The 230,686-nt window shown below is 63.4% G+C and carries 195 protein-coding genes, 5 tRNA genes and 2 pseudogenes (2 of these 202 cut by a window edge); 57 read left to right on the forward strand and 145 right to left on the reverse strand.

Annotation, left to right across the window (positions count from 1 at the left end; genetic code table 11):
- The 3 genes from selB to AC0IYS_RS21845 form a co-directional block, all read left to right on the forward strand.
- A protein-coding gene (selB, locus tag AC0IYS_RS21835) for a selenocysteine-specific translation elongation factor (protein WP_471707146.1) crosses the window boundary here: on the forward strand, positions 1–683 show its final stretch. 1,291 nt of this gene lie to the left of the window's left edge; only the last 683 of its 1,974 coding nucleotides appear in the window; its start codon lies beyond the left edge, outside the window; the stop codon is at positions 681–683.
- 26 nt (positions 684–709) lie between these two features.
- Positions 710–805, forward strand: a tRNA-Sec gene (locus tag AC0IYS_RS21840).
- Between the two features lie 177 nt (positions 806–982).
- Entirely contained in the window at positions 983–2,572 is a 1,590-nt protein-coding gene (locus AC0IYS_RS21845; protein WP_471707147.1) for a methyl-accepting chemotaxis protein, read from the forward strand.
- Here AC0IYS_RS21845 and AC0IYS_RS21850 read toward each other — a convergent pair.
- Together AC0IYS_RS21850 and AC0IYS_RS21855 are read right to left on the reverse strand one after the other, a co-directional pair.
- On the reverse strand, positions 2,569–2,835 hold the full coding sequence (locus tag AC0IYS_RS21850; RefSeq protein WP_471707148.1) for a HigA family addiction module antitoxin: 267 nt from the start codon (positions 2,833–2,835) through the stop codon (positions 2,569–2,571). The genes AC0IYS_RS21845 and AC0IYS_RS21850 overlap by 4 nt on opposite strands.
- A 9-nt stretch (positions 2,836–2,844) precedes the next feature.
- On the reverse strand, positions 2,845–3,069 hold the full coding sequence (locus AC0IYS_RS21855; protein ID WP_471707149.1) for a type II toxin-antitoxin system RelE/ParE family toxin: 225 nt from the start codon (positions 3,067–3,069) through the stop codon (positions 2,845–2,847).
- 252 nt (positions 3,070–3,321) lie between these two features.
- Between AC0IYS_RS21855 and AC0IYS_RS21860 the strand changes: the two genes are divergently transcribed.
- Positions 3,322–4,737 (forward strand): c-type cytochrome, encoded by a 1,416-nt coding sequence (locus AC0IYS_RS21860; RefSeq protein WP_471707150.1) that lies wholly within the window; start codon positions 3,322–3,324, stop codon positions 4,735–4,737.
- Between the two features lie 95 nt (positions 4,738–4,832).
- On the opposite strand, the gene udk is transcribed toward AC0IYS_RS21860, so the two are convergent.
- The 6 genes from udk to rpsO form a co-directional block, all read right to left on the reverse strand.
- Complete coding sequence (gene udk / locus AC0IYS_RS21865; protein WP_471707151.1) at positions 4,833–5,474, reverse strand: uridine kinase; 642 nt, start codon at positions 5,472–5,474, stop codon at positions 4,833–4,835.
- 204 nt (positions 5,475–5,678) lie between these two features.
- A complete protein-coding gene (locus AC0IYS_RS21870; protein WP_471707152.1) occupies positions 5,679–6,122 on the reverse strand; it encodes a DUF29 domain-containing protein in 444 nt (147 codons plus the stop codon).
- Positions 6,119–6,592 carry a DUF29 domain-containing protein gene (locus AC0IYS_RS21875; protein WP_471707153.1) on the reverse strand — a complete coding sequence of 158 codons (474 nt, stop codon included), beginning with the start codon at positions 6,590–6,592 and terminating at the stop codon, positions 6,119–6,121. The genes AC0IYS_RS21870 and AC0IYS_RS21875 overlap by 4 nt, the downstream gene beginning before the upstream one ends.
- A 2-nt stretch (positions 6,593–6,594) precedes the next feature.
- Positions 6,595–7,014 carry a DUF29 domain-containing protein gene (locus AC0IYS_RS21880; protein ID WP_471707154.1) on the reverse strand — a complete coding sequence of 140 codons (420 nt, stop codon included), beginning with the start codon at positions 7,012–7,014 and terminating at the stop codon, positions 6,595–6,597.
- Positions 7,015–7,134: 120 nt separating this feature from the next.
- Positions 7,135–9,255 carry a polyribonucleotide nucleotidyltransferase gene (pnp, locus tag AC0IYS_RS21885; protein ID WP_471707155.1) on the reverse strand — a complete coding sequence of 707 codons (2,121 nt, stop codon included), beginning with the start codon at positions 9,253–9,255 and terminating at the stop codon, positions 7,135–7,137.
- 224 nt (positions 9,256–9,479) lie between these two features.
- Positions 9,480–9,749, reverse strand: coding sequence for a 30S ribosomal protein S15 (gene rpsO, locus AC0IYS_RS21890; RefSeq protein WP_008450438.1), 270 nt, complete (start codon positions 9,747–9,749; stop codon positions 9,480–9,482).
- Positions 9,750–9,916: 167 nt separating this feature from the next.
- On the opposite strand from rpsO, the gene bamE reads away from it, so the two are divergent.
- Entirely contained in the window at positions 9,917–10,405 is a 489-nt protein-coding gene (gene bamE / locus AC0IYS_RS21895; RefSeq protein ID WP_471707156.1) for an outer membrane protein assembly factor BamE domain-containing protein, read from the forward strand.
- 112 nt (positions 10,406–10,517) lie between these two features.
- Complete coding sequence (locus AC0IYS_RS21900; RefSeq protein ID WP_471707157.1) at positions 10,518–11,330, forward strand: hypothetical protein; 813 nt, start codon at positions 10,518–10,520, stop codon at positions 11,328–11,330.
- A 38-nt stretch (positions 11,331–11,368) separates the two neighbouring features.
- On the opposite strand, the gene AC0IYS_RS21905 is transcribed toward AC0IYS_RS21900, so the two are convergent.
- The 4 genes from AC0IYS_RS21905 to AC0IYS_RS21920 form a co-directional block, all read right to left on the reverse strand.
- Positions 11,369–12,304: a sugar kinase gene (locus tag AC0IYS_RS21905; RefSeq protein ID WP_471707158.1), complete on the reverse strand. Its 936-nt coding sequence runs from the start codon at positions 12,302–12,304 to the stop codon at positions 11,369–11,371.
- Positions 12,305–12,312: 8 nt separating this feature from the next.
- Entirely contained in the window at positions 12,313–13,860 is a 1,548-nt protein-coding gene (locus tag AC0IYS_RS21910; protein ID WP_471707159.1) for a 2-isopropylmalate synthase, read from the reverse strand.
- A gap of 71 nt (positions 13,861–13,931) precedes the next feature.
- Entirely contained in the window at positions 13,932–14,804 is an 873-nt protein-coding gene (gene pssA, locus AC0IYS_RS21915; RefSeq protein ID WP_471707160.1) for a CDP-diacylglycerol--serine O-phosphatidyltransferase, read from the reverse strand.
- 104 nt (positions 14,805–14,908) lie between these two features.
- Complete coding sequence (locus tag AC0IYS_RS21920; RefSeq protein ID WP_471707161.1) at positions 14,909–15,670, reverse strand: SIMPL domain-containing protein; 762 nt, start codon at positions 15,668–15,670, stop codon at positions 14,909–14,911.
- Between the two features lie 188 nt (positions 15,671–15,858).
- Between AC0IYS_RS21920 and AC0IYS_RS21925 the strand changes: the two genes are divergently transcribed.
- From AC0IYS_RS21925 to AC0IYS_RS21940, 4 genes are all read left to right on the forward strand, one after another.
- Positions 15,859–16,752, forward strand: coding sequence for a prolipoprotein diacylglyceryl transferase (locus AC0IYS_RS21925; protein ID WP_471707162.1), 894 nt, complete (start codon positions 15,859–15,861; stop codon positions 16,750–16,752).
- Positions 16,753–16,767: 15 nt separating this feature from the next.
- Positions 16,768–17,283, forward strand: a complete 516-nt coding sequence (locus tag AC0IYS_RS21930; RefSeq protein ID WP_471707163.1) for a YcxB family protein — start codon at positions 16,768–16,770, stop codon at positions 17,281–17,283.
- A 2-nt stretch (positions 17,284–17,285) separates the two neighbouring features.
- Entirely contained in the window at positions 17,286–17,543 is a 258-nt protein-coding gene (locus AC0IYS_RS21935) for a hypothetical protein (RefSeq protein WP_471707164.1), read from the forward strand.
- Positions 17,544–17,752: 209 nt separating this feature from the next.
- On the forward strand, positions 17,753–17,971 hold the full coding sequence (locus AC0IYS_RS21940) for a hypothetical protein (protein ID WP_471707165.1): 219 nt from the start codon (positions 17,753–17,755) through the stop codon (positions 17,969–17,971).
- Positions 17,972–18,048: 77 nt separating this feature from the next.
- Here AC0IYS_RS21940 and AC0IYS_RS21945 read toward each other — a convergent pair whose 3' ends face one another.
- From AC0IYS_RS21945 to AC0IYS_RS21960, 4 genes are all read right to left on the reverse strand, one after another.
- Positions 18,049–18,744, reverse strand: a complete 696-nt coding sequence (locus AC0IYS_RS21945) for a PEP-CTERM sorting domain-containing protein (RefSeq protein ID WP_471707166.1) — start codon at positions 18,742–18,744, stop codon at positions 18,049–18,051.
- Positions 18,745–18,958: 214 nt separating this feature from the next.
- Positions 18,959–19,975, reverse strand: coding sequence for a ketol-acid reductoisomerase (gene ilvC / locus AC0IYS_RS21950; RefSeq protein WP_471707167.1), 1,017 nt, complete (start codon positions 19,973–19,975; stop codon positions 18,959–18,961).
- Positions 19,976–20,030: 55 nt separating this feature from the next.
- Positions 20,031–20,522 carry an acetolactate synthase small subunit gene (gene ilvN / locus AC0IYS_RS21955; protein ID WP_090314507.1) on the reverse strand — a complete coding sequence of 164 codons (492 nt, stop codon included), beginning with the start codon at positions 20,520–20,522 and terminating at the stop codon, positions 20,031–20,033.
- A gap of 1 nt (position 20,523) precedes the next feature.
- Positions 20,524–22,275 carry an acetolactate synthase 3 catalytic subunit gene (locus AC0IYS_RS21960; RefSeq protein ID WP_471707168.1) on the reverse strand — a complete coding sequence of 584 codons (1,752 nt, stop codon included), beginning with the start codon at positions 22,273–22,275 and terminating at the stop codon, positions 20,524–20,526.
- 549 nt (positions 22,276–22,824) lie between these two features.
- On the opposite strand from AC0IYS_RS21960, the gene AC0IYS_RS21965 reads away from it, so the two are divergent.
- The 6 genes from AC0IYS_RS21965 (at position 22,825) to AC0IYS_RS21990 (ending at position 28,020) form a co-directional block, all read left to right on the forward strand.
- A complete protein-coding gene (locus AC0IYS_RS21965; RefSeq protein ID WP_090314509.1) occupies positions 22,825–23,394 on the forward strand; it encodes an RNA polymerase sigma factor in 570 nt (189 codons plus the stop codon).
- On the forward strand, positions 23,391–23,798 hold the full coding sequence (locus tag AC0IYS_RS21970; RefSeq protein ID WP_471707169.1) for a DUF3619 family protein: 408 nt from the start codon (positions 23,391–23,393) through the stop codon (positions 23,796–23,798). The genes AC0IYS_RS21965 and AC0IYS_RS21970 overlap by 4 nt, the downstream gene beginning before the upstream one ends.
- Before the next feature lie 2 nt (positions 23,799–23,800).
- Positions 23,801–24,583, forward strand: a complete 783-nt coding sequence (locus AC0IYS_RS21975) for a DUF3106 domain-containing protein (RefSeq protein WP_471707170.1) — start codon at positions 23,801–23,803, stop codon at positions 24,581–24,583.
- A complete protein-coding gene (locus AC0IYS_RS21980; RefSeq protein ID WP_471707171.1) occupies positions 24,573–25,091 on the forward strand; it encodes an RDD family protein in 519 nt (172 codons plus the stop codon). The genes AC0IYS_RS21975 and AC0IYS_RS21980 overlap by 11 nt, the downstream gene beginning before the upstream one ends.
- A gap of 50 nt (positions 25,092–25,141) precedes the next feature.
- On the forward strand, positions 25,142–27,286 hold the full coding sequence (locus AC0IYS_RS21985; protein WP_471707172.1) for a prolyl oligopeptidase family serine peptidase: 2,145 nt from the start codon (positions 25,142–25,144) through the stop codon (positions 27,284–27,286).
- A gap of 188 nt (positions 27,287–27,474) precedes the next feature.
- Entirely contained in the window at positions 27,475–28,020 is a 546-nt protein-coding gene (locus AC0IYS_RS21990; RefSeq protein WP_471707173.1) for a DUF2721 domain-containing protein, read from the forward strand.
- A gap of 27 nt (positions 28,021–28,047) precedes the next feature.
- On the opposite strand, the gene AC0IYS_RS21995 is transcribed toward AC0IYS_RS21990, so the two are convergent.
- The 13 genes from AC0IYS_RS21995 to AC0IYS_RS22055 form a co-directional block, all read right to left on the reverse strand.
- Entirely contained in the window at positions 28,048–28,791 is a 744-nt protein-coding gene (locus AC0IYS_RS21995) for an rRNA pseudouridine synthase (RefSeq protein ID WP_471707174.1), read from the reverse strand.
- A complete protein-coding gene (gene ltaE, locus AC0IYS_RS22000; RefSeq protein WP_471707175.1) occupies positions 28,788–29,810 on the reverse strand; it encodes a low-specificity L-threonine aldolase in 1,023 nt (340 codons plus the stop codon). The genes AC0IYS_RS21995 and ltaE overlap by 4 nt, the downstream gene beginning before the upstream one ends.
- A 24-nt stretch (positions 29,811–29,834) precedes the next feature.
- Positions 29,835–30,746, reverse strand: coding sequence for a class I SAM-dependent methyltransferase (locus tag AC0IYS_RS22005; RefSeq protein WP_471707176.1), 912 nt, complete (start codon positions 30,744–30,746; stop codon positions 29,835–29,837).
- On the reverse strand, positions 30,733–30,927 hold the full coding sequence (gene iscX, locus AC0IYS_RS22010; RefSeq protein ID WP_471707177.1) for a Fe-S cluster assembly protein IscX: 195 nt from the start codon (positions 30,925–30,927) through the stop codon (positions 30,733–30,735). Before iscX ends, AC0IYS_RS22005 begins: the two co-directional genes overlap by 14 nt.
- 1 nt (position 30,928) lies before the next feature.
- Positions 30,929–31,270 (reverse strand): ISC system 2Fe-2S type ferredoxin, encoded by a 342-nt coding sequence (fdx, locus tag AC0IYS_RS22015; protein WP_471707178.1) that lies wholly within the window; start codon positions 31,268–31,270, stop codon positions 30,929–30,931.
- A gap of 25 nt (positions 31,271–31,295) precedes the next feature.
- The gene (hscA, locus tag AC0IYS_RS22020) at positions 31,296–33,176 is read right to left on the reverse strand and encodes a Fe-S protein assembly chaperone HscA (protein ID WP_471707179.1); all 1,881 of its coding nucleotides are present in this window, start codon (positions 33,174–33,176) and stop codon (positions 31,296–31,298) included.
- 114 nt (positions 33,177–33,290) lie between these two features.
- Positions 33,291–33,809 carry a Fe-S protein assembly co-chaperone HscB gene (gene hscB, locus AC0IYS_RS22025; protein ID WP_471707181.1) on the reverse strand — a complete coding sequence of 173 codons (519 nt, stop codon included), beginning with the start codon at positions 33,807–33,809 and terminating at the stop codon, positions 33,291–33,293.
- A 6-nt stretch (positions 33,810–33,815) separates the two neighbouring features.
- Positions 33,816–34,136, reverse strand: coding sequence for an iron-sulfur cluster assembly protein IscA (gene iscA / locus AC0IYS_RS22030; RefSeq protein WP_463449746.1), 321 nt, complete (start codon positions 34,134–34,136; stop codon positions 33,816–33,818).
- Between the two features lie 59 nt (positions 34,137–34,195).
- On the reverse strand, positions 34,196–34,585 hold the full coding sequence (iscU, locus tag AC0IYS_RS22035) for a Fe-S cluster assembly scaffold IscU (protein WP_020702063.1): 390 nt from the start codon (positions 34,583–34,585) through the stop codon (positions 34,196–34,198).
- A 24-nt stretch (positions 34,586–34,609) separates the two neighbouring features.
- Positions 34,610–35,866, reverse strand: coding sequence for an IscS subfamily cysteine desulfurase (locus AC0IYS_RS22040; protein ID WP_471707182.1), 1,257 nt, complete (start codon positions 35,864–35,866; stop codon positions 34,610–34,612).
- 55 nt (positions 35,867–35,921) lie between these two features.
- Positions 35,922–36,398: a Fe-S cluster assembly transcriptional regulator IscR gene (gene iscR / locus AC0IYS_RS22045; RefSeq protein WP_315391756.1), complete on the reverse strand. Its 477-nt coding sequence runs from the start codon at positions 36,396–36,398 to the stop codon at positions 35,922–35,924.
- Between the two features lie 141 nt (positions 36,399–36,539).
- The gene (locus AC0IYS_RS22050; protein ID WP_471707183.1) at positions 36,540–37,319 is read right to left on the reverse strand and encodes a uracil-DNA glycosylase family protein; all 780 of its coding nucleotides are present in this window, start codon (positions 37,317–37,319) and stop codon (positions 36,540–36,542) included.
- Between the two features lie 188 nt (positions 37,320–37,507).
- A complete protein-coding gene (locus tag AC0IYS_RS22055) occupies positions 37,508–38,857 on the reverse strand; it encodes a glucoamylase family protein (RefSeq protein WP_471707184.1) in 1,350 nt (449 codons plus the stop codon).
- Positions 38,858–39,024: 167 nt separating this feature from the next.
- Here AC0IYS_RS22055 and AC0IYS_RS22060 point away from each other — a divergent pair, with 167 nt between their 5' ends.
- From AC0IYS_RS22060 to AC0IYS_RS22075, 4 genes are read left to right on the forward strand one after another with little or no spacing between them, the layout of a single operon-like run.
- On the forward strand, positions 39,025–40,251 hold the full coding sequence (locus tag AC0IYS_RS22060; RefSeq protein WP_471707186.1) for an efflux RND transporter periplasmic adaptor subunit: 1,227 nt from the start codon (positions 39,025–39,027) through the stop codon (positions 40,249–40,251).
- On the forward strand, positions 40,248–40,943 hold the full coding sequence (locus AC0IYS_RS22065; protein WP_471707188.1) for an ABC transporter ATP-binding protein: 696 nt from the start codon (positions 40,248–40,250) through the stop codon (positions 40,941–40,943). The genes AC0IYS_RS22060 and AC0IYS_RS22065 overlap by 4 nt, the downstream gene beginning before the upstream one ends.
- Positions 40,944–40,970: 27 nt before the next feature.
- Positions 40,971–42,128, forward strand: a complete 1,158-nt coding sequence (locus AC0IYS_RS22070; RefSeq protein ID WP_471707190.1) for an ABC transporter permease — start codon at positions 40,971–40,973, stop codon at positions 42,126–42,128.
- Between the two features lie 7 nt (positions 42,129–42,135).
- Positions 42,136–43,302, forward strand: a complete 1,167-nt coding sequence (locus AC0IYS_RS22075; protein ID WP_471707192.1) for an ABC transporter permease — start codon at positions 42,136–42,138, stop codon at positions 43,300–43,302.
- A gap of 26 nt (positions 43,303–43,328) precedes the next feature.
- Here the strand turns inward: AC0IYS_RS22075 and maiA are convergent, their stop codons facing one another.
- Entirely contained in the window at positions 43,329–43,976 is a 648-nt protein-coding gene (maiA, locus tag AC0IYS_RS22080; protein WP_471707193.1) for a maleylacetoacetate isomerase, read from the reverse strand.
- Positions 43,973–44,998, reverse strand: a complete 1,026-nt coding sequence (locus AC0IYS_RS22085) for a fumarylacetoacetate hydrolase family protein (protein ID WP_471707194.1) — start codon at positions 44,996–44,998, stop codon at positions 43,973–43,975. Before AC0IYS_RS22085 ends, maiA begins: the two co-directional genes overlap by 4 nt.
- Positions 44,999–45,122: 124 nt before the next feature.
- Here AC0IYS_RS22085 and AC0IYS_RS22090 point away from each other — a divergent pair, with 124 nt between their 5' ends.
- Together AC0IYS_RS22090 and AC0IYS_RS22095 are read left to right on the forward strand one after the other, a co-directional pair.
- A complete protein-coding gene (locus AC0IYS_RS22090; RefSeq protein ID WP_471707196.1) occupies positions 45,123–46,037 on the forward strand; it encodes a LysR family transcriptional regulator in 915 nt (304 codons plus the stop codon).
- A 112-nt stretch (positions 46,038–46,149) separates the two neighbouring features.
- Positions 46,150–46,776: a gamma-glutamylcyclotransferase gene (locus AC0IYS_RS22095; RefSeq protein ID WP_471707198.1), complete on the forward strand. Its 627-nt coding sequence runs from the start codon at positions 46,150–46,152 to the stop codon at positions 46,774–46,776.
- Here the strand turns inward: AC0IYS_RS22095 and AC0IYS_RS22100 are convergent.
- Positions 46,768–47,922: a PA0069 family radical SAM protein gene (locus AC0IYS_RS22100; RefSeq protein ID WP_471707200.1), complete on the reverse strand. Its 1,155-nt coding sequence runs from the start codon at positions 47,920–47,922 to the stop codon at positions 46,768–46,770. The two genes, AC0IYS_RS22095 and AC0IYS_RS22100, sit on opposite strands and share 9 nt — an antisense overlap.
- Before the next feature lie 262 nt (positions 47,923–48,184).
- On the opposite strand from AC0IYS_RS22100, the gene AC0IYS_RS22105 reads away from it, so the two are divergent.
- Genes AC0IYS_RS22105 through AC0IYS_RS22115 form a run of 3 tightly spaced genes read left to right on the forward strand, consistent with a single transcriptional unit; the run spans position 48,185 to position 53,537 of the window.
- Entirely contained in the window at positions 48,185–48,781 is a 597-nt protein-coding gene (locus AC0IYS_RS22105; RefSeq protein ID WP_471707202.1) for a DUF2760 domain-containing protein, read from the forward strand.
- Complete coding sequence (locus AC0IYS_RS22110) at positions 48,778–50,643, forward strand: Hsp70 family protein (RefSeq protein ID WP_471707204.1); 1,866 nt, start codon at positions 48,778–48,780, stop codon at positions 50,641–50,643. Before AC0IYS_RS22105 ends, AC0IYS_RS22110 begins: the two co-directional genes overlap by 4 nt.
- A gap of 2 nt (positions 50,644–50,645) precedes the next feature.
- Positions 50,646–53,537, forward strand: a complete 2,892-nt coding sequence (locus tag AC0IYS_RS22115) for an Hsp70 family protein (RefSeq protein ID WP_471707205.1) — start codon at positions 50,646–50,648, stop codon at positions 53,535–53,537.
- Here AC0IYS_RS22115 and AC0IYS_RS22120 read toward each other — a convergent pair whose 3' ends face one another.
- The 9 genes from AC0IYS_RS22120 to AC0IYS_RS22160 all read right to left on the reverse strand — a co-directional run bounded on the left by AC0IYS_RS22120 (position 53,538) and on the right by AC0IYS_RS22160 (position 63,291).
- Complete coding sequence (locus tag AC0IYS_RS22120) at positions 53,538–54,176, reverse strand: tRNA-uridine aminocarboxypropyltransferase (protein ID WP_471707206.1); 639 nt, start codon at positions 54,174–54,176, stop codon at positions 53,538–53,540.
- A 28-nt stretch (positions 54,177–54,204) separates the two neighbouring features.
- Positions 54,205–55,935 (reverse strand): methyl-accepting chemotaxis protein, encoded by a 1,731-nt coding sequence (locus tag AC0IYS_RS22125; protein WP_471707207.1) that lies wholly within the window; start codon positions 55,933–55,935, stop codon positions 54,205–54,207.
- Positions 55,936–56,063: 128 nt separating this feature from the next.
- Positions 56,064–56,942 (reverse strand): type VI secretion system protein TssA, encoded by an 879-nt coding sequence (tssA, locus tag AC0IYS_RS22130; RefSeq protein ID WP_471707208.1) that lies wholly within the window; start codon positions 56,940–56,942, stop codon positions 56,064–56,066.
- 12 nt (positions 56,943–56,954) lie between these two features.
- Positions 56,955–59,579 carry a type VI secretion system ATPase TssH gene (tssH, locus tag AC0IYS_RS22135; RefSeq protein ID WP_471707209.1) on the reverse strand — a complete coding sequence of 875 codons (2,625 nt, stop codon included), beginning with the start codon at positions 59,577–59,579 and terminating at the stop codon, positions 56,955–56,957.
- On the reverse strand, positions 59,576–60,055 hold the full coding sequence (gene tssE / locus AC0IYS_RS22140) for a type VI secretion system baseplate subunit TssE (protein WP_471707210.1): 480 nt from the start codon (positions 60,053–60,055) through the stop codon (positions 59,576–59,578). Before tssE ends, tssH begins: the two co-directional genes overlap by 4 nt.
- 91 nt (positions 60,056–60,146) lie before the next feature.
- Complete coding sequence (locus AC0IYS_RS22145; protein WP_471707211.1) at positions 60,147–60,638, reverse strand: Hcp family type VI secretion system effector; 492 nt, start codon at positions 60,636–60,638, stop codon at positions 60,147–60,149.
- 33 nt (positions 60,639–60,671) lie between these two features.
- Entirely contained in the window at positions 60,672–62,159 is a 1,488-nt protein-coding gene (gene tssC, locus AC0IYS_RS22150) for a type VI secretion system contractile sheath large subunit (protein WP_471707212.1), read from the reverse strand.
- Position 62,160: 1 nt separating this feature from the next.
- Positions 62,161–62,670, reverse strand: a complete 510-nt coding sequence (tssB, locus tag AC0IYS_RS22155) for a type VI secretion system contractile sheath small subunit (RefSeq protein WP_471707213.1) — start codon at positions 62,668–62,670, stop codon at positions 62,161–62,163.
- A 36-nt stretch (positions 62,671–62,706) separates the two neighbouring features.
- On the reverse strand, positions 62,707–63,291 hold the full coding sequence (locus tag AC0IYS_RS22160; RefSeq protein WP_471707214.1) for a tetratricopeptide repeat protein: 585 nt from the start codon (positions 63,289–63,291) through the stop codon (positions 62,707–62,709).
- Between the two features lie 167 nt (positions 63,292–63,458).
- Between AC0IYS_RS22160 and tssJ the strand changes: the two genes are divergently transcribed.
- The 3 genes from tssJ to AC0IYS_RS22175 are packed head-to-tail and all read left to right on the forward strand — an operon-like array spanning position 63,459 to position 66,196.
- A complete protein-coding gene (gene tssJ / locus AC0IYS_RS22165; protein WP_471707215.1) occupies positions 63,459–64,043 on the forward strand; it encodes a type VI secretion system lipoprotein TssJ in 585 nt (194 codons plus the stop codon).
- A 15-nt stretch (positions 64,044–64,058) separates the two neighbouring features.
- On the forward strand, positions 64,059–65,417 hold the full coding sequence (gene tssK, locus AC0IYS_RS22170; protein ID WP_471707216.1) for a type VI secretion system baseplate subunit TssK: 1,359 nt from the start codon (positions 64,059–64,061) through the stop codon (positions 65,415–65,417).
- The gene (locus AC0IYS_RS22175; RefSeq protein WP_471707217.1) at positions 65,414–66,196 is read left to right on the forward strand and encodes a DotU family type IV/VI secretion system protein; all 783 of its coding nucleotides are present in this window, start codon (positions 65,414–65,416) and stop codon (positions 66,194–66,196) included. Before tssK ends, AC0IYS_RS22175 begins: the two co-directional genes overlap by 4 nt.
- Positions 66,197–66,212: 16 nt before the next feature.
- On the opposite strand, the gene AC0IYS_RS22180 is transcribed toward AC0IYS_RS22175, so the two are convergent.
- The 4 genes from AC0IYS_RS22180 to AC0IYS_RS22195 form a co-directional block, all read right to left on the reverse strand.
- Complete coding sequence (locus tag AC0IYS_RS22180; RefSeq protein WP_471707218.1) at positions 66,213–67,001, reverse strand: OmpA family protein; 789 nt, start codon at positions 66,999–67,001, stop codon at positions 66,213–66,215.
- A 39-nt stretch (positions 67,002–67,040) separates the two neighbouring features.
- Positions 67,041–68,009, reverse strand: coding sequence for a type VI secretion system-associated protein TagF (gene tagF / locus AC0IYS_RS22185; RefSeq protein ID WP_471707219.1), 969 nt, complete (start codon positions 68,007–68,009; stop codon positions 67,041–67,043).
- Positions 68,006–71,767 (reverse strand): type VI secretion system membrane subunit TssM, encoded by a 3,762-nt coding sequence (tssM, locus tag AC0IYS_RS22190; RefSeq protein ID WP_471707220.1) that lies wholly within the window; start codon positions 71,765–71,767, stop codon positions 68,006–68,008. The genes tagF and tssM overlap by 4 nt, the downstream gene beginning before the upstream one ends.
- Positions 71,768–71,878: 111 nt before the next feature.
- Positions 71,879–72,718, reverse strand: coding sequence for a M15 family metallopeptidase (locus AC0IYS_RS22195; protein ID WP_471707221.1), 840 nt, complete (start codon positions 72,716–72,718; stop codon positions 71,879–71,881).
- A gap of 128 nt (positions 72,719–72,846) precedes the next feature.
- On the opposite strand from AC0IYS_RS22195, the gene AC0IYS_RS22200 reads away from it, so the two are divergent.
- Entirely contained in the window at positions 72,847–73,761 is a 915-nt protein-coding gene (locus AC0IYS_RS22200) for a hypothetical protein (protein WP_471707222.1), read from the forward strand.
- Positions 73,762–73,786: 25 nt separating this feature from the next.
- On the opposite strand, the gene AC0IYS_RS22205 is transcribed toward AC0IYS_RS22200, so the two are convergent.
- From AC0IYS_RS22205 to AC0IYS_RS22250, 10 genes are all read right to left on the reverse strand, one after another.
- Entirely contained in the window at positions 73,787–74,251 is a 465-nt protein-coding gene (locus tag AC0IYS_RS22205; RefSeq protein ID WP_471707223.1) for an Hsp20/alpha crystallin family protein, read from the reverse strand.
- 345 nt (positions 74,252–74,596) lie between these two features.
- Positions 74,597–75,013 (reverse strand): GIY-YIG nuclease family protein, encoded by a 417-nt coding sequence (locus tag AC0IYS_RS22210; RefSeq protein WP_471707224.1) that lies wholly within the window; start codon positions 75,011–75,013, stop codon positions 74,597–74,599.
- Positions 75,010–75,807: an endonuclease NucS domain-containing protein gene (locus AC0IYS_RS22215; RefSeq protein ID WP_471707225.1), complete on the reverse strand. Its 798-nt coding sequence runs from the start codon at positions 75,805–75,807 to the stop codon at positions 75,010–75,012. The genes AC0IYS_RS22210 and AC0IYS_RS22215 overlap by 4 nt, the downstream gene beginning before the upstream one ends.
- Before the next feature lie 235 nt (positions 75,808–76,042).
- Positions 76,043–76,118: transfer RNA gene (locus AC0IYS_RS22220), tRNA-Asn, on the reverse strand.
- A gap of 56 nt (positions 76,119–76,174) precedes the next feature.
- Positions 76,175–78,364 carry a TonB-dependent receptor gene (locus AC0IYS_RS22225; RefSeq protein WP_471707226.1) on the reverse strand — a complete coding sequence of 730 codons (2,190 nt, stop codon included), beginning with the start codon at positions 78,362–78,364 and terminating at the stop codon, positions 76,175–76,177.
- Between the two features lie 463 nt (positions 78,365–78,827).
- Positions 78,828–79,511 (reverse strand): DUF3334 family protein, encoded by a 684-nt coding sequence (locus AC0IYS_RS22230; RefSeq protein WP_471707227.1) that lies wholly within the window; start codon positions 79,509–79,511, stop codon positions 78,828–78,830.
- Positions 79,512–79,955: 444 nt separating this feature from the next.
- On the reverse strand, positions 79,956–80,402 hold the full coding sequence (locus AC0IYS_RS22235) for a hypothetical protein (RefSeq protein ID WP_471707228.1): 447 nt from the start codon (positions 80,400–80,402) through the stop codon (positions 79,956–79,958).
- A 176-nt stretch (positions 80,403–80,578) separates the two neighbouring features.
- Positions 80,579–80,654 (reverse strand) — tRNA-Asn (locus AC0IYS_RS22240).
- A gap of 162 nt (positions 80,655–80,816) precedes the next feature.
- Positions 80,817–80,892 (reverse strand) — tRNA-Asn (locus AC0IYS_RS22245).
- Positions 80,893–81,017: 125 nt separating this feature from the next.
- Positions 81,018–82,220 carry an amino acid aminotransferase gene (locus AC0IYS_RS22250; RefSeq protein ID WP_471707229.1) on the reverse strand — a complete coding sequence of 401 codons (1,203 nt, stop codon included), beginning with the start codon at positions 82,218–82,220 and terminating at the stop codon, positions 81,018–81,020.
- A gap of 114 nt (positions 82,221–82,334) precedes the next feature.
- Here AC0IYS_RS22250 and uvrB point away from each other — a divergent pair, with 114 nt between their 5' ends.
- Together uvrB and AC0IYS_RS22260 are read left to right on the forward strand one after the other, a co-directional pair.
- Entirely contained in the window at positions 82,335–84,416 is a 2,082-nt protein-coding gene (gene uvrB, locus AC0IYS_RS22255) for an excinuclease ABC subunit UvrB (RefSeq protein ID WP_471707230.1), read from the forward strand.
- A 9-nt stretch (positions 84,417–84,425) separates the two neighbouring features.
- On the forward strand, positions 84,426–85,451 hold the full coding sequence (locus tag AC0IYS_RS22260; protein ID WP_471707231.1) for a pirin family protein: 1,026 nt from the start codon (positions 84,426–84,428) through the stop codon (positions 85,449–85,451).
- A 6-nt stretch (positions 85,452–85,457) separates the two neighbouring features.
- Here the strand turns inward: AC0IYS_RS22260 and AC0IYS_RS22265 are convergent, their stop codons facing one another.
- The 29 genes from AC0IYS_RS22265 to ndk form a co-directional block, all read right to left on the reverse strand.
- Positions 85,458–86,405, reverse strand: coding sequence for an alpha/beta hydrolase (locus AC0IYS_RS22265; protein ID WP_471707232.1), 948 nt, complete (start codon positions 86,403–86,405; stop codon positions 85,458–85,460).
- A 72-nt stretch (positions 86,406–86,477) separates the two neighbouring features.
- On the reverse strand, positions 86,478–87,575 hold the full coding sequence (locus AC0IYS_RS22270; protein ID WP_471707233.1) for an ABC transporter ATP-binding protein: 1,098 nt from the start codon (positions 87,573–87,575) through the stop codon (positions 86,478–86,480).
- A gap of 9 nt (positions 87,576–87,584) precedes the next feature.
- Positions 87,585–91,385, reverse strand: coding sequence for a GH36-type glycosyl hydrolase domain-containing protein (locus AC0IYS_RS22275; protein WP_471707234.1), 3,801 nt, complete (start codon positions 91,383–91,385; stop codon positions 87,585–87,587).
- Positions 91,378–92,751: a GH1 family beta-glucosidase gene (locus AC0IYS_RS22280; RefSeq protein WP_471707235.1), complete on the reverse strand. Its 1,374-nt coding sequence runs from the start codon at positions 92,749–92,751 to the stop codon at positions 91,378–91,380. The genes AC0IYS_RS22275 and AC0IYS_RS22280 overlap by 8 nt, the downstream gene beginning before the upstream one ends.
- A gap of 24 nt (positions 92,752–92,775) precedes the next feature.
- Positions 92,776–95,940 (reverse strand): discoidin domain-containing protein, encoded by a 3,165-nt coding sequence (locus AC0IYS_RS22285; protein ID WP_471707236.1) that lies wholly within the window; start codon positions 95,938–95,940, stop codon positions 92,776–92,778.
- Entirely contained in the window at positions 95,937–96,767 is an 831-nt protein-coding gene (locus tag AC0IYS_RS22290; protein WP_471707237.1) for a carbohydrate ABC transporter permease, read from the reverse strand. Before AC0IYS_RS22290 ends, AC0IYS_RS22285 begins: the two co-directional genes overlap by 4 nt.
- Complete coding sequence (locus AC0IYS_RS22295) at positions 96,764–97,639, reverse strand: carbohydrate ABC transporter permease (RefSeq protein WP_471707238.1); 876 nt, start codon at positions 97,637–97,639, stop codon at positions 96,764–96,766. Before AC0IYS_RS22295 ends, AC0IYS_RS22290 begins: the two co-directional genes overlap by 4 nt.
- On the reverse strand, positions 97,636–98,922 hold the full coding sequence (locus AC0IYS_RS22300; RefSeq protein WP_471707239.1) for a sugar ABC transporter substrate-binding protein: 1,287 nt from the start codon (positions 98,920–98,922) through the stop codon (positions 97,636–97,638). The genes AC0IYS_RS22295 and AC0IYS_RS22300 overlap by 4 nt, the downstream gene beginning before the upstream one ends.
- On the reverse strand, positions 98,919–100,391 hold the full coding sequence (locus AC0IYS_RS22305; RefSeq protein ID WP_471707240.1) for a glucoamylase family protein: 1,473 nt from the start codon (positions 100,389–100,391) through the stop codon (positions 98,919–98,921). The genes AC0IYS_RS22300 and AC0IYS_RS22305 overlap by 4 nt, the downstream gene beginning before the upstream one ends.
- 14 nt (positions 100,392–100,405) lie before the next feature.
- Positions 100,406–103,258, reverse strand: coding sequence for a TonB-dependent receptor (locus tag AC0IYS_RS22310; protein WP_471707241.1), 2,853 nt, complete (start codon positions 103,256–103,258; stop codon positions 100,406–100,408).
- A gap of 59 nt (positions 103,259–103,317) precedes the next feature.
- Positions 103,318–104,325, reverse strand: a complete 1,008-nt coding sequence (locus tag AC0IYS_RS22315) for a LacI family DNA-binding transcriptional regulator (protein WP_471707242.1) — start codon at positions 104,323–104,325, stop codon at positions 103,318–103,320.
- Between the two features lie 225 nt (positions 104,326–104,550).
- On the reverse strand, positions 104,551–106,191 hold the full coding sequence (locus AC0IYS_RS22320) for a methyl-accepting chemotaxis protein (RefSeq protein WP_471707243.1): 1,641 nt from the start codon (positions 106,189–106,191) through the stop codon (positions 104,551–104,553).
- Positions 106,192–106,350: 159 nt separating this feature from the next.
- Positions 106,351–106,947 (reverse strand): MarC family protein, encoded by a 597-nt coding sequence (locus tag AC0IYS_RS22325; RefSeq protein WP_315222113.1) that lies wholly within the window; start codon positions 106,945–106,947, stop codon positions 106,351–106,353.
- A gap of 53 nt (positions 106,948–107,000) precedes the next feature.
- Complete coding sequence (locus AC0IYS_RS22330) at positions 107,001–107,546, reverse strand: phosphoribosyltransferase (RefSeq protein ID WP_463449692.1); 546 nt, start codon at positions 107,544–107,546, stop codon at positions 107,001–107,003.
- 12 nt (positions 107,547–107,558) lie between these two features.
- Positions 107,559–108,869, reverse strand: coding sequence for an adenylosuccinate synthase (locus AC0IYS_RS22335; RefSeq protein WP_315391650.1), 1,311 nt, complete (start codon positions 108,867–108,869; stop codon positions 107,559–107,561).
- A gap of 4 nt (positions 108,870–108,873) precedes the next feature.
- Positions 108,874–110,034 carry an ATP phosphoribosyltransferase regulatory subunit gene (locus AC0IYS_RS22340; RefSeq protein ID WP_471707244.1) on the reverse strand — a complete coding sequence of 387 codons (1,161 nt, stop codon included), beginning with the start codon at positions 110,032–110,034 and terminating at the stop codon, positions 108,874–108,876.
- 194 nt (positions 110,035–110,228) lie between these two features.
- The gene (hflC, locus tag AC0IYS_RS22345; protein ID WP_471707245.1) at positions 110,229–111,146 is read right to left on the reverse strand and encodes a protease modulator HflC; all 918 of its coding nucleotides are present in this window, start codon (positions 111,144–111,146) and stop codon (positions 110,229–110,231) included.
- On the reverse strand, positions 111,146–112,435 hold the full coding sequence (gene hflK / locus AC0IYS_RS22350; RefSeq protein ID WP_471707246.1) for an FtsH protease activity modulator HflK: 1,290 nt from the start codon (positions 112,433–112,435) through the stop codon (positions 111,146–111,148). Before hflK ends, hflC begins: the two co-directional genes overlap by 1 nt.
- Positions 112,436–112,452: 17 nt before the next feature.
- Positions 112,453–113,682, reverse strand: a complete 1,230-nt coding sequence (gene hflX, locus AC0IYS_RS22355) for a GTPase HflX (protein ID WP_471707247.1) — start codon at positions 113,680–113,682, stop codon at positions 112,453–112,455.
- A gap of 42 nt (positions 113,683–113,724) precedes the next feature.
- Positions 113,725–113,961 (reverse strand): RNA chaperone Hfq, encoded by a 237-nt coding sequence (gene hfq, locus AC0IYS_RS22360; RefSeq protein WP_008450615.1) that lies wholly within the window; start codon positions 113,959–113,961, stop codon positions 113,725–113,727.
- A 294-nt stretch (positions 113,962–114,255) separates the two neighbouring features.
- Positions 114,256–115,602 carry a ribosome biogenesis GTPase Der gene (gene der, locus AC0IYS_RS22365; RefSeq protein WP_315222098.1) on the reverse strand — a complete coding sequence of 449 codons (1,347 nt, stop codon included), beginning with the start codon at positions 115,600–115,602 and terminating at the stop codon, positions 114,256–114,258.
- A gap of 4 nt (positions 115,603–115,606) precedes the next feature.
- Positions 115,607–116,743, reverse strand: a complete 1,137-nt coding sequence (bamB, locus tag AC0IYS_RS22370) for an outer membrane protein assembly factor BamB (RefSeq protein WP_471707248.1) — start codon at positions 116,741–116,743, stop codon at positions 115,607–115,609.
- A 60-nt stretch (positions 116,744–116,803) separates the two neighbouring features.
- Positions 116,804–117,469: a YfgM family protein gene (locus AC0IYS_RS22375; protein ID WP_471707249.1), complete on the reverse strand. Its 666-nt coding sequence runs from the start codon at positions 117,467–117,469 to the stop codon at positions 116,804–116,806.
- A gap of 61 nt (positions 117,470–117,530) precedes the next feature.
- Positions 117,531–118,883, reverse strand: coding sequence for a histidine--tRNA ligase (gene hisS / locus AC0IYS_RS22380; RefSeq protein ID WP_471707250.1), 1,353 nt, complete (start codon positions 118,881–118,883; stop codon positions 117,531–117,533).
- A gap of 21 nt (positions 118,884–118,904) precedes the next feature.
- Positions 118,905–120,176 (reverse strand): flavodoxin-dependent (E)-4-hydroxy-3-methylbut-2-enyl-diphosphate synthase, encoded by a 1,272-nt coding sequence (gene ispG, locus AC0IYS_RS22385; protein ID WP_471707251.1) that lies wholly within the window; start codon positions 120,174–120,176, stop codon positions 118,905–118,907.
- Between the two features lie 36 nt (positions 120,177–120,212).
- Entirely contained in the window at positions 120,213–121,229 is a 1,017-nt protein-coding gene (locus AC0IYS_RS22390) for a helix-turn-helix domain-containing protein (RefSeq protein ID WP_471707252.1), read from the reverse strand.
- 13 nt (positions 121,230–121,242) lie between these two features.
- Positions 121,243–122,070 (reverse strand): type IV pilus biogenesis/stability protein PilW, encoded by an 828-nt coding sequence (gene pilW / locus AC0IYS_RS22395; protein WP_471707253.1) that lies wholly within the window; start codon positions 122,068–122,070, stop codon positions 121,243–121,245.
- Positions 122,070–123,242, reverse strand: coding sequence for a dual-specificity RNA methyltransferase RlmN (gene rlmN, locus AC0IYS_RS22400; RefSeq protein WP_471707254.1), 1,173 nt, complete (start codon positions 123,240–123,242; stop codon positions 122,070–122,072). Before rlmN ends, pilW begins: the two co-directional genes overlap by 1 nt.
- A gap of 82 nt (positions 123,243–123,324) precedes the next feature.
- Positions 123,325–123,732 (reverse strand): nucleoside-diphosphate kinase, encoded by a 408-nt coding sequence (ndk, locus tag AC0IYS_RS22405; RefSeq protein ID WP_090314593.1) that lies wholly within the window; start codon positions 123,730–123,732, stop codon positions 123,325–123,327.
- 279 nt (positions 123,733–124,011) lie between these two features.
- On the opposite strand from ndk, the gene AC0IYS_RS22410 reads away from it, so the two are divergent.
- Positions 124,012–124,695 (forward strand): Bax inhibitor-1/YccA family protein, encoded by a 684-nt coding sequence (locus tag AC0IYS_RS22410; protein ID WP_471707255.1) that lies wholly within the window; start codon positions 124,012–124,014, stop codon positions 124,693–124,695.
- Positions 124,696–124,875: 180 nt separating this feature from the next.
- On the opposite strand, the pseudogene pbpC reads toward AC0IYS_RS22410, so the two are convergent.
- The 11 genes and pseudogenes from pbpC to AC0IYS_RS22465 all read right to left on the reverse strand — a co-directional run bounded on the left by pbpC (position 124,876) and on the right by AC0IYS_RS22465 (position 143,396).
- A pseudogene (gene pbpC / locus AC0IYS_RS22415) lies at positions 124,876–127,040 on the reverse strand (penicillin-binding protein 1C).
- Complete coding sequence (locus AC0IYS_RS22420; protein ID WP_471707256.1) at positions 127,037–132,799, reverse strand: alpha-2-macroglobulin family protein; 5,763 nt, start codon at positions 132,797–132,799, stop codon at positions 127,037–127,039. Before AC0IYS_RS22420 ends, pbpC begins: the two are co-directional and overlap by 4 nt.
- 99 nt (positions 132,800–132,898) lie before the next feature.
- The gene (gene rlmD / locus AC0IYS_RS22425; RefSeq protein ID WP_471707257.1) at positions 132,899–134,236 is read right to left on the reverse strand and encodes a 23S rRNA (uracil(1939)-C(5))-methyltransferase RlmD; all 1,338 of its coding nucleotides are present in this window, start codon (positions 134,234–134,236) and stop codon (positions 132,899–132,901) included.
- Between the two features lie 118 nt (positions 134,237–134,354).
- Complete coding sequence (gene rpoS, locus AC0IYS_RS22430) at positions 134,355–135,353, reverse strand: RNA polymerase sigma factor RpoS (RefSeq protein ID WP_471707258.1); 999 nt, start codon at positions 135,351–135,353, stop codon at positions 134,355–134,357.
- Between the two features lie 31 nt (positions 135,354–135,384).
- Entirely contained in the window at positions 135,385–136,347 is a 963-nt protein-coding gene (locus AC0IYS_RS22435) for a peptidoglycan DD-metalloendopeptidase family protein (RefSeq protein WP_471707259.1), read from the reverse strand.
- Positions 136,348–136,424: 77 nt separating this feature from the next.
- Entirely contained in the window at positions 136,425–137,300 is an 876-nt protein-coding gene (locus tag AC0IYS_RS22440) for a protein-L-isoaspartate(D-aspartate) O-methyltransferase (RefSeq protein ID WP_471707260.1), read from the reverse strand.
- Positions 137,297–138,034 carry a 5'/3'-nucleotidase SurE gene (gene surE / locus AC0IYS_RS22445; RefSeq protein WP_471707261.1) on the reverse strand — a complete coding sequence of 246 codons (738 nt, stop codon included), beginning with the start codon at positions 138,032–138,034 and terminating at the stop codon, positions 137,297–137,299. Before surE ends, AC0IYS_RS22440 begins: the two co-directional genes overlap by 4 nt.
- 69 nt (positions 138,035–138,103) lie before the next feature.
- Positions 138,104–140,095: a KGGVGR-motif variant AAA ATPase gene (locus AC0IYS_RS22450; protein WP_471707262.1), complete on the reverse strand. Its 1,992-nt coding sequence runs from the start codon at positions 140,093–140,095 to the stop codon at positions 138,104–138,106.
- A gap of 9 nt (positions 140,096–140,104) precedes the next feature.
- A complete protein-coding gene (locus AC0IYS_RS22455) occupies positions 140,105–140,710 on the reverse strand; it encodes a toll/interleukin-1 receptor domain-containing protein (RefSeq protein ID WP_471707263.1) in 606 nt (201 codons plus the stop codon).
- A 387-nt stretch (positions 140,711–141,097) separates the two neighbouring features.
- The gene (locus AC0IYS_RS22460) at positions 141,098–143,158 is read right to left on the reverse strand and encodes an ATP-dependent DNA helicase (RefSeq protein WP_471707264.1); all 2,061 of its coding nucleotides are present in this window, start codon (positions 143,156–143,158) and stop codon (positions 141,098–141,100) included.
- A 37-nt stretch (positions 143,159–143,195) separates the two neighbouring features.
- Positions 143,196–143,396 carry a YdcH family protein gene (locus AC0IYS_RS22465; RefSeq protein ID WP_008450659.1) on the reverse strand — a complete coding sequence of 67 codons (201 nt, stop codon included), beginning with the start codon at positions 143,394–143,396 and terminating at the stop codon, positions 143,196–143,198.
- Between the two features lie 158 nt (positions 143,397–143,554).
- Here AC0IYS_RS22465 and AC0IYS_RS22470 point away from each other — a divergent pair, with 158 nt between their 5' ends.
- On the forward strand, positions 143,555–144,328 hold the full coding sequence (locus AC0IYS_RS22470; protein WP_471707265.1) for a PP2C family protein-serine/threonine phosphatase: 774 nt from the start codon (positions 143,555–143,557) through the stop codon (positions 144,326–144,328).
- Between the two features lie 28 nt (positions 144,329–144,356).
- Here the strand turns inward: AC0IYS_RS22470 and AC0IYS_RS22475 are convergent, their stop codons facing one another.
- The 7 genes from AC0IYS_RS22475 to AC0IYS_RS22505 form a co-directional block, all read right to left on the reverse strand.
- A complete protein-coding gene (locus AC0IYS_RS22475) occupies positions 144,357–145,076 on the reverse strand; it encodes a hypothetical protein (protein ID WP_471707266.1) in 720 nt (239 codons plus the stop codon).
- Positions 145,077–145,092: 16 nt separating this feature from the next.
- On the reverse strand, positions 145,093–146,190 hold the full coding sequence (gene zapE / locus AC0IYS_RS22480) for a cell division protein ZapE (RefSeq protein WP_471707267.1): 1,098 nt from the start codon (positions 146,188–146,190) through the stop codon (positions 145,093–145,095).
- Positions 146,191–146,267: 77 nt separating this feature from the next.
- Positions 146,268–147,698 (reverse strand): dihydrolipoyl dehydrogenase, encoded by a 1,431-nt coding sequence (lpdA, locus tag AC0IYS_RS22485; protein ID WP_471707268.1) that lies wholly within the window; start codon positions 147,696–147,698, stop codon positions 146,268–146,270.
- A 3-nt stretch (positions 147,699–147,701) separates the two neighbouring features.
- The gene (locus tag AC0IYS_RS22490) at positions 147,702–148,034 is read right to left on the reverse strand and encodes a PspC domain-containing protein (protein ID WP_471707269.1); all 333 of its coding nucleotides are present in this window, start codon (positions 148,032–148,034) and stop codon (positions 147,702–147,704) included.
- Between the two features lie 92 nt (positions 148,035–148,126).
- Positions 148,127–149,386, reverse strand: coding sequence for a 2-oxoglutarate dehydrogenase complex dihydrolipoyllysine-residue succinyltransferase (gene odhB, locus AC0IYS_RS22495; protein WP_471707270.1), 1,260 nt, complete (start codon positions 149,384–149,386; stop codon positions 148,127–148,129).
- 111 nt (positions 149,387–149,497) lie between these two features.
- Complete coding sequence (locus AC0IYS_RS22500; protein WP_315217630.1) at positions 149,498–152,350, reverse strand: 2-oxoglutarate dehydrogenase E1 component; 2,853 nt, start codon at positions 152,348–152,350, stop codon at positions 149,498–149,500.
- Between the two features lie 266 nt (positions 152,351–152,616).
- A complete protein-coding gene (locus AC0IYS_RS22505) occupies positions 152,617–153,516 on the reverse strand; it encodes a LysR family transcriptional regulator (RefSeq protein WP_471707271.1) in 900 nt (299 codons plus the stop codon).
- Positions 153,517–153,618: 102 nt separating this feature from the next.
- On the opposite strand from AC0IYS_RS22505, the pseudogene AC0IYS_RS22510 reads away from it, so the two are divergent.
- The 3 genes and pseudogenes from AC0IYS_RS22510 (at position 153,619) to AC0IYS_RS22520 (ending at position 156,302) form a co-directional block, all read left to right on the forward strand.
- Positions 153,619–154,493 (forward strand): annotated as a pseudogene (locus tag AC0IYS_RS22510) (MBL fold metallo-hydrolase).
- Positions 154,494–154,566: 73 nt separating this feature from the next.
- Positions 154,567–155,889 carry a leucine-rich repeat-containing protein kinase family protein gene (locus AC0IYS_RS22515; protein WP_471707272.1) on the forward strand — a complete coding sequence of 441 codons (1,323 nt, stop codon included), beginning with the start codon at positions 154,567–154,569 and terminating at the stop codon, positions 155,887–155,889.
- Positions 155,890–155,921: 32 nt separating this feature from the next.
- Complete coding sequence (locus AC0IYS_RS22520; RefSeq protein ID WP_315217644.1) at positions 155,922–156,302, forward strand: BlaI/MecI/CopY family transcriptional regulator; 381 nt, start codon at positions 155,922–155,924, stop codon at positions 156,300–156,302.
- A gap of 39 nt (positions 156,303–156,341) precedes the next feature.
- Here the strand turns inward: AC0IYS_RS22520 and AC0IYS_RS22525 are convergent, their stop codons facing one another.
- Both AC0IYS_RS22525 and AC0IYS_RS22530 read right to left on the reverse strand, forming a co-directional pair.
- Positions 156,342–156,806 carry a hypothetical protein gene (locus tag AC0IYS_RS22525; protein ID WP_471707273.1) on the reverse strand — a complete coding sequence of 155 codons (465 nt, stop codon included), beginning with the start codon at positions 156,804–156,806 and terminating at the stop codon, positions 156,342–156,344.
- Between the two features lie 2 nt (positions 156,807–156,808).
- Positions 156,809–157,204 (reverse strand): hypothetical protein, encoded by a 396-nt coding sequence (locus AC0IYS_RS22530; protein ID WP_471707274.1) that lies wholly within the window; start codon positions 157,202–157,204, stop codon positions 156,809–156,811.
- A gap of 183 nt (positions 157,205–157,387) precedes the next feature.
- Here AC0IYS_RS22530 and AC0IYS_RS22535 point away from each other — a divergent pair, with 183 nt between their 5' ends.
- From AC0IYS_RS22535 to AC0IYS_RS22550, 4 genes are all read left to right on the forward strand, one after another.
- Complete coding sequence (locus AC0IYS_RS22535) at positions 157,388–157,795, forward strand: hypothetical protein (RefSeq protein WP_471707275.1); 408 nt, start codon at positions 157,388–157,390, stop codon at positions 157,793–157,795.
- A gap of 123 nt (positions 157,796–157,918) precedes the next feature.
- On the forward strand, positions 157,919–158,251 hold the full coding sequence (locus AC0IYS_RS22540; protein ID WP_471707276.1) for a PilZ domain-containing protein: 333 nt from the start codon (positions 157,919–157,921) through the stop codon (positions 158,249–158,251).
- Positions 158,252–158,340: 89 nt separating this feature from the next.
- A complete protein-coding gene (locus tag AC0IYS_RS22545; protein WP_471707277.1) occupies positions 158,341–158,760 on the forward strand; it encodes a hypothetical protein in 420 nt (139 codons plus the stop codon).
- Positions 158,757–158,945 (forward strand): helix-turn-helix transcriptional regulator, encoded by a 189-nt coding sequence (locus AC0IYS_RS22550; RefSeq protein ID WP_363504703.1) that lies wholly within the window; start codon positions 158,757–158,759, stop codon positions 158,943–158,945. Before AC0IYS_RS22545 ends, AC0IYS_RS22550 begins: the two co-directional genes overlap by 4 nt.
- 55 nt (positions 158,946–159,000) lie before the next feature.
- Here AC0IYS_RS22550 and gltA read toward each other — a convergent pair whose 3' ends face one another.
- The 7 genes from gltA to AC0IYS_RS22585 all read right to left on the reverse strand — a co-directional run bounded on the left by gltA (position 159,001) and on the right by AC0IYS_RS22585 (position 165,165).
- Positions 159,001–160,302: a citrate synthase gene (gltA, locus tag AC0IYS_RS22555; RefSeq protein WP_471707278.1), complete on the reverse strand. Its 1,302-nt coding sequence runs from the start codon at positions 160,300–160,302 to the stop codon at positions 159,001–159,003.
- 66 nt (positions 160,303–160,368) lie between these two features.
- The gene (locus tag AC0IYS_RS22560; protein ID WP_471707279.1) at positions 160,369–160,650 is read right to left on the reverse strand and encodes an FAD assembly factor SdhE; all 282 of its coding nucleotides are present in this window, start codon (positions 160,648–160,650) and stop codon (positions 160,369–160,371) included.
- Between the two features lie 104 nt (positions 160,651–160,754).
- Entirely contained in the window at positions 160,755–161,465 is a 711-nt protein-coding gene (locus AC0IYS_RS22565; RefSeq protein ID WP_471707280.1) for a succinate dehydrogenase iron-sulfur subunit, read from the reverse strand.
- Positions 161,466–161,474: 9 nt separating this feature from the next.
- Positions 161,475–163,253: a succinate dehydrogenase flavoprotein subunit gene (gene sdhA / locus AC0IYS_RS22570; RefSeq protein WP_471707281.1), complete on the reverse strand. Its 1,779-nt coding sequence runs from the start codon at positions 163,251–163,253 to the stop codon at positions 161,475–161,477.
- Positions 163,254–163,255: 2 nt separating this feature from the next.
- Positions 163,256–163,621, reverse strand: a complete 366-nt coding sequence (gene sdhD / locus AC0IYS_RS22575) for a succinate dehydrogenase, hydrophobic membrane anchor protein (RefSeq protein ID WP_471707282.1) — start codon at positions 163,619–163,621, stop codon at positions 163,256–163,258.
- A 1-nt stretch (position 163,622) separates the two neighbouring features.
- Complete coding sequence (gene sdhC / locus AC0IYS_RS22580) at positions 163,623–164,045, reverse strand: succinate dehydrogenase, cytochrome b556 subunit (RefSeq protein ID WP_471707283.1); 423 nt, start codon at positions 164,043–164,045, stop codon at positions 163,623–163,625.
- Between the two features lie 256 nt (positions 164,046–164,301).
- On the reverse strand, positions 164,302–165,165 hold the full coding sequence (locus AC0IYS_RS22585) for a GntR family transcriptional regulator (protein ID WP_471707284.1): 864 nt from the start codon (positions 165,163–165,165) through the stop codon (positions 164,302–164,304).
- 248 nt (positions 165,166–165,413) lie between these two features.
- Between AC0IYS_RS22585 and AC0IYS_RS22590 the strand changes: the two genes are divergently transcribed.
- From AC0IYS_RS22590 to AC0IYS_RS22610, 5 genes are all read left to right on the forward strand, one after another.
- Entirely contained in the window at positions 165,414–166,403 is a 990-nt protein-coding gene (locus tag AC0IYS_RS22590; RefSeq protein WP_090314625.1) for a malate dehydrogenase, read from the forward strand.
- 158 nt (positions 166,404–166,561) lie between these two features.
- Positions 166,562–167,560 (forward strand): HpcH/HpaI aldolase/citrate lyase family protein, encoded by a 999-nt coding sequence (locus AC0IYS_RS22595; RefSeq protein ID WP_471707285.1) that lies wholly within the window; start codon positions 166,562–166,564, stop codon positions 167,558–167,560.
- The gene (locus AC0IYS_RS22600) at positions 167,560–168,078 is read left to right on the forward strand and encodes a hypothetical protein (RefSeq protein ID WP_471707286.1); all 519 of its coding nucleotides are present in this window, start codon (positions 167,560–167,562) and stop codon (positions 168,076–168,078) included. Before AC0IYS_RS22595 ends, AC0IYS_RS22600 begins: the two co-directional genes overlap by 1 nt.
- A gap of 87 nt (positions 168,079–168,165) precedes the next feature.
- A complete protein-coding gene (gene acnA, locus AC0IYS_RS22605) occupies positions 168,166–170,874 on the forward strand; it encodes an aconitate hydratase AcnA (protein WP_471707287.1) in 2,709 nt (902 codons plus the stop codon).
- 182 nt (positions 170,875–171,056) lie between these two features.
- A complete protein-coding gene (locus AC0IYS_RS22610) occupies positions 171,057–172,328 on the forward strand; it encodes a DUF2863 family protein (RefSeq protein ID WP_471707288.1) in 1,272 nt (423 codons plus the stop codon).
- A 23-nt stretch (positions 172,329–172,351) separates the two neighbouring features.
- Here AC0IYS_RS22610 and AC0IYS_RS22615 read toward each other — a convergent pair whose 3' ends face one another.
- The 6 genes from AC0IYS_RS22615 to AC0IYS_RS22640 form a co-directional block, all read right to left on the reverse strand.
- Entirely contained in the window at positions 172,352–172,660 is a 309-nt protein-coding gene (locus tag AC0IYS_RS22615; RefSeq protein WP_471707289.1) for a hypothetical protein, read from the reverse strand.
- 28 nt (positions 172,661–172,688) lie between these two features.
- Entirely contained in the window at positions 172,689–173,153 is a 465-nt protein-coding gene (locus AC0IYS_RS22620; RefSeq protein WP_471707290.1) for a CYTH domain-containing protein, read from the reverse strand.
- A gap of 2 nt (positions 173,154–173,155) precedes the next feature.
- A complete protein-coding gene (locus AC0IYS_RS22625; RefSeq protein WP_471707291.1) occupies positions 173,156–174,283 on the reverse strand; it encodes a M14 family metallopeptidase in 1,128 nt (375 codons plus the stop codon).
- Between the two features lie 135 nt (positions 174,284–174,418).
- Positions 174,419–175,882, reverse strand: a complete 1,464-nt coding sequence (locus AC0IYS_RS22630) for a catalase (protein ID WP_471707292.1) — start codon at positions 175,880–175,882, stop codon at positions 174,419–174,421.
- Positions 175,883–176,107: 225 nt separating this feature from the next.
- A complete protein-coding gene (cphA, locus tag AC0IYS_RS22635; RefSeq protein ID WP_471707293.1) occupies positions 176,108–178,681 on the reverse strand; it encodes a cyanophycin synthetase in 2,574 nt (857 codons plus the stop codon).
- Between the two features lie 28 nt (positions 178,682–178,709).
- Positions 178,710–180,875: a cyanophycin synthetase gene (locus AC0IYS_RS22640; RefSeq protein WP_471707294.1), complete on the reverse strand. Its 2,166-nt coding sequence runs from the start codon at positions 180,873–180,875 to the stop codon at positions 178,710–178,712.
- A 332-nt stretch (positions 180,876–181,207) separates the two neighbouring features.
- Between AC0IYS_RS22640 and AC0IYS_RS22645 the strand changes: the two genes are divergently transcribed.
- The 3 genes from AC0IYS_RS22645 (at position 181,208) to AC0IYS_RS22655 (ending at position 184,768) form a co-directional block, all read left to right on the forward strand.
- A complete protein-coding gene (locus AC0IYS_RS22645; RefSeq protein ID WP_471707295.1) occupies positions 181,208–183,481 on the forward strand; it encodes a cyanophycin metabolism-associated ABC transporter in 2,274 nt (757 codons plus the stop codon).
- Positions 183,482–183,491: 10 nt separating this feature from the next.
- A complete protein-coding gene (locus tag AC0IYS_RS22650; protein ID WP_471707296.1) occupies positions 183,492–183,962 on the forward strand; it encodes a cyanophycin metabolism-associated DUF1854 family protein in 471 nt (156 codons plus the stop codon).
- A gap of 341 nt (positions 183,963–184,303) precedes the next feature.
- Positions 184,304–184,768 (forward strand): hypothetical protein, encoded by a 465-nt coding sequence (locus AC0IYS_RS22655; RefSeq protein ID WP_471707297.1) that lies wholly within the window; start codon positions 184,304–184,306, stop codon positions 184,766–184,768.
- Here AC0IYS_RS22655 and AC0IYS_RS22660 read toward each other — a convergent pair.
- The 6 genes from AC0IYS_RS22660 to AC0IYS_RS22685 form a co-directional block, all read right to left on the reverse strand.
- Positions 184,765–186,096, reverse strand: a complete 1,332-nt coding sequence (locus AC0IYS_RS22660; protein ID WP_471707298.1) for a sugar MFS transporter — start codon at positions 186,094–186,096, stop codon at positions 184,765–184,767. The two genes, AC0IYS_RS22655 and AC0IYS_RS22660, sit on opposite strands and share 4 nt — an antisense overlap.
- Before the next feature lie 29 nt (positions 186,097–186,125).
- Positions 186,126–188,660 carry a glycoside hydrolase family 3 protein gene (locus AC0IYS_RS22665; protein ID WP_471707299.1) on the reverse strand — a complete coding sequence of 845 codons (2,535 nt, stop codon included), beginning with the start codon at positions 188,658–188,660 and terminating at the stop codon, positions 186,126–186,128.
- A 24-nt stretch (positions 188,661–188,684) separates the two neighbouring features.
- Positions 188,685–190,052 (reverse strand): GH1 family beta-glucosidase, encoded by a 1,368-nt coding sequence (locus tag AC0IYS_RS22670; RefSeq protein ID WP_471707300.1) that lies wholly within the window; start codon positions 190,050–190,052, stop codon positions 188,685–188,687.
- A 77-nt stretch (positions 190,053–190,129) separates the two neighbouring features.
- The gene (locus AC0IYS_RS22675; RefSeq protein WP_471707301.1) at positions 190,130–191,155 is read right to left on the reverse strand and encodes a LacI family DNA-binding transcriptional regulator; all 1,026 of its coding nucleotides are present in this window, start codon (positions 191,153–191,155) and stop codon (positions 190,130–190,132) included.
- A gap of 87 nt (positions 191,156–191,242) precedes the next feature.
- Positions 191,243–192,511, reverse strand: a complete 1,269-nt coding sequence (locus AC0IYS_RS22680) for an ABC transporter substrate-binding protein (protein WP_471707302.1) — start codon at positions 192,509–192,511, stop codon at positions 191,243–191,245.
- 108 nt (positions 192,512–192,619) lie between these two features.
- Complete coding sequence (locus tag AC0IYS_RS22685) at positions 192,620–193,576, reverse strand: cupin-like domain-containing protein (RefSeq protein ID WP_471707303.1); 957 nt, start codon at positions 193,574–193,576, stop codon at positions 192,620–192,622.
- 188 nt (positions 193,577–193,764) lie between these two features.
- Between AC0IYS_RS22685 and AC0IYS_RS22690 the strand changes: the two genes are divergently transcribed.
- Both AC0IYS_RS22690 and AC0IYS_RS22695 read left to right on the forward strand, forming a co-directional pair.
- Complete coding sequence (locus AC0IYS_RS22690; RefSeq protein ID WP_471707304.1) at positions 193,765–193,980, forward strand: type II toxin-antitoxin system HicA family toxin; 216 nt, start codon at positions 193,765–193,767, stop codon at positions 193,978–193,980.
- A 67-nt stretch (positions 193,981–194,047) separates the two neighbouring features.
- A complete protein-coding gene (locus AC0IYS_RS22695) occupies positions 194,048–194,461 on the forward strand; it encodes a type II toxin-antitoxin system HicB family antitoxin (protein ID WP_471707305.1) in 414 nt (137 codons plus the stop codon).
- 143 nt (positions 194,462–194,604) lie between these two features.
- Here AC0IYS_RS22695 and AC0IYS_RS22700 read toward each other — a convergent pair whose 3' ends face one another.
- Positions 194,605–194,784 (reverse strand): DUF3606 domain-containing protein, encoded by a 180-nt coding sequence (locus AC0IYS_RS22700; protein ID WP_471707306.1) that lies wholly within the window; start codon positions 194,782–194,784, stop codon positions 194,605–194,607.
- Between the two features lie 259 nt (positions 194,785–195,043).
- On the opposite strand from AC0IYS_RS22700, the gene AC0IYS_RS22705 reads away from it, so the two are divergent.
- Positions 195,044–195,613 (forward strand): PEP-CTERM sorting domain-containing protein, encoded by a 570-nt coding sequence (locus AC0IYS_RS22705; protein ID WP_471707307.1) that lies wholly within the window; start codon positions 195,044–195,046, stop codon positions 195,611–195,613.
- Positions 195,614–195,907: 294 nt separating this feature from the next.
- Here AC0IYS_RS22705 and AC0IYS_RS22710 read toward each other — a convergent pair whose 3' ends face one another.
- From AC0IYS_RS22710 to AC0IYS_RS22740, 7 genes are all read right to left on the reverse strand, one after another.
- Positions 195,908–198,910 (reverse strand): sensor histidine kinase, encoded by a 3,003-nt coding sequence (locus AC0IYS_RS22710; RefSeq protein WP_471707308.1) that lies wholly within the window; start codon positions 198,908–198,910, stop codon positions 195,908–195,910.
- Between the two features lie 242 nt (positions 198,911–199,152).
- Positions 199,153–199,229 (reverse strand) — tRNA-Pro (locus AC0IYS_RS22715).
- Between the two features lie 151 nt (positions 199,230–199,380).
- Positions 199,381–200,088 carry a fumarylacetoacetate hydrolase family protein gene (locus AC0IYS_RS22720; RefSeq protein ID WP_471707309.1) on the reverse strand — a complete coding sequence of 236 codons (708 nt, stop codon included), beginning with the start codon at positions 200,086–200,088 and terminating at the stop codon, positions 199,381–199,383.
- 98 nt (positions 200,089–200,186) lie between these two features.
- Positions 200,187–200,798: a TetR/AcrR family transcriptional regulator gene (locus AC0IYS_RS22725; RefSeq protein WP_471707310.1), complete on the reverse strand. Its 612-nt coding sequence runs from the start codon at positions 200,796–200,798 to the stop codon at positions 200,187–200,189.
- A gap of 144 nt (positions 200,799–200,942) precedes the next feature.
- Positions 200,943–202,391: an AdeC/AdeK/OprM family multidrug efflux complex outer membrane factor gene (gene adeC, locus AC0IYS_RS22730; protein WP_471707311.1), complete on the reverse strand. Its 1,449-nt coding sequence runs from the start codon at positions 202,389–202,391 to the stop codon at positions 200,943–200,945.
- Positions 202,392–202,402: 11 nt separating this feature from the next.
- On the reverse strand, positions 202,403–205,546 hold the full coding sequence (locus tag AC0IYS_RS22735) for an efflux RND transporter permease subunit (RefSeq protein WP_471707312.1): 3,144 nt from the start codon (positions 205,544–205,546) through the stop codon (positions 202,403–202,405).
- A 15-nt stretch (positions 205,547–205,561) separates the two neighbouring features.
- The gene (locus tag AC0IYS_RS22740; protein WP_471707313.1) at positions 205,562–206,779 is read right to left on the reverse strand and encodes an efflux RND transporter periplasmic adaptor subunit; all 1,218 of its coding nucleotides are present in this window, start codon (positions 206,777–206,779) and stop codon (positions 205,562–205,564) included.
- Between the two features lie 251 nt (positions 206,780–207,030).
- On the opposite strand from AC0IYS_RS22740, the gene AC0IYS_RS22745 reads away from it, so the two are divergent.
- The 5 genes from AC0IYS_RS22745 to AC0IYS_RS22765 all read left to right on the forward strand — a co-directional run bounded on the left by AC0IYS_RS22745 (position 207,031) and on the right by AC0IYS_RS22765 (position 214,294).
- Positions 207,031–209,217 (forward strand): diguanylate cyclase domain-containing protein, encoded by a 2,187-nt coding sequence (locus AC0IYS_RS22745; protein WP_471707314.1) that lies wholly within the window; start codon positions 207,031–207,033, stop codon positions 209,215–209,217.
- Positions 209,218–209,333: 116 nt separating this feature from the next.
- A complete protein-coding gene (locus AC0IYS_RS22750) occupies positions 209,334–210,848 on the forward strand; it encodes an ATPase domain-containing protein (protein ID WP_471707315.1) in 1,515 nt (504 codons plus the stop codon).
- Positions 210,849–210,852: 4 nt separating this feature from the next.
- Complete coding sequence (locus tag AC0IYS_RS22755) at positions 210,853–212,385, forward strand: hybrid sensor histidine kinase/response regulator (protein ID WP_471707316.1); 1,533 nt, start codon at positions 210,853–210,855, stop codon at positions 212,383–212,385.
- Positions 212,386–212,507: 122 nt separating this feature from the next.
- Positions 212,508–213,281, forward strand: coding sequence for a MerR family transcriptional regulator (locus tag AC0IYS_RS22760; RefSeq protein WP_471707317.1), 774 nt, complete (start codon positions 212,508–212,510; stop codon positions 213,279–213,281).
- A gap of 44 nt (positions 213,282–213,325) precedes the next feature.
- Entirely contained in the window at positions 213,326–214,294 is a 969-nt protein-coding gene (locus tag AC0IYS_RS22765; protein WP_471707318.1) for an alpha/beta hydrolase family protein, read from the forward strand.
- A gap of 81 nt (positions 214,295–214,375) precedes the next feature.
- Here AC0IYS_RS22765 and AC0IYS_RS22770 read toward each other — a convergent pair whose 3' ends face one another.
- The 5 genes from AC0IYS_RS22770 to AC0IYS_RS22790 all read right to left on the reverse strand — a co-directional run bounded on the left by AC0IYS_RS22770 (position 214,376) and on the right by AC0IYS_RS22790 (position 220,714).
- The gene (locus AC0IYS_RS22770) at positions 214,376–216,283 is read right to left on the reverse strand and encodes an MFS transporter (RefSeq protein ID WP_471707319.1); all 1,908 of its coding nucleotides are present in this window, start codon (positions 216,281–216,283) and stop codon (positions 214,376–214,378) included.
- Positions 216,284–216,418: 135 nt separating this feature from the next.
- The gene (locus tag AC0IYS_RS22775) at positions 216,419–217,990 is read right to left on the reverse strand and encodes a PepSY-associated TM helix domain-containing protein (protein ID WP_471707320.1); all 1,572 of its coding nucleotides are present in this window, start codon (positions 217,988–217,990) and stop codon (positions 216,419–216,421) included.
- The gene (locus AC0IYS_RS22780) at positions 217,987–218,256 is read right to left on the reverse strand and encodes a hypothetical protein (protein ID WP_471707321.1); all 270 of its coding nucleotides are present in this window, start codon (positions 218,254–218,256) and stop codon (positions 217,987–217,989) included. Before AC0IYS_RS22780 ends, AC0IYS_RS22775 begins: the two co-directional genes overlap by 4 nt.
- Positions 218,246–218,560, reverse strand: a complete 315-nt coding sequence (locus tag AC0IYS_RS22785; protein ID WP_471707322.1) for a hypothetical protein — start codon at positions 218,558–218,560, stop codon at positions 218,246–218,248. Before AC0IYS_RS22785 ends, AC0IYS_RS22780 begins: the two co-directional genes overlap by 11 nt.
- Before the next feature lie 6 nt (positions 218,561–218,566).
- Positions 218,567–220,714: a TonB-dependent receptor gene (locus tag AC0IYS_RS22790; RefSeq protein WP_471707323.1), complete on the reverse strand. Its 2,148-nt coding sequence runs from the start codon at positions 220,712–220,714 to the stop codon at positions 218,567–218,569.
- A gap of 179 nt (positions 220,715–220,893) precedes the next feature.
- Between AC0IYS_RS22790 and AC0IYS_RS22795 the strand changes: the two genes are divergently transcribed.
- The gene (locus AC0IYS_RS22795) at positions 220,894–221,772 is read left to right on the forward strand and encodes a polysaccharide deacetylase family protein (protein ID WP_471707324.1); all 879 of its coding nucleotides are present in this window, start codon (positions 220,894–220,896) and stop codon (positions 221,770–221,772) included.
- Positions 221,773–221,779: 7 nt separating this feature from the next.
- Here the strand turns inward: AC0IYS_RS22795 and AC0IYS_RS22800 are convergent, their stop codons facing one another.
- The 9 genes in view from AC0IYS_RS22800 to AC0IYS_RS22840 are tightly spaced (at most 51 nt apart) and all read right to left on the reverse strand, a layout consistent with a single transcriptional unit that may run on beyond the window.
- Entirely contained in the window at positions 221,780–222,400 is a 621-nt protein-coding gene (locus AC0IYS_RS22800; RefSeq protein ID WP_471707325.1) for a 4'-phosphopantetheinyl transferase family protein, read from the reverse strand.
- Between the two features lie 9 nt (positions 222,401–222,409).
- Positions 222,410–223,642, reverse strand: a complete 1,233-nt coding sequence (locus tag AC0IYS_RS22805; RefSeq protein WP_471707326.1) for a beta-ketoacyl-ACP synthase — start codon at positions 223,640–223,642, stop codon at positions 222,410–222,412.
- Positions 223,639–224,376: a 3-oxoacyl-ACP reductase FabG gene (gene fabG, locus AC0IYS_RS22810; RefSeq protein WP_471707327.1), complete on the reverse strand. Its 738-nt coding sequence runs from the start codon at positions 224,374–224,376 to the stop codon at positions 223,639–223,641. Before fabG ends, AC0IYS_RS22805 begins: the two co-directional genes overlap by 4 nt.
- On the reverse strand, positions 224,373–224,852 hold the full coding sequence (locus AC0IYS_RS22815; protein WP_471707328.1) for a hotdog family protein: 480 nt from the start codon (positions 224,850–224,852) through the stop codon (positions 224,373–224,375). The genes fabG and AC0IYS_RS22815 overlap by 4 nt, the downstream gene beginning before the upstream one ends.
- On the reverse strand, positions 224,849–226,042 hold the full coding sequence (locus AC0IYS_RS22820; protein ID WP_471707329.1) for a beta-ketoacyl-ACP synthase: 1,194 nt from the start codon (positions 226,040–226,042) through the stop codon (positions 224,849–224,851). The genes AC0IYS_RS22815 and AC0IYS_RS22820 overlap by 4 nt, the downstream gene beginning before the upstream one ends.
- Before the next feature lie 51 nt (positions 226,043–226,093).
- Entirely contained in the window at positions 226,094–226,660 is a 567-nt protein-coding gene (locus AC0IYS_RS22825; RefSeq protein WP_471707330.1) for a DUF3261 domain-containing protein, read from the reverse strand.
- The gene (locus AC0IYS_RS22830) at positions 226,645–227,880 is read right to left on the reverse strand and encodes an NAD(P)/FAD-dependent oxidoreductase (RefSeq protein ID WP_471708922.1); all 1,236 of its coding nucleotides are present in this window, start codon (positions 227,878–227,880) and stop codon (positions 226,645–226,647) included. The genes AC0IYS_RS22825 and AC0IYS_RS22830 overlap by 16 nt, the downstream gene beginning before the upstream one ends.
- A 4-nt stretch (positions 227,881–227,884) precedes the next feature.
- Positions 227,885–230,236, reverse strand: a complete 2,352-nt coding sequence (locus tag AC0IYS_RS22835) for an MMPL family transporter (RefSeq protein WP_471707331.1) — start codon at positions 230,234–230,236, stop codon at positions 227,885–227,887.
- Positions 230,233–230,686 carry the 3' portion of an outer membrane lipoprotein carrier protein LolA gene (locus AC0IYS_RS22840; RefSeq protein WP_471707332.1) on the reverse strand. The gene runs 155 nt beyond the window's last position, so the window shows 454 of its 609 coding nt (coding positions 156–609); its start codon lies beyond the right edge, outside the window; its stop codon occupies positions 230,233–230,235. Before AC0IYS_RS22840 ends, AC0IYS_RS22835 begins: the two co-directional genes overlap by 4 nt.

Consider the following 230,686-nt stretch of genomic DNA (forward strand, 5'->3'; position numbering starts at 1 on the left):
CGAGCGAGATCGTGGCGCCGCCGGGAACCGTCGAAGTGGCGCTGTCCGGCGGCGACGCGCTGCTGATCGCGGCGGCCGAAGTGACGGCGCTCGAGGCGCGCATCCTCGCCGGCCTGTCCGAATTCCACGCGCGTGCGCCCGACGAGGCGGGACCGGAGCTATGGCGCCTCAAGCGCATCGTCGCGCCGGAGATGGAGGACCGGCTGTGGAGCCGCCTGGTCGAGGCGCTGACCGGCGCCGGGCAAATCAGGCAGCGCGGCCGCAGCCTGCATCTGCCCAGCCACAGCGTGGAACTGAGCGAGGCCGAACAAACGCTGGTCCAACCGCTGCTGGTGTCCTTGCACGCGGGCCGCTTCGATCCGCCATGGGTGCGCGATCTGGAGCGCCAGCACGGGTTACCGGAGGCCGAGGTGCGGCGTCTGCTGCTTAAACTGTCGAAGACCGGGGAAATCAGCCAGCTGGTGCCGGATCTGTTCTACCATCCGGCACCGCTGGCCGAGCTGGCGGAGTTGGTGGCGACCTTGCCTGAAGTGCAAGCCTCGTCGTTCCGCGACGCCACCGGGCTGGGACGCAAGCGCGCGATTCAAATCTTGGAGTTCTTCGATCGTGTCGGCTATACTCGGCGCGTCGGCAACGTCCACCTGATCAGGCCCAACGCGGCTTGGTCGTTCAGCGCGCAATAACGACGACAGCGCCGATAACGCACCACGGAAGGCAATCTCATCCGGTGATGGGGCCGGGCTTCAAACCCGGTGGGGGGCGTCAGACGCTCTCCTGTAAGTTCGACTCCTACTGCCTTCCGCCATTTCCCCTCCCTCCTGCCTCCACCACGCTGCTACGCAAGCGCACGTGAAACTACGTAGGTACGTCCCGCACAAATAACGTGTAAAATTACGTCTGAGAAACAGGTGTTGTCAATAATAAAATGTTGAACCTGTTGTAAATTGGTCGCAAGGACCTGCTTTAATGTAAGGAAGCACAAATGATTTTTTCCAAGATGAAGGTCGGCAAGCGGCTGGCGGTGGGCTTCGGCGCCGCCTTATTGCTGTTGCTGACGATCTCCGTGGCCAGTGAACTGACCATCCGCAGCATCGCCGCCGACACCACCAACCTGCTCGAGCAACAGCTCCAGACCGAGCGCCTGGTCACGGAATGGAAAGGTATCATCGAAGCGAACGTGCAGCGCGCGCAGGCCGCCGCCAAGACCAGCGACCCGGAGACGCAAAAGTTCTTCGAAGACGGCATCGCCCGCGCGTCCCAGCGGGTGGGCGGCGCGCAGGAGCAAATCGGCAAGCTGCTGATCGATGCGCGCGCCAAAGAGTTGTTCGCCAAAGCGCTGGAAAACCGCGCGATCTACCAAGGCCACCGCAAGGCGGCGTTCGACGCCAAGGCGCAGGGCGACATCGAGCAGGCCAACGCCATCATCGCGCAAAAATTCGTGCCCTCGGGCGATGCCTACGTGGGCAGCATCGAGGCGCTCGCCGAGCGCCAGAAAGCCTCCATCGATGAGATCGGCAACGGCATACAGCGGCGCAGCGAAGCGGCCGTCATCACCATTCTGACCCTGTCAGTGGCCTCGATCGCCGTGGCGCTGCTGCTGGGCTGGCTGATCACGCGCTCGCTGCTGACCCAGCTCGGCGGCGAGCCCGATTACGCTGCCAGCATCACCGACCGCATCGCCGCCGGCGATTTGACGGTGGATGTGGCGCTGCGCGCCAATGACCGCTCCAGCCTGCTGTTCAGCATTGCCGCGATGCGCGACCGGCTGGCCGCCATTGTCGGCGAAGTGCGCAATACCACCGACGCCGTCGCCACCGCGTCGAACGAGATCGCCAGCGGCAATATGGACTTGTCGACCCGCACCGAGCAGCAGGCCGGCTCGCTGGAGGAGACCGCCTCGTCGATGGAAGAGCTGACCTCGACCGTCAAGCAAAACACCGACTACGCGCGCCAGGCCAACCAGCTGGCGGCCAGCGCCGCCTCGGTGGCGGTGCGCGGCGGCGGCGTGGTGGCCGAGGTCGTAACAACGATGGATTCGATCAGCGCCTCGTCGCGCCGCATCGTCGACATCATCGGCGTGATCGACGGCATCGCTTTCCAGACCAACATTCTGGCGCTGAACGCGGCAGTGGAAGCGGCGCGCGCCGGCGAGCAAGGCCGTGGCTTTGCGGTGGTGGCGTCGGAAGTGCGCAACCTGGCGCAGCGTTCGGCCAGCGCCGCCAAGGACATCAAGCAGCTGATCGGCGACTCGGTCGGCAAGATCGACGACGGCGCCAAGCTGGTGGGACAGGCCGGCGACACGATGACCGAAATCGTCGCCAGCGTGCAACGCGTGAGCGACATCATGGGACAGATCGCCACCGCCAGCGGCGAGCAGGAAGCCGGCATCGAGCAGATCAACCAGGCCATCGTCGAGATGGACGGGGTGACGCAGCAAAACGCGGCGCTGGTGGAACAGGCGGCCGCTGCGGCCGATGCCTTGCAAGGCCAGTCTGGTCATCTGGCGCAGTTGGTCAGCGTGTTCAAGTTGGACGCCGCGCCGGCGCGTGGCCCGACGCTGAAATTGCGCTAATCCAGCTGTAGCGAGTCTTTTGCGACCCGGGCGTCGTAATCGGCCTGAAGATTCAACCAAAATCGGGCGGATACTTTGAAATACGTGGCCAGACTATTAGCCACGCGCTCGGTGACAGGACTTGTCCCGGAGATTAGAGCGTTGAGTTGGGCAACGGGCATGTCCAGCTCCGATGCCAACGCTATCTCTGTCAGACCGAGAGGTCGCATAAACTCCTCGCTTAAAATTTCGCCAGGGTGAATTTCCTCTGCTCTGGTATCCATTACCTGCTCCTAATGATAGTCGACGATCTCAAGATCGTAGACATCGCCATTACGCCATCGAAAGCAAATACGCCACTGATCGTTGATCCGAATGCTGTGTTGGCCAAGCCGCCTGCCGCCTAGAGTTTCAAGTCGATTACCAGGTACGGAGCCTAGCTCGTTCAAGGTCGTCGCGGCGTCAATCATCAACAGTTTTCGTCGCGCCACCTTCTCGATGTGGCGCAGGCGCAGCACAGTTCTGCTCGTAAACAGCTTTTCCGTGTCCCTACTCGCGAAGGAACGAATCATAATAAAAATACCCCACCTGACGAGGATTTACAAACGATTCATTCGACGATAGTGCGGAATTCACCCGAACGGTTTGATGCTAACTAAGCTTAAGCGCCGACGATAGCGTTGCCATTGTCAGGGCAGGATTGATGACTCCGATGACGTTCAACACGCAATTAAATGGCACAATACGGCTTCGTTGACCCTGGGATAACTATGAAAAAGATCGCATTTCCCGCCGCCGCTATCACTCTGGCCTTCACCTCTTTCGCTTCTAACGCCGCAGCACCGTCTGTGGCCGCTGAAAAACTATATCAGGCCAATTGCGCCTCCTGCCATGGCGTCAAGATGGAGGGCGGCATCGGTCCGACCCTGGGCAAGCACACCTGGCTGCACGGCGAGCCGACCAAAGCCAACCTGATCAAGGTGATCAGCAAGGGCGTTCCGGAAAAGAATATGCCGGCCTGGTCGCCCGCGCTGAGTGCGCCGCAGATCGCGCTGTTGGCAGACTATATCGCCGCCGGCGCCAATAAACCGATCCTTGCAGCCGCCGCGACCACTTTGGCTGCCGCCAAGGCCGCCCCCGCTCCCGACGGCATCGACCTGAGCGGCTTCAAGCTGCCCAAAGGTTTCAGCATCAGCGTCTACGCCAGCCAGGTCGACGCGGCGCGCAGCATGGCCGTGTCCGACAGCGGCATCGTTTATGTCGGCTCGCGCAAGGCCGGCAAGGTGTATGCACTGGTGCCGCGCGGTGACAAGCAGAGCGCAGAGGTGGTCACGATCGCCTCCGGGCTTGAAAATCCGATCGGCGTCACCCTGCTCAACGGCGCGCTGTACGTCGGCGAGATCAGCCGTGTGATCCGCTTCGACAATATCGACAAGCGCTACGCGCAAAAGCCGTCGTACGAAGTGGTCAAGGTCGATCTGCCGAACGACAAATGGCATGGCGAAAAGGTCATCAAGGCCGGTCCGGATGGCAAGTTGTATATTCCAGTGGGCGCGCCCTGCAACATTTGCGATACCGACGACACCAAGCACGCCAAGATCTACCGCATGAACGCCGACGGCAGCGGGCTGGAGGAGTATGCGCGCGGCATCCGCAATACGGTCGGCTTCGCTTTCCATCCCACGACCAAGGCGCTGTGGTTCACCGATAACGGCCGCGACGAAATGGGCGACAACACGCCATCATGCGAGCTCAACATCGCGCCCAAGGCCGGCCTGCATTTCGGCTTCCCGTACTGCCACGGCGGCGTGGTGCCGGACCCGGCTTTCGCCAAGGGCCGCAGCTGCGAGGAATTTATCGAGCCGGTCGCCAAGCTGGGGCCGCACGTGGCGCCGCTGGGCTTGACGTTCTACACTGGCAAGCAATTCCCGGAGGCCTACCGCAACAGCGTTTATATCGCCGAGCACGGCTCGTGGAACCGCACCACCAAAAGCGGTTACAGCGTGCGCTTGATTACCTTATATGACAGCAAGGTTGTCAGCGATACGGCGTTCATTGATGGCTTCTTGCGCGGAGAGCAAGTCGTGGCGCGCCCGGTCGATGTGGTCACCCTGGCCGACGGCTCGATGCTGGTATCTGATGACTTCGGCGGACGCATTTTCCGTGTGACATACGACGGCAAGTAATTCGTGACGCGCCGCTGTTCGGGCGCCGATGTTGTCGATATCCAGTTGGGAACATCGACCGGCGCGAAGAAGCGAGGCTTGCTGCTCTGTTCGACTCAGGACCGCTTCAGCTGGCCGATGACGCTGGCCACCTTGGTGGTGATCACATCGATGGCGGGACCGTTTGCGCCATGCGGAATAATGACATCGGCGTGACGTTTGGTTGGCTCGATGAATTGCTTGTGCATTGGGCGCACAGTCTCCAGATACTGGCCGACGACGCTTTCGACCGAGCGGCCGCGTTCGTTGATATCCCTTTGCAGGCGGCGGATGAAGCGCACGTCGGAGGCGGTGTCGACAAAAATCTTCAGCGACATCATTTTGCGCAAGTCCGCGTCATACAAGGCGAACAGGCCCTCGACAACGATGACCGGGGCCGGTTTGACTGGAATGGTCCGGTTGGAGCGATTGTCCTGCGTGAAGTCATACTCGGGCATCTCGATCGCTTCGCCATTACGCAAGGCTTTGACGTGCTGCACCAGCAAAGGCCAGTCGAAGGCCTGGGGATGGTCATAGTTCTGCTGGCGGCGGACTTCTGGTGTGAGATGGGATTGGTCGCAGTAGTAGTCGTCCTGCATGACAACCGAGACCATCTCGGCGCCGAACGACGCGAGCACTTGCTGGGATACTGTTGACTTGCCACTGCCGCTTCCGCCGGCGACACCAATGACAAAAGGATGGGAAGAAATCTTATTCATGCCGAATGATACCGGAACCGCGAGCGAACCGACAGTGGCTGGCTGATTCCAAAATGAAGCATTCGGCGATCCGGCCAGGCGTTCGCAGGCTTATGGCGGCCAACTCGCACCATAGCGCGAAGAAGCGAGGCTTGCTGCTCAGCCCATGCGATGACGTTGTCCTCATATCAATTGCTCATTTTCAAACTGCCGATCAGTCAGCCATTAGTTCGTCTCGGGCAGATAATCTTGCGACAACACCTGCTCAACGCTCCAGGGCATCGCAGCCGGTAAATCGGCGATTTCCAGATGCGCCTCGTGGACGGCAAGTTCAAGCGCGTCCTCCCACACATCGACCAGCCACTCTTCGCTACCAAACAAGCGCCTGAGGCTTGGCATGCGATGAAGTAGCTTGGCAATCCGGTCGCGCTGATTGCGGATGGTGCATTCCCAGCTGGCGCCGCGTCGGGCCGGCTGATACCGCCACTTGAGCAAATGTCCCAATAGCTTTGTCATGCGATGGGCCAGTTGATGCCGGTGGCTGATGTTCATATCCTCGATCTCCTCGGCGATACCCTCGACGTCGAGCAGGTCCCAGCGGTGCGCCCGCAGCAGCGCCACCTGTCGCTCAGCCCAGGCGGCAACGTCGTCTTCGTAGCGGATACTCATGATCGCCCCTTGTGGCCCGATTCAGCGGTCGACGCCGCTGGCGGCGGAACGAAGTCAAAGTCCATCACCTCGCCGAGCTTCCAAGGTAGCCTAGCGGGCAGATTCTTTAGCCCAGCTTCATTTTCAGCACCCCGGACAGCGCGCTGGTAAGTCGTTGCCAGCCAGGCGGGGTTCTCGAGCAACCCTCGAAGGCTTGGACTATCTTCAAGCGCATCTTCGATGGCTGAGCGTTGCATGCCGATCGTTCGAGTCCAACTTCCTCCGCGCCGGACGGGTTGATAGGCCCATTTCAACAAATGCGCCAGCAAGACCACCATATGGTTACGCAACGCGCGCTTGTCGCTCTTGCCCACATCCTCGATCTCCTCGGCGATGTTGTCGACGTCAACCAGCGACCACTGGCGCGTGCGTATCAGTGCGGCCTGCTGCTCAGCCCAGGCAACCACATCATCGTCATACAGCGTACCCATTGCTAATCCTCCTGCAATGCCTCGTCCAGTGTCCACGGGCTAAACTCCGGCAAATCGTCCAATGCGGCCTCCTTGACGGCGAGAATCACCGCGTCGCGCCAGACGTCTTCCGCAAAGTCCGGATCCGTCATCAGTTTGCGTAGACTGGGGGTGTGGCGCAGTAATTTCCGCACCTGCGCCCGTTGCTCACGGATCGTTCTAATCCAGCTGGAGCCACATCGGTCCGGCTGATAGCGGCACTTGATCAGATGCTCGACCAGCACCGCCATGCGATGGCAAAACGCGCGTTTTTCGCTCTTGCCCACATCCTCGATCTCCGCGGCGATGTTGTCGATATCCAGTCGCCCCCACTGCCCCGAGCGCAGCAACCCCGCCTGCTGATCGGCCCAAGCGATAACATCTTCGTCGTAAAGCGTGCTCATGCCACCTCCTCCAACCGCACACCTGGAGTTGGACCTGCGCCATGATCAAAAGTTCAAGACGAAAAAAAACCGCGCCGTGTGCAAGCACAGGGCGCGGTTTTAGCGGACTAATCCGTGGAATTACGTCGCCGCGGCGGCCGCTTCTTCAGCGGCTGCTTTCATCGACAGCTTCAGGCGGCCGCGGTCGTCGGTTTCCAGAACCTTGACGCGCACTGCCTGGCCTTCTTTCAGGTAATCGGCAACGGCGTTGACGCGCTCGTTGGCGATTTGCGAGATGTGCAGCAGACCATCTTTACCTGGCATGACCTGGACGATCGCGCCGAAGTCCAGCAGCTTCAACACCACGCCGTCGTAGGTCTTGCCCACTTCGACCGAGGCGGTCAGCTCTTCGATGCGACGCTTGGCTTCCTGGCCGGCGGCGGCGTCGACGGAGGCGATGGTGACCACGCCCTCGTCGCTGATGTCGATCTGCGTGCCGGTCTCTTCGGTCAGCGCGCGGATGACGGCGCCGCCCTTGCCGATGACGTCACGGATCTTCTCAGGATTGATCTTGATGGTGATCAGGCGCGGCGCGAAATCGGACAGTTCCGTTTTCACGTGCGGCATGGCTTTTTGCATTTCGCCCAGGATGTGCTCGCGGCCTTCCTTGGCTTGCGCCAGTGCCACTTGCATGATTTCCTTGGTGATGCCCATGATCTTGATGTCCATCTGCAGCGCGGTGATACCGTTGCGGGTACCGGCGACCTTGAAGTCCATGTCGCCCAGGTGATCTTCATCGCCCAGGATGTCCGACAGCACGGCGAACTTGCCGCCTTCCTTGATCAAGCCCATCGCGATACCGGCGACGTGCTCTTTCATCGGAACGCCGGCGTCCATCAGCGCCAGGCAGCCGCCGCAGACCGAAGCCATCGACGACGAACCGTTCGATTCGGTGATTTCCGACACCAGGCGCACGGAGTAGCTGAACTCTTCCGGTGCAGGCAGCGCGGCGATCAGCGCGCGCTTGGCCAGACGGCCGTGGCCGATTTCGCGGCGCTTCGGCGTACCGACGCGGCCGGTTTCGCCGGTGGCGAACGGTGGCATGTTGTAGTGCAGCATGAACGAGTCGGTGAACTCGCCCATCAGCGCGTCGATCTTCTGGCTGTCGCGGGCGGTGCCCAGGGTGGCAACGACCAGCGCCTGCGTTTCACCGCGGGTGAACAAGGCCGAGCCGTGGGTGCGCGGCAGCACCGAGGTGCGGATCGAGATCGGACGCACGGTGCGGGTGTCGCGGCCGTCGATGCGTGGCTCGCCGTCCAGGATCTGGGTGCGGACGATTTTCGCTTCGATGTCGAACAGGATGTTGTTCACTTCGGCCGAATCGATCGGCGCGGCGCCGGCGGCGGCCGCTTCAGCGGACAGGTCGGCCAGCACTTCGCTGGTGGCGGCCTTGAGCTTGGCGGTGCGCTCTTGCTTGTCTTTGGTCTGGTAGGCTTCGTTAATCTTGCTTGCGGCGAAATGCGTCACGCGGCCGATCAGGGCTTCGTTTTTCGCTGGCGGAACCCATTCGACTTCCGGCTTGCCGCCGTCGCGCACCAGCTCGTGGATCGCGTCGATGACCGCTTTCATTTCGGTGTGGCCGAAGACGACGGCGCCGAGCATGATTTCTTCGGACAGCTGCTGGGCTTCCGATTCGACCATCAGCACGGCCGTTTCGGTACCGGCGACAACCAGGTCCATCTGCGAGGTCTTCAGCTGTTCGACGGTCGGGTTCAGGATGTACTGGCCGTTGGCGTAGCCGACGCGCGCGGCGCCGACCGGGCCGTTGAATGGCACGCCCGACACGCACAGGGCGGCCGATGCGCCGATCATGGCGGCGATGTCCGGGTCGATCTCAGGATTGACCGACAGCACGTGAATGATGACTTGCACTTCATTCAGGTAGCCTTCAGGGAACAGCGGACGGATAGGACGGTCGATCAGACGGGAGGTCAACGTTTCTTTTTCCGAAGGACGGCCTTCGCGCTTGAAGAAACCGCCCGGGATTTTACCGGCAGCGTAGGTTTTTTCGACGTAATCGACGGTCAGCGGGAAGAAATCCTGACCTGGCTTGGCATCTTTGCGTGCCACAACCGTTGCCAGCACGACGGTGTCTTCGATCGACACCATCACCGCGCCGGATGCCTGGCGAGCGATTTCGCCGGTTTCCAGGGTCACGGTGTGTTGGCCGTACTGGAAGGTTTTCGTAACTTTGTTAAACATGGGTAATCCCTTTCTATTTGCCGACAGATTTTCAGGGGCTGTCGTTCACCTCACCACAGACGGCATACCTGCCGTCTTTGCTACACTTGCTAAAAAAACAGGAATTCCATGCTGCACTGCTAAGACCAAGTTCCGCCTAGCAAGTTTTCACCCGCGAAAATGACAAAATGCCCGCGACAGACAAACTGGCGCAGGCATTTCGATTAAGCCGGATGACGCAAATATTACTTACGCAGGCCCAGTTTAGCGATCAGATCGCGATAACGGGTTGCGTCTTTGCCCTTCAGGTACGACAGCAGGCTCTTACGACGGTTAACCATCATAATCAGACCACGACGGGAGTGGTGATCCTTGCTGTGGGCCTTGAAGTGGCCGTTCAGTTCGTTGATGCGTGCGGTCAGCAGTGCAACTTGCACTTCTGGCGAGCCGGTGTCTTTTTGACCACGGGCGTTGTCCGCGATGATCGCGGCTTTGTTGATATTTTCTACGGTCATGATATTTACCTTTAACATGCGGTGCGCGGAGTCTGAACCCTACACACCGTGAACTTCAAAAAAAACCGGTCCGAAGACCAGACCCGAAAGTATAGCGGAAAAAGCGCCGCGTGTATCCCGGCTTGGCTACAATTTGTCATCTTCCCGCCTCTATTTGGAGCTGCGACATGAAAACACTGTTCGTTATGGCAACTTTTTGCGGCGTACTGACCGGCTGCGCCACGATGTTCGGCCCGCCGCCGGCGCCGGGCGACAGCGCCCAAGTGGTTCAATCGAAGCTGGGGCGGCCCACCGGCGTCTATAAAAACGGACCCGACACGATGCTCGAATACGCCATGGGGCCGTTGGGCCAGTACACCTGGATGGCGCGCATCGGCCCGGATGACCGGCTGGTCTCGTACGAACAGGTGCTGACCAACGCCAAGTTCGGCACCATCAAAATCGGCCGCGACACCAAGGACAGCGTGCTGGGCATCCTCGGCCGCCCTTCCAAGCAGGTGCGCTACTACAGCGTCGACGGCGACGTCTGGCAATACCGCTATAAGGAAAGCGATGTGTGGAACTCGCTGATGGACGTGCAGTTCGACCGCAACGGCGTGGTGCAGGCCCTCGTCAACGGGCCCGACGAGGAACGCGAACCGCGCTGGCTGCGCTGACCCGCTTGGTAGGAGCAGTCCCACGCGCACCAAAGAAGTGCGCCGACGTGAAATGTTTCCCGCGGTTGCTATGATTTCTCCATATCAAAACGCAACCCACTTCGGAGAATTCATGTCTTTACGTACGCCTTCCGCACGCCACGCAATCTATGCAGCCACGCTTATCGCGCTGAGCACAGCCACCGCGATGGCCTGGGCGGAACCATCACCGGCGCTGGACCGCGCCAGCCTTTCCGTCGGCGCCTTCTACACCGAACCGCGCATCAAGGTCGAAGGCGACACCAACTATGGCCGCATCGACACCGGCACCTACAAATCCGATAACGTGACTTTGCCGCGCGCCAAAGCGAGCGTGCTGATCGGCGATTCGCACGGTTTCGACTTCGATTACTACCGCTACGACAAAGAGTACAACCCCAGCCTCACCGGCAGCACCAACATCAACGGTTTGCCGCTGACGGGCAACGGTAAGCTCAATGCCAAGCTGAAGCTGGACCTGGCCAATGTCGCTTATAAGTGGTGGCTGGGCAGCGGCGCGGACGTGTTTGGCGTGGGCGTGGGCGCGGCCTACTATCGCGCGCGCATCGATGGCACCGCGAATGGGGTGTTGAACGGCATTAGCGGCAATGCGCGCTATTCGGAGAATGAAAGCGCTTATGCGCCGCTGGTGGAACTGGGCTGGCGCCATCAGTTCTCGCCGCAGGTGCGCATGTATGCGGATGCCAACGGGATCAAGAAGAATAGCGGCAATATCCAGGGCCATATTTATGGCGGCGCCGTCGGCGTGGAATGGTATGTGACGCCGATGGTGGGCGTGGTGGCCGAGTACAGCGCATCGAAGATCAGCCTGCGCCGCGAACGCGACGATCTGGCGGTGAATATTCGTTTGAACGGACCGGCGGCCTACCTCAAGGTGCGTTTCTAAGTCAGCCCGGCCAGGCGGCATTGCCGCTGGCCGGCATTTTATGCCAGCGCCGCGCGTACTTGCGCGGCGCTCGGTATCGGCGCCACTGCGCCATGTCCCTGCGTTGAAAGCGCGGCGCTGACGTTGGCGTACCTTACCGCGTCGCCCAGCGCATCCCCAGCCGCCAGGCGCGCCAGCAGGCTGCCATCGAAACAATCCCCCGCCCCCGTCGCATCCACCGCCTGCACCGGATAGCCTTCGGCCAATCGCGGCGCTTCGCCCTCTTCCGCATACCACGCGCCCTTCGGGCCCGTCTTCAACACCACCGACCGCGCACCCTGCGCGCGGCACCACGCGAACATCGTCTCCACATCGTCGGTGCCGGCCAGCGCCACCGCCTCGTCCAGGCTGGGCATGAACAGATCGGTCATGCCGATGGTCGCGCCCATGACGGCGCGCGCACGCGCCAAAGGCCACAGCGACAGACGCAGATTCGGATCGAAGCTCACTTTTACACCCGCGCGGCGCGCAATGTCGATCGCGGCGAACACCGTGTCGCAGGCGCCGGCCGATATCGCCTGCGAGATGCCCGACACATGCAGCCAGCGCGCCGATTCGATCAGGCTCAAATCCATCGTGCGCGCCTGCATGCGGCTGGCCGCCGAGCCGGCGCGCAGATAGCTGAACGCGTGGCCATCGGGACCGTGGGTAACGAAATACAGGCCGGTGGGCGCATCGGCGTCGCGCGCGACGGCGCTGATATCGACGCCCTCGGCACGCCACAAGTCGAGCAGCATCCCGCCAAATGCATCTTCACCGACGCGTGTCAGATACGCGGTGCGCGCGCCCTGCCGGCTGGCGGCAATCACCGCGTTCGACGTGTCGCCGCCAAAGCCCTGGCGGTAGTTTGGCTCACCTTGGGTGGCCTGGTTGAATTCCACCATGGCCTCGCCCAGCGCAACGATGTCAAAACGCTTTTCAAAATCTTTTGCCACTCAAAACCTCATGGTTGCGGGTTGACACGCTCGATCTTCGAGTGCAGTTTGTTCAGTGCCGACAGGTAGGCCTTGGCCGAGGCGACGATGATGTCCGGATCGGCGCCGACGCCGTTGACGATGCGGCCCTCCTTCGACAGCCGCATCGTCACCTCGCCCTGCGACTGGGTGCCGGTGCTGATGGCGTTGACCGAGAACAGCACCAGCTCGGCGCCGCTGCCGACCTCCGATTCGATGGCGTTGACGGTGGCGTCCACCGGGCCGTCGCCCTTGCCTTCGGAGGTGTGCTCTTCGCCGTCGATGAAGAACACCACTTTGGCGCTCGGCGTCTGGCCGGTGTTCGATTGCTGCGACAGCGACGAGAATCGATAGAACTCGCGTTCCTGCGACTGCTGCCCGTCCGAGACCAGCGCCAAAATATCCTCGTCGAAGATGTCGGACTTGCGGTCGGCCAGTTCCTTGAAGCGGATGAAGGCGGCGTTGACCTCCGCCTCCGATTCCAGGTCGATGCCCAGCTCCTGCAAGCGCTGCTTGAAGGCGTTGCGGCCGGACAGCTTGCCCAGCACGATCTTGGTGGCGGCCCAGCCGACATCCTCGGCGCGCATGATCTCGTAGGTCTCGCGCGACTTGAGCATGCCGTCCTGGTGGATGCCCGAGGCGTGCGCGAAGGCGTTGGCGCCCACCACGGCCTTGTTGGGCTGCACCGCGAAGCCGGTGATCTGCGACACCATCTTCGACGCCGCCACGATCTGCGTGGTGTCGATGCCGCATTCCAGGTTGTAGTAGCCGCCGCGCGTGCGCAGCGCCATCACCACCTCCTCCAGCGCGGTGTTGCCGGCGCGCTCACCAAGGCCGTTGATGGTGCATTCGATCTGGCGCGCGCCGCCGATCATCACGCCGGCCAGCGAATTGGCCACCGCCAGTCCCAGGTCGTTGTGGCAGTGGACCGACCACACGGCCTTGTCCGAGTTGGGGATGCGCTCGCGCAGGCGGCGAATGGTCTCGCCGAAGATCTCCGGCACCGCGTAGCCGACGGTGTCGGGGAAGTTGATCGTCGTCGCGCCTTCTGCGATCACGCCCTCCAGCACGCGGCACAGGAAGTCCTCGTCCGAGCGGCTGCCGTCCTCCGGGCTGAATTCGATATCGTCGGTGTGCTGGCGGGCGAAGCGCACCGCGTTCCTGGCCTGCTCCAGCACCTGGTCGGGCAGCATGCGCAGCTTCATCTCCATATGCAGATTGGAGGTGGCGATAAAGGTGTGGATGCGTTTGCGTTCGGCCGGCGCCAGCGCCTCGGCGGCGCGGGCGATATCGCGGTCGTTGGCGCGCGAGAGCGAGCAGATGGTCGATTCGCGCACCACCGAGGCAATCGCCTTGATGGATTCGAAGTCGCCCTGCGAGGCGGCGGCGAAGCCGGCTTCGATGACATCCACCCGCAGGCGTTCGAGCTGCTTGGCGATGCGGACCTTTTCGTCCCTGGTCATCGAGGCGCCGGGCGATTGCTCGCCGTCGCGCAGGGTGGTGTCGAAGATGATCAGGCGGTTGGATGAGTTGTTCATAGTAGCTCCGTTGCTGTGGCTGCGTTGCTTGAAAATGCCCAGGGCCTACCGCCCGTGTGTTGAAGTCCCGGTTAGCGACGCTCGCTCGGGTCGTCGCTGTCGATCTCGATCTGGATCAGGCTCACCGGCTTGCCCTTCGCAAGCCGCCACACCAGCACCGCGTAGCCGGACAGGCCATACGCGATAAAGATCGGGAACAGCACCTTCGGCGGGTCGATCGACACCAGCGCAAACACCAGCGCGATCAGGAACACGGCGATGAACGGCACCGACTTGCGGAAGTTGACGTCCTTGAAGCTGTAGAACGGCACATTGGTCACCATCGACAGGCCGGCGAAGAGGGCAACGCCCCACGAGATCCAGTCCAGTTCCAGGCCGGAGACCTCCTGGTCGACCATCAGCAGGATGAAGCCGGCCACCAGCCCAGCGGCCGACGGCGACGGCAGCCCCTGGAAGAAGCGCTTGTCGACGACCTCGATATTGGTATTGAAGCGGGCCAGGCGCAGCGCGGCGCCGGCGCAGTAGACGAAGGCGGCGATCCAGCCCAGCTTGCCGAGGCCGCGCAGCGACCATTCGTAGATCACCAGCGCCGGCGCGGCGCCGAAGGACACCATGTCCGACAGGCTGTCGTACTGGGCGCCGAATTCGCTTTGGGTGTTGGTCAGGCGCGCCACGCGGCCGTCCAGGCCGTCGAGCACCATGGCGATGAAAATCGCCCAGGCCGAATGTTCGAACTTCTGGTTCATCGCCATGACGATGGCGTAGAAGCCGCAGAACAGCGCGGCGGTGGTGAAGGCGTTCGGCAGCAGGTAAATTCCCCGGTGACGCGGCTTGTCGAGGCCATCGCCCTTGGCGCGGCGCGCAAAACGGCTGAAGCGCGACGTCTTGGGCAGTTTGGCTTGGGCGGCGACGTTTTTAGCGCGGCGGCGGGGAAAATTCGGCATAGGGTTCCATTCTCATTATGTGGTCTTGCTGCGCCATCATTATAGAGGAGCCGACAATAAAAAAGGGGGATGGCGCCCCATCCCCCTATTCTGCACAACTTTGCTTATTTGAAGCGCACTTTGCCGACGAGATGCATCTGCAAGGTGGTTTCTCCCGGCTCGAAACTCGGTTCGGCGACGTCGACGCTGTCAGCCATCTTGGCGCGCATCATCATCGGCGCCGGCGCAGAGGCGCGTTCCTGCGCGTAATTGCCCGAGCCTTCGAAGTCGACCGTGTCGAGCACGGCGTCGCCGACCTTGCGGCCCATGGCGTTGGCGATCGAGTTGATGCGCTCGTTCAGGTTTTTATAGGTGGCGGCGATGCGCTCGTCGTCCAGTTTTTTGGTCGTTTCCGGCGTCAGGCCGAACTGCAGGCCGTTCAGGGTCAGCACCTTCTGGGCGGCGGCCACGGTTTTCGGCAGCTTGTCGAGGTTGGTGGTGGTCACTTCCAGGTACTGGCCCACGCGCCACGCGGTCGGCACGCGCTGCTTCGGCATCTGGCCGTTCGGCAGCGGACGGTCTTCCGGATACACGGGATAGGTGTAGTAGCCCTGGGTTTTAAGCTTGGCTTGCGGATCGGCCGCCTTGACGATGTCGAGGCCCTGCTTCATCTTCTGGTTGACGCGCGAGGCGGCGGCGGCCTTGTCCTTGTCCTGCTCTTCGATCGCCAGGGTGGCAATGACTTGATCGTTGGCGTGTTTGACTTCGCCGTAGGCGGGCACCACCACCAGCGTGCCGGTGGTCGGCAGCGAATCGGCCGGCGCGGCGTGGGCGGCGAGCGCGAAGGAGACGGCAGCGGCTGCGGCGAGATTTTTCATTACGGTCATTGCGGACTCCAAAGTTGAGATTACGACAAGGCGAACTTTACCCGAATTTAACCGGGGCACATGTAAGACATGGTGAGTGTTTGTAACATTTCTGGTGGGCCATAAAGTTATGCTAGAGTGATTGACTGTGCATGAATGACATCTCGACAAGATTAATTCGGGAATCAACGCGAAGTTGAAGGACTCTAATGTCATATCCATTTTTGGGCGATGTGGTCAAGGACTTGACCGGCTACGACATCCCGCTGCCGCTTGCGACGTTCGGGCTGTTCGTCGCGCTCGGCGCCTTGGTGGCTGGAGCGTGCTTCCACGCCGAACTGGCACGCCTGTACCGTTCAGGCAAGATCCGCGCGGCATGGGTTCGGGGAGCCGAGGTGCCGCCGCAACAAGTGGTCAGCGACTTCATGGTGGTGGTGATGATCGCCGGCGTGGTCGGTGCGCGCCTGTTCCACATCCTTGAACACACGGGCCAGTTCATGGCCGATCCGCTGAGCATGATCTTCACGCGCTCGGGACTGAGTATTTTCGGCGGGCTGATTGTCGGCACCCTGGCCGGCATGGTTTGCGTGCGGCGCTGGCGCCTGCCGGTGCGCCCGCTGCTCGATGCGGCGGCGCCGGCCATGATGATCGGCTATGCGGTCGGGCGCATCGGCTGTCAGGTGTCGGGCGACGGCGACTGGGGCACGGTGGCCAATATGGCGCTCAAGCCGGACTGGCTGCCGACGTGGTTCTGGGCGCAAACCTACGACAACAACATCTTCGGCCAAGTGATCGCCGCACCCGGTGTGTATCCGGCGCCGATCTACGAGACGGCGATGGCGGCGGTGTGCTTCGTGGTGCTGTGGGCGCTGCGCCGGCACCCGTTCCGCACCGGTTGGCTGTTTTCGGTGTACCTGATACTGGCCGGCGTGGAGCGCCTCCTGATCGAACAGATCCGCGTCAATCCCGTGTTCGATGTGCTTGGCATGAGGGCCACGCAGGCGGAGATGATCGCCGTCGTGTTGATCGTGCTGGGACTGGTCGGCGCGGTACTGCTGGGCCAGCGGCAAGGTGCCGATGACAAGCTGCTCAATCCAAGCTGAGAGAGGACAACTGACATGTGGTTCAGCCACCCCAAGCCTTTCATCCGCAGAGCGGTCGCCATGCAGATGGCCGAACAGAAAAAGCTGCCACCGCCGGACACGACGACGATCACGATCGAGCATGAGGATATGTCCATCCCTGAGCTAACGCGCCAGGCCGGCACGGCAGCCGATAGCGCCGTGCCGATCCGCCTTAGCGTCACGCTGCAGTTGCGGGAATATCTTGATTTCCGGTGGGCGAGCAACCGGTCGGGCAAAAAAAGGATGCGCCTGCCCGATACGGTGGCCGGCGCGCTGTGGTACTACCTGCGCGTGCGCAATGCGGCCGCGAGCGCGATTGATATCGACGAGCAGCAGATCACACGAAGCGGCGCCGGCGACACCTCGGTCTGGAGCTGGCGCGACGTGCGCGAGGTTCGCCCCAACCCCACCGGCTATCTGGTGCGGCTGGCCGACACCTCGATGCCCATCCCCTACCGCCTGTTGAGCGCCGATCAGCGCGCCCGCTTCAGGGCGATGATCCGGAGGTAGCCATGGCGCTTGATTTCATCGGCGAAGTACTGGTGCGGATAGGCATCGAAGCGTTCGCCTACGGCACCGGCCGGGTCGTCATTCCGGTGCTGTCATTGGGCAAGGCGCGCGTCGACAAGTGGAACGCGCGGAGATACATCACAACGTTCGAATGGTGGTGGCGCGAAGACGGGCAAGTGGTGTTCAGCGGCGAAACCGCCGCATTCATCGGGGTGCTGTTTTGGATCGCTCTCATCGTCGCTGTCAGTGTAATTTTCTGAAGAGCGCCAAATCGACGCGGACTCAAGCCACAGCCTTCTTCGATTCAGTTCCAGTGACACCGATCAATGCCTGCTGTCGGTGCCGGACCGAAAATTACACATCCGCGGCGTCTGCCCCGATTTGCTGACGTCGCTTGAAGTTTACGCCTCATCTTCCTACACTAACCTTATGCTGATCACGTTCGATCCAGTCAGTATGAGGAAAGCCAATGAACGCGAAATATCCCGTATCGCACCCTCCCTTGGGCTCTGATCTGGCCGGCGTCGACGCCCACGAGATCCAGCCTGAGGAGTATGAGGAAATTCCCGAGTTGACCGAAGAAATGCTGGCCATCGCTGTTATCAGGAAACCAGTTAGCGGTTCGTCGCCCGTCTACGTCAACGCGCCTATGCCTCACAAAGAACCAAATAACGATGATCCGGTTTAATTCCGCAGAATCATCTTGCGTTGCGATGCAAAAAGCCGGCGCGCGCCGGCTTTTTGCACAAGGAAGACGCTGCCCAATTACCGCTTGGCGCCGATGGCGCGCTTGCGCCCCGCCAGCCCCAGCAAGCCCAACCCGAGGCCGAACATGGCATAGGTGGACGGCTCCGGCACGGCCGACACCGCCGTGTTGAAGGTGATGTTATCAACCCCCACCCAATCTTCAAAGGAGCCATTGTTGATGACAACGCTTGTGATCGGCGTGGCGCTGTTGAAGCTGAGCGTGAACTGGCCCGTATCGACCGTGCTGCTCGCCGTGCCCAGCAAGGTCGAGCCGTTGTAGGCGTAGATGGCGACATGTTCCGGGAAATAAACGCCGGCGAAGTCTACGCTGAATGACGTCACACCCTGGCTAAAGTTAGCGGCAAAACTGGGGTCGCCGTTTTCAAAATACCAACCGAAATAGCTGTGCAAGACGTTACCGCTGACCAGCGGCGGGGCACCCACACCGCCAACGTCGAAGCCGTCGGACGATACGATCGTCATGTCCGTGTTGGTGGCCCAGTTGCCGGAGGGTCCGCCGGGACCCGAGAACGCATTGGGGGCGAAGGTCACGCCGTAGGCGGCATATTGATTGCCCAGCGTTTCGCCTTCGGCCAGCCCGCCGATCGGATCGTCGGCGTCGAACGTGATACGTACAGGGTCGGCGGAGGCGGTGGCGGACAGCAGGCACAGCGCGACGGTGGCGGCCAGCGTTGAATATTTAAACTTTGTCATCGTTACTCCATCATCAGGTGGATAAAGCGGGCGGCTTCCGACGCGGAAAGCCACGCGCGCACGACGAGAGAAAATTTCAAATCTCGCAACTAATTATAAAAATACTATTAACCAAAAGTCCACTGAAATCGCTGCGGCGCAGCAAAAAAGCGTCGCCGGGTCGCGAATGCAAAAAAGCCGGCTCGCGCCGGCTTTTTCATGACGAATATAAAGCTTAGTTCTTCGACTGGTCGACCATCTTGTTCTTGGCGATCCAAGGCATCATCGCGCGCAGTTTCGCGCCGACTTCTTCGATCGGATGCTCGGCGGTCAGGCGGCGACGGGAGATCAGGGTCGGTGCGCCGGCCTTGTTTTCCAGGATGAAGGACTTGGCGTATTCGCCGGTCTGGATATCCTTCAGGCACTGGCGCATCGCGTCCTTGGTGGCCGACGTCACAACCTTCGGACCGGTCACGTACTCGCCGTATTCGGCGTTGTTCGAGATCGAGTAGTTCATGTTGGCGATGCCGCCTTCATAGATCAGGTCGACGATCAGTTTCAGCTCGTGCAGGCACTCGAAGTACGCCATTTCCGGAGCATAACCAGCTTCGGTCAGGGTTTCGAAACCGGCTTTGATCAGCTCGACGGCGCCGCCGCACAGAACCGCTTGTTCGCCGAACAGGTCGGTCTCGGTTTCTTCGCGGAAGTTGGTTTCGATGATGCCGGCGCGGCCGCCGCCGTTTGCCGAGGCGTACGACAGGGCGATGTCACGGGCGATGCCGGACTTGTCCTGGTAGACGGCGACCAGGTGCGGCACGCCGCCACCCTGGGTGTAGGTGGCGCGCACGGTGTGGCCCGGGGCCTTCGGTGCGACCATGATCACGTCCAGGTCGGCGCGTGGCACGACTTGGCCGTAGTGCACGTTGAAGCCGTGGGCGAAAGCCAGCACGGCGCCTTGCTTGGCGTGCGGGGCGACGTTTTCGTTGTAGACCTGGGCGATGTTCTCGTCCGGCAGCAAGATCATGATGACGTCGGCGGCCTTGATGGCGTCGTTCACTTCGGCGACCTTCAGACCGGCCTTTTCAACCTTGTTCCACGAGGCGCCGCCCTTGCGCAGGCCGACGGTGACGTTCACGCCCGAATCGCTCAGGTTCTGTGCGTGCGCGTGGCCCTGCGAGCCGTAGCCGATGATGGCAACGTTTTTGCCCTTGATCAGGGAGATGTCGGCGTCTTTGTCGTAGAAAACTTTCATGATAATTCCTTAATATTTTTGATGTGGGGTGCGATACGGTTTTGGAGTCGTACCATTAAACTTTGAGGATGCGTTCGCCGCGTCCGATGCCGGAACCGCCGGTGCGTACCGTCTCCAGGATGGAGGCGCGGTCGATCGAATCGATGAACGCGTCGAGCTTGCTCTTGGCGCCAGTCAGTTCGATCGTGTAGGTCTTCTCGGTGACGTCGATGATGCGACCGCGGAAGATGTCCGCCGTCCGTTTCATCTCTTCCCGTTCCTTGCCGACCGCGCGCACCTTGATGAGCATGAGTTCGCGTTCGATGTGCTGACCCTCGGTCAGGTCCACCACCTTCACCACCTCGATCAGGCGGTTCAGGTGCTTGGTGATCTGCTCGATGATGTCGTCCGAGCCGCTGGTGACGATGGTCATGCGCGACAGGGTCGGATCTTCGGTCGGGGCCACGGTCAACGTTTCGATGTTGTAGCCGCGCGCCGAGAACAGCCCGACGACGCGGGACAGCGCACCGGCTTCGTTTTCCAGCAATACAGAGATAATGTGTCGCATGTTATAAGTCCTCCGAACCCAGCAGCATTTCAGAGAGCCCCTTGCCCGCTTTGACCATCGGCCAGACGTTTTCCGATTGATCGGTAATGAAGTTCATGAACACCAGCTTGTCCTTCATGCCGAAGGCGTCGCGCAGCGCGCCGTCGACGTCGCCCGGTTTTTCGATGCGCATGCCGACGTGGCCGTAGGCCTCGGCCAGCTTCTCGAAGTTCGGCAGCGAATCCATATAGGACTCGGAGTAGCGCGAACCGTAGTCGATCTGCTGCCACTGGCGCACCATGCCCAGGAAGCGGTTGTTCAACATGATGATCTTCGGCGTCAGATGGTATTGCTTGCAGGTGGCGAGCTCCTGGATGCACATCTGGATCGAGCCTTCGCCGGTGATGCAGGCGACGGTGGCGTCCGGGTTGGCCATCTGCACGCCCATGGCGTACGGCAGGCCCACGCCCATCGTGCCCAGGCCGCCCGAGTTGACCCAGCGCTTGGGCTTGTCGAACGGATAGTACTGCGCGGCCCACATCTGGTGCTGGCCGACGTCGGAAGTGATGAAGGCGTCGCCCTTGGTCACTTCCCACACCTTCTGCACCACCGATTGCGGCTTGATGACCAGGTCCGAGGTGGCGAACTTCAGGCAGTCCTTGCCGCGCCACTCGTTGATCTGCTTCCACCAGTCCTTGACGGCGGGCGCGTTCGGCTTGGCGTCGGTCGCGTCGAGCTGCGCCAGGAATTCGATCAGCACGTCCTTGACGTTGCCGACGATCGGGATGTCGACTTTCACGCGCTTGGAGATCGACGATGGATCGATGTCCACGTGGATGATCTTGCGCGGATGCGAGGCGAAGTGCTTCGGGTTGCCGATCACGCGGTCGTCGAAGCGGGCGCCGATGGCGATCAGGACGTCGCAGTGCTGCATCGCCATGTTCGCTTCGTAGGTGCCGTGCATGCCGGGCATGCCGACGAAGTGCTCGCTCGACGCTTTATACGCGCCCAGCCCCATCAGGGTGTTGGTGACCGGGAAGCCGAGCTTGTCGACCAGCTTGTTGAGCTCGGGCGAAGCGTTGGCCAGGATCACGCCGCCGCCGGTGTAGATCATCGGACGTTCAGCTTGCAACAGCAGTTGGACGGCCTTGCGGATCTGGCCCGAGTGGCCCTTGTCGACCGGTTTGTACGAACGCATCTCGACCTCTTTCGGGTACGAGTACGTCGTCTTGTGCATCGAGATATCCTTCGGGATGTCGACCAGCACGGGGCCTGGACGGCCGGTGCGGGCGATGAAGAAGGCTTTCTTGACGGTTTCCGCCAAATCCTTGACGTCTTTGACGAGGAAATTGTGCTTGACCACGGGACGCGTAATGCCGACCGTGTCGCATTCCTGAAAGGCATCCTGGCCGATGGCGTGGCTAGGCACCTGGCCCGAGATCACGACCATGGGAATGGAATCCATGTAAGCGGTGGAAAGGCCGGTGACGGCATTGGTGACGCCCGGACCGGACGTGACCAGCGCGACGCCTACCTTGTTCGAACTGCGCGAGTACGCGTCGGCGGCGTGGACCGCGGCCTGCTCGTGACGCACCAGCACGTGTTGGAATTTGTCTTGCTTGAAGATGGCGTCGTAGATATACAGGACGGCTCCGCCGGGATAGCCGAAGACGTGTTCCACGCCCTCTTCCGCCAGGCAGCGCACGAGTATTTCCGCGCCGGTGAGTTGGCCGTTTTGGCCACCAGATTGTTGTGACGATGCTTCGGTGTTCATGAAACATTCCTTTCAAGGTCCATTGGAGATTGATCGGATGCTCTTCCCTCGCGAAGTATGCCTGCCCCTACAGCTTTGCCCAGCTTCCCTTTGTCATGCGGTCACACCAGCCTCTTCCGCCAACCGTAGTGGCGTGCAAAGCGGTGCTCAGCGCAAATATCGTTCTGCCGGATCCTTCTGTAGCGGTTGTGCGTACCTCTCGCGCTTGTGGCACGGGTTAGAGCAAACTGCCTACATATGAAAGCGCGTCGTGTCGATGGCGGCGTTGTGTGCCTGCTGCGACAAGACCATAAAGCTTCGGGGTGTTCAAAGCGTCCCATACGGTACACCTAGCGCACCGGTTTGAGCAAGGACAAATTGGATAAACAGCGGTAAAAAGCTTGTTGGCGGTGCAAAAATCCGGTGTTTTGACGTAAAACGGTGCAAGGAATGCCGATTTTTGCTAGCATGCGCTCAGTTCGCAAATCGCCGCCAGCTAGCCATACCAACAACAATCAGCAGCAATTATGCGCCTATCGCCGGTGATCCCGGCAGTACCTCACCCAACGCATGGCCACAGACAAAGAATTATCCGACTTTCTCGAAAACGTCGAGCGGCGCGCCTTCAAACAAGCCGTCTACGCGGTACGCAAGGACGAATCGGCCCTGGACATCGTGCAGGACGCGATGATCAAGCTCGCCGAGAAATACGGCGACAAGCCGGCCGCCGAGCTGCCGATGCTGTTCCAGCGCATCCTGCAGACCACCATCCTCGATTACTTCCGCCGCGAAAAGGTGCGCAACACGTGGGTCAGCCTGTTTTCGGGCATGGCGCCGTCGGGAGAAGGCGGGGATGACTTTGATATACTGGAATCGTATGCCGCCGAGGAAGGCACCGAGGCCTCGGAATCGAGCGCCGACAAGGTCGAACGCCAGCAAATGCTCGCCCTCATCGATGCGGAAGTACAAAAGCTTCCGGCACGTCAACGAGAAGCCTTCCTTATGCGTTATTGGCAGGATATGGACGTGGCTGAAACAGCCGAAGCAATGGGATGTTCCGAAGGGAGCGTGAAGACGCATTGCTCACGCGCAACGCACACTCTCGCCGAGTCGCTCAAAGCCAAGGGAATTAAACTATGAATACCGATGAACTGAACTTCGCCTACAAGGTACGTCACGCGCTCAACGAGCGGCTGGACGATTTGCCCGCGTCGACTACCGACCGGCTGGCGCAGGCGCGCAAGCTGGCGCTGGCCCGCAAAAAAGCCCACGTCGAGGTGCCGATGAGCGTGCGCGTCGCCAGGACCGAGATGGCCACCTCCGGCGGCTTCCTGTCCCGCGGCTTCGGCTGGCTGGGCCGCATGGGGGTTGCCGTGCCGATGCTGGTGCTGGTCGCCGGCCTGGCCGGCATCTACCAATACGAGCAACAGCAACGCATCGCCGATCTGGCCGAGCTCGATGCTGCCGTCCTGTCCGATGAATTGCCGCTGTCCGCCTACCTGGACCACGGTTTTAACGCGTATCTGACCCAGAGCGAGCAATAAGCATGGCATTGAGCGGTCGGGCAAAATGGGGCGTCGCTGCGGCGGCGGTGGTAGCGGTAGCAGCGGCCGGGGCGATATGGATGGGCAACCAGTCCGGTACGCCCGTGCTTGCTGCCGGCCCCCTGACCGTGAGCAATGGCGAGATCCCGCCTGAGAAAATCCAGTGGAAAGACCTGACGCCGGCGCAACAGCAGGCGCTCGAGCCGCTGGCCGGCGAGTGGGACGCGATGGAACCCATCCGCAAGCAAAAGTGGCTGGGCATCGGCAAGCGCTACGCGTCGATGAAGCCGGACGAACAGTTGCGCGTGCAGGAACGCATGCGCGAGTGGGTCCGGATGACGCCGGAGGAGCGCCGCCAGGTGCGCCAGAATTTCGCCCGCGCGCAAAAACTCGATCCGTCGCAAAAATCGACCCAGTGGGAATCCTACCAGCAGCTGTCCGAGGAAGAGAAAAAAGCGCTGGCAGCCAAGTCGCCAAGCAAAAAACAGCTGGCCAACCTGCCGACCCCTTCGCAAAGCAAGATGAAACTTCCGGCACCGATCAAGCCGGGCGCGCCGGTCACCGGCACGGCAGCCGCCGCCGGCGCGACCGCCCCGGCGGCGACGGCGCATCCTCCCTGGGTCGATCCGGCCACCGGCGGTCCGTTGCCGAACGCCTCGAACATCGCGCCGGTGATCTCCGCGCCCGCCCCTGCCGCGGCGCCGGCGTCCGTGCCGACCGCGCCGGCCGCAGCGGCCGCACCAGTGACCGCGCCGCCGGCGCCGGCCGCCGACAATGCAAAGTAGCCCGTCGCCGACCATCAAGCGCCGCTTGATTTCGATGGTCTACGAATGCCTGCTGGGATTCGCGGTGCTGTTCCTCCCCTTCCTGATTTTTGAGATGATCACCGGCGCCAGCCACGCGCCGCTGGTCGAACACATGCGCCAGGCGCTGGCTTTCCTGGTGCTGGGCGTGTATTTCGTCCACCAGTGGAGCCGTGACGGCCAGACCCTGGCGATGAAGACCTGGCGCCTCAAGCTGGTCCGTCCCGGCCATGCGCACGTCCCGCCGAAAACCGCCGCCGTGCGGTATCTGCTCAGCTGGATGTGGGTGCTGCCGGCGCTGGCCGTCAGCCTGGCGCTGGACCTGCACCGCTGGCAGGCGCTGGGCGCGGTCGGCGCCGGCATTTTGCTGTGGTCGCTTACCGCGTTTTTCGACAAGGACCGCCAATTCCTGCACGACAAACTGAGCGGCACCCGGCTGGTGCAACTGCCGCCGCCGGAAAAGAAAAAGAAGACCGCGCCGGCGGTATAATTGTCGCAATCTTCTGTGGCAGAATGAGCGTTCCGCCACTAGGAGATAAGATGACCAAGTTAGTCCGCCTGATGTACGGGGCCGCCCTTGCCCTGACCGCTAGCGCCGCCCTGGCGCAAAAGCCCGTTCCACCCGCCCCCGTCGCCAAGGTCGTGCCGGTCACCGACACCTACTTCGGCGAGGCCATCGTCGACCGCTACCGGTGGATGGAGAACGACAAGGACCCGGACTGGCTGCCCTTCCTGAAACAACAGAACGCCCACGCACGCGGCGTGCTCGACGCGCTGCCCAAGCGCGATGTGCTGCTCAAACGTATCCAGCAATTGTCGGGCGACGTGGCCGCGCCGGCGCAAGTGCAGAAGGCCGGCGACAGCATCTTCTACCAGCAGCGCCCGGCCGGCGCCAACAACTTCAAGCTGTTCGTGCGCGATGCCCAGGGCAAGGAGCGCGTGCTGGTCGATCCGACCAAGCTCGACACCAAGTCCAGCCACTATTCGCTCGACTGGTGGCAGCCGTCGCCCGATGGCAGCAAACTGGTCTATGGCGTGTCCAAGGATGGCAGCGAGGATTCGGTACTGCAGATCATGGACGTGCGCACCGGCGCGATCTTGAAAGAACGCATCGCCGACACGCAAGGCGCCAATCCGAACTGGCTCGACGACAGCTCCGGCTTCTTCTACAACCAGCTGACCGGCAAGGTCAACACGCCGGAGCGCTATCTGGACGCGCGCGTACGCTTCCATAAGCTGGGCGCCAATCCGGCCAAGGATCCAATCCTGATGCAGCGCGGCCGCGACCCGGCCGTCCAGTACGACAAGATCCAGGCGCCATACATCGCCACGGCCCCGCACTCCAGGTACGCTGTGCTGTTGCTGATGGACGTGCGTCCGGAGCATCGCATTTATGTCGCACCGGTCGCCGACGTCCTCAAGGGCAAGGCCAAGTGGACCAAGGTCACCGATTTCGACGACGAAGTGACCGGCGTCGAGCTGCACGGCGACGACCTGTACCTGCTGTCGACCAAGGGCCATCCGCGCGGAAGGCTGCTGAAAACCTCGGCCAAGGCGCCATCGCTGGCGACGGCGACCGAGGCGGTGGCCGAGTCGACGCTGGTGCTCGAAGGCACCGCCCGCGCGCAGGACGGCTTGTACATCCGCTCGATGGACGGCGGCAATAGCCGCCTGCAGCGCCTCGGCAACGACGGCAAGCTGACCGACATCGCCCTGCCCTTCGACGGCACGCTGCGTTCGATCGAAGCGAGCGCCGACGCGCCGGGCGCCTTGACGATCCTGTCGGGCTGGCTCGAACCGGCCGGCATCTGGGCCGTGGGCGCGGACGGCACGCTGGCCGACACCGGCATCACCCCCAAGCCGGCGATCGACGTCAGCGCCTACACGACCGAGCGCCGCTACGCCAAGGCCAAGGACGGCACGCAGATCCCCTACAGCCTGATCTACAAAAAGGGGCTGAAGATGGACGGCAAGAATCCAACCTTCATCTCGGCCTACGGCAGCTACGGCGCGGCCGCGTACACGCCGTCGTTCGCCGGTCGCGCGCTGGCGCTGGCCGACCAGGGCGCCATCATCGGCTACGCCAACGTGCGCGGCGGCGGCGAATTCGGCCGCGAATGGCACCGCGCCGGCAAGCTGGAAAACAAGCCGAACACGTGGCGCGACCTGATCGCCGTCAGCGAGGACCTGGTGGCCAACAAGTACACGGCGCCGGCGCACCTGGCCATCGGCGGCCGCTCGGCCGGCGGCATCCCGATGGGCCGCGCGATGGAGGAGCGTCCGGACCTGTTCGCGGCGGTGGTGTCGGGCGTGGGCTGGCACAACCCGTTGCGCTACGTGGCCGAGCAGAACGGCTACGCAGAAGAACCGGAATGGGGCGCGATCTCGGACCCGGCCGGCTTCAAGGCGCTCAAGAGCATCGACAGCTACCAGCAAGTGGTCGACGGCACCAAGTATCCGGCGGTACTGCTGACGACCGGCGTGACCGATCCGCGCGTGGCGCCGTTCCATCCGGCCAAGATGGCGGCGCGGCTGCAAGCGGCCACCGCCAGCGGCAAGCCGGTGCTGCTGCGCGTCGACTTCGACGCCGGCCACGGCATGGGCTCGACGCGCGCCCAGCAGGATGCCGAGTCGGCCGATACCTACGCCTTCATCTTGGCACACACCGCCGCAAGCCAGCCCTAAGCGCAGCAAATAGCGCAGCCGTATGCGCGCAGGCTCGCTCCCAGTGGGAGCGAGCTGACATGGCGCTACGAGCCCGTCCTATAGCCACCTCCCCCACGCTGCGTTTTAATGCTTGAACGCGCGTGCGGCGGGAGGAACGGCCTGTCGCACGCATTGACCCACAACAATTGCGACATTGAGGTGACACCGTGGATTTTGAACTGAAGGAAGTTATGGAGGCGGTCGGACCATCGGCCGCGTTGGCGTTTGCCGCCTGGTTGTTCCTGCAACTGCTACAGCAGCGCTACTCGGCGGCCTATACACGCTACCGCGAGCTGGTCAATTCATTCCGCACCGGACTGGAAGGCAAGCGGCGTGAGATCGTCAAGGAGGAAATCGAGATTTACCGGAAGCGCGTGTTTTATATGATGCACTCGGCGAACATCGGTACCGTGGCAGCCATGCTGTTGCTGGCGGCGCTGGTATGTAGCGGCCTGAACGCCGTCTTCAAGCTCGACTGGCTCAAATTTATCGGCGCGCCCTGCATCATCGTAGGCCTGTTATTGGTGATCCCGGCGGCGGCGCTCATCATCGTGGAGAACCTGATGATACGGCGGCCGATCGAGGCCGAACTGGCCGATCTGGAAGAGTTCAACGGACAACCCGAAGCTGGCCCGGCGCATGGAGGCGCCGAGCGGCGCGCGCGGCCGCGCCCAGACACCGGCCAGCATCAGCCGGCGCCGCACGGCGCCTGAGCGGCACCGTTCGTGCGCAACGTACGGCTAGAAGCGCTCGTGGTCCTGCAGGTAGCGCCACTCGCCTAGCGGCAGGCTGCTCATCGCGATGCGGCCGACGCGGATGCGCTTCATCGACACCACCCCCAGGCCAACCAGTTTGCACACATGTTCAATCTGGCCGGGCTTGGGATTCTTCACCGCGAAGCGCAGACGGTTCTCGTTCTGCCAGCTCACCTTGTTCGGCGCCAGCGGCTTGCCGTTGAATGGCAGCCCGTGATTGAGCAGCGCCAGACCATTTTCCATGATGTTACCGGTGACTTCGACGATGATCTCCTGCTCGATCTTCGCCTGCTCGTCCACCAGCTTGCGGCTGACGCGGAAGTCCTGCGTGAACACCAGCAGGCCGCTGGCCTTGGTCTCCAAAGGGGTGGTCAACGTCAGGTTGACCAGATGGCGCTTGAGGAAGCGCTGGCCGGGCGCGGAGCGCGTCAGCGACTCGGCGTTCAGCAGGTGCATGGCCGGCGAACCGTCCTTGCCCACGCCGCCGTTGGCGCCGGCCGGTTTGTGCAGCAGGATGGTGACCGGGACGATCTCCAGCAAGGTGGCGTCGGGTGCCAGTTCGATCTTCTGCTCCAGGGTCACGCGCGCGCCGGCCTCCTCCACCAACAGGCCGTCGACGCTGACGTAGCCGCCTTCGATATAAAGTTCGGCCTCGCGGCGCGAGCAGGGAAGGATCTCGGCGAGGCGCTTGGCCAGGCGAAGGCTGTTATCTGTGGTGCTGTCGGTCATCCGAAAAAATCCCCAAAAACGGTAATGGCGCGATCGATATCGTCGCGCGACGCATCCATGTGCGTGACGATGCGCAGGCGCGGCGACATCGACACGCGGATGCGGGTCAGTTGCAATACGTCGTTCAAGCCGCGACAGGCGTCGGCCGGGAGTTCGACGTAGAAGATGTTGGTCTGCGGCGCGCTGACCTGGATGCCTTTGAGCTTAGCCAGCTCGCCGGCGAAATAGGCGGCGTTATCGTGGTCCTCGGCCAGGCGCGCGAGGTTGTGCTCCAGCGCATACAAGCCGCCGGCGGCGATCATGCCGGCCTGGCGCATGCCGCCGCCCAGCATCTTGCGCCAGCGCGTGGCTTCCTTGATCAGCGGCTTGCTGCCGCACAGGATGGAACCGACCGGCGCGCCCAGCCCCTTGGACAGGCACACCGAGACCGAATCGAACCCCGCCACAGCCGCGCGCGGGCTCACACCCAGCCTGACCGCCGCGTTGCAGATGCGCGCGCCGTCCATGTGCGTGGCCAGGCCGCGTTCATGCGCCAGCGTGGTCGCCTGCTTCAGGTAGTCGAGCGGCAGCACGCGGCCGCCGATGGTGTTCTCCAGCGCCAGCAGCTTGGTGCGGGCGAAGTGGATGTCGTCGGGTTTGATGTAGGCCGCGATGTCGGCCAGCGCCAGGCTGCCGTCGGCCTGGTTGATGATCGGCTGCGGCTGGATACTGCCCAACACCGCCGCGCCGCCGCCCTCATATTTGTAGGTATGCGCTTCCTGCCCGACCAGGTATTCGTCGCCGCGACCGCAATGGGCCAGCAACGCCAGCAGATTGCTCTGCGTGCCGGAGGGCGCGAACAGCGCCGCCTCGTAGCCGAACAAGTCGGCGGCATATTCCTGCAGGCGGTTGACGGTGGGGTCGTCGCCGTAGACGTCGTCGCCGACATCGGCCGCATGCATCGCCGCACGCATCGCCGCGCTGGGGCGGGTGACGGTGTCGCTGCGAAGATCCAACCAATTTTCTTTCAGATCACTCATCGTTCCGCCACCCTTTCGTTTGTTTTATTGTGTTTCCAGCTGCTCGGTGAAGAAGCGGTTGCCCATTTCTTGTAGTCCGACCGTTTCAAGCACTTCGCGCAAGCGCTCGGAGGGGCGCTGGCGCGGCAGGTTTTTGTAGGTGGCGATGATCAGCTCATTTTTCATCGAGTGCTCCCAGCCCACCAACTCGGTCACGTTGACCTGGTAGCCATGCGCCTCCAGTTGCAGGCAGCGCAGCACATTGGTGATCTGGCTGCCGAATTCGCGCGTGTGGATCGGATGGCGCCAGATCTCGGTCAGCGCCGACTTGCCCAGCGACTGGCCCTTGTTCTTCTTCAGCACCGACGCGACCTCCGCCTGGCAGCAAGGCACCAGCACCATGTACTTGGCCCTCTTCTTCAACGCGAACTGGATGGCGTCGTCCGTGGCCGTGTTGCAGGCGTGGAGCGCGGTGACGATGTCGATCCGGTCCGGCAGCAGCTTGGACTCGGTCGATTCGGCCACCGACAGCGGCAGGAACGACATGCCCGGGAAGTTGAACTGCCTGGCCAGCTCCTGCGAGCGTGACACCAGTTCCTCGCGCGTTTCGATACCGTAGATATGCGAGTTGTCGTTCAGCGCCTTGAAGAACAGGTCGTAGATGATGAAACCGAGGTAGGACTTGCCGGCGCCGTGGTCGACCAGCGACACGTCGCCCTTCTCGGCCAGCACTTCCTTCAGCAGCGGCTCGATGAACTGGTACAGGTGATAGACCTGTTTGAGCTTGCGGCGGCTGTCCTGGTTCATCTTGCCGTCGCGCGTCAGGATGTGCAGTTCCTGCAGCAGCGCGACGGTCTGGCCGTCGCGGATTTCCGGCATGTTGTCGGCGCCGGTGACGATGGCGCCAATTTTGGCCGGCGCGGCCTTGGCTGGCTTACTTTGATTATTGGGCTTCATCGATCCACGCCTGCTGTACCGCCTCGAGCACTTTTTCACCGCCGCGCGTTTGGTCGTCGTCGAACTCTTCGAGTTGAACGATCCAGTTGTGCAGATCGGTGAAGCGGATACTCAGCGGATCGATGTCCGGGTGCTTATCGTAGAGCGCTTCCGCGATCGCGGTGATGTCCGTCCACTTCATATCAGTGTCCGCCTTCGCTGGCGTGGTTGATGGTGTATTTCGGGATTTCGACGACCAGGTCTTCCTGCGCCACGACGGCCTGGCACGACAGGCGCGATACGGCCTCCAGGCCCCAGGCCTTGTCCAGCAGGTCTTCCTCGGTTTCGCTGGCTTCGCTCAGCGAATTGAAGCCTTCGCGCACCAGCACGTGGCAGGTGGTGCAGGCGCAGGACTTCTCGCACGCGTGCTCGATGTGGATATCATTTTCCAGCATGATGTCGCACAGGGTTTTACCGACTTCGGCTTCGACGACGGCGCCGTCCGGGCACAGTTTTGCGTGGGGCAGGAATACGATTTGTGGCACTTGATACCTCTGTTCTGATGGGTTCTTAAACTACCTGGTCGAGCGTCTTGCCGGCCAGTGCGCTGCGCACGCTGCGATCCATGCGGCGCGACGCGAATTCTTCGGTGCCATGGGCCAGCGCCTCGACGGCGGCTTTGACGGCGACGTGGTCAGCGGCGCCGGTCTGCGATTGGGCGATCACGTCGCGCACCTTGTTCATCAAGACGTCGACCGACGCGCGTTCCTCGTCCGACAGCAGGGCGGTGTCTTCGTCCAGCGCCGATTGCGTGGCCAGGATGATGCGCTCGGCCTCGACCTGCTCTTCGCGCAGCGCGCGGGCGACCATGTCGACATCGGCCGACTTGTACGAATCCTGCAGCATGCGCGCGACGTCGTCGTCGCCCAGGCCATAGGCCGGCTTGACGGTGATCGACGCCTCGACGCCGGAGCGCAGCTCGCGTGCGGACACCGATAGCAAGCCGTCGGCGTCAACCTGGTAGGTGATGCGGATACGCGCGGCGCCGGCGACCATCGGCGGAATGCCGCGCAGCTCGAAGCGCGCCAGCGAACGGCAATCGGAGACCAGTTCGCGCTCGCCCTGCAGCACGTGCACCGCCAGGGCGGTCTGGCCGTCTTTGAAGGTGGTGAACTCCTGCGCGCGGGCGCAAGGAATCGTTGAATTGCGCGGGATGATCTTCTCGACCAGGCCACCCATCGTTTCGATGCCGAGCGACAGCGGAATCACGTCCAGCAGCAGCCAGTCGTCGCCCGGCGCGCGGTTGCCGGCCAACAGATTGGCCTGCACCGCCGCGCCCAAGGCCACGACCTTGTCCGGATCGATGTTCGCGTGCGGGATGGTGTGGAAGTACTCGCTGACGGCGCGCTGCACGTGCGGCATGCGCGTCGCACCGCCGACCATCACCACGCCGTCGACATCGTCGGCATCGACGCCGGCGTCGCGCAGCGCTTTCTTAATCGCGCTCATGGTCTTGGCGATCAGGTGCTTGGTGATCTCCTGGAAGGTCTCGGCGGTGATCTTCAGATGCACCTCCTCGCCCGAATTCAGGATCGCGTCGACGGTGATCTCGTTTTTGTTCGACAGCAGTTCCTTGGCTTCGCGCGCCTTCACCATCAGGATGGCGGTGTCCTCGTCGGACAGCGGCGCGAGTTTTTCCTGCTGGTGGATGTAGCAGAACAGGCGGTGGTCGAAATCGTCGCCGCCGAGCGCGGAATCGCCGCCGGTGGACAGCACTTCGAACACGCCTTTGCTCAGTTTCAGGATCGAGATATCGAAGGTGCCGCCACCCAGATCGTAGACCGCGAAGATGCCTTCGGAACCGTTATCGAGGCCGTAGGCGATGGCGGCGGCGGTCGGCTCGCTCAGCAAACGCAGCACGTTGATGCCGGCCAGCTGCGCGGCGTCCTTGGTGGCCTGGCGCTGGGCGTCGTCGAAATACGCCGGCACGGTGATGACCGCGCCGACCAGATCGTCGCCGAGCGAATCTTCCGCGCGTTGGCGCAAGGTGGCCAGGATCTGCGCGGAGATTTCGACGGGGCTCTTGATGCCGGCGATCGTCTTCAGCTGCACCATGCCGGGCGTATCCTGGAAATCGTAGGGCATGTTCTCGGCGTAGGCGATATCGGCCAGGCCGCGCCCCATGAAACGCTTGACCGAAACGATGGTGTTTTTCGGATCGGTGGTCTGCGCAGCCTGCGCCTTGTAGCCGATATTGGCATGGCCGTTCGGCAGATAGCGCACCACGGACGGCAGCAGCGGACGGCCATCCTCATCGTTCAGCACTTCTGGAATGCTGTTGCGCACGGTGGCGACCAGCGAATTGGTGGTGCCCAGATCGATGCCCACCGCCAGCCGATGCTGGTGCGGCGCGGTCGACATACCCGGTTCGGAAATTTGCAGAAGTGCCATGTGATTCAAGCCTTTAATCCGGGGGTCAAGTCTGTCATTCGGACACGGCCTCGGCGCTAACACCGTTTAAAGGCTGAGCTTGTGTCCGAATGACAGACTTGACCCCGGAGTTTGTTAGTTGTCTTCGATCGCTGAGAAGCTGTGTTCTATTTCGTCTTTGAATTTTTCGAGGAACATCAGCGCGCGCACGCCTTGCGCGGCTTGCGCGTAGTCGTCGGCGTCGATCTGCTGCTCGATCTCGGCCAGCCGCTCTTTGCGCGCGGCGCGCAGTTGCTTGTCGAGCGCTTCGAGCGCGTCGGCATCCTTGCCGGCGCGGGCGTCGCCCAGCGCTTCGCGCCATTCCATCTGCTGCATCAGGAAGGCCATCGGCATCGCCGTGTTGGACTCGGTCTGTAAATCGACGCCGTGCAGCTCGCACATGTATTGCGCGCGCTTCTGCGGATTTTTCAGGGTCTGGTAGGCTTCGTTGGCGCGCGTGGCCCATTGCATCGCGACGCGCTTTTCGGCGTCGGTCGCGTTGACGAATTTGTCGGGGTGGACGCGGCTTTGCACGTCGCGGTAGGCGCTGTCGAGCGCCCCCGTGTCGACGGCGAACTTCTGCGGCAGATTGAACAGCTCAAAGTGATTTTGCATGGGCGATCAGATGCGGAAGCTTTCGCCGCAACCGCATGCGTCTTTTTCGTTCGGGTTGTGGAACTTGAAGCCTTCGTTCAGCCCCTCGCGCGCGAAATCGAGTTCGGTGCCGTCGATGTACGGCAGGCTTTTCGGATCGACGAACACTTTGACGCCGTGCGATTCGAAGACACTGTCCTCGGCCGCCACTTCGTCGACATATTCAAGCTTGTACGCCAGGCCAGAGCAGCCGGTGGTGCGCACGCCAAAACGCAAGCCGACGCCCTTGCCGCGACGTTCGATGTAGCGGTTGATGTGCTTAGCTGCTTTTTCGGTCAGGGTGATCATTTAATTCTCCCGCACCGTTCCCGCTTGGGCGGGCACGGCGTCGTAGTTCACTTGTTCAGTCAGGCCGCGACTGGATGCTTGGTCTGGTAGTCCAGAACCGCTGCCTTGATCGCGTCTTCCGCCAGGATCGAGCAGTGGATCTTCACCGGCGGCAGCGCCAGTTCTTCGGCGATCTGGGTGTTCTTGATGGCCAGCGCTTGATCCAGCGTTTTGCCCTTGACCCATTCGGTCACCAGCGAGCTCGATGCGATGGCCGAACCGCAGCCGTAGGTCTTGAATTTCGCGTCTTCGATCAGGCCATCGGCGCCGACCTTGATTTGCAGTTTCATGACGTCGCCGCAGGCCGGCGCGCCGACCATGCCGGTGCCAACGCTGTCATCGCCTTTTTCGAAGGCGCCGACGTTGCGTGGGTTTTCGTAGTGGTCCAACACTTTTTCCGAGTAAGCCATTTTGATGCTCCTGTGATCTTAAAATTAGTGGGCTGCCCATTGGATCGAGCTGATGTCGATGCCTTCTTTGAACATGTCCCACAGCGGCGACAGTTCACGCAGTTTGTGTACCTTGGACTTCATCAGGTCGATGGCGAAGTCGATATCCTCTTCCGTCGTGAAACGGCCGATGGTGAAACGGATGGAGCTGTGCGCCAGCTCGTCGCTGCGGCCCAAGGCGCGCAACACGTACGACGGCTCCAGCGAGGCCGACGTGCAAGCCGAGCCCGACGACACGGCCAGGTCCTTGACGGCCATGATCAGCGATTCGCCCTCGACGTAGTTGAAGCTGACGTTGAGGTTGTGCGGCACGCGGTGCTCCATGTCGCCGTTGATGTAGGTCTCTTCGATCTCTTGCAGGCCGTTGGCCAGGCGGTCGCGCAGCGACTTGATGCGCGCGATTTCGCTGTCCATCTCGACCTTGGCCAGGCGGAACGCTTCGCCCATGCCGACGATCTGGTGGGTCGGCAAGGTGCCCGAACGCAGGCCGCGCTCGTGACCGCCGCCGTGCATTTGCGCTTCGATGCGCACGCGCGGCTTGCGGCAGACGTACAGCGCGCCGATGCCTTTGGGACCATAGGTCTTATGCGCGGTGAAGGTCATCAGGTCGACCTTGGTTTTTTGCAGGTCGATGACGACCTTGCCGGTCGCTTGGGCGGCGTCGCAGTGGAAGATGATGCCCTTCGAGCGGCACAGCGTACCGATTTCGTCGATCGGCTGGATCACGCCGATTTCGTTGTTGACCAGCATGACCGAGACAAGAATCGTGTCTGGGCGGATCGCGGCGGTCAGCTGCTCGATGGTGATCAGGCCGTTATCTTGCGGCTCCAGGTAGGTCGCCTCGAAGCCGACGCGTTCCAGCTCGCGCACCGTGTCCAGCACCGCCTTGTGCTCGGTCTTGACGGTGATGATGTGCTTGCCCTTGGTCTTGTAGAACTGCGCCGCGCCCTTGATGGCGAGGTTGTTCGACTCGGTGGCGCCGGAGGTCCAGATGATTTCGCGCGGGTCGGCGTTGACCAGGGCGGCGACGTGGCCGCGCGCCTCTTCGACCGCCTTCTCAGCCGTCCAGCCGTACATGTGGCTGCGCGAGGCCGGATTGCCGAACTGCTCGCGCAGGTAGGGAATCATGGCATCGGCGACGCGCGGATCGATCGGCGTGGTGGCCGAGTAGTCCATGTAGATCGGGAAATGCGGGGCGGTCTGGAACTTTACTGCGGCGAGGTTTTTTTCTGGGGCGTTCATCTGGTAACTCCGGTTTTCTCTGTCTATATTAGTAGCTAAAGCGCCTAACGCTTACTTAGCCCAGCGCGGCGTGGTTACGGACCATCACGACCACGTTTTGTTCAGCATTCTTTTGCTTCTGTTGATCGACCAGATCCTGCAGCGAAACGGAATCCAGATAATCAACCATCTTTTCGTTCAGCGTGGCCCACAGTTCGTGGGTCATGCAGCGCACGCCGCTGGCGGCGTCGGCGCCGTGGCAATTTTCCTTGCCGCCGCATTGGGTCGCGTCCAGCGGCTCGTCGACGGCGATGATGATATCGGCCACCGTGACCTTGTCGGCCCGGCGCGCCAAGCTGTAGCCGCCGCCCGGACCGCGGATCGATTCGACGATCTCGTGGCGGCGCAATTTGCCGAACAGCTGTTCCAGATAGGACAACGAAATCGCCTGACGCTGGCTGATGCCTGAGAGCGTGACCGGGCCTTTGCCTTGGCGCAAAGCCAGATCGATCATCGCAGTCACAGCAAAACGGCCTTTGGTGGTCAGACGCATCACTACCTCGGTTCAGCTAGGTTAAAATATCGACCCCACTGCTCAACTGAAAGCCTGATTAGTTGATCGATTTAGTCAAGTATACCAAACTTTATGAAAGTTTGCCGGGAGGCCCCTCGGCCGGCCGGTCTTGATTGCCTTCTACTTGCCTTTTAGCAAGCCCATCGGCTGGAATAGCGCGTGCATGTCCGGATTGCCGATGAAACTGAGGTTGTACGGGTGCTCGGCCGTGATCTGCGGGAAATCTTTCATTACCGGCAATTTTTGAAGCAACTCCGCGATTTTCCCCCATAGGATCATGGTGGGCTTGTTCGGCGACTCGGCCGCCAAGCCGGCCATGACTGTCTCGAAGAACGGCAGCCACGCTTTTGCGTCCTTGACCGGCGGCACGTGACTGCGGAACACCAGCGAGGCGTTCAGCAGCAGGAAACCCTGCTCGGTCAGCTTTTGCTGCATCTCGGGCAGGGTTTGAATATGGGTGCGGCCGCCGCTGCGCGCAAGGCTGGAAATCGCCGCCATCGCCGCGCCGCCGGTGTCGGCCAGGGCGAGTTGCCCGTCGGCCACCAACAGCATCTTCATGAAGTTGCGCAGCGAGGTGGCCTTGTTGACCGGCTTGGACAAGCCGCCGCCCTCTTCGTTCGACCACAGGCTGCCGACGGCGCCGTCCATGAAGCAGACGCCGGTCGCGCTGTCTTCACGCGGGTACGGCCCCTCCCCCACTAATACATAGCGCACTTTATCGAGCGGCAGCGCGAAGGCGGCGAACAGGCGTTGTTCGGTCGGCAGGTAGAGGTCGTCCGCGAGCTGGGCGAGGTAGCCGGGCGTGGCGGCCTGCATCGCGTTAAGGCCGTCGATCAGCAACGGACGCCACGAGGCATCGGCGCGGGAGAGCGCATCGAGAATGGAAGCGGGGATCGTCATACTAAATGGCGGCGGGGGGGCAAAGGCGGAAGTATACCGCAATACCGTAGGGCGGATTAGCGAAGCGTAATCCGCCATGAGCCGTCGAAAACGCATGCAACGGCGGATTACGGCTCCGCCTCCTAAGGCCTACGGCAGTAGGCCGCCTCTTCGATGGGCCCCCGGGGCGGGTTAGCGGGCCTCGCCCGCTAACCCGCCCTAAGTGCCGCCTCGTCCAGCCACCCGCCCGTGAATCCGGCGCGGCGCAAGCCGGTTTGCAGATAGGTATTGCCGCGCATAATGTTCCACGGGAAATCGTGCAGATAGTTTTCCACCATGATCACCGTCGGTCCCTCGTTGATGCCGAAGTGGTATGGCGAGACCCAATGCTGGCATGCAACCCGGCCGTGCGAGAAAACGGTCGAGAACGAGGCCTTGAAGCCATACGGATTCGCCTCGCACAATTGCATGTCCTGATAGTGGATGATGCTGGGCATGACAATTTCCGGCGCGAACGGCAGCGACGCCGCCACCGCCCATGGCGCCAGGGTGCCGTCGTCCGGGCCGTACGGCACCCCGCGCGCGACGTAGTCCCAGAATTTGCGCTGCACCCCGTCGATACGGCGAGTGACCGGCCCCGGTCCATCGCTTGCCGTGATCCCCCAGCACAATTCGCCATATTCAGGGAAGCCCAGCGGGTTCTGGATCGCATATTGTTGCTGCACGTATGTGGCGCGCCGGCTGTTCTCGAAGTAGTCCGAATCGTGCGCGCGCATGAAGTCGTCCCGGATGCCGCGCAAATCCAGCCACACATGCGACATCTGGTGGATGAACAGCGGGCCCGCGTACAGGTAGTCGATGCCGTACACCGTCTTCCACTCATAGCTGCGGCACCACGCGTCGTAGCTGTCGCGCTCGATCGGGAAGGTGGGCGAACCCAGCGCCAGCACGTACAGGATCAACGCCTCGTCATACCCTTCCCAGTGCCAGCGCAGGAAGCCGCTCTCAGGATTCCAGCCGTGGCAGATCAGATTGTCCCGCCCGCGCATCCATTGCCAGTCGACGCGGCGGTACAGCATGTCGGCCAGCGCGCGGATCTCGTTCTCGTCGGGAGTATCCTGCGTGAAATATTCGGCTGCCGTCAGCACGCCGGCGATCAGCAGCGCGGTGTCGATGCTCGACAGCTCACATTTCCACGCGCGCTCGCCGCTGTTCATATCGATGAAGTGGTAGTAGAACCCTTTGTAGCCGGTGGCGCGGGGCGATTCGCTCTGTTCGCTGTTGGCAAAGAACCGCAACGTCGTCAGGGTACGGACCACGGCGTCGGCGCGCTCCATGAAGCCCTGCTCGACCCCGATCGGGTAAACGGTCAGCGCCATGCCGACGGCGGCGATGCTGGCCGGCCATACTTCGGCGGTTTTGTCGCGGATCAGGCCATTGGCGGGATTGACCTCGTTGACGAAGTAGTCGAACGAGTCCTTCTGCAGTTCGTTCAGCAAGGCGAGCGTGGCCGCGTCGACGGCGGCTGGCGGGCGCTGGGCGCGCGGCATGGTGGTCATAAAGGTCCGAACAATTGAAAAAGGTTATGCTGTCACAGCCGGAGGCTTGCAGTATGTACCGGAACACACAGATACGCCCGCCGCTTGCGGTTCAATCGCGCTTGCCCCACTATCTGGTGGCGAAGTTGGCAATGGCCGACTGATGGAACCACAGCTGAGGCTACCGATTGGCGACTCCCGATATTTCCCGTTTGAAAATCGACCGCGAGGCCAAGGGGCCGGCGGCCGGGCTGCGGCCCACGCGCCGGCGCTGGGGCAGGATGGTGCTGCTGATACTGGCCGTGGCGCTGGTGGCCGCCGTCGCCATGAACGTGTTCGGAGGCAAGCCGACCGTGGAGGTGGTTGCAGTCGCGCAAACCTATCCGGCGCAAAACTACACCTTGCTCAACGCAACCGGCTACGTGGTGGCGCAGCGCAAGGCGGCGCTGTCGTCCAAGGCGACCGGGCGGCTGGAGTGGCTGGGCGTGCTGGAAGGCTCGCAGGTGAAAAAGGACGAGGTCATCGCGCGGCTGGAAAACCGCGACGTCGCGGCGGCGCTGGGGCAGGCACAGGCCAATGTCAAGGTGGCGCAGGCCAACCTGGAACAAGGCCAGGCAGAATTGCAGGACGCGCAGTCGGCCTTCCAGCGCGCGGCCGAACTGCTGAACCAGAAATTCATCGCCGCCTCGGCCTACGATACCGCGCAGGCGCGCCTGAACAAGGCCAAGGCCAGCATCTCCGGCTATCAGGCCGCCATCGCGGCGGCGCGCGCCAACGCGCAGGCGGCGCAGGTGGCTGTGGACCAGACGGTGATCCGCGCGCCCTTCGACGGCGTGATCCTGACCAAAAGCGCCAATGTCGGCGACAATATCACGCCCTTCTCCTCCGCCGCCGACAGCAAGGGTGCGGTGGTCACCATCGCCGATATGGACACGCTGGAGGTGGAGGCAGACGTCTCCGAATCGAACCTGAGCAAAATCCGCGTCGACCAGCCGGCGGAAATCCTGCTCGACGCCTTCCCGGAGCTGCGCCTCGCCGGCACCGTCTCGCGCATGGTGCCGACCATGGACCGCAGCAAGGCGACCTTGCTGGTCAAGGTGCGGTTCGACGAGCGCGATGCGCGCGTGCTGCCGGACATGAGCGCCAAGGTCGCGTTCCTGTCGAGGGCCGTTCCGCCGGCCGACAAACTGCCGGTGACCGCCGTGCAGCCGGCGGCGATTGTGACGCGCGGCGGCACGCCGTCTCTGTTCGTGCTTGACGCCGACGGCGCCAGCGTCAAACGGGTGCCGGTCACCGCAGGGCGCAAGATCGGTGAACTGGTCGAGGTCAAAGGCGTGAAGCCGGGCGACAAGGTCGTGCTGGCGCCGGACGACAAGCTGCAAGACGGCCAGGCCGTCAAGTTGGCGAAGAAATGAGCGAGCCGCTGGTATTGATCGAACATCTGGTCAAGTCCTATCGCCGTGGCGACCAAGTGGTGGAGGTGCTGCGCGATATCAGCCTGGCGATACCGGCCGGCGCCTTCACCGCGCTGATGGGGCCTTCCGGCTCCGGCAAAAGCACGCTGCTCAATCTGATCGCCGGCATCGACAAGCCGGATAGCGGCGTGCTGCGCATCGCCGGTCTCGATATCGCCGGCATGGGCGAGACGGCGCTGGCCGCCTGGCGCGCCGCCAATGTCGGCTTCATCTTCCAGTTCTATAACCTGATGCCGGTGCTGACCGCGTTCGAGAACGTCGAACTGCCGCTGCTGCTCACGCCCTTGTCGCGGCGCGAGCGGCGCGAAAGAGTGGCGCTGACCTTGGAGATGGTCAACCTGGCCGACCGCATGGACCACACGCCGAACGAGCTGTCCGGCGGCCAGCAGCAGCGCGTGGCGATCGCCCGCGCCATCGTCAGCGATCCCACCTTGATCGTGGCCGACGAGCCGACCGGCGACCTTGACCGCCACTCGGCCACCGAGATCCTGTCGTTGCTCCAGCAACTGAACCAGCAACTGGGGAAAACCATCATCATGGTCACGCACGACGCGCACGCGGCGGCGCAGGCTCGCAACCTGGTACACCTTGAAAAAGGCGAACTGCTCGCCGACGAACCACAGCGCGCGTAAACCCACCTTGAACGCCAGGACGCCACCATGTACACCCTGCGGCTGATCGTCAAAAACTCCCTGCGCCACAAACTGCGCACGTCGTTGACGATACTCGGGCTGGTGGTGGCGATCTTCGCCTTCGGCCTGCTGCAAACGGTCATCGACGCCTGGTACGCCGGGGCGGAAGGCGCCTCCAACACCACGCTGGTCACGCGCAACAAGACGTCGCTCGTGTTTCCGCTGCCGCTGTCGTACGAGGCCCGCATCCACGCGGTTGCCGGCGTGACCGGGGTGGGCTACGCCAACTGGTTCCAGGGCACCTACAAGGACCCGAAAAACTTCTTCGCGCAGTTTGCCATCTCCGGCGCCAGCTATCTGGATATCTACCCCGACTACCTGCTGCCGCCCGACCAGCGCGCGGCGTTCCTGCGCGACCGCAAGGGCGCCCTCGTCGGCCGCAAGCTGGCCGACCAATTCGGATTCAAGGTCGGCGATGTCATTCCGCTCAAAGGCACGGTTTACCCGGGGGACTGGGAGCTGGTCGTGCGCGGCATCTTCGACGGCAGGCAAAGCACGACCAATACGGCGACCCTGTTCCTGCACTGGGACTACGTCAACGAGTCGCTCAAGAAGACCCTGCCCCGCCGCGCCAACCAGATTGGCGTGTACGTGGTGCGGATCGACGAGCCGGAAAACGCCGCCGCCATCTCGGCGGCGATCGACAAGGAATTCAGCAACTCGCTGGCCGAGACGCTGACCGAGACGGAGAAGGCTTTCCAGCTCGGCTTCGTATCGATGTCGGAGGCGATCGTGGTGGCGATCCGCGTGGTGTCGTTCGTCGTGATCGTGATCATCGCGGCGGTGATGGCCAACACGATGGCCATGAGCGCGCGCGAACGCCTGGGCGAATACGCCACGCTCAAGGCGCTGGGGTTCGGCCCCGGCTTCCTGACGGCGATGATCCTGGGCGAATCGCTGCTGCTGTCGCTGTTCGGCGCGGTGCTGGGGATCGTCATCCTGTTTCCGTTCGCCGCCTTCCTGGGGAGCGTGATGGGTACCCTGTTTCCGGTCTTCGAGGTGACGCGGTTGACGGTGCTCCAGCAGATACTGGCGGCGCTGGCCATCGGCCTGGTCGCGGCCATCGCGCCGGCCTTGCGGGCGACCCGCGTCAACATCGTCGAGGGGCTAAGGAGCATAGGATGATAATGCGATGAAGATTCCCCTCTTCTACGTCGCCCGCAACCTGTGGGCGCGCCGCCTGACCACGGCGCTGACGGCCGCCGGACTGGCGCTGGTGGTGTTCGTGTTCGCGACGGTGCTGATGCTCGACGAAGGCTTGCGCAACACGCTGGTGACCACCGGCGAGTACGACAACGTGGTGCTGATACGGCGCAGCGCCGACACCGAGGTGCAGAGCAGCGTCGAACGGGCGCAGGCCAGCATCGTCTCGAGCCACCCTTCCATCGCGCTGGGCGCCGACGGCCGGCCGTTGCTGTCGCGCGAGACGGTGGTGCTCATCTCGCTCAACAAGCGGGGTTCTGCCAAGCCGTCCAACGTCATCATCCGCGGCATCGGCGAGCGCGGACTGGCGCTGCGGCCGCAAGTGAGGCTGACGGCCGGGCGCATGTTCCGGCCCGGCGCGTCCGAGATCATCGCCGGGGCCAGCATCGCCCGGCGCTTCGCCGGCGCCGGCATCGGCGAGACGCTGCGCTTCGGCCAGCGCGAATGGACGGTCGTGGGATTGTTCGACGCCGGGAACAGCGGCTTCGATTCGGAGGTATGGGGCGACGCCGATCAGCTGATGCCGGCGTTCCGGCGGGTGGCCTATTCGGCGGTCGTGCTGCGCTTGGCCGGCGCGTCGCTATTCGACGGTTTCAGGAAGGATATCGAGGGCGATCAACGCCTGACCCTTGATGCCAAGCGCGAGCAGACTTTTTATGCGGACCAGTCGAAGGCGCTGTCGACCTTCATCAGCGTGCTGGGGCTGATCTTGTCGGTGATCTTTTCGATCGGGGCGATGATCGGGGCGACGATCACGATGTATGCGTCGGTCGCCAACCGGGTGGGTGAAATCGGCACGCTGAGGGCATTGGGATTTCAGCGGCGGAGTATTCTCGCGGCGTTTTTGGCGGAGTCGATGCTGCTGGCGGTGGTGGGCGGCGTGCTGGGGCTGGGGTGCGCGTCGCTGATGCAGTTTATCTCTTTCTCGACCACGAACTTTCAGTCGTTCTCCGAGTTGGCGTTCGGGTTCAGGCTGACGGCCGATATCGTCGTCAAGACGCTGGTGTTTTCGCTGGTGATGGGGTTTATCGGCGGCGTGCTGCCAGCGCTGCGCGCGGCGCGCATGAAGATTGTCGATGCGTTGCGCGCCGCTTGACGTTAGACCAATCGTTGGAAGATGCGTTACTCGGCGTCCGGCTGCTGCGACGGGTGCGCTTGCTGAAACGCGGGTAGCGCGGCGCAGGCGGCGTTGATGCGCATGACGGTCGGGAAAGGCGCCGTATCGACCTCGAACCGCTGCGCGTTGAACACCTGCGGCACCAGACAGCAATCTGCCAACGTCGGCGTGTCGCCGTGCGAGTAGACACCCGTGCGCGCATCCCCGGCCAGCAGGGCTTCCAGCGTCTCCAGTCCGCTGCGTAGCCAGTGCCGATGCCACGCCAGCTTGACCTCCTCGGTCAGCCCCATCTCGCCCTTGATGTACTTGAGTACACGCAGATTCCCCAACGGGTGCGTATCGGCCACCACCGTCAACGCCAACGCGCGCACGCGGGCGCGGCCCGCCGGATCGGCCGGCAGCAAGGGCGTTTGCGGCCGCGTCTCGTCCAGATATTCCAGTATCGCCAGCGACTGGCCTACGACGGCGCCGTCGTCGTCCTCCAGCGTCGGCAGCAGCGTGGACGGATTGACCGCGCGATAAGCGTCGGCCAGATGCTGTCCGCCGTCGCGCAGCAGATGCACAGGCTGCGCCTCGTACGCCAATCCCTTGAGATTGAGCGCGATCCGCACCCGGTAGGCGGCTGAACTGCGGAAGTAAGTGTACAGCTTCATTGGCGACGCTCCCCATAATGCGCGACGGTCTGCTCGATCGCACCGAAGATGCTGGCGCCCTGCGCGTCACGCATCTCGATGCGCACGCTGTCGCCGAATTTGAGGTAGCCCGTTTGCGGCTTGCCGGTCTCGATGGTTTCATACATGCGCACTTCGGCCAGGCAGCAGTATCCGACGCCGCCGTTGTCGATGCTCGACCCATGGAGGCCGCCCTGCTTGTTGGAGACGGTGCCGGAGCCGATGATGGTGCCGGCCGCCAGCTCCCGCGTGGCGGCGGCGTGGGCCACCAGCTGGGCGAAGCTGAAGGTCATGTCTTCGCCCGCATTGGGCTTGCCGAACGGCTTGCTGTTGATGTCGACCAGCAGCGGCAGATGCAGTTTGCTGTCGGTCCAGTCGAGGCCCAACTCGTCCGGCGTAACGGCCACCGGCGAGAACGCGCTGGCCGCCTTGGACTGGAAGAAGCCGAAGCCCTTGGCCAGTTCATTGGGGATCAGGTTGCGCAGCGAGACGTCGTTGACCAGCATGACGAGCCGGATCGCCTTGCCGGCATCGGCCACGCCCACGCCCATCGGCACGTCGCCGGTGATGACGGCCACCTCGGCCTCCAGGTCGATGCCCCATTCCTCCGACAGCGCGTAGATCGGATCGCGCGGGCCGATAAAACTGTCCGAGCCGCCCTGGTACATCAGCGGGTCGGTGTAGAACGACGCCGGCACCTCGGCGTTGCGCGCCTTGCGCACCAGCTCAACGTGGTTGATGTAGGCCGAGCCATCCGCCCACTGATAGGCGCGCGGCAGCGGCGAGTGGCAGGCTTGCTGGTCGAACGGTTTGGCGTCGACCGCGTCGCCGGCGTTGAGCAGGGTGTACACCGCCTCCAGCCGGTCCGCGACCAGGTCCCAATGATCCAGCGCATGCTGCAGCGTGGCCGATATTTTTGGCACCAGCTGGTATTGCGACAGGTCGCGGCTGACCACGACCAGACGACCATCGCGGCTGTCGTCTTTTAATGTGGCGAGCTTCATACCTGAGCTCCGTGGTGAATTTGTTCGATTTTCATAATTGCCTCCAGTTCAGTTTGTCGACATTAGAAGCGAATCTCAGATATCATACAAACAGTATTTTTCCCGCTATTTATCAGGTTTTCCCATGAATCCAAGTTTGCGGCAAATGCGGGCACTGGTCGCCCTGGCCAAAACCGGCAGTTTCACGCTGGCGGCGGACCACCTCAACCTGACGCAATCGGCGCTCAGCGGCCAGATCAAGGAGCTCGAGCAGATGCTCGGCGTGCGTGTCGTCGAGCGTACCACGCGCAAGACGCAATTGTCGGAGGTGGGACGCGAACTGACGCCGTTGTTCGAGAAGATGCTGCAGGATCTGGACCGCGCGATGGCCGACATCGCCAGCCGCAAGGCGCTCAAGCAGGGGATCGTGCGCATCGCCGCGCCGCAGATGCTCTCGTGCACCTTGCTGCCCGAGGCCATCGCCGCCTATTCCGCCCGTTATCCGGACGTGCAGGTGCGGCTGGCCGACAGCCCGGTCGAGCAGGTGTCGGCGCGCGTGTTCAGCGGCGAGGCCGACTTCGGCATCGGCCCGGAGCGCGATGCCAACACCGAGATCGAAGCGCTGCCGCTGTTCGACATGCCCTTCGTGGTGGTGTTTCCGCCCGGGCATGCGCTGGAGTCGCGCGAGCGCATCCCCTGGGCCGACATCAACGATTTCCCCTTCATTTCCTTGCAGGGGCAGTTCACCGAGCGGCTGCTGCGCGATATGCATGTGTCGTTTCGCGAGCTGTCGCTCAGCCCCTACAACGAGGTGACCTTCATGACCACAGCGCTGGCAATGGTGCATGCGCGGCTGGGGATTACCGTGTGCCTGCCGTACGCGGAAAAAATGGTGCAGTTGTATGGATTGCGGATGCGTCAGCTGGTCGATCCCGCGCTCACGCGTCGTTTTTTTGTCTATACGCGCAACGCGCGGGCGTTGTCGCCGGCGGCCGAGAGTTTTGTCGCCTTCCTGCGGGAGTACATCGCGGCGCACGAGTGGAACGTTCCGCTCGCTTAAGATAACTTACATTTTCCCCACTACCGCCCGCTATGCGGCGTGTGTATGCTTCGGTATATGAATATTTTGCATATCGAAAATGAAGCCGCCGGGCGCTAAACCAGCATCGATCATGACAGCAGACACCATCGCCATCAACCAGATGATGGATCAGTTTGACGGCCACCACAGCGTTTGGCTGTTCGGCTACGGCTCGCTGATCTACAAGGCCGACTTCCCCTACCTGCAACGCCGTCCGGCCAGCATTACCAACTGGACCCGCCGCTTTTGGCAAGGCTCGCATGACCATCGCGGCACCCCGGAAGCGCCGGGCCGCGTGGTCACCATCATCGAGCAAGCGGGCGCCATTTGCCATGGCATGGCTTACCTGGTCACGCCGGAAGTGTTCGCCCACCTGGACCACCGCGAGAAGAACGGCTACTTGCGGCTGGCGACGACCATATCGTTCGATGATGGCGACAGCGGTAGTAACAGCGGCAGTGACAGTGACAGTGACAGCGTCGTTGGCCTGGTCTACATTGCCACGCCGGACAACACGGCCTTCCTGGGCGAGGCGTCCGAACAGGAGATCGCGCGCCACATCGCGCGCTCCATCGGCCCCAGCGGCCCGAACAGCGACTACCTCAATCACCTGGCGCATGCCCTGCGCGAACTGGGCCGCCACGATCAGCATGTCTTCGAGATCGAACGGCACCTGGCCGCGTTGAACGCCCCTCCTCCTACGGTTCCGTCAGAATAAATCCAACTGGCCCTCACTGGCCGGCTTGGCGCGCGCGCCCAACGGCGGCACCACCAGCGGACGGGTGAACTGCGACGCGTCCATGCTGTGAAAGCGGCTGCCCTTGCCCGACAGCCCGAGGCGCTCGGTGGCGATCTTGAAGCGTTGCCGTATCAATTCCGCCCACACGCCCTCGCCTTTCATGCGGGAGCCAAACGTGCTGTCGTAGTCTTTGCCGCCGCGCATCTCACGCACGCGGTTCATCACGCGCTGCGCCCGCTCCGGGAAGTGCGCCTGCAGCCATTGCTGGAACAGCGGCGCCACCTCCCACGGCAGCCGCAGCACCGTGTAGTGCGCGGTAACGGCGCCGGCTTCCTTGACCGCTTCCAGCAGGCGCTCGATATCCGGCTCGGTGACGAACGGAATGATGGGCGCGACGCTGACGGCCACCGGAATGCCGGCGTCGGTCAAGGTGCGGATCGTGCGCAGCCGGCGCGCCGGGGCCGCCGCGCGCGGTTCAAGCGTGCGCGAGATGGCCGGGTCCAGGGTTGTGAGCGTGATGGCGACGCCGGCCTGCCGCTTGGCCGCCATCGCCGAGAGGATATCGATATCCCGCTCGATCAGCGATGATTTGGTGATCAGGCCAACCGGGTGCTGGCATTCCTGCAGCACTTCCAGCACGCGGCGCGTGAGCTTGCGCTCGCGCTCGCAGGGCTGGTAGGCGTCCGTATTGACGCCAAGCGCGATCGATTCGGGCTCGTAGCCGGCCTTGGCCAGCTCGCGCCGCAGCATTTCCGGCGCGTTGACCTTGGCGAAAATCTTGCTCTCGAAGTCCATGCCGGGCGACAGGCCGAGATAACTGTGCGTGGGACGGGCGAAACAGTAAATACAGCCGTGCTCGCAGCCGCGATACGGGTTCAGCGAGACGCTGAACGGCAGGTCCGGCGAGGCGTTCCGGCTCAAAATCGATTTACAATATTCGTCGGTGACCTGGGTTTTCCACGGCGACGCCTCCTCTTCCTCGCGCTCCCAGCCGTCGTCATAGGCTTCGCGCGCGTTGACCTCGAAGCGCCCCTGCAGGTTCGATACCGCGCCACGGCCCTTTTGCGCCTTCAGCGAAGGCGGCGGCAGCATCACGTGCTCTTGGTTGTTTTCGTCGTGGTTCATGATCGCTGGGGCCGAGCGCCGGGCGGGGATCGCCACTACTGCGCCAATACTGTATATATATCCAGTATTCTAAGCGCTCCAAATGGCCATATCAAGCGAAAAATCAACGGTGCGGCCCTCGCGCCTTTGGCGCCCGCGCCCGAACTGGTATCATGCGGGGCTTCCGGGGGAAGACTTTCCCCGCGCCACGCGCGCCCCCACCCCACATTCCGCCAGGCTGCCGCCCCAGGCAGCGGCCCGGCTCACTCTACGCGAGCTAAACATGAACAATTCGACTCAACCGTTGCCGTCTTTTTTTAGCCGGATATCGATCGCCATCGGCGCCTTCTTCCGCGCGCTGTCCGACGCCGAGTACGCCGCCCGCCTGGCGCGCATCGCCGCCGGCGAGCCGCAGCCGTCCGCCGCGCCGGTTTCCGCACCTGCTCCCGTCCCCGCGCCGGCTCCCGTGCCTGCCCCGGCCCCGGTCACGCTGCGCGTCGCCACGCCGGACGCCGCGCTTCAGCTGCTTGGCCTGTTCCAGCGCGAAGCGCGCCTGATCGACTTCACCCAGGAGAACCTGAGCGCCTACTCGGACGCCGACATCGGCGCCGCCGCGCGCGTGGTGCACGAAGGCTGCGGCAAGGTGCTGCGCGAGCACTTCACCATCGAAGCGGTGCGCAGCGAGGCCGAAGGCAGCCGCGTGGTGCTGGAGGAAGGCTTCGACGCCAGCGCCGTGCGCCTGACCGGCAACGTGGTCGGCAAGGCGCCGTTCCGTGGCGCCTTGAGCCATCGCGGCTGGCGCGCGTCGAACGTGCGCCTGCCGAAACTGGCCGAAGCGCACGACGCGGCCATCCTGGCACCGGCGGAGGTGGAATTATGAGCGACCCACGCTACGCCATCGGCATCGACCTTGGCACCACCCACAGCGCGCTGTCCTATGTCGACCTGACCACCAGCGACGGCGAAAAAACCCAGCACGGCGTGCTGGCGATTCCGCAACTGACCGCACCAGGCACGGTGGAAGACCTGGCGCTGCTGCCGTCCTTCCTGTATTTGCCGCACGCCAACGAACTGGCGCCGGGCGATTTGAGCCTGCCATGGCAGCAGTCGGCGGCAGAACAAACCGGCGTGGCCGGCGAGATGGCGCGCAGCCGTGGCGCCACCACGCCGATCCGCCTGGTCTCCAGCGCCAAGAGCTGGTTGAGCCACCCGGGCGTGGACCGCCGCAGCGCCCTGTTGCCGAACGACGCGCCGGAAGAAGTCACGCGCGTCTCGCCACTGGAGGCGTCGACCCGCTACCTGTCGCACCTGCGCCAGGCGTGGGAGCAGGCGCACCCGGAGGCGCCGTTCGGCGAACAGGCCGTGACGGTGACGATTCCCGCCTCCTTCGACCCGGGCGCGCGCGAACTGACGGCCGACGCGGCCCGCGCGGCAGGCTACACCAATCTGACCTTGCTGGAGGAGCCGCAGGCGGCCCTGTATAGCTGGATCCAGGGCAGCGAAGGCCGCTGGCGCAAAGAGGTCAAACCGGGCGACATCATCCTGGTGGTGGACGTCGGCGGCGGCACCAGCGACTTTTCGCTGATCGCCGTGCTGGAACGCGACGGCATCCTGGAGCCGCACCGCATCGCGGTGGGCGATCACATTCTGCTCGGCGGCGACAATATGGATTTGGCGCTGGCCCATCTGGTGGCGCGCAAGCTGGCCGCCAACGGCACCCAGCTCGACGCCTGGCAAATGCGCGCGCTGACCTACGGCTGCCGCACGGCCAAGGAAAAGCTGCTGGCCGATGCGACCGTCGACACCTGGCCTATCGTGGTGCCGAGCCGTGGCTCGAAACTGATCGGCGGCTCGATCCGCACCGAGCTGACACGTGACGAGGTGACCACCTTTATTCTCGACGGCTTCTTCCCGGCGGTGGACGCGGCGGCACGTCCCGCCGTGCGCACGCGCGCGGGCCTGACCCAGCTTGGCCTGCCGTATGCGCAGGACGCGGGCATCACCCGACACCTCGCCGCGTTCCTGGCACGCCAGGTCGGCGCCACCAGCGAACTGGAAGGCTACGCCGGCAAGCACAGTGCCGACGCCACCTTCCTGCATCCGACGGCGGTGCTGTTCAACGGCGGCGTGTTCAAGTCCGAGCTGTTGGCGCAACGCGTCATGGGCACGCTCAATGACTGGCTGTATATGGAAGGCGCGGAGCCGGCCCGCATGCTGGGCGGCGCCGACCTGGATCTGGCGGTCGCGCGCGGCGCGGCTTATTACAGCTATGTGCGCAGGGGCAGCGGCGTGCGGATTCGCGGCGGCACGGCGCGCGCCTACTACGTGGCGATCGAGTCCTCGATGCCGGCCATCCCCGGCATGGAACCGCCGATCCAGGCGCTGTGCGTGGCGCCGTTCGGCATGGAGGAAGGCAGCGAGATCGAACTGCCGAACCAGGAGTTTGGCCTGGTCGTCGGCGAGCCGGTGCAGTTCCGCTTCTTCGGCTCCTCCGTGCGCCGGCAAGACCAGATCGGCGACCTGCTGGACTTCTGGGGTCCGGAGGAACTGATCGAGTTGAACGAGATCCAGGCCACGCTCTCGCCGGAAGGCCGTCAGGCCGGCGATGTGGTGCAGGTGCGCCTGCACGCGATGGCGACCGAATCGGGCACGCTCGAATTGCTGGCCGTGGCAAACGACGGCCAGCGCTGGAAAGTGGAGTTCGACGTGCGCTCGGGCGCCACTGAAAGTATCGCCGCCTGAGCATGAGTCAATACATCGTCAGCATCGACCTTGGCACCACCAATACGGTGCTGGCCTATTCGGCGCCCGGCAAAGCCGACATCCAGCTGTTCGACATCGAACAGCTGGTGGCGCCGGGCCAGGTTGGCGCTGGCGCGCTGCTGCCGTCGGTGCGCTACCACCCGGCCGAGGGCGAGCTGGCGGACGGCGAGTTGCAACTGCCCTGGTTGCAGGACGACGTGGCCGGTTTGCGGCAGGTGGTGGTCGGTCGCCTGGCGCGCAAACTTGGCGCGCAGGTGCCGGGGCGTCTGGTCTCCAGCGCCAAGAGCTGGCTGTCGCATCCGAACGTGGACCGCACGGCCGCCATCCTGCCATGGGGTGCCGAAGCCGATGTGACCAAAGTGTCGCCGGTGGCAGCCAGCGCCTCCTATCTTTCGCATCTGCGCGCCGCCTGGAACACACGCTTTCCCTCGCATCCGCTGGAGCGGCAGCAGATCGTCCTGACGATTCCCGCCTCCTTCGACGAAGGCGCGCGAGCACTGACGCTTGAAGCGGCGCGCCTGGCCGGCCTGTCCAGCCTGCGCCTGCTGGAGGAGCCGCAGGCGGCCTTCTACGATTGGCTGTTCCGCCAGCGTGCAACGCTTGTCGCCGATCTGGCCGAGACGCGCCTGCTGCTGGTGTGCGACGTCGGCGGCGGCACCACCGACTTCAGTTTGATCAAGGTCGGGATGCTCGACGGCCAGCCGGGGATCAGCCGCATCGGCGTGGGCAATCACCTGATCCTCGGCGGCGACAATATGGATCTGGCCTTGGCGCACCTGGTCGAGACGCGCATGGCGGCTACACAAAGTGGCGACGCGCCGCCACCACGCCTGTCGTCGAGCCGCCTGGCGCAACTGGCGGAGCGCTGCCGCGCGGCGAAGGAGCTGCTGCTGGCGGCGGACGCGCCGGAGCGCGCCACCGTCACCCTGCTCGGTTCCGGCTCGCGCCTGATCGGCGGCTCCCGCTCGGCCGAGCTGATCCGCGACGAAGTGGCGGCGCTGGTGGTGGACGGTTTCTTCCCATTGAATCCGTCGCGCGAACCGGCCACGCGCGGGCGCGGCGCGATCATCGAGTTCGGCCTGCCCTACGCCAGCGACGCAGCCATCACCCGCCATCTGGCGGGCTTCCTGCGCCAGCACGCGGCGGCGGCCCGCGAGGCATTGGGCCTGCCTGCGGACGATCATGCGACGATACCGGTTCCCGATACATTGCTGCTGAACGGCGGCGTGTTCCGCGCCGACGCCCTGGCCCGACGTTTGGAGGAAGTGCTCTCGAATTGGCGTGGCGCTCCGCTGCGCGTTCTGAACAACGACGATCCCGATGTCGCCGTCGCGCGTGGAGGCGTGGCCTACGCACTGGGTCAAACCGGCCAGGCGCCGGTCATCGGCGGCGGCTCGCCGCGCAGCTACTTCCTGCTGCTGGACGATGAACAGCGCGCCGACAAGCCGCGCCGCGCCGTTTGCATCCTGCCGCGCGGCAGCGCCGAGAACCGCGAAATCCTGCTGGCCGAGCGCACCTTCGCGCTGCGGCTTGGGCGCCCGGTACGCTTCCATCTGGCGTCGTCGACGTCGGACGCCACTCCGCCGCAAGCCGGTGAACTGGTCGAATTGCAACCGGACGACTACGTCCAGCTGCCGCCGATCGCCACCGTGCTGCGCGACAGCGGCGCCGCCGACGCCCGCAAGGAAATCCCAGTGCAGTTGGCCACCACGCTGAGCGAAGTCGGCACGCTGGAAGTGCACTGCGTGGCGATCGAAGACGCGCAGCGCTGGCTGCTGGAGTTCCAGCTGCGCGGCGACGCCGGCATCGCGGAGGCCGACGACGTTGGCACCAACGTCCACCAGGATGCACCGATGCCGGCGGGCCTGAACGCGGCCATCGACAAGATAGACCGCATCTTCGGCAGCCGCGCGCTGCAGGTCGACGTCAAGGAAGTGAAGCAACTGCGCGCGCAGCTCGAACACCTGTTGGGCAGCCGCGAAAGCTGGGCCACGCCGCTGCTGCGCCGTTTGTTCGATGCGCTGATCGAACGCGCCAAGGGCCGCCGCCGGTCGTCGGAACACGAGCGCGCGTGGCTCAATCTGAGCGGCTACTGCCTGCGTCCGGGCTTCGGCCATTCGCTCGACGAGTGGCGCATCGAACAATTGTGGGCGATGTTCGAAGCCGGCGCCCAGCACCACAAGGACAGCCAGGTCTGCGCCGAGTGGTGGACCCTGTGGCGGCGCGTGGCCGGCGGCTTGAGCGTGGAAGCACAGTTGCGGGTGCTCGACGATTTCGCCTTCAACGTCCAGGCGGACGCGCAGGAGCGCGGCCGGCGCCCGCAAACGCTGGTCAACGGCAGCGAGGAGGACATGCTGCGCCTGGGCGCCTCGCTCGAACGCATACCCGGCAACTACAAAGCCGAAATCGGCGCATGGATGCTGTCGCAGCTCGACGCCTCAACCCGCGCGGCCGCCAAGGCAGGCGCCAACAAGACCCGCGCCGGCGCCGCGAACGCCGGCAAGGCCGAAGCGGCGCAGGCGCGCTTCCTGTGGGGATTGAGCCGCGTCGGCGCCCGCCAGCCGTTCCACGGCAGCGCACATGATGTCGTCGACAGCGCGGTCGTCGAGCAGTGGCTGGGCGAGATACTGGCGTTGGACTGGAAGAAGGTGGAGCCGGCCGGATTCGCGGCCGCCCATCTGGCGCGCATGACGGGCGATCGTGCCCGCGACATCAACGAGACATTGCGGGCGGAGATCCTGCGGCGCCTCGCCGCGATCGGCGCTCCCGCCAACTGGAGCGCGATGGTGCGCGAGGTGGTGCAACTCGACCAGGCCGAAGAAAAACGCATGCTGGGCGAATCGCTGCCGCCCGGCCTGAAGCTGATCGCCTGATCAGGGGCGCACGTAGCTGGCCTGTTGGGCGACGAAACCGTCGAAGGCGTCGATCAACGGAGTGAATTTGCGCGGATCGTTTTCCAGTTGCGCCAGCGCGTACGCCGTCGCCTCCAGTGTCGATAGCTGGTCCGGCAGATGCGCCTTGCGTATCAGGTAATGCGACGGCGGCGTGTCGCGCAGCGGTAGGCGGGGCAGCGCTTGCAGCGGCGGATTCAGATACAGCATCTTGCGGCTCTTGCGCCAGGTCCCGTCCAGCACCACCAGCCGCAATCGCTGCGGTTCACCGAGCCAATCTTGGTCGAACACCTGCGGCGTGGCCAGTCCCAATGATTTGTCGTCGGCCGTCTCCGGATACAGCAGCACGTTGCGGCGATCGCCGGAGAGCAGCTCGCCCAACCGATCCGGCTCGAATGCTTCGCAGCATTCCAGGCGGCTGTTGGACAAACTCAGATGGAGCAAACGCGCGCTGCCCTTGGCGTTCGCGACCTCCATCGGATGCTGCAGGATCAGCACCTCCACCTGGTTCGATACCGACGCCACCCAGCGGCATATGCAGGTTGGCAGCGGCCGCAGACACGCGGGGCATTGCGCCCGGGTGCTGCGTGGATTGGAGGTTGCGGCGTCGGTACTGGTCATATGCCATTGTACCGACGCGCAGCCTTGCTTAGAACTCTTCCCAGCCGTCCGCGTCGTTGGTGGTGATCGCCTTGCGCGTGCTGTCCGGGGCCACCTTGCGCGAAGGCGCGGAAACGGCAACTACAGCGGTTGGCTTGGCGCGGCGCGGCGGCAGCGCCGGACGTATGGGCATGCGCGGAGCGCTACGGCTGGACGCGGCCACCGGCACCGGCAGCTGCAAACCACCCAGTTTGAACACGCTAACCACGTCGGCCAGCTTGGCCGACTGCTCCTGCATCGATTCCGCCGCCGCGGCGGCCTGTTCGACCAGCGCCGCGTTCTGCTGCGTCACCTGGTCCATCTGGGTGATGGCATCGTTGACCTGGGCGATGCCGATGCTCTGCTCTTCGCTGGCATGGCTGATCTGCGTCATGATCTGGGTCACGCGGTTGATGCTGGTGACGATCTCGCTCATGGTTTCCCCGGCCTTGTTGACCAGGTCCGAGCCCTGCGAGACCTTCTCGACCGAATCGTTGATCAGGCTCTTGATGTCCTTGGCGGCCGACGCCGAGCGCTGCGCCAAATTGCGCACCTCCGAGGCCACCACCGCGAAGCCGCGCCCCTGCTCGCCGGCGCGCGCCGCTTCCACCGCGGCGTTCAACGCGAGGATATTGGTTTGGAAGGCGATGCCGTCGATGACCGAGATGATCTCGACGATTTTACGCGACGAATCGTTGATGGAGCCCATGGTGTTGACCACCTCGCCCACCACCGCGCCGCCACGGCTGGCGATTTCGGCGGCGCTGATCGCCAGCGCATTGGCCTCGCGCGCATTCTCCGCGTTGAACTTCACCGTCGACGTCAATTCCTCCATCGACGATGCCGTCTCCTCCAGCGAGCTGGCTTGCTGCTCCGTGCGCGACGACAGGTCTTGATTGCCGGCGGCGATTTCGGTGGAGGCGGTGGCCATCAGGTCGGTGCCGTTGCGCACCTGGCCGACGATGCTGACCAGGTTGGAGTTCATGATTTTCAGGGCGTTCATCAGCTGCCCGGTCTCGTCGTTGCTGTGCACCTGGATTTCGCTGGTCAAATCGCCGGACGATACGGTTTCCGCGACCTTGACCGCCTCGTTGATCGGCCGTGTGATCGTGCGGGTGATCCACCAGGCGGCGAGGACGCCCATGACGATGGCGGCAAGGCCCAGCATCACCAGCAAGGTGCGGCCGCTGGTGTACTGGTCGCGAATCTGGACGGCGGCGGCGTCGAGCAGGTCGGCCTGCCGCTCGGAGAAGGTTTTCAGCGCGGCGAGATAACTGGTGCGGGTTTGAGCCAGGTCGCCTTCGTAGAGCTTTTTGCCCAGTTCCAGATCGCCCTTGGCCTTGGCGGCAAAAACGGCCTTGCGCACGTCGGTGTAGACTTTGCGCGTGTCCAGCACCTGCTTGAACAGCGGCTTGAGTTCCTCTTCCTCGATGGTGGCGCCGATCTGGTCCTGGATCTTGGTCGCCCGTCCGGACGACGCGGCCATCAGCGCCTCCAGGTTTTTCTGATCGGCCGGATCGGAAACCATCCAGGCGCCCGAGGTGCGCGCGGCATTGACCTCGATGATCTTGCCCCATTCCGCAATCAACCGCTGGTCGCGGATCTTCACGTCGATCATATGGTCGGTCATCGCACTGGCGCTACTGAGGCGCATGATGCCGATGATGGTCATCGTGGTCAGTAACAGCAGGATGAGCGAAAAGCCGAAGCCGAGACGCGTGCCGATTTTCAGGTTGTTCATGGCGAACCCCTAGCGAAAGGATCTGGAATGTACGACCCATGCTAGCACTGTTCGCCAAAATCTGTAGCACTGAGAGAAAGATTGAGCGTTGCGTTACAACAACCACAAATCGGGAATACTCCCGTCGATCACTCGCCGCCGGGCTGGGAGCCCAACAGTTCTTCAAGGCCGGCGATGGCGCCCGGATCCTTGACCACGGCGCGCAGCCAGACGTGCAGCGGCATGTCGCCCCAGCTGGCGGCTTTGTCGGCAAGGTAGGCCACCGGACTATGGGGCTCGGTGCGGCGGAAAAAATCGGCCACGAGACGCAATTGCGCCAGGGCCTGGGCGCGGTTCTGTACCGCCCCGCCCAGCGCCGCTGGCGCGCCTTGGCCGACAGGGCCCGGTGCGGCGTCGCCGGCCATCGCCATTGAGGCCGCGCTACCGGCTGGCGCGATGGCGGTGACCAGGGTTTGCAAAGCGTCTTTGGCTGCGCTAAAACCCGGGCCGTCGGCGCCCAGGCGCCGATCGACCACGCGCTCCAGTTCACCGAGCATGGCGAGGCAGTATTGGGCATCCGGCAGCAGCGCCGCGCCATCGTCCAGCGGCATCTCCCTGACCAGCACCAGGGTGCGCGTGAGCAGCCAATACAGGTTGCCGATGCGTTGGTCGTAATCGCCTTCGTCGGGCAGCGGATACAAGCCGTCCCAGTAATGCTCGCACAGCCCTGACAGCACAGCATAGCCGTCACCGAGGCCGCGCAGGCCGCGCGTCTTGGCGTGGGCCTCGGCCAGCCAGACGGCCAGCCGCAGGTCTTTGGTTTTCGTTTCGATCATGGCGGCGCAGCGGCTGCCGACAAACTGCCAGTCGGCCTCCTTCAGCACCGCCACCCACTCGCCCTGATCCAGGGTGGGATCGTCGTAGGTGCGCGCATGCGCGATGGCGTCCACTTCGCTGCTGAAGGACAGGTCCTCGCCGCAAATTTGATCCGCGCCAATCGGCAACAGCAGTTGTGCGATGCTGAACATGGTGACTCCTTGCTATTTGATAGTGTATTTGAACTGGCCCTGCTTGCTGGCGCCGACCTTGATCCTGGCGATAGCCGCGCCCTGCGCCATTTTCTCGAGCACCGCCTCGGCGATCTCCGGCAGCAGGCTGCCGTTCAGGATATGGTCGACATTGCGGGCGCCGGAATCGACTTCCGTGCAGCGCGCCAGCACGGCTTCGACCAACGCATCGTCATAGCTGAACTCCGCGTGGTGCTGGTCGCGGATGCGCTGGCCGATGCGGTCCAGTTTCAGCCCGATGATGCGCACCAGTACCTGGTCCGGGATCGGGTAGTACGGCACCACCTTGAGCCGTCCCAGAAAGGCCGGCTTGAAGTGTTTGACGAGTTGTGGCCGCAGCAGCTGCTCCAGTTCATCCACGGTCGGCGGCGTTTCCTTGTTCAGGCATGCCTGCATCACAGCCGCCGAGCCGGCGTTCGACGTGGCGATGATGATGGTGTTGCGGAAGTCGATCTCGCGTCCCTCGGCATCGTCCATCACGCCCTTGTCGAAGACCTGGAAGAACAGTTCCGTGACATCCGGGTGGGCTTTTTCGATTTCGTCCAGCAGCACCACGCTGTACGGATTGCGGCGCACCGCCTCGGTCAGCACGCCGCCCTGTCCGTAGCCGACGTAGCCGGGCGGCGAGCCCTTGAGGCCCGAGACGCTGTGCGCCTCCTGGTATTCGCTCATGTTGATCGTCAGGAGCTTGCGCTCGCCGCCGTACAGCAGGTCGGCCAGCGCCAAAGCGGTTTCCGTCTTGCCGACGCCCGAGGGGCCTACGAACATGAACACTCCTTTGGGTTTGTTTGGGTCGTCCAGGTTGGCGCGCGCGGTGCGCACACGCTGCGCCACGGCGGCGATGGCGGCCGGCTGGCCGAGGATGCGGGCCTCCAGCGCGTCCTGCAGTTTGAGCACGGTGCGGATTTCATCCTTGACCATTTTCCCCAGCGGGATCCCGGTCCAGCCGGAGACGATGGCGGCGACGGTGGCGGCATCCACTTCCACCGGCACCATCGGCGTCTCGCCCTGCAGCGCCGCCAGCTGCTCCTTCAACGCGCCGATCTCGCCGGCGCCGTCGCCGCCGGTACGCAGACGCGCGATGGCGGCGACGATCGACTGCTCGCGCTGCCAACGATCGCCGTTCTTCGCGTGCTCCCCGGCCAGCGCCGCGCGGGTGTCGGTCAGCTTCTGCAGGCGCTGGCGACGCGCCGCATCGGCACTCTTCTCGCCGCCCTCTTCGCGCTGCAAGGCGTTGATCTCGGTGTCGATGCGCTCCATGCTCTTTGCCGCCGATTCCAGCAGCGCGGGCGTACCGCTTTGCCCCAGCGCGACGCGGGCGCAGGCCGTATCGAGCACGCTGACGGCCTTGTCGGGCAGCTGGCGGCCGCTGATATAGCGATGCGACAGCCTCACCGCCTCGGTCACGGCTTCGTCACGAATGCGGATGCCGAAGTGCTTTTCCATCAGTGGCGTCATCGCGCGCAGCATGGCGCTGGCGATTTCCTCGCTCGGCTCCTCGACCTTGACGACCTGGAAGCGCCGCGCCAGCGCGGCATCCTTCTCGAAGTATTTTTTGTATTCGCTCCAGGTGGTGGCGGCGATGGTGCGCAACTCGCCCCGCGCCAGGGCCGGTTTCAGGAGATTGGCGGCGTCGTTCTGTCCGGCCGCGCCGCCGGCGCCGATCATCGTGTGCGCCTCGTCGATGAACAGGATGATGCCGTGCGGGCTTTGCTTGACTTCGTCGATGACGTTCTTCAGGCGGTTTTCAAATTCGCCCTTGACGCTGGCGCCGGCCTGCAGCAGGCCCATGTCCAGCGTACGTATCTCCACGCCGCGCAGCACGGCCGGCACGTCGCCGGCGGCGATGCGCAGGGCCAGGCCTTCCACCACCGCCGTCTTGCCGACGCCGGCTTCGCCGGTGAGAATGGGATTGTTCTGGCGGCGGCGCAGCAGGATGTCGATCATCTGGCGTACTTCAGTCTCGCGACCTATCACCGGATCCAGCTTGCCCTCGCTCGCGACGCGCGTCAGGCTTGTGGTGTACTGGTCGAGGGCCGGCGTGCGGGGAGCGTTCGGACTCGCGGCATCGGCTTCCGCCGCAAGCGCCTCGCCGCCGGCCATCGAGGCGACGGTCGTTTCCTCCTGCGAGCCACTGGTATATTTATCCAGCCGATGTTTGACTTCATCGATCGGAATCCGGGCAAACGCCGGGGAGGCGCGGTGCGCGATCTGCGCCAGTTCCGGGTCGGTCAACAGCGCGACCAGCAGGTGCGCGCTGCGGATACCATGCGGCTGCGGCGCCGCCAGGGAGGCGATCAGCCAAGCGTTTTCCAGCAACAGCGGCAGATGGTGCGAAAACACCGGCGTGCGCGTGCTGCCGGTCTTGAACTGGCTGACCTCATGATGCAGGTCCGCCTCCAGTGTATCGATGCCGACGCCGCACTGGCGAGCGATCAGCACCACATCGCAGCGTTCCTGCTCGAGCAGAGCCAGGAACAGGTGCTCGACCTCCACTTCATACTGGCCAAGCGCCACGCAGATGCTGGCCGCGCGTGTCGCGGCAAGGCGCGTGGTGTCATTCAGCTTTCCGATCAGGGTTTTGAGATTCAGATTCATGTCCAGGCTCCGCGGGCGCTGCGGTTGATCGAGTAATGCAGGGATGAGGGTTGAAGCACCGCGTCGAAGTTGACCGACTCTGTCAACGGCAGCCCTGCCAGCGTAGCGCTGATGGCGAAGCTGACGCGGTTGATGGAGCCGTTTTCGCGCTCCAGCCATGCCTGCACATTGCGCAGGCGCGGTTCGTGACGTTCGATCGCCGTCTTCAGCGCGGCGCAAATGCGGGCGCGATCCTCGCTACTGCTAAGGCACATGCCGGCGAAGTCGATCAACCCGTAGTTGACGATGGAGCCGGCACACTCCGGGTATGCTTCCAATAACTCGTCGGACATCGCGCAACGCGTGTTGAGCAAGTCTTCCAGGTCGCGCGCGACGGAGTCCTTCAGTTGTTCCAGCGTCAGGTCATCGCCCGCGCGCGAGTTGGCGCCTTGCTCGCCCAGCAGACGGTCAAGCAGGCCTGGTGTAAAACCATTCATCGGATGCCCTCATAAAAAAAGCCAGGCCAGGCCGGCCTGGCCCAAAAAAGCGCGCCGCCGCAACGCGAAACGACGGGCGCCGGGGGGATCGTCAGACGATGCGGTTGCTGGCCAAATCCCAGCCGCCGGAGGTGTTGCCGCCGGCGCCGCCGGTGATTTTTTGCTGCGTATAACGCCACTTGATCTTGGAGAATTTCAGCGCCACTTCCTCGGTCAGGATGTCACCCTCGTGCACCGCCGGCGAGACGGCGCCGATCAACACATTTTCGATTTCGATCTCGAAGTACTTAACGCGTTCGCCCTGGGCGTCCGCCCGCATGAATTCCATCCGGGCCTTCGGAATGGTGCGGCCGGCGGAACAGGTCTGCAGCAGGATCGGCGAGGACAGGTCGGCCAGTTTGGAAAAAACGATATCGCGGTGTTCGCAGCGCTCGGCCGTGTGGCCGCCACCGGTGGACGCGGTGGCCGATTTCGGCTGGTCGACGCCGAAAGTCACCGATTTACATTCGATCCAATCCTTGTGGCGGTCGTCGGTCGACTCGCCTTTGATGCCTTCAATTTGAAGATAGACGTCGATTGCCATTGCATGCTCCAGTCTGAGGTTGTGGTGAAAAAATTAGCTATTGGTCGACTGCGGAAGCTCCGCGACCAGTCGGAGGGAAACGGACAGCTCGTCGAGCTGGAAATGCGGGCGCAGGAAGGACACGGCGCGGTACACGCCGGGACGCCCCGCCACCTCGTGCACCTGGACCGACGCCTCGCGCAACGGGAACTGCGCCTTTTGTTCCTGGCTGGCGTTGTCGTCCAACAGCACGTAGCGCATCAGCCAGCGGTTGAGGAAATCCTCGACGTTCGACGCGGAGGCGAAGCTGCCGACTTTGTCGCGCATCATGGCTTTCATGTAATGGGCGATGCGCGACACGGCGAAGATGTACTGCAGCTGCGACGACAACACGGCGTTGGCGTTGGCCGCCTCCGAGCTGTATTTCTTCGCCTTCTGCGCCGACTGGGCGCCAAAGAAGGCGGCGTAGGAGGTGTTCTTGCAGTGCACAAGCGAGATGAATCCGAGGTCGCTCAATTCCTTCTCGCGCCGGTCGGTGATGGCCACCTCGGTCGGACACTTGAGCGCCACCTCGCCATCGTCGGTTTTGAAGGTATGCGTGGGCAGGTCGTCGACCAAGCCGCCACCCTCGACGCCGCGTATCGCAGCGCACCAGCCAAAATCGTCGAAAGCCTTGGTCAGCTTGGCCCCGAAGGCATAGGCGGCGTTACACCAGAGGTACTTCTGGTGATCGGTGCCATCCACTTCCTCGACGAAGTTGAAGCCCTCGACCGTGGTGCCGTCGACCGGATTGAAGGGCAGGCGTCCCAGGAAGCGCGGCAACGCCAGGCCGACGTAGCGTGAGTCCTCCGATTCGCGGAAGGCCTTCCACTTGGCGTATTCCACGGTATCGAACACCTTGGACAGGTCGCGCGGTTTGCCCAGATCGCCATAGGTCTCCAACCCGAACAACTCGGGTGCGGCGGAGGCGATGAACGGCGCGTGCGACGCCGCCGCCACGTGCGACATCTGCTCGACGAAGTACATGTCTTCGGGCTGGCGCGAGATTTCGAAGTCGCCCAGCAGCGCCGCGTAGGGCGCGCCGCCGAAGGTGCCGAATTCCTCTTCGTAGACCTTCTTGAACATCGAGCTCTGGTCGAATTCCAGCGCGGACTGGAAATCCTTGACCAATTCCCTTTTGGTGGCGTTGAGCATGCGGATTTTCAGGCCCTGGCCGGTATTGGAATTCTGGACCAGGTAATGCAGGCCGGTCCAGCTTTGTTCAAGCTTCTGGAACGCCGGCGCGTGCATGATGGCGCTCAACTGGCTGGAGATCAGCCGGTCGATTTCCGCGACGCGCGCATCGATCGTCGCCGACAGGTTGTTCGACATGATCACCGTTCCGTCCAGGACCTGGCTGACCAGTTCCGAGATGATGTCCTTGGCGCGCGCGTGTTCCACCGTCGACTTGGCGACCTTGCTCTGCTCGACGATCTGGTCCAGCAGGTTGACGTCTTCGGTCGTGACGGCGCCTTCCTGCAGTGGATTGATTTGTGCCGACATGTCAGTCTCCCTTCGCCGGCTTGGCCGATTTTAGCTTGGCCAACTTGTCGGTGCTGCTCAGGACCTCGCTCAGGATGTCCTCCAGCTTGTCGTTGCCGGCCAGTTTGTTGCGCAGGTCCGCAAGCTTGCCGCGCGCTTCAAGCAGGCGACTGAGCGGTTCGACCTGGCGCACCACGGCTTCGGGCCGGAAGTCCGACATCGCCTTGAAGTGCAGTTCCACATTGAAGCTGGTGTCGTCGCCGGCCAGCTGGTTCGGCACCTTGAAGCGCGCGACCGGCTCGACGCCGCTCAGCACTTCGTCGAAGTTGTCACTGTCGATGCCGACGAACTTGCGGTCCTTCAGGCGCTTCTTCTCCACTTCCGAGTTGCCGCCGAAATCGCCGACCACGCCGACCACGAACGGTAGCTCCTTGTTTTCCATCGCATCGCCGATCTCCACGTCATACGTCATCTGCACACGTGGTGGCCGCACTTTGGCCAGTCGCTTTTGGACACTGTCACCATTTGCCATACGAACTCCATCAAAAAAGGGAACGAGGAAAGCGGCTTACTTCAAGCCGCCGAAAGGATCGCTGCTGTTGGTCTGGCTGCCGGTCTTGGCGGGCGCCGTGACGGTGGCCTTCTTCGGTGGAGCGGGTTTGCGCGTCGCCGCCGACGACGGCACCAGAACGTCCTCGCCCAGGCTGCCGCGCAGCAGTTTTGCCAGTTCCTGCGCCTCCGAACGCAGCGAGCCATTCAAATTGTTTTGCCGGCTCAGGTCCGACAGCGCCTTGGTCGACAGACGCAGGCCGCTGACGGCGACGATGCTGTTGCCAAGTTTGTCGTTCGGATCGCGCTGCAGCGCCTCCAGCGCGTTGGTGATCGCCTCGCCATAGCTGGCGCGGTCGAATTTGATTTGCGCCATATGCAGCCAGGGCGCCTTGTCGGCGGGGTAGTTGGTGGCGGCGGCTTTCAGGATGCCCTGAGCCTTGTCGCTTTCGCCGGCGGTCAGCGCGGCGCCGGCGTCGGTCAGCGCCTGCTCCAGCGTGGACGCCTGCGGCTTTTTGGTGCGGACCATGTCGCCGTCGGTCGCGCAGCCGGACAACAGGATCAGACTCGCCACGCAGGGCAACCATGTTCTTGCGATGTTCATCAATCTCTCCTTGTTTGCGAAACCAGATACGAGAGAGCCATTATTCATGAACGGTGGTAGCGGTAGTTGCGTCTAATCAATTATTCATCCCCTTCCAAATTACTTGCGCCGCCGCAAGTTCAATCCCTGCCGCTTTCGTTCTAATGCATGGATCGTCTGGAGAAAACATGAACGGAACAACTATGATCGTGATAGCGGGACTGCTTGCGCTACAAGGCTGCGCGGCCGGCTCCATCGCCGGCGCGGCGCTGCAAATCGCCGGCGTCCAAAAGCCGCTGGAGCTGCCCGACGCGCAAAAGCCGCCGCGCAATGTGGCGATCCGGCTTCACGCGGCGCCGAACCTCAACGCCGGCAAGGGCGTGCAGCCGATGGCGCTGGCGACGCGGATTTACAAGCTGCGCCAGACCGCCGCCTTCCAGCAAATGAACTTCAACGCGTTCCTCAACGCGCAAACCGAACGCGAACTACTCGGCAACGATCTGCTGGAGGTCAAAGAAGTGATGCTGATTCCCGGCCAGCGTTATGAGGTCGTCGAAAAGGTCACGCGGGAAGCGTATTTCATCGGCGTCGTCGCCCTGTTCCAGGCGCCGGCCGAGGGGCGCTGGCGCCTCTCGTTCGCCGCAGCCGATGCCGAAAAGGCCGGCATCACCGTTGGTTTGCACGCGTGCGCGATGAGCCTCGGCGCGGGCGCGCTTGCAACGACGGCCGTCAATGAAACCGGCAAGCCTCTGGCGGCAGTGCGCTGCCAATAACCTGAAGGAGTCAACATGAGCATTCCATCCAAGGTCCTGTGGGGCGAAGGCGTGTTTCTGCGCCCACAGCACTTCCAGCAACAGGACCAGTATCACGAGGCGCGCCTGCACCAGACTGCGCGGGCGCTGCATCCCTACCTGTGGGGCGTGCGCCGCATCGAGTGGGATCACGACGCGTTAAAGGCCGATCGCCTGCGCCTGCAAGCGCTGTCCATCATCTTCCAGGATGGCGAAATCGTCGACGCGCCGTCGAGCGAACCGCTGCCGGTGGCGATCGACCTGTCCTCCCTGCCGCCAAACCTGCAGGAAGTGACCTGGTACGCCGCCCTGCCCGCGCTGGCGCCGGGTGGCGGCAACGCAGCGCCGAACGGTCCGCAAAAGGATGAACAGCATGCCGCGGCCCGTTATCGCCAAACGACTAGCGAAACGCCGGACCTGTACACGCGCGCAGTCAGCGCGGAGGTCAGCTATCTGAAAAAATCGGTGCGCCTGGTGTCCGACCAGGAGCCGCTCGGCGCCTATGACTGCGTGCCGGTGATACGGCTGCGCCGCCTGGTCACCGGCGGTTTCGAACCCGATCCTGCGTTTATCCCGCCAGGCCTGTCGATCGCCAGTACCCCCGCGCTGAAGGCGATGCTGGACCGCCTGATGGACGCCTTGCAGGCCAAGGTGCAGTCCTTGCAAGGACATATGCGCGAGCCCAGCCGCAACGTCATCGAATTCCGTTCCGGCGACGTCTCGTCGTTCTGGCTGCTGCATACGGTCAGCACTTCGGCCGCGTCGTTGATGCACTACGTGCGCAATCCCGAGCTGCATCCGGAGCGGCTGTTCGAGTCGCTGCTCGCGCTGGCCGGCGCGCTGATGACCTACTCCAAACAGTACTCGCTGGTCCACCTGCCCTGCTACCGTCATGACGACATGGCGTCGTGCTTCTCAGGTCTCGACGACATCATCCGCGATCTGCTCGACACCGTGATCTCGACCAAATACTTCTCCATCGCGCTGTCGGAAGAAAAGCCGAGCTACCACCTGGGCAAGCTCGATTCAGGAAAAATCGACCAGCGCACCACGCTGTACCTGGCCGTCAGCGCCTCGCTGTCGGCGCTGGAACTGGTGGAGATCGTGCCGCTGCGCGTCAAGGCCGGCGCGCCGGACGACGTCGAGAAATGCGTGCTGACGGCCATGCCGGGGGTGAAAATCACCCACGCGCCGCAGGTGCCGGCGGCGATTCCGGTTCAACCGGATACCTACTACTTTGCGCTGGAAAGCAAAGGCATGCTGTATGAGCAAATGCTCAAGGCGCAGTCGATCTCGATCTACGTACCGAGCGGCATACGTGACCTGCGCATCAACCTGATCGCGGTGACAGCATGACGCCCCAAGTCGAACGCCGCGCGATCCCGACGCTGATGGGCGGCCAGCGCCGGCAGATCCAGCCGGGCTACGGCCACGTGCAAACCCTGCTCGATCTGCTGCAGGAAGGTTTCTACCTGCTGTTCATGCTGAAGAACGGCAGCACGCCCCCCGGCGAGGCAGCCTTCCTCGACACCATCACCGCCTACCTGGCGGAATTCGACAGCGAGGCCCGCAAGCTGCGCGCGCAAGGCGAGGATATCGACGACGCCAAGTACGCGTTCTGCGCCGCGCTCGACGAAATCATCCTGGGTTCGCAGTTCCCGATGCGCTTCGCGTGGGAGCGCCGTCCGCTGCAACTGGTGATCTTCGGCGACCAGCTGGCCGGCGAACACTTCTTCGACCGGCTGGAAGCGTTGCGCAGCACCGGCGGCGCCAGGCTGCCGGCGCTGCAGGTGTTCCATATGTGTTTGCTGATCGGTTTTCGCGGCAAGTACGCGCTCGACGCCGGCGACAAGCTGGCCTACATGACCGCGCGGCTCGGCGACGAGATCGCGCACATCCAGGGCAAGAGCAAGGGCTTCGCGCCGCAGGCGGAGCGGCCGGACCAAATCGTCAACAAGCTGCGCAGCAATACACCGTTGTGGGCCCTGTGCGCGCTGTTCTCGGTGATCGGCCTGGGGGCGTATATCGGGTTGAAGTCTTCGCTGTCGCACGACACGCAAAACACGCTGGCCGGCTACGCGGACCTGGTCAAGCTGGCGCCAAGGCCGGCATATGTGACGATCACGCTGCCCTGAGGGGCAGCGTTTTTTTTTACTGCGCGATGCGGAATTCGATACGACGGTTGCGCGCGCGGCCGTCGGCGCTGCTGTTCTCTGCCACCGGGCGATCCGGCCCCTGCCCCGACACCATCACCATCTCCTGACTGATACCCCTGTCGGCCAGATAGCTGCGCACCGCCTGCGCGCGGGCGTGGCTCAAGGCCAGGTTGCTGTCGCGCAGGCCGACATTGTCGGTGTGCCCGATCACTTCCACCTTCTTGCCTTTTACCTTTTGCATCGCCGCCGCCATCTCGTCCAGGATGTCTTTTCCGGACTCGGTCAGCGTCGCCTTGCCGCTCTCGAACTCGATGATGCGCTTGGCCAGCGTCTGATCCAGCAGGTTCTGTTCCGCCGCGCTCACACGCAGGCCGTTGTTGACGGTGTAGCTGGGATTGAGGCTGGTGGCGAAGTCGCTGGCGATCTGCTGGCGCTGCGCCTCGTTGGCGACTTCGCCGCGCAAGGTGACGTTGGTGCCGTCGATCTTGATTTCGCCCTTGGTGATCAACTTCAGATTGGGGCCGATCAGTTTTTGCACATACCCGTTCCAGTTGGGCGGCAGCGACACCGGTGCGATCGACAACTGGTCGACCACGCGCTCGGGGCCATACAGCTCACGCACGCGGGCAAGCATGGCCGCCTTGCTGGCCTCGTCCGGTACCGAGCCGCTGACCAGCACCTGGCCGGGTTTGGGTGTCGCCGGCGCAGGGGTCTGCGCCGCACAGTAGATCGATGTCGATAACAATGCCGGCATCACCGCCGGCCAGATGGTCCGCTGGCGCATCGAAAAGCTCCTCTTTGTGTGGAATCGAAGTGAAAGAAATCAGACGAAAGTCTCGTGGAACAGCGCCTGGACGGACCGCAGCGACAACTGGCCCTGCTCCAGATAAGCGGACAGCTTTTGCACCCGCGCGTCGCTGGCGATCAATTCATCGACCCAGCCGGAATAATCGAAGTTGATCTGCTGGTCGGCGGCGCACGCCGGATCGATGATGGCCTGCAGCGCTTCGGGAGCGGCGCCGCCAAAGCCGATCACCAGCGATGGCTGCTCGCGGATATCGGCCATGAACACACATAGTTCGAAATCCGCCTGGTGCAGGAACGGTGCGATCAAATCAAGCCAGAACGCGGCCACCAGATGGCGTTGACGGGCCGACTGCGGCAACGGCAGCGCTAAGCTCTTTTCCAGCCGGGCCTCGGCGCTGCGCCGGACCGGCTGCAGCAGCAGCCCGATGGCCAATATCATCCGGCGCGCCGAATCGCGAGCCAGCATCGCTTCCAGGCTGGCGACGTTGTGGCGGTCGAGGAAATCGACGAACGCGATTTCGTGTTCGGCGGCGGCGGGTTCGATATCGAAGGTGGTGGCCGCGAGGACCTGCAGCGCGGGATCGGGATCGGCCGCATCCAGCACATCGGCGGCCAGTTGTTCCAGCTCATTCCACAGCGGCGCCAGAACCACGGGGCTCAGCGCAAGGAAGGTGCGCGGCGATTCGATCTCGATGGCCGTCATGCTCAAGAACGGGTAGCGCCGCTGAGAGGCGTCGCTGCTGGCCGCCAGATGGCCGGCGATCGCGCGCCGGCTGCGCGTGCCGACAAAGGCGAACTGCAACGGGCGCATGGCGTCGTAGTTGATCTTCCAGCGCGGATCGGCGCTCAACAGATTCATCACCTCCGCCAGCCAGCCGTCAAGCAGATTGGCCAGCGCCAGATTGTTGGTCGCCTTGATAAAGTCGCCCCGGGACGGGAGCTTGCCGAAATAGCCGATACGTACATTCTGCGGAAGACGTTTCATTGTAGTGCTCCAGTGGCCGCGATAGCGGGTGCTGCGGGGGCGGCTGGGGCGCCGACGATGGTTTCGGGCAGCCGCATGCCACGGAAGCCCTGCGCCTGCGGCGCGCTGTCGTTATCTTTGACGTCCGGACTGCTGATGATCTTCAAGCCCATGGCCACGGTGATGGCGCCGCTGGTCCAGCGCAGCTCGAACACGCCGCCTTCGCGCTTTTGCTTGGCCGCCGCGTCGATCATACGTTTAAGGCCAAACTGCCCCGGCTCGTTGAGCACTTCGACGCTGCGGCCGTCGAACGATACCGCCGTGATGCGCGCACCGGAGACGCCCTGGGTGCTGGGGTGGACCATATTGGTCCATTGCGCCGGGGTGTTGCGGTAGCGGATCTGCTGGCCGTCGATATCAACCGTGTATTCCAGGGTGCCCGGCGCCGGCATCGGCTGGAGCTGGAACACGGTTTGCGCCGCGGCCGAAGATGCAGCCACGCCGCCGGCGCCGATCGGTGCGATCCACCCGGGGAAGCGCGCCACCGTCTGCGGGCCCAGCTTGATGCCCATATCGGCCCAGGTACGCGGCGCCAGCACGTCGCCCCGGCGCAGTACCAAGGGTCCCATCGCGGTGGTGGCGAATTTGGCGATCAATCCTTCGGGGCCGAAGAACTGTGCGATTTCCGTGCTGGCAGCTTCGATCCGGGCGTTGGGCGAGAACGGGTATTTGTTGGCCAGCGATTGCTGGAACGGCTCGTAGACCTGCGCCAGCCAGGTCTTGTTGATCTCCGCTTCGACAGGCACGATCAGCACCGCGAAAGTCTGCATCAGCGGCCGCACCAGGATGGGACGGATCGCCTGTTTCTGCGAGTCGCTCATCCCGGTCAGCATTTGCTCGTCGACGTAGCGCAGCGCGTCTGCCAGCTCCGAACCCGTGCCTTCGAGCGTCTGCTGCATGAACTGGCGCGCGCCGGGACCGGGATCGCCCTGGTTCTTCAACTGATTCAGACGGCTGCGCAACTTGGACAAGGTGTCCATATAGGCGCGCATCAGCGACGCATCCTTGTCCTTGGCGGCGACCAGCTTGCCGACGCCGGCGAACTCGCGGCCGATGGGGCCCATCGGCCTGTCGACGCGGGTCTGGTCCATCTGCAGATTGACGTTGATCTGCGACGGCCCGCGCCGCATCACGGTGTTCTTGAGCCAGTTGACGAAGCCCGACTGCGCCTCTTTCAACTCGGTGCTCATCACCGCCGGATTGTCCCACGACGTTTGCTGGTAGATGGTGGTGAGCAGCTTCGATATCGGCGACGACTGCGGATCGCCCAAGCGGTTCATGGCGACGACGGCGGCGTCGAAACCATTCAGATTGGCGATGGTGACGCCCTGCACGAATTTCTGCCATTCGCGCGCGTAGTCGGCCTTGTACAAATCGGTGAGGCCCTTCTCGATTTGTTCCGGGCTGCCTTCCAGCGTCAGATCGTCGCGCGCGGCGGTCTTCAATACCCAGTCGGCGCTTTGCAGCTCGCGCGTGGCCGCCTCGCGGAAGGCGCCCTGCACATACTTCTCCCATGCCTCACGGGTGTAGGCGCCGGCAATCGCATGACTGCCGGTGACCAGTGCCTGATCCTGCTCGCCGACCATGCGCGCCACCGTCATCGCCGGGAAGCGGGTGTTGGCGCGGGCACGGATGTCGGCGTAGACGCGTTCCCGCGCCGGCATGCCGCGCACCACGCGCTTCAGATTCTCACGCGCCTGGTCGATCAGCGCCAGCTTGGGCTCCACGCGGGGCCACGACGGATCGGCGATCTGCGCCAGGTAGAAGGTCATCAGCCGTTCGGCGCTGTGGATCATCTGCTCGCGCGGCATCGCGCCACGGTGGTTTTCGAGCCACACGCGCCAGTGGCGGGTCAACTGGTCGTTCAGATGGCTGGGTTCCGCATGCGATTTATCGACCAGCATCAGATAGCTTTTCAGCGCGTTGTAAGCGTCTTCCACGTTGGCGGCGGAGGCTTGCTGAAACTGGCGGCTGGCCAGGGCCACAGGAGCGGCGGCTTCGCCCACCGGCTGCGCGGCGACGGCTCCCGGCGCCTGCAATTCGTCGGCGCGGGTGTTCATCTCGGACAGCAGCGTCTCCAGGTTGGCGACGACCGGCTTGATCATCACCTCCCGCGCACCGGAGAAGTACTCCTCGCGCAGCTTCTGCTCCAGCAGCCCGCCCTGGTAAAGGCCCATGCGCAGCGACCATGGCCGCTCGTCGCGGTACTTGTCAAGTTGTTCGATGCGGTCCTGCAGTATCTCCAGCGCCTCGAGCCGCGACTGCAAATCGAGCCGCTTGTCCTGCAGCTTGATCACCTTATCCAGATCGGCCTGCACATTGCTGACCAACTGGCGATTGCCCAGATAGGACCAGCTCCACCCGCCCAGCGACGCGCCCAGTAGCAGCACCGCGCCGAAGAAAGCGGCGTACGTCCGCCGCACCTTATGCTTGCTGGCGTACTGCGACACCAGGTCCTTGTCGGCGAAGATCACCTTGCGAAATAGATTCTGCAGGAAGAAGCCCGATTGCCCCGCTCCGGCGACGGCCTGCGCATCCGGCACCGACAGCGCGAAGCGCTTGGCGACCCTGTGCGACTGCTCGCTGACAGGCATGCCCTCCTGCAGCGCGCTGGTGAAGTAATAGCCGCGAAACACGGGTTTGAACTGGAATGGATTTTCCTCGAACAGCGTGGCGAGAAACGCCCGCAGCGGCGTCCTGATCGTCGCGAACTCCAACGGAAAGGTGAACACGCCGGGCTCCATGCGCTCGCGCCGCTGCTGGCTCATATTGGCCAGGCTAAGCTCCTTCAAACCGTCGCACAGCTCCGGGAAGCTCTGGTCGAAAAACGCCATCAACTGCTGGCTGGTCGCGTTGCGCTTGTAGGGCATGGTCGCGCCCCACACGCGCTCGCGCTCCGAGCGTTCGGCCTTGGCGAAGAATTCGTCGAAGCCGGCGATCAGATCGGCCTTGGTGAACACCACGTACACCGGCGCAAAGACTTCCAGCCGCTCGATCAAGTCCTGCACCCGCTTGCGCAAACTGAGCGCGAGCTTGATGCCGGCCTCCGGATCATCGCCGCGCAGTTCCGCGATGCTGACGGCGATCAGGATGCCGTTGATCGGCGCGCGGCGGCGGTACTTCTTCAGCAGATCGAGAAAGCCGAACCACTCGGCGCGGTGTTCGTCCATGACCGAGTAGCGGCCGGCCGTATCGAGCAGGATGCCGTCCGGCGTGAAGAACCAGTCGCAGTTGCGGGTGCCGCCAACGCCCTGCACCACCTTGCCGTCGGCGAAAGGAAACTGCAGGCCGGAGTTGGTGATCGCCGTGCTTTTGCCTGCGGCCGGATTCCCGATGATCATGTACCAAGGCAGTTCGTACAAGGCGCGCGTGCCGGAGACGATGCCCAACTTGGAACCCTTGATCGTCTCGATGGCCTTCAGCAGGCTCTCGCGGATGGCCTTGACCTCGGCGCCCGCCTGGTCTTTCGGCGCCTCCTCGGTCGCGGCCCTGGTGCCGATGGCGTCGGCCAGCTTTTCCGACTCCCGCCTGGCGCGCGACCATCGCCACAGCCAGACCAGGCCCGCCAGCGCCAGCATCACGGCGGTCGCGCCCAGCGCCCAGATCAGCGCAAGCTCCAGCACTTGTGCGCCTAAATAGAATATCGCCGCCATCGCGGCCAAACCAAAAATCGTCAGGTGACGGGTATCGGTCAGGAAGTGCCAAATTTTTCGCATCATGGTTCGGTCGGGGTTTGGACGACTGCGCTTGAAAGGAAGGCGGACCCATCAATGTTGCCACCAATCATGTTTCGAATGCTTGAGCGGGCACAATGAACGCCGCGCCCTGTTTTATTTGCGCACAATGCCGGGGACGCGCAGCTCCGTGTGGCCGAAATCCATCATCGTCCAGCGTCCACCCCAGGTCAGGCCAACCGATTCGGCCGCCTCGCCGTACAGCCGGTAGCCGCGCATCGCCCACGGATCTTTTTCCGATATGACCAGCTTGCCGTCGCGCAGGAACGCGCAGTCGGCCGCCAGCCCAAACTGGTGATAGCTCTGGAAAGCCTTGGCGTTGGTGACATTGGACCCGGCCGCCGCCAGCGAGTTCTGCCGCTCCGGGCTGCGGTAGCCTTCCAGAATCGCCATGTCGTAACCGTGGCGCTCCTTCATGATCCGAAACACCAGCAGCATGCGGCGGGAAAAGTCCGGGTCGAGCAATTGCCAGTTGCGGTTGGCGCTGTCGAGCATGGGCCGCACCAAGGTCACCTCGGCCGTCGTGAATGTCACGGGCGGCAACGGCGCCGGCGTCACCAGTTGCTCGCCTTTCAGCAGATCGGCCACCTGGTCATTGGCGACATGGGCGCCGCCGTCATAACCGCCCAGCATGTCCCGCCCACTGAGCATCAGCGCCAGCAACGGCGGCACCGTCATCAGCACGGACGCAGCCAGTATCAGCGGATAGCGCCGTTGCACGAACCGCAATGCGCTGCCGGCGCCGCCGCGCGCGCCGCGTCCCAGCGCCGACGCCTGTTGCGTGCCTTGCTGATAGTCGCGCCGCAAGCGCTGCTCGAGACGGCGCCCGATCGCGCTGGCCGACTGCGCCATCAGGTCGCGTCCCGCCGGAAACAGCAACAGCCAGGCGCCAACACAGGCGAACACGAAAAACATCAACACAGAAAAGAGAAACATGGTGCGCTCCGTCAAAGCAAGGTCGGGCCGCTGGATGGACACTGGCAAGCGACCGGGTCACTAACGTTTCATCGTAGGCCCGATCGGCGATCGACGTGAAAGACCAGATCAAATTCGAAGGGAATATTGTGGACACATCGAAACGAAAACCGGACTTGATGGGAACGCCGGGCGGTCAGACGGATAGCGCCAAGCGCATCCTCGCGCATCTGGAACACGGTGCGCGGCTGCCCGCGTCCAAGCCGGCGCGCGCCGCCAGCTGGGCGATCGACGGTTGGACTGTGGGCTTGGGCTTGCTGCTGCTGGCAATGTGCGGCATCGCATGGCTGATGCATGAGAAAAGCGCGCCAGCGGGCGGTTTCAAGGCAAGCTATAGCAGCACGCGCGCGTTGTCGGGGCTTGAGCGGAGTGGCCACAATATACAGGCGCGCACGCGGTTGGAAAGCGCCCACGTGGACCCTGGGGAAGTGATCGTCGATCCGGCGGAACTGCCGGCGGCGATCGTGAACGAGCCAGCGCCGCGACAGGCGCAAAATAGAAATGAAACGCAAGCAATCGCGGCGACAACGACGGCGTCGCGCGAGCTCGGGCCGACGGCCTACACGCTGTCCGCCGCCGCAGCCGGCACGCCAACGACCGGGCCGGCGACCTTGACCGCCGAAACGGCGCGTGTCGCCTCGGTCGGCGTCGCCTACCCAAGGTCGGCCAGCGCCATCAGCAAATACAACAGCAGCGCCAGCAGCGCCAGCGCAGCGACTCCGCGCGTCACGCCGGCCGTTGCGGCATCACGCGGCAAGGCGGCGGCGCCCGCCAACGACACAGATGTCGCACTGCTCACCGCGCTCGTTGCGCACGCGGGCACGCCCGCCGCCGTCGCACCGGAACGCAGCCGCGACATCGTTGAACGCCGCGAGGGCGACAGCACGGCGGACCTGCTGGCGCGCTGCAAGCAGCTCGGACTGATCGAAGGCATGCTGTGCCGCTCGCGCATCTGCTCCGGGCGCTGGGAATCGGACGCCACCTGCCGCGCGCCGGCAAATTGATTCCGGCCGGGGGTTATTTAATCTGTTATTGAATCGTCAGCTGTTTGCCGCCGGTGCCGACTTTTTTCGGCAGGGTCAACGTCAACACGCCGTTCTCATAACGCGCACCGGCCTGGTCGTCATCGACTTCCTGCGGCAACGTAAAGCTGCGGTGCACCTGGCCGTAGTAGCGTTCGTTGCGCAAAGTGCCGCCGCTGCCGGTGCCACCGGCACCGCCACCGTCAGCGCTCTTCTCCTCTTTAATTTCCGCCGTCAGCGAGACCTGGTTACCGTTGATCGCGACCTTGATGTCCTCCTTTTGCACGCCGGGAATTTCGGCCTTGACGGTGTATTCCTTCTCCGTCTCGGTCACATCCATGCGCATACGCGGGGTCTGCTCCTGACGCCACACCGGCGGCGAAAAGTCACGGAACAACTCATCCATATCGCGGAAGGGATCGAAGCGGGCGATGTCGCGGAACGGATCGAGACGCATCAGACTGTTAGCCATAATATCCTCCTGTGGATAGCGGTTGAACAAGCCAATATGATAGGAAGCGATCCGGCGCCGCGTTTGATCTGCGTCAAATGAAAAAACCAAAGGTCCATTGCAGGGATCCAATACTGAAGCGGTGCAGCTGCTGCCTTGGCATCCGTTGCGACGATTTAATGCGAGTTAGGGGCTTAGCGAACCCTGTGGCCTGAGCTCGGCTCAACCATCATCTTCGCCGCGCTGGAAAAACTCCCCCGCTCTATAGGGCCAGCTGCTGTTCCGCAAGTAGTGGCAGGTCGGCCTGGCGTTAATCACGGTGAACTTCGCCATTCACAGTTCCCCGCGTGTAGTCTGGGCTGTGAACTAACCAACTTTAGATTTCGGCGGATATTCGAGATGTTCGATTACGTATTTTTTAAAGAGTTCTCGCTCCAACAGCTCTGGGGTTGCGGAGGTCAAATACCCAATCCTTATGGGGCCGAAAATGTCCACAATATGCTCGTAGAACCTGCCACTTCTGCCCGAGGCAAGCTTACCGGCGTATCGAAAATACCGCTTATAAAGGGAGCCGTTGGTTTTGCCGATGTACAGTACCCTTGATTCACCTTTCACTCTTGGCACGGGGCGCTCCGACAAGAAAAAATAGACTACGCCCGTAGCACCTCGCGCACTGTCGGAACTGAAGAGTGCTTGAAACTCTGCGCCTATATTTTCTAACTTCCCGCTGATCTCTCCCGGCAGATAATGTAAATCTGTTTCCCGCAATCCGTAAAAATTCATCGCGCAGTGCCCAATAGGTCCAGAGTCTGAATCTTTTTCACTGCGACGGAAAGTTGGTACTCGTACAGCTCGACATCCTGAATACTCGCGCAGGCAAGGCGCAGGTCTTCAGACATTGTTCGACAGATGATAATGCCCCTGACACGTTGACCGGGGCCCGCAAGATTCTGGCGTACCCAGTTCACGTAGCGAAGCAATTGTCCCACAACGCGGTCATAGCCTTTAGAAACCTTGAGCTCGAGAACGACCAATGCGCCGCTCTTGTCGACTGCCAGAATATCGATCCGTCGCCCGCCTGCCTCGAATTCTATGCCGCTGATCCCATCTTCCTCATACAGCTTAAGTCCCGGCTCAATACATTCCAAATTTTCGGCCAAGTAACGCTGAAGATCTCGCTCCAGCAAGAACTCGGAAGAGCCGGGCTGAGCGTCTGTACTTTCACTTTCCTCACTTACATCTGCAAGCTCTTCTTCAATGGCGACATCACCTTTGACCAACTCCCGGATCGGCGCGGGATCGCTGGCTTGCTCATACAATCTAAATTGACCTGATGCCACTCTGAACAAAACGTCGTCGCTCTCATTCGTCGATGGATGGTGAAGGCGGCTGGGATCATTCGTTGCAGCTTGAACTAGATGTGCACGGATACTGCTTGGTTGAAGTTTTGGGTAGTGCTGACCAAACCATTCAATAGCGCGAGTCGTGGTGAAGACTTGCCCCGGCTGCAAGCCCAAATCCTTAACCATATCTTTAAGGAGGCTCCGAGTTGGTTTGTCATAAATGGTTTTTGCCATGCTAGCCTCGCGTAAGGGGGGAAATCAAATGCACTACTCCTAAGAGCGGAGGGAATCTTATCCCATATGCTTTGAAGGTACGCAAATTACCATTTATGGCCCGGCTCGCCGAGACCAGATTACTGGAGGCGCCAGTGCCGGCGGCCTCACCACGGCCCACTAAACGCAAATAAACAGCCCCGGAAACGCAAAAACCCAGCCGGTTAGGGCTGGGTTCTTGAGACACTAAAAATTCTGGCTCCCCGACCTGGACTCGAACCAGGGACCTGCGGATTAACAGTCCGTCGCTCTACCAACTGAGCTATCAGGGAAAAGAGGCCGCATTATATACGGCCAATTTCTAGCTGTCTAGGCTAGCGGGCAAAAATCAGAAACCGCCCTTGAACTGCACGCCAAACTGACGCGGCTCGTTCACCATGCCGGTCAGGTTGTTGAAGTCGATGGCGCCGATGATGCGCTGGGTGTCGGTGATGTTGCGCGCGAAAGCGGCCACTTCGTACTTGCCGCCATCCCAGTTGTAGCCCACGCGCAGCCCGCCTTCAACCATCGACTTGCCGGTGAATTCCTTGGCTTCGTACAGGAAGAAGTTGATCTTGCTGCGATACGACCAATCGGTCAGCACGAACAGGTTGCCGTTCTCCAGCGCCCAGTTGTAGCGCGCGGTCGCGTTCAAGATGTACTTCGGCGCCTGCGGCAGCGGGTTGCCGTTGATGTCGACGCGGCCGGCCGCGTTGAGCGGATCGGTCACGGTGCACGAACCGCACTTGGCCACGGACAGGCTCGGGTCCTTGATCTTGGTGAAGTTGTACGAACCGCCAGCCGAGACCTTGAACGCCGGCGTGATGAACGCCTCGAAGTCCGCTTCGACGCCGCGACCGTCGGTCTTGGCAGCGTTGATCAGGCGGGTGACGTTGGAGTTACCACCGACCACGGTCAGCTGCTGGTTCTTCACTTCGTAGTTGTAGACGCTGAACGAGGCGCGCGCGCGGCGGTTGAACAGGTCGGCCTTGACGCCGGCTTCATACGAGGTGATGGTTTCTGCATCGGCCACGGTGATCGGCACCGATGCCGAGGCGGCGGCGATACTCGGCGCGCGGAAGCCGGTGGCCACTCGGGCGTAGGTGCTCACGTCCGGGTTGACCTTGTACGTCAGGCTCAGATCCCAGCTGGCTTTGCTCTTGCTCTCATCGACCGATTGCGGGCCGGCCAGCACCACGTTCTGGGCTTCCACAGTGTAGAAGTCCTTCTTGTCGTTGGTGTAGCGCAGGCCGCCGCGCAGGATCAGATCCTGGGCCAGGTCGTACGTCACCGAGCCGAACACGGCCGCGGCCTTGTTGGTCTGATGGCTGGCCAGGTGAGACGTTTGCGCGCCCGTGGTGCTGTTGTAGTTGTTGCTGTAGCCGTCAGCGCTTTCCTTGAAGTAGTAGACGCCGGTCTGCCAGTTCAGCGGGCCCGCGTTCTTCGATTCGACGCGGAATTCCTGGCTGTACTGGTGCAGGCCGCTCAGCCCGCCACCGGTTTCGACCTGGAACGGAATGAAGCCAGGGCCGGCCGGCGTGCCGCCGTCGATGTCGCCACGGCTGTAGTACTTGTCCACGCCTTCGTAGCCGGTGATCGAGAACAGCTTGACCGAACCCAAGTCCCAGGTCAGGCGGGCGTTGGCGCCGTTGGTGCTCAGCTCCTGGGCGTTCTGGCCGTTGGTGCTGATCTGGTTGAAGCTGTAGCCATCGGCGAAGTCGTTGGTGCCCTTCTTGATGATGTTGGCGCGGAACAGGCGCGCGCTGCCGGTGGTCGAACGCGCGTGCACGTTGAACAGGGCGTTGAAGGTGGTGCTCGGGCTGTACAGGAACTGCACGCGCTCGGCGTGTTCGTTGTAGCCTTCCAGCGAATCTTTGGCGCCGGTGAAGGTGTTGTCGACGAAGTCGTCGCGGTGCTGGCGCAAGGTCGATACGCGCATCGCCCACTCGCTCGACAGCGGCACGTTGGCGGCCGCTTCGAGGTTGACGGTGTTGTGCGAGGCCCACGACAGGCTGTAGTAGCCCTCGACCTGTTTCAGGTTCGGGCGGGCCGATTCAAACTTGACCACGCCGGCCGGGGTGTTGCGGCCGAACAGGGTGCCTTGCGGGCCGCGCAGCACTTCCACGCCGGCCATGTCGAACATCGGGAAACCTTTGAGGATGCCGTTTTCCTGCACCACGTCGTCATACACCAGCGACACGGGCTGCGAGGCGAAGGTGCTGAAGTCGGTGTTGCCGTAGCCGCGGATGTAGAAGCGCGGGAAGGTACGGCCGTTCGACGATTCGACGTTGAGCGATGCCACTTTGCCTGCCAGCAGGCGGATGTCCTGGCCGCCGGACAGCAGCACGTCGAGCTTCTCGTCCTTCAGCAGGGTGACCGATACCGGCACATCCTTGATGTTCTCGGCGCGGCGCTGGGCCGTCACGACAACGGTTTCCAGTTGCGCGTCGGGCGCGACGCTTTGGGCGAAGGCGGAACCGATAGGCATAACGGCGCTCAACGCCAGCAGGCGCTTGTGCATCTTAGACAATTTGATCATTCAATTTCCCGATTTAAATGTAATGCAAAGAGTAAAAAACAGCGTCTCCTGTTCTCTCTTTCATAGACACCGCACGGTCATCTGACGTGACCATTGCAGCGCAAGCGGGCCGCTTGCGCGCCGCTTTCGGCAAAACTGGACCGCCCCGTTTCTCCGCCATGAAAGCGTGAACAGGATCGCATCCGCATCTTGATTGATGTCTAGAATGCACCGACTTGCAGAAAGGCGGTATTTTCAGCCATTGATACCATGTATTGCAAGACGAATATATCGATAGTCGAATTAACTGTTAGAAATTCGGCGGCTACTATGATGAAACTGAATAATAAAAGGCCGCCTTGCGGCGGCCTTGCAACAACGATGTCGAAAAAACACGAAGCATTTACATCTTCTACACGCAGCAACTGTGTTGAAAATCCCACAAACGGCGCCGTGGCGGGCGTCCGCCGGGGCCGGCGGTCACTTACATGCCCAGCGACTTGAGCAGATCGGAGTTGTCGTCGGCGTCGTCGACCGGGGACGGCGTCGACGCGTTGTCCGTATTGTAGGCGTCGTCGATCAGCGATTGCGGATCGTGCTCGGCCGAATCGAAATCGTACAGCTTGATGAACTCGGTGCGGTCGATCGCCAGTTCCAGATAGAAGATGTTGTTCTTCTCGGTATAGAAGGTGACGCGGCGCATTTCCGGACGGTCCAGCGGCGTGTCCACGCTCAGCATCACCTGCTTGGTCAGCACCAGCATCTTCGGCTGGTTCTGCGTGATGTTGGTCTGCAGCTCGCGCCGCACCTTGCCGGTGAAGTCGCCGACGATCTGGTTCATCAGCTCGCCCATGATGTTGGACACCTCGTCCGACGTGTGCGAACTGGCCAGCTCGGACTTCGGCATACCCATGTGCAGCATGTAGCGCTCGTAGATTTCCATTGCCGTGTCGGCGGCGAAATTCAACACCACCAGGCCGGTGAAGCCGCCGTCGAACATCACGAAGCAACCGATGTCGGGCTTCAAACCCGTCTTCGTGATCCGCTGCACCATGCCGGAATAGTTCACTTTACTTTGCGTGGCAACATTCAGCACGCGGGCCACCGAGTTACACAAACTCATCAACAAATCTTCTGTACCGTACACAACATCCTTTTCTTCGCTCATGGGGCAACCTCTATTTACTTTTTGTCGATGACGGCGCCGCGTCGTGGTGCAGCGCCTAACGAAACATGGCCTCCTCGCTCAGCCAGCGGGCGACCTCATCTTTCCATTCCGTAGCCGAAATAAAATCAATACTATTGAGTATGCCGAGGTGCAAGATTCCCGTCCACCTGATTCACACATTTACATCAAATTTCAGTGCCGAAATGCAAATCCGCCAATCGGCAACCGGGAGGAATGGGGAGGAAGCAGTAACTTATTTAGAAGGCCGACGCTTTTTGCGTTTCGGTGGCTGGGCAAGCGGGAAAAAGGCATCCGTCCAGACCTCTCGAGGAGTGAGTGCCAACAATACAACATTAGCACCAACGCCACTGTTCGTTACCGAACCCGGCCGCCTCTGCGGTCACCGCAGGTCTGCGGACAGTCGCAACAGCGCGTCTTAACGGCTTACCTACCGCCAGCATCGTTAGGCCTTTGCCTCGAATCCAGCGCCTCTCGCATTCTGTTGAGCAGCACTGCCGTTTCCTCGGTTTGTCTTTTGACCTCGGCTTGCGCAGCCGAGGTGCTCTTTCCAGCCTCAAACGAGGCGACCATCGCGGACAAAACGGTCGCGTTAAACGCGGCAACACCCAAGACGATCGCGAGAACGGCACTAACGGCGGTGACGATGATGGTGGTTTTGAGACCGGCCATTGACGACCGTATTTCCGATCTTATTTCCGATATCGTCATCTCCATCCGCGCCATGCGGGCATCGAAGTGACGTAAACGCTCTTCCATCAACGCGGAAAATGCAGCAAGCGCGGAATCGATGGACGCAACGCGGGCATCCATGCGGCTTTCTACAGCCTCAAGCTTTGCGTCGACGAAATCCCTGTCTGGTGAAGCAGCCATTCAAGCATGTTCGCGTGCGATTTCGGGGCTGTCAATCAGAGCACGTCCGCGTAGCCCCTGCACCTCTGACGCTGCTCAACAAACCCCAACAATACGCTCTAGATCATCGCGGTATCAATGACGAAATGCAAAAAGCCCAACCGATGAAGGCTGGGCTTTTTGATCTTGCTGTGTTCTGGCTCCCCGACCTGGACTCGAACCAGGGACCTGCGGATTAACAGTCCGTCGCTCTACCAACTGAGCTATCAGGGAATTGAGGCCAGAATTATAGCCGCTCAACTTTGATTTGCCCAGCCCAAAAAGCAACTATTTTCGCCGGCGCAGGACCGTCAAGCGGACGCGCCAATGGAAAAAGCCTCATGTCGCATCGCAACGATCTTCACCGTTACAAGCAAACATGAGGCTTTTAAATTCTGGCTCCCCGACCTGGACTCGAACCAGGGACCTGCGGATTAACAGTCCGTCGCTCTACCAACTGAGCTATCAGGGATTAGAGGCAACATTTTATACTGTTTCGTTCGCGCCATCAAGAAAGATTTCCAACAGCGCAACTTACAACGGTATTCTGTGTTGCCACTCGGATCAAGCTACTGCTCAACCCGAAGAAGCAAGAGTTTAGAGCACTTTGGCGATGGCGTCAATAACGATGTCGATATTGCGCGAATTCAACGCCGCCACGCAGATGCGGCCGGTATCGACCGCGTAGATCGACTGTTCGCGCAGTTGCTCGACCTGCGCCTTGGTCAGGCCCGAGTACGAGAACATGCCGACCTGGTCGCGCACGAAGGCGAAATCGTGGGCGGGGGCTTTCGCCTTCAGCTTCTCGACGAAGGCTTCGCGCATTTCCTTGATGCGCACGCGCATGCCGGCCAGCTCGTCTTCCCACATCTGGCGCAGTTCCGGCGTGGTCAGCACGGTGGCGACGACCTTGCCGCCGTGCACAGGCGGGTTGGAGTAGTTGGTGCGCACGACGCGCTTCAACTGCGACATCAGACGGCTCGCCTCTTCGCCGCTGGCCGCGACCACGCTCAGCGCGCCGACGCGCTCGCCGTACAGCGAGAACGATTTCGAGAACGAGTTCGACACCAGCAGCGGACCGCCGGCGTCGGCGAAGCGGCGCACCACCGCGCCGTCTTCGGCGATCCCGGCGCCGAAGCCCTGGTAGGCCATGTCGAGGAACGGCACCAGGCCGCCGCCGGTGACGGCCGCGATGACTTCATCCCACTGGGCCGACGTCAGATCGGCGCCGGTCGGGTTGTGGCAGCACGCGTGCAGCAGCACGATGGCGCCGCGCGGCATGGCCTTCAATGCGGCCAGCATGCCGGCGAAATCGACGCCGTGGGTGGCGGCATCGTAGTAGGCGTAGTTATTGACGGTGAAGCCGGCGCTTTCGAACAGCGCGCGGTGGTTCTCCCAGCTTGGATCGCTGATGTAGACCTGCGAATCGGGCGCGAAGCGCTTGAGGAAGTCGGCGCCGATCTTCAGCGCGCCGGTGCCGCCGATCGCTTGCACGGTGATCGCGCGTTTCTCTTGAATTACCGCGCTGTCAGCGCCAAATACCAGCTCTTGCACCGCCTTGTCATAGGCAGCCAGGCCTTCGATCGGCAGGTAGGTGCGCGGGGCCGGCGTGGCGATCAGGATTTCTTCCGCTTTCTGTACGCAAGACAGCAGAGGCACTTTGCCGTTGTCGTCATAATAAACGCCGACGCCCAGATTGATTTTGGCTGGGTTTTGGTCGGCGTTGAAGGCTTCGGTGATACCCAGGATCGGGTCGCGTGGTGCCATGTCGATGGCGCTGAACAAGCTAGGATTCGTCATGATAAGATTGGATTCGATTGGAAGCGTTTCGCAGCGGATGAACGTAGACAGCGCCCCTTAAAAAACTACTTCAGGCCGCTGGCAGGCCATTATTTTAACAAAGGTCGGACCACGATGGCTGAATTACCAGTAGCAGATACCCCTAAGGCAACGGTTATTACCTTCCCGGATTCGCCGTTCAAATTGCACCAGCCCTTCCCGCCGGCCGGCGACCAGCCGGTGGCGATCGACAAGCTGTGCGAAGGCATCGACGACGGCCTGTTCTTCCAGACCTTGCTCGGCGTGACCGGCTCCGGCAAGACCTATACGATGGCCAACGTGATCGCCCGCAAGGGCCGTCCGGCGATCGTGTTCGCGCCGAATAAAACGCTGGCCGCCCAGCTGTACTCGGAGTTCCGCGAGTTCTTCCCCGAGAACGCGGTCGAATACTTCGTCTCGTACTACGATTACTATCAGCCGGAAGCCTACGTGCCGCAGCGCGACCTGTTCATCGAAAAGGATTCGTCCATCAATGAGCACATTGAGCAGATGCGCCTGTCGTGCACCAAGTCGCTGATGGAGCGGCGCGACGTCATCATCGTCGCCACCGTGTCCGCCATCTACGGTATCGGTAACCCCAACGAATACCACCAGATGATTTTGACCTTGCGCCAGAAGGACCGCGTCTCGCAGCGCGACATCATCGCGCGCCTGATCCAGATGCAGTACACGCGCAACGAGGTCGATTTCGGCCGCGGCACCTTCCGCGTGCGCGGCGATACGCTCGACATCTTCCCGGCCGAGAATGCGGAGCTGGCGGTGCGACTCGACATGTTCGGCGACGAGCTGGAATCGATCCAGCTGTTCGATCCGCTGACGGGCCGCGTCAAGCAGAAGATCCCGCGCTTCACCGTCTATCCCGGCTCGCATTACGTCACGCCGCGTTCGACCGTGCTGCGCGCGATCGAGAGCATCAAGCTCGAACTGCGCGACCGCCTGGAGTTCTTCCGCAAAGAGAACAAGCTGATTGAAGAACAGCGCATCGAGCAGCGCACCCGCTTCGATCTGGAGATGATGGCCGAAATCGGCTTCACCAAGGGCATCGAGAACTACTCGCGCCACCTGAGCGGCGCCATGCCGGGCGAGCCGCCGCCGACTTTGGTCGATTACCTGCCGAAGGACGCGCTGATGTTCCTCGACGAGTCGCACGTGTTGATCGGGCAGTTGAGCGCCATGTACAACGGCGACCGCTCGCGCAAGACCAACCTGGTGGACTACGGCTTCCGCCTGCCGTCGGCGCTGGACAACCGCCCGTTGAAGTTCGAGGAATTCGAACAGAAGATGCGGCAGACGATCTTCGTCTCCGCCACGCCGGCCGACTACGAAAACACGCACGCCGACCAGGTGGTCGAGCAGGTGGTGCGGCCGACAGGCCTGGTCGATCCGCTGATCATCGTGCGCCCCGCCCGTTCGCAGGTGGAGGACCTGATGTCCGAGATCACCGACCGCGTCGCCAAGAACGAGCGCGTGCTGGTGACCACGCTGACCAAGCGCATGTCCGAGCAGCTGACCGAATTCCTGAGCGACCATGGCATCAAGGTACGCTACCTGCACAGCGATATCGAGACGGTGGAGCGGGTCGAGCTGCTGCGCGACCTGCGCATCGGCACCTTCGATGTGCTGGTGGGGATCAACCTGCTGCGCGAGGGCCTCGATTTGCCGGAGGTGTCGCTGGTGGCGATCCTGGACGCCGACAAGGAAGGCTTCCTGCGCTCCGAACGTTCGCTGATCCAGACCATCGGCCGCGCCGCGCGTAACCTCAACGGCGTGGCACTGCTGTACGCCGACCGCATGACAGACTCGATGGAACGCGCCATCGGCGAGACTGAGCGCCGGCGCGCCAAGCAGATCGAATTCAACGCCGCCAACGGCATCGTGCCGCGCGGCGTGAGCAAGATCATCAAGGACATGATCGACGGCGTCTATAGCCCGCAGGACGCGCGCGAGAACCGGCAGGTAGCGCAGGAGGCGGCCAAGTACGAGTCGATGAGCGAGAAGCAGATCAGCAAGGAGATCAAGCGCCTGGAGAAGGCGATGCTCGATCACGCCAAGAACCTGGAGTTCGAAAAGGCCGCGCAGGTGCGCGACCAGCTGCATGGCCTCAAACAGCAGCTGTTCGGCGCGCCCGGCGCGGACACCCTGCCCACCCCGAACTGATTGGCACCTATGACGAATCCGATTTTAAGCAGCGGCCCATTGGGCTCCCCGTGGGCGACCATGGACCCGTTCCTGTTTTGCGTCCACCACGTGGACAACTACCCCAAGGGCGACGGAAAGTTCGGTCCCGCCGCCTCGCTGGCGGGACGCCGCCTGGGCCAGGACTTCATGAATGTCGACGGCTGGAACATGTACCACGGCGAACAGGTGCCGGGCTTTCCCGGCCACCCGCATCGCGGCTTCGAGACGGTAACCATCGTCCGACATGGCCTGATCGACCACGCCGATTCGCTGGGCGCGGCGGCGCGCTTCGGCGCCGGCGATGTGCAGTGGCTGACGGCGGGACGCGGCATCGTCCACTCGGAGATGTTCCCGCTGCTGAAGACGGAGGACGACAATCCGCTCGAACTGTTCCAGATTTGGCTCAACCTGCCGGCCCGCAGCAAGTTCGCCGAGCCGCACTTCACCATGCTGTGGTCCGAAGACGTTCCCCGGGAAACCGTGGTCGACGCCAATGGCACGCGGACGGAGGTGGTTTGCGTGGCCGGTCGCGTGGAGGCCCTGCATGCCCTGCCCCCGCCGCCGGATTCCTGGGCCGCCGCCGAGGAAAGCGATCTGGCGATCTGGGTGGTGACGATGGAGCCCGGCGCGCAATGGACCCTGCCGCCCGCGCGCGGCGCCGACACCAAACGCGCACTGTATTATTTCGACGGCGAAGGCGCCAGCATTGGCGGCCAGCCACTGGCATCGCGCAGCGCCAACGACTTGCGCACCGATGCGCCTTTGCTGCTGGTGAATGGCGCCGCCGGCAAGGCGCAATTCCTGATCCTGCAAGGACGGCCGATCGGCGAACCGGTGGTGCAATCGGGACCGTTCGTGATGAACAGCGAACAGGAAATCCGCCAGGCCCACGCGGACTACCGGCAGACCGGCTTCGGTGGCTGGCCGTGGCCGGACGGCGCCCCGGTGCACGGCGACGACCCCACGCGCTTCGCCCGCCACACCGACGGCAAGGTCGAACGGCGCGACCGCTAAGTTACGTCAGCGCTGTTTGACAAACGCCGCCACGGCCTCGCTCAATTGCGGGGCCAGCGGCAGATTTGGATCGCTATACGATGCCCGTTGCGCAGCGGGATCGGCGGGTACCATTTTCAGCACGTGATTCATGCCCTCGATGGTCACCAGCTTGGCCGACGGCGCGGCCTCCGAGAGCGCCTGCGCCTCCTTCACGGCGACCTGGATGTCGGTCGTGCCCTGCGCGATCAGCACCGGCATTTTCAGCGCGGCGATCGCCTTGCGCGGATCGGTCTTGAAGGACGATATCAAATACGGCTGCACCGACGGCCGGTACAGCATCATCAGCTCGGGCGGCACATCCTCCACCGCCTTGCCCTGCTCCAGCGCGACCAGTACGCGTTCGTTTGCGCCGGCCAGCGCCGGCGGCAGCTTGGGCTTGAGTTGGTCACGCAGGATGTCGGCCAAAGGGTGGCCGGGGCCGGAGATCGACACGCAGGCATCCGCCTTGGCGCGCTGGCACGCCACCAGCGCGATCAGCGCGCCTTCGCTGTGCCCCGCCATCACCACCTTCGAGAACCGCTTGTCGGCGCGCAGTTGGCGCACCCACACCACGGCGTCGTCGACATAGCTATCGAGCCGCAGATCGGATTCCTCCTTGACCAAGCCGGCGCTGGAAGCGACGCCGCGCTTATCGTAGCGCACCGTCGCAATGCCTTGCTGCGCCAGCGATTCGGCCAGCATGCGCAGTGAATTATTGAGCAGCGAAGCCGCTTCGCTATTGCCGTCGCGGTCCGTCGGGCCGGAACCGGAGTGCAGCAGCACCACCGGCACCTTGGCGCCACCCTCCGGTATCAACTCGGTGCCATACAGCGTGCCGCTGGCGACGGCCTGCGTGACAGCGCGTTCGGTGTAACTGCCCGCGTGGGCGGCGCAGGACAGCACCAGGAATGACAGCATTAATTTACAGCGCATTCGCAACTCCATGATCGGTATCGGTAAGGCCTATGATACCGGACGGCGCCAGCGAAGTCGCACGATCCAGGCTCAATAAATAGCTAGTCCGTCCGCGTCGAAGACATGCCACCGTGCCTGCTCGACGCGAATTATGGCGGTCTGGCCGCCCTGCCAGCGCGCCTCGGCATCCACCCTCGCGATCAACTGGGTCGTGCCGCCGTCCGGTGTCAAATAAATGTAGCTGGCATCGCCGAGCAGCTCCGCCGCCTGCACCGTGACCGGAATGCCGGCGACGCCGCCGCCTGCCGGATCGGGGGGTGCCAGGGCCATGTGCTCGGCGCGCACGCCCAGCGACACCGGCGATCCCGGAACGAGACCTTTGCGCGCGCCGATCGGCACCAGCGCGCCGCCGGCCAGCCGCACCGCCATCGCCTGCCCGGCCAACAACTCCACCACGCCGGTCAGGAAGTTCATCGCCGGCGAACCGAGAAAGCCGGCGACGAACATATTGGCCGGCCTCTGATACAGCTCCAGCGGCGCGCCGACCTGCTCCACTTGCCCGCCGCGCAGCACCACGATCCGGTCGGCCAAGGTCATCGCCTCGACCTGGTCATGGGTTACATAGATCATCGTGCTGCGCAGGGTGCGGTGCAGGTTTTTCAGCTCGATGCGCATCTGCACCCGCAGCGACGCGTCGAGATTGGACAGTGGTTCGTCGAACAGGAACACCTCCGGCTGACGCACGATGGCGCGGCCGATCGCCACCCGCTGGCGCTGCCCACCCGACAATTCCTTGGGCTTGCGCAGCAACAGCGGCTCGATGCGCAGCGTGGCCGCAGCCTGCTCCACCTTGGCTTTTATCTCTTCGCGCGAAAGTCCCGCCATCTTCAACGCGAAGCCCATGTTGTCGAATACCGTCATGTGCGGATACAGCGCGTAGCTCTGAAATACCATTGCGATGCCGCGCGCGGCAGGCGTGACGTGCGTCATGTCACGCCCGCCGATGCTCACCGTGCCCTCGTCGGCGGTTTCCAGCCCGCAGATTGTGCGCAGCAAGGTCGATTTGCCGCAACCGGACGGCCCGACGAATACGACGAACTCGCCGTCGGCGATGCTCAGGGCTATGCCTCGCAAGATGGGCTGCTGGCCGAATCCCTTGCGTATGCCGCGAATCTCTACTCCTGCCATGACTTCCCCTCAACCCAACACCAGTTCGACGCGGTGGACCGCGCCATCGCGCAGCAACGGAATGCGCGCCACACCGTTATCGGCCGCGAGCGCCGTGCCGTCCAGCGTCACCGAAACAACATCGTTGGCGCTTTGGCCGGGATTGAGCACCTTGATTTCGTAGCTGCCGCCGTCATCCGGCAACTGATGGTGGATGCTGAATTCCGGCCAATCGTCCGGAATGCGTGGCGCCATCACGATCGTGTCCCCGCCTTCGATACTGAAACCCAGCACCGACTCCAGGCCCACCCGGTACATCCAGCCCGACGATCCCGTGTACCAGGTCCAGCCGCCGCGCCCCACGTGCGGCGCCTCGCCATAGACGTCGGCCGCGATGACATACGGTTCGACCTGGTACACCGCCACCGCGGCCATGTCGCGCGCATGGGTCACAGGGCTGAGCATCTCCAGCAGCCGCGCCGCGCGATCGCGACGACCCGCTTCGGCCATCGCCCGCACCACCCAGCACGCGGCATGGGTATACTGCCCCCCGTTTTCGCGCACGCCCGCCACATAGCCCTTGATATAGCCAGGATCGTTGGGCGTATTGACGAAAGCAGGCGTCAGCAGCCGTATCAGGCCGTCCCGTTCGGACACCAGCCGTTGCTCCAGCGCGTCCAGCGCCTGCGCGGCGCGTGCCGGCGGCGCCGCTTCGGAGATCACAGCCCACGCCTGCGCCAGCGCGTCGATCTGGCACTCGTCGCTGTCCTTGGAACCGATGACGGCACCGTTGTCGTAGTAGGCGCGGCGATACCATTCGCCGTCCCAGCCGCCATCGTTCAGCGCGTGGTCCAGATGATCGTGGTGGGCGCTGTAGATGGCAACGCGCGCGGTATCGCCGCGCTGCTCGCAGATCGGCAGGAAATCTTTGATGATGCGCGACAGGAAAAAGCCCATCCACACGCTTTCGCCGCGCCCTTCGCGGCCGACGCGGTTCATGCCGTCGTTCCAGTCGCCGGTGCCCATCAGCGGCAAGCCGTGCGCGCCCTGCGTCAGCGAGCGGTCCAGCGCGCGGCAGCAATGCTCGTAGACGACGGCACTTTCGCCCGACAGCGACGGTTTCAGATAGACCTCGTCCTCGCCCTCCTCCAGCAGCGGCGCGGTCAGGAATGGTTCGACTTCATCGAGCACGCTCCAGTCGCCGGTGGTTTTGATGTAGAAGGCGGCGACGTACGGCAGCCAAAGCAGGTCGTCGGAGAAGCGCGTGCGCAGCCCGCGTTCCATTGGCGCCGTATGCCACCAGTGCAGGACATCGCCTTCGACAAACTGGTGCGCAGCATGGATACGGATCTGCTGACGCGTCAAGTCGGGGCGGGCATAGATCATCGCACTCGAGTCCTGCAACTGGTCGCGATAGCCCAATGCGCCGCCGGACTGGTAGAACGCCGAGCGCCCCCAAATGCGGCAACTCAGATTCTGGTAGGCCAGCCAACCGTTCTGCATCAAATCAATGGCCGGCACCGGCGTGCTCACTTGTACCGCGCGGACGGTGTGGCGCCAGAAAGCAGTGATCTCGTCGAATGCCCGCTGCACCGCACCCGGCGCGGCGTAGCGTCCCACCAATTCAAGCGCGGTCGCGCGCTCCCGCGTCTCGCCCAGCAGCACAACCCATTCCAGCGTCGCACCCGGCGCCAGTTCATGCGTCGTCTGGAACGCGGCGCATGGGTCGAGGCCAGCGCCTGACGCGCCATCCAATCGTGCGGCGGCCAGTGCGGCTGGCTTGGCAAGGTCGCCGTGCTGGCCGATGAAGACGTCGCGGTCGGCACTGTGATGCACCGTCGCGCCATCACCCGGCAACGCGGCGGCAAACGTAACACCGTCGGCGAACTGGCCGGCAAGCGGATTGGTCGCCAGCAGCGCGCCCGAGGCATCCCACTCCGTGATAACAAAACGGCTGCTCTCGGCCGGCGTACCGCCCAGCACCAGCCGCTGATACGAGAACATCGACACCCGGCGCGCAACCGGGTCGCGATTGGTCACCCGCACGCGAACGATCTTCACCGGATCGTGGCGCGGCACGAACATCACCGTCTCCTGCTCAAGGCCATGGCTGAAGTGATTGAAGCGCGTGTAGCCAAAGCCGTGCGCCGCCTCGTATCCCGCGCGCGCCGGGGCCGGACCGGGCACCGGTGACCAGTATTGGCCACTGTCCTCGTCGCGCAGGTACAGCGCCTCGCCATGCGGATCGCGTATCGGATCGTTGGACCATGGTGTCAAACGGTGAATGCGACTGTTGCGGCTCCAGGTATAGCCGGAGCCGCTTTCGCTGACCAGAAAACCGAATCCCTCGTTCGAGATGGCATTGGTCCAGGCCAGCGGCGGACGACACAATCCATTGGTCGCGTCCCAATCCATGCGAATGACGTACTCGTCGCCCGCATCTGTGAACCCGCCATGGCCATTGAAGTGATGCAGCACGGCGCGGCCGGGCACCGTCGCCGGTCCATCCGGTTCCGTCGTGCGCGTGGCAGGCGGCTGGGCGGCGGTCGGGGCGACATCGGCATCCAGCACCGGCATCCTGCCGCGAACGACCAGCAGCGCGGTCATTTCGATCAACGCGAGATCCTGCTTTTTGAACCTTTCCGGCTTGCGCACATGGACGCCTTCCGCATCCTTGTAAGAGCCGTCACCATCCAGCAGTAAAAGATCGACCATCCATCCGTGTGCGGCCCAATAAGCGCGAGCACGCAGCAGCAAACCTGCATTGGCGTCGTGGGCGCCATCGACCCACGCGACAGCCAACGGCCCGGCGGGAAGATCGTAGGATGACACAATGGCAGCGATATCGGCGGAAGCTTCAATCTCACGCGCGGTATGGCGGGGCGCGCGTACCGCAGGCTCGCCATACAGCATCGCACCCGCCAACCGCTGCAAATAGGTCGCCTCGTCCGAACTCAAACCCAGTCGTTGCTCCAGCGCCTGCTGGGCGGCGCGGGCGGCATTGATCGGCGCGCGATCCGCCGGTTCCAGGCCGCCGGCCAACGCGAGCGCTTTCTCGCGACTGTCCGCAGCACCCAAGATAAACGCCACGCCGGTGTGCGCGCCCGGCGCCAGCGTTACCGCGCGGCGCAAGCTGAATGCCGGATCGAGCACATTTCCGGCAGTGCCGGACAGTTCTCCGTCCATGCCGGCCGGCGAACGCAGCTCCCGTCCGCGTCCAACAAAACGCGTACGATCGGTCTCAAAGCCCGCAGCCGCGCCACCGGCGGCGGCATGTATCATCCACAGCGCCGCATCGCCCTCGCCGCGCGGCCTGCGCCGTGCCAGCAAGGCGCCTGTGGCGGCGTCATGCTCGGTCTGCACGAACAATTTGGAGAAAGCCGGATGGGAGGCTTCATCCGCTTGTCGATTCAACACCACTTCCAGATAGCTGGTCACCTCGATATGACGCTCGGTCGAACCGGTATTCTTGAGCACCACGCTGCGCAGTTCGACGTCGCGCGCGGGATCGACGGCGATCTCCATGTGGGCCGCGATGCCATGCGCCGAGACGCCGATCCAGAAGCTGCCAGCCTCGCCGCCGGAAGTCCTGACCGCGTCCCCCGGCCCGCCAGGCTGCAAGCCCAGTGACCACACCTCGCCACTGACGGTGTCGCGCAGATAGATGAAGTAGCCCTCGTCGTACTCGATGCGGTCGCCGCTCCAGCGCGACAAGGCCATGTCGCCGACCCGGCTGAAACCAGCGCCGGCGCCCGTGATCAGCGTGGTGAAGCTACCGTTGGAGAGCAGTCGCGTTTCACGCGCAAAGGTGTTTTCTAAACGATTATTCATGGTGCTTTCCGGCTGTTTGATTGAGACAGGCGCCGTTACTGGCGACGATATCGGCGTACAGCATGGCGCTGTCTTTCAATGTGCGCTGCTGCGTTTCAAAATTAACGTGGATGATGCCGAAGCGCTTGGAGAAGCCCAGCGACCACTCCAGATTGTCCAGCAGCGACCATACCATGTAGCCCCGCAAATCGACGCCCGCTTCCAGCGCGGCGCTGATGGCGCCCATATTCTTGCGCAGGCAATCGACGCGCAGCGGATCGTGCACCCGCCCACCCTCGGCCTGCGGCGGATCGTAGAACGCCGAACCGTTCTCCATCACGTACAGCGGCGTGTCGCCGTACAGTCGTTTGAAGTTGACCAGCGTATCGGTCAGCCCCTGCGGGAAAACTTCCCATCCCGTCTCCGTGTAGGTGGCCTGGGTCTGGCGGACCGGCGCCACTTTCAGCGGCCAATTGGAGGGCTCGTCGCGCACCACGCTGCGGGTGTAATAGTTGATTCCGACGAAATCCAGCTTCTGGCCGATCAACTCGAAGTCGGCGGCCGGCCAGTCAGGCCAAGCCTCGCCGAACATCTGCTTGAGCTCCGGCGGATAGGCGCCGAGAAAGATCGGATCGAGGTACTGGCGGTTCATGTAGGCGTCCGCGCGCCGCGTGGCATCGAGATCGGGCTGCGACTGGCTGGCCGGGTACTTAGGTTCGATATTGACGACGATGCCGATTTGATGCTTTCCCATTTCCCGATAGGCCTTGACGGCACTGCCGTGCGCCCGCATCAGGTTGTGGCTGGCCAGCGCCGCCTCGTGCACGCTGCGATGGCCAGGCGCCAAGGTGCCGTGCAGGTAGCCGCCATCGGTGACCACCCAAGGCTCGTTGAGCGTGGCCCACGACTTGACCCGCCCATCGAAGGCTTGGAACAGTACCCGCGCATAGTCGTTGAACCAGTCGGCGATGTCGGGATTGAGCCAGCCGCCCCGATCGTCCAGCGCCGCGGGCAAATCCCAGTGGTACAGCGTGAGCATCGGCTCGATGCCGTTGGCGAGCAGCTCGTCGATCAGGCGGCTGTAGAAGTCCAGGCCGGCCTGATTCACGGCGCCGCGCCCCTGCGGCAGGATGCGGCTCCACGATACACTGAAGCGATAGGCTTTCAGTCCCAGCTTCACCATCAGCGCGACGTCCTCCTTGTAGCGGTTGTAATGGTCGCAGGCGACGTCGCCGTTGTCGCCGTCGCGCACATTGCCCGGCACCGCGCAGAAGCGCTGCCAGATGCTCGGCCCCGCGCCATCGGCCAGCGGCGAACCTTCGATCTGATACGCCGACGTCGCGCTCCCCCACAGAAAGTCGGCGGGAAACTGGATGGATTTACTCATTTGATGATCCTTGTGATCTCGAAGTTATAACGGTGCGCCATTCATTTTCAGTACCGCCGGCAGGGTATCGATCTTGATCTGCCGGTTTTTCCATGGCACCGGCCTGCCGTTTAGCGTGGCCTCGCCGGGCGCCGTATCCCACGGCCAGGTGAAGACCACGCCGCCGGGAGGTTTACGTTGCATGGCATCGACAGTTAAAGAGAGCGTGCCGGCGGCGGCAGCCAGCTTGTAGCTGATCGGACCGTACGGCGTGCGCAGTCCGTGAAGGCCGACGCCTTCTCCGCGCAGCCAGTCCACCGGCACGCCTTCTGCCAGCAATAGCGCTTGATCCGCCTCCCGCTCGTAGGCGAACGAGTCGAGCGCCGCGCGGATGTAGTCGGACGAGATCCAGCCGTGCGGCATGTCGCCGACAAAGCGCGGCTGGCGCATGTTGCGGCCGACGACTTCCGCCCATTGGTTCCACTTTGCTGGACGCTGGTCGGCATAAAAATAATCCAGCAGCTCGGCCGCGCGCTCGCGCCAGCCCAAACGCACGAAGGCGCTGACGTTACGCAGTTCATAAGGCGTATAGTCCTCCCACGCCTTTCGGCCATCGCGGCGGGCCAGGAAGAAGTCCCAGTACTTCTCGTAGGTGGCCCGCAGCATGGCAGGCGGCAGGAACTGCTGCTCGCCGCCGGGCGTCAGCGCAATGGTCGACGACGTGGGATCGAAGTCGCCCAGTTCCACCGCACCGGGGAGGTAGTCAATGCCGTGAGCAACGGTTGCCGCGTCCAACGACGCATAGAGGTCGCGCCGAAACTCGTCGCGCGCCAGCGCGAGGCGCTGCCCGTCATCGGTTTTCCCGAGCGCCGCGGCGATATGGACCGCGTCCTTGTAGCCCCGCATAGCCCAGAAGTCATCCCAGTACGAGTGCATCGGCTTTTCCGAATACCCCTCGTGGCTGATGGATGCCGGCATCAACCCATAGAACGCGCGACGCTCCGACGTACGGTTTGCCTCGCTGCGTTCGGACTGGCGCAAGGTTTCCATGTAGCGCGCGGCGGCATCGACGCGCGGCCACACATCGGCAAGCGCGGTCTTGTCCTGCGTGTAGCGATACAGCTCCGCCGCAAGGAAGATCAACTGGCCGTGACTATCGTTTTCCGGTACCGGATCGGCGCCGCGACGGTCGACGCAGCACGGTACTTTGCCGTCGTCGAACTGGTATGGCGCATACCAACGGAGGTAGTCGGCCGCGATGTCGGCCTGCCCGAGCCGCAGCAGCGCCTCCGACATCATCGCGCCATCGCGTATCCAGGAGCGCCGATAGGAGCGCGTGCCGGGTTGCAGCGATGCTCCCTCCCGCGTCATCAGCATGTGCGCAAGGGACGAGCGCAAGGTGTCGGCCATGTGCTGACCGGCCGCCGGCACTTTCAGTGTGACCCGAGTCAGCTTGTCGTGCCACCCTGCCGCCACCGCTTCCTGACGCTCCGTCAACCATGCGGCGGCGTTTCTGCTGGCGGGAGGAATGGTCAACGCCGCCGGGCCGCCCGCCATCGGCAGCACGGCGCCGATCACAACGCTTCCGTGCGGCGGCAGCACCACCTCATAAGTCATCGCCGCCGAGGCCATGCCCGTTTCGTCATGCAGGCTCCGCATGCCCGATTTCGCAGGAGAGGCGCCAGGCAGCAGGCCGCCATCGAACGACGACAAGGCCACGCCGGCGGGCGCTTGCAAAGGATGGATTTTGCTATCGCCGTTGATTGTGATCGTCTTGCCATCCCACCGCAGATCGTGAATGGCGCTGAAACCGCCCGGCGTATTGAGGAACTGGCGTGGCGCGTTGACCTGGAACGGCCGCACCGCCAAAACCAGCTGCATGCGCCGCGTGGTCGAGCCAAGGTTTTTCAGCTCGTACTTTGCCAGCAGTTGCGATGAAGCCGGCGTGCCGTCGGCGGCGGCGGTGATGGACAGCGTCCAATCCGGATGCCGCCACAGTACCGACGGCACGGGCAGATAGCCATCCTGCAAACTTTGGCTCACTTTCACATCGGCCCACGTCACTAGCCGATTGCCGTCGCGGACAAAGGGCTCCACGCAATATCCGCCCTGCTTCGCCTCCAGGGCACCATCCTCGGAAATGAGCGCGCTGTGATCGCCGCCGCCATCGACGCCCACCAGCGTCCAGTAAGGCTGCTGGCCGGAGAAGCCCCGTGGATAAAATCCCCGCTGGGCGCCGCGCGCCACGCCTTCGATGAACTGGTTGGGTGTCGCCCCCCATGCCAGATCCTTCAGCTCGACTTCCGCCAGCGCATACGCCGACGACGGACCGTCGCGCAGCACCAACCGGATATATCGCGCTTCCGACTCCGCCAGGCGCAATGGATCGTCGCCCCCATTGCCCGCGACGACACGGCGCGCCAACCGCCATTGTCTGCCATCCGAAGACAGTTCGATATCATAGTTGCTGGCATAGCGGCGGCCCTGCCAGTGCAGCACCAAGCCGCCGAATTCGCGCTCCGAGCCAAGATCGATCGTCAGGCGCTGTGGCTCGCTTTTGCTCTTCGTGCCAACCCACCTGGTATCCGCATCGCCATCGACCGCCAGCGCGGCCGCTCCGCCGGCCATGTGGGAAGAAGCCTGCGCGACCGGCTTTGGCCACGTATCCGGTACCGGCGGCAGCGCACGCATCGTCAATTGTTTAACGTAGACAGAACCTTTGCCACCACCACTGCCTGCGCTGACCACAAACTCGATACGGTCGGCGTGTTTGAGGTCCCGGTCCTTCGTCGGCCCCCACGCAAACAGCACCTGGCGCTTCTTGATGCGCACCAGTTGCCACTCTTTCGGGAAGCTGTAATTCTGCTGCGGGAACCACCAGACGTTATCGCCGCTGGCGTCGGTCATTTTGAATTCGAAATGATTCACCGGCGCGTCGGCGCGCACGTAGAACGAGATTTCATAGTTCTCCGGCAGCTCCAGCGGCAGCGCGCGGCGCACGAAGGCATAGCCGCCCTTACCGGCGAAGTCGAAATCAAGCCGCAAACCGCCATCGGCGGCGCTGGCGGCGGACCGCACGCCGTCGGAGGCCTGCGCCTGCCACGCGTCGACAGATGAAAAATCGTCGAGCACGCGCGGCGGCTCCGAAGCGACAGCCGCCGACATCAGCGCGGCGACCAGGCCCGCAGCCAAAAGGTGTATGAGCCTCATCCCTTTACGCTCCCCACCAGCAAGCCTTGGATGTAGTATCGCTGCAAACCGAGGAACAACAGCAGCACCGGCACAATGGTCAGCACCGAACCTGCCATCATCAACTCGTTATCCTGAACGTGCTCGCGCGACAGCGATGCAAGTGCCACAGGCAAGGTGTAGAGATCTTTATCGGTCAGCACGATCAATGGCCACATAAAGTCGTTCCACGTCCCGAGGAAGGTGAAGATGCCCAACGTGACCAGGATCGGCGTTAGCAGCGGCAGTACGATCACGCGGAAGATCCGGAACTCGCTGGCGCCGTCCATGCGCGCCGCTTCCAGCAACGCATCGGGTATCGTCAGCGCGTATTGACGCACCAGGAAAATGCCGAAGATCCCCGCCATCGCCGGCACCAGCACCGCGCCGTAGGTGTTGACCAGTCCCAGATACTTCAGCATCAGGAACAGCGGCAGCATCGCCACCTGACTAGGTATCACCAACGCGCCCAGCATGACCTTGAAAATCCGGTCGCGTCCACGGAACTGCAGCTTGGCGAAGGCGTATCCCGCGCTGACGTTAAACAGCAGCGACAATGCCGTGGCGGCACACGACAGCAGCAAACTATTGAGCAGATACCGGCCGATGCCGGCATGCGTGAACAGCTCGCGGTAGTTGTGCAAGGTCGCGGCGCGCGGCACCAGAGGCAGCGGAAACGCGCTCGATTCGCCGGGCTCCATCAGCGATACCGACAGCATCCATAGCAGCGGGAACAAAGTGAGCGCGCCGGCGGCCAGCATCACGGCGTTGAGCGCCAGCGCGCGCGGTTTCCAGGAGAAGGCGGTCATGCGTCCGCTCCCTTGGCAAAGCGCAGTTGCAGCAAGGTGACGCCGAACATGATCACGAACAGAATGAAGGCCACCGCCGACGCCGAGCCCAGGTTCCACCATTTGAAACCCTGCTCGTACATGAAATACAGCACGCTGACGGTACTCTGTACCGGCCCGCCCTGCGTCATCACGTACGGCTCGGCGAACAGCTGAAAGTAGCCCGACATGCTCAGGATACTCACCATCAGCATCGTCGGTCCGAGCATCGGCCAGGTGATGAAGCGGAACTGCCCCCATATGCCGGCGCCGTCCAGACCCGCCGCCTCGTACAGATCGTCGGGAATGCTTTGCAGGCCCGCCAGGAAGATGATCATGTTGTACCCGAAGTTCTTCCAGACCGCGAACAGGATAATCGCCGGCATCGACCAATCGGGATCGTTCAGCCAATCCACAGGCGATATGCCCAGTTGATCCAGGCCATGGTTGATCATGCCGTAGCGCGTATGCAGCAGGTAGCGCCAGATCACCGCCACCGCCACGAGCGACGTCACCACCGGCGCGAAAAAGGCGGTTCGGAACAGCCCCTTGAACCAGGTGAGACGGGAATTCAGCAGCAACGCCGCGCCCAGCGAGGCGGCGATCGACAGCGGAACGCCGACCACGACGAAGTACAGCGTATTGCCGAGCGCCTGCCAGAACAGCGGCGTTTGCAGCAGCTCGGCGTAGTTGCGCAGCCCGACGAAGCGCAGGTTGTCCAGATTTGCCAGCGCGTAGATATCGAAGTCGGTAAGGCTCATTACCAACGCTGCCAGCACCGGCAGGAAGAAGAAGACGCCGATGACCAGCAACGCGGGGCCGGCGAAGCACCAGGCGGCGCGGCGCAGGTTCATCGCGCCTCCTTCCGCGCCAGCATCCAGCGGCGCTTTTCCAGGATATCGTCGGCCTTCGCGTCGAGCGAAGCCACCGCCTGGTCGACCGTCAGTTCGCCGTGCGTCACGCGCTCGGCGACCAGCCGCATTTCGGTGGCGATGCGTTCCCACTCGGGCACCTTGGGTGCCGGCTTCACACGCTCGAACTGCTGCCTGAACGCCTGCGCATAGACATCGTTGGCAAGGCGCGGCGCGCTCCAGTTGCTGCGGCGCGGCGGCAGGTCGCCCGTCAACTCGTGGAAGCGCGCAGCTGTATCGGTGCGGGACAGGTACTCGATCAATTGCCAAGCTTCGCGCGGATGTTTGGACGACGCCGACAGCGCCAGGCTGGCACCGCCCGCGATGGAGGCCGCCGGACCGGAAGGCCCGGGCAAGATCGCCGTCATCCAGTGCTGCTGCTGATCGGCCGGCAGACGGCGTTTGAATTCGCCCATGTTCCAGGGACCGGAAATGTAGAAGGACACGTAGCCCATGCCGAATTCGTGATAGACGTTGGTGATGCGGTTCATCGGCGCCAGCTTCTGCGCGTACATGTCGGCGTATAGCTGCAAGCTTCTGCGAAAACCGGCGCTGCGGAAATTGCCATAGCGGCCACCGTCACGCAGCAACGGCTCATCGTTCTGCAAGGCCAGCGCCAGCAACGGCTCGAATTCATCGCTCGGCAGCAGGATCGCGTAATTGTCCGGTCCCACCCGGCGCTTGATGGCGTTCATCGCCTTCATCCATTCGGTCCAGGTTTGCGGCGGCTTGGCGTAGCCGGCGCGTGCCAGCATATCGCGCCGGTAGAACAGCACGCGGGTGTCGATATACCACGGCGCGCCCCACAGCTTGCCGTCGACGATATTGGTATCCCAGATGCCGGGAAAATAGTCGGACCGGGTCACCAGCTTCGAGGCGGCGACTTGCGCGTCCAGCGGCAGCAACGCGCCCAGCACCGCGAACTCCGGCACCCACGTGTTCCCGAGCTGGAAAATGTCGGGCATGACGTCGCCGGCGAAAGCGGTCAGCAGCTTTTCGTGCGCGGCGGTCCACGGCAGTTGCTGGACTTCGACCCGCACGCCGGGGTGGGTGCGTTCGAACTCCGGCATCAGCGCGGTGACGACTTCGCCCTCGCGCCCCATGGCCCAGAACTTCAGCACAACGCCCTCCTCCTTGCGCGGCGCGCACGATGCCAGCAAGGCGCAGGCCAGCATTAGCAGTATCGCGTGCGAAAAGCACTGGCGCGGTGACAAACCTCGCATCATTGGGCGGGCGCCATCTCTGTTGCCGGGCTAACCTTCTCCGGCTGTTTCAGCCAGCCACCTGTAAAGCCGGCGCGTTCCAGTCCGCGCCGAATCACCGGGTGGCCCCGCATCACGCGCCACACAAAATCGCTGCGGTAGTTTTCCGTCATGGCGAGGATCGGCCCCTGGTCGATGCCGAGATAGTCGTTGTCGACCCAACCCTTGCCTTTGAGCGTGCGTCCTTGTGAGACGGGGATATCGTAGTCAAAGCTTGGATTGAAGGCGTCCAGGAAGCCGTAGCGCCCATAAATCCAGTCGCCGTAGCGCTTTTTCATCTCCAGCACCGCCGGCACCACGATCTCCGGCGCGAACGGCAGCGACGACGCGGCGGCCGTCGGCGCCAGGGTGCAATCGTCGTAGTGTTTCAGGCCACCGATGCCGCGCGCCGTGTAGGTGCGGAATGGCAGCTTGATGCCGCCGTAGTCCAGCGTCTTGTCCACCGGGCCATCGCTGGCGGTGATGCCCCAGACGTTGGCGCCATAACCCTTGCAACGCAAGGGATTGGCGATCGCGTAAGCCTGCTGCGCATAGGTGGCGCGGCGGCTGTTCTCGAAATAGTCGTATCCGCGCTTGCCCATGTACTCGTCGCGGATGCCCCGGAAGTCGATCCATACGTGGCTGTACTGATGGATGAACAACGACGGATACGCGAGATGCTCCGCGTCGCCCTTTCCTTCAAGGCTATTCGGGTAGGTGCTGGTCCAGGCCTTCCAGGCGTCCGGCTGCACCGGATGGGTGGGCGATCCGAGCGCCAGCACGTAGACCAGCATGGCTTCGTTGTAGCCCTTCCAATCGTAGGGAATGAAGCCGGATTCGGGATGCCAGCCCAGCGCGATCGACGGCTTGCGCGCTTGCGCCCAGGTCCAGTCGACCCGCTCGTAGATCTCGGCGGCCAGCTTGCGGATTTCCTTCTCCGCCGGATCGTCGCCGTCGAAATAGGATTGGCAGAACAGCGCGCCGGCCAGGAACAGCGCGGTGTCGACGGTCGACAGCTCGACCTTGTCGTGCCGCAGTCCGCTCTTCATATCGAGGAAGTGATAGAAGAAGCCCTTGTAGCCGCTGGTGGACGTGCCCTTGGCGTCGCCCTGCGGCGCGTCGCGGAAGAAACGCAACGTGGCCAGCACGCGGTCGCGCGCCTGCTGGCGCGTGACGTAGCCGCGTTCGACGCCGATCGGATACGCGGTCAGACCGAAGCCGACCGCCGCCACGCTGGAAAACGACGGCGTCGGATAGCGGTCCGGCACCAGGCCGTTGGCCGGGTTGGCGGTTTCCCAGAAAAAGTCGAAGGTGCGGCGCTGAAGGTCGTCGAACATCGGCGGCAGCGCGGCATCGCGCGCCTGCGCGCCGCCGGCGCCGCCGAACAAGGCGGAAGCTGCGAACGCCAAGCTGGCGGCGGCGTGCAGGACGCGAGGCTTGAAAAATACGGTCATGAACACGGGCCTCCTCAGAACGCGTAGCGCGCGCTGAACTTCAGGGTGCGCATCTGGCCGCCCATGGAGTTGGGCACGCCGAGATTTCTGTTATCACCCCCGACCCGGTTCTGTGGATTGCCCGGACCGCCGCCCCAGCCGTCATAACCTCCGTAGTTGATGCTGTTGAACAGATTGAGCACGTCGGCCCGCAGCGACACGCGGCCGAAGCGGAAGCCCACCTCCTTCGACAGCCCGACATCCACTTGGCGGAACCGGTCGCCATCGCCTTTGACGGACACGCATTGATTGAAGCCGGTCGAGCAATCGGTGATGCGGTAAGGCAGGCCGGAACCCAAGGTCACCTTCCCGGATAACATCAGCCCCCACGGCAGCCAGCCATCGGAAACGCCGGCGACAACCAGACGGTGACGCTCGACATCTCTTGATGGATTCCAGGCCGAGGCATAACGCCCATAAGTCCAGTTGAAAATCTCGTTGGTCCATTCCTTGTTGGTGGTCTCGCCCTTGCTATAGGTGTATGTCGCGCCCAGGCTCCAGGTGGAAGCCTTGGTGTAAGGCTTGTCCATTTTCAGATAAGCCGACTCGGTTTTCGCCTGCGAGACAAAGTCGCCAAGCACCAGTGTCTGATAGCCTGGAATGGAATCGAACAGCGGATCGATCGGGCTGGCGTTACCCCACCCACCGTTGACATCGCGGTTGCCGCCGAACCAGTTGAACTGGTTGCGGCTGCGCGAGTTGGTGTAGCCCGCCTCGCCGTTCCATATCCCCAAGGCCTGGCGCAGGCCGAAGCTCCATTGGTCGGTATAAGCCATTTTGTGATCGTTCTTGATCATCCAGATTTCGCCACCCGTCTGCGCGTTCTTTTGCGCTTCGTCCAGGGCGTGATTGGCGATGGTGCGGTCGTATGCCCGCCCCCAACCTGCAAACAGCACGGACGCGCGGTCACCCTTGATGTCATAAGAGAGTCCGAGACGCGGCGCCAAGGCCTTCTTGAAAGCCTTGCGGCTGTTGCCGGTGCTGATGTAGTCGCCGATGTTGACGCCGCCCTTGGCGAGCGACTGGGCATAAGTTTGACCGGCGGGCGCCCCCTCCCGGGGATCTTGCCGGCCGAAGATCGCCACGCGGTCGGCCGGCGTCACGTAGCTGTCGTTGAGCATATTGTCTTCGTAGTCGTAGCGCATGCCGAGATTGAGCAGCAGCTTGTCCGTCGCCTGCCAGTCGTCCTGGAAGTAAATACCGTACTGGTTGTTGGAGAACTCCACGCCGTTCGCAGGAATCGGCTCCTGCGAACGGATCAGGCTAGCCAGACCTGTCACCGTGTCGATTCGCTCGGTACGCACTTCGACGGCACGCGCTGTGCCGGACAAATCGTAGGTGATGTGCTTGACCTTCACGCCAGTCTTCATCGTGTGTCCGCTCTTGCCGGTGTAGGTCAGATCATCCTGGAACAGCAGGCCGCTTTGCTCGCGGAACTGGTTGTTCGGCGAGCCGCCGACAATGATCACGTCGACGACGTTGTTGTCCGTATTGCTGGGCGAAACCTGGTATTTGATGTACGGCGTGCTGGCGTTCGAATGCGGATTCCAGCTGTACTTCTCGTAGCCGATGCGAGCCTCGTTGAGGAAGTTATCGTTGCTCCACTCATGCTTGAAGTCCAGGCGGTCTTCGTCGTTGCTGCGATTGAGGGAATTCTCCGGCACGCTCAACTTCACGTCCTCCGGAATCATGTCGGTTTCGCGCCGGATGCGCGCGGTCGCTTCCACGCGCTGGTTCTTGGCGATCTGCGCGTCGACCTTCACCAGGAACAGATCCTCCTTGAACTTGGATACGGCGGAACCCTGTTGCGACAGCAGCGATGGCACGATGCCCGCATTGGGCAGCAAGTCGGTGCGCTGTGCGATCACCTGGCGCGGGCTGTCGATCTTCTTGCCCTCGTAGGCGATGAAGAAGTGCGCCACATCCTGCTTGATCGGACCACCCAAGGTCATCCCGTACTGGTCCTGTGAAGATTTTGGCCGGCCGATACCCTTCTGCTCCGACTCCTTCTGGAACGGATCCTTGGCCGTGAGATTGGTGCCGGTGTGGTCCCAGAACGCGTCGCCATGCAGCTCGTTGCCGCCGGATTTGGTGATCGCGGTGATCGCGGCGCTCGACACCTGGTCGAATTCGGCCTTGTAGTTCTGCGCGATCACCTTGTACTCGGCGATCGCCGATTGCGGGAAGGGATTACCCCGGCTTGTATCGAGGCCGGAGACGCCACCGCGCAGGATGTTGTTCTTCTGGCTGACGCCATCGATGAAGACGTTGACGTTGTCCTGGTTCTGCGACCCGGATTGCAGCTTGACGTTGCCGCTGTTGTCGACACTGAAGCGCACGCCCGGCGCCAGATCGGCGAAGGACAGGAAATTGCGAGTGACCTGCGGCAGCTTCTCGATCTGTTCGCGCGAGACGGAGGTGCCGACCTCGGAGCCTGCCACATCGCGGCGCGACGCGGAGCCGGTGATCACCACTTGCTGCACGCCGCTTTGCAGCGCCAGGTTGACCTGGCTGGTCTGGCCGACGCTAACGGTCACCGGTTCGGACGTTTGTTCACCGACCTTGATCTGGTAAGTGCCCGGAGCGACGCCGGTCAGCACGTAGCTGCCGTCGGCGCGCGTGACAGTGTTGTAGACGTAGCCGTTCGACTGGTTGGTGGCGGTAACGGCGTTGCCGGCCGACGGCGCCGCGCCGCTGGTGACCTGGCCCTGAATGGTCGCGCTACTCAGTTGCGCGTGCGCGGGGATGGCTGTCAACAGTGCTGCGGCCAATGCTGCGGCCATTGCGGACAAGCGTAGGGACGGCGTATGCCGTTGGGTGTTGTTCATGGTTGTCTCCTGTTTTTGTGTACTTTTTTTGTGTGTACTACCAAGGCATGAAGCTACTACTAACTTTGCTGACTACCTCCCGTCGAAGCACGCACCACCAGCTCGGCGGCCAGTGTCTGCGCGCTCACCGGCGTGTTCCCGGACTGACCGATTTGCGCATGCAGGCGCTCCAACGCCCGCACGCCCAGATCGACGATCGGAACTCGAACGGTCGTCAATGCCGGACTGACGTACCGCGCAATACGAATATCATCGAAGCCGGCCAGCGCGATATCGCGCGGCAGCTCCAGGCCTTGCTGGCGCAGCTCCAGCAACGCCCCGATGGCCATCATGTCGTTGGCCGCGAACAGCGCGTCCGGGCGGTCTGCGGCGACGGCCAGCGCCTTGGCCACGCGCTGCCCCGACTCCTCGGAGAAGTCGCCTTCGAACACCTGCGCCACCGCGTTCGGCGCCAGCGCGGCCAACGCCGCGTGATAGCCGCGCAAGCGCTCCTGCGCCTCGAAGTTACCGGCCGGGCCGGCGAGGAAGGCGATGCGCCTGTAGCCCCGCCCCACCAGATGCGCCACCATGGCGTAGGCGCCGCTGTAGTTATCGAACGAGATGGAAGCGTATTGCGTGCCGCCGGCGGCGGTGCTCATCAAAACGATCGGCAGGTCTTCGGGCAGGTTATCGGACAGCAGCGCCGCGTCCACATGCGGCGACATCACCAGCAGACCGTCGACGCGGCCGCGCATGGCGCGGATCGACAGCGCCACCTCGTCGGCGTCGCCGTGCAGGCTCGATACCATCAGGTGCAGGCCACGGGCGCGCGCGGCGACGTCGATGCCGCGAATGATCTCGGAAAAGAACTCGCCGTACAGGTCCGGCAGCAGCACGCCGATGGTGTTGGTGAAGCTGGTGGTCAGGCTGCGGGCGCCGACGTGCGGCATATAGCGCATCCGTTTGACCACCGCCAGGATGTGTTTGCGGGTATCGTCGGTGATGCTGGCGTGGCCGTTGAGCGCGCGCGACACCGACGCCACCGACACGCCGGCCTCCTGCGCCACGTCCTTGATCGTTATCGCCATGCTTGCTGCTTTCGGGAAATGTAACCGGTTACATCAGCGTCAAAAAATATAACCGATTACTTTAATGGAAATGTAACCGGTTACATTGGTGTTTTGAAAAGTCTACTCGCGTTCGCCGCGCACTGTAAAGACTTTTTTATAAGTTTGCCATCGCGCGCATCGGGCCGGCGGGCGGCTGAAGGCAGCGGGTGGCGCGATGCCGTCCCGCCGGTGTTCGACTTCCAACTAGCGGCTCATGCCAAGCGCGGGCAACGCGCGCGACGGCCTGACAGGACGGCGCGCCGACATCGATACGCCGGCGCCATCGTCGGCCACGATGAAGCGGGCGACGGCGTCGCGCAGGCTTTGCGCCTGGTCGGCCATCGACTGCGCGGCGGCGGTGGCCTGCTCCACCAGCGCGGCGTTTTGCTGGGTCACCGCGTCCATCTGGACGATGGCCTGGTTGACCTGTTCGATGCCCGCGCTTTGCTCGTTCGACGCCGTGACGATCTCGCCGATAATGTGCTGCACCGTGGTCACCGCCTTGACCACATCGTCCATCGTGCGTCCCGCCTCGTCCACCAAACCGGCGCCGTCGGCCACGTAGCCGGCCGAAGCCTGGATCAAATCCTTGATCTCCTTGGCCGCCGTGGCGCTGCGCTGCGCCAGCGTGCGCACCTCGCTCGCCACCACCGCGAAGCCGCGCCCCTGCTCACCGGCGCGCGCCGCCTCCACGGCGGCGTTCAGCGCCAGGATGTTGGTCTGGAAGGCGATGCCCTCGATAACGGCAATGATCTCGGTGATCTTGGTCGAGCTGCGCGAGATGTCGCTCATGCTGGTGACCACGCGCTGCACCACCTCGCCGCCGGCGACAGCGATGCCGGACGCGTTGCGCACCAGGTTGTCGCCGTCAAGCGCGTTGCGCGCGTTCTGCTTCACGGTCGACGTCAACTCCTCCATGCTGGACGCGGTTTCCTCCAGCGACGACGCCTGTTCCTCGGTGCGCTGCGACAGGTCGGCGTTGCCCTCGGCGATTTCCGCCGCCGCGACGGCGATCGAATTGGCCGACGCCTTGATGCCCGAAACGATGCCGTTCAACTGCTTGCGCATCGATTCGAGCGACGCCATCAAGCTGTCGCTATCGCCTTGCAGCGGCACGTGGACCTCCAGATTGCCGTCGGCGATCTGGCGCGCCACGTCCTGCGCCAGCGACGGTTCGCCGCCCAGTTGACCCAGGATGCTGCGCGCCACCCACACCCCGGTGGCCAGCGCGAACGCGATCGCCGCCAGCGCCATGGCCATAATCAGTTTGCTCGAGACCTCGGCCATACCGGAAGCCTCCTCGCCGCTGTCGCGGTTGACCTGCTCTTCCAGCGCCTGCAGCTCGGTCAGCACGGCCGTCCAATTGCGCTGTTTGGCGCGCAGCTCGCCCATCAGCAGCGCGGTCGCCTCCTCCGGTTTGTTGGCAAGTCCGAGTTCGGTCGCCTGCTTAAACAGCGGCATCGCCGCCGCCTCCACGTCTTTCAGCGACGCGAACAAGGAGCGCTCCTTCGCGGTGGTTTCGGCGTCGTCGTCGAGGATTTTTCCCAGCTTTTGATAGGCGTCGGCATACGCCAGTTCCTGCGTGCGGATGCGGTCCACTTCAAGCTGCATCGAGGGCATGTCGTTGAGCAGCGCCAGATTGCGCACGGCGATAAAGCGGTCCTGCTGGCTGGCGCGAAGCTCCACGGCGAGCGTGCTTTGCACGCTATTCACATAAACGATTTCCGTCAGACTCGCCTTCAGCTTGTACAAGCTCACGATGCCGAGAATGGAAATGGTGATGAGCAAAACCAACAGGATGCCGAAGCCGCCCATCATGCGCGTTTTCACACTCAACTTTTTCATATGCCTGCCTTCCGCGATGTGCACCGCTTGCGTAATTGTTAAATGTCGAAGAATTTCCCATGGGAATTATATATTTGACAAATTTAACTGGCAAGTCCGGGCTACGGAAAACGTGACATCGTTGTGCGCTGACGACGGCGCGGCGGCCGCCGTCAAAACTCACAGGGTCTTGACGAACTCCCGGATGCCACTTAGCAGCATCTCGACCGACATCGCCGTCAGGATCAGGCCCATGAGGCGTTCGAACGCCGTCATCACCTGCGGGCCGAGCACCTTCTGCAGCTTCTCTGCGCTGAGGAACACCAGCAGCCACACCACCGCCACCGCCGCCAGCGCGGCGACGTGCACCATCACCTCGCCGGTGCTCTCGCTGGAAAACAGCAGCACCGTGGCCAGCGCGGACGGACCTGCCAGCGCCGGTATCGCCAGCGGCACGATGAACGGCTCGCCGCCATCGGTGCGGCCCAACACGCCGTCCGGATGCGGGAAGATCATGCGGATCGAAATGAGCAGCAGGATCACGGCGCCGCCAATGCGCAGCGCCACTTCCGACAGATGCAACGCCGCCAGAAAGTGACGGCCGAAGAACATGAAGATCAGCAGCAGCACGAACGCGATCGCGCATTCCCGAATCACGATGCGCGAACGGCGCGCCGGCGGCACCGGATTGAGCACGCTGGCAAACAGCGGCACGTTCCCGAAAGGGTCGGTCACGAGAACCAGCAAAATGAAGGTCTGGAAGAAGTCTTGGGTCATATGTTTTTTTTATTGAATAAAAAAGGGAGCCGAAGCTCCCTTGGTCGAACAGCTTATTGAGCCGCTTCGCCTTTTTTGATCCACGCCGCCAGTTGATGCGGACGCAGGCCGTCGTAGTCCTCGAACGGCTGGTGGATCCACGGATTGTGCGGCAGTTCCTCCATCTGGTAGTCCGGCTTGAAGGCCGAGCTGCCCTTGGTCCAGATCACGGCCGATTTCACATCGGTGACGCCTTCGAAGTTGTCCTTCAAATGCTTCATCACCTTGATCAGGGTGACGCCGGAATCGGCCAGGTCGTCCACCAGCAGGATCTTGCCCGACAACGGGCCCTTGGTCATCGTCATGTACTTGGCGATGTCCAGGTCACCGCGCACGGTGCCCGCTTCTTCGCGGTAGCTGCTGGTCGACAGAATCGCCAGCGGTACGTCGAAGATGCGCGAGAAGACGTCGCCCGGACGCACGCCGCCGCGCGCCAGGCACAGTACCATGTCGAACTTCCAGCCCGATTCATGGACCTTCAGCGCCAGGCGCTCGATCAGGCGGTGGTACTCGTCCCAGGACACCCACAGGTGTTTTTCGTTCGATTGCGGATCGCTCATATTAATTCCTTATTATTCGAACGGATGACGCAGAACGATCGTCTCTTCACGATCAGGACCGGTCGATACCATGTCGACCGGCACGCCGACCAACTCTTCGATACGTTTGATGTAGGCGCGGGCGGTGGCCGGCAGCGCTGCCAGCGATTTCGCGCCGACGGTGCTTTCGGTCCAACCCGGCATTTCTTCGTAGACCGGCACGCAGCGCGCGGCTTCCTCTGCGCCCGACGGGAAGATGTCGACGGCCACGCCGTCGATGGTGTAACCAGTGCACAGCTTGAGCGTTTCCAGGCCGTCCAATACATCCAGCTTGGTCAGGCACATGCCGGTGACGCCGTTGATCTGCACCGAGCGGCGCAGCAGCGCGGCGTCGAACCAGCCGCAGCGACGTGCGCGGCCGGTGACGGTGCCGAACTCGTGGCCCACTTGCGCCAGGTGGTGGCCAACGCCGGCATCGGTCGGCAGCTCCGAGGGGAACGGGCCGGAACCGACGCGGGTGGTGTAGGCCTTGGTGATGCCCATGATGTAGTGCAGCATGTTCGGACCGACGCCCGCGCCGGCGGCGGCGTTACCGGCCACGCAGTTCGACGAGGTGACGAACGGATAGGTGCCGTGGTCGACGTCCAGCAGCGAGCCTTGCGCGCCTTCGAACAGCAGGTTGGCGCCGGCCTTGTGCGCGGCGTACAGCGCGCTCGAAACGTCGGTCACCATCGGGCGCAGGCGCGGCACGTAGGCCAGCGCGTCGTCCAGGGTTTTCTGGTATTCGATGCGCGGGGCCTTGAGGTAGTGCTCCAGCACGAAGTTGTGGTAGTCGAGGTTCTCGGCCAGCTTTTCGGCGAAGCGCTTTTCGTTCAGCAGGTCGGCGACGCGGATGGCGCGGCGCGCCACCTTGTCTTCGTAGGCCGGGCCGATGCCTTTGCCGGTGGTGCCGATCTTGGCTTCGCCGCGGGCGGCTTCACGGGCCAGGTCCAGCGCGGCGTGGTAAGGCAGGATCACGGGGGCGGCGTCCGACACTTTCAGGCGCGACGCGACTTCGACGCCGACTTTTTCCAGCTTGTCGATTTCGCGCAGCACGTCCGGCACCGACACCACCACACCGTTACCGATGTAGCAGGCCACGCCTGGACGCATGATGCCCGACGGGATCAGCTGCAGCGCGGTCTTGACGCCGCCGATGACCAGCGTATGGCCGGCGTTGTGGCCGCCCTGGAAGCGGACCACACCTTGTGCATGATCGGTCAACCAGTCGACGATCTTGCCCTTGCCCTCATCGCCCCACTGGGTACCGATGACGACGACGTTCTTTGCGTTTTTCTTTGACATCACACTAACCTAAGTTTTTAAGAATCCAGTTGCTACCACTATCGTCGAGTACCAGAGCGCGGTCGCACTCGAACTCGTCCAGCTCGCTGCTGTGACCCGGCATACTTTGGATCACGACTTCGCCGGACTTGCGCAGCTCGGCGATTTTTTCCTTCAATTCAGGCGCGTTGCCCCATGGAGCGCGGATCGACTGCTTGCGTTCCGCCGTGGGCAGCAGGCGCGCCAGCTCGCGCAGGTCGAGCGAGAAGCCGGTGGCGGGACGCGCCCGGCCAAAAGCTTCGCCTACGTGATCGTAACGGCCGCCGCGCGCCACCGCGTTCGGCAAGCCTGGCACATACAGCGCGAACATCGCGCCGCTTTCGTACTGGTAGCCGCGCAGGTCGGCCAGGTCGATCGCCACTTCGGCGCGGCCCAGCGCGGACGCGGCCAGCGCGGCCAGTTCGGCCAGCGCCTTGGACATGCCCGGCAGGTCGGGCAGCGTCTCGCGCGCCTTCTTCAATACTTCGATGTCGCCGTACAGGTTCGGCAAAGCCAGCAAGGCCTCGCGCACCTGCGGCGCGTAGCTGGCGGTGATCGCCTGCAGGCCCGGCACGTCCTTGGAGCGCAGCAGCGCGTACAGCGCCGCTTCATCCCTGGCCGCGTTGGCGTCGCCGTCGAGGATCACGCGCAGCACGCCGGCGTGGGCCAGGTCCAGCCGCACCTCGTTGAAACCGGCCAGCGCCAGGGAGGCCAGCGACAGCTCGAGGATCTCGGCGTCCGCTTCCAGGCCGGCGTGGCCATAAATCTCGGCGCCGATCTGCAGCGGCTCGCGGGTGGTGTGCAGGCCCGAAGGACGGGTGTGCAGCACGCTGCCGACGTAGCACAGGCGCGTGACCGAGTCGCGGTTCAGCAGGTGGGCGTCGATGCGCGCCACCTGCGTCGTCATATCGGCGCGGATGCCCAGCATGCGGCCGGAGATCTGGTCGACCAGCTTGAAGGTGCGCAGATCGGTGTCCTTGCCGGCGCCGGCCAGCAGCGATTCGACGTACTCGAGCATCGGCGGCATGACCAGTTCGTAACCGTATAGACGGAAGTTATCCAGCATCAGACGACGCAGTTCTTCAATCTTGCGGGCTTCCGACGGCAAAACGTCGGCGATATTCTCGGGCAAAAGCCAATTCGGCATGGGAAACTGATACGGAAAAATTAAAAAACGAATAATGCGGCGAACGTGGCGCTGCCATAAAAGCGGCGGGCCGAACCTGATATTTTACGCGAAAATGCTTGCAGGGAGGGGAAAAGATGCGAACCGGGGAGCCAAAAGGCTCCCCGGTTGCTGGTCAAACAGGCGTATCGTTTTGCTACCAGCGTACTGCCAGCTTACTTCTTCGGCGCGGCCGGTGCCGACGGCGCGCCGCCGGTGCCCGAGCTCTTGAAGTACTTGAAGTAATCCGAGCTCGAATCCATCACCATCACGTCGCCATGGTTTTTGAACGTGGCGCGGTAGGCTTCCAGGCTGCGATAGAACTTGTAGAACTCCGGATTGCGGCCGAACGCCTCGGCGTAGATGGCCGACGCCTTGGCGTCGCCCTCGCCGCGCATCGTTTCCGCTTCGCGATAGGCCTCGGCCAGGATCACGGCGCGCTGACGGTCGGCGTCGGCGCGGATCTTCTCCGATTCGGCGGCGCCGGTCGAACGCAGCTCGTTGGCCACGCGCAGGCGCTCGGCCTTCATGCGCTCGTACACCGAGTTGTTGATCTGCTCGACGTATTCAACACGCTTCAGGCGCACGTCGATGATCTCGACGCCGATCTGCGCCGCTTCCTGGACCACCTTGGTGCGGATCGCCTCCATCACCTGCCCGCGCTTGCCCGAAATGACTTCGCTCACGGTGTGCTTGGTGATTTCCTCGTTCAGCGCCGCCTTGACGATGACCGACATGCGGTCGCGCGCGCGGGTCTCGTCGCCGCCGAAGGTGACGTAATACAGCTTGGCCTGGCCTTCGTTGCGGCCGATGCGCCACTTGACGAAGCTGTCGACCAAGATGTTCATCTTCTCGGCGGTGATGAAGCGCTCAGCGTCGGCCGACTCGATCGTCAGGATGCGGTTATCCAGATACAGCACGTTCTGGAACGGCGGCGGCAGTTTGAAGTGCAGCCCCGGCTCGCGGATGACTTCCTTGATCTGGCCCAGCGCGAAGACGATCGCGTACTTGCGCTGGTCAACGACGAACACCATCGACGACAGCAACAGCAACGCGACGAAAACAGCAATGAGGGAACTAGCTATGCGATTCATTAACGACCCTCCCGGTCACGTCCGGACTCGCGCGAGCGCGAATCGCGCTGGCGGGTTACTTCAACCGATGGCATGACTTCCGACGGCAACGTCGCCGTCGCCGGTGGCGTCGCCGCCTTGGCCGCCGCCGCCGTGGCGTCGGTGGCCGCCGCCTGGGCGATCAGTTTGTCCAGCGGCAGATACAGCAGATTGCTGCCGCTCTTGGCGTCGACCATCACCTTGCTGGCGCTCGAATAAATCTGCTGCATGGTTTCCAGATACATGCGGTCGCGCGTCACGCCCGGCGCCTTCTGGTACTCGGTCAGCACCTGCTTGAAGCGGGCCGCGTTACCGGTGGCGTTTTCGGTGACCATCGAGCGATAGGCTTCGGCCTCCTGCAGCAGACGCGAAGCGTAGCCGCGCGCCTTCGGAATGACGTCGTTGGCGTAGGCCTGGCCTTCATTCTTCTGGCGCTCCAGATCCTGGCCGGCCTTGACGGCGTCGTCGAAGGCGCCCTGCACCTGCTCCGGCGGCTGCACCGCCTGCAGCGTGACGTTCGAAATCAACACGCCGGAGGCGTAGCGGTCGAGGATCACCTGCATCAGCTGCTGCGTTTCGAAGGCGACCTTGTCGCGGCCCTCGTACAGCACGAAGTCCATCTTGTTCTTGCCGACGATTTCGCGGATCGAGGTCTCGGCGACCTGGCGCACCGTCTCCTCTTCATCGCGGTTGTTCATCAGCCACGCGACCGGGTCCTTCAGCTTGAACTGCACCGCGAACTGCATGTCGATGATGTTCTCGTCGTCGGTCAGCATCAGCGATTCGCCGGTCTGCTTGTTCTTGACGTTGCCGCGGTAGCCCACTTCGATCATGCGCATCTGCGAGACCTTGACCGTCTCGTCGCGCTGGAACGGATACGGCCAGCGCCAGTTGAAACCGGAGCCGGTGGTGTGGCTCACTTTACCGAAGGTGTAGACGATACCGGTCTGGCCCTCCTGCACGATGAACGAGCCGCTGGCGAGCCAGATCAGCAAGGCCACCACGCCGACCGCGCCGGCGGTGGCGCGCATGCCTGCCGAATCGGGACGCGGTCCGCCTGGACCGGCGGGACCGCCGTTATTGGGACCGTCGGGACCTTTTTTCTGGCCGAAGAAGCTATTGAGGCGCTGATTGAAATCGCGCCACAGCTGCTCCATGTCGGGGGGGCCTTCGCCAGGCTTTTTGCCTTCGTTCGCTTGCGGCTCGCCGTCCTTCTTGTCCGAGCCCCAGCGGGGATCGTTCAGCGACGGCTTGAGGCCAAGACGTTTCATTATTGAGGAGACACGCATCAGTGTGATCCAACGTGATTAGGGGTGGGACTGCTATCTGCTTCCGAGTCGGAGATGGAGTCGGCGTCGCCGTCGGCTGCCTCCCCGTCGTCCGCCAGATCCGCTTCTTCGAATTCTTCTGTGTCGCCTGTCGGGTAGGCCTGGTTCAGCCTGGCGCCGGGCGCCGCCTTGGCCCATTCGACCACCGCCTCGCGCAGCAAATCGACGCCCTGGCCGGTGCGCGCGCTGAGGAAAACGCGGGAAATTTTAGCATATTCATCCCTTTCCACAGACGGCTCCAGGCCGGCCGCGTCGATCTTGTTCCACACCAGAATCTGCGGAATATGATCGGCGCCGATCTCCTTGAGCACCAGGTTGACCTGCTCGATCTGCTCCATGCGCACCGGCGACGAGGCGTCGACGACGTGCAGCAGCAAATCGGCGTGGATCGTCTCTTCCAGCGTGGCGCGGAACGCCGCCACCAGCTGGTGCGGCAGCTCGCGTACGAAACCGACCGTGTCCGAGAACACCACGTTGCCCACTTCCTGGCCCATGTAGACGCGGCGCGAGGTCGTGTCCAAGGTGGCGAACAACTGGTCGGCGACATAGACGCCGGCCTTGGTCACCGCGTTGAACAACGTCGATTTGCCGGCATTGGTATAGCCGACCAGCGACACCGAGAACGTCTGGCTGCGTCCACGCGAACGGCGCTGCGTTTCGTGCTGCTTGCGCAGCTTGCCGAGGCGCGCGCGCAGAGCCTTGACCCGCTCGCCGATCAATCGGCGGTCGGTTTCAAGCTGCGTCTCACCCGGACCGCGCAAGCCGATACCGCCCTTTTGCCGTTCAAGGTGGGTCCAGCCGCGGATCAGGCGCGTGGCCAGATGCTGCAGCTGCGCCAGTTCCACCTGCAGCTTGCCCTCGTGGGAGGCGGCGCGCTGGGCGAAAATGTCGAGGATCAGGCTGGTACGGTCGAGCACCCGGATCTGCAGGCGCTTTTCCAGGTTGCGTTGCTGGGCCGGCGACAGCGCGTGGTTGAAGATGACGATTTCGATGGCGTGATCGAGCACGGCAAGGCCGATCTCGTCGGCCTTGCCGCTGCCAACGAAATACGCCGCGTCAGGAGAGGAACGCTTTGCCGTGATCGTCGTGACAGGCTCCGCGCCTGCTGAACGGGCCAGCAGTTGCAGTTCCTCGACGCTGGCGGCAAAGTCGCCCTGACCGAAATCGATACCGACTAGAGCTGCGCGCATAAGACGGTCAGGCAAGTTGGAAAGAAGCCGAGATGCAAGCGCTTATTCCGCTTCGGATTCAATGTTGAGATTGACGGCGCGTGCCGGCACTACCGTGGAGATGGCGTGTTTGTACACCATCTGGGTAACGGTGTTGCGCAGCAGTACGACGTACTGATCGAACGATTCAATGTGGCCCTGCAGCTTGATGCCGTTGACCAGATAGATCGAGACAGGAACATGCTCTTTGCGCAAGGCATTGAGGAATGGGTCTTGTAACAGTTGCCCTTTGTTGCTCATAACAGCTCCATTTTATGTTGTTGTGTTGGAATTGGAGGCGAAACGCTTAATTTCAAGTGCGATTTCAAGTACGTGGCCCAGCGAAAGTCAAATGATTTCCGCTGAAACACCGCTCGCCACGCCGGGAATGGTGCTTCTAAGCCACTGTAACCTGTTTTGACAATTTTTGCAGGGGAGTCCCGTACAAAAGCGCCAAAATTCTCTTATTTTTTTCTTATTCAAACCCGCACTGCCGAGCTTGGACCGGGGGCGTACCCCGTACGGGGTACGCCCCCTGCTTTGGCTTGGGGTTTGTTACTTCGCCGGCGTCTTGGAGAACGGGTTTTTACCGGTGCGCAGCTCGATGCGCAATGGCGTGCCGACCAGCTGGAACGTGTCCCGGAAATGTTTTTCCAGGTAACGCTTGTAGGGCTCGCCGACGGCGTCCAAGGCGTTGCCGTGAATAACGATCACCGGCGGATTCATGCCGCCCTGGTGCGCATAACGCAGCTTCGGACGGATCGAACCCTTGCGGCGCGGCTCCTGCTTTTCCACCGCCTCGATCAGCGCGCGGGTCAGCTTCGGCGTCGACAGGTTGGCCGTGGCGGCGGCGTAGGCTGCGTCGACCGACTTCATCAGCGGGCCGATGCCCTGCGATTTCAACGCCGAGATGAAGTGCATCTTGGCGAACGACAGGAAGTCGAGCTTGCGGTCGATGTCGATCTTGATCTCGTCGCGCTCGTCGGTGCGCAAGCCATCCCACTTGTTGACGGCGATCACCAGCGCGCGGCCCGTCTCCAGCACGAAGCCGGCGATGTGGGCGTCCTGCTCGGAGATGTCCTGCTGGGCGTCGAGCATCAGCACGACCACGTTGGCCTCGGAGATCGACTGCAGCGTTTTAACGACCGAGAACTTCTCGATCGCCTCGAACACCTTGCCGCGGCGGCGGATACCGGCCGTGTCGATCAAGGTGTACTGCTTGCCTTCGCGCTCGAACGGAATCTCGATCGAATCGCGGGTGGTGCCTGGCATGTCGAAAGCGATGACGCGCTCTTCGCCGACCAGCGTGTTGATCAGGGTCGACTTGCCCACGTTGGGGCGGCCCACCAGCGCGATCTTGATGCCGTGGTCGGCCTTGTCGAGCTCCTCCGGGTCTTCCGGACGCTGGGCGAAGGCCAGGTTCAGCGCCTCCTCCACCAGGTCGGCGACGCCGTCGCCGTGGGCCGACGAGATCGAGTAAGGCTCGCCCAGTCCCAGCTCGTAGAAGTCGGCGACGACGGCGGTGTAGCGCATGCCCTCGGACTTGTTCACGACGAGCATGACCGGACGGCCGCTTTTACGCAGGAAGTCGGTAATGGTTTTGTCATGCGGCGTCAGGCCCTGGCGACCGTCGACCAGGAAGACGACGATGTCGGCTTCGGCCACGGCCTGCTTGGTCTGCTTGGCCATCTGATGCATGATGCCTTCCTTGGCGACCGGCTCGAAGCCGCCCGTGTCGATGACGAGGAAGGGACGTTCGCCGACACGGCCCTCGCCATAGTGACGATCTCGCGTCAACCCAGGCAAGTCCGCCACCAGCGCATCGCGCGAGCGGGTCAGACGATTAAACAAGGTCGATTTCCCTACATTGGGTCGACCCACTAGTGCGATTACCGGCTTCATTGTATTACTCGACCGCGAGAGCGGTCACTGTCCCTGATTGGGTTTGAAAAATCAAATTCGCGCCGGCGATGACGGGGTCCGATTGGATCGGGCTTCCGTCGGTCGCGGCACGACCTATGTACGAACCATCTTCCCGCGACAGGAAGTGGACGTAACCCTGGTAGTCGCCGACTGCCACAGCGCGGCCGAACGACACGGGGGTCGACAGGCGGCGATACGACAGCTTGTCGTTCTTCCAGGCGTTGCCGCCGCTTTCGCGGCTATAGGCGGCAACTTCGCCTTTGTCGTCGGAGACGAATACAAAACGCTGGTCCACCGCCACGCCCACGTCGGACGAAGTCGGCTTGCTCCAGTGCGGCGCGCCGGTGGTGGCGTCGAAGCAGGCCACGCGGCCCTGGTACGACACGGCGCAAACATCTTTTTCAAAGATCACCGGGGTGCCGGCGATGTCGGTCACCCGTTCCAGTTCGGTCGCGCCGCGCGGCTCGCCCACCACCAGTTCAAAGCGCTGCAGACCGCCGGCCAGCGCCAGCACCAACAGTTTGCCGCCCGGTTGGGCGACGTACACGTTAGGGCCGTTGATCGTCATGCCCGGCGCATTGCGCAGGGTCAGGGCCGGCGTGGTGCGCGTCACGTTCCATTTTTTGGCGCCGGTCTTGGCGTCGTAGGCGGTAATCAGGTTGTCGACGCTGCGCACCACCACCACGCCGCCGCCCACCACCGGGGAGGACAGCACTTCGCTGCTGGCCTGGCCCTTCCACAGTTCCTTGCCGTTGGCGTCATACGCCAGGATCACGCCTTTTTTGCCGCCGACGACGATGGTTTCACCGTCGCTGCCCACGCCGGCGGTCAGGTCGACGCCGGTCTTGATGCGCCATGCCTCCTTGCCGGTGGCCGCGTCCAGGCGCGCCAGCACGCCGTCGCCGTCGGCCACGTAGACGCTCTCGCCGACAACTGCCGGCGTAAAGACGGCGGTGCCGGCCTTGTTCATCGAATACTTCCAAACGGTCTTGGGCACCATGCCGCCCTTGAGCTCCACCAGCGGCGCCGGCTGGTTCTTGGTGTCTTTCGAGCCAAACAAGGAACAACCGGCCAACATCGCGAACACACTTGCAGCAATAACTTTTTCGGTAATACGCATTTTTTAACCTTGATCTGGAGAGCTAAGCGGGCGCCGTGGCGCCCTTGCGGCATGACTTATTTAGGCGGGGCTTTTGGCGTCTTTGGCGTCGGCCGGCACGGAGCCGCCGATGGCCTCGAACTTCAGCTGGATCAGCTGGCGGCCCGGGTTCTTCTTGTCGGTCGCGTCCAGCGCGGCCTGGTAGGCGGCGCGGGCTTCGGCGATCTTGTTCTGCGCGGCCAGGATGTCGCCCTTGCGGTCGGCGATGGCGCCGGCGAATTGCGGCGCCACGTCGCCCGACAACGCCTTCAGCGCCTCGTCATAGGCTTTTTCGTCCAGCAGGATGCCGGCCAGGCGAATCTTGGCCAGGGCCTTGAATTCGTCGCCGCCGTGGTCAATCGCCCACTGCAGCTGCGCCTTGGCCGACTTGACGTCGTTGGCATCGAAGCTGCTCTTGGCGGCCACCAGCGCGGCCATCGGCGCGTAGGTGGTGCTGCCGAATTTCGATTCCATGTCGCCGGCGGCGCGCAGCACTTTGGCGTTGTCCTTGGCTTGCACGGCCGTTTGCAGTTCTTCGTACAGTGCCGAGGCCTGGTTCGATTGGTTGCGCTGGTAGTAGTTCCAACCCGCCCAGGCGGAATAGGCGGCCAGGCAGGCGATCAGCACCCACGAGGTCAGGTTGCCGTATTTTTCCCACCAAGCTTTAAGAGTAGCGAGTTGTTCTTGTTCTTCGAGATCGTATGCCATGTCAGTTCGTCTGCTAGAGGATTAATGAATGCGTTTAAAAAACGTCGCTTAGTGCAACCGGTTAGTGATTGCAATGCTCGTCGTGCACGTGGTGGTGGTGATCGCCGCTGCCGGTGATCTGGTCGACCAGGAAGTCGACGGCGTCGTCGAACGGCACCGTCGATTGCTGCATGTCGCCCTCCTCCGCGCGCATCGCCTTGACGGTGGCGGTGTGGTTGGCCACTTCGTCCTCGCCGATGATGACGGCGAACGAGGCGCCGCTGCCGTCGGCCTTTTTCATCTGCGTCTTGAAACTGCCAGGACCGTTGGCGGTCGAGGCGTGCATGACGACATCCAGGCCGGCGTCGCGGATACGTTCGCCCAGCACGAAGGCTTGCAGCTGCGCGGCCTCGCCCTGGTGCACCAGGTAGACGTCGCACTGGTTAGGCTGTTCCGGCTCGCCGGCTTCCTTCATCAGCTCCAGCAGTCGTTCGATACCCATGGCGAAACCGACGGCCGGTGTCGGCTTGCCGCCGAACGACGCGATCAGCGGATCGTAACGGCCGCCGGCGCACACGGTCCCTTGCGAGCCCAGTGCGTCGGTGACCCATTCGAACACGGTGCGGTTGTAGTAATCGAGGCCGCGCACCAGGCGGTTGTTGATCACGTACGGGATGTTGTTGTGGTCGAGGATCTTGCGCACGCCGTTGAAGTGGGCCAGCGATTCCTCGCCCAGGTATTCCATCAGCTTCGGCGCGCCGTTGACCATCTCCTGCATCGCCGGATTCTTGGTGTCCAGGATGCGCAGCGGATTGGTGTGCAGGCGGCGCTTGGCTTCGGCGTCGAGGATGTCTTCGTGCTTTTCCAGATAGGCGATCAGGTCGACGCGGTGGCGCGCGCGCTCTTCGGCGTCGCCGATCGAGTTCAGTTCGAGGCGGATGTTTTCCAGGCCCAGGTCATCCCACAGGCGGCGGCACATCATGATCAGTTCGGCGTCGACGTCCGGGCCGTTGAAGCCGACGGCTTCGCAGCCGAACTGGTAGAACTGGCGATAGCGGCCGCGCTGCGGACGCTCGTGGCGGAACATCGGGCCGGTGTACCACAGGCGCTTCGGGCCTTCGTAGACCAGATTGTGCTCGATCACCGCGCGCACCGCGCCGGCCGTGCCTTCCGGGCGCAGGGTCAGCTCGTCGCCGTTCATCGAATCGGTGAACGAGTACATTTCCTTCTCGACGATGTCGGTCACGGCGCCGATGGCGCGCTTGAACAGCGCGGTGTCTTCGACGATCGGCGTGCGGATCTGCTGGAAGCCGTAGCTTTGCACGACCGATTGCGCGGTGTTTTCAAACAGCTGCCACAGATGCGAATCGGTCGGCAGGATATCGTTCATGCCTTTGACGGCGGTGATCTTTTCAGCTTTTTTGTTTTCGGACATTTCGATCTTCTTCAATTCTTTTTAAACGGCTGCGACGGAGTTACCGTAGTTCTTCTTGACGTAATTCAGTACGATTTCCTGGAATTCCTCGACGATGCGCTCACCGCGCAGGGTCGCGAACTTGGCGCCGTCGACGAACACCGGCGCCGCCGGCGATTCGCCGGTGCCCGGCAAACTGATGCCGATGTTGGCGTGCTTCGATTCGCCCGGACCGTTGACGATGCAGCCCATGACGGCCACGTTCATCGCCTCCACGCCCGGATAGGTCTTTTTCCACTCCGGCATCGAGTCGCGCAGATAGGTCTGGATATTGTCGGCCAGCTCCTGGAAGGTGGTCGAGGTGGTGCGGCCGCAACCCGGGCACGCGATCACCATCGGCGTGAATTTGCGCAGGCCCATGGTCTGCAAAATCTCCTGGCCGACCACCACTTCCTTGGTGCGGTCGCCGCCCGGCTCCGGCGTCAGCGAGATGCGGATGGTATCGCCGATGCCCTCTTGCAGCAGCACCGACAGCGCCGCCGTCGAGGCGACAATGCCCTTGCTGCCCATGCCGGCCTCGGTCAGGCCCAGGTGCAGCGGATAGTCGCAGCGCTTGGCCAGCTCGCGGTAGACGGCGATCAAATCCTGCACGCCCGAGACTTTACACGACAGGATGATCTTGTCGCGGCCCAGGCCCAGTTCCTCGGCGCGCACGGCGTTCTCGATGGCGGAGGTGATCAGCGCCTCGTACATCACCGCCTGCGCGCTCCACGGCTCGGCGCGGCCGGCGTTTTCGTCCATGATGCGCGCCAGCAGCGCCTGATCCAGGCTGCCCCAGTTGACGCCGATGCGCACCGGCTTGTCGTAGCGCGCGGCCACTTCGATCATCTGCGCGAACTGCGTATCGCGCTTGGCGCCCTTGCCGACGTTGCCCGGATTGATGCGGTACTTCGACAGCGCCTTGGCGCAGTCCGGATAATCGTTCAGCAGCGTGTGGCCGTTGTAGTGGAAGTCGCCCACCAGCGGCACGTCGACGTCCATCTTGTCCAACTGCTCGCGGATGTACGGCACCGCCTCGGCGGCCTCCGGACGGTCCACCGTCAGGCGCACCAGCTCCGAACCGGCGCGCGCCAGGTCGCGGATCTGGATCGCCGTCTCGATCGCGTTGGCGGTGTCGGTGTTGGTCATCGACTGCACCACCACGGGCGCGTCGCCGCCGACCCAGATCTTGCGCTGGCCGTGCGCGACCAGCACGCTGCGGCTGGCGCGGCGGTTCGACGGTCCCGAAGGAATAGCTGTTTGCGTAGAAGACATGACTGTTTGCTCGTGCTGGCTAATTAATGACTCAATTTACTTGATATTCACGCGGGAGATCGTCCCGCCGGCGACCGGTGGCAGCGCCAATGGCGCGCCGCCCAAGGTCGCTTTCACGCCATCCGGTTTGCCGACGATCAGCAGGGCCGGGTCCTTGATGTCGAAGGTCTCGGTGCTGCCGGCCTTGACCAGGCGCGAAATCAGCGGCTTGGTGCCCGGACGGCGAATCTCCACCCACGAATCGGCCGTCACTTCCAGCACCAGCTGGGTGCCGGTGGCGGCGGCCGGAGCGGCTGCCGGCGGCAGCACCTGCGCGGCCGGCGCGCCGGTCGCTGGCGTGGTGGTGGTGGTGGTCGTTGCGGCAGCTGGCGCGGTGGCGCTGCCCGCAGGCGCGCTCGCGGCGTCGGCAGGGTTGGTCGACGTGCCTGGCGGCGGCACCGAAATCAGCGGCACGTTGGGCGACTGCAGCGGCGCCGTTTCCTGGCCCGGCTTGACCAGGGTGGTCTCCAGCGGCATGGTCGAATCGATCGGCTTGGGCAGCTCGGTCACGGCGCTGGCGGCGGAATCACCGCTGGCGCGCTCGAACATCGAGGTCGAGATCAACCCGCTCTGGTAGGCGTACACACCGCCGCCGATCAACGCGGCGGCCACCACCACGGCGCCCACGATCCAGCCGCCACGGCCGGACGAACGGTCGGTCATCAGCGGGAAGCGTGACTCCGAAAACTCGGCGGCCCGTTGCGTGCGCGGCGGCGCGGCCTCGGGGCTGGTCGGCGAGATCACCGCGATCATCGCCACCAGCGGCGTCGGGTCCAGCTTGACGACCTTGGCGTAGGCGCGGACGAAACCACGCACCACCGCCATGTTCGGCAAGGAGGCGTAGTCGCCCGTTTCAAGCGCGACGACCTGGCGCGGCGCCAGCTTGAGCTGGTCGGCGATCTGTTCCACCGACATGCCCATCGCTTCGCGCTGGGCGGCCAGTTGTGCTCCGGGCGTGGCCAGGCTGCTGCTGCCCTGGTCTTTTTTCGGCGGTTCTGCCCACTCTGAATTCATTGGTATCCCTGTCTCACTCATCAAACGCCCCACGTTGATAAGCAGCATATTCGGTCGAGCCGGGGTGGAGGCGGCGCAATTGCGTCGCCCAACCATCTTCAGCCCCCTTGTCGCCCACCTTATGCTGCACCTTAATCCCGAGCCACAGCACATCGGCCGTCAGGCTCTCCATCTTTGCCACCTTGTTCAGACGGGTAATGAAGAAATTGGCGCGCACATAATCGCGCTTTTCAAAATATACCCGCGCCAGATTGGCGTTGGTGGCCGGCAGGTCGGGCGTCAACTGCAAGGCTTGCAGCAGATAACGCTCCGCGCTGGCGTAATCCTTGGTCTTCAGCGCGCAGGACCCGGCGTTGTTCGCGGCCGACGCCGGCGAACGATAGCTGCGGTTGCCCAGCGCCGTATCGAACAGTGGCATCGCCTCCGCCACCCGGCCGCTCTGGCACAGGAAAGAACCATAATTGTTGGCCAGATCCGGATTGCCCGGCGCGAGTTTGCGCGCGCGGACAAAGTTATCCTCGGCCAGGCCGTTCTCTCCCATGGCCTGGTAAATCAGGCCGCGCATGCCATAGGCGTCGGCGTACTGCGGATCGGCCAGCAGCGCCATCTTGACCTCGTCGAGCGCGAACGGGTACTGGCCCTGCTCGTAGTACCCGACCGCCAGCTGCATGCGGATCTCGACCTTGCGCTGGGCGCTGGTCTGGTCCGACGCGGTGGTCAGCTCGGCCTGGCCGCTGTTGCCGCGTTCCGGCCCCGAGGCGCAGCCGGCCAACGTCCCCGCCAGCGCCGGGATCAACCCGAGCGCGACAAGCCGCCGGCTACGCTGCGCCAGGAGCGTCATCAGGAAGTGATCTCCACGATCTTGCCGAAATTGGCGCCGAACTTTTGCTGGTACTCGGCCATCTTTTCCATCCGCTGCGCCACCTTGGTGCGGTCCTGGACTTCGCCGGCCAACTGGCCGCAGGCGGCGTCGATATCGTCGCCGCGCGTCTTGCGGATGGTGGTGACGATGCCGGCGTCGACCAGGATCTGGGCGAAGGCCTTGATGCGCGGGTTCTTCGAGCGCAGCAGGCCCGATTCCGGGAACGGATTGAACGGGATCAGGTTGAATTTGCAGTTGACGCCGAACTGGCGGTCCTGCACCAGCGCGATCAGTTCGCGGGCGTTCTCGTCGGAGTCGTTGACGCCGTCGAGCATGCAATATTCGAAGGTGATGAAGTCGCGCGGGGCGAACTCCAGATAGCGCTTGCAGGCGGCCATCAGTTCCTTGAGCGGATACTTTTTGTTCAGCGGGATCAGGCTGCTGCGCAGTTCGTCATTGGACGCGTGCAGCGACACGGCCAGCGCCACCGGCACTTCCTGCGACAGCTTGTCCATCATCGGCACCACGCCGGAGGTCGACAGGGTCACGCGGCGGCGCGACAGACCGTAGGCGTTATCGTCGAGCATCAGCTTGAGGGCGGTGGCGGTCGGCTCGAAGTTCAGCAGCGGCTCGCCCATGCCCATCATGACGACGTTGGTGATCTGGCGCTCGCCTTTCGGACCGGGCTCGATGCCCTTGGTGCGGCGCAGTTCGAACTCGGCCATCCACAGCTGGCCGATGATCTCGCCCACGCTGAGGTTGCGGCTGAAGCCCTGCTTGCCCGTCGAGCAGAAACGGCAGTTGACGGCGCAGCCGGCCTGCGTGGAAATGCACAGGGTGCCACGATTTTCTTCCGGGATGAACACGGTTTCGACCGCGTTGCCGTTGCCGACGTCGACCAGCCATTTGCGTGTGCCGTCGGTGGACGTGTGGTCGCTGATGATGGCGGGCGCGGTGACGTGGGCGCGGGTTTTCAGTTTGTCGCGCAGCGACTTGGCCAGATCGGTCATGGCGTCGAAATCCGACGCGCCGAATTGATGGATCCAGCGTTGCAGTTGCTTGGCGCGGAACGGCTTCTCCCCCAACTCGGCGCAATAAGCGATGAGCTGCGCGGGATCGAAGTCCAGCAAGTTGGTCAGAGGTGCGTTCATAGTCAGTTTCAAAACAGTTCTAAAAAGCTCCGTTTCCGCGCGGAGGCGGAAACGGGGAATTACACGAATTACTTACCGCAGATTACTTGCCGAAGAAGTAGGCAATTTCAACTGCAGCGGCTTCGACAGCGTCGGAACCGTGTACGGCGTTGGCGTCGATCGAGTCGGCGAAGTCAGCACGGATGGTGCCTTTTTCTGCCTTCTTAGGATCGGTAGCGCCCATCAGTTCGCGGTTTTTCAGGACGGCGTTTTCGCCTTCCAGTGCCTGGATCATGACTGGGCCCGAGACCATGAAGTCGACCAGGTCTTTGAAGAAGCCGCGCTCTTTGTGCGCAGCGTAGAAACCTTCAGCCTCTTCACGCGACAGCTGCTTCATTTGAGCAGCAACGATCTTCAGGCCAGCGCCTTCGAAACGGCTGTAGATTTGGCCGATAACGTTTTTTGCAACTGCGTCTGGTTTGATGATCGACAGGGTGCGTTCGATTGCCATTTGAAAAACTCCAATAAAAAGAAAGGTTTAAAACAAAATTGATAGCTCAATCAACCTTTGATTTTACCATAGAACACCCCACATTCCGAGCAAGGGCACCAGATAAGGATGTCAGCGGGCAAGCTAACGCCCCATTCCGGGGCGAAAAATCCCCGTTTTGACGCGGATCGGTGGGTTTAAGCCCGGATTAAGTGCTTTTGGTACATGTTTTTGGGTATTTTGGCTAGTACGTGCTATGCTTTTAACAAGCAGTAAATCGAATCACTTCAGGGAGGCACTATGATTAATATGGAAAAAACTTACGATCTGTCAGCAGGCAGTCGCCGTGCCGTACAGCACAACGTGCTGCGCAATACGTACTGGCTGCTCGCGCTGTCGATGATCCCGACCGTCTTTGGCGCGGCGCTGGGCGTGTCCCTGCACCTGCCGCTGGGCGGCGGTCTGATGGCCCTGGTGTTCCTGGCCGGCGCCTTCGGTTTCATCTGGGCGATTGAAAAGAATAAGGAATCCGGCGTGGGCGTGGCCCTGCTGCTGGGCTTCACGTTCTTCATGGGTCTGATGTTGACGCCTTTGTTGTCGCGCATCCTGGGCTTCTCCAACGGCGGCTTCCTGATCATGGCGGCCTTCGGCGGTACGGCGTCGGTGTTCGCGGTGCTGGCAACGGTTGCCACGGTGTCCAAGCGCGATTTCTCGGGCATGGCCACGTGGCTGTTCGCCGGTGTCATTGTGCTGATTTTGGCTTCGCTGGCCAACATCTTCCTGAACATCCCGGCGCTGGGCATCGTCATCTCGGTGGTGGCGATCGCGATCTTCTCCGCGTACATCCTGTATGACGTGCAGCAGATCGTCAACGGCGGCGAGACCAACTACATCAGCGCCACCTTGCGTTTGTACCTCGACGTGTACAACATCTTCACCAGCCTGTTGTCGCTGCTGGGTATCGCCGGCGGTAGCCGCGATTAAGATCGTCAGTTAGCAGCACCCAAAAAGCCGGCCATGTGCCGGCTTTTTTATTGGGCCGCCTCCCCGCTGGGGCCGCGGACCACGAATGACCACCGGATCCACGTAGGGCGGATTAGCGAAGCGTAATCCGCCATGCGTGCGCAGTCAGCGGCCCAAAGATGGCGGATTACGGCGTTCCGCCTAATCCGCCCTACGTGGAACAGTGGAAGTTTGTTCTCGCTCGGCGTTGCCGCGCACCTGGAACCGGTTCGTGGCGACGGCTTTGCCTTCATCATCGACCAGCGCCAGCTCGTGCTGGCCGGCCACCGGGTGCCACGCGTAGTCCACATCCGCCCCACCCAGTGCCGCGCCGTCCAGCCGCCATCGCAGCCCTCGCCCGCCCTGAGCGTGAAAAAACACCCGCTCGATACTTTTCGGGATATCCGGATCGAGCGCGATAATCCCGGTATCGCCAGGGTAGAGTATCTTCGGCGCCCTCCCCCATCGCCGACCAGCGCGACGACCGGGCTTTCCGTCCCGGCCAGGAACCACTCGCCGCGCGCCGTCTCCAGCGCCGGCTGATACACGATCTGCTGGCGCGCCACGCCGGTCGGCGCTTTCGGCGCTCCGCTCGGCCGGCCGCGATGCAGATAATCGACGACATCGCGCCACACCGGCGCCGCCCCCGTCACCCCGGAGACGTCCCACATCGGCTGGCCATCGAAATTGCCGACCCAGACGCCGACCGTGTAGCGGTCCGTGTAACCCACGCACCAGTTGTCGCGCATGTCCTTGCTGGTGCCGGTCTTGACGGCGCTCCAGAAGGTCGTCGCCAGTTCGTTTTTCAAGCCGAAGGTCAGGCTGCGCGCTCCCCGGTCGGCCAAAATGTCGCCGACGATGAAGCTGGCGCGCGGATCCAGTACACGGTGCTGCGCCTGCGCCGGCGCTCCGGCCAACGACAGCCGCACCTGCCCCGCCATGCCGCCATTGGCCAACACGCGGTAGGCGTTGCTCAGCTCCAGCAGCGACACTTCGGCGGAGCCCAGCGCCAGCGAATAGCCGTAGAAATCCGCCGATTCGGTCAAGCTGCTCAACCCCACGTCGCGCAGCCGCTCGTGGAAGCGCTCCAGTCCCGTCATCACCAAGGTGCGCACCGCCGGCACGTTCAACGAACTGGCAAGGCTGGTCCTGACGCTGACATACCCTTTGAAATCCTTGTCGTAATTCTGCGGAACGTACAGTCCGGACGGCGTGGAGATATCGATCGCCGTGTCGTCCATCAGCGAGGCGGCCGTGATTAATTTGCGCTCGATCGCCAGTTCGTACAGAAATGGTTTCAGCGTCGACCCGGCCTGCCGCAACGCCGCCACGCCATCGACCTCGCCGTCGCCGGCATTGCCCACGTAGGCGAGGATGTCGCCGCTGGCGTTGTCGAGCACCACCACCGCGCCATCGTGGACGTTACGACCTTGCAGCGACATCAATTGCTGGCGCAGGACGGTCTGCGCATACCGCTGCAATTCCCCGTCCAGGGTGCTGCGGACCGACTGCCCGCCACCGGTCAACAGCTGCTGCGCCACCTGCGGCGCCGGCGGCAAATCGACCGCCAACTGCGGACGCCCCAACGCGACCAGGATGCGCAGCTCAATGTCGCTGCAGGTCGCGGGCATCTTCAGTTCGCGCCCCAATGCGCAGGCACGCTGCGAGACGGTCTTGGGCGATGCCGACGGCCCGCGCAGCAGGCTGGCGAGTATCACCGATTCGGACTGGTTCAGGCCCGACGGCGCCTTGCCGAACAGGATGCGCGACGCCGCGCCAACGCCTTGCAGCTCGCCGCGATACGACACCAGGTTCAGGTAGGCCTCGATAATTTGCTGCTTGCTCCAGGTGGCGTCCAGCTGGCGCGCGGCCTTGATCTGGTCCCACTTCTGGCCCCAGCTGCGGCCCTTGGCGCTCGGTCGCAGATCCGGATGCAGCAGCGCGGCCAATTGCATGGTGATGGTCGACGCTCCGCGCGGACGGCTGCGGAACAGGTTATCCCAGGCCGCCTTGGCGGCGGCACTCCAGTCCACCCCATCGTGTTGATAGAAACGCTGGTCCTCCGCCTGCAAGATCGCCCCCGGCAACGCGGGCGAGATATCCTTCAGCTCCACCCACGGCAGACGGCGCACCGTCATGTCGATGCGCAGCGACTGCACCGGTTCGCCGTGGCGGTCCAGCAGCGCCGCCTCGGACGAACGGTAGTCGGCGCGCACCTGCTCCGGCGTCGGCACGTCCTGCGTCTGCGCCGCCTGCGGACCGGCGGCATGCGCGGCGCCGGCCAGCGCCAGCGTGACCAGCAGGATCGATCTCACTTCACCCTTCATTTCACCCTCAACGGCGCGTTCGGCGACTCGCCGAACATCTCCGGACTGTACATCGCTTCGACACGCGTCGGCGGCAGATTGAACTGACCGGCATTATTCAGCCGCACCGTGTACTCGACGCTCCATTTCCCCTTCGGTACGAACTGGTAGAACGAATGGAAGCCCTCGAAGGTGCGCTCCTCGAACGCAGGTTCGACCCAGCCGGTGCGGCGGTTGCCCGCGTCCAGCAAGGCCGAATCGCGGCCCAATCCCGAACCGAGCACCGTGGCGCTGGCCGGGATCGGATCGTCCACCACCACCCAGGTCATGTCCGATTGCGCTTCCAGGTCGAGCCGCACCCGATAGACATCGCCGCGCGACCACTCGCCCTTGACCGCCTGTTCGACCGGCGTGATGGTCTTGGCGATCTTGTAGCCGCTCGACAGCGGCGCCTTGAGCGGCACCGCCGCCACGGTCTGCAAGGTCACCCACGGCTTGCCGGTGCCGGCGTGATCGAGTTCCAGGTTGCCGCTGCCGCCGCGCGGCCACGGCAGCATGGCCTTGCCGCCGCTGGCGTCGCCGCCAAAGGCGATGCTCTTGCTGGCCTGTCCAAGGGTCGCGCTGGCGGTGCCGGTCACCTTCTGGCTCTCGAACTTGTGCGCGAAGCGGTCCAGCGCCAGCACGCCCCAGGCGTTGGCCACGGTCGTACCCCAGCGTCCGGCGCGTTGCCGTCCGAGGGCGCCGCGCGCCAATCGGCCCATGTCGTCGCGCCAGGCGGGATTGTCGGCCATCGCCAGCAACAGCCGGTTGGCGTTGCTGTCGGCGGACGCCATCAGCCACCACCAGTCGTCGGTGCGTTCGGTCGAGAAGCCCATCGTCGTGCCCTGGAGGTTCAGGCGCGAACGCAAAATCTGCTCCGCGTTGGCCAACCGTTCGGCGCGCTGCGGCAGCTTATCGGAGCGGCGCAGGATCAGATACCAGTCGATGACGGCCGACGTCGGCCACAAATTTGGCGCGATCGTGAACGATTCGAGCTCGCTGGCCTTGATTCCGCTGGAGCGCGACAGCGCCTCCAGCGCGGCGATCTTGCGCACCGCCAGATCGGCCGTCGGCAGCGCCGAATACAACGTCACCTTACCCTGCACGAAGGCCAGCAGGCCGGACTCCATGCGCGCCTTCAGCTCCGGCGGGATCTCGTAGCCGGCTTCGTCCGAAGCCGAGAGCACATAGGCGGTCAGGCTGTCGCTGCCCGACTGCATGCTGGCGAAATACTTGACCAGGCCATTCGCATCCAGATGCGCCGGCAGCGTCTCAACCGCCGACTGCCACATGGCGGGATCGTGCAGCGCGATCGCGCGCGACGCCACCTGCTCGAAGCAGCGGTAAGGATAGGCGCTCATGTAATCGCGCACGCCGGGCATGTCGCCGCCCAGCGTGGTGGCGAATTGCGTCTGCACGCCGCCACGGCCCGGCAAGGCGTCCTCCGGCAGCTTGACCGGAATGCTTTGCTTGCGATCCAGCTGGAGCAAGGTCGCCTGCGTGGTGCGCAACGGCACCGCCGCCACAACCTTCTGCTTGACCTTCAGGCGGTCGCGCGAAGCCGGGGCATCAGCCGCACCAGCGATGCTTGCGCTGACGTCCCAGGCCAGCGACTGCGCGCCCAGCGGCACCAGGTAATCCCAGCCGACGTCACGCGCTTCTCCGGCTTCCAGCGCCACCTGCTGCTGCGCCAACGCCTTGCCGGCGGCGGTCGCCCCCAGCGTGACCTTGACGGCGGCATCGGTCGTATTGCGCAGGGTGAAGCCGGCGCGGAAGCGGTCGCCCTCGCGCACCACCGCCGGCAGGCCAGATAGCAGGATCAGATCCTGCGAACTGCGCACTTCCGTACGGCCGGTGCCGAACAAATCGGCCTGCGCGTTGGCGATGGCGACGATGCGGAAAGCCGTCAGCGAATCGTTGATCGGCACCTCCACCGAGGCCTCGCCGTTGGCGTCGAGCGTCACGCGCGCCTTCCAGAACAGCAGCGTGTCGAACAGTTCGCGGCCGCCGCCCTTGCCGCCGCCACCGCCGTGCGGCACGGCCTTGCGGCCGAAGTGGCGCTTGCCGACCACCTGCATTTGCGCGGTCGCGGTCTGCACCTGCAAACTACGCTGCTGCATCATCGTCTCCAGCAGATCCCAGCTGGCGTTGGGCATCAGCTCCAGCAGGCCGACATCGACCGCCGCCAGCGCCACCTCGGCGCCGGCCGGCGGCGCCGAGCCATCGGCGCGCGTCACCTTCACTTTGACGGCGGCCTTGTCGCGCACCTTGTAGACCTGCTTGTCGGACGTTACCTGCACCTTCAGCTCATTGGCGGACCAGCCCACCCGCAGCGGCGCGATCCCCAGCTTGTAGGCGGGCTTGCCCAGATCGACCAGCGCGGTCGGCTGCACGCTCGCCACGCGCCCGCGCACCACCAGCGCCGAGACGTACACGTTCGGCGCGTACGCCTTCTTGACCGGGATCGTGAACACTGGCTCGCTCGCGGTCAGCGGCCGCACGTAAGTGTCGATGACGCCTTCGCGCTCCACCGTCACCAGCGCGGTCGCTTCGCGGAACGGCATGCGCACCTGGAAGCTGGCGGTGTCGCCCGGCTCGTAGCGTTTTTTCTCCGGCAGCAGGTCGATGCGGTCGTTGTCGGTGGCGCTGAACCACCAGTCGTCGCCGTCGGCGACCCACATCTCGCGGTTGGTCATGGCCACGTGCCGTCCACCGTCGCGGGTTTGCGCGCGCAGAATCAGGTTACCCGACGCCGGCGCCTTGACCTGGCAGATCAGCAGTCCCTTGGTATCGGTGCGGCCGTCGCAGGCGGCGCCCATGGCTTTGACTTCGCTACTGTTCTCGTAGGCGTAGAAGCCGCCGATCAAGCGCCTGCGGTGGGCGTACGAATTCCGCTGGAAGAAATCGACCGACACCGGCGCGTCGGCCACCGGCTTGCCTTGCAAGTCCAGCACCACCACCTGGAACTTGAGCGCGTCCTTGCTCATCACCCAACCGTCGGGCTGGATGCCGATCACATAGTTCGACGGCCACAGGGGAATGCGCGTGGCCACCGACAGCGTCTCGCCGTTGGCGTCCTGATAAGACATCTCCGCCATTAGTTCATGCGGAACCGTGAATGCGGGCAGCTGATCGAGCGTGACGCGGGTGCCGCCGGCCTTGTCCAGGGTCAGGTTGCGCGTCTTGAAGCCGGTCGCCGCGCCTTCGGTGGCGCCCTCGCCGCCTTCGTCGAACACGCCCTCGTCCTCGTCGAAGCCACCCGACTGGCGCTCGACGCCGAGCTTGACGTCGCCGCTGCTGAAGGTGAAGTTCTCGTAGTCCTCGAAGCTCACATGCTTGTCCTGCACCACCGTGCGCAATTGCACCGGCGCGCCGCCGGCGCCACCGCCGGACAGGTAGCTCAGTTGTACGTCCAGGTCGACCGACGTGGCCTGCACGGCGGGCGTCTTCGGTCCTTGCAGCAGGGCCTTCATGGTCGGCACCCGGAACTGCTCGACGCGGAAGCGTCCGGCCACGCGGCCGCCCAGCATCACCTGATACCAACCCTGCTTGGCGTCGGCGGGAATCGCCCAGTCGTTGGCGGCGGTGGCGTTGGCACTCCAGGCGATCGGCAACTCGTAGCGTTGTTCGCTACCCTCGTGGACCAGGAAAATGCTCGACGGCTGCGCCTTGCGCTCCTCGGCCGTCAGCTGGTGGGTATCGTAGGCGGCCCGCTGCTTGCGCAGCTTATCGTTCGCGCCGACCAGCGCAATCCCCTGCTCCACGTGGCGGCGCAGGAAGTGCTTCATGTGCACCGTCTCGCCGGCGCGCAGCAAAGTGCGGTCGAATACCGTGGCGGCGATGACGTTGTCGGCCCCTTCGCCTTCGGTCGGCAGGTTGAAGCGCCAGTTCTCGATGCCGCGATCCCAATCGGACAAGGTGAACGTCATGTCGCCGCCGCTGCGCGCGCTGACAAAGAAGCCGCCGCGCGGCTCGCACGCGCTCTCCGCCAGCTCCTGCTGGATGCGCGCCACGCCGTCGCCGTTGGTGACGCCCTGCCACACCTGTTTGCCGGCGCAATCGCGCACCGACACCTGCGCCTGCGGCACCGGCTTGCCCTTGTCGAGCGACGTCACCCACACCAGCGACGACTGCGCGCCGCGCTTGAAGTGCGCCACCAGATTGGTCACCAGCGCGGCCGAACTGACGTAGGCCGTCTCGCGCTTGCCGGACAAGGCCGCGCCCAAGCGCGGGCTGGCCAGTTCGACCACGTAAAAACCCGGCTTGCGCAACGGGATGCCGACCACCTCGAAGGCCTGCCGGCCGCCCGGCTTGGGCATGGTGAACCGCTGCACTGCCGTGGCGCCAGCGCCGCCGGCCAGCAGGGGCTTGTACAAGGCGTCCCCACCCAGTTCGCCCGGTTGCCAGCTGCCGCTATAGCTCATGCGCTTGAGCCAGGAGATGATTTGCTGGTCCTGCTGCTCCTGCGTGCCGGCGTCGTTGACGCGCAGGGACGCGCCTTCGATCGCGGTTTTCAGGCCGGCCACGTTGGCTTCGACATTACGCACGGTGACAGGCAGCAGGCGGTCGCCCTTCGATTCGATGATGCCGAAGCGCGCCGGGAACTTGACCAGGGGCGGCTGCGCGGCGGTCTGCACCGCCATCGGGAAGCGCCGTTGATTGATCAGCGGGCGGCCGGCGTCGTCCTTCAGCGCAGGCGGCAGCGACAGCATCAATTTGGCGTTTTCCGGGAACGGCCCGGGGATGGTCAAATGCGCGACATCGTCGGCCTTGGCATCGTATTTGTCCAGTTGCGACTTGAAGACTTTACCGCCCGGCGCGGTCACCCTGACGGCCAACGCATCGGCCTTGCCCACCGGCGCGGAGAACTGCAATTGCAGCGGCAGGAAGGGGATGCAGCCGCCCTTGACGGCAAGCCGCTCGCAACTGAGTTTGGCGGTGAAGTCGGGCCGCGTCTTGAACGCCAGCGTTTGCGCCTGGCCGGTGACGATGCCGCTGTCGGCGGCGATGCCGGCGCCCCACACCAGCGCCACGTTGGCTTCCGCCGGCAAGGGCCGCTGGCATTGCAGCACCACGATGGGCAGCTTCTCGATCCGGTTGCTGCGCACCGTCGTCGTCGCGCGCCACACCACGCCGCGCGCCTTGAAGTACAGCGACAGATAGCGGTTGGCGAAGTCCTTGCGCAAATCGAGGATCTTCTGGCGCTCGGCGCCGGCGAGGATGCGCACGCCGATCTTTTCATGCACGCCGTCGGCGCGGCACCAGGCGTTGGCGGCGACGGTGGCGTCGCTGGCCGGGGCGTCGAGACCGAGCACGAAGATCTGCTGTTCGTCGATGCGGTTGCTGCCTTCATACGGCAGCGATTCGACGATGGCGGGACCGCCGGTGTCGAAACCGAAGGCGCGCTCGCCGGACAGCGGCTTGCCGCCCTGGTCCTTGACGTCGCCCCTGACGGTGAAGCGGCAGGCCACGCCGGCCGGCAGGTCCCTGTCGAAATCGTAGCTCCAGTTTTGACCGTCGATCCAGCGCCCCTTGCCCTGCTCCGGGCAATCGACGGTGAAGGGATCGGCCAGGCGCATATCGCCCAGCGGAACCATGGGTGCGCTGAAGCGCGCCACCACTTGGCGCACGCCTTTGACGGTGCCTGTTGGCGAAAACGAGGTGATGGTGGTTTGGGCGAAAACGGCGAGCGGCAGGCTGCAGAAAGCAGCCATGCCGATAAGACGGGACAGAAGGCGCATGCCAACTCCGGATGCTATGTGGAATCAGTCCAGTGTTGCAAACGGCTACGGCAAAGTCAATAACATTACAAAATAAACATTACGATACATCCCTGCACATTACGCCAGATTAAACACCGCCATCGATTCCACGTGCGACGTATGCGGGAACATGTTGACTACGCCGGCCTTGTCGAGAACATAGCCAGCGTTGACCAGGATGCCGGCGTCGCGCGCCAGGGTCGACGGGCTGCACGATACATACACGATGCGCATCGGCAGCAGGTCCGCGCGCGTCTGGCTCAACGCCACCAGCGCCTCGCTCAGCGCCATGGCGCCATCGCGCGGCGGGTCGATCAGCATGCGGTCGAATTTGCCGAGCGCGATCAAATCGTCGGCCGTCACCTCGAACAGGTTGCGCGTGTAAAACGTGGTCTTCTCCGACAGCCCGTTGGCCTTGGCGTTGTCCAGCGCCCGCTCCGACAACGTGGTGCTGCCCTCGATGCCGACCACCTCGCGCGCCTGCGTCGCCAGCGGCAGGGTGAAATTCCCCAGGCCGCAGAACAGATCGGCGACGCGGTCTTCCGGCTGCACTTCCAGCAGACGCAACGCCTTGCCCACCAGCACGCGGTTGATGTAGTGGTTCACCTGCGTGAAATCGACCGGCTTGAACGGCATCTTGATGCCGAATTCCGGCAGCAGGTAGTGCAGGTCGTCGTCCAGCGGATAGAACGGCGCGGCCGTCTCCGGCCCCTTGGTTTGCAGCCAGAATTGAATCGTGTGCAGGTCGGCGAAGGCTTTCAGCTTGATCTCATCGTCCCTGGTCAACGGCGCCATGATGCGCAGCACCAGCGCGGTGACGCCCTCGCCGATCGCCACTTCGATCTGCGGCACCTGGTCATACAAGGACAGCGAGCCGATCAACGCGCGCAGCGGCAGCAGCAGATCCGACACGTGGCGCGGCAGGATCTCGCAGCTGTCGATGTCGGCGACGAACACCGACTTCTTTTCGTGGAAGCCGACCAGCACCGTGCCCTTCTTGACCACGTGGCGCACCGACAGCCGCGCGCGGTAGCGGTAGCCCCAGGTCGGGCCGTACATCGGCCGCATCACCGTCAGCGGCTTGACCTTGCCGATGTGGCGCAGGTTGTCTTCCAGCACGCGCTGCTTGATGGCCACCTGCGCGGTCGGCTCCAGATGCTGCATCGAGCAGCCGCCGCAGTAGTCGAAATGCTTGCACTTGGGCGTGACCCGCATCGGCGACTCGTGGTGCAGTTCGGTCATGCGCGCCATTTCCCAGTTCTTCTTCTTTTTGAAGGTGTAAAAACTGACCTTCTCACCCGGCAGCGCGCCCTCGACAAACACCACCTTGCCCTGCGAGCCGTCTTCATTCTGCAAATGGCCGACGCCACGGGCGTCCATGTCGAGCGATTTGATGTCGAGGATAATATCTTGCATAAAATTTAATTTTAAAGAAAGAATGGCGGGCGACCGGCGGCCGGGCCAGCGCCGGGGCCAATATGATAGCAGAACGCGGGTGGGGAAAACCGGGAGAGGGAAAAGGCTACAGCAGCGGCTACAGCAGCGAATCGCGCACCACGCCGCGCGCGGCCATGGCCCGTTTGAGTTTGATCAGCGCTTCCTGCTGGATCTGGCGCACGCGCTCGCGGGTGACGCCCATTTCCTCGGCCAGGGTTTCCAGGGTCGCGGGATCATCATTGTCCAGGCCGAAGCGGCGCATGATGACGATACGCTGCTTGTCGGGCAGCTTGGTCAGCCAGTCGCGCATCAGCACCGTCATTTCGTGATGCTCGGCGCGGGCGTCGGGACTGTCCTCGCTGTCGCCGGGCAGCATGTCCATCAGCGACGATTGCGGATCGTTGTCGAGCGGGGCGTCGAGCGAGGTGGCGTGCTCGGACAGCGCCAGGATGTCCTGCACCTCCTCCACCGGACGCCCGACCAGCTCGGCGATGTCCTCGGCGGTGGCGTCCTTGCCGTTGTGATGCTGGGCTTCCAGATGGTATTTGCCGCGCAGGATTTGATTCAGTTCGCGCACCATGTGCACCGGCAGGCGCACGGTGCGGGCCTGGTTCATGATGGCGCGCTCGATGCTCTGGCGTATCCACCAGGTGGCGTAGGTCGAGAAGCGGAAGCCGCGCTCGGGCTCGAACTTGTCGATGGCACGCATCAGGCCGATGTTGCCCTCCTCGATCATGTCGAGCAGCACCACGCCGCGATTGATGTAGTGCTTGGCGATCGACACGACCAATCGGAGGTTGTGCTCGATCATGGTCTGGCGGGCGCTGAAGTCGCCGGCCTTGGCCAGGGTGGCGTAGTGCACTTCCTGCGGCGCCGTCAACAGCGGCCGGGTGCCGATCTGGTTCAGGTAGTGCTGGGTGGTGTCGGTCGACAGCTCGGCCGCAAGGACCTTTTTCAGTTCGTCTACCTCGAGCACCGCCGGCGCCTCGGGCAGGTGCCCGCCGTCCCCGGCGCCGTCCGCACCATCCATGGTGTCGATGACTTCATCATCGTTCGACTCGTCCTGGAAATCTTCCGGGGCCGAGTCGTCATCCATTGGGTCGTGCGGCGTATGTTTCATGGCTCAGCTAGCGGTTAGGCAGGAATTTTGACGGGTCCACCGGTTTGCCCTGCTGCCGTATTTCAAAGTGCAGCTTGACGGAGTCGGCGTCCGAATCGCCCATCTCGGCAATCATTTGTCCCTTGGTCACGGTCTGGCCTTCCTTGACCACGATGCTGCGGTTATGGGCGTAGGCCGACAACAAGCTATTACTGTGCTTCACAATAACGAGATTACCATAACCACGGATGCCGCTACCGGCATACATGACTTTTCCGGCCCCTGCCGCCACGACGTGCTGGCCGGCCTTGCCGGCGATGTCGACGCCCTTGTTCTTGCCCTCGTCGAAGGTGGCGATGACTTTGCCCTCGGACGGCCACATCCAGCTCAGTTTCTCGTCGTCGGCGGCGGCCGCGCCAGCAGGTGCGGGCGCCGGAGCCGCCGGCGGACGCACCACCGGCGCCGCAGGGGCAGCCGGCGTGGCAGGGGCAGCCGCGCCGTTGGCGGCGACCTCCTTGCCATTGTCGGCGCGTTGCAGCTCGGCCAGGGTGGCGTCGGTGTACGGACGCTTTTCGCCTTTCGGACCGGTCTTCTTGACCACCGGCGCCGGCGGCGGCGTCTTGTCGGTCGGCGGCATGGCGACGGCGGCCGTCTCGACGCCACTGCCGTTACCGGCGGAGTCCGGCGGCAGCACGCGCAGCACCTGGTCGACCTTGATGTCGTTCGGGTTGGCCAGATTGTTCCATGTCACCAGATCACGGTAGTTCTGACCGTATTCGAGCGCGATGCGGATCAAGGTATCGCCCTTTTTGACCGTGTACAGGCCACGCTCGTCGCGCGACACTTGTGCCGTTTCGCTCGGCGTGGCGGATTTCACTGGCGGGGTCGACACCGGACGGTCGATCACCGGGGCCTGGTTCGGGGTGGTGCTGCAGGCGCTCAGAAAAGCGAGCACCAAGCTCAGTACGAGCACATTACTTTTAGTTGTCATTCTCATCTTAAATTTCAGTTTGATGCGTACGGGCGCAATGCGGACAGCTCAACGGTCACACCGCGATCACACCGCGATCACACCGTGCCCGGACGCAATGGCACGAAATGGCAATCTTCCAGCGTTTCGCTGGTCCATTCCTTCTTGCCGGTGCGTGTAATCAGTTCCAGACGCTGCGCGCGGGCGCCGACCGGCGCCACCAGCCGGCCACCGATGGCAAGCTGTTCGAGCAATGCCTGCGGCACCTCCAAACCGGCCGCGGCCAGGATAATGCCATCGAACGGCGCCGCTTGCGGCAGGCCAAGCATACCATCTCCGTAATGCAACCGTAGATTCGGCACACGCAGAGGCCGCAAGTTGTGCTTGGCGAGCTCATGCAGAGGCTTGATGCGCTCGATAGAATAAACCTCTTGCGCCACTCTTGACAACACCGCCGCCTGATAACCGCAACCAGTGCCGATCTCGAGCACCCGTTTGAGCTGGCCGCCGTTGCGCATCACCTCGATCATGCGGGCCACGATATACGGTTGGGAAATGGTCTGCTGGTGGCCGATCGGCAGCGAGGCGTCGATGTAGGCTTGGGAGGCCAGCGCCTCCTCCATGAACATATGGCGCGGCACGCTTTCGAGCGCGCCGAGCACGACGTTGTCCTTGACGCCCTGCTTTGCCACCCGCTGCACCATGGCGCGGCGCACCGCGTCCGACACCAGCGGGTTCTGGCGCGGGGCCGGCGCCACCACCGGCTGGGCCCGCTCCATCGCGTAGCTGTGGGCCTTGGACGGCACCGCCACCGGACGCGGCCCGGGATAACCGTGTTGCGGCGGCACGTGGCGCGCCGCGTTCTGGGTCGCCGTCTGCGGCGTGGCCACCGGCGCGAACAGGGTGGTCTTCTTGGCGCCCTTGTCCACTACCGACGACAGCGGCAGCGGAAAGGTCCGGGGTTTGTCGCTCATGCCAGGCCCTTTTCCAGTGCCGCGAGTTGCGTTTTATGGGTCAGATCGACCTGCAGCGGCGTGATCGAGGTGCGGCCGTTGGCGCAGGCAAAAAAGTCGGTGCCCTCGCCGGCGTCCCTGGTCGCGCCGGGCGGACCGATCCAGAAAATTTCCTTGCCGCGCGGGTCTTGCGAGCGGATCACCGGTTCCGACTGGTGGCGCTTGCCCAAGCGGGTGGCGACGACCTCGGTCAGCTGCGCATAGGGCCGGTTGGGAATGTTGACGTTGAGCAGATACGGACGCGGCAGCGTTTCATAATAGCGCTCGATGATGTCGCGCGCGTGACGGGCGGCGTCGTCGATGTGCTCCCAGCCGAACGCGCCCTGGGAAAAGGCGATGGCCGGAATGCCGAACAGATAGGCCTCGGTGGCGGCCGCGACGGTGCCGGAATACAGCGTGTCGTCGCCCATGTTGGGGCCGTTGTTGATGCCGGAGACGACCAGGTCGGGCCGGTAGTCGAGCACGCCGGTCAGCGCCACGTGCACGCAGTCGGTCGGCGTGCCATTGACAAAATAGAAACCATTGGCGGCCCGCTGCACCGACAACGGCCGGTCCAGCGACAGCGAATTGGACGAGCCCGAACGGTTGCTGTCCGGCGCCACGACGACGATGTCGGCGATCGGCGCGAGCGCGGCGGCCAGGGCATTGATGCCCGGCGCAAGGTAACCGTCGTCATTACTGATCAGGATTCTCATACAGAGATTTTACCTGAAGCAACGCCCGGACTGCGCGCCCTGACCCGGTCGCAACCAGATAAATTTGCGCTAGCGCGACGCCGGCCGGCCGCTGGCGAGCTGCTCGTCGAGCGTCAGCAGGTCGTCGCTGGCGCGCGGGCGCGGATTGGTGACGGACATGGCGGCGCGCGGATTGGGCGCCAGCCCCAGCGCATCATCGTAGTCGTGCATCGCCGCGTCCTGGTGCAATTCGCGCACCGGCGCGAAATCGTCTCGCCCGCCGTCCCGCCCGCCGTCCGGCAGCGAACCGCGCTGCGCGCCGTAGCGGCCCGGTTGCACATGGTCGAGCAATTCCATGGTCCTGCGGGTGTCCGCGTGATCCGGCCCCAGCCGGCGTAGCTGCGCCTGCAGGACCTTGTCGAACAACACCCTCGCTTCCTCTTGCTCGTTCTGCGCGAGCAAGGTGCAGGCCAGCGCGGTCTTGCTGCGCAGGGTGTCGGCGTGCTCGGCGCCCAGCAAGCGCTTGCGCTTGGCGAGCACCTGCTCCTGCTCGCGCCGGGCCTGGTCGAGGTCGCCGCGCTGGAACAGCAGGTCGGCGCGGGCCGCCTTGCAGGACAGGGTCAGCAGATGCTCGGAGCCGAGCATGCGCAGGTAAGCATCCAGCACGCCATCCTGGATGCCCAGCGCCTCGGCCCCCTTGCCCTGCTCGGCCAGGGTGGCGGCCAGATTGGCGCGCGCGGCCAGCGTGTCGAGATGTTCCGCCCCCAGCAGGCGTTCGCGCGCCTCGACGACGCACTCTTCGAGGAACTGCGCCTCGTCAAGGCGACCCTGTTGGCGCAGCACGGCGGCCAAATTGCTTTTACTAACCAGTGTGTCCACATGGTCGTCGCCCATGCCCCGCTGTCGCAGCCCCTGGCTTTCCTCGAAACAGGCCAGCGCCTGGCGCAGCTTGCCTTCACGGCGGTACAGCTCGCCCAGCAGGTTGAGGTCGCGCGCCAGCGGCTGCGACAAGGCGCGGGCGCCGCCCTCCCCCAGCGCCTGGCGCGCCTCCTCGATGGCAGACAGCAGATGGATCTCGCGGCTCGACTGCCACGGGAAATAGCCGGCGCCGAGCCAGTCGAGGAAGGCCTCGAAGGTGCGCGTCAGCGAAAAACGGTCGCCGCCCTGGTCCATCCGCACCGCCAGTTGCTCGCCGTAGGCGAAGGTGCGGGTCTGTTGCAGCTGGACTTCGTCGAAATAGCTGTCCAGCGACACATGCTGCATGCCGTAGCATTCGCACATCAGCCGCTCGAAGATCGGCTGGTAACCCACTATATGATGTTGCGGGTCGCCGCGCCGCCATTGGGAGCGCTGCGTGCTGTCGCCCATTTCGATGCGCGACGGCAGCGGGTAGACCAGCAGCGGCCGCTGTTCATCCTCATGACTGCGCCGGTAGGCCGTGGCGCGGGTCACCAGCGCCTGCACCCCTTCCAGGCTCTGGCGGTTGGGCGTGAACACCACCACCAGTTTGCGCGGCAGCAAAGTGGTGCAGATGCCGGCGGTGTCCGTGCGGCCGGTGCGCGAATCGACCAGCACGTAACGAAAGTGGCGCGAGAGCTTGTCGGCGAAGCAACGGAACAGCGCCGGGCAGCGGTCGAACAGATCGTCCCAATGCATCGCCGCCAGCCGCTCGCCGTAGCTATCGTCGAAACGGCCGGCGCGCATCAGGTACAACTGGCTGCTCTGGTCGACCCGGCTGACGTACTGCTCCCATCCGACCGCCGCCAGCACTTCGTGCGCCAGTTCCTCGTCGTCGAGCACGTCGACACCCTTGCGGCGCCGATGTAGTTGCTCGCGGCAAGCTTCGAACAATTCCAGCACGCCGGGTCGCTCGTCGCCGTGCTCGAAGTAATGATGCAGGCCGGGCGCTTCCATGTCCCAATCGATCATCAATACCGGGGTGGTGGCGTTTTGCTGTCTTGCAAGCAATACCGCCAGATTGGACAAGGCCATCGTGCGACCCGTCCCACCCTTGTAAGAATAGAAAGTAACCACTTCGCCGTTGGCTGTGAGCGGTGGCAAAGACAATGATGTGGTTTCCATAACAAACCTTTAGCGAGGGAAGTGGGGAGGAGGAATGGCGCGCCATTCGGGCGGAATGTCCGGCATGACAAAACGACCACAGTCATGCCCGGGCGGCGTGCACTGTTTCAAGTAGTGGTAGTGCTGGGCGATCCGCAGAACGATCTTTTTTATATCCGGCAAAAATTCCGGGTTGGTCTTCAAGTCGCCGCTCGCCAGGGTGTACCGTGAAAAATCGACGTACATGCCCGGCCCGGAAATCTGCGGCGGCAAACTCAAGGGATGCTGGGTCATGATGACCGGGATGATCAGGTGACTGGGCAGCGTGTACCATTTCTTGCGTTCGTTTTCAATTAGTTGCATTGCTGCAAACTCACGTCGGGTATAGGCATGGGCTTCGTACTTGGGTGTATAGATGACAATCATGCAAACGCTTTCACACATCGCCCTGGCGATTTTTTCGTCCAGGTCATCGCCTCCGCCGAGTTGCTCACTGTCGACGAACAATTCGTTTTCGTTGTCGAAGTGGGGTTCCAGATAACATTTCAGAGCGTCGATCAAATCGTTTTTGAACTTGCTCATGTATGCGTGCTGACCGTGTGCATAGCTGAAAAAACAGCCGTGGCGGATAGTCATGGCCTCCTCCGATCCTGCTCCTTAGGGGAACAGCGCTTAACCAACTCTAACAATCCGCTCATCAGCCACTTTGCGCGAACGCAAACGGGTGCGATATGCAAGGCTCGGGGCTGCGGTGTTGGCAGATGGCTACGTAACGGTAAGCCCGATGGTTGGCGGCAGCACTTGTAAAGCCAGTTATTGGCTGGAACATGCCATTAACTGGCATGATTTTGAGAAAAATCAGGGTCGGGCCGAACATATCGGCACCGTAGGGCGGATTAGCGCGCAGCGCGTAATCCGCCATGAGCCGCGGACGGAGCCTGGCGGATTACGCGCGATGCGCTAATCCGCCCTACGAAAATCGATTTGATCGCCCGCGTGGGGCAAGAGAAAAAATACCGAAAGTTACTCTTCGGTATTCTTGTTTTGGAAGAACGCGACCGCATCCGCCTGCTCGCGGGTGCGTTTGAAGGACGGCAAGCTCTGCCAAATCCGCTTGCCGTAGGGCTTGGAAATCACACGCGGATCGCACAGCATCAGCACGCCGCGATCGCCTTCGTCGCGGATCAGGCGGCCGGCGCCCTGCTTCAGATTGATGATCGCTTCCGGCAGGGTGTGGTGCATGAAGCCGTTTTTGCCCTGCTTTTCCATCACCTCGATGCGCGCGGCCAGCACCGGATCGTCCGGCGGCGCGAACGGCAGCTTGTCGATAATCACCAGGGACAGCGCGTCGCCGCGCACGTCGACGCCTTCCCAGAAACTCTGGCTACCGATCAGCACGCCATTTCCCGCCTTGCGGAATTGGTCCAGCAACTCGGTGCGGCCCTTGTCGCCCTGGATGAACAGCGGATACGGCAAGCCGCGCTTTTCGAACTCGTCGCGCAGGCGCTCGGCGGCGCGCTTCACGGCGCGCAAAGTCGTGCACAAAAGGAAAGTTTTTCCGCCCGCCGCCTCGATCACCGGCAGCGCCAGGTCCAGCACCGCGTCGGTATAACCGATGGAATTTGGATCCGGCAAACCTTGCGGCACATATAAAAGGCCCTGCTCTTCGTAATTAAACGGGCTCGGCCAAGTCTTCGACGGTTCGTCCGTCAGGCCCATTTGTTCCGAGAAATGGCTGAAATCATTCTTCACGGCCAAGGTCGCCGACGTGAAAATCCAGCTGCGCGGCACGCCTTCGCGCTGGCCGTTGAAGATCGGCGCGATCGATAAAGGCGTTTTATGCAGCTGCAACGATGACGCGTAGGCCTCGACCCAGAAGACCGCCTCCTCGCCTTTTTCGACGCGCGCCTTCGGATCGAATTTCCAGGACGACAATTTTTGCGCCAGTTCGATGCCGCGCTGGCGACATTGTTCCAGCGTTTCGGCGCGGGCCGCCTGGGTTTCCAGCACGGCCAGCATGCCGTCCAGCTCGTCCTTCAGCGTCTGCAACGCCGGGAAAAAGTCGCTCGACGGCGCGATCTGCGGCAGCGACAGGCGCACGATATCTTGCGGGAATGTCAACCTGAGGTCGCGCGCGGCCTTCTCCACCACCGTGACGACCTTGCCCCAATCGGCGCCGTCGCGGGCGTTCGACAAGCCCTCGGCCAGCACGTCGCGGCACAATTCCAGGATTTGCGAGGTCGAAAACGTATCGCCGAAGAACAAGGTGGCGGTGTCCGGCAGCTGGTGCGCCTCATCAAAGATGATGGTATTGGCCGACGGCAGCAGTTCGGCGATGCCCGAATCCTTGAGCGCGACGTCGGCGAAGAACAGGTGGTGGTTGACCACCACCACGTCGGCCTGCTGCGCTTCCTTGCGCGCCTTCATGACGAAACAATCCTGGTAATACTGGCACTCGGCGCCCATGCAGTTGTCGCGGGTCGAGGTCACCAGGTTCCAGATCAGCGCGTTTTCCGGCACGCGCGCCAGCTCGGCCTTGTCGCCGGAACTGGTCATTTTCAGGAAACGCGAAATCTCGCGCAGATGGCCGACGTCGTCGCGCGACGTCATGCGGCCGTTCTGCAGGGTACGCTCGAGATGGTAATGGCAGACGTAATTCGAGCGGCCTTTGAGCAGCGCGACCGACACCGGCGCCTGCAAGGCGGCGCGCACGGTCGGAATATCGCGCAGGAACAGCTGGTCCTGCAAGTTCTTGGTCCCGGTCGAGACGATGGTCTTGCCGCCCCACAGCAACGCCGGCACCAGATAGGCGAAAGTCTTGCCCGTGCCCGTGCCGGCCTCGGCGATCAACGTGGTCTGGCTGGAAATCGCGGCCGCGACCGCCTTGGCCATTTCCGTCTGCGAGCGGCGCGGCTTGAAGTCGCCAACAGCCGGACCCAGCGGTCCACCGGCGCCGAACAGTCGCTCGACCTCGGAATCGTATTTGCCGGGGGGCAGGTCTGGGGTCGCGCCGACGACAGCGGGGGTGGCGTCGGCGGGGACCGGCGCGTGCGTGTCGGCAGGCGTTGGAAGGTGTTCGGTCAAAATATACTTAGTTGAGGCACGAGCTGAAGCCGGGACATTAAGCCGGCACGTCCGGCACTAGTTGCATTTTCAGCAGGGTGATATGGTCTTTCAGTTGCAGCTTGCGCTTTTTCAGGCGGCGCAATTGCAGCTGATCGTGGTGTCCGTCCAGGGTGAGCATGTCGATCACCGCGTCCAGATCGCGGTGTTCGACGTCGAGTTCGATCAGACGACGCTGGATATCTTGTACATCAGTCATATTTCTAGGTCTCTACTCACACAAAAGTTTCACTGAAACAACACACGTATTGCAAACAAACTGCGACACGGTGCATAGTTTAATCTACGGCGGCCCCGCCGCCAACAGAATGATCGATATCGCCGCTCAGCCCTCCGTCAGCATACAGTGTCAACCATATGAGCGCCTATAAAATAGAAGCCGGCACCGCCCAGCACATCGGCAACGGGCCGCAGCAAAACGACCGCGTGGCCCTGTTCACGTCGCCGAACGCGCCCGGCTATGTGCTGGCGGTGCTGGCCGACGGCAACCGCAGCGCCATCGGCCCGGACCAAGCGCTGCTGACGAGCCGGCATATGTTCGACGAATTCCGTGCCGGCGACGTGCCCGGCATTCCCCGGCTGAAGGCGTTGCTCGCCGCGATAGTGCTGGAGGCCCATCAAGTCATCAAAATGAATCCCATCGCCGCCAGCGCGGAACCGCACAGCGCGCTGGCGCTGCTGGTGCTGACGCCGGCCGGTCAGGCGGTTTGGGCGCACGTGGGTGAAACGCGCGTGTACCGCTTTAGCGGCGAAACCAGCGTGGAACGCAGCAATGACAGCGCGTATATCGAGCATCTGGTGCAGAACGACAAGGTACCACTGGACGCGGCGAAGACGCATCGCAGTTCCAGGCTGCTCAACAATCTGCTGGGGAACGGTTTCAAGGCGCCATTCGTGACGTCGGGCACGCATGAAGGCTTGCGGCCGGGCGACTCTTTTTTGCTGTGCTCGGATGGGTTGTGGCAGTGTTTCGCCGATCAGGAACTGGCGGCGGCCGTGGCGCGCAACACCCCGCGCCGGGCGGCCGAGCGCTTGATCGCCAAGGCCGCCGAGCGCGCCCAGGGCAAGGGAGACAATTGCACGATGGCGATCATCAAACTGGTCGCACCCGCCGCAGCCGTCAACCGTTGAGCCACCGGCAAACCGGGGCGGCGCTGCCCTATTGCTGCTTCTTCGCGGCCGCTGCTGCGGCTTCGGCCGCCGCATCCGCTTTCTTCTTCGCGGCAGCGACCTTGGCGGACACCTTGCGCTCGGTCTCGGCCACCCGCTTGGCCACTTCCGCCTGACGCCGCTCGGCGTCGACCTTCTTCTGCTCGAAGCGGGCCACGTTGGCGGCGCGCTTGTCGGCGCCGGCCGCCGTCGCCGCCGCCTCGCGTTTCATTTTCGCGGCGTGATCGGCCTCGCGCTCGGCCACGCGGCGGCCTTTCACCGGCGCCGGTTCCGGCTTGCTGTCCACATCCTTGACCGGCTTCGGCGGCAAGGCCTCGCGCCGGGCCAACTCTTCGTTGTCCTTGCGCACGCGCTCGGCCAGGTCGGCGTCGCGGCGCGCCACCGAGTCGGCGCGCTTGAAATGCTCGGCTTCCACTTCCAGCACGCGCAGGTTGGCCAGCGCGGCGCGGCGCTGTTCCTTGGCCTTGTCCAGGCAGTTATTGACGAAGAATTTTTCGTTGCACACCGCCTCGCGGGCCGCGTACTCGGCGTTGACGGCGTCACGTTCCCTGGCCACCTTGGCCAGGGTCGCGTCGGCCTCCTCGACCGAATGCGACGGCGGCGCGACCGACGTCGCCTCCTGCGCCACGGCCGGGACAGCCACGGCCGCCACGGCGGCCAGCACGGCGATGGCGATCATGTCGCCCAGCGGTTTCAAACTTGCTCTCATATTCTTTCCTGTGACATCAGGCCAGCGAACCGGCTGCGGCCCGCTGTTCCTTATCCATGTACTCGCGCGACTGCATCTCGACAATGCGGGACACCGTGCGGTGGAATTCGTTGGCCAGGGTGCCGGTCGTGTACAACTCCTCCGGCTCGACCTCGGCCGACATCAGCAACTTCACGCCCTGGTCGTAAAATACATCGATCAGCCACGTGAAGCGGCGCGCCTCCGACGACATCGACGCCGACATCATCGGAATCCCGGACAATATCACGGTATGGAAGCGGCTGGCGATTTCCAGATAGTCGTTCTGCGAACGCGGCCCGCCGCACAGGGTATGGAAGTCGAACCAGATGATGGAACCGGCGCGGCGCAAGGCGCGGATTTCGCGCGCCTCGATGCGCACGACCGGGTCCTCGTCGGCCGTCTCGGCGATGCTGGTGTAAGCGTCGCGCAACTTCTGATCGGTCTCGGCGTTGATCGGCGTGTAGTAGGAATCGACCTGCTCGAGCGCGCGGCCGCGATAGTCGATGCCGGCGTCGATGTTCATCACGTCGAGCTTCTCGTACAACAATTCAATGGTCGGCAGGATGCGGTCGCGGTGCAGGCCGTCCGGGTACAGCAATCTCGGATCGTAGTTCGACGTCATGATGAAGGACACGCCGTTGTCGAACAGCGCCTTCAACAGGTTGTACATGATCATCGCGTCGGCCACGTCGGAGATGTGGAATTCGTCGAAGCAGATCAAACGGTATTTCTTGGCGATGCGCTTGGCCACTTCGTCGAGCGGATTGGCGACGCCGGTCAGCTCGTCCAGCTGGCGGTGCACGCCGCGCATGAACTCGTGGAAGTGCAGGCGCGTCTTGCGCACCAGCGGCACCACCGAATAGAAGCTGTCCATCAGGAACGACTTGCCGCGCCCCACTCCGCCCCACATGTAGACGCCCTTGGGCACGTCGGGACGGTTGATCAGGCGCTTGAACGTGCTCGAGCGCTGGCCCTTGTACGCGACCCATTCGTCGTAGCATAACTGCAGACGATCGACGGCGCGGCGCTGGGCTGCGTCGGCCTTGAAATTGCGCTGTTCCAGCGCTTGCTGATAAAACTCTTCGACGTTCATGTGTTCGATTCTATGTGGGCGGCGCAAACAAAAACGGGCGGACCGCAGTCCGCCCGCAGTCCGCCTGTAGCTACTGCTTAGAAGTTCAGGGTACGCTTATCGATAGCCAAAGCGGCTTCCTTGGTCGCTTCCGACAGCGACGGGTGCGCGTGGCAGATGCGCGCGATGTCTTCGGCCGAAGCCTTGAACTCCATCGCCACGACCGCTTCCGAGATCAGCTCGGAGGCCATCGGTCCGATGATGTGCACGCCGAGGATTTCGTCGGTGGTCGCATCGGCCAGGAACTTGACCATGCCAGAAGTGTCGCCCAGCGCGCGAGCGCGGCCGTTGGCCAGGAACGGGAAGGTGCCGGCTTTGTAAGCGACGCCCGAAGCCTTCAGTTGCTGCTCGGTCTGACCAACCCAAGCGATTTCCGGCGAGGTGTAGATGACCCAAGGAATGGTGTTGAAGTTGGTGTGGCCATGCTGGCCAGCCATGCGCTCGGCAACGGCAACACCCTCTTCTTCCGCCTTGTGCGCCAGCATCGGGCCGCGCACCACGTCACCGATCGCCCAGACGCCCGGCAGATTGGTTTTGCAGTCGTCGTCGACGGCCACGAAGCCACGCTCGTCCAGCGACAGGCCGACTTTGTCGGCGGCCAGGCCGTTGGTGTTCGGGGTGCGGCCGATCGACACGATCAGCTTGTCGAACACGGAGGTGATGGATTCGCCCTTGGCGTTCTCGTACACCACGGTGACGTTGTTGTCGCCTTTGGTGATCGCGCCGATCTTGCAACCGAGGTTGATCGACAGGCCTTGCTTGGCGAACAGCTTGCCGGCTTCCTTGGCGATCTGCTCATCGACCGCGCCCAGGAACACTGGCAGGCCTTCGAGCACGGTCACTTCCGAACCCAGGCGGCGCCATACGGAGCCCATTTCCAGGCCGATCACGCCGGCGCCGATCACGCCCAGCTTGGCGGGAACGCCCTGGATCGCCAGCGCGCCGGTGTTCGACAGAATCAGTTGCTCGTCGAACGGTGCGCCCGGCAGTTCACGCGCGTTGGAACCGGTGGCGATGATGACTTGCTTGGCGTTGATGGTCTCGTTGGCAGGCGCCGAGATCGTCAGCGGGTAGCCTTCAGCGGTGGCGGCGCCGGCGAACGAGGCGCGGCCGTGGAAGAAGGTGACCTTGTTTTTCTTGAACAGGAACAGGATGCCGTCGTTGTTCTGCTTGACGACGGTGTCTTTGCGCTTGAGCATTTGCGGCAGGTTCAGCGACAGGCCGGCGACATCGATGCCGTGATCCTTGAACGCGTGGCCGGCGTGCTCGAAGTGCTCCGACGATTGCAGCAGCGCTTTCGACGGGATGCAACCGACGTTGGTGCAGGTGCCGCCCGGTGCCGGGCCGCCTTTTTCATTTTCCCATGCGTCCACGCAAGCAACGGAGAAACCCAGTTGTGCGGCGCGGATGGCGGCGATATAACCGCCGGGACCGGCGCCGATGACTACTACGTCAAATTGTTTACTCATTTTTTATTTTCCAATCAGTTCTTCGTCTGGAACGAAAATCCATAACAGAATGTAGATCGCCAGGCCGAAACCAAAAGTCAGCACGAACATCACGAACAACAGGCGCCAGATCCACGGCTCGATGCCGGAGACGCGGCCGAGGCCGCCGCAGACGCCGCCCAGCCAGCGGTCGGTGCGCGAGCGGCGCAGGCGGGTGATGTCTTCGCCGATGTTGTCGCCCGGTTTGTAGGGCTCGGCCTCCAGCAGGCGCGCCTTGGCGGCCGCGAATTCCGCGTCCGACAGGGCGCCGGCTTGATGCAGTTCGTGCAAACGCTTGATTTCTTCAGCAACGCTCATACAGCTCCCAAGAGTTCAGACCCGCAAACCTGGGGTCGTACCCCGTACGGGGTACGACCCCGAACTTCCGGGGTTCGCTGGCGAAAAGCGAATTACAGGTCCAGCAGCAGGCGTGCAGGATCTTCCAGCGCTTCTTTCATGGCGACCAGGCCCAGGACGGCTTCGCGGCCGTCGATGATGCGGTGGTCGTAGGACATTGCCAGGTAGTTCATCGGACGGATCACGATCTGGCCGTTTTCGACCACAGCGCGGTCCTTGGTCGCGTGCACGCCCAGGATGGCCGATTGTGGCGGGTTGATGATCGGGGTCGACAGCATCGAACCGAAGGTGCCGCCGTTCGAGATCGAGAACGTGCCGCCGGTCAGGTCGTCCAGGGTCAGCTTGCCTTCTTTGGCCTTGGCGCCGAATTCACCGATTTTCTTTTCGATCTCGGCGATCGACATCTGGTCGGCGTTGCGCAGGATAGGCACCACCAGGCCGCGTGGCGAACCGACAGCGATACCGATGTCGAAGTAGCCGTGGTAGATGATGTCGTTGCCGTCAACCGAGGCGTTGATGATCGGGTACTTTTTCAGGGCTGCGACGGCGGCCTTGACGAAGAACGACATGAAGCCCAGCTTGACGCCGTGCTCTTTTTCGAACTTGTCTTTGTACTTGTTGCGCAGGTCCATTACTGGCGCCATGTTCACTTCGTTGAACGTGGTCAGGATGGCGTTGGTCGATTGCGATTGCAGCAGACGCTCGGCGATACGGGCGCGCAGACGGCTCATCGGCACGCGCTCTTCCGGACGCTCGCCCAGGCTGGCGACGCTTGGCGAAGCGATCTGTTGCAGGGCCGGCTTGGCGGCGGCTGCGGCCAGTGGCGCGACGGCCGGGGTGGCGGCTGGTGCCGAAGCGCCCAGGGCGTCGCCCTTGGTCACGCGGCCGTCTTTGCCCGAACCGGCGACATCGCCAGCGCTCAGGCCTTTTTCGGACAGGATCTTGGCGGCTGCAGGCATGGCGACATCGCCCTTGCTGCCACCGGTCGCGGCTGCGGCCGCTGGTGCTGGGGCGGCCGCAGGCGCTGCTGCTGGTGCGGCGGCGGCAACCGGAGCGGCGGCGGCTGCTGCGGCGTCGGTGTCGATCACGGCGATCAGTTCGTCGGCGACAACGGTGCTACCGTCGCCCTTGATGATCTTGACCAGCACGCCGGCTGCGGGCGCGGGCAGTTCCAAAACGACCTTGTCGGTTTCGATATCGATCAGGTTTTCGTCGCGCGCGACTGCGTCGCCGACTTTTTTATGCCACGTCAGCATGGTTGCTTCAGCGACCGATTCCGACAATTGAGGAACTTTGACTTCGATTTGTGCCATTGTAAAACTCCGTATATTTGTTATTGCGGCGCCATCTCGCGTAGCAAGGCGGCGCTCCGTTAGTTATGTGAGGTAAGGAGAGGCCGCACCCAGCGCGCGGCCCCTTAACGCTTATTTCGTCAGGATGAAACCTTTGAGCTTCGAGAACGCCGTTTCCAGCAGGTCTTTTTGCTGGGCGTAGTGCTTGTCGTAGTAACCGACGGCCGGCGACGCCGACGCTGGGCGACCGGCGTACGCCAGGCGCTGACCGGCGTCCATGCTCTCGAAGATGTTGTGCTGAATCTGGAACCATGGGCCCTGATTCTGCGGCTCGTCCTGCGCCCACACCACTTCGGTCAGGTTCGGGAACTTCTTCAGTTCGGCAGCGAACGACTTGTGCGGGAACGGATACAGCTGTTCGACACGGATGATGGCGGTGTCGGTCTGGCCGCGCGTTTTGCGTGCGTTGACCAGATCGTAGTAGACCTTGCCCGAGCAAGCGACAACGCGCTTGACCTTCTTGGCATCGATTTTCTCGTCGACTTCGCCGATGACGGTCTGGAAGGCGCCCTTGGCCAGTTCGTTCAGCGAGGAGCCGGCTTCCTTGTTACGCAGCAGCGATTTCGGGGTCAGGATGACCAGTGGCTTGCGGAACTGGCGCACCATCTGGCGACGCAACACGTGGAAGATCTGTGCGGCGGTGGTCGGCTGCACGACTTGCATGTTGTTGTCTGCGCACAGCTGCAGGAAACGCTCAGGACGCGCGGACGAGTGCTCAGGACCCTGGCCTTCGTAACCGTGCGGCAGCATCATGACCAGGCCCGAAGCGCGGCCCCACTTCACTTCGCCGGAGCTGATGAACTGGTCGATAACGACTTGCGCGCCGTTGACGAAGTCGCCGAACTGGGCTTCCCAGATCGTCAGCGTGTTTGGCTCGGCGGTCGAGTAACCGTATTCGAAGCCCAGCACCGCTTCTTCCGACAGCACGGAGTCGATGACGGTGAACGGGGCCTGGCCTTCGGCGATGTTTTGCAGCGGCACGTAGGTGCCGGCGTCCCAACGCTCGCGGTTCTGGTCGTGCAGCACGGCGTGACGGTGCACGAAGGTGCCGCGGCCGGCATCCTGACCGGTCAGGCGCACTGCGTAGCCCGAAGCGACCAGCGACGCGTAGGCCAGGTGTTCGCCCATGCCCCAGTCCAGGTTCAGTTCGCCGCGACCCATCGTTGCGCGGTCGCCCAATACTTTCTCGACCAGCGAGTGCACTTTGAAGCCGTCCGGCACCGTGGTGATGCGGGTGGCCAGGCGTTTCAGTTCGGTCATCGGCACGGCGGTGTCGGCCGAGTCGGTCCACTTGCGGTTCAGGAACGGCAGCCAATCGACGGCGTACTTGTTCTTGAAGTTCGAGATGACCGGATCCACAGTGTGCTTGCCGGCGTCCATCGCGTCGCGGTAGGCGGCTTGCATCTGTTCGCCGCCGTCGGCTGGAATCACGGTCTGGGCAACCAGCTTGTCCGCGTACAGCTTGCGGGTGCCTGGGTGCTGGCCGATCTTCTTGTACATCAGCGGCTGGGTCAGCGCTGGCGTGTCTTGCTCGTTGTGACCCAGTTTGCGGTAGCAAATGATGTCGACAACGATGTCTTTCTGGAACTCGAGACGGTAGTCCATCGCGATCTGCGAAGCCAGGACCACGGCTTCAGGATCGTCGGCGTTCACGTGCAGCACCGGCGCTTCGATCATCTTGACGACGTCCGAGCAGTAGATGGTCGAACGCGCGTCGCGCGGGTCGGAGGTGGTGAAACCGATCTGGTTGTTGATGACGATGTGCACCGTGCCGCCCGTGCCGTAGCCGCGGGTCTGCGCCAGATTCAGCGTTTCCATAACAACGCCCTGGCCTGCGAAGGCGGCGTCGCCGTGCACCAGGATTGGCAGCACTTGCTTGCCCAGGTGGTCGCCGCGGCGATCCATGCGGGCCTTGACCGAACCTTCGACGACCGGGTTGACGATTTCCAGGTGCGACGGGTTGAACGCCAGCGACAGGTGAACCGGACCGCCCTGGGTCGAGATGTCGGACGAGAAACCTTGGTGGTATTTGACGTCGCCGGCTGGCAGGTCGTCGCCGTGCTTGCCTTCGAATTCTTCGAACAGTTCCTTGGGCGCTTTGCCCAAGGTGTTGACCAGCACGTTCAGACGGCCACGGTGGGCCATGCCGATAACGATCTCTTGCACGCCTTTTTCGCCGGCGCGCTGGATGATCTCATCGATCGACGCGATGAAGGTCTCGCCGCCTTCGAGCGAAAAGCGTTTTTGACCCACATACTTGGTGTGCAGGTAGCGTTCCAGGCCTTCGGCCGCGGTCAGACGCTCCAGGATGTGCTTTTTCTTTTCCGCCGTGAAATTCGGGGTCGAACGGATCGACTCCAGGCGCTCTTGCAGCCAGCGCTTTTCGGTTGGGTCGGAGATGTACATGTACTCTGCGCCGATCGAACGGGTGTAGGTGTCGCGCAGGTAGTTCAGCAAGTCGCGCAGGGTCGCGGTCTCAGGGCCGAAATAGGTGTTGCTGATGTTGAAGACGGTATCCATGTCCGCATCGGTGAAGCCGTAGAAGCTCGGCTCCAGCTCGTTGATGGCAGGACGTTCCTGGCGTTGCAGCGGGTCCAGATTGGCCCAGCGGGAACCCAGATAGCGGTAAGCGGCGATCAGTTGCGTAGCTGCAACACGTTTACGGCCCATTTCGGCGTCGGCCGAGGCCACGACGGTGCGGATAGGACCGGATTTAGCGCGTTCCGCGAAGGAGGCGATGACGGAGGCGTGAGCGACGTCTGGCTTGTTGGTGCCATCGACGGCCGGCACGTGCTGCATGGCATCGAAGTACGAGCGCCAGTTATCTGGCACGGAACCCGGATTGTTGAGATACGCCTCGTACAGTTCTTCGACGTACGGTGCGTTCCCACCAAACAGGTAGGAGTTGGACGTGTATTGTTGCATTTGCTGCTCACCTTTCTTCGCGCTTCGCGAGGAATTAGCGGGTTAATCTAACCTTCCGCGACACGGCCTGACCGGTTAGCGGATTGCACATCAAGTTGTGGGGAAGGGCTAAAGTTCTTCAGTGGTTCAAAAAACGGTCATTCAGGATAGCACCGGTATTGTATCGCAACAACCATTTATGTACCGATACCGCCAGTATTAATTTTCACCTAAGTCGCACGGCAAGCCGCGCCGCAAGCAATATTTACATATTCCCAACCCCAAAGTTACGTGCCTGCAAGGCTCGTGTGGGAGAACCAATTGAGCAGGAAATCGAGCATCGCTCGCAAGGCCGGCGACATATGCTGGCGCGACGTGTAAATCCCGTAGATGCCCATTTGCTGCGTTTTGTAGTCAGGCAGCAACGCGACCAACTTGCCTTCAGCGATCAGTGGACCAGCGCTATACAGCGGTTGCAAAGCGATGCCCGCACCCTCCACCGCCGCTTTGAGCAATATATGGTCGTCATTGGCGGACAAATTGCCGCTAACCGGCACTGTTACCTCTTCGCCGTCCTTGCGCGTGAACTGCCATAGACTCTGCCCGAAATACGTATACGCCAGGCAGTTGTGGGCAACCAGATCCTCGACCCGCTGCGGCGCACCGCGCTCTGCCAGATAGGACGGGGCCGCACACACCACCGAATCGCAATGGCCCAATTGCCGCGCGATCAGGTTCGGCTCCAACGCATTGGTGATGCGCAAAGCCAAGTCGATGCGCTGCTCGACCAGATTCACCGCCCGGTTGCCACCCTGCAGATCGACCGAGGTACGCGGATAGCGCTTGAGGAATGCGGTCACCGCCATGGCCAACTCGGCATGTGCCAGCGATGGCGAGCAGGCGATGCGCAGCAGCCCCTTCGGCGAGTCGTCGTCCTCGGCCGCCACTTCCATCGCGCCGGCGAGCTCCAGCAGCTTGCGGCAGCGCGCCAGCGTGACGTCGCCGGCATCGGTCAGGCTCAGGCGACGCGTGCTCCGGTGCAGTAAGCGGGCGCCGGCCCACTCCTCCATCTCGGCCAGATAGCGCGTGACCATCGCGCGCGACATGTCCAGTGCGTCGGCGGCGGCGATCATGCTGCCCCGCTCGGTGATGGCGACGAACACCCTGGCGGCGGTAATGCGATCCATATTCGTTCGATCCATGCAATTAACAAGTGCAGATTACCCTGTTTTTCAGCCAGATAAAGAAATTTATGATAAGTCCACTTCTAACCATCATGAAAGACGATCATGCGCACCTTCAATATCCAGCAAACCTTGATGTCCGCAGCCCTGGCAGCCACCGTCGGTGGCGCCGCCGCCGCGCCGCTGAAGCTCGACGTATTCAATCCTGGCGAAGCCGCCATTTTCCCCGTCGCCTCGGTGCTGGTGACCGGCACCAAGGACGCGGTGCTGATCGACGCCCAGTTCTCGCGCGGCGAAGCGATCAAGCTGGTCGAGAAAATCCGTGCCAGCGGCAAGCGCCTGACCACCGTCTATGTCAGCCATAGCGACCCGGACTTCTACTTCGGCCTGGATGTGATCCACGCCGCCTTCCCGGACGCCAAGATCGTCGCCACGCCGCAAACCATCGCCGGGATCGAAAAAAGAAGGACGCCAAAGTCGCCTACTGGTCGCCTATTTTGAAAGAGAACGCGCCCAAGAGCATCATCGTGCCGCAGCCGCTGCAAGGCGACACCATCAAGCTGGAAGGCGAAACGCTGAAGATCGAAGGCCTGAACGGCGCGACGCCGGACCGCAGCTATGTCTGGATCCCGTCGATCAAGGCGATTGCTGGCGGCGTGGTCGTCTTCAACGGCCTGCACGTGTGGACGGCCGACACCCAAAGTGCCGAATCGCGCAAGAACTGGCTGGCGACGCTCGACCATATTGCCTCGCTCAAGCCGGCGATTGTCGTGCCGGGCCACTTCAAAGTGGGCGCCGCCCTGACGTCGGACAGCGTCGCCTTCACGCGCGACTATCTGGTTCGCTTCGAAGCCGAAACTGCCAAGGCAGCCAACTCGGCCGCGCTAATCGCCCGCATGAAGGAACTGTACCCGGACGCCGGCTTGAACGCTGCGCTCGAGACCGGCTCCAAAGTGGCCAAGGGAGAAATGAAGTGGTAAGCCGGGGCTAATCGCCCTCGGCGGGCGGCGGTGAAGTGATAAACTTCAACATTGACCTTCACCGCCACCTGACATGCATACCCTAGAGCAGTTGCGCGCTGGCGCCCTGAGCGGCGTCCAGCGCCTGCAAATGCGCGGCGGCCTCACCGAATTCCCGCGCGAAATCTTCGATCTGGCCGACTCGCTGGAAATCCTCGACTTGTCCGGCAACGCGCTCTCGTCACTGCCGGACGATCTGCCGCGCCTGCACAAGCTGCGCATCATCTTTTGTTCCGACAACCAGTTCACCGAACTGTCTGCGGTGCTGGGAGCATGCCAGGCCCTGACGATGGTCGGCTTCAAGGCCAACAAGATACGCTCGGTCCCGCCCGCCTCGCTACCTGCCAAACTGCGCTGGCTGGTGCTGACGGATAATCTGATCGAAGAACTGCCCGCCGAACTCGGCGAACGTCCGGCGCTGCAAAAGCTGATGCTGGCAGGGAACCGTCTGCGCGCCCTGCCTTCCACCATGGCGCAACTGCACCGGCTCGAACTGCTGCGCATCGCCGCCAACCAGTTGACCGAGTTTCCCGCATGGCTGCCCGCCCTGCCCCGCTTGACCTGGCTCGCTTACGCCGGCAATCCGTTCTGCGAACAGCGCGAGGTCGCGATGACCGGCACGCCGTCCGCCGCCATCGGCTGGGAACAGCTGGAGCTAAAACAAAAGCTGGGCGAAGGCGCATCGGGCGTGATCCACCGCGCGGACTACCGGCATGACGGCGCGACGGAAGACGTCGCCGTCAAACTGTTCAAGGGCGCCATGACCAGCGACGGCTCGCCGCTGTGCGAGATGGCCGCCTGCATCGGCGCCGGCGCGCATCCGAATTTGATCCCGGTACTCGGCCACCTGGAGCGCCATCCGGACGGTGCACATGGCCTCGTCATGTCGCTGATCGATCCAAAATTCATCAACCTGGCCGGGCCACCAAGCCTGGAGAGCTGCACGCGTGACATCTACGATGGCGGCAAGCGCTTCGACCTCGCGTCTACGCTGGAAATCGCCCACGGCATCGCCTCCGCCGCCGCCCGCCTGCATGAGCGCGGCATCATGCACGGCGACCTGTACGGCCACAACATCATGCATTGCGGGCGGGGCCGCACCTTGCTGGGCGACTTCGGCGCGGCGTCCTTCTACGATCCCGCGTCGCCTGAAGCCCTGCCGCTGCAACGACTCGAAGTGCGGGCCTTCGGCTTCCTGCTGGAAGAACTCGCCGAGCGCTGCGACGCCCCGGCGGCGGCTGAGCCAGCGTTGGCGCATCTTCGTCAACTACGCGACGCCTGTCTGCACGCGGACAGCGCGGCACGCCCACTGTTCTTCGACATCGAAGCGCAACTACGCACGCTCAAACAAGACTAGACAAGACGTTCTAGATATTTTATTCTACATCCATGACCACCGTAGCCCCACCCAAACCGACCGCCTCCGAGTTGGAGATGTTGCGCCTGCTGTTCGCGCTCGGTCCGGCCACCGCCAAGCAAGTGCACGCCGCCGCGCTCGAAACGCGGCCGGACATGAACTACGCCACCGTGCTGCGTCTGCTGCAAGTGATGCACACCAAAGGCCTGCTGACGCGGGACGAAAGTCAGCGCGCCCACATCTACGCGCCCGCGCAGGAGCAGGACTCGATCCAGACGAATCTGCTTAAAGATCTGATCCAGAAAGCCTTCTCCGGCTCCGGCAAGGCGCTGGTGCTGGCCGCCTTGCGCGGCGGCCACGTCAGCAAGAAAGAGCGCGCAGAAATTCAAGCGTTGCTGGATCAGGAAAAGTAGAGATACGGTCCACTACGTCGTCTCACTTGCTTCGACCCATTACACGAAACCATCGTCATCCCGGCCTGTTTTCTGAGCGCGACGCTCAGCATTCCGCCGCTCTATCAAAGCCGGTGGAACCCCAAGCTCGGGCCTGCCCCCTTCAGCGGGAATGACCGTTGTTGCTCTGCGCCTTTTTACCGTGCGCGGCGTTCTGAGCGCTACGATCCCGCGTGCACGCATATAACTTCGTAATCTCGCCAGCAACAACGCGGCCACTAAAGCATCGACCTCCACATTATTGCCGCCGGAGGTTTTCATCTGTCGAGCGTACTCCGAGACGACCTTGCCATAGACATGCATATTCCGGAGCTCATCAGCTTCGTTACGGAGCCGCTCCCCTTCCCGCCAGACATCGATATTGAAAAGGCGAGCCAACAGCGCGCACGCGCGCTTCGCGAATGGCTGCAGCGCACCCACAACTGTGAGTGCTTTGCGCACTGCAATCAGCCAATTCAAGTCCATGATTAAACATGTTCACGATTTGTCTCAGACTCATCGGCGGATGCGTCTTTCCTCGAGGGCTTGAGCGGGCCAAGCCGGAAACCCTGACGCCGCTGTCGCGCAGCTTCCTTGCGCTGATCAGCGGTTCTCATCAACTCCTGCATAGTTGGCAAACCCAATTCATCGAACAAGTACGGGTCCTCAACCGGAACGCCGAGCAACGGAGCAATCGCGTCGAGCATACGAGCCATCAACAACTCGGATTCTGAGGTACTTAGTCCAGGCATTTTAGGAATCGGCATGCGCGTCCCATCAACAAAATCTGCCGGCAGTTTCGCTGCCAGGGCTTTCAACTCGTTAATCTGCTGTGGCGTGATGCCGTACTTAAGCATCAATGGTTCTGCAATGAGGAAGTCCATGGTTGCACCCACATTTGTGTGATCAAAATAGTTAGACTTGAGCTCAACTATAAAAGTTCAACCAATCGGCGACTGTTTGTCTTGGGTCAGACCTTTGCATTCAGCGCATGGGCACGAGGCCATTGCCGCGCAGCCCTCTTCATTTCCCCTACAATGGAGCCCTTTTCCTTCACGTCCGCCCCAATGATCAGCCGCTTCAACTCCTGGCCCGAACACCCGCACCCCGTCATCGCCGTCATGCTCGCCGTGGCGATCTGCGCCGTACCAGTCGTCCTCCCGTACGCCAACCTGGCCAACCTGATGCCCAACCTGTTCGCGTACGTCTTCGCGTGTGTGCTGGCCTACCCGGTCGCCGCCGTGCTGCGCCATCGCGTCACCAGCCTGCCCGTCTTGTGGGGCGTGGCCGCGCTGATCCTGCTGGGACTTTGCCTGTACCACACCAACATCATCGTCGAGACCGCCGACGCGGCTTGGCCGCAACGCCGCGACGCTACCCTCGGGAAGTTTCTGTTCAACCTGCCGCAATTGACGTTGGGTGTGCTGTGCTGGTGGCTGCTGGTAGTACGGCCCGACCGGCGCAAGCTGAAATAAGAACTACTCCGCAAAATTCCGCACAGATCCTGCCCCGCGACGCACAGTTGCTGGAGAAGAACTTGCTGTCCACGACGCAGTTCTGATAGTCTTATTGACATTACACCATTCGAGGTTTGCGCCATGAGTCAGAAACCACGAGTCACGCGCCGCCACCCAGTCCGTCATGCGGCCACGCTGACGATGACCGACGAAACCACCCTTCCGGCCCACACGCTGGACCTGTCGCAAGGCGGCGTCAGCCTGCAGACCGCCAGCCAGATCCGGCTGGCGCAATACTGCGCGGTGTCGTTCCAGGTGCAGTTGAGCGATGGTGCCCATAAGGTGCTAGCGATGGGCCAGGTTGTCTACAGCGATCCCGATGCCGAGTTGGGCTACAAGACCGGCGTCCAATTCCTGCGCCTCGACCACGGCAGCGTCGACGTCATCCGTCAACTGCTCCAAGAGCCCTCCTAAACGCTGCTCCATCAACATGTAAAGTTTGCTTGACATCGAATTTCTGTCGTCCTAAGATGTAAAGCATACTTTACACATGGGAGAACACAATGCGTAGTCAGATCGAACCGAAGTATTCAGCCGGGGAATGCAAGGCTGCAACCCGTTATTTGCGCGAGCTCTTCGGCAGCATCGCCGTCTACATCGCGCTGCTGGTGCCGTCGGTCACCTACGGCCCGGCCATGGAACCTGGCCCGTTCAAGACCGCCGTACTGATCTGTCCCATGATCGGATTTCTGCTGATGATCTGGGCGGTCGCGCGCCAGGTTGGACGAATGGACGAATACCAACGCATTGTGATGCTGGAAACCTTCGCGCTGGCCGCAGCCGTCACGGCGGCCGTGACTTTCACGTACGGCTTCATGGAGAACGCTGGCTATCCGCGCATGAGCATGTTCGCGGTGTGGGGCGTGATGGGCAGCGCGTGGATGGTGATCGGGCTGTTTCGTCGCTGGAAGATGGACCGATGAACAATACGATCCGCGAACTGCGCGCCGAACGCGGCTGGAGCCAGGCCTACCTGGCCGACCAGCTTGCCGTCTCGCGCCAAACCGTCAACGCCATCGAGACCGGCCGCTACGATCCCAGCCTGCCGCTGGCCTTTGCCATCGCCCGGCTGTTCGACAAGACGATCGAAACCATCTTCACGCCGTGATACGGCGAAAAAAACGGGCCGAAGCCCGTTTTTTGTTCGCTGCGAAACGCGAAAATTAGCGCTGGTCCAGCGGCTTGACGTCGCGGGTGGTCGAACCGACGAACAGCTGGCGTGGACGGCCGATTTTCTGTTCCGGATCGGCGATCATTTCGTTCCACTGGGCGATCCAGCCGATGGTGCGGGCCATGGCGAAGATACCGGTGAACAGCGACACCGGAATACCCAGCGCCGATTGCACGATGCCCGAGTAGAAGTCGACGTTCGGGTACAGCTTGCGCGAGACGAAGTATTCGTCGTTCAGCGCAATCTTTTCCAGTTCCATCGCCAGCTTGAACAGTGGGTCGTCCTGCAGGCCCAGCTCTTCCAGCACTTCGTAGCAGGTTTCGCGCATCAGCTTGGCGCGCGGGTCGAAGTTCTTGTACACGCGGTGACCGAAGCCCATCAGCTTGACGCCGGAGTTCTTGTCCTTGACCTGCTCGATGAACGCAGGAATGTTCTCGACCGAGCCGATTTCCTTCAGCATGGTCAGCGCGGCTTCGTTGGCGCCGCCGTGGGCAGGGCCCCACAGGCAGGCGATACCGGCGGCGATACAGGCGAACGGGTTGGCGCCCGACGAACCGGCCAGACGGACGGTCGAGGTCGATGCGTTCTGCTCGTGGTCGGCGTGCAGGATCAGGATACGGTCGAGGGCGCGCACCAGCACGTCGTTGACTTTGTATTCTTCGCACGGGTTGCCGAACATCATGCGCATGAAGTTGGCGCTGTACGACAGGTCGTTGCGCGGATACATGAACGGCTGGCCCATCGAGTACTTGTACGCCATGGCGACCAGGGTCGGCATTTTGGCGATCAGGCGGATAGCCGAGATTTCACGCTGCTTGGCGTCGTTGATGTCGAGCGAGTCGTGGTAGAACGACGCCAGCGCGCCGACGGTGCCGACCAGCACCGACATCGGGTGCGCGTCGCGACGGAAGCCGCGGAAGAAGAATTGCATCTGCTCGTGCACCATGGTGTGCTTGGTGACGGTCTCAACGAACTCGTCCTTTTGCACGCTGTTCGGCAGTTCGCCGTTCAGCAGCAGGTAGCAAGATTCCATGAAGTCGGCGTTCACGGCCAGCTGTTCGATCGGGTAGCCGCGGTACAGCAGCTCGCCCTTGTCGCCGTCGATGTAGGTGATCGTCGAGTTGCACGCGGCGGTCGACATGAAGCCTGGATCGTAGGTGAACTTGCCGGTGCCGGCGTACAGCTTGCGGATGTCGATCACGTCGGGACCCACGGTGCCCTTGTAGATCGGGAATTCCACCGAAGGGCTGCCGTCGGAGAACGACAGGGTGGCTTTGTTGTCAGAAATATTCATGGACTCTTCCTTTTTTAGGGAGATGAAGGTAAATAAAACGCGAAAATTCTGGTTGCCTTCGTAGTCTCAGGCCAGTCTTAGTCGTTGCAGCAATGCATGCACGTGCGGCAGGTCGACTTCGCCTTCCGGCTCTTTACGGGCCAGTACCAGATCCATCAGGGCATTGTCCGACAAATCGAGGAGCCGCGTGAGCGCGTCCACTTCTTCGTCGGTCAATTCGGTTTCATGCGCATCGAGAAAACGGGTGAGGATGATGTCGTTTTCCAGCAGACCCCGGCGTGAGCGCCAGCGCAGGCGCGCTCGGTTGGCTGGGTCGGACTGGTGCGCAGATTGGTTCGGTTCAGTCATGGGTCACTACTTTACACTGCGCGCGCCAATCGTGCTGGAGCGCCACTACTAAACAGGAACGGACACGTAAAACGGGCGGCGCTAAGGCCGCCCGCGATAGCGTTTTAGATCGCCCGGCGTACCATCAACTCTTTGATCTTGCCGATCGCCTTGTTCGGGTTCAAACCCTTGGGGCAGACGTCGACGCAATTCATGATCGAGTGGCAGCGGAACAGGCGGTACGGGTCTTCCAGGTTGTCCAGACGCTGGCCGGTCGCTTCGTCGCGCGAGTCGGCGATGAAGCGGTAGGCTTGCAGCAGGCCGGCCGGGCCGACGAACTTGTCCGGATTCCACCAGAACGACGGGCACGACGTCGAGCAGCACGCGCACAGGATACACTCGTACAGGCCGTCGAGTTCTTCGCGTTCGGTCGGCGACTGCAGGCGTTCCTTCTCGGGACGGATCGAGTCGTTGATCAGGTATGGCTTGATCGAATCGTACTGCTTGAAGAACTGGGTCATGTCGACGATCAGGTCGCGGATCACCGGCAGGCCTGGCAGCGGACGCAGTACGATAGGCTCGGTCAGCTCGTTCAAATTGGTGGTGCAGGCCAGGCCGTTCTTGCCGTTGATGTTCATCGCGTCCGAACCGCACACGCCTTCGCGGCACGAGCGGCGCAGGGCCAGCGAATCGTCGACGTCGGACTTGATGCGCTGCAAGGCGTCAAGCAGCATCTTGTCGGTGTCCTTCAGCTCGACCGTCACGTCCTGCATGTACGGTTTGGCGTCCTGGTCCGGATCGTAACGGTAAATTTTCAGTTTGATTGTGCGTGCCATGGTCTTGCCTTAGAAAGTACGTGGTTTCGGTTTGAAGGTATCAACCGTCAATGGCTTGGTCACGACCGCTTTGTATTCCAGGCGGTTGTCTGCCGAGTACCACAGGGTGTGCTTCATCCAGTTGTCGTCGTCGCGGTGCGGGAAGTCGTCGTGGGCGTGGGCGCCGCGCGATTCCTTGCGGGCCACGGCGGACAGCATCGTCGCCTTCGCCGTTTCGATCAGGTTGTCCAGTTCCAGCGCTTCGACGCGCGCGGTGTTGAACACCTTGGACTTGTCCTTGAACGAGACGTGCTTGCGGCGCTCGTCGAGCACCATGATTTCCTTGGCGCCCTGCTGCATGGTCGCTTCGGTACGGAACACGCCGCAGTACTTCTGCATCGTGGCGCGGATGTCGTTGGCGACGTTCTGCACTTTTTCCGCGCCGGTCGAGGTTTCCAGCTTGTTCAGGCGGTCCATCGCGAAGTCGGAGGCGTCCTTCGGCAGCGGCTTGTTTTCCTTCTGCTTCAGGTTCGACGCGACCACGTGGTTGCCGGCCGCGCGGCCGAACACCACCAGGTCGAGCAGCGAGTTGGTGCCCAGGCGGTTGGCGCCGTGCACCGAGACGCAGGCGCATTCGCCGATCGCGTACAGGCCGTTGACGATCTTTTGCGTGCCATCGCCGTTAGGGGTGACGACCTGGCCGTGGATGTTGGTTGGAATACCGCCCATCTGGTAGTGGATGGTCGGCACGACAGGAATCGGTTCCTTGGTCGCGTCGACGTTGGCGAACTTGTGGCCGATTTCCAGAATCGACGGCAGGCGCTTGGCGATGGTCTCGGCGCCGATGTGGCGCAGGTCCAGCATGACGTGGTCCTTGTTCGGACCGCAGCCGCGGCCTTCCTTGATTTCCTGGTCCATCGAGCGCGAGACGAAGTCGCGCGGCGCCAGATCCTTCAGCGTAGGCGCATAACGCTCCATGAAACGCTCGCCTTCGGAGTTGATCAGGATACCGCCCTCGCCGCGCACGCCCTCGGTGATGAGGACACCAGCGCCGGCCACGCCGGTCGGGTGGAACTGCCAGAACTCCATGTCCTGCAGCGGCAGGCCGGCGCGTGCCGCCATGCCCATGCCGTCGCCGGTGTTGATGAAGGCGTTGGTCGACGCGGCGAAGATGCGGCCGGCGCCGCCGGTGGCGAAGATGGTGGTCTTCGCTTCCAGGATCATCGTTTCGCCGGTTTCCATTTCCAGTGCCACCACGCCGACGACATCGCCTTCGGCGTCACGGATGATGTCGAGCGCCATCCATTCGACGAAGAAGTGGGTGCGGGCGCGGACGTTTCGTTGATAGAGCGTATGGAGCAGCGCGTGGCCGGTGCGGTCGGCCGCGGCGCAGGCGCGCTGCACGGCTTTTTCACCGAAGTTGGCGGTGTGGCCGCCGAACGGACGCTGGTAGATGGTGCCGTCGGGATTGCGGTCGAACGGCATGCCGAAGTGTTCCAGCTCGTAGACGACCTTCGGTGCTTCGCGGCACATGAATTCGATCGCGTCCTGGTCGCCCAGGTAGTCGCCGCCCTTGACGGTGTCGAACATGTGCCAGAACCAGTTGTCCTCGGCCATGTTGCCCAGCGAGGCGCCGATGCCGCCCTGCGCCGCCACGGTGTGCGAGCGGGTCGGGAAGACTTTGGACAGCACCGCGACGTTCAGGCCGGCTTCGGCCAGTTGCAGCGATGCGCGCATGCCGGAGCCGCCGGCGCCGACGATTACCGCGTCAAAGCGGCGGGTTGGAATTCCAGTTTTAATAGCTGCCACGATTACACACTCCAGAGTATCTGTACCGACCATACGGCACATGCGATCAACCACAGTACGGTGGCCATTTGCAGGGTCAGGCGGACGCCGACGTGCTTGACGTAGTCCATCCAGATGTCGCGCATGCCGACCCAGGCGTGATAGAACAGGCCGAGCAGGGTCACGGCGGAAATCAATTTGAACCATTGCTGGGCGAACAGCGCGGCCCAGCCTTCATAGGTGAAGTTCTGGCCGGTCAGGAAGGCGATCAGCAGGATGGCGGTGTAGAGCACCATGACGACGGCGGTCACGCGCTGCGCCAGCCAGTCTTTCATGCCGTAGTGCGCGCCGACGACCATGCGCTTCGGTCCGATGTTATTGTTAGCCATTTCAGAACACTCCAAACAGTTTCAGGGCGACCAGCGCGGTCAGGACCAGGCTGATGACCAGCACGGCGGCCGACGAATTGCGCGCCGAATCCTTGTCCAGGCCGATGTGGGTGTCCATCACCAGGTGGCGTACGCCAGCGCAGAAGTGGTGGAAGTAGCCCCAGCACAGCGCCAGGATGACCAGTTTGACCAGGGGGTAGGTGATGAAGCCTTGATAGTGCGCGAAGGAAATCTCGGAACGCAGACTTTCTTGCAACAAATACAGCGTGAATGGCAGCAGCAAGCACATCAACGCGCCGCTGATGCGGTGCAAGATGGAGACGATGGCGGCCAGGGGCTGGCGATAGTTGAGCAATTCTGTAACATGGATATTACGGAATTCCCGCCGTTCTTTTTTAGGGACTTCCCTTACGGCTTCTGACATAACAAGACCTCCTCAGGCTTAAACAAAAATTGGTTAGACCGCGATTTTCGCCGATTTCCGCGCCGATAACCAATATCTATTGTTACATATAACTAAAATAGTGTTTTGCAACACAGTCCGGCGGCCGCTTTCCGCAGCTCAACGTATTATCAGCGCAACAATGCTACCGTGGTGTGACGCACGGTTGGTTGTACGCTACCTGACGCGCTTTTCGCGCCCCAGGGTCTCCTGCTCCACCCGTTGGGTTCGATTCAGTTCAATTCAATTCATTGTGGTAATGGTGACGTTCAGTCAGATACTGCCCCCGGCGCAGCTCCACCGGCTTGTCGCCGTACGTGAACGACACCCGCTCCGATGCCAGCAGCGGCGTGTCGAGGGCGATGTGAAGCAGCGCGGCCACGCCGGCGTCGGCGCACACGGCGCGGATCTTCTCGGTCGCCCGTATCATGCGGGTGCCGAACTCCGACTCGAACAGCCCGTACATCGGCCCCTTGTATTCGACCAGCCGCTCGGCCGTCAATCCCTTGAACGTGACGCCGGGCAGCCACATCTCTTCGACGATGGTCGGCACGCTGTCGAACGATTGTACGCGTTTGATGAAAATGACGGCGTCGCCGGACTTCAGGTCGAGCAGGCGCGCCACATCGGCGGGCGCGCGCATGCGCTTGACTTCAATGAACTTACTTTCAGGATAGTGTGGCACGCCCTCGTCGGGCAGCAGCTTGAGGAAGCGGAAATGGGCGCGCGCCTCGTGGTGGGTGGCAACAAAAGTGCCCTTGCCCTGCTTGCGCAAGACCAGGTTCTCGGCGGCCAGCTCGTCGATGGCCTTGCGCACGGTGCCCTGGCTGACCTTGAAGCGATTGGCCAGTTCGACCTCGCTGGGGATCAATTCGCCCGGTTTCCACTCCCCCGATTGCAGGCTTTGAGTTATCAGCGCCTTGATTTGCTGGTAAAGTGGGGAGAATGTCGGCGAACTGCCGGACGGCAGGCCTGGCGTGCCCGAAGCGCCTGTCGTCGAAGCGACCGGCGACGATGTCGCCGAACCCGCCGACGATCCTGCTGCGCCACCGGCACTTGAGGCTGGGCTGCTGCTGTTCGGATTGGGCGGGACGGGATTCATAGACCGAGATTTCACCACAAATGACCACTTCCGTCCAGCAAAACCGGCAACAACTTATCTGTCTTATATAAGACATAAGATAGGATTGACAGAAGCTGGTTACGCGCCTACACTCCGCAGCCATGCGTTTATAAGCTGTGGATTTGCAGTATCATTATGGATTAGGTTTTCCCGGGCCGGAACGGGCCGGATTTAAGAACGCGATCAAGAACACTTGAACACTTTCATTCCCACTTTGGAGATTCATCATGGCTAAAACCCCAATGCGTGTTGCTGTCACCGGCGCCGCCGGTCAAATCGGTTACGCTCTGCTGTTCCGCATCGCCAACGGCGACATGCTCGGCAAAGACCAGCCGGTCATCCTGCAACTGCTGGAAATCGCCGACGAAAAGGCACAAAAAGCGCTCAAGGGCGTCATGATGGAAATCGACGACTGCGCGTTCCCGCTGCTGACCGAGATGACCGCCCACTCCGACCCGATGACCGCCTTCAAGGATGTCGACGTCGCCGTGCTGGTCGGCGCCCGTCCGCGTGGCCCGGGCATGGAACGCAAGGACCTGCTGGAAGCGAACGCCCAGATCTTCACCGTGCAAGGCAAGGCGCTCGACGCCGTCGCTTCGCGCAACGTTAAAGTCCTGGTGGTCGGCAACCCTGCCAACACCAACGCCTACATCGCCATGAAATCGGCGCCGTCGCTGCCGGCCAAGAACTTCACCGCCATGCTGCGCCTGGACCACAACCGCGCGCTGTCGCAAGTGGCCGCCAAGACCGGCACCGCCGTGAAAGACATCGAGAAGCTGACCGTGTGGGGCAACCACTCGCCAACCATGTACGCCGACTACCGTTTCGCCACCGTCGGCGGCAAGGCCGTAAAGGACCTGATCAACGACCAGGAATGGAACGCCAACGTGTTCCTGCCAACCGTCGGCAAGCGCGGCGCCGCCATCATCGAAGCGCGCGGCCTGTCGTCGGCCGCGTCGGCCGCCAACGCCGCCATCGACCACGTCCACGACTGGATGCTGGGCACCAACGGCAAGTGGACCACCATGGGCGTTCCTTCGGATGGTTCGTACGGCATCCCTGAAGGCACCATGTTCGGCTTCCCTGTCACCACCGAAAACGGCGAATACAAAATCGTCCAGGGCCTGGAAATCGACGCCTTCTCGCAAGAGCGCATCAACCTGACCCTGAAGGAACTGACCGAAGAGCGCGAAGGCGTCAAGCACCTGCTGCCGTAATCCTCTTCGTGCATTAAGTGGAACCGGTTAAACCACCGATCCGCCGCACCCGCCGCGCTGCCGAGAGCAGCGCGGCGTCTGTTCCGCCCTTGTCAGACGTACCCGCCCTACCCGAGGCACCAGCCATTCAGCCAACCGCCATTCCAGACCACACCCGCATGCACCCATCCGAGGTTTTATTCCAGGGCAATCGCCAGCCGCTGCTGCTGCCGGCCTGCGACCACTACGCCGGCTCCGAAAAGCTGATGCGTAAATCGATCGCTCTGCAACAAGAACTTGGCCCGCTGTTCGACATCACGCTCGACTGCGAGGACGGCGCCAGCGCCGGCAACGAGGCCGCCCACGCGCGCCTGGTGGCCGAGCTGCTGACCTCCGACGACAACAAATTCAACCGCATCGGCGCCCGCGTGCACGATGTCGGCAGCCCGTTCTTCGCCCAGGACGTCGAGATCATCTGCGCCGCCGCCCAGCGCCTGGCCTACCTGGTGCTGCCGAAAGTGAACGGCGCGCAGGAAGTGAGCGACGCCATCGCGCTGATCAACCAGCACGCCGCCAAGGCCGGCCGCCGGGATTTGCCGATCCACGTGCTGATCGAAACCCACGGCGCGCTGCGCCAGGCCTACGACATCGCCGCCATTGCGCAAGTGCAGTGCCTGTCGTTCGGCATCATGGACTTCATCTCGTCGCACTACGGCGCCATTCCCGGCGCGGCCATGCGCACGCCGGGCCAGTTCACGCACCCGCTGGTGGTGCGCGCCAAGCTGGAAATCTCGGCCGCCTGCCACGCGCACGGCAAGGTGCCGTCGCATAACGTCACCACCGAGATCAAGGACACCGCCGTCGCCGCCAACGACGCCCAGCGCGCCGCCGCCGAATTCGGCTACACGCGCATGTGGAGCATCCACCCGAACCAGATCAAGCCGATCATCAAGACCTTCACGCCGCGCCTCTCCGAAGTCAACGAGGCGGCCGCCATCCTGCTGGAGGCGGCGGCCGTGCAATGGGGGCCGATCGCCCAGAACGGGCGCTTGCACGACCGCGCCAGCTACCGATATTATTGGACCGTTTTACAGCGCGCCAAACTGGCCGGGCTGAGCTTGCCCGAGTCGGTGGCCGCGCTGATGAACCCCGCCGACCACCCACTGGAAACAAACTGATGTCGATCTCCAAACTATTCATGGCCTGCAGCCTCGCGCTGGCCTCGCTGTCCCTCGCCGCCGGCGCCCACGCCGCAGCGGAAACCACCAAAACCCCGGTCAAAAAGGCCGTGAAAAAATCCACCAAGAAGGCCGCCAAGCCAGTGGAAGAAGCCGTGCCGAAGGCGCCCGACGAGGAAGCCGACGAACCGGCCATCACCGATTCGGCCGTCACCGAGTTCGATTGCGAACTTGGCAACAAAGTCACGATCTACGCCAACACCACCGACGAGGCGCACATCGCGCTGCGCTGGAAGAAGCGCCTGCACCGCCTGACGCGCGTGGGTACGACCACCGGCGCCAACCGCTTCGAAAACAAATTGTACGGCCTGATCTGGATTGGCATTCCAGCCAAGGGCATGCTGCTCGATTCAAAACTGAACCGCCAGCTGGCCAACGAATGCCGCAACGCCGAACAATTGAAGCCGGTCGTCACCTCCGACGCGGAACCGACCAGCGTCAAGACCGTTATCCAGTAACACCGGTTCCAAAACGGGCGCGCCGGCACGGGCGCTTGCACAACGTAGCACTTCAACAAATAGACGATACCCACTGAAGGAGAGGTCATGTCCCGCAACACTCTGAACACGCTTAAGGATTTCAACATTTCGGGCAAGAAGGCGAAGTTCTATTCGCTGCCTGCACTGGAGAAGAGCCTGGGCGCCAAAATCTCCCGCCTGCCGGTATCGATCCGTGTTGTGCTGGAATCCGTGCTGCGCAACTGCGACGGTAAGAAAGTCACCGAAGAGCACATCAAGCAGCTGGCCAACTGGAGCCCGACCGGCGAGCGCACCGACGAGATCCCGTTTGTCGTCGCCCGCGTGGTGCTGCAGGACTTCACCGGCGTGCCGCTGCTGGCCGACCTGGCCGCGATGCGCAACGTCGCCTACAAGATGGGTATCAACGCCAAGAAGATCGAACCGCTGGTCCCTGTCGACCTGGTGGTCGACCACTCGGTCACCATCGACCACTTCCGCGAGCCTGGCGCGCTGGACCTGAACATGAAGCTGGAATTCTCGCGCAACAACGAGCGTTACCAGTTCATGAAATGGGGCATGCAAGCGTTCGACACCTTCGGCGTGGTGCCACCGGGCTTCGGCATCGTCCACCAGGTCAACCTGGAATACCTGGCGCGCGGCGTGCACAAAGATGCGGCCGGCGTGTACTACCCTGATTCGCTGGTCGGCACCGACTCGCACACCACCATGATCAACGGCATCGGCGTGGTCGGCTGGGGCGTGGGCGGCATCGAGGCCGAAGCCGGCATGTTGGGCCAGCCGGTCTACTTCCTGACCCCGGACGTCATCGGCGTCAACCTGACCGGCGTGCTGCGCGAAGGCTGCACCGCGACCGATCTGGTGCTGACCATCACCGAACTGCTGCGCAAGGAAAAAGTCGTCGGCAAGTTCGTCGAGTTCTTCGGCGAAGGCACCGAGACCCTGTCGGTCACCGACCGCGCCACCATCGCCAACATGGCGCCTGAATACGGCGCGACGATGGGCTTCTTCCCGGTCGACGACGCCACCATCGAATACTTCGAAGGCACCGGCCGCACCAAGGCGGAAATCGATGCCTTCGCCGCCTACTTCAAGGCGCAGGGCATGTACGGCGTATCGAAAGCCGGCGACATCGACTACACCCGCGTGGTGGAACTGAACCTCACGAGTGTTACTCCATCCTTGGCCGGCCCCAAGCGTCCACAGGACCGTATCGAAATCGGCAACGTGAAAAACAACTTCACCGAACTGTTCTCGAAACCGACCACCGAAAACGGCTTCAACAAAAAGCCGGAAGACCTGACCAGGACCTACACCACCACCAACGGCGTGGACGTGAAAAACGGCGACGTGCTGATCGCCGCGATCACCTCGTGCACCAACACCTCGAACCCGAGCGTGCTGCTGGCCGCCGGCCTGCTGGCCAAGAAGGCCGTCGAAGCCGGCCTGACCGTCGCGCCGCACATCAAGTCGTCGCTGGCGCCCGGCTCGCGCGTGGTCACCGAGTACCTGACCGCCGCCGGCCTGCTGCCATACCTGGAGCAACTGGGCTTCGGCGTGACCGCCTACGGCTGCACCACCTGCATCGGTAACGCCGGCGACCTGACCCCGGAACTGAACGCCGCCATCACCTCGAACGACATCGTCGCGTCGGCCGTGCTGTCCGGCAACCGTAACTTCGAAGCGCGGATTCACCCGAACATCCGTTCGAACTTCCTGGCCTCGCCACCGCTGGTCGTGGCCTACGCCATCGCCGGCAACATGACCGTCGACCTGATGACCCAGCCGGTCGGCAAGGGCACCAACGGCAAGGACGTGTACCTGGGCGACATCTGGCCGACCTCGAAAGAGATCGCCAAGCTGATGAAGTTCGCGATGAACTCGAAAGTGTTCAAGACCAACTACGCCGACGTCAAGGGCAACCCAGGCAAGCTGTGGGAACACGTGTCGACCACCGAAGGCCAAGTGTACAACTGGCCGGCGTCGACCTACATCGCCGAGCCGCCGTTCTTCGACGGCTTCGAGATGACCCCGAAAGCGGTCGCCACCGGCATCGAAGGCGCGCGCGCCCTGGGCGTGTTCGGCGACTCGATCACCACCGACCACATCTCCCCTGCCGGCTCCATCAAGGAAGACGGTCCAGCGGGTAAATGGCTGCTGGCCAACGGCGTGCTGAAGGCGGACTTCAATTCCTACGGCTCGCGTCGCGGCAACCACGAGATCATGATGCGCGGCACCTTCGCCAACGTGCGTATCAAGAACAAGATGATCCCGCCAAAAGCGGACGGTTCGGCGGTCGAAGGCGGCATCACGATCCACCAGCCATCGGGCGAACAGCTGTCGATCTACGACGCGGCGATGAAGTACGTTGCCGAAGGCACCCCGACCATGGTGTTCGGCGGTGAAGAATACGGCACCGGCTCGTCGCGCGACTGGGCCGCCAAGGGCACCCAGCTGCTGGGCGTGAAGGCCGTGATCGTGCGTTCGTTCGAACGTATCCACCGCTCCAACCTGGTCGGCATGGGCGTGCTGCCGCTGCAATTCATCGGCACCGACAGCGTCGAATCGCTGGGCATCACCGGCAAGGAAACCTACGACCTGAAGGGCCTGGAAGGCGAGATCAAGCCGCAACAGCTGGCGACCCTGGTGATCCACCGCGCCGACGGTTCGAGCCAGGAAGTCAAAGTATTGCTGCGTATCGACACCCCGATCGAAGTCGACTACTACAAGCACGGCGGTATTCTGCCATTCGTGCTGCGTCAGCTGCTGGCCGCTTAATCGCGCGCGGATTGCTGTAGCGAAAAACGCCGGATTCGTCCGGCGTTTTTTTCGTCCGTGCCCAGGGTCGAGCCAAAGTAAACGCCGCTTTTACCGAATCAACTACAATACGTGTCATAAGGGTTATCATCTGCATGACTGATCCATTTTTTTGACTAATTTTATAAGACTCTTATTGCGCTATGCGTCGTCCATCTAAAGATTCATCCCATAAATTGTCTGTCGAAAGCCAGCGTCTTGTCACCTACGCCCAGGCGGTCGGTCAGGCGGCCAGCCGGCTTGAAGAGCGGTCGTGGGAACACAACCTCGATGCACAGCTCCAGAAACTCCTCAAGACCGGTCACCAGGACACCATCGACGCCACCCTCAACGCGCTGTTCAAGGAAGACTTGAACGCCTACGACGTGCTGATGGATGGCGTCGAAGCGGTCAGCGAATCGAGCAGCATCACCATCGACACCGCCGACGGCGTGGCCAAGCAATACGACGTGCTGCTGGTGGCCGCGCCGATCCTGGCGTGGACCCGCTTCTCCATCGCCTCGGGTGCGATTCCGGCCGACATCCTGCAAACCTTGTCGGCGCATTTCAGCGCCCACCTGCTGGCCGACGGCACCCGCATGGCGATGTCGCCGACCCTGTTCTCGATCGACCAGCTGCCGCGCAGCCACGTCGAAACCTACGGCAAGGTGCACAAGCTGGCGCAAGCCGCCATCAAGGGCACGGTGCTCAAGGCCGACACCAAGGTGCCGGAGACGGCGCCGTTCCTGGCCGACACGCGCTACCTGCTGGTGGCGGTCGTGGCCCCGGCAGGCGCCCCGCTGTTCCGCTGGCAGATGCCGTCGAATCAAAGCAACTTCGCCAACGAGCGCGCCACCGCGCTGGAGCAATGGCGCGAGCAGGTCACGCCGACGGTCACCCGTCTGCTGCCCGGCTGCGGCATCGAGCTGCTGCTGCCGGAAGCCTACTACATGGCCTGCCGCGAGGCGGACAAGCTGATCCGTCCGGTGTCGATCCGCGCCGCCGTGCACTACCTGACGCATACCCTGGCGGTCGAACCGTCGGAGCTGCGCGCGGTGATCGCCGGCTTCGGCGAGGAAAACGCCGACGGCCAGATCGACGAGTACCGCGTGGCCTTCACGCAGCGTTCGACGCCGGACGTGATCTACGGCGTGGTGTGGCCGCTGTACGGACAGGAAGACGAGGAAGGCACGCCGCCGGAAGGCCCGCTGCAAGGCGGTCCGGGCGGTGTGGTGCAGAAGCCGGTCACGCCGGTGGAAGAGATCGTCGCGCACCTGAACGCGGCCGGCATCACGCAGATCAAGAAGCACGCCGAGCGTTATGTGGCCGAGTTCTGCGACGACTGCGGCGCGCCGTTGTTCGCCGACCCGGTCGGGGAATTGGCGCATGCCGAAATGCCGGAAGACGCGCCCAGCGGCACCGAGCATTTCCATTAATAAAAAAGCCCTTCGGGGCTTTTTTATTTTGTGGACTGCGGCTGAGTTTGGGGCTGCGGGAGATAAATGACAACCGGCGGCTGGGGCGGCGCTTGCATCACTGTGGGGGTAGCCGCTTGCGCCGCCGGCCTCGCATCGAACGACCTGTTGGCGGCAAAATACAAACCGCCGAAACCGATGAACATGCCGATCATCGACGCCACCATCCAGCGGTAACCTTCGGCCGACATCTTGTGCATTTCAGCGCGCAACACCTCGATATCGGCCTTCGTCGCTAACGTCGGCACGATTGCATCGATATGCGCCTTGAGCGCTGAAACTTCGCTGTCCATCCCACCAGCTTAGACCAAAATCCGCCGGCTACCAAGCCGAAAACGGATGGCTAATCAGGCTTGAATTGAGGTAGCGCAAGTCGGCCGTGACCTCTTCCGCCACCCAGTCCGGCTTGTCGAAGACTTGATCCTCCGAGCCCAATTCGATCTCGGCCACCACCAGCCCGGCATTGGCGCCGAGGAACTCATCGACCTCCCACAAATTGCCGGCGAAGTCGATGCGGCGGCGGTATTTTTCGATCAGCGGCTGCTCGCACAAACCGTCGAGCAGCTCGACCGCGTCGGCCATCGGGATCTCGTACTCCCACTCGCCGCGCGTGGCGCCGACGTTGCGCCCCTTGATCGTCATCACCGCCCGCTCGCCCTCGATGCGCACGCGCACCACCCGATCCTTGTGCGACGACAGATAGCCCTGGCGGAAAAACACCGGCTCGCCAAGGCTCTTCCACGCGTCGCCGCGCACCAGGAACTTGCGCTCGATCTCGACGCCCACGATCAGTAATCGTCCAGCGACAGCAGGATCGGCTGCAGGATCGCCGCGCCCAGCGCCGCGCTGCGAGCACCGTTCCAACCCACGTGCGGATCGGGCAGGTCGGCGTTGTCCTTGAACGGCATCTCCAACGTCAGCGCCAGGCAGCCAAAGTGGTGGCCGACATACTTGGACGCCAAGGTCAGCATGTCTTCCTTGTACTTGCTGGCCGCATAGCCGACCTTGTCCTGGAAGTCCGGGCTGGCGTTTTTGTAGCGGTCGATGAAGGCCTGCTGTTTCGCGCGGCGCTCGTCGCTGAAATTCTCCAGCATCTCGTTACCGGCCACGAAGTTGTACGGCAGCGCCTCGTCGCCGTGGATGTCGAAGAACATGTCGATGCCCGTCTCGTGCATCTTCTGCTTCACGTACAGCACTTCCGGACTGCGCTCGGCCGATGGCGTCATCCACTCGCGATTGAGGTTGGCGCCGGCGGCGTTGGTGCGCAGGTTGCCGCGCACCGAACCGTCCGGGTTCATGTTCGGCACGATGTAGAACACGCAGCGCTGCAGCAGCTTGCGCGCGATCGGGTTCGAGTCGTCGAGCAGCGTATCGATTAAGCCTTCGATGAACCATTCGGCCATCGATTCGCCCGGATGCTGGCGCGCGATGAACCAGATTTTCTTTTCCGCTTCCGGCTTGCCGACGACGACCAGGTTCATGTCGCGGCCATCGACGGTGCTGCCCAGGTCGAGCACGCGCGCCAGTGGATTTTCAGCTACTTCGCCCAGCAGACGCAGATGGCGCTCGAACGAATACGGCTCGAAGTAGGCGTAGTAGACGCTGTCGAGGTCCGGCGTGTGGCGGATCGTCATCACGGCGCCGTCGAAGGTGGTCGGCACGCGGAACCAGTTCTCGCTGTCGTAGCTGGCCACGGCCTGGTAGTTCTCGTAGCCCTTGGCGTAGGTGGCCTGGCCGGCGTTGAGGAAGCGCATCGTGACCTGCTGGCCGCGCGCGCCCTGCAGGCGGAAATGGAACCACTGGCGGATGTCCGCGTGCGAGTCCTTGCGCAGATTCAGTTCGATGGTGGCGGCGCTGTCGGCGCGCAGCACCTCGATGGCGCCCGAGTCGAAGTTCTGGCTGATTTTGATGGTCATGTCGATCCAATATAAGTGAATACCGATGACGCTATTTTACCAGTCACGCAGCCAAACCCGCAGGGCCGGGCGGGGTCGTACCCCTTGGGGTACGACCCCAGGTTGGCCGTGCGGGTTGAAGGCCGGCGCGCCCGGTCAGTCGGCGTTCACGCCCTTGGCCTTGAGCGCGGCGCGCACGCCGGCGCCGTAGGCCGGATCGGCCTGGTCGAAGTGACCCAGCTGGCGGGCGATGATCTCGGCGTTCACCTGGCTCAACGGACCGGCGATGTTGTTGAACAGGTTGAGCTTTTCCTCGGCCGGCAGCAGGCGGAACAGATTACCGGCCTGCGTGTAGTCGTCCTCCTGGCCGCGACCGTCGAAGCGCGCCGCGCCGCCGTCCAGAACCAGCGCCGGTTCGCCGTGGCCCAGGCCCTGCGGATTGCTGCCGTTCGATTCGACCGGCTGGTAGTTCTGCGCCGCACCGCCGTTGGCGATCGCCATGGCGCCGTCGCGCTGCTGGTTATGCACAGGGCAGCGCGGCGCGTTCACCGGCAGATGCTGGTGGTTGGTGCCGACGCGGTACAACTGGGCGTCGTGGTAGGCGAACAGGCGTGCCTGCAGCATCTTGTCCGGCGAGTAGCCCAGGCCCGGCACCACGTTCGACGGCGACAACGCGGCCTGCTCCACTTCCGCATGGTAGTTCAGCGGATTGCGGTTCAACTCGAACACGCCGACAGGAATCAGCGGGAAGTCCTTGTGCGGCCATACCTTGGTCAGGTCGAACGGATTCCAGCCGGTGCGCGCTTCCCACGCGGCCAGTTCGGCCTCGGTGGCCACTTGCAGCTTCACTTCCCACTGCGGGAAATCGCCGGCGGCGATGGCGCCGAACAGGTCGCGCTGCGCGTAGTCCGGGTCCTCACCGGCCAGGCGGCTCGCTTCGGCAGCTGGCAGGTTCTTGATACCTTGCCTGGTCTTCAGGTGCCATTTGCAGTACACACGCTCGCCGGCATCGTTGATCAGGCTGAAGGTGTGGCTGCCAAAACCGTCCATGTGGCGGTAGCCGTCCGGCGTGCCGCGATCCGAGAACAGCATCGTCACCTGGTGCAGGCTTTCCGGCGTCTTGCTCCAGAAGTCGAACATCATCGTCGGCGACTTCAGATTGGTCTGCGGATCGCGCTTTTGGGTGTGGATGAAGTCCGGGAACTTGATGCCGTCCTTGATGAAGAACATCGGCGTGTTGTTGCCGACCAGGTCCCAGTTGCCCTCTTCCGTGTAGAAGCGCATCGCGAAGCCGCGCGGATCGCGTTCGGTGTCGGCGCTGCCCCGCTCACCGCCAACGGTGGAGAAGCGCACGAAGGTTTCGGTTTGCTTGCCGATGGCCGAGAACAGCTTGGCCTTGGTGAATTTGGTGATGTCGTGGGTGACGGTGAAGGTGCCGTAGGCGCCCGAGCCCTTGGCGTGCACCACGCGCTCGGGGATGCGTTCGCGGTTGAAGTGCTGCAGCTTCTCGATCAGGTGGAAGTCCTGCAGCAACAGCGGGCCGCGCCGGCCCGCGCTGACGGAGTTCTGGTTATCGGCTACCGAGATGCCCGATGCGGTGGTGATAGGTGGCTGGCTCATGCTTTGGCTCCTCGTTGATAGTATGGGACTATTGTAACGAGGCCAATTCATAGCTCAAAACTATAAATAACTATGGATTTGATAGCCGGAGCCAATGACGGGGAATCCGAGATAAAACACGTAGGGCGGATTAGCGAAGCGTAATCCGCTATGCATGCGTCTCGACGGCGCACGCAGTGGCGGATTACGGCGTTCCGCCTAATCCGCCCTACGTGGTTCTAGAAGTCAGCCAGCTTCCGCGATGCGCTTGGCGATGTGCGCCAGCGCATCTTCCACCTGGTCGATCAGGATCAGGCACAGGTCGCCCTCGCCCAAACGCGCCAGCGCCGTGTCGATGGCCAGGAACTCGCCGTAGATCTCCTCGATGTGCGAGGTGCGCGGCGCGCCGGCCAGGCCCGAACGCAGCAGCGCCACCACTTCGCCGTCGACCCGCCCGCGCTGGCACTGGTCTTCGTACAGGATCACATCATCAAAGGCGCGGCCGAGGATCTCGGTCTGCTGCTTGATGTCCTGGTCGCGGCGGTCGCCGGCGCCGGAGATCACCACGCCACGGCGCCTGGCCGGCATGGTTTCCACCGCCTGCACCAGCGCCAGGATGGCGTCCGGATTGTGGCCGTAGTCGGCGATCACGGTGGCGCCCTTGTAATCGAACACGTTGAAACGGCCCGGCGCGTTGTCCGAATCGTTGGCGAAGGTTTTCAGGCCGAGACGGATCGCGTCCCAGCTGATGCCCACGCCCCACGCGGCGGCCACGGAGGCCATCACGTTTTCGACCTGGAAGCCGATGGCGCCGTTGCGGGTGATCGGCACCTGCGACAGCGCGATCTTGTTCAACTGCTTGCCCTCGGCCGCGACGATATGGCCGTCTTCGACGTACACGGTGCGGCTGCCCTGCGCGCGGTGGGTGGCGATGACCGGGTGGCCCCGATCGGCGCCGAAGAAGATCACCTTGCCGCGGCAGGTGGCGGCCATGCCGGCAACGATCGGATCGACCGCGTTGAGCACCGCGAAGCCGCTCTCGGAGACGTTCTGCACGATCACGCGCTTGAGCACCGCCAGGTCTTCGACCGTGGTGATGTAGTTCAAACCGAGATGGTCGCCGCTGCCGATGTTGGTGACCACGGCCACCTGGCAGCGGTCGAAGGCCAGGCCTTCGCGCAACACGCCGCCGCGCGCGGTCTCGAATACCGCCGCGTCCACATCCGGATGCAGCAGCACGTTGCGGGCACTGCGCGGACCGCTGCAATCGCCGCTGTCGGTCTGGCGGCCTTCGATGTAGACGCCGTCGGTGTTGGTCATGCCGGTGCGCAGGCCGCTGGCCGTCAGCAGGTGGGCGATCAAACGCACGGTGGTGGTCTTGCCGTTGGTGCCGGTGACCGCCACCACGGGAATGCGGCCGTTCTCGCCGGGCGCGAACATGGTGTTGACGATCGCCTCGCCGACCGCGCGGCCCTTGCCGTACGATGGCGCGATGTGCATGCGCAGGCCGGGGGCGGCGTTCACTTCGACCACGCCGCCGCGCTGGTTGTCGAACGGTTGCAGCACGCCTTCGCACACCACGTCGACGCCGCAGATATCGAGGCCGATCATCTGCGCCGCCTCGACCGCGCGCGCCGCCACTTCCGGGTGCACGTCGTCGGTGACGTCGGTGGCGGTGCCGCCGGTCGACAGGTTGGCGTTGTTACGCAGGATCACGCGCTGGCCCTTGGCCGGAATCGAGTCCGCGTCCAGGTCCTGCAGCGCCAGGCGCGCCAGCGCGATGTCGTCGAAGCGGATCTTGGTCAGCGAGGTCGAATGGCCGCTGCCGCGGCGCGGATCGGCGTTGACGATGTTGACCAGTTCACGCACCGTGTGGGTACCGTCGCCGACCACTTGCGGCGGATCGCGGCGCGCTGCGGCGATCAACTTGTTGCCGATGACGAGCAGGCGGAAATCGTGGCCCGGCAGGTAACGCTCGACCATGATGTCGTCGCGGAATTCGCGCGCGGTGTTGAAGGCTTGCGCCAGCTGTTCCTTGGTCATCACGTTGACGGTGACGCCCTTGCCCTGGTTGCCGTCCTTCGGCTTGACCACCACCGGCAGGCCGATCTCCTGCGCGGCGGCCCAGGCGTCTTCGACATCCTCGACCGAGCGGCCGATGGGCACCGGCACGCCAGCCGCGTGCAGCAGCTTCTTGGTCAGTTCCTTGTCCTGCGCGATGGCTTCGCCGATGGCGCTGGTGCTGTCCATTTCGGCGGCCTGGATGCGGCGCTGTTTCGAACCCCAGCCGAACATCACCATGCTGCCCTCGGTCAGGCGGCGGATCGGAATGTCGCGGGCGACGGCGGCGCTGACGATGGCGCCGGTGCTCGGGCCAAGGCGCACATCCTCATCGAGGTCGCGCAGTTCGTTCAGCGCGCCGGTCAGGTCGAACGGGGTGTCGGCCAGGGCCGAATTGATCAGATTTTCGGCCAGCGTGACGGCCAGGCGGCCCACCGCTTCCTCGGTATATTCGACCACGGTCTGGTAGATCCCCTCGTCGAGCGTGGCGCTGGTGCGGCTGAAGGTCACCGGGCAGCCGGCTTGCGCCTGCAGGCTCAGGATCGCCACTTCCAGCACGCGGGCCAGCGGCACGTCGTCGGCGCGGCCGGTCGTGCGCAGCGCGCCGATGGCCGGGAAGCGCGCATGCAGGCGCTGCTCGAAACCTGGCAGCAGCGCGATCGACTGCTCCTCGGGCGGACAGGAGACGATGACTTCGACCGCCGTGTGATGGCTCCAGAGATTGGGGCCGCGAAGGGCACGGGTGCGTTGAACTTCCATAAATCTTCGTGTTCTTTCAGTGAAGTTATCAGTGATGGGTGCGCTTCGGATTCGCATCGAAGGTGCGAAGGCCGGCGCCGATCAAATCCGGCGTCAGTCCCAGCGCCCAGCCGGCGGCGATCGCTGCCAGCACGGCTTCCGGCGGCACCAGCGGCGACAGCGGCAGGCTCGCCACCTCGTCGTGGCCCTTGGCCATGACGATGCAATCAGCCCTTTGGAACACCACGCGCTCGCTGTCCTGGCGGTGCCCGGCGATGGCCGCCAGGTGCTCGTCGACGCCGTAGAAAATCACTTCGCCATCGCACAGGCGGGCCATGTCCACCACCTGTTCGTCGGCAGCGTTGAGCACCGCCACGCCGCTCGGCAGGATCACGTCGACCTGGGTGCGCAGCACGCCATACAGTTTGTCGGCGCTGTCGATATAGAACTCGCCCAGTTCCTCGAAATCGCTGACGTCGGTGACCACGCCGACCGCGCATTTATCGTACGCCAGGCCCTCGGTCAGGATCATGCGCGCGCTCGATTCGAACACCGCCGCCTCGACGTTTTTGTTGAGCAGCAGGCGCTCGCCGGTTTCCCAGTCGCTGAAGCCGTCGCGCGGCAGCAGTCGGCCGTTGACGAACAAACCATCGGCGCAAGTCAGGCCGACCTTCTTGCCGCTGATTTGCAGCAGCCAGGCGATCAGGCGCGAGGCCATGGTCGTACCGTGCTTGCCGGTGATGCCGACGATCGGCATGCGGCCGCTTTCCTCTTCTGCGAACAGATGGTCGACGATCGCCGCGCCAACGTTGCGCGGTTCGCCATTGGCCGGCTTCAGGTGCGCCAGCAAACCCGGGCTGGCGTTGACTTCGATGATGGCGCCGCCCTGCTCGTGCAGCGGACGCGAAATATCCGAGGCCACCAGATCGATGCCGGCGATGTCCAGGCCGACCACGCGCGCGGCCAGCGTGGCCATCGCGGCGACTTGTGGATGCACCCGGTCGGTGACGTCGGTGGCGACGTTGCCGTTCGGCTGGATCAAGACTTTCTGGCCTTCCAGCGGCACCGATTGCCACGTCATGCCCTGGCGCTCCAGCTCCAGGATGATCTCGCCCGATTCGTGCGGCTTGACCACGCCCAGCGGCGCGTCCTCGACTTCGCCGCGGCGCGGATCGGTGTTGATCTGCGTATTGCACAACTCGAGGATATTCTGCCTGCCGTCGCCGGTGACCCACAGCGACTCGCCACCGGCGGCGGCGATCAGGCGTTTGCCCACCACCAGCAGGCGGTGCTCGTCGCCGGGGATGAAGCGTTCGACGATGACGTTCTTGCTGCCGCCCTTTTGCGCCGCCAGGTGATAGGCCTTGGCCACGTCGGACTGCGTCATCAGGTTGAGCGACACACCGCGACCGTGGTTGCCGTCGTACGGCTTGACCACCACCGGCACGCCGATGTCCTCGGCCGCCGACCATGCCGCTTCGGCGCTGGTGACCAGTTCACCTTCCGGCACCGGCACGCCGCACGACGCCAGCAGGCTTTTGGTCAGGTCCTTGTCGCTGGCGATGCCTTCGGCGATGGCGCTGGTTTGTTCGGTTTCGGCGGTCCAGATGCGGCGCTGCGCGGCGCCGTGGCCCAGCTGCACCAGGTTGCCGTCGGTCAGACGGATCGACGGGATTTTGCGGTCGGTGGCCGCATCGACGATGTTGGCGGTGCTCGGCCCCAGGCACAGCGACTCGACCATGTCGGTCAGCTCGGCCACTTTGGTCGTCAGGTCGTAGGGACGGTCCTCGATCATCGCCATCAGCAGGTCGCGGCCCGCCTCCAGCGCGGCGCGGCCGACCTGTTCCTGGCGGGTGCGGAAGGCCATCTTGTACAAGCCGGTGTCCTCGCCGATCTGGCGCGTTTTACCGAAACCGGTCTTCATGCCGGCCAGGTTCTGCAACTCCAGCACCACGTGTTCGAGGATGTGGCCGGCATAAGTGCCGTCGCGCAGCCGCTCGAGGAAGCCGCCGACCTCGCCCACGCCGCAGCGGTGGACGATCAGGCCAGGCAGGATCGCGGTGAGGCGCTCATACAAGCCTGGCAACAAATTCGACGGATACTTTTCCAGTTCGCCAATATCCAGCCACGCCTCGATCACCGGGCGATAGGTCCAGATGTTGGGACCGCGCAAATGGGTTACGCGGAGGACTTCAATGTCTTTCTTCTTGGTCATGTTTCTATTCTTGTGTCTTTGTTATCAGCCGTGGCCAGCCTGCACCGTATTTTAAACCCGTACCACCGCTTCCCGCCAAATCCTGTTTGGCCCACCCCGTAGCTTGACCAAGTTCATCACGTCCACCGACCCGGATGTCTGTGCGTTATACTTGCCGCCAGTACAAAAGCCCGGATTTATGGTGCGAGTCAAATGTCCGACTCGACTGTTGATGCAATGACAGAATACCGTAAATAATTACTTATACCAGCCGCAACACCTTATTGGCAAAGCGAATGTTGTAGAGTGCCGATGCTAGTTTCACCATTTTTCGACCCGGAGTAAGCCGCACGATGACAACCCAACAACTTTCCAACGTATCCAGCCTCGGCGAGCTTCCTGAACGCTGGCGTTCCGAGATACAGGCACAGCTTTCCAAAGAGGAAAACGTTGTAAGTGCCCTGGAGGTTGACCTGGATCAGCAACTTCGTTTCGCCAAGGGTGTCATCGTCGTCACCGCCACGCGCCTGCTGGCGCGCGCGCCGGGGCAGGAACAGTGGCAATCGTGGCCTTTTTCGCATGACCTGACCCTGAAACACCACGACCACGCCGGCGTCGGCCACCTTGAGCTGATCGGCCGGGGCGGTCGTCTTGCGGCGTGGCGCTTCACCTTGGGCCAGAACCTCAACGCGATCCGCCTGGTGGAAGCGTTCTCCGCGCACCTCGATAGCCACGCCACCGGCGTGCCGGTCATCGTCGAAGAAAAAAGCATCTGCCCGAGCTGCAAGGCGCCGCTGGAACCGGACCAGGAGGAATGCCCGGTATGCACCAAGGTGATCTACACGCCGCCGTCCACGTGGACCCTGTTCCGCCTGTGGCGCTTCGCCAGGCCGTACAAATTCCAGCTCGCGCTGGGATTCTCGCTGATGTTGCTGAGCACCGGCGCACATATGATCCCGCCCTACCTGACCATCCCGTTGATGGACAATGTGCTGATCCCGTACCAGAACGGCAAACCGGTCGACACCTCGATGGTGGCGCTGTACATGTCCGGCCTGGTCGCCTCGGCGGTGATGGCGTGGATACTGGGCTGGGCCAAGACGTACGTGCTGGCGCTGGTGTCGGAGCGCATCGGCGCCGACCTGCGCACCGAAACCTACGACCACCTTCTGCGCCTGTCGCTGGAATACTTCGGCGGCAAACGCACGGGCGACCTGATGTCGCGCATCGGCAGCGAGAGCGACAGGATCTGCGTGTTCCTGTCGCTGCACCTGCTCGACTTCGCGTCCGACTGCCTGATGATCATCATGACCGGCGTGATCCTGTTCTCGATCGACCCGTGGCTGGCGATCTTCACCTTGCTGCCGCTGCCGTTCATCGCCTGGTTGATCCACGTGGTGCGCGACCGCCTGCGCATGGGCTTTGAAAAGATCGACCGCGTGTGGGGCGAAGTGACCAACGTGCTGGCCGATACCATCCCGGGCATTCGCGTGGTCAAGGCGTTCGCGCAGGAGTCGCGCGAAGCGGCGCGCTTCCGCACCGCCAACCAGCACAACCTGGCCGTCAACGACAAACTGAATAAAATCTGGTCGCTGTTCTCGCCGACGGTATCGTTCCTGACCGAACTCGGTCTGCTGGTGATCTGGGTGTTCGGCATTTACCAGGTCTCGAAGGGGAATATCACGGTCGGTGTGCTGTCGGCGTTCATCGCCTACTCCAGCCGCTTCTACGGACGTCTGGACTCGATGAGCCGCATCGTCTCGGTCACGCAGAAATCGGCGTCGGCCGCCAAGCGCATCTTCGACATCCTCGATCACGTGTCGTCGGTGCCCGAGCCGGTCAACCCGGTCAAGCTGGCCAAGGTCGACGGCAACATCACCCTGCGCGAAGTCGGTTTCCGCTACGGTAACCGCGCCGTCAACCGCGGCATCAGCCTCGATATCAAGGCCGGCGAAATGGTCGGCCTGGTCGGCCACTCGGGCTCCGGCAAATCGACCCTGGTCAATCTGATCTGCCGCTTCTACGACGTCTCGGAAGGCGCCATCATGCTCGACGGCGTCGACATCCGCTCGTTCGCCGTGTCGGATTACCGCCGCAACATCGGCCTGGTGCTGCAGGAGCCGTTCCTGTTCTTCGGCACCATCGCCGAGAACCTCGCCTACGGCAAGCCGGATGCGACGCGCGAGGAAATCATCGCCGCCGCCCGCGCCGCGCACGCGCACGAATTCATCCTGCGCCTGCCGCAGGGTTACGACTCGATGGTCGGCGAGCGGGGACAAGGTTTGTCGGGCGGCGAGCGCCAACGCATCTCGATCGCCCGCGCGCTGCTGATCGATCCGAAGATTCTGATCCTCGACGAAGCCACGTCCTCGGTCGACTCCGAGACCGAAAAAGAAATCCAGCGCGCGCTGGAAAACCTGGTGAAAGGCCGCACCACGATCGCCATCGCCCACCGCCTGTCGACCCTGCAAAAGGCCGACCGCCTGGTGGTGCTGGACCGCGGCGTGGTGGTGGAGGAAGGCTCGCACGACGTGCTGATGGCGCGCGAAGGCGCTTACTACCGCCTGTATCAGGCGCAGGCGCGCAATGTCGACACCGACATGGACGACAGCGGCCGCAAGGAATAAGAGAACCCACATGACGACGACAAAATTTGAACTGGTACGCAATCCCTTCGGCCGCCTGGTGCTGACCACGGGCGAAGGCGCCGTCCACGAAGGCGTGGCGGCGGTGCGCGCCTTCCCGGTGCAAGCGCCGGAGGACGGCATCGCGCTGGTGAGCGGCGACGGCAAGGAAGTGGCATGGATCGACCGCATCGAAGACCTGCCGAAGGAAATCGGAGACCTGGTGCGGGAGGAGCTGGCGGGCCGTGAATTCATGCCCGAGATCTCGCGCATCGTCGATGTCTCCGGCTTCGCCACGCCGTGCACCTGGACGGTGGAAACGGACCGCGGCGACACCGAATTCGTGCTGCGCGGCGAAGAGGATATCCGCCGCCTGACGGTGGACACGCTGCTGATCTCCGACATCCACGGCATCCACTACCTGATCCGCGACGTGCGCGAGCTCGACAAGCACGGCAAAAAAATCCTCGACCGCTTCCTCTAACCCCCGGGGGTCAAGTCTAACATTCATACACGACCTTATCCGTAAAGCCGCGGCACGGTAGAGCCCGTGTCCGAATGTCAGACTTGACCCCGGCGTTTGCTACCGAATCTTCAACTGTCGCTGGTGGCCTCTGCCCGCTGACATGCCTCAACGCGCCAACATAAACCGCTTGCATGATGTAATCGTGCGCCGGTGGCGGCTGCGGAAAGGCATACAATGAAATTCCTCGATCCGAAGTCGCACCAGCCGCCACTCCCGGCCCCTAAGCGGAAGCGCACGCCGCGCAAACCCGCGCCGCCGCCGATGCCGGTGCCGCGTCCCAAGCAAGAAGGGAACTAGTCATGGATGAAACCAAGGAAGATTTGCAGTTCAACCTGCGTTATGCGCAGCGACTATGCCAACGAACGGCCCGCTTCTACCGGCGCCTGCAAACCACGCTGACCTTGATCAGCTTGCTCGCCGGCAGCAGTGCTGTCGCCGCTCTCGCCGCCCAATTAACGGTGCCATCGGCATGGCTGTTGGGCGTCTTCGCCATTTTCGGCTGCATTAATCTCGCGCTGCGCCCCGCCGACAAGATCGCGGCCAACGAGGCGGACGTACGCAAGTACGGCGCGTTGCTGGCCAAGGTCAACTCGGTAGATGTCGCCGCGCTTCAGCAGATGCTGGACGAAGCGCGGCTTTCGGATACGACCGAGATCGAACCGCTCCGGCCCGTCGCCTACAACGACGTCGTGCTGGAAGTCGACGAACCGGAAGCAATGATCCCATTGAGCCCGATGCAGAAGCTGATGGGTGCCCTCGCCTAGTGCCCGGCCCGCGCGGCCGGTTTGTCCGCCCCGCCATCCGCATACATGCCGGCATACTTCAGGCCGAAATACAGCACGAAGACGTAGCACGCCGCAGGCACAACGAACGAGATCTGCAGGTTGACGGTATCGGCCAGGAAGCCCTGCGCGAACGGCACCAGCGCGCCGCCGACGATGGCCATGCACAGCAAGCCGGAGCCCTGCCCCGTCAACGGCCCCAGTTTGTTCAGCGCCATCGAGAAGATAGTCGGGAACATGATGGAGTTGAACAGGCCAACGCCCAGCAGCGCCCACATCGCGGTATGGCCGCTGCCGAAAATCGCCACCAGCAGCAGCGCGAACGCCGCCGCCGAGTTGAAGGCCAAGGCCTTGCCCGGGCTGACGTAACGCATGACGGCGAAGCCGATGAAGCGGCCCAGCATCGCGCCGCCCCAGAAGTAGCTGACGTAAGGCGCCGCCTGGTGTTCCGGCAGGCCGGCGATGTGCGGCTCGCCGATGAAGTTGATCAGGAAGCTGCCGACGCAGACTTCCGCGCCCACATACAGGAAGATGCCGATCACGCCGAGCACCAGATGGCGATGCTGCAGCACCTGCTTCCAGCCGCCACCGTCGGCCGCCTGTGCGGCCGGTTGTTCGGCGTCGACGATCTTCGGCAGGCGCGCCATCGCAAACAGGATCGCCAGCACCAGCAGGGCGCCGGCCAGCGCCAGATACGGGCCTTGCACGCTGGCTGCCTGATTGGCGTAGTAGGCGGCCACCTGGTCGGCCGGCAGCTTGGCCAGATCGGTGGTGCTCATCACGCCACCGGCCAGTATCAGCATGCCGCCCAGGGTCGGCGCCACCGTGGTGCCCAGCGAGTTGAAGGCCTGGGTCAAGGTCAGGCGGCTCGATGCCGTCTGCGGGTCGCCCAGGATCGTCACGTAAGGATTGGCCGCCACCTGCAGGATGGTGATGCCGCCCGCCAGAATGAAGAACGCCAACAGGAACAGCGCGTAGCCGCTGGTGGACGCAGGGTAGAACAGCGCGCAGCCGGCGGCGGCGATGGTCAGGCCGGCGACGGCGCCGTTCTGGTAGCCGATCCGCTTGATCAACGCGCCGGCCGGCAGCGAAACGATGAAGTAAGCGCCGAAGAAGCAGAATTGAACCAGCATGGCCTGCACATAGGTCAGCGTGTAGATCGACTTCAGGTGCGGGATCAGGACGTCGTTCAACGCCGTCAACAGACCCCACATAAAGAACAGGATCGTGATGATGATGAGGGGGCCGGTGTTGCCCTTGGCCTGCGACGGGCTGGCCGGCACACCGGCAGCTTTCGATAATGGTTCCATGCTAGCTCTTTCTCATATATTTTATGTTTTTACTTAAAATCGCCGCACGCCGACGCGTCCTTGTCCCTGGCCGCGCCGCCGACGATCTGGATGTTGGCGAAGCTGGCCGCGAACGGTCCATCGGCCGATATGGCGAACGGCGTGGACAACGCGTCGGGTTTCAGTCCTTTGGCGCTGAAGCACGACAGCGGTATCTTCACCGTCTGTTTGCCCTTGCCGGCCATGCGCTGGAACACGGCGCTGGCGTCGAGTTCCACGTTTTCCATCCAGATGCCGGCCTTCCCTTGTGGGGCGCCGGTGACGATGGTATCGAATTGCAGCGCGCCGTCGGTGCCGGCGATCGCGGGAATCGGCATGGCCTTGCCTGATTGCGCCGACAGTTTAGCAGGACCGGACCAAGTTAGCCTTTTTGCATCCTGTTGCGTGTTCACCTGCGCCGTCTCGACCTTCACCGTGGGCAGATTGAACACCGCGTTCAGGTCCGCGCCGAGCGCGGTCTTCTTGCCGCCGCTTTCCACGTAGAGTGCATAGGTGGCGCGGTCCGCAGGGCTATACACCGGCATGGCCATGCTCTTGCCGCAGCCGCCCGGCGAGTAGCTTGCGTCCAGCATCGGCACAGTCGCCTGGCCGGCCGGGGAGGAATAGGTCAGACCATAGCCGAACTTGAACAACGGATCGTAGCCGGCATCGCCGACATTGAGCGGCGACTGGCAAGCCGACTTGGGCCACGAGAACGACAGCTTGCCACGGAAGTCCACATTGACCTTGCCGTCCGCCTTGCGGAACAGGACATCGGACACGCCCTTGCCCTCGGTGCCCGGCAGCCAGGCCGAAACGAAGCTGTCCGACAGGTTGAGGATGTCGTTGGCGTACAAAGGACGGCCGGCCACCAGCACCGTCACCACCGGCTTGCCTTTGCCGGCCACCGCCTTCAGCACCGCCAGGTCCTCCGGATGGCGGCCGGACAGGCGCAACGTGCCCGATGGACCGATGTCGCCATCGCCCTCCGCGTACGGGGTTTCGCCGATGACGGCGATGACCGCGTCGAACTTGCCGACATCGACACCGGTGGCGTTTTCGCTGAAGGTGACATTGTCCTTGCCGGCGGCGTCGCGAATACCGGCCAGGATGGTGTCGCCGATCGGATAGTCGCTATTCTTGTTGTCGGTGCCCTGCCAGGTCAGCGACCAGCCGCCCGACTGGTTGGCCATGCTGTCGGCGCTCTTGCCCACCACGAGGATCTTTTTGCCGCGCGCCAGCGGCAGCACGCCGCCATTATTCTTCAACAGCACCAGCGATTCGCGCACCGCCTGGCGCGCCAGCGCGCGGTCCTGCAACGCTTCCTGTTTTCCCGCGTAGCGGTTCTGCGAGGGCTTTTTGCCGTCGAACAGGCCGGCGCGCAGCTTCACGCGCAGGATGCGGGTGACCGCGTCGTCGATACGCGCCATCGGGATCTCGCCCTTCTCCACCTGGGCGATGGTGTTGGCGATGAAGGTTTTCCAGCGCTCCGGCACCATCATCATGTCGACACCGGCGTTGATCGATTGCGCGCAGCTATCCTCGGCGCAGCCGGGCACCTCGGCGATGCCGTTCCAGTCGCTGACGATCAGGCCATCGAAGCCCATTTTGGTTTTCAGCGCGTCGGTCAGCAGCGCTTTACTGCCGTGCATCTTGCCCTGATCGATTCCGCCTTCGAGGTCGTTCCAGCTGTTGAAGGAGGCCATGACCGTTTGCACGCCCGCCTCCAGCGCCGGGTAGTAGCCCAGCGCGTGGATGTTGAGCATGTCGGCCTTGGTGGCCTGGTTGACGCCGCGATCCTTGCCCTCGGCCGTGCCGCCGTCGCCGACGAAGTGCTTGGCGGTGGCGACCACGGTGCCGTCGCCTTTCAAGTCGCCCTGCAGGCCCTTGACGTAGGCGCCGGCGTAATCCTTGACGATGGCGGGATCCTCAGAAAAGCTCTCGTAGGTGCGTCCCCAGCGATCGTCGCGTACCACCGCCAGCGTGGGCGCGAACACCCAGTCGATACCGGTGGCGCGCACCGCCCTGGCGACCGAGTGCGCCATCTGCTCGATCAGCTTTTTGTCGCGCGCGGCGCCGAGACCGATATTGTGCGGGAACAGCGTGGCGCCGTACATATTGCTGTTGCCGTGAATGGCGTCGATGCCCCAGATGACCGGCACCTTCACCTTCATGTCTGTGCCCATCGAGGCGTCGTAGTAGGCGTCCGCCAGCTTGACCCAGTCGGCCGCAGTGGCGTACTTGTTCCCCTGCGGCCAACTGCCGCCGCCATTGAGGACGGAACCGATGTAGAACTCCCGCACCTGCTCGGGCGTGATGAACTTGATTTCGGGCTGCGTCATCTGGCCGACCTTTTGCGCCAAGGTCATGCCGGCGACGATGCCGGCAATGCGCGCTTCCATCGCCTTGTCCTGCTTGACGGCGCTGGTGATGCGAGGCCAGTCGGTGAGCGAGCTTGCAGCGGGAGCGGCGATGGCGTGGGCGCCCAGCGCCAGCATGGAGGCCAGGACGGCGCGGCGCAGGATGTGGTTATGGCGTGTTTTCATTCGGGGCAAGTCTCCGTGATTGATTTATTGTTGGTTCTGGCCGCGCACGAATGCGCTGTACCAATGGCCGCTTTGCTTGACGGTGCGGCGCTGCGTCGGGTAGTCGATATAGGTCAGGCCGAAGCGGCGCAGATAACCCTCCGACCATTCGAAGTTATCCAGCAAGCTCCAGGCGAAATAGCCTTTGATATGGGCACCGGCGCCGATCGCGTCGCGCACCGCCACCAGATGGCGGATCAGGTAATCGCGCCGGGCGGTATCGTTGACGGCGCCATCGGCGTCCACATGATCGTCGTAGCTGGAGCCGTTTTCGGTTACGTACAAATCACCGGTCGGGTACTCGCGCGCCACGCGCGCCATTAAATCGACCAGCCCTTGGGGCGACACCTCCCAACCGAAGTCGGTGCGCTGGCGGTCCTGCGGATGGACGATTGCGGTGCGCAGCGGGTACTGGTCGGGCGCGTCGGCGACCACTTCCGGGAAGTAGTAATTCACGCCGAGGAAATCGCATGGGACGGCGATGGCCTCCATATCGCCGGGCAGCACGACCGGAGCGTTTTCGCCCACCAGCCGCAACGCCAGCTCGGGGTAACCACGGCCATACAGCGGATCGAGGAACCAGCGGTTGCGCAGCACGTCGTGGCGCACCACCGCCTCCCGGTCGGCAACGCTGTCGGAGGCAGGCTTGATCGGATGCAGGCTCAATGCGATACCCACCCTGACATCCCGCACATTGGCGCGGATGATCGGGACGGCCAGACCGTGCGACACCAGTACGTTGTGGCAGACCTGCAGCGCCAGCGGCAAGCTTCTGTTACCAGGGGCGTGCATGCCATCCCAGTTGCCATGCATGGCAGTGCACCAAGGCTCGTTGTGGGTGATCCAATGCTTGACGCGGTCGCCCAGGTGCCTGGTCATCACATCGACATATCGCAGATAGGCGTCGATGGTGGCGCGGTGCGCCCAGCCTCCCTGATCCTGCAGATACTGCGGCAGGTCCCAGTGGTACAGCGTGCACCACGGCTGCAGGCCGCGCGCCAGCATGCCGTCGACAAGGCGCGAATAAAACGCCAGCCCTTCGGCATTCGGCTGGTCGTCCGCGCCGTTGAAGATGCGCGTCCACGCGATCGAAAAACGGTAGGAGTTCAGCCCCATCGACCGCGCCAGGTCCAGGTCCTCCTCCCAGCGGTGATAGTGATCGCAGGCGACCGCGCCGGTACTGCCGTCGCGCACCTTGCCCGGCGTCGCACTGAAGGTGTCCCAGATCGACGGCACGCGGCCACCGGCATCGGCCGCGCCTTCGATCTGGTAGGCGGACGTCGACACGCCCCACAGGAAATCGCCCTCGAAATCGGAGCGGCTTATCGCCTTGGTCAAGTCGGTGGAAGTCATGATGATCGCGCGTCTCCGAAAATGGAATCGTTTCCAATATACTACAAAAAAAGAGCGCGCGGCCAGCGCGCACTCCGTTATTTCGTGCTTTTGCGTGCAGGGGCTTTTGCCAGCGAGGCGCGCTCCGTCACGTGCAGCTTGTATTTGCGCTTGACCGGCCGGTCCGTTTCGTAGCACCGGTTCAGCAGGTAGTTCAAGCCGTTCAAGGTCATCTCGCTCCACGGTATGTGGACGCTGGTCAGGCGCGGCGCAGTGAACGCCGCGCTGTGCGTGTCGTCATAACCCAGCACCGACACCTGCTCCGGCACGGCGATACCCGCCTGCTGGAAGAACGACAAAGCGCCGACCGCCATTTCATCGTTCGCGCAGAAGACGGCAGTGAACTCCCGACACGACGCCAGCAGCCGCTCGGCGCATGCCCATCCTCCTTCGGGCGTGAAGTTACCGTCGTCTACCCATAGTTTGCCGCTGTCGATGCCCGCCTCGTCCAGCTCCGCCATGAAACCGGCCAGGCGCTCCTGGTTATCCGGCGCGCTGGCGCGTCCGGCGATGACGGCGATCTTGCGGTGCTTCTTGTCCAGCAGCGTGCGCGCCGCCAGCCGTCCGCCGGCCTTGTGGTCGACCGTGAAGCACTGCTCGGCGATACCGGCGTAGCGGTGATTGATCACCGCCACCCGCGACTGGAACGGTCCGAGCGCCGCGAAGTCCTCGTCCTCCAGCGAATTGCTCATGACGAGCAAACCGTCGCTTCCGCGCTCGATCAGGAAATTCACGCCGTCGATCGCCTGCTGCCGCTCGTTGCCGTCGCCGACGCCGAAGGCGACCACCATGTTCAACCCGGACGCCCGCAGTGCGGTGTAAATCGACTGCAGGATCGGCGTGTAAAACGTCCCGCTCAAATACGGGATGTAGACGCCGATCATCTGCGAGCTGCCCGACAGCAGCGAACGCGCCGCGTGCGAGGGCCTGAAATCCAGCTCCACGATGGCCTTTTGCACCTTCTCGAGCGTCGCCTTGGACACCGATCCCCTGCCGCTGACCACACGCGAGGCGGTGCCCAGCCCCACGCCCGCCAGCCGGGCGACGTCTTTGATTGTTGCCACGAGTTCCCTCATCACTAGAGTCTATGCGGCGGTCAGCATACCGCATCGCCCCGGACGGTGACAAGCAAGCCGCAAATCGAACCCTTTCTAGTCCGCCAGCGCCGCCGCGATGCTCTTCTGCGCCTTCTCGACCGGCATGCGAGTGTTCCAGTAAGTCGTCAGCACGTCCTGCAGCGCGCCGTTCTGGTCCGGCGTCAGGTGCACTTCGATCATGCCGACTTGGCGCGATTTGTCCTTCATGATGGCCATGCCGGCCTGCGCGCACAGATCCATCGACGAGGTGTCGGCGTTGCTGAGGATGGGCAGCGAACCTTTAAGCTTGTTGAATTCCAGTTGCACGGCCGGCGCCAAGACCGTCGTCGCCAGCAGTTTTTGCGCCTTGACGGTCTCCGGATTCTTCGTTTTCGGGAACACGAAGGCATCACCCTGGATCAGGTACGGCACGTTGGGACCGAGACCGGCGATGCAGCCGAAGTCCTTGCCGGCGGTTTGTTTGGCGGCGGCGAATTCGCCCTTGGCCCAGTCGCCCATGATTTGCACCCCGGCCTTGCCGCTGACCACCATGGCGGTGGCGTCGTTCCAGTTACGGTTGGGCGAGCCGGGATCGACGTAGGTCTGCAGCCGCTTGAAAGCCAGCAGCACTTTTTTAAACGCCTCGGAATTGATCGCCTGCGGCGAGCGGTCGCGCAGCACCGACAGATACAGCGCCTTGCCGCCGACGTTGGCCAGCATGGCTTGGAACAGGATGTTCTCCTGCCACGGCTGGCCGCCGTGCGCCAGGCCGACCACGCCGGCCGCCTTGAGCTTGTCCAGTGCGGCAAACAGTTCGTCCGGCGTGGCCGGCTCCTTGACGATGCCGGCTTTTTTGAACGCGGCCTTCGAGTACCAGATCCAGGTGGACATGTGGATGTCGACCGGCGCCGCGTAGAAGTGTCCGTTGACCTTGATGACATCGAGGATAGGCGCCGGCATCAGCTGGTCCCATTTATCGCGCAGCGCGATATCGTCGACGTTGTTGAGCGAACCCTGGTCGATCAGGTCGCGGAATTGTTTGGTGGTGTTGAACTGCGCGGCCGTCGGCGGATTGCCGCCGACGATGCGGTTGATCGCCACCGACTTGGCCTGGTCCGCGCCGGCGACCGCCGTATCGGCCCAAACGCCGCCGGCGGCGCGGTAGGCGTCGGCGAATTTGCGCACGGCGGCCGACTCGCTGCTCGAGGTCCACCAATGCATCACTTCCGCCTTCGGCCCGGCCGGCGCCGCGAAGGACGCCGTCGGCGCCATCAAACCAACCGCCATCAAAGCCGCAGCTCCGGTGGCGCACGCCCGTTCCAATGTCCTGCCATGCTTGAACATCCAGTCTCCTTGAACGCCGAAGTGGCCCGGCACGCCGCCCACGATTGGAAACGTTACCAATTCACAAACACGAATATATCACCCTCTTATTTTGGGTGTCAACGCTTGTTAAGCGTCGCTTCGCCGCAGGGACGCGTCGCCGTTCAAGGCGAACGGCATCGACCTGGCCCACCGGTTCGACGACAGCGAGAACGTCAGCGCGCGCACCTGGTGATACCAGCCGGCCGGCACGTACAGCATGTCGCCCGGATTGACGACGCACTCGATCATGGTCGCCTGGCGCGCCAGCGGGAAGCGGTCGAAATCGGGCGCTTCGGGATCGAACGGGGAGCCGAACAGGATGGCGTTGGCCTCGTTCGGGTACAGGAACTCGTCATGATGCGGCGGCGACAGGAAAATCCGCTTGGTGCCCCAGATCTGCGCGAAGATATTATCGTCGTAGTCGCAATGCAGCGGCGTCACCGTGCGGGCCGGGCCAAGCCAGAAACGTGGCGGTCCCATTTTGTCGAAAAAGGTCGGCCAATGGCACATGCTGTTCAATTCGCGCAGTTCCAGATTACCCAGATAAGGTGGCAGCTCCTGCGTTTCGACGGCGACCAGGTCGAGATATTCGCCCATCGACATATCCTGCATCGCGCGGTCCGCGGCGAACGCGGTGTTGATGTAGTCCCCCACCCGCGCACGCACCTGGACCTCGCTGTAGCGATCGCGCAGCGTTTGCGGCGTCAGCGCGCATAAAGGCCAGCGGTTGACGATACCCGTGATCAGGAATGGCAGGCCTAGCGCGGCGCGCGCGCGAAACGCCGCCGCATCGAGCGCGCGCACGCGCGGCACTTCGGCGATCACCGGCAGCGCGCGTGCCGCGCTCCGTATCGCGTCACGCATCTCCTGGATCGACGTGACGCCGCGCACCTGCGCATCCCTTTGCTCGCGCGCCTGTCTTTTGGCGGCGGCTTCCTCCGGCGTAGCGGGCCGCGACGCCTGCAACGGCGGCGGCGAACGCGGGCTGATCCGCGCCGGCGGCGTTACCTCGGCGCCGGTCAACGGATTCTTCTCTTTTGACATATCCCCTACCTTGAATTCCGATGTCTTACATGCCGCGCAGCATAACGCATGCGGGTGATTGTTCGCTAGTGCCGGCAGCCGGACATCACGAAATCCCATGTGGCATGAAAGTTCGTTCTGAGCACAGGACGTCTGATGTAACTCAATGATCGACGCTGGCAAAAAACAGCTTGCCACCGTAATCAATTATGATTACATTATGTTCACCGCCAAGTAATGGGGGCCCTGTGAAACAGAGTGAATTCGTCAGGTGGCTTAAGCAGAACGGAGCGACTTTCGAAGAGGGTAGGAACCACACCAAAGTTAAACTGAACGGCAAGACCAGCTTCCTGCCCAGGCACCCGGCAAAAGAACTAACAACCGGACTTGTCCAAAACGTAAAAAAACAGCTCAACCTGAAGTGAGGCGGGTTGGTAAAGCGCTTGGAGCGCTGATCACAACTGCGGCATCCATAGCCTACTGGAGTTTTCCATGAAATACCCTGCTACCTTTACACCGGAAGCGGCTGGCATCACTGTCACTTTCCGCGACATTCCGGAAGCGATCACACAAGGAGACGACGAGGCCGACGCGCTTTTCATGGCGAAGGACGTCTTGCTCGCCGCAATGGAGGTCTACTTCGATGAAAAGCGCACAGTCCCATCCCCATCGGCGCCACAACGAGGTGATCGTCTGATCCCGGTGCCCGCGAGCGTGGTCGCCAAGATTCTCTTGCTCAATCAGATGCTCGAACAGGACATCATCCCGTCTGAGCTGGCGAGACGCATGGCCACTACACGGCAAGAGGTCAACCGACTGATCGATCTAAAGCACACCACGCGCATTGACCGCATCGAGGAAGCAATGGCCGCGTTGGGCCGCAAGCTGGAGCTATCGGTAGCTTGACGTAGTGCAACTTCTTCTGGACTCCGTGCAGAGCGTGTCAAGAGAGGGGCGCCGGACCGTTCGAAAGCACGGCAAAAAGGCGGCGCCGCCGATGACATCACAGACGAAATGGCAAGCCTCCTACGCGTACCGGATTGTGGAGGCTAGCCCGCAGCCAGCTTCTCGCGGACAGCTTTAGCACTCGGCCCAACTTCCTTGACCAATTGGTGCAACCGGTCCTTGGTAACGCCGAGTTCCTTGGTCCAGTAAGTGACTTCGTGGGTCTCGTTGACATTGATGCGGGCGCGGTCTTGCGCGCCGGCGTTGGCCAGATCATCGCTCATAATTTCCTCCTTGAATGATAGTGCCTGAAGGATCGCACAGCGACCGGATTCATTCCGTTATCTGGCGCACACGCGTGCGCAGCGAGCCAATCCGCAGCCGATGCGGGTTTGTGTGGTTGGCGTGATTTTCCTCAACGGCTCACGGCGATTAATCATTGTAATTTTGATATTCAATGTATATTCGATGGGCGCTTCTCTTTCAGTCAGGCTTGGACACCGGAGCGCCTCGTCACACATCGTTCAACCTCAGGAGACCGTTATGAAACGTTTATTTGCAATACTCGCCTTTTTCGTTTGCTTCAGCGCGTCGGCGGCAGACCTCACCGGTACCGTCAGCTTTGAAAACGGACTCTACACTTACAGCTACGAACTCTCGGCATCGGACTTCCCGGTGACGGAGGTGTTGGTGCTTGTGAAAAGCAACGGGGGTAACTTCGACTTGCACCCGGCCTCCTTCACCAGTCCTGCCAACTGGGTTTTCAATACGTACGTCGGCGTCAACCCAAACTACGAGAACCTTACGCCTGCCGCCACCTACTTTGGCTGGGGACTCAATGGCGTTGGCGAAACGAATGCACTTTCCGGCTTTTCTTTCACTACCGATGCGGCGCCCGCCGCCAACCCGCTACCCATCACGTACATGCTGTTCGCGCCTGCTTACCAAGGCGGCCGGCCACCGATCGAGAACTTTTATTTAGGGTCGGTAGTGGCGCCGGATTTTTTAGCTGTACAACCGCCGCCAGTGCCCGAGCCAGAGATGTATGCGATGCTTCTGGCCGGGCTGTGCTTACTCGGCTATGCGGCAAAACGAAATAAAGAGGCGCCGTAAGAGATGTTCCCTCCGGCCGCGCGACCTGAGAATACTGCCAACGCGGTGCAATGCCCCGGCGGCAAGATCCACAGGGTATCGCGACCGGAGATACCGGAGCACGCGCTGATATTTACTCAACGTTGGCATGATTACCTCCCCTGTCGCTAAATTGCCAAAAGCAACCTAGGTCGCGTATTCCGAACGTGATTTCCTACTCCCGGTTCACACCGGGAAGGTCATGTGACAGCGGCCCGCAGCGATGGGGCTTAGGCAGGAGCATCCCCGCGCAGTTGTTTCCAAGTCGCGTATGAACTAACAATAGGCCAGCCTGGCGCTTAAGGTCACCACCACTGATGTACCGGCGCCGGGAGCGCTGTGGATGGCCAACTCTGCGCCGATCCGCGCGGCTCGTTCACGCATGCCGGGTAGTCCCCAATGGCGCTCGCGCTGCCCGGCCTTGCGCACCGCCTCATCAATTCCGACGCCGTGATCGCTCACCGCGAGCGCAAGCTCGCCGGCGCCGTAGCTCAATTGCGCCACCACGTCGCTGCTGCCGGAGTGTTGAAGGGCGTTGGCGATCGCCTCCCTGGCGATGGCGACCAGTTCGTGCTCAACATCGCCCCGTAGTGGGCGCCGTGCGCCCCGCTCGTGCAGCGTGAACGCGACGCCGTGCTGGGCGCAGGGCCCCGCCCCGGCCGCTTCCAGCGCCTGCACCACGTTGACCCGGCATGCATGGTCGGAGCGCAAGTCCATCAACTGCTCACGGCCCTCCTCGATCACCGCATCGGCGGCGTCGAGCGCGTCGTCGATACGTTGCTGCACCTTGTCCTCCTTCGGCAGGACCGACTTGATGCTGTGGAAATGCAGGATCAAAGCCTGCACGCTCTGCAGAAACGTGTCATGCAGCGTGCGCGCAATGCGCTCCCGCTCGTCCAAGCGTGCACGCATGCGTTCCACTACGCGCGCTGTCATCAGGGTCAGGCGCCACAGGTAAAGCAGATACAGCGTGCCGGCCAGCAGCGCTGCGCAGACCAGCTTGAACCAGGTGGCCTGATAGAACGCCGGCGCAATGCCGAAGCTCAGGCTTGCCGGGGCAACGCTCCACAAGCCGTCCTCGTTGGCGGCCATCACTTCGAAGCGATAGTCGCCGGGACCGAGATTAGTATAGAAGGCTTGGCGCAAGGCGCCGGCGTCGCGCCATTCATGGTCGTGTCCGATCAGCCGGGTGCGGAATCGCGCGCGCTCAGGGATGGACAGCACGGCGGCTGTGAAATCGATGCGCAGGTTGTGGGTATGCTTGGGCAGGCCGATGCCGTTGACGGCAGCGTGCCGCCTGCTGTCGGTATTGAGCCAGGTGATCAGCGGTGTCGGCGCCACCGCGTTGCGGGCTATACGGCGTGGATCGATCGCGCCGACGCTGCTGGAGGTGGCGTACCACAGGCGGCCGTCGCCAGCCTCGGCGAGCGTGTTGAGCGGACGCACCTGTTGAGTTTCTCCCCTGTAGCCATCGAGGTAGTCAAAGCGCTCGACGGTGACCTGGTTCCGGCCGCCCTTCAAGACGCCAGCCAGATCGGCGGCACCGATACGGATCAAGCCACCCAAAGCCTGAAGCCACAGCTCGCCCTGGGCGGTCTGGACAATGCCCGCGATGCCTGCGATAGGTCTGCCGACGCTGTCGTTGAGGGGAACGAAGCGGCCTTCATGGAAGTGCGCCAGCCCTTGATCCCCGCCAACCCAAAGGGTGCCGCGCTGACTAAAAATGGACAGCACGTTGCCCACCCTCAGTCCTTCGGCCGGGCCGAATTGCTGAACTTTATCGTGGTGCAGCATCGCCATGGCATTGCCGGTGTAGCCGAACCAGACTCGTCCTTGACCGTCCGCATGCAGGGATACAGCACTGCGCCCGGCCAAGGCGGCATGGCCGCCGCCAGCGTGCCAGACGCCATCCTTGAAGGTATGCACGCCGCGCCTCGCCGCGGACACCCATAGCCGTCCGTCGTTCGCCATCGCCAGCGCCTGCAAAGGGCGCCGTTGCAAGGCCGATGTCAGCGGCCAGCGCTTGGCCTTGCCCTGGCGCCAGCTCCACACCCAATGCGGATCGCCGAACCAGAGTGTACCGTCAGAGGCAAGCGTGCCGGCGGTGGCGGAGTACATGTCGCTGGCAATGCGGCGCCCGTCCGCGGCCACGGCGAAGGTCGGCGGGAAAACCGGATAGCGCGACGAGTGGGCACTAATCCACACTTCCCCGTCGGCCCCGGTCGTGATGCTGAAATCGGTGCTAAAGGCCGGCATGTCTTGCTCCGTTAGCCGAGTTTCCCTTATCCGGTCCAGTCCATTCTCACTAATGAACCAGAGGTTGCCTTCACGGTCATCAAACGGCGCCCTGAATACGCGCATCGAGCTGAAATCGTGCGGAGCCACGAACTGCTTTTTCAACTGCATGTCGGGCGTGTACAAGCGCATCCCGTCGCCGGAGCCGATCCACCACGCATTGCGGCGGTCACGGTGGACGCTATACGGCGGCACCTCGAGTTGCGGCAGGCGCAGTGGCGTCAGTGTTTCCGCCACCGGTTCGAACAGCTGTGTGGTCTCGCCGAATTTAAAAACGATCACTTCGCCGTTGTCGGTCACCTGACTGCGCTGCATGCTTCCGAAAGCACCCACTTTCCGGAATCGGTGCGTACCGGGCACGTTGCGATACAGCCCGCTGAAGTGGGTCACCAGCAGACTGCCATCGCGCAGCACGTTTAACGATGGCATATCATCCGAGGGCAAGCCGTCGTCCGGTGTCACATGACGCCATTGCGCACCGTCCAGCCAATAAATGCCGGCGGCGCTGGAAAACCAATGCATGCCGTCGGAGGTTTTGCCGAATTGCGTTATGGCGCTTGGTGGAACGCCGTCCGCTTCGCCGTAGTGGCGCACCGCGCCTTGCTTGAAGATGGTGATGCCACCGTGCTCGTAGCCTACCCACAACGCATCGTCGATCAGAGACAGCGCGTGGACATTGGGCGACGTAAGCTTATTGCCGGCGATTTCGTCGATGCGTTCGAAGCGCACGCCGTCGAAGCGGAACAGGCCGTCCGTGGCGCCGATCCACAGCATGCCGGTACGGTCCTGCACAATGGCGCTGGCGTCGGATGGCGCGCCGTCGCGCTTGGTCCAGGCCGTGTGCGACAGGCTGGACTGCCAGAACGGCAAAGCCTCTGCGGCATTGGCCGACGCGCCACCCAAGCTCAAAGCGGCGGCAGCCAGCGTGCAGCCAGCCCTGATCGCCAGCTTCACACCCAGGCGCAGCGGCGACAGTACAGTCATCGACCTGTTTCGAAAGAAATGCATGCTATGCGACGAAAGTATCTAAAAGATAATAGTTTACAGCAAGCCAGCATTAGTCCCCTTTGAGACGATGACAGCTTATGAAGTACGGCGCTTTGACGTGCATCGCGGCCAGCGCCGCTTTACGTGAAGTGGAGATGAAAATCCGGACACGATCCAGACACGAAAGTCCAAAAACGAAAAAGGCCAATCCGAAGATTGGCCTAAGTCTTTGATTCTATTGGTCGGGGCGAGAGGATTCGAACCTCCGACCCCGTGCACCCCATGCACGTACGCTACCAGGCTGCGCTACGCCCCGACGAATTCGCAATTATAGCAGCCACTTTAAGTATTTGTCATGTTTGCTTTGAGCCACAGCTGAACAACGACGCCCGCCAGCTATTGAAACCGGCGCCGACCTGCTCGCACTGCGGCGCGCTGGCCGCCATCGACGCCCTGCTCTAAACAATTTACACCAATTTGACGGCGATGCCGGACAGGCCATCGACCTTGCCGGTCAAAGTCTGGCCGCGCACGACGGCGCCCACGCCCTCCGGCGTACCGCTGAAAATCAGGTCGCCCGGCGCCAGCGCGAACAAGGTCGATAAATTGGCGATGGTTTCGCTGATCGACCAGATCAAATGGTCGATGGTGGCCGACTGTTTGGTCACGCCGTCGACGTCCAGCTGTATGGCGGCGTGGCCGATGTCGCCCGCTTCGGCGGCGCGGTGGATCACGCCGATCGGCGCCGAGTAGTCGAAGGCTTTGCCGATTTCCCAAGGCCGGCCGGCGTCGCGCATCTTGAACTGCAAATCGCGGCGCGTCATGTCCAGGCCAACCGCGTAGCCGAAGATGTGCTGCGCCGCGTCTTCCACGGCGATGTCGCTGCCGCCCTTGCCGATGGCGACCACCAGTTCGCACTCGTAGTGCAGGTTGCTGGTCACTTGCGGATACGGCAGCTCGACCACCTGCCCCGGCGCGACCGGCACCAGCGCTTGGGCGTCATTGGGTTTGCAGAAAAAGAATGGCGGTTCGCGATCCGGATCGTAGCCCATCTCGCGCGCGTGGGCGGCGTAGTTGCGGCCGACGCAGTAGACGCGGCGAACGGGAAAGAGATCGGTGGTACCGGCGACTGGCAGGCCGACGATGTCGTGGGCGGGAATAACGTAGGAAGTCATGATGCTCCGATGGCTGGAATGGGAGATCAGCCATGGTACAACAACAAAAACCGGCCTGCTCGGCCGGAAACACTACGAGACAAATTCGTTGGGCCGAATCAGGTCATCAACAGCGCCGTCATCGCGACGCGGAAGGCTTCCGTCAGGCCGTCGCGGTCCAAATCCGGCCGGTTCAGCGCACGAATGTGCAAGCCCTGGAAGTACGAGATCATGGTGTCGACGCGGCCATCTAGCAGTCTGTCGTCGACCGGCAGGTTGCGGCGCTCGCGTCCCGCCTTGACCAGCAACCGCAATTGGCTGCGCGAGTTATCCTCGTGCACCTGCAGTTTGGCGGCGATCGCCGGATTGCGCGACGCCTCCGCGTACATCTCCAGCGGCACGTGCCACGGCTGCGGATCGAGCGACTCGTCGATATGCCGGCGCGCGTCGTCGATCATGGCCTGCAGGGGATCGTCGCGCGTCTGCAGGTCGACCAGCAGACCTGTTATGTATTCGCTCTCGCGCTCGACGATCGCCATGATGATGGCGTCCTTGCTGTCGAAGTAATTGTAGATATGGCCGGCGCTCATGCCGGCCTGCTTGGAAATCTCGGACATGCTGGCGCCGTGAAAGCCACTGCGCGCGAAGCACACGGCCGCCGCCTCCAGCACCTGGTTGCGGCGGTTCTGCGCACGTTCCGGGTCGGTGCGTCGTTTTGCGGGGGTAGTCATGTCGTGTCCTTGGGTCTCTCTCTATGCCTGGGAGCGGAACTGTGGCGATGCCGACGGGGTTTGTCAATCCACCCCTGGGTCGAAACGGCGAGGGCGCAACAGCCATCGAAATGGCCGCCACACCCACCGCCCGCCTGCGGAAGTCTAGCCGCGCGGAGGATTGCCTTGTTGCGCAACCTCGGGTTGCCAGCCGCCGCCAAGCACTTTATACAAGGTGACGGCGTTGCTGGTCTGGTTCAGGCGCGTGCTGATCAAACCCTGCTGGGCCGAATACAACGCGCGCTGCGACACCAGCGCGTTCAGATATGTGTCGGCGCCCTTGCGGTAACGGGCGTCGTTGATCTTGAAGCTCTTCTCGGCCGCGTCCACCAGCGCCTGCTGCGACGCCAAACGCTCGTCGATGGTGCCGCGCGTGGCCAGCGCGTCGGCCACCTCGCGGAAGGCCACCTGGATCGCCTTCTCGTACTGCGCCACATAGATGTCGCGGTCCGTCTTGGCGATACTCAGATTGGCGCGATTGACGCCGCCATCGAAGATCGGCAGGTTGATTTGCGGCGCGAAGCTCCACGTGCCCGAACCGGACTTGAACAATCCGGACAGGTTGCGGCTGGCGCTGCCGCCCGACGCCGTCAGCGAAATGCTGGGGAAGAAGGCGGCGCGCGCCACGCCGATGTTGGCGTTGGCGGCGCGCAGCGTGCGCTCGGCCTGCTGCACGTCGGGACGGTTGCGCAGCAGGTCGGACGGCAGTCCGGACGGAATCGCGGCCAGTTGCGTGACCGGATTGAGTTCGTCGGCGGGCAGCAGGTCGGCCGGCACGGCGCCGCCCACCAGCAGGTTCAGCGCGTTCTGGTCCAACGCCACCTGCGCGGTGTAGGTGGCGACGTCGTTGCGGGCCGATTGCACACTGGTCTCGGCGTCGTACATGTCGACGCCGGAGGTAACGCCGTTCTCGAAGCGCTTGCGGCTCAAATCATAGGTGATCTGCTGGCTGCTCAAGGTTTCCGCCGCCAGCTTCAAACGCTGCTGGTCGGCCGTCAAGGTCAGATAGGCGTTGGCCACTTCGGCCACCAGGCTGATTTGCTGCGTGCGGCGCGCTTCCTCGGTGCCGAGGTAGGTCTGCAAGCCCGCTTCGGAGGCGTTGCGCACCTTGCCGAAGAAGTCCAGCTCATACGACGGCATCGACAGCCCGCCGCTGTACTGGCGCACGATGGCCGCTTCGCCGGTGCCGGTCATATTGGCCGGCGTGCGGGTGACGCTCTGGCTGACGCCCGCGTTCACCTTCGGCAGCAGCGCCGCCGTCTGGATGTTGTACTCGGCGCGGGCACGTTCGATGTTGAGCGCCGAAACGCGCAGATCGCGGTTGTTGGCCAGCGCCAGCTCGATCACTTTGCGCAGGCGCTCGTCGGAAAAGTACTCCCGCCACTGGATTTCCGACACCGGTTTGGCGTCGGCGGCGGCCGGCGGCACGCCTTTATACGCTTCGCCCGTGGGCCAGGCCTGCCCCACCGGGGCGGCCGGGCGCTCGTACACGGGCGCCAGGCTGCAACCGGCCAGCAGCGCCAGCGAGGCCATGGTGATTAAAGACTTATGCATGATTTTCATGATTAATGCGCCTCCACGTGCGAGGTAGGTGCCGGCGGCGTGGCCTTCTTCTTGCTGAAGAAGCCGCGCACCAGCACAAAGAACAGCGGTACGAAGAAGATACCCAGGAAGGTCGACGTCAGCATCCCGCCCAAAACGCCGATACCGATGGCGTTCTGGCTGCCCGAACCCGCGCCGCTGCTGATCGCCAGCGGCAGCACGCCCAGACCGAAAGCGATCGACGTCATCAAAATCGGACGCAAACGCTGGCGCACCGCTTGCAGGGTAGCGTCACGCAGTTCGACGCCCTGCTCCTGCAGGTCCTTGGCGAATTCCACGATCAGAATCGCGTTCTTCGCCGCCAGGCCCACCACCGTCAACAGACCGACCTGGAAGTACACGTCGTTCGACAGTTTGAACAGGAAAGTCGCCAGCACCGCGCCGACCACGCCCAGCGGCACGATCAGCAGCACCGAGAACGGAATCGACCAGCTTTCATACAGCGCGGCCAGGCACAGGAACACGATCAGGATCGAGATGCCGTACAGCGCCACGGTTTGCGAGCCGGAGTCGCGCTCTTCGAGCGACAGGCCGGTCCACTCGTAGCCGATACCGGGCGGCAGCTTGGCCGCCAGGGCTTCGATTTCGGCCATCGCCGTACCGGAGCTCTGGCCCGGCGCCGGGGCGCCCAGGATTTCGCTCGAGGACAGGCCGTTGTAGCGCTCCAGACGCGGCGAGGCAAAGATCCACTCGCCGGTCGAGAAGGCCGAGAAAGGCACCATCTCGCCGTCAGCGTTACGGACGAACCATTTCTTCAGGTCTTCCGGCGCCATCCGCGATTCCGCCTGGCCCTGCAGGTACACCTTCTTCACGCGGCCACGGTCGACGAAGTCGTTGACGTAGGCGCTACCCCAGGCGTTACTCAATACCTGGTTGACGTTGGCCACGGTCAGGCCCAGCGCGATGGCTTTCTGCTGGTCGACGGTGATCTTGTACTGCGGCGTGTCTTCCTGGCCGTTCGGACGGACGCCGACCAGCACCTTGCTCTGCGCGGCCATGCCCAGCATCTGGTTACGCGCGGCCATCAAGGCCTCGTGACCGACGCCGCCCGTGTCCTGCAGCTGCAAATCGAAGCCGGAAGCGTTACCCAGTTCCAGCACCGCAGGCGGGGCGAAGGCGAACACCATCGCGTCCTTGATCTGCGAGAACGCACCCATGGCGCGGCCGACGATGGCGCCGACGGCATGGTCGGCGCCCTTGCGCTCCGACCAGTCCTTCATGCGGACGAAGGCGATACCGGTGTTCTGGCCGTTACCGGCGAAACTGAAGCCGGCCACCGCGAACACCGATGCCACCGATTCCTTCTCGTTGTTCATGAAGTGCTGTTCGACCTTTTCGATCACCTTGAGCGTGCGCTCCTGGGTGGCGCCGGTCGGCAGCTGGATCTGCGTGAACAGCACGCCCTGGTCCTCTTCCGGCAGGAAGGAGGTCGGCAGGCGCATGAACACGAAGGCCAGCACGCCGAGGATCAGCGCGTACACCACCAGCGAACGGCCGCCGCGATTCAGGATCTTGCCGACGAAGCCCTCGTACTTATGGCTGCTCTTTTCGAACGTGCGGTTGAACCAGCCGAAGAAACCGGTGTTGATCGCCGTGTGGCCCTTCGGCACAGGCTTCAACAAGGTGGCGCACAGCGCCGGCGTGAACACCATCGCCACGATCACCGACAGCACCATCGCCGAGACGATCGTGATCGAGAATTGGCGGTAAATGACGCCGGTGGAGCCGCCGAAGAAGGCCATCGGCACGAACACCGCCGACAGCACCATGGCGATGCCGACCAGCGCTCCGCTGATCTGGGTCATCGATTTGCGCGTCGCCTCGAGCGGCGACAAGCCCTCATCCGTCATCACCCGCTCGACGTTTTCCACCACCACGATGGCGTCATCGACCAGCAGGCCGATCGCCAGCACCACCGCGAACATGGTGAGCGTGTTGATGGAATATCCAAGCACCGACAGGATCGCGAAGGTCCCCAGCAGCACGACCGGCACGGCCATGGTCGGGATCAGGGTGGCGCGGAAGTTTTGCAGGAACAGGTACATCACCAGGAACACCAGCACGATCGCCTCGACCAGGGTCTTGACGACTTCCTCGATCGAGATCTTGACGAACGGCGTGGTGTCGAAGGCGACGACGGCCTTCATCCCGGGCGGGAACAGTTTTTCCAGTTCCGCGACCTTGGCCTTGACGGCGGTGGCGGTATCGAGCGCGTTGGCGCCGGTGGCCAGCTTGATGGCCATACCGGTGGCGGCGTTGCCGTTGTAGCGCGACAGCACGGCGTAGTTCTCGCTGCCCAGTTCCATGCGGGCGACATCGCGCAGGTGCACGGTGGCGCCGCTGGCGGAGGTTTTCAGCAGGATCGCGCCAAACTGCTCGGCGGTTTGCAAGCGGCTTTGCGCCGACACGGTGGCGTTCAGTTGCTGGCCCTTGGCGGCCGGCAGGCCGCCCAGTTCACCGGCGGAGACCTCGGTGTTTTGCGCGGTGATGGCGGCGCTGACGTCGGCCGGCGTCAGTTGATAGCTTTGCAGCTTGGCCGGGTCGAGCCAGATGCGCATGGCGTACTGCGAACCGAAGGCGGTGACGTCGCCCACGCCTTCGACGCGGCTGATCGGATCGATGACGTTGGCGGCCACATAGTCGCCCAGGTCGGCCTGCTTCATGCTGCCGTCCTCGGAGATAAAGCCGAGCACCATCATGAAGTTCTTGGTGGCCTTGCTGACCACCAGGCCCTGTTGCGTGACGGCGGCAGGCAGCAGCGGCGTGGCCAGTTGCAGCTTGTTCTGCACCTGCACCTGCGCGATGTCCGGATTGGTCCCGCTGCGGAAGGTCAGCGTGATGCTGATGCCGCCGGTCGAATCGCTCGAGGAGTTCATGTAGCGCAGGCCGTCGATACCCTTCATCTTTTGTTCGATGACCTGGGTGACGGCGTTTTCCACGGTTTTAGCCGAGGCGCCAGGATAGGAACCGGAGATCGAGATCGATGGCGGCGCGATGCTCGGATACTGCGCGATCGGCAGTCCCATGATCGCGAGTACCCCGCCGAGCATGATCACAATGGCGATCACCCAGGCGAAAATGGGGCGGTCAATAAAGAAGCGTGACATAAGCTGGCTCCTGTCTTAGTGCGCGCTTTTGGCGGCAGGCGTGGCGGCGGCGGCAGCAGGTGTGCCCGACCCGCCAGGTGCGGCGGCGGGAGCGGCAGCGGCCACCTTGGCCGGCGCGCCCGGTTTGACTTTTTGCAGGCCTTCGACAATCAGCAGGTCGCCGGCGGCCAGGCCGGATTTGACCAGCCATTTGTCGCCCTGGGTGCCGCTGGTGACCAGCACGCGCTGTTCGACCTTGCCCTGCGGGTTGAGCACCAGCGCGGTGGCCTGGCCCTTCTGGTTGCGGCTCACGCCCTGCTGCGGCACGGCGATGGCCTGCTCGTCGACGCCGGCTTCCACCACCGCGCGCACGAACATGCCCGGCAGCAGATCGTTTTTAGGATTCGGGAACAAGGCGCGCAGCACCACGTTGCCGGTGCTGGTATCGACCGAGACGCCGGAGAACTGCAGCTTGCCTTCCTGCGCGTACTTGGTGCCGTCGGCCAGCATCAGGGTGACCTTGGCCTGGCCCGATTGTTTCAGGCTGCCGCTTTCCATGTCGCGTTTGAGGCGCAGCAGGTCTTCGCTCGATTGCGTGATGTCGACGTAGATCGGGTCGAGCTGCTGCACGGTGGTCAGGGGGTCGGTCTGGTTGGCGGTCACCAGCGCGCCCGGGGTCACCGTCGAACGGCTGATACGGCCGCTGATCGGCGCGTAGACGTGCGTGTAGCGCAGATTGATCTGCGCCTCTTCCAGCGCGGCGGCGGCCGATTCCACATCGGCCTTGGCCTGGGCGTCGGCGGCGACGGCGTCCTCGTAATCCTGGCGGCTGACGCCTTCGATGGCGACCAGCTCTTTATAACGGGAGACTTTCGGGCCGCTGGTCAGCACGCTGGCCTTGGCCTTGGCCAGGGCCGCCTTGGCCGAATTGACGCTGGCCTGGTACAGCGACGGGTCGATCTGATAAAGGGGGGTGCCGGCCTTGACGTCGGCGCCCTCGACGAACAGGCGTTTTTGTATCAGACCGTTGACCTGCGGGCGCACTTCGGCCACCTGGAAGGCGGCGGTGCGGCCCGGCAGTTCGGTCGTGATTTGCAGCGCTTGCGGCGCCACCTTGAAAACGCCCACTTCCGCCACCTGCGCTTGAGGTGCTGCGGGCGTGGATTTGGAGCAACCGGAGACGAACACGGTGGCGGTGATCAGGGCTGCTGCCCCGGCCGTCCGCAGGGACGGTTTGCAGAAAAGAGCTTCCATGGCTTGGGACTTTCTGTAGAAATTATGAGCACAGGCCATAGAATGAACGATCATTCTAACTATGTCAAGCCAGCATTTAATTATGTAAAGCAACTTTAAGGGTGCTTTAAGCAGCCTCCCCCGGTGGACTGTGGTTGCACACAGGGAATTTGTCTATAACAATGGAACTATCTGAACTTTCGGGTGATACAATAAAATTACTTTCTTTCAGTTACCTTTCAGTCCCGACGCACAGTAGAAAACTTGCCGTTATGACCACGCCCACCGTTCCCGGCTCCGGCCCGCGCCCCGCCAGGCCCCGGCTCACCACCTTGGTGACGGCGGGTGTCGGCGCCACGGTGCTGCTGACGGTGCTCTCGCTGCTGATCCTGGTCGAGCACTTCGGCTCCAAGTACGCCGAGCGCGAAGCCGGGCAGCGCCTGCAGCAGCTGTCGTGGCAGACGCGCGACGCCCTCAACCGCGTGGTGCAGAAAGCCGTCGGCGACGTCCAGCTGCTGACCGACCTGCCGCAGGTGCGCGACGCCCACTCGCCGGCCGAGGTGCGCGCGGTACTCGAGAGCGTGCAAAAAGCCTTCCCCGACTACGCCTGGATCGGCCTGGCCGCGCCGGACGGGCGCGTCTATGCCGCCACCCAGGGCATGCTCGAGGGCGCCGACGTCGGCGCGCGCGACTGGTTCAAGGGCGGGCGCGACAAGCTGTTCGCCGGCGACTTCCATCCCGCCGTCCTGCTTGGCAAGAAACTGCCGGCCAGCGTGGACCCGTGGCGCTTCGTCGACGCCGCCGGCCCGGTGACCGGCGCCGACGGCAGCGCGCGCGGCGTGCTGTGCGTGCACATGAGCTGGGGCTGGGCGCGGCGCATGGCGCAAACCATCGTGGCGCCGGCGGACCGGGCCTACGCGGCCGACATCTTCGTGGTGCGCGCCGACGGCACCATCATCCTCGGCCCCAAGGGCATGGAGGAGCGCAAGCTCGACAGCGAGAGCGTGCGGCTGGCGCGCACCGGCGCCACCGGCGCGGTCCGGGAAACCTGGGCCGACGGGCGCAGCTACCTGAGCGGCTACTCGGCGACCGGCAAGGCGGGCGACCCGGCCACCCTGGCATGGTCGGTGATCGTGCGCCAGCCGGAGGACGTGGCGTTGGCCTCGGCGCGGTCGCTGGAGCGCCGCATCCTGCTGCTGGGCGCCATCCTCGGGCTGGCGATGGTCGCGGCGGCTGCCGTCGTCGGGCGCCGCTACACCCGCCCGCTCAACGCGCTCAGCCGCAACCTCGAGCTGCGCTCGGCGGCGGCGCCCGGCGCCAGCGGCCTGCCGGCCATCGTGCAGGTCGACAGCTTCCACGAGGTGCAGGTGCTGTCGAGCGCACTGACGCGCATGCTCGACAACGAACAAGCGCACCTGGCGGCGCTGCGCGCGCTCAACGAAAAACTCGAATCGACGGTCGGCGAGCGCACCCGCGAGATCGCCCGGAAGGCCCTGCAACTGGAGCGCGCGCTGGACCAGGAGCACAGCACGCAGCGGCTGCTGCAGGAACGCGCGGCCGAACTGCGCGCCATCCTCGACAACGCGCACGACGCCTTTATCGCCCTCGATCCGGGCGGCGTGGTGCTGGACTGGAACCGCCAGGCCGAAAAGCTGCTGGGCTGGACCCGCGCCGAAGTGATCGGCCAGCCGCTGGCGGCGATGGTGCTGCCGCCGCTGCTGCGCCGCGCCTACGAGCGCGACATGCGCCAGCTGGCCGAGGCCGGCGCCGCCGGGGCCCACGGCGCGGCCAGCGACACCACCGTGCTCAACCGCCGCGTCGAGCTGACCTTGCACAACCGCGACTGCCAGGAGCTGCCGGTCGAGATCTCGCTGGCCTACGTGCCGCGCGCCAGCGGCCACCTGTTCATCGCCTTCCTGCACGATATCAGCGAGCGCAAAAAACTGTTCGCGTCGATGGAAGAGATGGCGCTGCGCGACACCCTGACCGGCCTGCCCAACCGCCGCGCCTTGTTGCAGACCTTGGCCGAGGCGCTGCAGCGCGCCCACCGCACGCGCCAGTGCTGCGCCGTCTACTTCCTCGACCTCGACCGCTTCAAGCAGGTCAACGACCGCTACGGCCACGAGGAAGGCGACGAGCTGCTGCGCCAGTTCGCCGAGCGCGTGCGCCAGACGGTGCGCAAGACCGATACCGTCGGCCGCCTGGCCGGCGACGAATTCATCGTCATCGTCGAGATGCTGCATCGTGAAGCCGACGCCCGCGAGGCGGCCGACAAGCTGCTGGCGGCGCTGCGCCGGCCCTATCCGCTCAAGACCGTCACGGTGCAACTGGGCGCGAGCATCGGCATCGCCGTCCACCATCCTGACGACCCACAGGATATTGAAATGCTACTCGGGCGGGCCGACCGCGCGATGTATATTAACAAGCAGGAGGGCTTGCAGCGCGTGGCCCGCGGCTAGCCGGCGCCGGCCTCGCGGCGCTTTGTTCGCTAGCGTACGCAACCTTTCATACCAAAAACCCCTCTTTCCCTGTTTCCGGTAATATTTAAGGCACCTCAAAGGCATCGGATTCAGACATGGAAGCACAAAACAGCGTTACCAATCTATTTCTCAGCAGCGGCGTGCCCGGCCTGGACACCGTCCTGGCCGGCGGCCTGACGCGCGACCGCCTGTATCTGGTGGAAGGCGAACCAGGCACCGGCAAAACCACGCTGGCGCTGCAGTTCCTCAACGAGGGCGCGCGCCACGGCGAGGCCGTCCTCTACATCACCTTGGCCGAAACGGCGGTCGAACTGCGCAGCGTGGCGGAGTCGCACGGCTGGGACATGAGCGGCATCCAGGTCGAGGAAATCATCCCCAACGAGAACGCGCTCGATCCGGACCAGCAATACACCATATTCCATCCGTCCGAGATCGAACTGGGCACGACCACCCAGCGCATCGTCGCGGCGATCGAAAAATACAAGCCGCGCCGCGTGGTGCTCGACTCCTTGTCGGAGCTGCAGCTGCTGGCCGAAAGCCCGCTGCGCTATCGGCGCCAGGTGCTCGCGCTCAAGCAGTACCTGACCAGCCGCTCTTGCACCACCATCTTCCTCGACGACCGCACCGCCCTCTCGACCGACCTGCAGGTGCGCAGCGTGGCGCACGCCGTGCTGACGCTGGAGCTGGCCGACCAGGCCTACGGCGCCGAACGGCGCCGCGTGCGCGTGGTCAAATACCGCGGCATCGCCTTCCACGGCGGCGCCCACGACTACAAGATCGTCAAGGGCGGCTTGCACGTCTATCCGCGCCTGGTGGCGGCCGGCACGCGCGTCGAAAGCCAGCGGCGCCAGCTCTCGAGCGGCCTGCCGGAGCTGGACCAGCAGATCGGCGGCGGCCTCGAGGAAGGCATGAGCACCCTGATCTCCGGGCCGCCGGGCACCGGCAAGTCGTCGCTGGCGGCGCAGTTCATCCACGCGGCCGCGCAGCGCGGCGAAGCCAGCGCGATGTTTCTGTTCGAGGAGGCGCGCAACAATATGCTCAACCGCTGCGCCAACTTGGGCATGGACTTGAGCGGCGCCATCGACAAGGGCCTGCTGACAGTACAGCAAATCGACCCGGCCGAACTGGCGCCGGGCCAGTTCTCGCACGCGATCGTCGAGGCGGTCGAACGCGGCGTGCGCATCGTCGTCATCGACAGCCTGAACGGCTACCTGAACGCCGTGCCCGACGAGCGCTTCCTGACCATCTACCTGCACGAGCTGCTGACGTATCTGGGCCAGCGCGGCGTGGTCAGCATCATCGTCGGCGTCCAGCAGGGCATGATCGGCACCGGCATGACCACCTCGGTCGATGCCAGCTACATCGCCGACAATGTCATCATGCTGCGCTACTTCGAGGCGGAAGGCGAGGTGCAGCAGGCGATCTCGGTGTTCAAGAAACGCGGCAGCGCGCACGAGCGCACCATCCGCCGCTTCCGCGTCGACAAGGGCGGCATCAAGGTCGGCGCGGTGCTGAAGAACTTCCACGGCATACTGACCGGGGTGCCGACCTATACCGGCGACAGCAACGGCCACGGCCATGACCATTCCGCCGACGGCGCCCATGGCTGACACCATGGAAACACGCATCCTGATCCACGCGCCGTTCGGCCAGGACGGGCCGCTGGCGGCCAAGGTGCTGGCAATGGCGCAGATCGACAGCCACGTCTGCCCGACCCTGGCCGACCTGGCCGCGCAGCTGGAGCTGGGCGCCGGCGCGGTGCTGACGGTGGAGGAGGCGCTGGATTCGGGCGGCTTCAAGCTGCTGCAAGAGTGGGTGGCGCGCCAGCCCGACTGGTCGGACCTGCCGATCGTGTTGCTGACCCATCGCGGCGCCGATTCGCAGACGGTGCGCCGCGCCGTGGCCGGACTGGGCAACCTGACCCTGGTCGAGCGGCCGGTGCGCACGTTGACGTTGATCACCGCGCTGCATTCGACGTTGCGGGCACGCAACAAGCAATACCAGGTGCGCGAGGCCGCGCGCCGCAAGGACGAGTTCCTCGCCAGCCTGGGCCACGAGCTGCGCAATCCGCTGGCGCCGATCCGCACCTCGGTCTCGCTGCTCACGCACCTGTACCCGGACGCCGCGCCGGTGGCGCGCATCCGCGACATGGTCGAGCGCCAGGTGCGCCTGCTGACGCGCCTGGTGGACGACCTGCTCGACGTCGCCCGCATCACCAGCGGCAAGATCAAGCTGCAGCGCCAGCTGGTCACGCTGGCGTCGGTGATGAACCACGTCAGCGAATTGTGCGCGCAGGCGGCCAGCGCCAAACGCATCCACGTCGCCTGGCAGCTGCCCACCAGCGAGATCATGCTCAACGCCGACTACGCGCGCGTGGTGCAAATCTTCGCCAACATCCTGTCGAACGCGATCAAGTTCACGCCGCAGGGCGGCAACGTGGTGGTGCGCGCGGTGGTGGAGCAGAACGCGCTGACCGTCTCGATGCGCGACAGCGGCATCGGCCTGGAGGCCGAGGCGATCACGCGCATCTTCCGCATGTTCGAGCAAAGCAACACCGTGGTGGGCCAGTTCTCCAGCGGCTTGGGGATCGGATTGAGCCTGTCGCGCCAGTTCGCCGAAATGCACGGCGGCAGCGTCGACGCCTATAGCGAGGGCGTCGGCAAGGGCAGCGAATTCGTCATCCATCTGCCGGTCGTCAACGACAGCGGCGCGCGCGAGCCGGTGCCGCTGGCCTCCCCGGCCGCGTCGGCGGACGGCCGCAAAATGAAAGTGCTGGTAGTCGACGACAACACCGACGCCGCCGATTCGCTGGCGGCGCTGCTGGAGATCGACGGCTTCGACGTGCGCACCGTCTACGACGGCGCGGCGGCCGTGGCGATGACCGCCGAGAACCAGCCGGACATGATCATCATGGATCTGGGCATGCCCGGCATGGACGGTTACGAGACGGCGCGGGCGATCCGCCAGCGTCCCGGCGCCGAACGCATACTGATGCTGGCCCTGACCGGCTGGGGCCAGAGCGACGCCCGCCGCCGCACGGTGGAAGCGGGCTTCGACCACCACCTGGTCAAGCCGGTGGAACTGGAACAGATCATCCGCCTGGCCGGCGCGCGCCAGAACCGCGAGCAGGTGCAGGCGGCGCGCTGACCAGGCGCTCGCCGCGCGAGCCGCCGACACCGAGGCAACCGGTGCCCGCGTCGGTCGCAAATTGTTGTTGACTCTCACGCGGCGTCATCCCGCACAATCGGGGTGTTATCCAAGGGGGAGCTATGAAACAGACGGTCAAACAGGTCGCCAAGGCATCGGGCATCAGCGTGCGGGCGCTGCATCATTACGACGAAATCGGATTGCTGCAACCGGAGATCGGGCCGAACGGCTATCGTTATTACGGCCAGGAGGAACTGCTGCGCCTCCAGCGCATCCTGTTCTACCGCGAACTGGGCGTCGCGCTGGCCGAGATCCGCCGCATGCTCGACGATCCCGCCTTCAACACGCGCGCCGCGCTGCTCGAGCTGCGCCAGCGGGTGGAAGCGGAGATCGACCGCCGCCGCGACCTGGCCAGGACCATCGACCGCACGCTGGCCTTGATCGACGCCGGCAAACCCTTGAACGCGCAGCACCTGTTCGACGGCGTCTCGCCGGAAAAACAGGCCGCGTGGGAGGCCGAGCTGACAGACCGCTACGGCGATCCGGCCGCCGGCGCGATCCGGCAATCGAGCGACGCGCACGCGGCGCTCTCCCCCGCCGGCATAATCGACTTCAAGGCGGAAATCGACGCGATCCATGCAAGCTTCGTGACGCTGATCGGGCGCGGACTCGCGCCCGGTTCGGACCAAGCGCAGGCGGAGACCGCGCGGCACTATCGCTGGGTAAGCCGCTCCTGGCGACCGGACGCGGATGCCTACGCGGCGCTGGGTGCGCTCTACATCGACCATAATGACTTCCGCGCCATGTACGACGCGCTGCATCCCGGCCTGGCGCCTTTTTTGGCCGACGCCATGGCAATTTATGCGCAGCGCGTTCTCGGCGCGGGGCAAGCGTGAAGCGCCGCGGCTTCCTGGCGCTTCCACTGATAGGAGCAATGACCATGTCGAACCGCAGCGCGGCCGCAGCGCCGAAAGAACGAGACGTTGCCGTCACCGTCGCCGGCGTGAAGATCGCCTGCCGATTCAGTCCGTCCGATGGCGACGCCGTGGGCGCGGTGTTGATCGTGCCAGGCTCGCTGTTCAGCGACGTCGACGGAAACTATCCGACGATGAACATGCGCCCGCACGCGTATGCGGATCTGGCGCGGCAGTTGAGCGCGCGCGGCTTCGCCGTGCTGCGGATGGCCAAGATCGGCCCCGGCACCGGATCGCAGACGATCAACGCGATCCTGGCCGCTTCCCATGTCGATTTTCTGACGCGGGTGGCGGTCGCCAGCGCCGGCCTGGCGCTGCTGCGCGAAAGCGCCGGGGCGCGGCCCGTCATCGTCGCCGGCCATAGCGAGGGCGCGGTGGTGGCGTCGCTGCTGGCCGGCGGCATGGACGGGCGAATGATCGATGGCGTGGTGAGTTTGTCCGGCCCGGCGTTGCCGATCTTCGCCGTCATGCGGGCGCAGATCGCGGCGATGGCGCCGCCCGGCATGGCGCCGGACATGACGCTGTTCGACCGCACGGCGGCCGCGATCCGCGCCGGCATGCCGTTGCCGCCCGAGGCGGCGCGCGATCCATCGACGGCGATGCTGGCGACGATGCCGGCAATGGGACACGCCTACCTGCGCAGCGCCGACCGCGTCGATCCGGTCGCGGCGTTGGCGAAGGTGCGGCAGCCGGTGCTGATCGTTCAGGGAGGGCGGGACGAATCGGTGCCGCCGGCGCATGCGGAGGCGCTGCGCGCCGGGCGCGTCGGGCTGAAAACCGAAGTGGCGCTCTTCCCGACGCTGAACCACTTCTACAAGAAGACACGCGCGGGCCTGCCGCCGATGCAATCGATGATGATGTCGACGGAAAGCGACACGGCGGTCGCCGACGCGATCGCAAGCTGGTCGAGCCGGATTAGCCACGGTTCCACGTAGGGCGGATTAGCGAAGCGTAATCCGCCAATCGTAGCGCCGCCGACGGAGCATGGCGGATTACGCGCTACGCGCTAATCCGCCCTACTTCCAATCCCCGCGCAAGTCCAAAACCTGCTTCTGCAGTCCCTCCGGCGTAACCTCCTGCGGCGGCACCGGCAGCCCCACCGCCAGCGCCAACCGCGAACGCAAGCCGTTGCGGAAGGCCCGCTGGAACACGTTCTCGCCATTGCGGCTTAGCAGATGTCCCCACAGCCCGCGCAGCGCCATCGGAATCACCGGCACCTTGGAGCGCTCGATGATCTTGGCGATACCGCCCTTGAACTGGTTGATCTCACCGTCATGCGTCAACCGGCCCTCCGGGAAGATACACACGAGATCCCCCTCGTGCAGCGCCTGCGCGATATCGATGTACGCCTTCTCCATCAGCCACTGGTCCTCCTTGGCCGGCGCGATCGGAATCGCGCGCGCGGTGCGGAAGATCCACCCCAGCAGCGGCAGCTTGAAAATGCGGTGATCCATGACGAAGCGGATCGGCCTCGGACTGGCCGCGCCGATGACGATGGCGTCGACATAGCTGACGTGGTTACACACCAGCACCGCCGCGCCCTCGGCCGGGATGCGCTCGGCGTCGATGGTGCGCACGCGGTGCACGGTGTGGATCAGCATCCACGCCAGGAAACGCATCAGGAATTCCGGCACCAGCGAGAAGATATAGATCGCCACCACCGCGTTGAGCAGCGCCGTCACCAGGAACAGCTGCGGAATCGTGAAGCCCTGCCCCAGCAACACGATGGCCAGTCCGGCCGCCGCCACCATGAACAGCGCGTTGAGGATGTTCATGCCGGCGATGGTGCGTGATATGTGCTCCGGGTCGCAGCGGGTCTGGATCAGCGCGAACAGCGGCACGATGAACAAGCCGCCGAACAGCCCGATCATCAGGATGTCGAACAGGATGCGCCACATGCCATGCTGCGCCAGCAGCGCGATCGCGTCCAGGTGCGGACCGGCCGTCAGCCCGGCCACGCCGCTGCCGTAGGCCAGGCTGGCGAAGTACAGGTCCACGCCGAAGATCGTCAGGCCGATGGCGCCGAACGGCACCAGGCCGATTTCCACCTTGCGGCCGGACAGGCGCTCGCACAGCAGCGAGCCGCTGCCCACGCCCAGCGAGAACACCGTCAGCAGCAGCACGAAGGCGCTATGGTCGCCGTGCAGGTAGTCCTTGGCGAACACCGGGAACTGCGACAGCACCAGCGCGCCGTAGAACCAGAACCACGAGTTGCCCAGCATGGACAGGAACACGGTGCGGTTCTTGCGCGAGAAATTGATGTTTCGGATCGATTCGCTGACGAAGTTCCAGTTGATCTTCAGGTCGGGCACCGGCGCCGGCGAGCTGGGAATGCGGTAGGCGGCGATCAGGCCGAGCACCGCGAAGAAGATCGTGCCGCCCGCCTCCAGCATGATGCCGTGGGGCTGCTGCACCACCAGGATGGCGCCGAGGATCTCGCCCAGCAGGATGCCGACAAAGGTGCCCATCTCCGTCACGCCGTTGCCGCCGACGAGTTCCTCGGGCTTGAGCTGCTGCGGCAGATACGCGTATTTAACGGGGCCGAACAAGGTCGAATGGACGCCCATGCCGACCACGCCCAGCACCAGCAGCCACAGGGTGTGCGTCATCCAGCCCACGCCCGCCACCAGCATGATGGCCAGCTCCAGCCACTTGATGAAGCGCGTCAGGCCGGCCTTGTCGAATTTGTCGGCCAGCTGGCCGGCGGTGGCGGAAAACACCACGAACGGCAGGATGAACAGGCCGGGAATCAGATTGGTGATCAGGGACGGCGACAGCGTGGTCCAACTGAGCGCGTCGAAGGTGATGATGACGATCAGCGCCGTCTTGAACAGATTGTCGTTGAAGGCGCCCAGGAACTGGGTCCAGAAGAACGGCGCGAAGCGGCGTTGCGTCAACAGGGAAAACTGATTGGGCTGGCTCATATCGTGCAAATCCTTGCTATCTGGAAATTCCGGAAAGATTGAGCGGATTATAACCGCATGCCGGCCCGCGTCGGCATGCGGTGATGGAAGTCAGTGGTGAGCCAGATCAAACAGCCGGCGCGGCCAGCGAAGCGCCTAAGCCGCTTGGCGCGCCATGGCCGGTTTGGCCGGTGGCGCGCGCAGCGACCAGACGCTGTGCGGATCGCCGTGCAGGCCGCGCCGGAGCACCGCGCGCGCCATCTTCCAGTACAAGGCCGCGGCCAGTAGCGCCACCACCGCCACGCCGACGGTCACGCCGTCGCCGCGCATCAGCGCCAGCAACGGATTGACGCCGGTGGCTATCCAGTGCGACAGCGGAATGGCCATGGTAAGCGTGGCGCACGCGATGAGCAGCTCGTGGGCGGCGCGCGCCGGCGGCCGGGCGAAGGCCCACACCACCGCCAGCCAGAACACGGCGTAATAGCTGCGCGACTCCCACAACGGCAAGTGCCCCGGCGCCGCCGGCGCAAGCTTGTTCATCACGAACATGGCCGAAACACCCGCCACGCAACCGAGGCACACGCCCAGCGTGGCTTGCGCCATCAAGCGTCCGCTGCGCGGCTGCACCAGGCTAAGGCGCTTGCGGCGCGACTCGATCCACAGCAGGTTCCCGCTGTAGAACAGGAAGGCGCCGGCGATGCCGAGGATGAAGTACATCCACTGCACCGCCGCGTGGCCGAAGTTACCGAAATGGAGCGCCTGCAAACTACGCAGGAAGCGCATCCCGGGACTGAAATTCTCCGGCACCAGCACCCGCCCTACCTTGCCGGTGCTGGCGTTGAGCACCACCGCTGAATTGCTCGTGACGGTGTGCTGACGTACGTCGCCCGTCACCCGCACCTGCGCATTGGCGTCGCCGGCCTCCTGGTAGAACAGCTGCCTGACCTCCATGCCCGGCGCCGCGCGCTCGACGACGGCCAGCACCCGCGCGACCGGCAGCAGCGGCGCCGCCACGCCGGTGGCGGCAGGCGGCGCGGCAGCGTTGATATCCGCGCCGACCAGCGCAAGCAGCTTGCCGTCGAAAACCAGATACTGGAACGGCGCCAGCAGGATCAGGCCCAGCGCCAGAATCGCGCTGCTCCACGCATACATGATGTGGAACGGCAGCGACAGGATGCCGATGGCGTTGTGCGCGTCCTGCCACATGCGCTTGAGGTTCTTGCCTATCCGGAGCGCGAACAGGTCCTTCACGAAAGTAGGCGCGTAAATAATCACGCCGCTCACCAGCGCCAGCCCATACAGCACGCACACCACGCCCAGCACGTACAGGCCAAGCTGGTTCGGCAGGCCCGCCGTGTAGTGCAGGCGGTAGATGAAGTCCATCAGGTGCGAGCGCTCCTCGAACTCCTCAAGCTTGCCGGCGGCGTCGAGGCGAAAGTGGCGCTCGCCGGCGGTCAGCACCAACTCGGGCTCATAGGCCGACGGCATGGTTACATAGAACGTCTTGCCCGCTTCCGGATGCGCGGCGAGCACCGCGTCGATCAGCACCTGCGGCTGCGGCGCTGCCGTCGATGGAGCGGATTGCGCAACAGGCGTCTGCCAGGCGTGCAGCTCGGAGTGGAACAAGGTGATGGCGCCGGCATAGAAGGCGATGAACAGGCCGAAGCCCGCCACCAGCCCCACCCAGGTGTGGACCGATATGAAGGTGCGCAGGGTCGATGATTTCATCCGGCGATCCTTAACAGGCCGCTGGCCTTCGACAAATGCAGCACGGCGTAGCCGAGCAAGGTGGCGCCGCCCATCCACAGCCATGCGCGCAGGCCGGTGCGGAACAGGAAGGCGATCGTCATCGCGCCTATCCAGAACAGGAAGAACATCAGCAGCCATGGCAGCGTGGTGCGCGCCTGGTCCTGGCTGAGCAGCGCGCAGATGCCTACCACGACCACCGCCAGCGGCAACCCAAGAAACACGGCGGCCGTCGATTTACCCCACATGGCGCACTCCCGGCTTGGCTGACTCCCTGGCCTGCGATCGCGGCTTGCGTCGGCGCAGCCAGGCGTCGGCGTACGGCAGCACCACCAGCGTCGCCATGAACCCCGACAGCGCGATGCACGCGCCGCACCAGAAGCCATAGTCGCGCACCGCCGCCGCGACGGCGCCGGTGGCCAAAGGCACCGACAGCCAGCGCAAAAAATACCGGCGCGCCAGCACGGCAGGCCACAAAGCCTGGTGCGGCGAGGCCAGATATAAACACAGGGCGGCCAACGCCGCTACCACGATGCCGATCCAGTTCATCATGTCTCCTTAGATGCTACCCTGCACGCCGAAGGCGAACTGGCGCGGGTTGCCGAGAATGACGTTATAGCGGCCCGTCACCGTCGGGATGCGGTTGTTGACGACGTAGGTGCGGTCGGTCAGGTTGGTGCCGGTGGCGAACAGCGTCACGCCGTTGGCCAGGGTGTAGGACAGCTTGGCCCCGAGCGTCGTGCGGCCATCGTTGCGGTCGATGTTCTCCGGACCCGTATCGCTGCCAGCGGCGTGCACCAGGTTGGCGTTCAGCGTCCAGCCGCCGGGCGTCCAGCTAAAGCCGACCGACTGCGTCTGCCTTGGCGAATCCGGGAAGCGGTTGCCGGTGTAGTCGCCCTGCGGCGAGACAAAGTCGATATAGCGCGTCTTGGCCACGCCGACGGCGCCGAACAGCTCCAGGTTCTTTGTCACCCTGCCGCGCACCTCGGCCTCCAGGCCCTGCAGGCGCGACTTGCCGGCGTTGACGAAATAGGTGTCGAGCGAATTGCGGCCAACATCGACCTGCTGGTCCGACCAGTCCACGCGGTAGGCGTTAAGGGCGACCGCCAGGCCGTTGTCGAGCGCCCCCTTGAGGGAGGCCTCGTAGTTGTTAGTGAACTCTGGCTCGAAAGCCTTGGCGCCGCGTTGATAGCTGTAATTGACGCCGCCGGTGCGGTAGCCGCGCTGCGCCGTCAATCCCGCCACCCACGCGGGCGCCAGCGCATAGCGCACACCGAGCTTGGGCAGCCACACCGAGGTGTCGGTGCCGAGATGTTGCGTGCCGTCGGCCGCGAAAACGCCGCCGGCGATCAGGCGCGCCAGAACGGTGCGTGCCAGCGCCGAGGTGCCGGTCGTCACGCTGGTAGGTACGCGGCTTTGGCTTTCGGCGTCGTAGCGCAGGCCGACCGTCACGGTCAGTTTGTCGATCACATAGTCGAACTCCGTGAACACGGCGCGCGTGCGGATGCTGTCGGCCTGCTGGTTGCCGCGGTTGATGAACTCAGCGCCGTACTGCGCGTCGCATACCGCCTGCACCCGGCACTGCCCCGTCAATCCCAGCACGTACGCCAGCGGCACAACGAACATGTCGTCGAAGTCGTAATGCTGGCTGGCGTAGTACAGGCCCGCAACGCCCTTGAGCGGGCGGCCGAACAACGTGGTCTCGAGGTTGGCGCGCGCCTCCTGCGTCCATTGGCGCGTGATGTTCTCGCCGGTGCGGTAGCCCTGGTTCAGTTCCGTCGAATCGTAGTCGAACAGGCGCGTATAGCGGTTGTGGGAATAGGTCGTCAGCAGGGTGACATCGGCCCCGCCCGCGCGGAAGGTCTGCTCCAGCGCCGCCGAGCGGGCGAGGTTGTCCGAGTCGCGCTGCACGTTCGACAGGTTCACGCGCGCCGACGCTGGATAACTCACCGCTTCCACATGCGGGCTGCCGTACTTGCGCTGCTCGTCGACCAGCGTGATCAAAGCTTGATAACGATCGCCCCACGGCGTCACGCGCAGCTTGGCGCGCAGCGTGTAGCCGTCGTCGTGGTTGAAGCGGCGATCGTCGCGGGTCGGGTCGTAGGTGCCGCCGTCGCTGCGGCGCTGCTCGAAGGCGATGCGGCCCGCCAGCACCTGATCGACGATGGCGCCTCCGCCGGCCACCGCCACGCGGTGCGAATTCTGGTTGCCGGCGCTGGCGCGGTAGCTGAAATCGGCGGTGTCGGACGGATCGCGTGTCCTGACCACCACCGCGCCGGCCAGCGAGTTGCGTCCCTGGTTGGTCGATTGCGGCCCGCGCAGCACCTCGAGGCGGTCGGCGTCCCACACGCTCATGCCGCCGATGTCCTGGCCGAAGCCGTCCTGCGCTACGCCGTCGACGACGACCGTGATGGTGCGCCCGCCGCCGCCGGTCGGACCGCTCAAGCCCACGCCGCGTATCGACAGCCCCTCGGCGGTGCCGACGTTGGCCATCTGCCCGGCCACGTCCTCGATGGTGGCGGCGCCCGACTCGGCGATCTGGCGCCGGTTGCGCGCGCCGACGCTGGCGCTGCTGTCGATTTCCGTGCGCCTGAGTTTATCGCCGGAGATTACCACCTGCTCGACCGGCGCCGGCAACTCCTCCGCCTTCACTTGCCAGCCCGCCGCCAACCCTGCCAACGCCAACACCATTACCTTGATACGCATCCCACATCCTTATTTAGAAATGAGAATTATTCTCACAAACGACAAATATTAAATGAGAATCGTTTACATTGAAAGTTAATTTTGTTGATTTGGCATGAAAGGTCAAGCTGGACGGACGCAATGCCGGCCTTCAGGTCAAACCACGTACAATGACCGTCCCCTGTCGCCCCACATATATAATGCGCCTCCGTCACCGACTGCTGCTTGCCGCGTTCTCCCTTGTCATGCTGAGTGCCGGCGCGGCCGGCCAGGACGCATCCGAAACGGCGCCCGGCCCCAAACCGGCACCGGTGCGCTTTCTGCTGACTTTCGACGACGGCCCGGCCGCAGCCGAAAGCGGCAATCCGACCGTCCGCATTCTGGAGACGCTGGCGGAAAACCCGGTGCAGGCGAACATCAAAGCCGTCTTCTTCACCCAGCCGCGCGCCGTGAACGGCGGTGGCACCGCGACCGGCCGCGCTTTAATCAAGCGCGAGTTTGACGAAGGCCACTTGGTCGCGCTGCACACGGCCACGCCGCGCCATTCGAACCACCGCTTCATGGACAGGCCGACCTTGGACGCTTCGATGCGGCTAGGCGTCGACGATTTAACCGAGGTGACGGGCGCCGCGCCCAAACTGGTTCGTCCGCCCTTCTGGGCCTACGACGCCGCCACGCTCGAATCTTATCGGGAGCATGGGCTGCGCATGCTGCTCACCGATCTCAGTGCCAACGACGGCAAGATCTACGGCGTCAACTTCAGCTGGCATAAGAGGTCCAACATGCTGAAGCACATGGCCGAGACGCGCAAGCGCTGGGCCGAAGGCGGCCTGCCGGCGGTGGACGGCAGTACCCCGGTGGTGGTCACCTTCCACGACGTGAACACTTATACATCGCGCCACATGCAAGAGTATCTGGAGATTCTGATCGACGTCGCCAAGGAGTTGGAGGTGCCGCTGGCCGACAAGCCTTTCTACGACGACCGAGGGGCGATTGAAAAGGCCGCCCTCGCGCGCACCGTCGACAGCTCGGACGCAAGGCCATCGCTGCCAGGTTTTTGGGATTGGTTGTGGCGCTGAAGGCCGCCTAATCGAGGTTGAACACTTCGATCGCGGGCGTTCCGTCAAGAGGCGTCGCGCTGCACACGATCACCGACAACTCCGCATGCGGCACCTCCACGCAATGGCCGCTTAACGCGGCGCCAAGCTTGAAGCGCGCCTCCTTCTCGCTCCACATGCGATAAAAAGCAGCGACCCGCCGCGCCTCCGGCAAGTGCCGCGCGCGTTCCCATAGGGCCATCTCTCGCTGGTCGAAAGCCTGCGCGGCCAGCGCCGACAGATCGCGCCCCGGATCGCGCATTTCGATATCGAGTCCGAGCGCGGTCTGCGTGCTGACAGCGCAAGCGACCCAACGGCCGCTGTGGGCGATGCTGAAGCCCGGCATGCCGCCCTTCACCACTGGCGACACCAGCAACGGCGCATTGCCGACCTGCTCCTCGAGCACAATCTCGCGCGGCGCGACGTTCAACAGCCGCCCCAGCGCCTTGCGCAGCAGGATGCGGCCGGCGACGAACTGGCGCAGCCGCTGCGCGCGCACGAAGCGCTGGCAGCGCGCCACCTCGCCAGCCGACAGCCATTCGCGCAAACGCGGCAAGTCCGCCTCCGCCACCGCATCGGCGTCCGCCATCCATAGCCAGGCCCTTGTCATCCGGCACGCCTAAGCGACATGACGCTTGAAAATCAGCGACGTATTGATGCCGCCGAAAGCGAAGTTATTCGACATGACATACTCGCATTGCAGCGCGCGGCCGTCGCCGACGATGTAATCGAGCGGGGCGCACCCGCCATCCACCTGGTCCAGATTGACGGTGGGGGCGAACCAGCCCTCGCGCATCATCTCGATACTGATCCACGCCTCCAGCGCGCCGCAGGCGCCCAGGGTGTGGCCCATATAGCTTTTCAGGGAGCTGATCGGCGTCTTGTCGCCGAACACCGCCAGCGTCGCCTGCGATTCGGCGATGTCGCCCTGCTGTGTGCCGGTGCCGTGGGCGTTGATATAGCCGATGTCCGACGGCTGCAAGCGCGCGTCGCTCAGCGCCAACTGCATCGCCTTTTGCATCGTCGCCGCATTCGGCTGCGTGACGTGGCAGCCGTCGCTGTTGGTGCCGAAACCCACCAGCTCGGCGTGGATCGCCGCGCCGCGCGCCAGCGCATGGTCCATATCCTCAAGTATCAGGCAGCCGGCGCCCTCGCCGATCACCAGGCCATCGCGGCCGGCGTCGAACGGACGCGGTGTGGTGTGGGCGGCGTCGTTGCGGGTGCTGGTGGCGAACAAGGTGTCGAACACCGCCGCCTCGGTGGCGCACAGCTCCTCGGCGCCGCCGGCCACCATCGCCAGCTGCTTGCCGGCGCGGATCGCCTCATAGGCGTAGCCGATTCCCTGGCTGCCCGAGGTGCAGGCGCTCGACGTGGTGATCACGCGCCCGGTGATGCCGAAGAAGACGCCGATGTTGACCGGCGCCGTGTGCGCCATCATCTTGATGTAGGTGGTGGCGTTGATGCCCTTGGTGCTGCGCTCCTCCATCATGCGGCCGAAATCGCCGATCGCGCTCGGCGTACCCGCCGAGGAGCCGAACGAGACGCCCATGTCGCCGCCCTTGAGCAGTGGATGGTCGAGCAGGCCGGCATCGGCCAGCGCCAGTTCGCTGGCGCGCGTGGCCATCAATGCGACGCGTCCCATGCTGCGGGTCGATTTGCGGTTGTAGCGCTCGGAGAGCTCGAACGGCGCGGCCGGCGCGCCCAGGCGGGTGTTGAGGCCCTCGTAGTCGGACCAGTCGTCCATGTGCACGACGGCGTTGCGCAGTTCGCGCAGGCGCCGGCCGACGCTGGCCCAGTCGTTTCCGATCGGGCTGATGCCGGCCATGCCGGTGACGGCAACGCGGCGGCTCATGCCAGCCCGCCGTTGACGGAGATGACCTGGCGCGTGATGTAGCCGGCCTCCTCGCCGATCAGGAAGCTGACGGCGGCGGCCACCTCCTCAGGCTTGCCGACGCGGCGCGCCGGTATCATCTTGATCGCCTCGTCCATCGGCACCTCGCTGGTCATGTCGGTGTCGATCAGGCCCGGCGCCACGCAGTTGACCGTGATGGCGCGCTTGGCCAGTTCCAGCGCCAGCGCCTTGGTGGCGCCGATGATGCCCGCCTTGGCCGCGCTGTAGTTGACCTGCCCGCGATTGCCGATCAGGCCCGATACCGACGCCAGGGTGACGATGCGGCCCGGCTTGCGGCGCTGCACCAGCGGCATCACCAGCGGATTGAGGACGTTGTAGAAACCGTCGAGGTTCGTTTGCAGCACGGTGTCCCAGTCCTCGCCGGACATCGCCGGGAAGGCGTTGTCGCGCGCCACACCGGCGTTGCACACCACGCCGTAGTAGCAGCCGTGTTGGGCGATGTCCGCCTCCAGCGCGGCGGCGGTGGCGGCGCGGTCGCCGATGTCGAACTGCAGCACGCGCGCGGCGCGGCCCATGCACTCGATCTCCGCCGCCACGGCGTCGGCTTCCGCGCGCTGGCTGCGGCAGTGGAGCACGACGTCGTAACCGTCGCGCGCCAGGCGCAAGGCGATCGCCTTACCGATGCCGCGCGACGATCCCGTCACCAGCACGCTCATGGACTTGTTCTGATTCATGCTACGTTTCCATCTTCGAGAAATTGATTGACATTGTGGGGCTGAAAAACCGTCACCGTCGCCGTGGCCAGGCTGGGCGCGCCGTCGGCGGAATTGGCGTCGTCGATGCGGCAATCGAAGGCACCCAGCCCGTTTTCGGCCTGCAGCACGCGGTGCACGTGCACCAGCAGCACGCTGCCAGCCACGAAATACGGCACGCTGGTGTCGTATTTGCGCGAGCCAAGCAGGAAGCCGACCTTGACGCCGCCGCCGCGCAGATGGGAGAGCCAGCCGGCATGCGCCGAAATGGCCTGCGCCATGTATTCGATGCCGACCCACGAGCCGACGCCCCGCTCTCCCGCCAGCACGCTGTCGGCGCGGATGCGCACCTCCGCGCACAGGTCGTCCTTGTCCGCGCTCAGCACCCGCTCGAGCAGCACCATCTGGCCGGAGTGCGGCACCAGCAGGCTGACGTCCGGCATCTCGTCTGTCGTCACAGCGGCCTCCCCAGCAGCAGCGCCGCGTTGGAACCGCCGAAGGCGAAGGAAGTGCTCAACGCGTAGCGCAGCGGACGTCCCAGGGTGGCGCCGACCGGCACCAGGTTCAGGGCCGGCAGCGCCGGATCTGCGGCGCCGTCCCACAGATGCGGCGGCAGCCTGCCCTGCGGATGATCGTCCCGCATCGCCAGCCAGCACAACGCCGCCTCGATCGCCGCCGCCGCGCCGAGCGTATGACCGGTGAAAGGCTTGGTCGAACTGACCGGCGTTTCAAGCCCGAACAGCGCTTCGATCACGCGCGATTCCATGGCGTCGTTCTGCGGAGTCGCGGTGCCGTGCATGTTGACGTAGTCGACAGCCGCCGCATCGAGGCCCGCGCGCGCCAGCGCCTGCGTGATAGCCAGCCGCGCGCCGGCGCCGGACGGATCGGGCGCCGACATGTGATGGCCGTCGGAGGACTCGCCCCAGCCCAGCAGCGCGACCGCGTCCGGGGAGTCCGCCTCCGCGGTCATCAGGAACAGCGCGGCGCCCTCGCCGATATTGATGCCGTGGCGGTTGACGCTCATCGGATTGCACAACGCCGCGCTGACCGATTCCAGCGACGCGAAACCGGCCACGGTAAAGGTGCACAGCGAATCGACGCCGCCGGTCACCACCGCGTCGCACAATCCCATCTTGATCAGCCGCGCGGCGCTGGCCATCGCCTTGGCGCTCGACGAGCAGGCGCTCGAATGCACATAGGCCGGACCGGCCACGCCCAGTTCATGCGCCAGCATCACGGCCGGCGAACCCATTTCCTGCCGGTCGTAGACGAAGTCCGGCGGCAAAACGCCGTGCGCGTGGTGGTGGCGCACCGCATATTCGGTCTCGCCGATGCCGGAGGTGCTGGTGCCGATCACCACGCCGACGCGGTCGGCGCCATGCTGGGCGATGGCGGCATCGACGGCCGGGCGGATCTGCGCCAGCGCCGCCAGCGCCAGCGCGTTGTTGCGGCTGCGCTGCGGCGCCGGCACATGGTCGAGCGACGGCAACGGCGACAGCACGCGTCCCAGCGGCAGCTCGCGGCCCGGCGACCATTCGCCGGTCATCGCGACGCCGGTCCGGCCGGTGTACAGGCCCGCCTTGACCTGCTCATGGCCATCGCCCAGCGCGCAGATAACCCCGCAAGCGTTAAGGTAAAAATTCAACATGCTCGGTCTTGCTCTATCGTTTACGTCAATCTTCCGGTCCATCGTCTCGGCTCATCGCGCCTCGGGCGCGGCCTGTATCGTCAGCTTATAGTGATAACGCAAATTCTCCAACACCACCGTGCCACTCCAGCGCGGCATGCCACTATAAGCTATTCGCATGATAGGTTCGTCGGCGAGGTACAAGGTGCGCGTGTCTCCCTGTTCGGCCACGCGCCAGCCGGCGGGCAGCGCGGCGGCGATGGCCTCGGCCGGCCACAAGGTCAATTGCATGTCCTCCAGGATGTCGTCGGGACGCACCTGCGCCGGCAACATGAAGTGTCGCCACGAGCTCAGTTCCTTGCCATCGTAGCGCATCGTCAGCACGCGCTGTCCGAACGCCAGGCCGACCACGTCGATCGCGTCCGGCTCGACCTGCAACGCCACGTCCAGATCGTCGATGCGCCCGGCGCGCTCCACCTTCAGGTGCTGCTGGACGCTGATCGACTCGCCCAGCGCGGCCGGCGCCAGCTTCAGTCCCAGCCGCCCCTGCGGCGGCGTGCTGGCGCAGCCGGCCAGCAGCCCGATGGCCAGTACCGCCGTGCCTAGGCGAAGGCCGCGCCACATCACGCCGGCGTGCATAAAGCCTCCAATGCCGCCAGCCTACGCGGCGTCTCCTTAACGTACGGGTTCGTCAAGTCCCACGCGTAGCCGGCCAGGATGGCGGCGATCATGCGCTTGATCTCAGGCTTCTGGTTTGGATGGAAAATGATCTTCTGGAAGCCGCCCGCGTACCACGATTCGACAAACGCGCGAAACGTGTCGACGCCCTTGCGCAGCGGCGCGCCGTAGTCGGCCTGCCAGTCGACCGTCTCGCCGTCGAACTGGCGGCGCAGCGCGGCGGCGGCCAGGCTGGCCGACTTGAAGGCGATGGTCACCCCCGACGAGAACACCGGATCGAGAAATTCGCCGGCATTGCCCAGCAGCGCGTAGCCCGGCCCCCACAGCTTGTCGACGTTGGCCGAGTAGCCGGTGATCTGGCGCGCCGGCGTATCCCATTTGGCGTCCGCCAGCAATGCGCTTAGCGACGGGTCCTCCGCCACGATCGCCTTCAGGCGTTCGGTCGGCGTTCCCTCGTAGCGGTCGAGGAAGCGGGTCTCCGCCACCACACCCTGCGAGCAGCGGCCGCCGGCGAACGGAATGGTCCAGAACCAGACGTCGTCGTGTTTCGGATGCACCGTCACGCGGATTTTATTGCGGTCGAAGCCCCCGCGTATGCCGTCTTCAACGTGCGTGAAGATGGCGCCGCGCACCGGGAAGTTGGACGGCGTCTCCAGTTTCAGGAGGCGCGGCAGGATGCGGCCAAAACCGCTGGCGTCCAGAATGAAGCCGGCACGCACCTGATACTGCTCGCCCTCCGGGTTCTTGACGGTGACCAGCGCCGGCGCGCCGTCCTGGCTCAACGCGATGTCCAGCACCTCGTGCCGGTGGCGTACTTCCGCCCCGAAGCGCGCCGCCTCCTGCGCCAGGATATGGTCGAAGTGGGCGCGCTGCACCTGGTAGGTGGTGCCCCAGCCCTCCGAATGCTTGTCGCGGAAATCGAAGTCGGTGTACTGGCCGTCGCGCATGAAGGCGGCGCCGTTCTTGAACTGGAAGCCCGCCTCCACCACCGCGCGCAGCATGCCCGCCTCCTCCAGGTAGGCCATACTTTGCGGCAGCAGGCTCTCGCCGATCGAAAAGCGCGGAAACTCCTCGCGCTCGATCACCAGCACCTGGCGGCCCTGCTGGCGCAGCAGCGCGGCGGCGACGGAACCGGCCGGGCCGGCGCCGACGATCAGAATTTCCACCGTTTCGATTTTCAGGGCGTCAGTCATGCTTGCTTTCGTAGATGGTGCCAAAACACGGGACGATGAGCCAGGCCAGCGCGATCCCCAGCAGCATGGTCAGCCCGAAGGCCTGCAGCGCCGGGGTTTTGCTCAGGCCGAGCAAACCGAATGAAAGGAAGGTGCTCGATGCCGACATGCCCACCGCCAGCCAAGCCGCGTCGCCGCGATTGTCCGGGCGCTCCTGCATGAAGATGCCGTAGTCGACGCCCACGCCCAGCAGCAGCAACAGCGCCAGCACATGGAACAGCTGCAGGTTCTGCGACGCGAAGCCGAGGATCGCCAAGGTGGCGACGCTGGCCAGCGCGGTCGGCGCCAGCACGCGCCAGGTGCGGCCGCGATAGCGCGGGAACAGCAGCGCGAACACCAGCGCGTAGGCGCCCACCACCACCCAGCTCATATTTTCACGGTAGCGGCCCAGCACCGTGGATATCTCGGCCACCTTGTCGACCCACTGCACGCCCTGCATGCCATCGGCCGCGCGCATCACTTGCACCAGTCCGGCCCGGCCCAGGCCCCTCAGCGCCACGATGCTGGCGTGGACGCCGTCGACATCGCCCAGCCACAGGTGGCGCGACGGCTCGCTGGCCGGCGACTTGAGGAAGTCCTCCGGCGTCAGCAAGCCACCGGTGGCCAGCAGCCCCGCGCGGGTGGCGGCGATCCATTGCGCGTCCTCGCCCGCCTGCCCGGCCAGCCCTTTGAGCGGGCCGTCGTCGCCCAGCAGCTTTTGTTCGATCAGCGCGCGGCGCTCGGCCTGTTTGCGCGCGGACGGCACCCAGTTCGACACCGCCTGGTAACCGGAGATGGCGCGCGCGGCGATCATCGGGTCCAGCTTCGCTTTGAGCGCTTCTTCGCGTTGCAGCACCTCCTCGGCGGAGCCGCCGCGCACCAGGAAGTACTGCACCGGCGTCGGCGCGTCGGTCAGCTTGCTCAACTTGATCTGGTCGTCGATCAGGTGCTTGGGCGGATTTTGCAGCAGGCGGATATCATCGTTGGCGCCGAGGCGGCTGATGCCGTAGCCCGCCGCCAGCAAGAAGACCACCGCCACCGCGAGCGTGGCGCGGTTCAGGCGCAGCAGCGGCCAGCGCCGCAACGCATCGCCGTAGACGCGCACCAGTCCACCCGCCTTAAGGGAGCCGCTTCCAACCAGCGCCGGGAACCAGAACACCACCGTCAGCCACGCGAAAAACAGGCCAAGCGCGGAGAACACCGCCATCTGGCGCAGGCCCGGGAAAGGCGTCAACGCCAATCCCATGTAGCCGATCACCGCCGCCAATAACGTCAGGCAAAGGCCAGGCATCAGGCGCTTGAGCAGCGCCGGCGAATCGATTTTTTCGTCCGCCGAGAGGCGGTTGCACAGGAAGTAAATGCCGTAATCCTGCGCCACGCCGATCAGGCTCGCGCCGAACACCAGGGTCAAAAGGTGGATCTGTCCGAACAGCAGCCAGCACACCGACAAGGCGCCGAGGAAGCCGATCCCGATAGACAGCATGATCAGCGAAATCGGTTTGAACGAATGGAAGGCGAACCACATCAGCAGGATGATGCCCAGCAGGGAGCCGATGCCGATGGTCGACACCTCGCCGCTGGCCTGCGCGCTGGCGTTGGCCGCGTGCAGGATCACGCCCGCCTCCACCAGCGTCAATTGCGGCGTGGCCCTGCGGGCGGCGTCGGCGGCCTGTTTGAGCACCGGCAGCACGCTTTCCTGCGCCGTCATCGACAGCGCGGGCACCTTGAGCGTGAGCGCCAGTAGCACATATTGGCGCTCGGCGTCGGCGACGAACAGGTGGCCGTCGCGCGGACGCACCGGCGTTTCGCCGGCCCGCTCCTGCACCCAGCCGGCGAACAGGCCGAAGGGGTCCTGCTGCCAGGAGCCCAGCTTCGGACCGCCAAACGGCGCGTACAGGGCGCCTAGCGCGGTCTCCAGCCAGAACTGCGAGGGCTGGGCGCGCAGTTGCGCTTCCTGCCGCGCCGTCAGCAACGTCAGACGATGCCGCTGGAACAGCGACAGCCAGTCGCTCTGTGTCTTTTCGTCGACCTGCGCCGATTCGAACAAATCCTTGCGCGGCGCCAGCACCGCCGTGTAGGCTTCGGCCGCGCGTTCGGCGTCCTGCCAGTCGGCCGCGCCGACCAGCACGATGACCCGCTGCTGCGACGCGTCGACCATATGCGAGAAAGACTGCTGCAGCACCGGGTCGCGCTCCTGCACCGGCAACAACGCCATGATGTCGGTGTTCGGCACGATGCGCTGGACCAGCCACAGATAGGCGTTATGCCCCAGCAGCAGGCACGCCACCACCGCCCACAGCAGCGCGAGTTGTCGGGTACGCGTCAAAACAGCGCCGCCTCTTCCTTGGTCAGCGCGCCCTCGCCGGTCTGGATGGCGGAGAACACGATATGGGTCCTGTCGCCGCCCGCCTCGCTCATGACGATGTTCTTGACGTAGGTGCCGCCATCAAGCTTGATGGTGCCGATGGCCTTTTCCAACGCCGGCTGGCGCGCCTTGAGCGCCACGTTCCAGCTGTTCGCATCCACCGTGCCATCGACCTCGAACAGCGAATCGAGCTGCCCTAGATCGCCCGACAGCAGCGAGAACAGCACGTTGTTGATCATGCGGACGGTCGGCTCGGTCTTGGCGTCGAGCCGCATGGCGACGCGGTCGCCCTGGTAGTTGACGATTTCATCGCGCGTCAGGCGCAAGGTGCTCGGGAAAGGTTGCAAGGTGCGCCACAGCACGCCCTTGCCGGCGACGACGCAAAAGCGGCCATTGGACGCCAGCGGCTTT

It is taken from the genome of Duganella sp. AC237, assembly GCF_979254035.1.

Bases quoted from the DNA above. Each gene is read 5' to 3' on its own strand.
- AC0IYS_RS21845 (WP_471707147.1), top strand. From the start codon at position 983: ATGATTTTTTCCAAGATGAAGGTCGGCAAGCGGCTGGCGGTGGGCTTC.
- AC0IYS_RS21850 (WP_471707148.1), bottom strand. From the start codon at position 2,835: ATGGATACCAGAGCAGAGGAAATTCACCCTGGCGAAATTTTAAGCGAG.
- AC0IYS_RS21860 (WP_471707150.1), top strand. From the start codon at position 3,322: ATGAAAAAGATCGCATTTCCCGCCGCCGCTATCACTCTGGCCTTCACC.
- udk (WP_471707151.1), bottom strand. From the start codon at position 5,474: ATGAATAAGATTTCTTCCCATCCTTTTGTCATTGGTGTCGCCGGCGGA.
- AC0IYS_RS21870 (WP_471707152.1), bottom strand. From the start codon at position 6,122: ATGAGTATCCGCTACGAAGACGACGTTGCCGCCTGGGCTGAGCGACAG.
- AC0IYS_RS21875 (WP_471707153.1), bottom strand. From the start codon at position 6,592: ATGGGTACGCTGTATGACGATGATGTGGTTGCCTGGGCTGAGCAGCAG.
- AC0IYS_RS21880 (WP_471707154.1), bottom strand. From the start codon at position 7,014: ATGAGCACGCTTTACGACGAAGATGTTATCGCTTGGGCCGATCAGCAG.
- pnp (WP_471707155.1), bottom strand. From the start codon at position 9,255: ATGTTTAACAAAGTTACGAAAACCTTCCAGTACGGCCAACACACCGTG.
- rpsO (WP_008450438.1), bottom strand. From the start codon at position 9,749: ATGACCGTAGAAAATATCAACAAAGCCGCGATCATCGCGGACAACGCC.
- bamE (WP_471707156.1), top strand. From the start codon at position 9,917: ATGAAAACACTGTTCGTTATGGCAACTTTTTGCGGCGTACTGACCGGC.
- AC0IYS_RS21900 (WP_471707157.1), top strand. From the start codon at position 10,518: ATGTCTTTACGTACGCCTTCCGCACGCCACGCAATCTATGCAGCCACG.
- AC0IYS_RS21910 (WP_471707159.1), bottom strand. From the start codon at position 13,860: ATGAACAACTCATCCAACCGCCTGATCATCTTCGACACCACCCTGCGC.
- pssA (WP_471707160.1), bottom strand. From the start codon at position 14,804: ATGCCGAATTTTCCCCGCCGCCGCGCTAAAAACGTCGCCGCCCAAGCC.
- AC0IYS_RS21920 (WP_471707161.1), bottom strand. From the start codon at position 15,670: ATGACCGTAATGAAAAATCTCGCCGCAGCCGCTGCCGTCTCCTTCGCG.
- AC0IYS_RS21925 (WP_471707162.1), top strand. From the start codon at position 15,859: ATGTCATATCCATTTTTGGGCGATGTGGTCAAGGACTTGACCGGCTAC.
- AC0IYS_RS21930 (WP_471707163.1), top strand. From the start codon at position 16,768: ATGTGGTTCAGCCACCCCAAGCCTTTCATCCGCAGAGCGGTCGCCATG.
- AC0IYS_RS21935 (WP_471707164.1), top strand. From the start codon at position 17,286: ATGGCGCTTGATTTCATCGGCGAAGTACTGGTGCGGATAGGCATCGAA.
- AC0IYS_RS21940 (WP_471707165.1), top strand. From the start codon at position 17,753: ATGAACGCGAAATATCCCGTATCGCACCCTCCCTTGGGCTCTGATCTG.
- AC0IYS_RS21945 (WP_471707166.1), bottom strand. From the start codon at position 18,744: ATGACAAAGTTTAAATATTCAACGCTGGCCGCCACCGTCGCGCTGTGC.
- ilvC (WP_471707167.1), bottom strand. From the start codon at position 19,975: ATGAAAGTTTTCTACGACAAAGACGCCGACATCTCCCTGATCAAGGGC.
- ilvN (WP_090314507.1), bottom strand. From the start codon at position 20,522: ATGCGACACATTATCTCTGTATTGCTGGAAAACGAAGCCGGTGCGCTG.
- AC0IYS_RS21960 (WP_471707168.1), bottom strand. From the start codon at position 22,275: ATGAACACCGAAGCATCGTCACAACAATCTGGTGGCCAAAACGGCCAA.
- AC0IYS_RS21965 (WP_090314509.1), top strand. From the start codon at position 22,825: ATGGCCACAGACAAAGAATTATCCGACTTTCTCGAAAACGTCGAGCGG.
- AC0IYS_RS21970 (WP_471707169.1), top strand. From the start codon at position 23,391: ATGAATACCGATGAACTGAACTTCGCCTACAAGGTACGTCACGCGCTC.
- AC0IYS_RS21975 (WP_471707170.1), top strand. From the start codon at position 23,801: ATGGCATTGAGCGGTCGGGCAAAATGGGGCGTCGCTGCGGCGGCGGTG.
- AC0IYS_RS21980 (WP_471707171.1), top strand. From the start codon at position 24,573: ATGCAAAGTAGCCCGTCGCCGACCATCAAGCGCCGCTTGATTTCGATG.
- AC0IYS_RS21985 (WP_471707172.1), top strand. From the start codon at position 25,142: ATGACCAAGTTAGTCCGCCTGATGTACGGGGCCGCCCTTGCCCTGACC.
- AC0IYS_RS21995 (WP_471707174.1), bottom strand. From the start codon at position 28,791: ATGACCGACAGCACCACAGATAACAGCCTTCGCCTGGCCAAGCGCCTC.
- ltaE (WP_471707175.1), bottom strand. From the start codon at position 29,810: ATGAGTGATCTGAAAGAAAATTGGTTGGATCTTCGCAGCGACACCGTC.
- AC0IYS_RS22005 (WP_471707176.1), bottom strand. From the start codon at position 30,746: ATGAAGCCCAATAATCAAAGTAAGCCAGCCAAGGCCGCGCCGGCCAAA.
- iscX (WP_471707177.1), bottom strand. From the start codon at position 30,927: ATGAAGTGGACGGACATCACCGCGATCGCGGAAGCGCTCTACGATAAG.
- hscA (WP_471707179.1), bottom strand. From the start codon at position 33,176: ATGGCACTTCTGCAAATTTCCGAACCGGGTATGTCGACCGCGCCGCAC.
- hscB (WP_471707181.1), bottom strand. From the start codon at position 33,809: ATGCAAAATCACTTTGAGCTGTTCAATCTGCCGCAGAAGTTCGCCGTC.
- iscA (WP_463449746.1), bottom strand. From the start codon at position 34,136: ATGATCACCCTGACCGAAAAAGCAGCTAAGCACATCAACCGCTACATC.
- iscU (WP_020702063.1), bottom strand. From the start codon at position 34,585: ATGGCTTACTCGGAAAAAGTGTTGGACCACTACGAAAACCCACGCAAC.
- AC0IYS_RS22040 (WP_471707182.1), bottom strand. From the start codon at position 35,866: ATGAACGCCCCAGAAAAAAACCTCGCCGCAGTAAAGTTCCAGACCGCC.
- iscR (WP_315391756.1), bottom strand. From the start codon at position 36,398: ATGCGTCTGACCACCAAAGGCCGTTTTGCTGTGACTGCGATGATCGAT.
- AC0IYS_RS22050 (WP_471707183.1), bottom strand. From the start codon at position 37,319: ATGACGATCCCCGCTTCCATTCTCGATGCGCTCTCCCGCGCCGATGCC.
- AC0IYS_RS22055 (WP_471707184.1), bottom strand. From the start codon at position 38,857: ATGACCACCATGCCGCGCGCCCAGCGCCCGCCAGCCGCCGTCGACGCG.
- AC0IYS_RS22065 (WP_471707188.1), top strand. From the start codon at position 40,248: ATGAGCGAGCCGCTGGTATTGATCGAACATCTGGTCAAGTCCTATCGC.
- AC0IYS_RS22070 (WP_471707190.1), top strand. From the start codon at position 40,971: ATGTACACCCTGCGGCTGATCGTCAAAAACTCCCTGCGCCACAAACTG.
- AC0IYS_RS22075 (WP_471707192.1), top strand. From the start codon at position 42,136: ATGAAGATTCCCCTCTTCTACGTCGCCCGCAACCTGTGGGCGCGCCGC.
- maiA (WP_471707193.1), bottom strand. From the start codon at position 43,976: ATGAAGCTGTACACTTACTTCCGCAGTTCAGCCGCCTACCGGGTGCGG.
- AC0IYS_RS22085 (WP_471707194.1), bottom strand. From the start codon at position 44,998: ATGAAGCTCGCCACATTAAAAGACGACAGCCGCGATGGTCGTCTGGTC.
- AC0IYS_RS22090 (WP_471707196.1), top strand. From the start codon at position 45,123: ATGAATCCAAGTTTGCGGCAAATGCGGGCACTGGTCGCCCTGGCCAAA.
- AC0IYS_RS22095 (WP_471707198.1), top strand. From the start codon at position 46,150: ATGACAGCAGACACCATCGCCATCAACCAGATGATGGATCAGTTTGAC.
- AC0IYS_RS22100 (WP_471707200.1), bottom strand. From the start codon at position 47,922: ATGAACCACGACGAAAACAACCAAGAGCACGTGATGCTGCCGCCGCCT.
- AC0IYS_RS22105 (WP_471707202.1), top strand. From the start codon at position 48,185: ATGAACAATTCGACTCAACCGTTGCCGTCTTTTTTTAGCCGGATATCG.
- AC0IYS_RS22110 (WP_471707204.1), top strand. From the start codon at position 48,778: ATGAGCGACCCACGCTACGCCATCGGCATCGACCTTGGCACCACCCAC.
- AC0IYS_RS22115 (WP_471707205.1), top strand. From the start codon at position 50,646: ATGAGTCAATACATCGTCAGCATCGACCTTGGCACCACCAATACGGTG.
- AC0IYS_RS22120 (WP_471707206.1), bottom strand. From the start codon at position 54,176: ATGACCAGTACCGACGCCGCAACCTCCAATCCACGCAGCACCCGGGCG.
- AC0IYS_RS22125 (WP_471707207.1), bottom strand. From the start codon at position 55,935: ATGAACAACCTGAAAATCGGCACGCGTCTCGGCTTCGGCTTTTCGCTC.
- tssA (WP_471707208.1), bottom strand. From the start codon at position 56,942: ATGTTCAGCATCGCACAACTGCTGTTGCCGATTGGCGCGGATCAAATT.
- tssH (WP_471707209.1), bottom strand. From the start codon at position 59,579: ATGAATCTGAATCTCAAAACCCTGATCGGAAAGCTGAATGACACCACG.
- tssE (WP_471707210.1), bottom strand. From the start codon at position 60,055: ATGAATGGTTTTACACCAGGCCTGCTTGACCGTCTGCTGGGCGAGCAA.
- AC0IYS_RS22145 (WP_471707211.1), bottom strand. From the start codon at position 60,638: ATGGCAATCGACGTCTATCTTCAAATTGAAGGCATCAAAGGCGAGTCG.
- tssC (WP_471707212.1), bottom strand. From the start codon at position 62,159: ATGTCGGCACAAATCAATCCACTGCAGGAAGGCGCCGTCACGACCGAA.
- tssB (WP_471707213.1), bottom strand. From the start codon at position 62,670: ATGGCAAATGGTGACAGTGTCCAAAAGCGACTGGCCAAAGTGCGGCCA.
- AC0IYS_RS22160 (WP_471707214.1), bottom strand. From the start codon at position 63,291: ATGAACATCGCAAGAACATGGTTGCCCTGCGTGGCGAGTCTGATCCTG.
- tssJ (WP_471707215.1), top strand. From the start codon at position 63,459: ATGAACGGAACAACTATGATCGTGATAGCGGGACTGCTTGCGCTACAA.
- tssK (WP_471707216.1), top strand. From the start codon at position 64,059: ATGAGCATTCCATCCAAGGTCCTGTGGGGCGAAGGCGTGTTTCTGCGC.
- AC0IYS_RS22175 (WP_471707217.1), top strand. From the start codon at position 65,414: ATGACGCCCCAAGTCGAACGCCGCGCGATCCCGACGCTGATGGGCGGC.
- AC0IYS_RS22180 (WP_471707218.1), bottom strand. From the start codon at position 67,001: ATGCGCCAGCGGACCATCTGGCCGGCGGTGATGCCGGCATTGTTATCG.
- tagF (WP_471707219.1), bottom strand. From the start codon at position 68,009: ATGAAACGTCTTCCGCAGAATGTACGTATCGGCTATTTCGGCAAGCTC.
- tssM (WP_471707220.1), bottom strand. From the start codon at position 71,767: ATGATGCGAAAAATTTGGCACTTCCTGACCGATACCCGTCACCTGACG.
- AC0IYS_RS22195 (WP_471707221.1), bottom strand. From the start codon at position 72,718: ATGTTTCTCTTTTCTGTGTTGATGTTTTTCGTGTTCGCCTGTGTTGGC.
- AC0IYS_RS22205 (WP_471707223.1), bottom strand. From the start codon at position 74,251: ATGGCTAACAGTCTGATGCGTCTCGATCCGTTCCGCGACATCGCCCGC.
- AC0IYS_RS22210 (WP_471707224.1), bottom strand. From the start codon at position 75,013: ATGAATTTTTACGGATTGCGGGAAACAGATTTACATTATCTGCCGGGA.
- AC0IYS_RS22215 (WP_471707225.1), bottom strand. From the start codon at position 75,807: ATGGCAAAAACCATTTATGACAAACCAACTCGGAGCCTCCTTAAAGAT.
- AC0IYS_RS22225 (WP_471707226.1), bottom strand. From the start codon at position 78,364: ATGATCAAATTGTCTAAGATGCACAAGCGCCTGCTGGCGTTGAGCGCC.
- AC0IYS_RS22230 (WP_471707227.1), bottom strand. From the start codon at position 79,511: ATGAGCGAAGAAAAGGATGTTGTGTACGGTACAGAAGATTTGTTGATG.
- AC0IYS_RS22235 (WP_471707228.1), bottom strand. From the start codon at position 80,402: ATGGCTGCTTCACCAGACAGGGATTTCGTCGACGCAAAGCTTGAGGCT.
- AC0IYS_RS22250 (WP_471707229.1), bottom strand. From the start codon at position 82,220: ATGACGAATCCTAGCTTGTTCAGCGCCATCGACATGGCACCACGCGAC.
- uvrB (WP_471707230.1), top strand. From the start codon at position 82,335: ATGGCTGAATTACCAGTAGCAGATACCCCTAAGGCAACGGTTATTACC.
- AC0IYS_RS22260 (WP_471707231.1), top strand. From the start codon at position 84,426: ATGACGAATCCGATTTTAAGCAGCGGCCCATTGGGCTCCCCGTGGGCG.
- AC0IYS_RS22265 (WP_471707232.1), bottom strand. From the start codon at position 86,405: ATGCGCTGTAAATTAATGCTGTCATTCCTGGTGCTGTCCTGCGCCGCC.
- AC0IYS_RS22270 (WP_471707233.1), bottom strand. From the start codon at position 87,575: ATGGCAGGAGTAGAGATTCGCGGCATACGCAAGGGATTCGGCCAGCAG.
- AC0IYS_RS22275 (WP_471707234.1), bottom strand. From the start codon at position 91,385: ATGAATAATCGTTTAGAAAACACCTTTGCGCGTGAAACGCGACTGCTC.
- AC0IYS_RS22280 (WP_471707235.1), bottom strand. From the start codon at position 92,751: ATGAGTAAATCCATCCAGTTTCCCGCCGACTTTCTGTGGGGGAGCGCG.
- AC0IYS_RS22285 (WP_471707236.1), bottom strand. From the start codon at position 95,940: ATGAGGCTCATACACCTTTTGGCTGCGGGCCTGGTCGCCGCGCTGATG.
- AC0IYS_RS22290 (WP_471707237.1), bottom strand. From the start codon at position 96,767: ATGACCGCCTTCTCCTGGAAACCGCGCGCGCTGGCGCTCAACGCCGTG.
- AC0IYS_RS22295 (WP_471707238.1), bottom strand. From the start codon at position 97,639: ATGAACCTGCGCCGCGCCGCCTGGTGCTTCGCCGGCCCCGCGTTGCTG.
- AC0IYS_RS22300 (WP_471707239.1), bottom strand. From the start codon at position 98,922: ATGATGCGAGGTTTGTCACCGCGCCAGTGCTTTTCGCACGCGATACTG.
- AC0IYS_RS22305 (WP_471707240.1), bottom strand. From the start codon at position 100,391: ATGACCGTATTTTTCAAGCCTCGCGTCCTGCACGCCGCCGCCAGCTTG.
- AC0IYS_RS22310 (WP_471707241.1), bottom strand. From the start codon at position 103,258: ATGAACAACACCCAACGGCATACGCCGTCCCTACGCTTGTCCGCAATG.
- AC0IYS_RS22315 (WP_471707242.1), bottom strand. From the start codon at position 104,325: ATGGCGATAACGATCAAGGACGTGGCGCAGGAGGCCGGCGTGTCGGTG.
- AC0IYS_RS22320 (WP_471707243.1), bottom strand. From the start codon at position 106,191: ATGAAAAAGTTGAGTGTGAAAACGCGCATGATGGGCGGCTTCGGCATC.
- AC0IYS_RS22325 (WP_315222113.1), bottom strand. From the start codon at position 106,947: ATGACCCAAGACTTCTTCCAGACCTTCATTTTGCTGGTTCTCGTGACC.
- AC0IYS_RS22330 (WP_463449692.1), bottom strand. From the start codon at position 107,546: ATGAGCGATCCGCAATCGAACGAAAAACACCTGTGGGTGTCCTGGGAC.
- AC0IYS_RS22335 (WP_315391650.1), bottom strand. From the start codon at position 108,869: ATGTCAAAGAAAAACGCAAAGAACGTCGTCGTCATCGGTACCCAGTGG.
- AC0IYS_RS22340 (WP_471707244.1), bottom strand. From the start codon at position 110,034: ATGCCGAATTGGCTTTTGCCCGAGAATATCGCCGACGTTTTGCCGTCG.
- hflC (WP_471707245.1), bottom strand. From the start codon at position 111,146: ATGAATCGCATAGCTAGTTCCCTCATTGCTGTTTTCGTCGCGTTGCTG.
- hflK (WP_471707246.1), bottom strand. From the start codon at position 112,435: ATGAAACGTCTTGGCCTCAAGCCGTCGCTGAACGATCCCCGCTGGGGC.
- hflX (WP_471707247.1), bottom strand. From the start codon at position 113,682: ATGCGCGCAGCTCTAGTCGGTATCGATTTCGGTCAGGGCGACTTTGCC.
- hfq (WP_008450615.1), bottom strand. From the start codon at position 113,961: ATGAGCAACAAAGGGCAACTGTTACAAGACCCATTCCTCAATGCCTTG.
- der (WP_315222098.1), bottom strand. From the start codon at position 115,602: ATGAAGCCGGTAATCGCACTAGTGGGTCGACCCAATGTAGGGAAATCG.
- bamB (WP_471707248.1), bottom strand. From the start codon at position 116,743: ATGCGTATTACCGAAAAAGTTATTGCTGCAAGTGTGTTCGCGATGTTG.
- AC0IYS_RS22375 (WP_471707249.1), bottom strand. From the start codon at position 117,469: ATGGCATACGATCTCGAAGAACAAGAACAACTCGCTACTCTTAAAGCT.
- hisS (WP_471707250.1), bottom strand. From the start codon at position 118,883: ATGTCCGAAAACAAAAAAGCTGAAAAGATCACCGCCGTCAAAGGCATG.
- ispG (WP_471707251.1), bottom strand. From the start codon at position 120,176: ATGTCTTCTACGCAAACAGCTATTCCTTCGGGACCGTCGAACCGCCGC.
- AC0IYS_RS22390 (WP_471707252.1), bottom strand. From the start codon at position 121,229: ATGAATTCAGAGTGGGCAGAACCGCCGAAAAAAGACCAGGGCAGCAGC.
- pilW (WP_471707253.1), bottom strand. From the start codon at position 122,070: ATGACGCTCCTGGCGCAGCGTAGCCGGCGGCTTGTCGCGCTCGGGTTG.
- rlmN (WP_471707254.1), bottom strand. From the start codon at position 123,242: ATGAACGCACCTCTGACCAACTTGCTGGACTTCGATCCCGCGCAGCTC.
- ndk (WP_090314593.1), bottom strand. From the start codon at position 123,732: ATGGCAATCGAACGCACCCTGTCGATCATCAAACCAGACGCAGTTGCA.
- AC0IYS_RS22410 (WP_471707255.1), top strand. From the start codon at position 124,012: ATGATTAATATGGAAAAAACTTACGATCTGTCAGCAGGCAGTCGCCGT.
- AC0IYS_RS22420 (WP_471707256.1), bottom strand. From the start codon at position 132,799: ATGCGCCTTCTGTCCCGTCTTATCGGCATGGCTGCTTTCTGCAGCCTG.
- rlmD (WP_471707257.1), bottom strand. From the start codon at position 134,236: ATGCAAGATATTATCCTCGACATCAAATCGCTCGACATGGACGCCCGT.
- rpoS (WP_471707258.1), bottom strand. From the start codon at position 135,353: ATGGATGACGACTCGGCCCCGGAAGATTTCCAGGACGAGTCGAACGAT.
- AC0IYS_RS22435 (WP_471707259.1), bottom strand. From the start codon at position 136,347: ATGACAACTAAAAGTAATGTGCTCGTACTGAGCTTGGTGCTCGCTTTT.
- AC0IYS_RS22440 (WP_471707260.1), bottom strand. From the start codon at position 137,300: ATGAGCGACAAACCCCGGACCTTTCCGCTGCCGCTGTCGTCGGTAGTG.
- surE (WP_471707261.1), bottom strand. From the start codon at position 138,034: ATGAGAATCCTGATCAGTAATGACGACGGTTACCTTGCGCCGGGCATC.
- AC0IYS_RS22450 (WP_471707262.1), bottom strand. From the start codon at position 140,095: ATGGAAACCACATCATTGTCTTTGCCACCGCTCACAGCCAACGGCGAA.
- AC0IYS_RS22455 (WP_471707263.1), bottom strand. From the start codon at position 140,710: ATGACTATCCGCCACGGCTGTTTTTTCAGCTATGCACACGGTCAGCAC.
- AC0IYS_RS22465 (WP_008450659.1), bottom strand. From the start codon at position 143,396: ATGACTGATGTACAAGATATCCAGCGTCGTCTGATCGAACTCGACGTC.
- AC0IYS_RS22470 (WP_471707265.1), top strand. From the start codon at position 143,555: ATGAGCGCCTATAAAATAGAAGCCGGCACCGCCCAGCACATCGGCAAC.
- AC0IYS_RS22475 (WP_471707266.1), bottom strand. From the start codon at position 145,076: ATGAGAGCAAGTTTGAAACCGCTGGGCGACATGATCGCCATCGCCGTG.
- zapE (WP_471707267.1), bottom strand. From the start codon at position 146,190: ATGAACGTCGAAGAGTTTTATCAGCAAGCGCTGGAACAGCGCAATTTC.
- lpdA (WP_471707268.1), bottom strand. From the start codon at position 147,698: ATGAGTAAACAATTTGACGTAGTAGTCATCGGCGCCGGTCCCGGCGGT.
- AC0IYS_RS22490 (WP_471707269.1), bottom strand. From the start codon at position 148,034: ATGAGCGTTGCTGAAGAAATCAAGCGTTTGCACGAACTGCATCAAGCC.
- odhB (WP_471707270.1), bottom strand. From the start codon at position 149,386: ATGGCACAAATCGAAGTCAAAGTTCCTCAATTGTCGGAATCGGTCGCT.
- AC0IYS_RS22500 (WP_315217630.1), bottom strand. From the start codon at position 152,350: ATGCAACAATACACGTCCAACTCCTACCTGTTTGGTGGGAACGCACCG.
- AC0IYS_RS22505 (WP_471707271.1), bottom strand. From the start codon at position 153,516: ATGGATCGCATTACCGCCGCCAGGGTGTTCGTCGCCATCACCGAGCGG.
- AC0IYS_RS22515 (WP_471707272.1), top strand. From the start codon at position 154,567: ATGCATACCCTAGAGCAGTTGCGCGCTGGCGCCCTGAGCGGCGTCCAG.
- AC0IYS_RS22520 (WP_315217644.1), top strand. From the start codon at position 155,922: ATGACCACCGTAGCCCCACCCAAACCGACCGCCTCCGAGTTGGAGATG.
- AC0IYS_RS22525 (WP_471707273.1), bottom strand. From the start codon at position 156,806: ATGGACTTGAATTGGCTGATTGCAGTGCGCAAAGCACTCACAGTTGTG.
- AC0IYS_RS22530 (WP_471707274.1), bottom strand. From the start codon at position 157,204: ATGGACTTCCTCATTGCAGAACCATTGATGCTTAAGTACGGCATCACG.
- AC0IYS_RS22535 (WP_471707275.1), top strand. From the start codon at position 157,388: ATGATCAGCCGCTTCAACTCCTGGCCCGAACACCCGCACCCCGTCATC.
- AC0IYS_RS22540 (WP_471707276.1), top strand. From the start codon at position 157,919: ATGAGTCAGAAACCACGAGTCACGCGCCGCCACCCAGTCCGTCATGCG.
- AC0IYS_RS22545 (WP_471707277.1), top strand. From the start codon at position 158,341: ATGCGTAGTCAGATCGAACCGAAGTATTCAGCCGGGGAATGCAAGGCT.
- AC0IYS_RS22550 (WP_363504703.1), top strand. From the start codon at position 158,757: ATGAACAATACGATCCGCGAACTGCGCGCCGAACGCGGCTGGAGCCAG.
- gltA (WP_471707278.1), bottom strand. From the start codon at position 160,302: ATGAATATTTCTGACAACAAAGCCACCCTGTCGTTCTCCGACGGCAGC.
- AC0IYS_RS22560 (WP_471707279.1), bottom strand. From the start codon at position 160,650: ATGACTGAACCGAACCAATCTGCGCACCAGTCCGACCCAGCCAACCGA.
- AC0IYS_RS22565 (WP_471707280.1), bottom strand. From the start codon at position 161,465: ATGGCACGCACAATCAAACTGAAAATTTACCGTTACGATCCGGACCAG.
- sdhD (WP_471707282.1), bottom strand. From the start codon at position 163,621: ATGGCTAACAATAACATCGGACCGAAGCGCATGGTCGTCGGCGCGCAC.
- sdhC (WP_471707283.1), bottom strand. From the start codon at position 164,045: ATGTCAGAAGCCGTAAGGGAAGTCCCTAAAAAAGAACGGCGGGAATTC.
- AC0IYS_RS22585 (WP_471707284.1), bottom strand. From the start codon at position 165,165: ATGAATCCCGTCCCGCCCAATCCGAACAGCAGCAGCCCAGCCTCAAGT.
- AC0IYS_RS22590 (WP_090314625.1), top strand. From the start codon at position 165,414: ATGGCTAAAACCCCAATGCGTGTTGCTGTCACCGGCGCCGCCGGTCAA.
- AC0IYS_RS22595 (WP_471707285.1), top strand. From the start codon at position 166,562: ATGCACCCATCCGAGGTTTTATTCCAGGGCAATCGCCAGCCGCTGCTG.
- AC0IYS_RS22600 (WP_471707286.1), top strand. From the start codon at position 167,560: ATGTCGATCTCCAAACTATTCATGGCCTGCAGCCTCGCGCTGGCCTCG.
- acnA (WP_471707287.1), top strand. From the start codon at position 168,166: ATGTCCCGCAACACTCTGAACACGCTTAAGGATTTCAACATTTCGGGC.
- AC0IYS_RS22610 (WP_471707288.1), top strand. From the start codon at position 171,057: ATGCGTCGTCCATCTAAAGATTCATCCCATAAATTGTCTGTCGAAAGC.
- AC0IYS_RS22615 (WP_471707289.1), bottom strand. From the start codon at position 172,660: ATGGACAGCGAAGTTTCAGCGCTCAAGGCGCATATCGATGCAATCGTG.
- AC0IYS_RS22625 (WP_471707291.1), bottom strand. From the start codon at position 174,283: ATGACCATCAAAATCAGCCAGAACTTCGACTCGGGCGCCATCGAGGTG.
- AC0IYS_RS22630 (WP_471707292.1), bottom strand. From the start codon at position 175,882: ATGAGCCAGCCACCTATCACCACCGCATCGGGCATCTCGGTAGCCGAT.
- cphA (WP_471707293.1), bottom strand. From the start codon at position 178,681: ATGGAAGTTCAACGCACCCGTGCCCTTCGCGGCCCCAATCTCTGGAGC.
- AC0IYS_RS22640 (WP_471707294.1), bottom strand. From the start codon at position 180,875: ATGACCAAGAAGAAAGACATTGAAGTCCTCCGCGTAACCCATTTGCGC.
- AC0IYS_RS22645 (WP_471707295.1), top strand. From the start codon at position 181,208: ATGACAACCCAACAACTTTCCAACGTATCCAGCCTCGGCGAGCTTCCT.
- AC0IYS_RS22650 (WP_471707296.1), top strand. From the start codon at position 183,492: ATGACGACGACAAAATTTGAACTGGTACGCAATCCCTTCGGCCGCCTG.
- AC0IYS_RS22655 (WP_471707297.1), top strand. From the start codon at position 184,304: ATGGATGAAACCAAGGAAGATTTGCAGTTCAACCTGCGTTATGCGCAG.
- AC0IYS_RS22660 (WP_471707298.1), bottom strand. From the start codon at position 186,096: ATGGAACCATTATCGAAAGCTGCCGGTGTGCCGGCCAGCCCGTCGCAG.
- AC0IYS_RS22665 (WP_471707299.1), bottom strand. From the start codon at position 188,660: ATGAAAACACGCCATAACCACATCCTGCGCCGCGCCGTCCTGGCCTCC.
- AC0IYS_RS22670 (WP_471707300.1), bottom strand. From the start codon at position 190,052: ATGACTTCCACCGACTTGACCAAGGCGATAAGCCGCTCCGATTTCGAG.
- AC0IYS_RS22680 (WP_471707302.1), bottom strand. From the start codon at position 192,511: ATGTTCAAGCATGGCAGGACATTGGAACGGGCGTGCGCCACCGGAGCT.
- AC0IYS_RS22685 (WP_471707303.1), bottom strand. From the start codon at position 193,576: ATGTCAAAAGAGAAGAATCCGTTGACCGGCGCCGAGGTAACGCCGCCG.
- AC0IYS_RS22690 (WP_471707304.1), top strand. From the start codon at position 193,765: ATGATTACATTATGTTCACCGCCAAGTAATGGGGGCCCTGTGAAACAG.
- AC0IYS_RS22695 (WP_471707305.1), top strand. From the start codon at position 194,048: ATGAAATACCCTGCTACCTTTACACCGGAAGCGGCTGGCATCACTGTC.
- AC0IYS_RS22700 (WP_471707306.1), bottom strand. From the start codon at position 194,784: ATGAGCGATGATCTGGCCAACGCCGGCGCGCAAGACCGCGCCCGCATC.
- AC0IYS_RS22705 (WP_471707307.1), top strand. From the start codon at position 195,044: ATGAAACGTTTATTTGCAATACTCGCCTTTTTCGTTTGCTTCAGCGCG.
- AC0IYS_RS22710 (WP_471707308.1), bottom strand. From the start codon at position 198,910: ATGACTGTACTGTCGCCGCTGCGCCTGGGTGTGAAGCTGGCGATCAGG.
- AC0IYS_RS22720 (WP_471707309.1), bottom strand. From the start codon at position 200,088: ATGACTTCCTACGTTATTCCCGCCCACGACATCGTCGGCCTGCCAGTC.
- AC0IYS_RS22725 (WP_471707310.1), bottom strand. From the start codon at position 200,798: ATGACTACCCCCGCAAAACGACGCACCGACCCGGAACGTGCGCAGAAC.
- adeC (WP_471707311.1), bottom strand. From the start codon at position 202,391: ATGCATAAGTCTTTAATCACCATGGCCTCGCTGGCGCTGCTGGCCGGT.
- AC0IYS_RS22735 (WP_471707312.1), bottom strand. From the start codon at position 205,546: ATGTCACGCTTCTTTATTGACCGCCCCATTTTCGCCTGGGTGATCGCC.
- AC0IYS_RS22740 (WP_471707313.1), bottom strand. From the start codon at position 206,779: ATGGAAGCTCTTTTCTGCAAACCGTCCCTGCGGACGGCCGGGGCAGCA.
- AC0IYS_RS22745 (WP_471707314.1), top strand. From the start codon at position 207,031: ATGACCACGCCCACCGTTCCCGGCTCCGGCCCGCGCCCCGCCAGGCCC.
- AC0IYS_RS22750 (WP_471707315.1), top strand. From the start codon at position 209,334: ATGGAAGCACAAAACAGCGTTACCAATCTATTTCTCAGCAGCGGCGTG.
- AC0IYS_RS22755 (WP_471707316.1), top strand. From the start codon at position 210,853: ATGGAAACACGCATCCTGATCCACGCGCCGTTCGGCCAGGACGGGCCG.
- AC0IYS_RS22760 (WP_471707317.1), top strand. From the start codon at position 212,508: ATGAAACAGACGGTCAAACAGGTCGCCAAGGCATCGGGCATCAGCGTG.
- AC0IYS_RS22765 (WP_471707318.1), top strand. From the start codon at position 213,326: ATGTCGAACCGCAGCGCGGCCGCAGCGCCGAAAGAACGAGACGTTGCC.
- AC0IYS_RS22770 (WP_471707319.1), bottom strand. From the start codon at position 216,283: ATGAGCCAGCCCAATCAGTTTTCCCTGTTGACGCAACGCCGCTTCGCG.
- AC0IYS_RS22775 (WP_471707320.1), bottom strand. From the start codon at position 217,990: ATGAAATCATCGACCCTGCGCACCTTCATATCGGTCCACACCTGGGTG.
- AC0IYS_RS22780 (WP_471707321.1), bottom strand. From the start codon at position 218,256: ATGTGGGGTAAATCGACGGCCGCCGTGTTTCTTGGGTTGCCGCTGGCG.
- AC0IYS_RS22785 (WP_471707322.1), bottom strand. From the start codon at position 218,560: ATGATGAACTGGATCGGCATCGTGGTAGCGGCGTTGGCCGCCCTGTGT.
- AC0IYS_RS22790 (WP_471707323.1), bottom strand. From the start codon at position 220,714: ATGCGTATCAAGGTAATGGTGTTGGCGTTGGCAGGGTTGGCGGCGGGC.
- AC0IYS_RS22795 (WP_471707324.1), top strand. From the start codon at position 220,894: ATGCGCCTCCGTCACCGACTGCTGCTTGCCGCGTTCTCCCTTGTCATG.
- AC0IYS_RS22800 (WP_471707325.1), bottom strand. From the start codon at position 222,400: ATGACAAGGGCCTGGCTATGGATGGCGGACGCCGATGCGGTGGCGGAG.
- AC0IYS_RS22805 (WP_471707326.1), bottom strand. From the start codon at position 223,642: ATGAGCCGCCGCGTTGCCGTCACCGGCATGGCCGGCATCAGCCCGATC.
- fabG (WP_471707327.1), bottom strand. From the start codon at position 224,376: ATGAATCAGAACAAGTCCATGAGCGTGCTGGTGACGGGATCGTCGCGC.
- AC0IYS_RS22820 (WP_471707329.1), bottom strand. From the start codon at position 226,042: ATGTTGAATTTTTACCTTAACGCTTGCGGGGTTATCTGCGCGCTGGGC.
- AC0IYS_RS22825 (WP_471707330.1), bottom strand. From the start codon at position 226,660: ATGCACGCCGGCGTGATGTGGCGCGGCCTTCGCCTAGGCACGGCGGTA.